Genomic DNA, 203,556 nt, shown 5'->3' on the forward strand with positions numbered 1-203,556 from the left:
CTAGATCAAATGGATAGTCTTGCACCATAGGGGTTGTGGTTGGCAATGGATTGAGTTGCGCCTCACCAGTAAGGTAATCGCAGAGTTGGCGTAAATTATCGGCTAAACCGCAATGCGCATAATCTAATAAGCAGGCCTGGTCAGCCAAGTCCGCTGGCAATACCAGTTTATTACCTGCCTTGGCACCGGCGACCAGTGCCGGCAACAAACCTTGGCAGCTACGAACCTGTCCTTCCAGCCCCAACTCGCCATAAAACTCGTGCCCGTCAAGGCGTGCTGCGGCTAATTGCCCAGTGGCCACCAAAATACCCAATGCAATACCCAAATCAAAACGGCTACCCGACTTGGGTAAGTCAGCCGGGGCAAGATTGATGGTAATCCGCTTCGGCGGTAAGTCAAAGCCGCTGTTTAGAATGGCACTGCGCACGCGGTCTTTACTTTCTTTAACCGCGGCCTCTGGCAAGCCCACCAGGGTTAGACTGGGCAAACCATTGGCGGCATGGACTTCAATGGTGACCCGTTCAGCGGCAAGGCCCGTTTGGGTACGACAATAAACCCGCGCGACACTCAAACGGATTGTTCACCTGATGACGTGGTCGCCTCGGTGGCTTGCTCAAAAGCCGCCAACTTCGCTTCCAGCGTGTCTAATTTAGCGCGTGTTTTTGCTAGAACTTGTTGCTGAATTTCAAACTCCTCACGCGTGACGAGATCCATTTCGTGCAAGGCCTGCTGAATTTTAGCTTTCACTTGCGCTTTAAATTGTTCAGGCGCTTGACCGACCTCAGCCGGAATCGCGTCTAGTACTTGTTTGACAATGCCATCTAGGTGCTGTGGATTAAACATGGGATAACCTTTTGTTGGTGATGATATGAAGCAGTATAACGCAAAAAAATCACTAGAAGAGTAAAAATTAAGTATTTTTACTCATTAATCTATCGTGGACTGGGGCGCTATTTTAACGACCCGGGTATCCGCGCCAAAGCGACGCAGTTCGTTACGGTGCTGATTTAATTTTAACCGATCGGTGTAAGGTCCAATGACGATCCGATAAAACTTACCATTGGGCGTTTCAATCGGCGCAATTTGCATCACCCGCTCATCGGTCGAGAGTCGGCGTTGTTCGCGTTGGGCTTGTTCTAAATGACGAAATGAGCCGGCTTGAATCCACATAGGCTCGGGCAACTGGACCGGTAGTGGTTGCACATCGGTCACCGTTGTTAAGCGTGGCAAATCATCATAAAACCGAAAGCTGGGCTTAGGCGGTTCGATAACGGCGGCGGAGGCCTCTGCTTCGACTGGCACAGGCGGAGCCACCGGCACCGCAACGACTTGAGTGGGAGCGGATTCCGGCTGTGCTTGAGGCTGAACAATCGGTGTGCTGGCCGGCTCCACCATCAACCCGCGCTCTTGCTCAGTTAAGTCAGCTTGCGACCACTGGCTTTTAGGGCCATGCTGTTTGAAATGATTGGTGATATAAAATGACGCGGCTAATGCTAGGCTTAACCCAATCACTAACCAGACAAAGCCTTTCGAGCTTAAAGGGCGACCCGTGGCTTTCGACTCGTTTGTGGCCGCAGGTTGTTGCGATTTACGTTGGTAACCGGCCTTTTGCGCCGGGCCGTAGCGAAAGTCACGCGCCATGATGGTTCACTACATACGCTCTGGGGCGCTAACCCCAAGTAGGGTTAAGCCATTGACTAATACCTGTTTAATCGCGACCAATAACGACAAACGCGCATTACGCAGGGCATCATCGGCGACTAACAGCGGCTGCGCATTATAGTAGCTATGAAGTGCATGGGCGAGGTCTTTCAAATAATAGGCAATTTGATGGGGTTCGCGCGCTTCAGCGGCCCGGCCAATTAACTCCGGAAATTGCGCGAGTTTTGCGGCCACATCTTGCTCATGCTCAGTGGTTAATAAGGCAAGGTTTGCCAGGCCTGCTTGCGCATCAAACGCGCTAAACCCTTTTTCGCTCACCTGCTGCAGGACACTGCAAATGCGCGCATGAGCGTATTGAATGTAATACACCGGGTTTTCATTGGATTTGGATTTGGCTAAGTCCAAGTCAAAGTCCATGTGTTGCTCGGATTTACGCGACACATAAAAATAACGCGCGGCATCATTACCTACTTCGTCACGCAATTCGCGCAAGGTGACAAACTGACCACTGCGCGTGGACATTTGCGCACGCTCACCGCCGCGATACAAAATAGCAAACTGCACCAGCTGCACTTGTAACGCATCGGGGTTTGTGCCCATCGCATCCATCGCCGCTTTGACGCGCGGAATGTAACCATGATGGTCGGCACCCCAAATATCAATCAGGGTTTCAAATTCGCGCTCAAGTTTGTTGAAGTGGTAGGCAATATCTGACGCAAAATAGGTTTTAATGCCGTTTTCACGCACCACCACGCGATCTTTTTCATCGCCATAATCCGTTGAGCGGAACCAGAGCGCGCCGTTTTGCTCGTAAATTTTTCCGGCTTGCTGCAGTTTTTCAATCGCCGCATCAACCACGCCGGAATGCATCAATGAACGCTCGGAGAACCAGTTATCAAATTTAACCCCAAATTCGGCGAGATCTTCTTCAATATCGGCCAAAATATCGTGTAAAGCGAGGTTAAACACCTGCTCATAATCCTGCACGCCTAATAGCGCTTTGGCTTTGGCAATTAAATCGTCAATGTGACGCTCTTTGTCACCGGCTTGACCTTGTGCATCCGTTTGACCTTCATCGGCAAAAATACCGGCCATGACTTCAAAGCTAGGTTTACGCAGGGTATGACCAAACTTGGCTTCTAATTGACGCGCAATCGCGTAGATGTAGTCGCCCTTATAACCGTTGCTGGGGAAAGGGAAGGTTTCGCCACACAATTCCAGGTAACGTAACCAGACCGAGGTGGCTAAAATATCCATTTGACGACCGGCATCGTTCACATAGTATTCGCGGGTGACTTGATAACCGGCATAGGCCAGTAGGTTGGCTAAACTCGCGCCATAGGCTGCGCCTCGGCCGTGCCCTACGTGCAATGGCCCGGTGGGGTTGGCGGACACAAACTCCACCAACACTGACGCACCTTGTCCGGTGCTGGTTTGTCCAAACTGAGCGGCTTGTTGATGAATCTGCGCCACCACCGCCATCTTGGCTTGTTCATTAACATAAAAGTTAATAAAACCCGGCCCAGCAATGACAACCTGTGTCACCGAGTCATGCGCGGGCAAGGCAGCGACAATTTTTTCCGCTAAGGCACGCGGTGGCAGGCCTGCTTGTTTGGCTAACATCATGGCTAAGTTGGTCGCAAAATCACCATGGGCTTTGTCTTTAGTGGCATCAATTTGCACAGTAAAATTGAGTTCTTGCGGTAAAACCTGGTCTGCCTGCAGGGTGTTAATGGCAGTAATCAATAATTGGTTTAACGTGTTTTTCATGTCTATCTCATTCAGCTCATTCAGCCTAGACGGCATAGGTTGTTCGTAATTCGTAGGTTATTTTTTCGCGGTCACTTTTTTGCTGCGCGTCGTGCCGGTGGCTTTCTTAGCCGCTGGCTTTGCCGTGGTTTTTTTAGCAGCGGGCTTTTTAGGCGCTGCCGCTCGACCGCGTTTTTTGGGTGGCGGCGCCGCGGCTAAACGCGCGTTGCACTCGTCCAAGGTTAGGCTCATCAGGTCCTCGTCCTTGGCGATTTTTGCATTCACTTTCGTCACCGTGTCGGTTATATAGGGTCCCCAGCGACCTTTGAGGATTTTGACATCGGTGCCCGGAAAGCTGCGCACGATTTTATCCGCATCGGCCTGAATTTTGGCTTCAATCACCAAGACCGCTTCTTCGAGAGTAATGCTGAGCGGGTCATAGCCTTTAATCGGCGCAAATTGCTTGTCACCGTATTCCAAATAAGGACCAAATGGCCCTTGTTTAGCGATAATCAGCTGACCTTGCTCGACCCCAAATGGCGTACCATCAGCTGCGGTAGCATGATAAGCCTCGGGCATTTCGCCCAAAGTACGTGGGAGCTTGAATAGCTCCAAGGCTTCTTCGAGTTTAATCGTATCCATTTTTTGACCGGGCTTGAGGCTGGCAAAGGTCGGCTTTTCGTCGTTTTCGCCATCTCCAAGCTGCACAAACGGGCCAAAGCGGCCAATTTTGACCAACATTGGCTTCCCGGTTTTCGGGTCATTACCCAATAATCGGGCTTGCCCCGCTTCTTCACGTGAAAGGGTTTCAGCCAATTCAACATTAGGGTGAAACTTGGCATAAAAATCTTCCAGCATATCTTGCCAGGCCTGCTGACCCATGGCAATTTCATCAAACTTGGCTTCCACCTGCGCGGTAAATTGAAAATCTAACACTTGACCAAAATTTTTGACCAAAAAGTCATTCACGATGCCCGCAATATCCGTTGGAAAGAGTTTGTTTTTTTCGCTACCGGTGATTTCTTCTAGGGTTTCGGCTTTCACTTGTCCCGCTTGCCAACTTAACAAACGTACGGCACGCGGTGTGCCTTCACGATCTTCTTTAATCACATAACCACGTTGCTGAATGGTATCAATGGTTGGCGCATAAGTGGACGGACGCCCAATGCCCATTTCTTCGAGAGTACGCACCAAGCTGGCTTCGTTATAACGCGCCGGCGCGCGGCTAAAACTTTGTTTAGCTTGCAGCAGGCCTGGTTGCAGGGTTTGCCCTACAGTTAATGCCGGCAACAACACATCTTGGTCTTTTTGACCTTCTAGATTATAGACTTTCATAAAGCCTTCAAAGGTGACGATTTCACCCTTGGCCACCAGGACTTCATTGTTGGATGGCGCAATCGCAATATCGACCTGACTGCGGAGGAGTTCAGCTTCACTCATTTGCGAGGCCAATGCCCGCGCCCAAATCAATTGATATAAACGCTGTTCATTACGCTCGCCCCCCACATCCGTTACCGTAAAATCAGTCGGACGAATGGCTTCATGCGCCTCTTGAGCATCGGCTTGTTTGGTTTTATAGCGACGAGGGTGACTGTAATTAGCCCCAAAACGCTTGGTAATCACCTCTTTAGCTTGTCCAATCGCCACTTCAGATAGATTCACCGAGTCGGTACGCATATAAGTAATCTTGCCCGACTCATATAACCGCTGGGCAATGACCATGGTTTGCTTGACAGAAAAACCCAGTTTTTGCGAGGCTTCTTGCTGCAAAGTCGAAGTGGTAAACGGTGGCTTTGGCGAGCGTTTGGCCGGTTTTTGATCTAACTGGGCTACACTAAAGGTCGCGCCCGTTAAGCTAGTTAGATAGGCTTGGGCACTGGCTTCGTCATCAAATGCAGCTAGGCGCTTAACCGGCAAGGTTTCATCCGGTTGGCCTTGCGCGTTGAGGGTATAAAGCTCACCGGACACTTTAAAACTAGATGTCGGTGTAAAGCCATCGATTTCGCGCTCACGCTCAACAATCAGCCGCACCGCAACAGATTGCACCCGCCCAGCCGATAGACCGGTACGAATCTTCTTCCATAAAATAGGCGATAACTCAAAGCCAACAACGCGATCGAGAATGCGTCGAGCTTGCTGCGCATTGACCAGATTAAGATCAACCTGACGCGGATTAGCGACCGCTTGGGTAATGGCAGGCTTGGTAATTTCATGAAAAACAATGCGCTTGGTTGCCATGACATCCAAGTTCAGCGCTTCAGCAAGGTGCCAGGCAATCGCCTCCCCTTCGCGGTCCTCGTCCGTTGCCAACCACACCGCATCCGCTTCCTTGGCAAGCTTACGTAACTCGGTCACGGTTTTTTTCTTATCCGGCGAGACTTCATAACTTGGCACAAAGCGATTGGCAATATCAATGCCCATGCCTTTTTTGGATAGGTCGCGAATATGCCCATAGCTGGAACGCACCACAAAGTCCTTACCTAAATACTGCTCTATGGTTTTGGCCTTGGCCGGCGATTCCACAATGACTAAGTTCTTCATTCACTTTAACCTAAAAAAATTGTTTTGCATTTAAATGCAGGCATTCTACCGAAAACTCTGGCATTACCCAATAAAATCAGCTTTAAAATCAATACTAAATCAACGCCGACATTGTAATGGCCCGCAATCAGTAAAGGATAGCGGGGGGAGTTGATCTAAATCAGGCAGACCTAAATTGGCTGCGGTATTGATTAAAAACGGCGCATCCGGTTGACGTTGCCAACCGCATTGTAATGCCTGTTGCGCCAAGCTAGGACACCCTTGCGCTGACAGCCATACCGCCCAGTTATTCCATAATTGTGCCGAGCTTTGATGCTGTTGCCAAAGTTGCGCTAATAACGCATCGCCTGCTGACCAGGCCTGCTGCTCATAATAATCATTAAGTAACGCGAGGCCAAAGGGCAAAAACGCCGGCCAACGCTGATAGCCTGAGGCATAAGCGGCGTGCGCGGCATCAAGCTGGCCGACAGACTCTAAATCAAACGCACGCTGAAACCATGGGCGCGCTTGCGCAAAAGGGGGGGGCGCTGCCGGATCAGCTAAGACCATGCCCCAATAGCCGCCGCGTGCCCAGGTACGTTCAAACACACCCGCGGCGGTCAGGCGTCGAGGTTCCTGTTCAGAACGCAATATCCAGTGTCTGCTGGCTCGATCAAAACCCACCACCACCGCATAATGCCATCTAGGCGCCCAATCTAAACCGAGATTTTGTAAGACCAACACGGGATAACCTGCAAGAACCGCCTGTTCTAGGGCGGCCAAATCTCCCTCAATTTGGTAAGGCAACCAACCGGCTTGGCGCGCCACCGCGCTCAGCTCAATTTGTAACGTCCCTTCCTTAGCCGGAATAACCAAGCGATTAATAAGCTGCTCTGGCGTCACCGCCTCACCTTGATAAGTCATCATACTGGCGAGCGCAGCCGGACCACAATAGTAATCTTGATTAGGGAAAAAAGGCACATCCACTAATTCAAACTGAATGGGCGCATCGGTGGTTTGCAACCAGGCCTGGCTTTGTTTGGGAGTGGCACAACCCGATAAGGTTGTGAGTCCAAACAGGCCGATTAAAAACAAAACACCCAGCCAAAGCCGGGTGTTAAGTTGCCCTGTAACGGCGAATCTTGTCATTATCTAACCGGTTGAATGAACGGGAAAATATCCGTTGCACCAAGCACATCAGTAATTACAAATACCACAAAAACAAACAAAGCGATACCAATCACACCGGCACCCGCTGGAAGGTCTTGTAATTGACTGTGCAACTGCGCAATTTCAGCATCGGTCATCGCGGCAATACGCTGTTCAACGTCTTTAACCGATACACCCATCGCCACTAACTGTTGCTGCACATCGGCACGGGTAATTTGCTGCATCACTTGATCACGCAATTCAAGCTGTGCTTCAACGGCTGCTAATTCGGCATTTGAAATCATGCTCGCTTGCGCACCCATACTTGCCACACCCAGTACCATCGCGGCTAATGCGCCACCTAACCATTTCTTAATCATGCTATTGCTCCTTTAAATGAGTAAAACGAAAATAGCTATTTAAACAACGCTTTAAGTTTAGCCGCAATCGCTTACTTTGCTCAAGCGAAATATGCAGACTCTTTGCAAAACAGAATTTAGCAGCGCTGCCATCGCCCGGCTGACAGAGCCTGGCACAAGCCAGCTATCTCAAGCATCATCATACTACTTTGTACCTCTGCCGCGCTCAAATGACTCAAACTCATCAGTTGATCTAGCGACACCGCCTCATATTCCATCAGCTGATATAGACTGCGTTCTGCAGCGGTTAAACTATCTAGGGCTAATGAATGCGTAGCAGGCCTGCTCGGACTATTAGGACAGGCAGGTTGTTTCGCGTCTTCATGTGATGGGGTTAAGGCTAGCGCTTGGTGTTTTTGCAGCAAAGGTACTAATTCTTCTAAGATGTCATCAACCTGTTCAACCAGTTTTGCCCCTTGACGAATCATCGCATGCGGACCACGGGCAAGGCTATTTTGGATGGATCCCGGAATGGCAAATACTTCCCGTCCCTGCTCTAAAGCTTGGCGGGCTGTAATCAGCGAACCACTTTGCAAGGCCGCTTCAACCACAAGACAACCTAGTGCCATGCCGCTGATAATTCGATTACGCTGTGGAAAATGATGGCGCAAAGGTGGCGTGCCAAGCGGGTATTCACTGATGAGTGCACCTTGTTCACTGATTTGGGCGGCTAAACGCTGATGCGCTTTTGGATAGACCTGATCCAACCCCGTGCCAACCACCGCAATAGTGCCAGCCAGTCCTGCTAAACCGCCCAGGTGTGCTGCCGCATCAATACCTCGCGCCAGCCCGCTGACAATCTGCAACCCGGCATTGGCCAGAGCACAGGCAAAATCCTCAGTCATTTTGAGACCTTGCCGTGTCGCATGACGACTGCCCACTATCGCAAATTGCGGACGTTGTAAACAGCCGATATCCCCTTGCACAAATAACGCAATCGGCGGATCTACTATGGTTTTTAACAGCGGCGGATAGGCCGCATCACCTAATAACACCAGGTGATGCTGCGGTTGTAACAGCCAATTATCCAAAGCCTCAATGGCCTGAGCGCTAACCTCAAAACATCGCTTAGCCGCTTCATAACGCCAGCCTGCTTGATGTGACCAGGCCTGCTGATCAGCCTGTGCTATCGCGCTCCAGCTCGGAAAGGCGTGCACTAGCGCGGTGAGGTTTTTAAAGCTCGCTTGTCCTAGCACCAAACGCTTGATTAAAGTGGGTGAAAGGTCTGGCGTGGCTTCGAGGCTGAAACTTGTGTGTAGGTCGGTAAGTGAACTGGTCATAATTTCGCTATAATAAGAAGATGTACAATTTAAAATATAAGTATAACTACTAATATGCAAAAACTCGAGCTTGTTTTATATCCTGATGCAGGATTGCGTGAAAAATGTCGCCCCGTTGCGGACATGTCCGACCGGATTGATCAACTTATTGATGATATGTTTTATACCATGTACGAGGCACCAGGCATTGGTTTAGCTGCCCCGCAAATTGCCGTACAAGAACGGATCATTGTGGTGGATGTCAGTGAAGATAATTCAAAACCCTTGGCACTGATTAACCCTGAAATTATCGGCACCGACGGCGAAATTAGCTGGGAGGAAGGCTGTTTATCCCTGCCCGGCATTTATGGTGAGGTCAAACGGCCGCGCCATATTAAAGTGCGTGCGCTCAACCGAGATGGCCAACCGATTGAAATGATTGCCGATGATTTGCTGGCGGTCTGCATTCAGCATGAAATAGATCATTTAAACGGTGTGCTGTTTACCGACCATTTGTCGGCACTGAAACGCACACGCTTGCTGCATAAGTTTAAGAAAATGCAAGCCGCTGAACGAGGAGCAAATTAATGGGCTATCGGATTGTGTTTGCCGGCACCCCGGAGTTTTCGGTGGCGCCTTTACGCGCGTTATTAGCCTCCGAGCATGAGGTAGTCGCGGTTTATACTCAGCCGGATCGCCCCGCCGGACGTGGGCGCAAATTAACGCCTAGCCCGGTTAAACAGCTTGCGCTTGAACATCAATTACCGGTAGAGCAACCCGAATCACTGAAAACGACTGCAGCGCAAGCGACCTTTGCTGCCTATCAAACCGATTTAATGATCGTGGTAGCCTATGGTTTACTGCTCCCTCCTGCGGTACTGGCCACGCCGAAACTTGGTTGTTTAAATATCCATGCTTCGCTATTACCACGCTGGCGGGGTGCCGCACCGATTCAGCGCGCCATCGCTGCAGGCGATGCGGTCTCGGGGATTACGATTATGCAAATGGATGCAGGACTGGACACTGGCGCGATGCTTTATAAAGCTGAACTACCCATTCATCCCGAGGATACCGCTCAAAGCCTGCACGATAAGTTAGCCCCGCTGGGCGCGCAAGCCTTAATGACCGCCCTTGCGCTATTACCCGGTTTGACGCCGAAAGTACAGGACGAGCAGCAGGCCTGCTATGCCGCTAAACTCACCAAAGCTGAAGCCCAAATTGATTGGCAAGCCGACGCGATAAATATCGTGCGCCTAATCCATGCCTATAATCCCTGGCCGATGGCGTTTGCATTATTGGAGGAACAACCCCTGCGCCTATTAAACGCGCAGGCCGTTACAGCAACGGTGACGACTGGCGCGACAGCTCAGTCACACCAAGCGGGTGAAATCGTGGCATTAGATAAAACAGGGCTTTATATCGCTTGTGGCCAAGGGCAGGTGCGCTTAACTCAGGTGCAGCCGGCTGGCAAGAAACCGATGAGCGCCTATGACTTTGCTCAAGCGCGCAATCTCATCGGTCAGGTACTGCGCTGATGTCACGACAACTCGCGCTTAAAGCCCTATTGCAAGTTACTCAACATGGCCAATCACTGAGTCACGTGATGCCAGAAGTTTTAGCTAAGATTGCAGACCGACGCGACCGTGCTTTTTGCCAAAACCTGGTTTTTGGGTGTTTGCGCTGGTATGACCGACTGGTGGCGATCCGTGCACAGCTACTCGACAAACCGATGCGGGCTAAGGATGAAGATGTTAATAGTTTGATTTTGCTAGCGCTTTATCAAATCCTATATTTAGACACACCCAGTCATGCGGCGGTGGCCGAAACCTTGAAAGTGGCCCAAAAGCTGAAAAAGCCATGGGCAAAAGGCTTGTTAAACGGCCTATTACGCCGATTTATTCGTGAACAAGACGCGCTGTTGGCCAATTTGCCCGCCACCGCGACGATTGCTCACGCTCATCCGCAGTGGTTGGTGGATGAATTAGCTCAAGCCTATCCTAATGACTATCTTGAGCTGCTCGCCGCCAACAATAACAATCCGCTGATTACCCTACGGGTCAATCGTCATCTATGCCAGTTTGACGCGTTTCATCAACAACTAACTGATGCCGGCATTCTCGCTGAACCTCATCCAGCCAGTGCCGATGCACTCGTGCTCCAGCAGCACACCGATATTACCAGCTTACCTGGCTATACGGAGGGTTGGTTTAGTGTGCAGGATATCGCGGCACAACAGGCCGCGCCATTACTCGCACCGATTCCAGGTGAACGCTTACTCGATGCCTGTGCCGCCCCCGGCGGTAAAACGACGCACTTACTAGAGTTTGCCCGAAACCAACTCGCGCTGACCGCTTTAGACAAAGACACAAGCCGGTTAGACCGCGTCGCCGAAAATTTAGCGCGTTTACAGCTTCATGCCAGCTTAAAAGCCGCTGATGCAGCGAAGCTAGCCGATTGGTGGGATGGCCAGCTGTTTGACAAAATTTTATTAGACGCGCCCTGTTCGGCCACTGGTATTATTCGACGTCACCCCGACATAAAAGTGCACCGTCGCCCTGAGGATATTGCCGCACTGCTGCCCATTCAAGCAGGCCTGCTCAACCAACTCTGGACGACACTTAAACCCGGTGGTCGCCTGTTGTATGCGACCTGCTCGGTTTTACCGCAAGAAAATAGTGAACAAATTAGTGCGTTTTTGGGCGCCCATGCAGATGCGCAGCTTATCCCCATTAGCTTGCCTGCTGGCCTAACATCCGCCTCGGCGCTAGGGTGGCAGATTTTGCCTGGTCAAGCGGGCATGGATGGTTTTTACTATGCGCTGCTTGAAAAGCGTTAGAGTCTACTTCTATCTCTGCTTGTTATTGGGCTGGTCGCTTAATGCGAGCGCCCAAGCTGACTCCAAGGCTATTAGTGGCCATATTGATGTCATTCATTTGAATGAATCGCAACAAAACGGACAGCTATTGCTGGACGCTCAAGGCGATATTGCGCTATCAGCAGGCCTGCTAGAAGCTCTTGCAAAGGGGATTACACTTTATTTTAGAACCGATATTGAAGTGCGTCAGTTAAAATCAGGCTTAATGCGATGGCATCAACCTATCGTTACGCGCATTGATTACCTGACCGAACTCAGTTATTCTCGGTTTTATCAACGCTACACCCTGGTTAATCAGCGCAATGGCAATGTGCAACATTTTCAAGATTTGCAGCAGGCACTTAATACGCTGACGCGCTTACAAAGCGTTGCACTAGTGGCGATGAATCAGCTTCACCCAGGCTTAAACTATCAAATTCGGCTTAGGTTTTCAGTTGACTACTGGCAGTTGAATGCCCCCTTGTTAACCCATGCGCTGTTTCATCGTGAATGGCGTTTAACGAGTGATTGGCACTATACGCCGATTCAATTAGGACGATTATAAGTGGCGGGACGGGGTCGACAATTTTTTAATAGCTATGGCTGGATCTTGCTTAGTACACTGTTATTAATCAGTGCCTTAGCGGTCATGCGCTATTTATTACAGCACGCGCCCGATTTGGTGTCTTACTATCTTGCGCTATTAGTCTTTAGCCTCTTTGCCAGCCTTGGCTTGCTGGCTATTTTGGCACGCAGCTTAATTAAACTCTATCAACAATACCGTCGCGGCGAATCCGGCATCCAAACCACGGTGCAACTTTCTGGCACCCTGTCATTGCTGTTAGCCGTGCCCATTTTAATTATGTTTTACTTTTCTTTAAGCGTTATTCATCAAAGTATTGACCAATGGTTTGATTTAAAAACCGAACAGGCGTTGAGTGATGCCAGTGCATTGGTGAGGAGTAATTTAGACAATGCCACTCGTGATCATCTTAATGCCACGCTGCGCGCCGAAGAACGCCAACGTGATGCGCTGATTCAACGTCCTGCTTTTAGCATTAACGATGTACGCGAGCTGCTGAATGCGCAAGAGGTGTCGTTGTATCAAAGCAATGGTCAGTTGATTGCATTTAGTAATGCTTTTGGCTTAACTATCTTGCCAGAACGCCCTGCCGATAATTTGCTGCAACAAGTGCGCCAACGCAATAACTATGCCGCCTTAGAAACCCAAGATGCCAATGAACAGGACATTATTCGTGTGCTAGTGCCCGTTATTGACCCGTTTCTAAATCAAACCTTCGCATTACAAGCGATTTTTGCGGTACCGGATCATATTACCCGCTACGCTGAATCGGTCAGATTAGCTGAAAGCCAATACCAAGAACTCAATTACCTGCGTCAGCCGCTGAAAACCAGCTTTAGTCTGCTACTTTTTTTAGTGGTGCTAGGTACCTTAGTCAGTACCATTTTGTTTACCATTCAAGCTGTGCAAAACCTTACCCGCCCGATTCGACAACTTATTCAAAGCACGCAACGCGTAGCCGATGGTGATTACACCACCGTGATGCCTATAGAGCGCAATGATGAATTTGGCCGGCTGATTCAATCCTTTAACATAATGACCCAGCAGGTCGCGAAAGCACGTAATGATATTAAGCTGAATCATCAACAAACAGAATTGCAAAAGCTCTACTTTCAAGCGGTCATTCGCAACCTGACCAATGGGGTGATTACTTTTGATATCAATAAACGATTACGCACCTTTAATAATCGCGCTATCGAGATTTTACAACTTCATCATCACCCCTTGACGGGCCAGGTATTTAGCGAAGTATTTAATGAAATTGAAGACCCTCACCTCAGCCCGCTTATTCAGCAGTTGATTAATAAACTGCAAAAACCGCAAATATTACAGGATGAGCATCATTATAAAGATCATAAGCCTTGGGCTTTTGAGGTAACTTTACAGCTTGATAACCAACAGCGTATTTTAAGAGTGCAAGGCGCGAGCTTGACTACGCTGGATCATCAATTGGCTGGCTATGTTCTGGTATTGGATGACATTACCGACTTAGTGCAAGCGCAACTTCACGCTGCCTGGGGGGATGTCGCGCGACGCTTGGCGCATGAAATCAAAAACCCACTGACACCCATTCAACTCAGCGCCGAACGCTTGGCCTTTAAACTCGCACCCAAGCTCACTGATGCGGATCAACAATTACTGGTGCGTATGACCCAAACTATTACCCATCAGGTTCAAAGTATGCAAAGTTTAGTGCAGGCCTTTATTGACTATGCACACACACCGGAACTGCATTTAGCTGAGGTGAATTTGAACCACCTGGTCGCTGAAATCGCGCTGCTGTATCAAACCAGTTTACCGGCCAATAGCGTGGAACTGCAACTGACTGATGGCGAGGCCCACGTTGCGGTAGATCCTAATCGAATTCGTCAAATGCTACATAACCTTGTCAAAAATGCCATTGAGGCCTTAGAGGATCGGCCTAATCCACACATTATTATTAGCACGATTCAAGCGAGCCAACCTGAGCGCATTTGCTTATGCGTAAAAGATAATGGTCCAGGTATTCCGAATGCGGCAGATAACTGGGTGTTTGAGCCCTATGCCACCAATAAGCCTAAAGGCACTGGTCTGGGCTTAGCGATCGTTAAAAAAATAGTCGAAGAGCATCAAGCTAGCATTGCGCTCGATACCGACGAACATGGCACAGCGTTTACAATTTGCTTTAGTCGCCTCACAAAGGATAGTCACTGATGGCCGGTACCCTATTAATTATTGATGATGAAAAAGATATTCGTCTGTTAATGAAAGAAATTTTTGACGAAGAAGGCTATGACGTATTTTTAGCTAGTAATGGCACCCAAGGCCAGCAACTTTGGCAAGAGCATCGACCTGATGTGGTGTTTTTAGATATCTGGATGCCCGACACCGATGGCTTAACCCTGTTAAAAAACATGGCCCATGATCATTGGTTGGAACACACCACTGTGATTATGATGTCTGGCCACGGCACCATTGAAACAGCGATGGAAGCCACTCGGCATGGCGCGTATGATTTTTTGGAAAAACCGCTTTCGTTGGCGAAAGTCATTTTAACCGCGGAGCGCGCTTTTGAGCATAATCGCTTGAAATCTGAAAACTCAGCCTGGCGCCGTCAACAGCCTGATCAAATTTTGCCAATTGGTAAAAGTAAGGTGATGCGCGAATTGCGTGACACTATCACGCGTTTAGCAAAATACACCATGCCGGTGTTAATTAGTGGTGAAGCGGGGGTGGGCAAACACTTATTTGCCAAAGCGCTGCATAGTCACTCAAGTCGACAACAAGCTCGTCTGAGCGAGGTTCATGCCTATGAGTTGTCGCATAATTTAGCGGCTTGGCAGTTAAATACTGATCAGCCTAGTTTGCTTGATCAGTTAAAAGGTGGCACGCTGGTTATTTCGCATCTGGATCAATTAAGTAGCGCGGCCCAAAACTTTTTAGCCGAGCTTATTTTTGCCCCTAACCATCATGATACCTTGGCCAATAAAATCACCAAACTGGATCTGAGGGTACTGTGCACCACTCAGCAGGATTTGGCGCCATTAGTAGCCGAAGGTAGCTTTCGCGAAGATGTTTATAAACGCCTAAGCGTGATGCCGATTATGGTGCCGCCCTTGCGCCAACATCTGGAAGACATTCCTGAACTGGTTGCGCATTTTGTTGAACAAGCGGTACACCAAGAAGGGCTGCCAAAACGCGAATTTAGTGACGAGGATCTCAGTTTACTGATGCATCACCCCTGGCCCGGCAACGTGCGTGAGCTGAAAAACCTGGTGCAGCGGTTACTTATTTTTGGCCAAACCCATCAGCTAACACCCAGTGAAATTCATCAAATGTTGACCCAAAAACATTTGCAACACTATAATGAGATGCAGATTGATACTTCCGTTCCCCTTAAGCAGGCGAAAGAGGTATTTGAAGCGCAGTATTTAAAAAAACTACTGCTTGAAACCCAAGGCAATGTAAGCGAAGCCGCCAAGATGGCTGGACTAGAGCGTACCCACCTCTATCGAAAACTTAAAAGCCTCGATATTGATCCAAAAGATCCTTTGTAGGAATAGTCTTTAATGAACATAATTATTCTCGGCGCCGGTCAAGTGGGCTCATCACTGGCCGAATTGCTGGTTACTGATGATAACGATATTACCCTCGTTGACCTAGACAATAGCCACCTGCAACGCTTACAAGACCGACTAGACATTCGCACGGTACATGGGCACGCCTCTCACCCGGATATTCTGATTCAAGCAGGCTTGGAAACGGCCGACCTGTTGATCGCTGCGACTCAGAATGACGAAACCAATATTTGTGCCTGCCAAATCGCCCATATTTTGCAAAAAAGTGTCACCAAAATCGCACGCGTACGGGGCACCAGCTATCTAGATCACCCTGAACTCTTTGATAAATCACTCAACGATAACGCGATTCCGATTGATGTGCTAATCAGTCCAGAAGGTCTGGTCACCAACTACATTATGCAATTAATCAACTATCCGGGCTCATTGCAAGTCATTGATTTTGCGGATGGTCGAGTGCGACTGGTGGCGATGCGCGCGCACAATGGCGGCCCATTAGTCGGCAAAAAAATTGCTGAACTCAAACATCACCTGCCGAGTAGGCTGCGCTTTCGAATTGTCGCCATTTATCGCCAAGATGAGGTGGTCATGCCAACCGGGGATGTCACTATTCGTGTTGGCGATGAAGTGTTTTTTATGGCCGAGCCGCACGATATCTCGCAGATTGTGGAAGAGTTTCGCCGTGAAAAGCAGAAACGCGCTCGTAACATCATGATTGCCGGCGGTGGCCACATTGGTTTTAACCTCGCCAAGCAGCTTGAGAACAGCCACCAAGTTAAGATTATTGAACACAATATCACGCGCGCTCGAGAAATTGCCGAAGTGCTTGACCGTGCCATCATTATTAACGGTGATGTCGCGGATAAAGACTTATTAATTGAAGAAAACATCGACGAAATTGATTTATTTATTGCGGTTACCAATCAAGATGAAGCCAATATTATTTCGTCAATGCTGGCTAAAAAATTGGGCGTTAAACGCGTCATCGCCTTAGTAAACAACCAGTCTTACCTTGATCTTATTCATCTCAACTCCATCGATATTGCGATTTCTGCCGACCGTATCACCACGAATAACCTGCTGCACTATATGCGCAAAGGCGATACCGTCAAGGCCTTTACTCTGCGCCGTGGTACGGCTGAGGCGATGGAGGTGATTGTGCATGGCAGTGAGAACTCGTCCAAAATTATTGGCAAACGCCTGATTGATGTAGATTGGCCACAAGACATCACCATCGGCTGTATTATTCGGGACAATAAAGTCATGTTGGCGCATCGTGATTTGGTGATTGAAGCAGAAGATCATGTCATTTTGTTCTTAACCGACCGTAGCCGAACCCAGCAAATTTCAGAGCTGTTTTCTCCCGAACAAAAACGAGGCTGGTTGCGCTAAGCATGCAAAACTCGATGATTATCAAAATTTTGGGTTTACTGCTAATGGTATATAGCGTGACCCTGGTGCCACCAATTATCGTTGCGCTCATTTACCAAGATGGCGCACATTGGGCATTTGCAACAGCCTTGGTGCTGACATTAATAGCAGGCCTGCTACTTTGGTATCCTAATCGTCACGAACGACGCGAACTTAAAATCCGTGATGGCTTTATTGTGGTGGTGATGTTCTGGACCGCACTTGGCTTAGTGGGCGCGCTTCCTCTCGTGCTCGAAGAAGAAGTGCCCATTAGTATCACCGATGCCGTGTTTGAATCTTTTTCGGGCTTAACGACTACTGGAGCAACGGTGTTAAGTGGCTTGGACACCATGCCACATGCCATTTTATGGTACCGCCAACAATTACAATGGTTGGGCGGAATGGGCATCATCGTGTTAGCCGTAGCAATTCTGCCAATGCTTGGCATTGGGGGGATGCAGCTGTATCGTGCTGAAATGCCTGGTCCCACCAAAGACAATAAAATTGCCCCCAGAATTTCTGAGACCGCCAAAACCCTTTGGCTTATTTATGTGGCCCTGACTGTCGCTTGTGCGGCGGCTTACAAACTAGCCGGGATGAATTGGTTTGATGCCATTGGCCATAGCTTTTCTACCGTGGCGATTGGTGGCTTTTCAACACATGACGCGAGTATCGGCTATTTTGATAGTGCGTTAATCGAAGCTATCGCGATTTTCTTTATGTTTTTAGCAGGCGCTAACTTCGCCTTGCACTTTCGCGCTTTTAGAACCCTTGAAGTCCGTACCTATTTCACCGATCCCGAGTTTAAGACCTATACCAGTGTGTTATTGATTGGCGTGTTAATTAGTACCGGCTATCTGTATTGGCAAGCGGTTTATCCAAGTTGGACAGAAGCCTTACGCTATGGCAGTTTTATGACGGTATCGATTGCGACCACCACCGGTTTTGGCAATGCCGATTTTGCCACCTGGCCAGGGTTTTTACCCGTTATGCTGATTTTAATGAGTTTTATCGGTGGCAGTGCCGGTTCAACAGGTGGCGGTATTAAGGTTATTCGCTTTTTGTTATTATTAAAACAAGGCGTAAGAGAAGTGCAGCGCTTAATGCACCCTAATGCACTGATGCCCGTTAAGCTTAATGGACGCGCTATTTCAGAACGCGTTATGTCATCTGTTTGGGGCTTTTTTGCGCTCTATGTGGCCACGTTTGTGGTGATTTTATTGTTACTGATGGCATTTGGGATGGATCAGGTCACCGCCTTTTCGGCTACAGCCGCGACACTGAACAATTTAGGCCCAGGTTTGGGTGAGGTTGCTGCAAACTTTGGGCAAATTAATGATCCACAAAAATGGATTTTAACCCTGTCTATGTTGTTAGGGCGTTTAGAGATCTTTACCTTACTGGTTATTCTAACCCGTACCTTTTGGCGCGCTTGAGGTTGGACTTAAGGTTAGAATTTGATTCAGCCCTGTGATTCGCGTTTGGGGTCACCTGGCATCACCACCTTTTTACCACCGGCGGCTTCTTGAGCATCGGCTGAAACGTCTTCTTCCATTAACATCCGGTGGGCGGCACCGTCCATGTCATCAAATTGCCCGCTTTTCGCCATCAAAATAAATACTGCTACCACTAGTGCGCCCACAATCAATACCAAGGGGATCGTAATATAAATAATTTCCACTCTACACCTCTTTCTTCAATTCGCTGAGCGCTGCATCATTAAAACGTGGATTACGCGCTTGACCATCTTTATAAAAACGCCTAATGCGCATCGCATTCAATATCACCACCAGACCACTTAATGGCATGGTAATCGATGCAATAATCGGGGTCAACATCGCTGCCATAGCTAAGGGCACCATGGTTATATTGTAAGCAATTGAAATCGCAATGTTTTCCTTAACCGTTTTTAGCGTGCGTTTAGCCAAATCAAACGCGGTATCAATCGCCAGCAATCGACTATGTAGTAACACAATATCGGATGAATCCATTGAAACATCGGTGCCACTGCCCATGGCAATACCCACATCGGCACGACTCAATGCCGGTGCATCGTTAATCCCATCACCGACCATCGCCACACGCTGCCCCTGTGCTTGCAAATCCGCAATAACCTGACTTTTATCTTCTGGCATCACCTCGGCAATCACATTCATGCCACCAAGCTGCTTAGCGACGGCGTGAGCCACTTCATTACGGTCGCCACTTAGCAGGGTAATGGCTTTGCCTCGCGCTTTTAGCCGGTTAATGAGGGTCAATGCATCCGGGCGAAGCTGATCTTCTATAAACACTACCCCTAGCACCTGTTGATCACGTGCAACCCACATACTTGTTCGACCCAAATGCGCCTGCTCATTGGCGGTTACGATCAGTGCTTCTGGACACTCTATTCCCTGTTCAGCAAACCATTTTTGGGTGCCCAAATACCAGGTCTGCTGCTCCACTGTTGCTGAGACACCTTGACCCGGCCAGGCTTTAAAAGCATCACACACTATTTGACGGTTCCAGTCTGGTACATGATGATTTGCGTAATCCATAATCGCTTGAGCCAAGCTATGTTCAGACTGCTGCTCAATCTTAGCCATCACTGCGATGATCTGCTTGGTGTCTAAATCGTCTAACCAGACCTGGTCAACCCAAGCCATTTTGCCCTGGGTTAAGGTACCGGTCTTATCAAATACAATGTGATCGACATCATTTAAGGTTTCTAGCACCACGGTGTTTTTGATCAAAATACCGTTTTTAGCCGATACACCCGCTGCGACCGCCATTGCCATCGGCGTGGCCAGGCCCAAAGCACATGGACAAGTAATAATAAGTACCGCCGTACCGGCCATTACGGCCACCTCTATACCCGCTTGCCAATACCAGAATACAAACGCAGCCACGGCTAATGACACGGTCACGGTTACAAACCAAGGCATAATTTTTTCAGCCGTACACTGAATGCCTGCTTTCGAACCTTGTGCATCAGATACGAGATGAATAATTTGACCTAATTTGGTGTTTTCTAGCGTGGCTTCAACGCGGATTTCTAGGCTACCATCTAGATTAATCGTACCTGCTGCGACTTGGTCACCCTGTTGCTTAAATACTTCACGCGACTCGCCACTTAGCATCGATTCATTGACACTACCCTGCCCAGCCATCACCATCCCATCTACTGGAAATTTTTCACCCGGCTTAACTCGAACAAGGTCACCTAGTTTTAGCACATTAACCGGCGTTATTTTTTCTTCGCCATTCAGCCACTGCCGCGCCATTTTTGGCTGTAGATCCATTAGGCGCTTAGTCGCATCAAGGGCCTTATTTTTTGAAATGGCCTCTAAATAGCGACCAATCAGGAGTAGAAAGGTTAGATCAATGACCGTTCCAAAAAAGGCACGGCCAAACTCTTCGGGATGAAGCATCACCCAAGTCGAATAGATAAAGGTGACCAATAAACCCAGCGTAATGGAGAAATCCATACCAAGCGTTTTAGCTTTTAGACCCTGCCATGCTCCTTTGAAAAAAGGCTGGGCAGAGTAAATCAGGGTAACCCCAGCAAGGAAGAAAAGCATCCAGTAGAAATAGATACGATAGGCCGAATCATCTTGGGCCCCGGTATATAGTGCAACCGAAAACCACATAGAGTTCATTAAGGCAAAACCCGCAAAACCTATTCGATAAAGTAAATCGCGATTGGCTTTACGATAAGCTTGTTCACTCTCGGCAGCATCATAAGGACGCGCCTCATAACCGATTCTGGCCAATTCTTTAAGAATAGTCGATAGCTTAACCTGCTGTTGATTCCAGCGGATTTTAATTTGCTTATTGGTGAAATTGACATTGGCATAGCTAATGCCGATGATTTTGGCTAACGAATGTTCGATCAACCAAATACAAGCGGCACAGTGAATGGAATCTGACATTAACGTCACTTCACGCTGCTTACCTTTATGCTTGACGAAGTCCGCTTGCACTTCGTCATAGTCATAAAAATCAGCGGAAGCAAGCTGCTTCAAATCGGGTGCAACAGGACGTTGCGTATCCGGTGACAGTTTATAGAAACTGGCTAGGCCTGCGGCGTGAATAGTTTCGCATACCGATGCACAGCCGTGGCAACAAAAATCACGTTCATGGCCTTCGATAGATCGTACTACCTTTTCACCAGCAGGTATGGCCTGACCACAATGATAGCAGCCTGACATCGAGCTACGAGTCTGCTTGAACCATTATTGAGCGGCCAATACTAAAGTGTTTATCACCTTTGACCACCTCAACGATTAAATCCCACTTACCCTTAACAGGTAATTCAAAGTCTGCCATATATTGACCTGACGAACCGGCTGACTGCAGTACCAATTCGCCATCCAAATTTTTGTCAGATGGACGATAAAAATAAAGGGTCGCTGAATCAACATCAAAGGGAACATTATCTCGGTCTAAAATGTTAAGCGTAACCCGCTCTGCTCTACCTTCAGTAAGGATGGGCATATCAACACGAAGCTGCCAGCCCATTTGCTCCATTTCTTGACGTCGAGCAATAATCGCAGCATGATTTTTACCACGCTCGTAGGCATTGTCAATAACCAATCCAGGGTTGGTTGAAATCGCCATACCTACCATGAAAAAGTTAGTCATGAGCACGGCCATTAACACACCGAACCACATCAAAACGATTGGATTCTTCCAGGGTTTACTCCAATCGCGTTTATCAATTTTTTGTGCCATCTTATTTTCTCTTGTATTACTAATACTATTGAGCCGGACCGTGGAATACTGCTTGGTAGTTCACCACCGTACTCGGATTATTTAAGTCCGTCACACGAACGGTAATAGGTGTCGAAACCTGGGTTACTTCATCGCGCGGAATACGAATGAATAAACCTATCGTGGCAACATTACCAGGATCCACCTCGGCCACCCTGTCAGGTAAAGCCAGCAGGCCGTCATGTCCAAATACTTCAACCTGTGCACGCATCACATCATTGGTTTTATTAACTACTTTTACGTCGTAGCGGTTCTGAATTGAACCGTCACTCATTTGCACAAATAACGGTGCACGTGCTTTCAGCACCGTCACATCCATCGGTGACATGTTCATTAAGCCCCACAACAACGCTGCTGCCGCAATACCCATGATTGAAGAATAAACCACCACTCGCGGACGACGCCAAATGGGCGGCAAGGCTTTTCCTGCAAATTCATTTAAAGCCGCATAGCGAATCAAGCCTTTAGGTTTATTCACCTTGGTCATGATCTCATCGCAAGCATCAATACATAAACCGCAGGTAATACAACCAAATTGCTGACCTAGGCGTATATCCACACCGGTTGGGCAGACATCCACACACATGCGGCAATCTATACAATCCCCAAGAGGTTCAGCTTCCTCACCAGGCTTAACCCGGCGTTGACGACCACGTGGCTCACCGCGATCACGATCATAGGTTGGCAGGACGGTCTCGGTATCCGTCATAGCCCCCTGAATACGTGAATATGGGCAAAAACCTATACAAACCTGCTCGCGCATAAAACCTGCAATCAGGTAAGTTAACAAAGTTAAGCCAGCTATTATCGCAAATTCATAATAACCAAGTTGGAAATAAAAAAGTCTTAACCATAAATCAAACGCATCGGTGAAGTAGGCAACAAAGCTGAACCCAGTCATAAACGCAATGAACAACCAAATCAAATGCTTTGGTAACTTGACCTTCAATTTTTGCATACTAAAAGGGGCTGCGTCCATCTTGATACGCTTAGCAGGCTTGCCTTCAAACTTATCTTCTAACCAAGTGTAAACATCGACCCAGACGGTATGAAAGCAAAAAAAACCACACCAAACACGTCCTGCTATAGCCGTTGCAGCGGCAAGGAAGAGGGCAAAGAACAACAGAATCATCGCCAATAACCAAATATCCTGTGGCAGGACAGTAATACCAAAAATATGAAATTGACGATTACCTAAATCCCAAAGTACAGCCTGACGCCCATCCCAGCGCAAATAAGGACCAAAAAATAGCAGCAGCCAAAAAGAAGCCGCAATCCATTTTAGGGTTCGAAAACGACCTGGAATACGTTTAGCATGAATGGTTCCGCCAGTATGAATAGGCAGAATTTCGACGCCAATATCATCAAGTGTTTTGGAATGCACCTTAACATCGTCTAGGACAGATCCAGTATGGATATTTGGACGATAGGCCTCTTTATTGTGTTCAGACATCTCTTACCCCTATGTTTTGCACTATTGTACTCAGATATAAGTGAACAAAACATACAAAAATTTTTATAAACTAGCATTAACAAAAATGGGCCCTAAGGCCCATTTTCTATTTCTCTGAGTTGCTGTCCAACTTCCTAAACATTTTCCAACCGAAAGCTAGAAAAGCAATTAATGAAATAACGACACTTAAAATTGAGGCCCAAAGCACCCAATCATTATTTAACTCGTTCATATTAGTCTCCTCTTTAGAACACTACTAAAATTACTGGCCACCGCCTAAAGAATGAACATAGACAGCTAAACGCTTAATGTTCACTTCTGCATCAGGCAAACGCTCCTTGAAAGAAGGCATTTCAGCACGACGAGTATTTTCGAGGAAACCACCGCCTTGTCGTACGTTGACACCATATTTAATCGTAAAAATATATGAATCTAAACGGCTAGCTTGAAGGTTATCAGGCACGCCTTGGAAACGGTTAATTTCGTTGGCAAGATTAGCTGCGCCATTAGGTGCGAGTGGTTTACCCGCTGGACCATGGCAAGCCATACACATGCCTTTACCATTGTATAAAGCCTTACCTGCAGCAAATTCTTCTGCATCTGGATTCCCTTCAGATAACGCGATTGAGTACTTAGCTACTTCAATTACTTCTTCATCGGTTAAGTTACCCATCATGCCGCGTGCTGGCATATTACCAACACGACCATTAATCATGGCTGCTTCAATTGCTTTAACTGAACCACCCCACAACCAGTCGTCGTTTGCAAGAATCGGGAAGTTAGGGTTACCTGAACCTTCGGCACCATGACAAGCCATACAATAGTCAGAGAACAACACCCGTGAAGTATTGATTGCATAAGCACGAAGATTATCATCTTGAATGATTTCAGTCACATCTAACGCACGAAGCTGCTCTTCTTCAGCCGCGAAAGTACGTTGACGCCAATTATTTAATACCTGAAAATCTTGGTTGTATTCTTCAATAGCCGTCCATCCTGCAACCCCTTTTGTGTGTGAATTGACCCATGGAATAGCTGGGTAGTAAATCACATAAAAAATAATTGCAACAAAACCCGCATAGAAAGCTAGCATCCACCATAAGGGTGGCGGATTATCTAGTTCGCGGATGTCATCATCCCAAATGTGTCCAGTGTTTCCCTCATCTGGCCATGGATTATGTTGTGTCATCCTTATTCTCCTCAGAATAGATCAATCTTCGTCTAAAACTTTAAACTTTTGTTCTTCGAGTTCTTTTTTCTTGCTCGGACGCAGCGCCCACCAAAAGGCATAGGCTAAGCCAAAAAAGATCACTACCGTAACGATGAGCCCTGCCCAGTCGTGACCGGTCATCGCTGACCAGTCCGTACTAAAGTAGTTCTGTAAATTACTCACGGTAAACCTTACTGTCGTCAAGTCTAACCATGGTGCCTAGCACTTGCATGTATGCCACAATTGCATCCATCTCAGTTTTACCCTTAACATACTCTTGAGCCATATCAATTTCATCATCGGTGTAAGGCACACCAATTCGACGCATCGCACGCAAACGAGCTTGCATATCACGGGTCATACCAAAGAAGTAACTCTCGATACTTCTTTCAGCTAACCATGGGTAGGCTGGCATGATCGATTCTGGGATCAAGTCTTTTGGACGGATAAGGTGCATAACATGCCATTCATCAGAGTATTTACCACCTACACGAGCTAAATCTGGACCCGTACGCTTAGATCCCCATTGGAATGGGTGATCGTAGATGGATTCAGTCGCAAGTGAGAAGTGGCCATAACGCTCACGCTCATCACGGAAAGGACGAATCATTTGTGAATGGCAAATGTAGCAACCTTCACGAATGTAGATGTCACGGCCCGCTAATTCTAATGGCGTGTAAGGACGAACACCATCACCGGCTTTCCAATCGGAACCCCAGCTGCCATCTTCACGCTTATAAATTAGACGCTTGTTTTCGCTACCCGGAGCTAATACCACGCGACCATTGTCATCCATGACAAATTCACGTTGCCAAACCAACTCTGGGAACTTTTCATTTTTGATGTTACCAAATTGGTCGACTTTCTCAGTGTAATCAACCGCTGATTTCAAATAAAACAATGGAACGATCTGAACGATACCGGCAATAGACACTGCAAATGCGGTGGCAATCATTAACGCAAAAATATTACGCTCAAATCGGTCTTGTAGGTTCTTGGGTTTATCTTCACCACTGACACCTCTTGCCATGAGTTCTTCTCCTCAACTCAATTCATTACCGCCACCCAGAATGGGTGGCGAAATTACACTATAAATTACGCTGTTGCGGCTGCAACATTCTGGCCTGCGTTTTGACGCGCCTTAGCCATTTTGATGGTCATGATGATGTTAAATAACATCAACGCAGCACCGGAGGTAAACAAGATACCGCCCATAGTACGCATCACATAGTAAGGATGCATTGCAGCAACAGACTCAACAAAGGAGTAAGCCAACATACCGTACTCGTCGTAAGCACGCCACATTAGACCCTGCATAATGCCTGATACCCACATAGCAACGATATACAGAACGGTACCAATAGTCGCTAACCAGAAATGGAAGTTAATTAACTTCATAGAATACATTTCTGTGTTCCACAACTTCATCACCATGTGGTAAATCGCACCAATCGACACCATTGCAACCCAGCCGAGTGCACCAGAGTGAACGTGACCGATGGTCCAGTCAGTGTAATGAGAAAGCGCATTTACTGTTTTTGATGACATAACCGGACCTTCAAAGGTTGCCATCGCGTAGAAAGCCAATGCCATAATCAAGAAACGTAAAATATAGTCTGTACGCAGACGATCCCAAGCACCTGACAGGGTCAACATACCGTTAAGCGCGCCACCCCATGATGGAATAATCATCGCTAAAGAAATGGCCGCACCCAAAGAGCCTGTCCAGTCTGGCAATGCTGTATATTGTAGATGGTGAGCACCCAACCAAACGTAACCAAACATCAAGGCCCAAAAGTGGATTACCGATAGACGGTATGAATAAATTGGACGCTGTGCTTGCTTAGGTACGAAGTAGTACATGATGGCCAAGAAACCAGCCGTTAAGAAGAAACCTACTGCATTATGCCCCCACCACCATTGAATCATGGCATCTTGCACACCACTAAAAATCGAGTAGGAAGTGAACAAAGATACTGGAATCGCTAATCCGTTTACCACGTATAGGTAGGTGATCATGATCATCATACCCATGTAGAACCAGTTAGACACGTAAACATGGGAATGAGTTTGTTTGTTACGTGAAGCAATAGTCATAATGAAGTTAAAGGTAAACATCAACCAGACAATTGCAACTGCAATATCTAATGGCCAAATTAACTCATGATACTCTTTACCTTGTGTCATCCCCATAGATAAAGAGATTACACCTAACACAAGGCCAATTGTGAATAGAATAGACATCGTCCATGCCATTCCATTACTAAATAACTTAACGCCATTAGTACGCTGCACGGTATAGAAAGCCGTCGCCATCAATGTCATACCACCAAATGCAAAAATAACAGTATTGGTGTGCATTACACGAAGACGTGCAAACGTGATTTCAGCTATATCGAAGTTTAAAGCCGGCCAAGCAAGCTGTGCCGCTGCCATAGTACCCATGGAGGTACCGAGTACCAAAAATACAACGGCCATGACAGTCAAATACTTGACCACATTATCGTCATACTTAGGTTTAGCTATTGCTGTATCCATTTCTTGGATTCCCCTTAGTTTAATAATACGTTTTGAATGCTTTGCCTCATTACTTGTAATTCCATACCATGTGCCCAAAACACTCTCGTCACATTCAACTTACTACAAGATTTAAAGCAAATTACTCTAGACATTTATAAATTCTCGCGAATTATCTTATAACCATAGCGACATATACAATTAAAAAAAATTTATGACCCAAGATTAAATAGCTTTAACTGGCAAGTTAATTTAAGTCATTTCACCAATCATCTAAGACGAACACAGGCAATTACCCCAGTTTTTATAAGGTTTTAGATTAATTCCTGCAAAAAACAACAAATTTCGTTATCATAAAAAAATTTTAGCCCTCTGTTAATTTAAGGACACACTTCATGAATGCACGCAAAGCTGACATCGAGCGCAATACGCTTGAAACTAAAATAAAGCTTTCGGTCAATTTAGATGGCACAGGCCTTGCAGATTTTAACACTGGCGTGCCTTTCTTTGAGCATATGCTAGATCAAATCGCTCGCCACGGTTTAATCGATCTGAGCATAAAAGCCGATGGTGACCTGCATATTGATGACCACCACACAGTTGAAGACATAGGTATTGCACTCGGCCAAGCCCTGTTAAATGCAGTCGGCGATAAAAGAGGCATCGTGCGCTATGGCCATGCCTATGTCCCTTTGGATGAAGCCCTGTCCCGTGTTGTGATTGACCTGTCTGGCAGACCAGGCCTGGTATTTAATGCCAACTTTACCCGTGAAAAGATTGGTCAATTCGACACCCAGCTAGTTGAAGAGTTCTTTCAGGCCTTTGCAAACAATGCTCGCGTCACATTGCATATAGATAACTTGGATGGCAAGAACGCTCACCATCAAGTTGAAACTATCTTTAAAGCCTTTGGCCGCGCCTTACGTATGGCGCTATCCGCAGACCAGCGGATGCAAGACCAACTGCCCTCTACTAAAGGGGCGTTGTAACTAATGAACAGTAAACTCGTTGTTGTTGTAGATTATGGCATGGGCAACCTTCGCTCAGTCGCAAAAGCCGCTGAACACGTTGCACCGAGCCACTGTCATATCAAACTTAGTGATAGCGCAACAGATATTGAAGCGGCCGATGCAGTGATTTTTCCAGGGCAAGGCGCGGCAAAAGCTTGCATGTCTGCTATTAATGACAATCAGTTAGGTGAAACCCTTCGTCAGGCTGCCAGCACCAAGCCTTTTTTAGGCATCTGTATGGGACTGCAAGTTTTGATGACCCACTCCTCTGAAAATGGTGGTATCGATTGCCTTGACTGCATTGAGGGCGATGTTAGCAAGTTCCAACCGGCCGCTGAGTTTAAAATTCCACACATGGGCTGGAATCAAATTCACCAATACGCAGACCACCCTATGTGGCATAAGATCGAACAGGATGCACGCTTTTATTTTGTTCACAGCTACTTCGTAGTGCCTAAAAATGACAGGCTAGTACTCGGCACCACTGAATACGCCAATCAAACATTTGCGAGCTGCATTGCACAAAATCAGTTATTTGCGATTCAAGCGCACCCTGAAAAAAGTTCACAAGCAGGCCTGCAATTGTTTAAAAACTTTATGAACTGGCAAACCAAATCGGCATAAAATAATGCCAACATTTAATTTTAGCTCAAACTAGGATCAAAGAATTTCCATGCTACTCATTCCCGCAATTGATTTAAAAGATGGTCAATGCGTTCGCCTCAGACAAGGTCTGATGGACGATGCAACGGTTTTTTCAAGCGATATTACGGCCATGGCTGACCGGTGGGTCAAGCAAGGTGCACGTCGCTTACACATGGTTGACCTTAATGGTGCATTCGAAGGCACGCCGGTCAATCGCCAAGCGATCCTGGAAGTTACGCAAGCCTTCCCCGCCCTACCTATTCAAATTGGCGGTGGCATACGTGATCTTAAAACGATTGAAGCTTATTTAACAGCGGGAATCGAAACCTGCATCATTGGTACTCAAGCCGTTTACAACCCAGGATTCGTTGCACAAGCCTGCAAAGCCTTCCCTGGTCACATCATGGTCGGTCTTGACGCTAAAGAAGGACTCGTCGCAATAAATGGTTGGGCTGAACTAACTGACCATCAAGTTATTGATTTGGCAAAACGCTTTGAACAGGATGGCATTGCCGCCATTATTTATACGGATATTGGCCGTGACGGCATGATGCAGGGAGTCAATATTGCCGCTACGCAACAACTGGCTCAAGCGACTAGCACACCGATCATTGCGTCAGGCGGCATTACCAATCTTGATGATATTAGCGCCCTCGCACCGCTTGCTGCAGATGGTGTAATGGGTGCCATTACTGGACGCGCTATTTATGAAGGCAGTTTAGACTTTGCTGAAGGTCAAAATCTAGCTGACCAATTGGCTGGAGCGAAGTTTTAATGGGTTTAGCAAAACGCATTATCCCTTGTCTGGATGTCGCGAATGGTCGCGTTGTAAAAGGCGTTCAATTTGTTGACATTCGTGATGCGGGCGACCCTGTTGAGGTAGCGAAGCGCTATGACTTACAAGGTGCCGATGAAATCACTTTTTTGGATATTACGGCGAGTTCTGATCAACGCGACACGCTGATTGACACGGTTGCTCAAGTTGCCAGCCAAGTATTTATTCCCTTAACCGTTGGCGGCGGAGTGAGGACCGTTGAGGATATTCGACGCCTACTGAATGCTGGCGCGGATAAAGTGTCGATTAACACGGCAGCTATTCATCGCCCCGAGTTTGTTAAAGAGGCCGCTGATCGCTTTGGCTCCCAATGCATTGTGGTGGCCATTGATGCTAAACGTGTCAGCGCTGACGGTGAAGCCTTACGCTGGGAAATCTTTACCCACGGCGGACGCAAGGCCACAGGGATTGATGCCATATTGTGGGCACAAAAAATGGTGAAATTTGGAGCAGGTGAACTCTTAGTAACCAGCATGGATAAAGACGGCACTCGAAGCGGCTTTGACCTTAAACTCACCCGCGCTATTGCCGATAGCGTCAGTGCGCCGGTTATTGCCTCTGGGGGAGTTGGCCAACTTAATGACCTTGTCGATGGCGTAGTTGAAGGCCATGCGCAAGCTGTACTTGCAGCCAGCATTTTTCACTTTGGCCAACATACGATTGCTGAAGCCAAACAGGCCATGCAACTGGCTGGCGTCGAGGTAAGATTATGAGTGATATTTTAACCCGCCTCGATCAAGAACTAAACGCACGTAAAGGTCTTGATCCGGACTCTTCTTATGTCGCTAGCCTGTATGCCAAAGGGCTCGAAAAAATATTAAAAAAAGTGGGCGAAGAAGCCATTGAAACGGTGATGGCCGCTAAAGATGGTGACAAAGAACATCTTATTTATGAAGTCACCGATTTGTGGTTTCATACCCTAATACTGCTTGCCCACCAAGACTTAACCAGTGAAGACGTGCTTAAGGAACTAGAGCGCCGCTTTGGCGTGTCAGGCCACACTGAAAAAGCACAACGCCAAACTGACCAATAACAGGGATAAACATCATGAGCAACCAAGACACTATTTTTACCCGCATCATTAATCGGGAATTACCCGCAGATATCGTCTATGAAGATGATAAATGCATTGTCATTAAAGACATCAATCCACGCGCACGCATTCACTTGTTAGTTATACCGAAAAAACCTATCGCTACGCTATTTGACCTTACACCGGAAGATAAGGATTTAATGGGCCATATGATGTTATTGTTGCCACAGTTAGCACAGTCGCAAAACTTGGATGGCTTTAAAACCCAAATTCACACCGGTGAGTCAGGCGGACAAGAGGTTTTTCATATCCACATACATTTACTTGGTAACTAACAAACAAGTTTGTTATTATTCATTCTTTAACCCAACCCGCTAATTTTGGAGTGCATTATGGGCATTAGTATTTGGCAGTTATTAATCATCTTAGCCATTGTTTTAGTTATTTTTGGTGCTAAACGTTTGAAAAATGTTGGTACAGATTTAGGCAGCGCCATCAAAGGCTTCAAAAAAGCTGTCGCAGAAGATGAAGATAAAAAAAACACCGAACAAGCGCAAGCTAAAACCCTAGCCGATGAGCAGAAAGACCAAAATGTCTATGATGTTCAAGCAACTGAAAAAGAAAACAGCGACACCAAGCCAAAAGCTTAAGGTTTAACGGCACATTGGCACACTGCAACAGACTAAGGACTAAACGCCATGTTTGATATGGGTATTTTGGAAATTGCCGTTATTCTGGTTATCACCCTATTGGTTGTTGGTCCTGAACGTATGCCCGAAGTTGCGCGTAAAGCAGGGCAAATGGTGGCTAAAGCACGCAACTTTATTAATTCCGTTAAAGAAGATTCCAGCTTAAGAGAAACGGTGCGCGAACTTCAGCAAGCGGTTGATCTCAAAGAAGAGAAAAAGAATATAGAGCATATTCGAAAAGACTTGATGACCGGGTTTGACGACATCAAAGATCAAATTAATTTTGATGAACTACAACGCCCGTTTGACAGTAAGTCATTGAGTGAACCGCCCTCTCAAGCGCAACGCGAGCAAGCTAGCAAACAACTTGAGTCAACTGACGATGTGCCGACTGAGCAACTGACTTCATCTGAAACAACTCCCTCCTCCAATCGGCCAGACAAGACCGCAAGAGACTAACAAAACATGAAACAGAGCGCCTTACCGCCTAACGACCAAGAAATGACACTGGTGCAGCATTTGCTGGAACTGCGCAATGCCGTCACCAAGTCCGTCATTGCGATTGCGGTGATGTTTTTGATTTTGTTTCCATTTGCCAACGACATCTACACCTTTATTGCCGAACCGCTGACCCGTTATTTGCCAGATAACACCAGTATGATTGCCGTAGGTGTTGCTTCACCCTTTTTAACGCCTTTTAAGTTGAGTTTGGTGCTAGCCATCTACTTGGCCATGCCGTTTTTGCTCTATCAACTGTGGAGTTTTATAGCACCCGCATTGTATAGCCATGAAAAACAGCTGATTGGGCCCGTCCTGTTTTTTAGTTCATTTTTATTTTATGCCGGCGGTGCATTTTCTTACTTTGTCGTTTTCCCACTGGTATTTGGATTCTTATCTCAAACAGCACCAGACGGCGTCACGATTGCAACAGACATTGCGCTTTATCTTGATTTCGTTATCAAGATGTTTTTTGCATTTGGTTTAGCCTTTGAAGTACCGGTTATTACAGTACTGCTGATTCTTACCGGCATGGTCAAACCCAAAACCATGTCTCACGCCAGACCTTATGTAATCGTAGCAGCGTTTGTCTTAGGCATGCTCCTCACGCCGCCGGATATTATTTCTCAAACCCTGCTCGCGGTACCCGTATGGCTGCTTTATGAACTGGGGATCATTATCGGCACCTTTATTCTTAAGCGCAAAGGCTTGGATAAAGAGGAAGATGAGACCAACGATAACTATGAGCACGAGCCCAGTTCAAAAAGTTATCAAGGGTCTGCGCAAAAATTTGATCGCGGCTTTGCAGAACAAAATAGCAAATCTACCGAAGATGATTTCGATTTTGACAGCGAGTTTGATAAGATTGAAAGAGAAATGGCTGCATTACGCGACCAATCCAACGCAAGCAAGTCAAACGACAGCAAAGGCAAATCAAATGATGATCAACAGGAGCCGAAGCGTCCTAACACCTAAATTAACATGGCAACCTTTAGTTGCTGTGTTAGGTTTATTGGCCTGCCTGCCCTGGCTGATCCTCTCGCCTGTAAATGCACAAAACCCCTTAACTCATCACCCATCTGCCTACATTGCTTTGCATGCCGATGATCCGATCAATTGGCATCTATGGGGCCCTGAGGCTATGCAGCTGGCACAAGAACAACAAAAACCCATCTTTATTTCCTCGGGTTATTTTGCTTGTCATTGGTGCCACGTCATGCACCAAGAAAACTATAAAGATCCGCTTGTAGCGGAACTACTTAATCAGCATTTTATTTCAGTTAAGATTGATCGCGAGTTATTACCCGATCTGGATGACTACCTGCTAAATCGATTGCGAGCAGCTACCGGTTCTGCGGGCTGGCCACTCCACGGCATTCTTACACCTGAAGGTCAACTATTTAGTGGCTTTGTTTACCAACCACGCGACACATTGCTGCAAACACTTTTGCACCTTAATCACTGGTGGCGTGAAGACGCTACTCGCATTCGCGCCTTAAGCAGGCCTGCTACTCAGGCAAATGAAACCCCAGTATCCCGCGAACAACTCCACGAGCGCATCCATCACAACCTAGTAGATGCTATGGATAGCTTCGAAGGCGGCCTAAATCACACCCAAAAATTCCCACACAGCCCATTGCTATTGAGTCTAATCAAACAAACACCCCTCAATAATGACCAAGCTGAATGGCTAGAAACAACGCTTGAACAGATGCAAAACGAGCATCTACGTGACCACATTCATCAAGGTTTTTTTCGCTATACAGTCGATCCTAACTGGCAGGAACCGCACTTTGAAAAAATGCTTTATGACAACGCCCAGCTCGCAGAGCTATTCTTTATTGCTGGTCAAAAGTTTGACCGTGATGATTTTATAATCACCGCCCAGCACACACTTGATTATATTGAACGCGAACTATTTTCACCCATTACCGGTCTTGCACAATCAAGTCAATCCGCGATTGATGCGCAAGGAATAGATGGTGGACGCTATATTTGGTCGAGCGCAGCATTGGCTGATGTGCTTAGCGAAAACCAATTTAATCTGGTAAATCAGGCCTGGCAATTAGACAACCCACCCCCATTTGAATTAGGCTGGCTTCCCAAGCCTATTCAATCTGACGAGTGGCTAAACATACAACAGGCGCTTGCTTTACGCCCTGCGATTACCGATGATAAGCAATTACTCAGTTGGAATGGGTTACTGATTCGAAGCTATTTGCAAGGTTTTCTGGTCACTCAAAACCCTGCTTATCAGCACAATATGATTAGTCTAGCTAATCGTTTACACAGTTTGCTTTCGTTACCTACCCCCCCTAGAGCATTAAACAATCAAGGACAACTTGTCGAGTATGCAACGCTTGAGGACTTCGCTTATGTCATTAGTGCGCTTGAAGACATGGCGCATTATTTAGCGGATAACTACTGGTTAAACCAGGCCGCCAATCTCCGAGACCTCGCCAGGCAGCAGTTCTTTATAAATGAACAATGGCATACCAGTACCCAAGCCTTACTGCCGGGCCAAAGTCGCTACTATGATTTAATTGATTTAGCTACCCCTTCTAGCACGGCGATAATGCGATGCAATGAACCCATGATTGCTATTTCTGATGACTTTCAGCCATGGCAATACGCCAGCTATCTCCGCTATCAATGTGACTAGTCGATGGGATTAATCATCATAGCTGTCATTGTCCTTGCGACAATTAGTTTTGTACCCCAGCTATGGACGCGTGCTGTTTTAAAAAAATATAGCCAACCTCATTCAGACTTGCCTGGAGATGCAAAAACCTTTACCGAGCATCTCATCAATAAACACCAATTGACCGAAGTCACCCTACATTGCTTACCTGAAAACAGTACGCAGGGCGATCACTATGACCCACTTAGCCGCAGTATTCATCTTTCATTCCAAAATTATCATAGCAATTCATTAACCGCGATAGTGACAGCGGCCCATGAATTTGGCCATGCATTACAACACGCTGAACGCTATGAGCCATTATTGCAACGTACTGACATGGTGATGCGTGCGCAATGGCTGCAAAAGTTTAGTGGTGCAGCCCTTATCGCAACGCCGATACTGATTCCCTTACTACACACTCCCATGATTGGCTTAATAACCTTTGCCGCAGGCTTTATTGCGATGGGCATACCCGTACTGATTCATTTGAGTACTTTACCTGTTGAATTTGATGCTAGTTATAAGCGCGCACTCCCGATCCTTAAAGAAGGAGGTTATCTTAATAATAGAGATCTTCGTGCCGCACGTCATATCCTAACAGCCTGCGCTTTCACCTATGTAAGCGCCAGCCTAGCTAGCCTATTTAACCTTTGGCGTTGGTTTAGCGGATGGCGCCGCTAATTGCAAAAATAAGCAAATCATGCTATGTTTAATGAATTAAGTTACTATTTATGGAGGTTGTAGAGATGGCAAGTACAGCACTGACAATTCAACAACTTAGTCCAGGCCAAAACCTGGAATCCTATATCAAAACCGTTAAAACCTTACCTTTATTGAGTGCTCAGGAAGAAAAGGCCTTAGCTGAAAAACTCTATTACCATAAAGACCTTGAAGCTGCACGTCAGCTTATTCTGGCGTCATTACGCTTTGTGGTACCCATTGCTCGCAGTTATCAGGGTTATGGTCTACCCATGAGCGATTTAATTCAGGAAGGTAATATCGGATTAATGAAAGCGGTTAAGCGCTTTAACCCTGAAGAAAATGTCCGCCTCATGACCTTTGCGGTGCATTGGATAAAAGCTGAAATTAATGAATTTGTGATTAAAAACTGGCGCATTGTTAAAACCGCCACAACAAAAGCCCAGCGTAAACTGTTCTTCAAACTACGTGGCGCTAAGACTGCTCTCACCTGGTTTAGTGATAAAGAAGCGGATGAAGTGGCTGAGCAACTTGGGGTAACCCGTGCTGATGTACTTGAAATGGATAGTCGTTTATACGGTAAGGATATGCAAGTCGATATGAGCCAAGACGAGGAGGAAGCCGAAGGCTATCTTGCTCCAGTGCTTATCAGCCAAGCACCGACACCGGAAGAATCGCTTATTCAAGAAAATGAAGAGCAATACCAGCATCTCGCTATGCAACAGGCTTTGGCCGTGCTAGATGAACGCAGCCGTGACATCATTCAAACGCGCTGGCTGAATGAGTCTAAACTAGGCCTTAAAGAATTAGCGGAGAAATACCAGGTTTCGATGGAACGCATCCGTCAAATTGAAGTGCAGGCCATGAAAAAAATGAAACAAGCTATTACCTCTATCCCGGCTTAATATGCAAAGGTTGCTCTTGTAAGAATGATTAAACAAAAAACCAGCTTTACGCTGGTTTTTTTAATTGGGCATAACTGATGAATGATGATGCAATATTTTCCAACGACCCGCATGAAACGCATACACAAACGTATAACGCGCTTTCACCACCTTGCGCTTTATGCTATCGCCGCCTACCACAAACTCATAAACACCCGCATCAGTTAGCTTATTACAACCTTTACGAACTATACGCTGCAATACCTTCGCTTGAGGCTGTTTTAATAAAAAGTGCTTAAAGTAGGCTTCAATCTCGCTCAAACCAGAGCGAGGCAAATTTGAGACAGTCGGCAATAACACCGCATCTTCAGAGTAAAGCGATGCAACATAACGCGCATCTCCTGAAGCTAAGGCCTTATTCCAAACAGTAAATAACTCTTCTGCTAAAGCTTCATCTACTGGCGCACAATAACTAACTTCTTGACCAACTGGCGGTGTATCAAACGGTTGCTGGACACTGGGCAAGCGTGGGCGGGTTACATGGCGCAACGAATTATCCAAGCTCACACTCGAATGGCGCATATACTCAATGCCTGTCGTACCTGTTATGCGGTTATTTGCCATTTTAAACGCTTTCCTTTACCTGCGTACTACACACGTACATCTTGACCGGTTAGATTTTGAATCGCTTTAGTCGCCGCCTCAGCTGCGACATTAATGTCGGCTTCACGTCCTGCCATAATTAATCGACCAAACGCACCCACCGCACGCGCTTCAATAAGGGTAATGTTAGATGCTTTCTCAGCCTCATTGGCCGCATAAACAATATAACCCGCCGGCTCGGTCTCCAAAATATACATACTTTGACCTGGTAGAATCATGGAGCCACGTCGATTATCACGGTTAATCAGTACTGCATGATCAGGTGTGATTGCGCGAATGATTTCGTTCCACATAATATGGCACTTCTGTCGCGAAGATTCATCGGTCTGCAAATAATCCAACACCTTTTGCCCAGACTCCAATACATCACTCTGGTCGCGATGATGCAGGAACATCGAACCATAGGAACGTTCGACTATCTGTTGCCCCAAATGCACATTAGAACCTTTTAGTGCAATATCAGTCAGACGATGCACTGCCATACCTGGTGCCACTTCCATCCATAAACACGCATCACCCGGCACAGGTAAAAAACCCTGTGATGCTGTACCCATATAGGAGGCAATTTGCGGTTGCAATGAATTGATAAAAATATAGGTTCTAAGCTTAATCATAATAAAGGCGCCTTGTTATCGCCTTGACTTAATAATCTGTGGCACGAGGCTTCTAAACGCCTCGAGACGATTACTTAAGGTTTGCTTTTGTTCAAAGTTTAATTGTGCTGCTGTGACACCAAATTCTGGCACATAAAATAGTGCATCGTAACCATAACCCCCCTGGCCCTCCATGCGGTCATGTAAATAGCCCGCCCATTCACGTGTTACGATTACAGGCAAGGGGTCGGTTGCATGACGCATAAACACCACCGTTGAGATATAACTTGCTCGGCGTTGTTCGCCCTTTAGCTCGCTCGCCAACACAAGTAGCTTTTCACAGTTCTGTCGCTCTGTTGCATTTGTACCAGCAAAGCGTGCTGAATAAAGACCCGGCATGCCGCTTAGTTCTGGCACAAATAAACCAGAATCATCGCCAACAGCTGGCAACCCAGTTTGTTCACAAGCATAACGTGCTTTTAAAATCGCATTTTCTAGTAAGGTCCCGCCGGTTTCCTCAATAGATAAAATATTAAAGTCTGCTTGAATCAGCCACTCCACCTCATCAAAAAAAGGCATCACTTCTGCGGCTTTATTCGCATTACCCGTTGCCAACACCACACGCGGTTTATCTACTGTCACAGTTGGACAGCTTGGTGTCGTAAGATTTTTTTTACGCGCAACCGGCTTGTTGCGGCTATAAGCAACGGGCTTAACGGCTGTTTTCGTTGACGCTATTCTAGTACGCGGCACAAGTTTACTCTGGCATCATTGATGAGTGGTGATGAATAATTTTCCATCCGCCATCTCTATGCTCATAAACGAAGGTATAACGGGCATTAACCTCTTGTGCCTGACCATTTGACGTCAGTTTAAATACATACACACCAGCATCCGTTAATTTATTACAACCCTTCTTAACATTGCGCTGCTTAATGATGCCAAACGGTTGCTTTTCAAGAAAGTGATTAAAATAATCAATAATCTCATTACGAGATGTGCGCGGAACATTTGATACAGTTGGCAACAAAATCGCATCATCTGCATACAGATCGGCCACTTTGGCTGCTTGACCTGTTTGCAACGCGTTATTCCACTTATCAAATAGAGCAGCGGCTAATTTTTCATCAGCTGGCGCACAATAACAGCTCTCAGCAGAAACGGGCGTATCAATTGGACGTCGTGATACACCTGAGCCAGTAATAGCTTGATAAGGTGTGCGTAACGAATTACTCAAACTGACACCGATTGCTTGCGAATGATCAATACCTGATGTACCGGTAATTTGAAATGAACTTGATTTCATTTAATTTAATTCCAATAAAAACACCCAAAACAGGGCGCAAGTTTAACAAAATTTGGTCCTTACTGCTTGATACTTGTTGTGCTTTCTGTGGCATCAACACTGGTTTGGAAATATTCCGCGCCTTTTTCTAACAAAAAATCTAAAAATTTACTGGCAAGGATAGACATAGATTTCCCACTCGGATAAACGATATTGAGTTCTTTTTCTAGTGGAAAACCTTGCACATCTAATACCGCAAGGGGTCCTTCGACCCCCTCAAGATAGAGTGAATGTTTTGGTACAACAGAAATACCCAAACCACCAAACACAGCATGCTTGATGGTTTCAGTACTTTCCAATGTGAGTCGCTCATTAATCCGTAAGTGCTGTTCATTAAATCGTTCTTCTACCGCTGAACGAATACCCGACCCAAATTCACGCATCAAGATCGGCTCTTCCGCAATCCTTGCCAACGAAATATTAGTCTGACCCACCAGAGGATGATCACGGTGCGCGATAAACACCAGTGGATTAGGGGCGAAAGGGATTACGACTGCATCTAATGAACTGGGAGGCTTTTGACCCATGATATACATATCATCCAGATTATCTGCAATACGGTTTAATATCGTCTCCCGGTTGCACACGGTAAAACTTAAATCGATATTTGGGTAAACCTTAGAAAACTCTCCCAAGGCTAGCGGCAAAAAATATTTCGCAGTGGTCACTACCGCAATACGTAAACGCCCTTTACGCATGCCTTTAAAATCATGAAGGCGCATTTCTAAATTAGCCAACACGTCCATGACTTCACGACACGCAATAGCCACTTCTTCACCCACTTCTGTTAAGAAGATATTACGACCAAGTTGTTCATACAAAGGCGTATCAATCGAGTCCTGAAAACTCTTCACCTGAGCAGATACCGTCGGCTGGGTTAAATGAAGTTCCTCTGCCGCACGGGTAAAGCTAGCCAGACGCGCCACAGCTTCAAAAACCTGAATTTGACGCAAGGTTAAATGACGAATCAAATAATGATGCGTAATTGTCGGGTTGTCCATGTGGCTACTGGCATTCATTTAGCGCTACCCTAAACTCCATTTAAGGCCACTATTTTGTTCCCGGCCGACATTTTTTGGGCGAATGAACTTCAGCATTCAAACTAAATACAAAATGATGGTAACCCTTCTCGATATCGCGATTAAGCTCAGCAATCAGAGGCTCAAATTTAGCCTCTGACACCATTACCATAAACATCACATTGCTATCCGCATCAAAATGACCAGACTGCAGTCCAGAATCACCCTCACCATTGACACTTAGGTTGGTATAACTATTAATGGCTAACTTCTTAAAGATTTTTTTAATACGTGTATCTAAGATATTAGATGTAATAATTTGAACTAACTTTTGGTTGCATAAATTATCCATAAGGCCCTCTCTACTTTGCCTAACCAATATACCAAACCGACAAGCTGTAGAACAATGGAATGCCTACCAGCACGTTGAATGGGAAGGTAACACCCAAGGCCAGAGTTAAATAATATGATGGGTTTGCTTCTGGCACACCCATCCGCATCGCTGGCGGCACGGCAATATAAGATGCACTCGCCGCTAGAATAGCTACCAACATCGTGCCACCCGCACTAAAGCCAAGAATTGAAGCACCTACAAAAATCCCAATTAAACCGCCAATTAGTGGCATGATTATACCAAATGCAACCAGTGGAAGACCAACCTGCTTAAAGGCCTTCATCCGACGTGCAGCTTCCATACCAAGATCTAATAGGAACAAGCACAACACGCCCATAAAAATACCATGTGAAAACGGATAAACCTTTTCCATGGCCTCAGGACTTGAAACAGCACCAATAACAAGTGCGCCAAGCAGTAAGACCACGCTTCCATTGGTTGTAGCTTCATGTAGCAGTGATTTCCAAGGCGTGGCTACCGCCTCACCCCCGACGGCTTGCAACTTTCTTCGTGCCATGGCAGCGAGCAATAAACCAATAATAATTGCAGGCGCTTCCATAATCACCATCATGACTATTGGGTAGCTCTCGTATTCAATTCCCGACACATCCAAAAATGCAATTGCTGCTAAAAATGTCCCCGCGCTTACTGAACCATAATGTGCCGTTATCGCAGCAGCGTTAAACCGGTCGATACGATCTCTAAAACGTAAAATCACATAGCCAATCATGGGCGTCAAGAAACCTAACACCATGGCCCAAAATATTGACTTAAATGCCAAACCTAACTCGGCGTTAGCAAGCTCAACACCACCTTTTAGGCCGATAGCAATCAACAAATAAATCGATAGGCCTTTACCAAGACCATCAGGGAACTTTAAATCAGACTTAATAACCTTTGCAATAACGCCCAATGCGAAAAACAAAATGGCAGGAATCAAAATTGCATCTAAACCCATAATAGACACTCCAAGTTAAATTCAACAGCCATCATAGGGCAAAAATTTTTGAAAATTAAATCGGAATTTCCTTCGATAACCATAACCAATAATCTATGAGTTAAGTATTGTCTGATTGAGCAATCTACTAATTCAATCCATCCTGCTCTTTAAACTTGTTCAAATAATTACGGACGATGTCATGTGTACCGATATTGTCGCGCTCTTTAAAAATAACAAAATTTATAAATGCATGAATTGCGAGTGCGATAAGCAGTCCTTCAAAAATACCGACCCAATAGACTAACAAGCCACATAGTATGGCCAATAACATGGCGTAACGTCCAAAATTAGCCACATGCAGTAATCCTAGAATCATTTTAATGCCAACAAAAATCATGATAATTCCAAGCGCAAACTTTGGCAGGAACTCTAGATACTGTATGTTAATGACGAAGAAGGTAATCACTATAGCAATGACTAAAACCGAAAATTTAGTATAGGCACCGGCGAGACGGTTAGTAGAGCTTTTTGCTAACCCGTCAAGGTTAGTCATACCACCAAAGAAACTAGAGCCCATGTTGGACACCCAAATCGACAATAGACTATTGTTACTATTGCATTTGCGCTTAAGTGGATCTATTTTCTCAATTGCAGCATTACTCATCACCTGCTCAATCACGTCAATAATGGCCAGCATGAGGGCAAACCCTATTGCATAAGCCCACAGGCTAATCGAGTTAAAATCAGGTATAGGTAAGGCTAATGCAAGGTCAGCATCCTCAACCTTTAGCATCGATAAAGGGAAGAACAATGCGACCAGAATTCCAAACACGATCAATGCAAAATAAGGCACGGCAGGCTGGCGATCTTTAAATAGTTTAAACAAAACCAAAAACAAGACTGCGCCAAAAATAGACAATCCAATAATCAGCATACGCTCGAAGGTTAAAAAACTGTCAGCTGAATCAAAGACTGCTGGCACCTCGTAAGTAAACACCAAAAAGGCCAATACGATTTTTAAACCTATCCCTGCCAACAAACCTTCAACTAAATAAGTAGGGACAAGCTGTAAAATGTAGCGCTGCCAGTTAAATTTCCAAATAATTGCCTGAAATGCGGCCGTTAGGAAAATAATAAACGCCATATTCGATATACCGAATATTGACACACCCATGGCAAGGATGGGAGCCAGGCCTGCTGCAATACCAGGTGCGCCAATAAAATTCCCCGGCCTAAACCACGCAAACATCCAACCAATAAAAGAGGCAAACGCGACTGTAGCAAGTCCAACTTGGATAGGGTAGTCTGACATGATGGCAATCCCTATAGAGAGGGGAATCGCCATAGCAGCAGTGATAATTCCTGCTTGTACGTCACGTGTTACATATTTTTTTTGGAAAGCCGCACAGGTTTTAGTTTCACACTGTACGTCTTGAGATAAATTTTGATTTGCTGAGTTCGACATAAAAAACTTCTTTCGTTTAAGGGCTAGCAAAACCTGCTTGACCGATTAAGAACCTTAGTTCAACTGAAACGACATTAATCAAAGCTTTTGGCTACACCAGACTAATGAAAAATATTAAATAATCGTATGTGAGCGCAAGTGTCTTTTAAACAACATGCTCTACTCATAAAAAAAAAGGCTGGATAAACCAGCCTTTTTATAAAATAAATTGCTTTATTTTTGATACTTACATTGAATATCTTCAGCAAGTTTGTATTCAGCGGCAGACAAATTGTCACCAGCTGCATAAATAATTAAACTCGCAAAATCACGCCCAAAACTGATATTTGGATAAAGGTTGGCCGTTTCAGTAACAATGGCAACCTCATCTAAAAAATCACGCAAGGCAGTGTAATTCTCAAACAAGAATTTTGCTTCTAAGGTCGTAGAGTTTTTGTTTTCACGCCAACTCCCACTCATAAGAACCCTCTATTCATCTGCTGCGTTCTTGATTGAGCCATGTAGTCTGCAGACCATTGACGAATTCTCATCAATTGATCTTGCTCTTCTTCATAAAGACGACCAAAAAGCTCAGCATCTTGAATTGCACCTAAATTTGCACTGAAGTTGTAGGCTTGTTCATATAAATTGATCAGCTGAACTTCATGCAACTCACAAATAGAAAGTGCTTCAATAACATCAAACGATGGCTTAGAAGGCGTAAGAATTGAACCTGCTGGCAATGCACCATGATCAACCATACGCTCAGTAAGCTCAGACGCATGACGAAGTTCTTCGTTAGCTAACTGAACAAACTGTTCGGCAAACGCATCTTCTGAACGTTTTTGAGAAAGTGCCGCATGAGCAAGATACTGCTGAGCAGCAGAAAACTCTAAACTCATGGCACGACCTAGAAAACCAAGTATTTGAGGATTCATGCCATTAGCGCTGCGCAATTCACGACGAGTAAGCTGACCTACTCCTGCCATTACACTTCGGCTGTTAGTACGATAAGGCATTGATGACTCCTAATTTAGAGGCACTAGGTACCTCTAAATAAACACTTAATTACAGACGTGCTGCTGGGTTAAGACCCGCAACTAGAACTGGCTCAACTTCTTTGTGAGGACGCGCAATAATGTGAGCAGCAACTAAGCCATCACCTACACGCTCACAAGCATCAGCACCAGCACGAACTGCTGCGTTAACCGCACCTGTTTCACCACGTACCATAACAGTTACGTAGCCGCCACCAACGAATTCACGGGTGATTAGACGTACTTCTGCTGCTTTAGTCATCGCGTCAGCTGCTTCGATAGCAGGCACAAGACCGCGAGTTTCGATCATACCTAAGGCAATACCGTATTCATTGCTCATTCTTTAAAACTCCATTCTGATTTTAATCACTGTTAATGTTTGAGTTCGTAACAGGGTTAAATTCAATCTATTAAATTAAGCTTGTGGAAGAGTTGAAGTTAATACAGGCTCAACTTCTTTATGTGGACGAGCAATAATGTGAGCTGCTACTAAACCATCACCTACACGCTCACATGCGTCAGCACCAGCACGAACTGCAGCGTTAACGGCACCAGTTTCACCACGAACCATAACGGTTACATAACCACCACCAACAAAATCACGAGATACTAAACGTACTTCTGCTGCCTTAGTCATTGCATCAGCTGCTTCGATAGCAGGAACAAGACCACGAGTTTCGATCATACCTAGAGCGATACCATATTCAGTTGACATAACTTTCTCCTAAAATAAAAAAATTTAACAATTAGCTAATTTGAGTTCGTAACTGTTAAAAATTCTGTAAAAACTAAACGTTCTTACTGACTCTACCAATAAACCCGCCCAATGAGCAGATTAATCCTTATCAACGTCCAGTGACCAATTATCAATAATGCCACTGATCGTTAAATCTGTTAAATAACGGTCATCACCCGATGCCGTTCTGGCGGCTGAATTTGCTATGGTAAAAACCCACTCCCCAACCTTACAACCGATTGGGTCCAGCGCAGCCGCAGTGCCTCCTGAGACACTTTTTAATACTTTTACCGGTAAATGACCTAGGTCATCCAATCGACTGGTAAGTATGAGCTGATGTGTAACTTGATGGATTTCCATCAACCTTCCCATTTATCAATAATACCAACAATAGTTAGATCACTCGGGTAAGCCTTAGTGCCTGTTGCATCACGCGCTGCCGAACTACCTACACAAAGCACCCAATCACCAGGCTTACAACCAACAGCATCAACCGCTACCATTGGCGACGCACCTGGCTTTTCCCTTACTAAAAGCAAAGGCTTATGATCCATGGTCGCTATACGATTGGTTGACACTATGGCTTTTTCAACTTGATATATCTTCATCAGCCACTTTTCCCAACCTTAGGCGACAGTGTTATAACTGTCATAAACAAAATAACGCTTAGTAACAACACATCACTAGACTTAAGCTGAAGATTTGACCTATACAACATCTCGTTCAAATAAAGACCAATCAATCTTGAACTCAAACTAACATCCAATGTCTCAGCTAAACTAGCGATGGTATTCAAATTCAAATTCAGTTGGCATCCAGCTGAATTAAGCCGCAGCGTAGAGTATTCAAGATTATTAGGCACCACCAAAGTTATTTGGTTACCATCACTCGGATTCATGAATTCACTCACTGCTCGCTTTAAACCATTCAGTTTACGCGAATCAATACCGCTTCGCTCATCCACAATATTAAATGAAAACTCAGCGGTGGATACGGTGTCATGCTTTATTGAAACGGCTAAAAGTCTTCGGATTAAAAAGTAATAATAAACATCCCACTGGGTTTTGGTTTTGAGCGCTAAGCCGCTTAACCAGTTCGTATCAGGATGATGACTAAACTCTTTTAGTAATCTACTCTTAACAATTTCAATAAAACACGGATCTAACTTAGATAAAAACAACTCATCCACAAACATTTCGAGTTGAAAAATATCCTTCTCCAATAAACTTGGAGATAACGCTGGAAGACAAATGAATGACTTAAGGTTTGCATCCAGATGTTTTCCAGTGTTGTTTAAGCGACTTTGACTATATTGCTTAGCAATATAGTGCTTTGTTATCACCCGCCCGTTTGGGGCTCTAATAACGCCACTTTGCATAATCTAGGCTCTTGCACCACCTGAAACGGTTACACTAGCACCTTGTTTAGTATTACCTGATGAACCCGTAATAGGACTCAATTCAGCTACTTTAGGATTTGTTTCTGGTCTAAAGTCTCTTGCTAGATTCAAGGGCTTTGATGCATTCCCTTTCATGCTAACATTCCGACCTTTTGCCCAACGGCCTTCAGTGCCTGTCACACTACCTGCGCGTCCCCATGAATCTCCAGTAATAGAAAATCCACGATCTGCGCCATCGCCTGTAACTTTTGAAGATAAATCTTCCGCAACATCATCACTTGGCACGGCTACAGATGGTGATTGCATTGGCATAGCCATCATCATCGGTTGCGAAATAGCATGCATGCTTGCCGGATTCATCAAGACTGGAAAGTCTGATTCACCTGGCACTGATGCAACACTGTTTTGACACATTGCTGAAGTTTGATCAATACCCTGATAAGGCGTACCACTGACACTACTGCAAACTCCCTGCTGAGCACCCGTTAGACCCATTGGGCCTGGTTGAGTACCAGTAGTCGGTTTTGCAGCAAAGCCGGGACGATTCATATAATCTGGCTTTACTCTTTCAATAGGTAAATCGCATTCTTCAACTGCATCAAGGCTTTGATAACTTGATCCTGTTACACTTTTGCAACGGCCCGCCCCAGCACCAGTGATTTTACCGCCTAAACCGGCACGATCACCCGTGATTTTATGCCCTGCAAATGTTTTTGACTCTGCCACTTTTTTAGCAGCTGGCTGTAATGTATCACCACAGCGAGCACTGCGTGCTTCACGTGATTGATATTCATTGCCAGATACTGTCTTACAAAAACCAGCTTCATCGCCTGTAACAGGCTTATAAAAATTTACGTTAGTACCCGAAACACGGTTTCCAGCTGAAGTTTCTGAAACATCAACTTTTGTTGGCACTGACATTATTCCAGGCCTAGCCTGACGGGACGGCTCTTTAGCAAGCTTTGCCACATGTGACAAATACTGAGTGCCCGTAATAGCGCGCTCAGATCCTGCCTCTAATCCTGTCATTGCTTCACGTGGCAGCATAGATGGGCCAGAAATAATCTGGTTCTTTGCTGTACGTGATTGACTTACTTTACTTGGACCAGATTCTGGTTTGCTGCCACAGAACATTTCGCCCTGATCAGCTGGCAAGTATTCAGTACCAGTTACACCTCGGCATTGGCCTGGCTCAGTTCCAGTAACTTTCTCAGACAAACCCACTTCAGTACCACTTACGTGACGACCTGCTGCGGTTTTAGTCATAGCAACTTTACGAGGATTCGCTTCAGGCTTAAAACTACATTTAGCCTGAAATTCGTCAGGACTGGTATATTCAGTACCACTGATGACGCGACACGAACCGGCTTCTGATCCTGTCATTTTGTAAGTATCAGATACCATTGTTCCACTCACTGTCTGGTCATAACCGGTCTGAGAAAATCCAACCTTTGCAGGGTAGGGTTCAGATGCTGCTGGCTTACGTGCGACTTTTCCTGTTGGACGGCATACACCTGATGAGGTTTTGCCTTGCGTACAACGTTGATGTCTAACTTCACGAGCAATCTGACGACCATTTGCATCGGGATTCGCCATTTTTGCAATACTTGATACCGAGCTTGAGCTTGAAAGTTTTGCTTTCAATGCGGCTTTACCTTCAGACTGGGCCTTACGGTAAGTACGTGCAACCAAACGACCTTTAGGCATAACACTACCCATCGGCTTAACACTAGTTGTTTTAGACTTTACTTCCTGACGGCTACGTTCAGTAACAGCTGCAACGGGTGCTGCTTGTACTGGCTTAGCTGTCTCAGTGGTAATTGGCTCTACAACTGTTTTTTGTCTTGGTTGACGAGTCGGCTGCGATTTAGCTTTGTATCCACTGCCTTTGACAAGCTGTTTACGGCGTTCTACTGCTGCTTTACGTCCCTCGTTAACAACAGGGGCGACGGCAGCAACAGTATTTCTTGAACGTGCTGGCGCAGCGATTGGCTCGCTACGCACAGGCTCCGAACTCTTGACAGATGCAGAGGTATTCACAATAGGCTGATGAGCTTTAGGAACAATTGGCGTTCCCTTGCCCTTCGTTTGAGCTTGGCGACGTGCTCTTGCGAGATCGCGACCAGATAGCCCTTGTGTGTTTGAACTCATGCATAGCCTCCTAAGAGTTGGCTGGTTTTATAGATTACAGACCGCGTGGGCGATAAACTACGAATTCATGGCCTTTACACTGGGTGTAATTGTCATAACCAACCATACGGATCAAATGATCAGGATAAGCACGACGACATTCATCAAGCTCAGCTAGAACTTGATCAGGGTTGCGCATACCGAAGAATGGAAGTTTCCACATACCCCAGTAGTGTGCAGACGCCTTCTCAGGTGCTTCATGCTCAAGAGCAGGTGTCCAACCTTGGTTGATGATGTATACGATTTGATCGTAGATTTCGTCTTGGCTCAAAGGTGGCAAAAACGAGAAAGTTTCATAGGTGCGCGTAGTGCGGAAATCACCTGAACTCATTACTGACATAGAATTCTCCTTAAACTAATTGGGCAAGTCTGAAATTAAGCGTCTAGCTTATCAACAGTGTCAAATTCAAACTTGATTTCTTTCCAAGTTTCTAGTGCAACGGCTAGTTCTGGGCTATGACGCGCTGCATCACGAAGAATGTCACCACCTTCACGCTCTAGATCACGACCTTCGTTACGTGCTTTAACACAGGCTTCCAAAGCAACACGGTTAGCTGCTGCACCGGCTGCGTTACCACCTGGGTGACCTTGCGTACCACCACCGAACTGAAGAACTGAGTCATCACCGAAGATAGTTACCAACGCTGGCATGTGCCATACGTGAATACCACCAGAAGCAACAGCCATAACACCTGGCATTGAACCCCAATCCTGGTCGAAGAATACACCACGTGAACGATCTTCTGGAACGAACGCTTCACGTAACTGATCAACGAAACCTAGTGTAGAAGCACGGTCGCCTTCCAACTTACCAACAACAGTACCGGTATGTAGGTGATCACCACCTGACAAACGTAAACACTTAGCTAAAACGCGGAAGTGAATACCGTGGTTAGGGTTACGGTCGATTACAGCGTGCATTGCACGGTGGATATGTAACAACATACCGTTCTTGCGACACCAGTTAGCTAATGACGTGTTAGCAGTGAAACCACCTGTTAGGAAGTCATGCATAACGATACGTACGCCAAGCTCTTTAGCGTATTCAGCACGTTCCATCATGTCTTCACACGTTGCAGCGGTTACGTTTAGGTAGTGACCTTTAACTTCGCCAGTTTCTGCTTCTGCTTTGTTGATTGCATCAGCAACGAATGAGAAGCGATCTCTCCAACGCTGGAATGGCTGTGAGTTGATGTTTTCGTCGTCTTTGGTTAAGTCCAAACCACCACGAAGACACTCATATACCGCACGACCGTAGTTCTTAGCTGACAAACCTAGTTTTGGCTTGATAGTACAGCCCAACATTGGACGCCCATATTTGTTTAACTTGTCACGCTCTACCTGGATACCGCTTGGTGGGCCACCACAGGTTTTGATGAAAGCGATTGGGAAACGAATATCTTCTAAACGTAATGAACGAACAGCTTTAAAGCCGAATACGTTACCAACCAATGAGGTCAATACGTTTACAACAGAACCTTCTTCGAAAAGATCCAATGGGTAAGCGATGAATGCATAGAATGCATCTTTGTTACCAGGAACGTCTTCGATTCTGTAGCAACGGCCTTTGTAGAATTCCATATCAGTCAAAAGGTCAGTCCAAACTGTTGTCCAAGTACCTGTTGATGATTCTGCTGCTACAGCGGCTGCTGCTTCTTCACGTGGTACACCCGCTTGTGGGATAACTTTGAAACACGCCAAAAGGTCAGTGTCAAGCGGAGTGTAATCTGGCGTCCAATAGGTCAGTTTATAATCCTGAACACCAGCGTTAAATGTTTGATTTGCCATACTACTATCACCTCAAATTAAAGGTTGTTACGAACTCACCGGACATATTAATTATCTCAAACCATAATGACTAATTGGAAAATCTAATGCTTTGCATAGACAATTATCAATACACGGTGCCAATTTATAATATTTTTTTATACTTTATGAAAACTTTGTATCTGCCCTAATGCTCTAAACACTATCCAACCACGACTCAGTTGATTAGAAAGGCCAGACTTGCTTTTCAACTGCGACCGCGACCAGAAAAAACAATACCGCTAAATTTAACACCCAAAATAATGCTCGTTGGGCACGAGATTTTGCGACCTTAAACACCACAACACTCAGGGCAACATAGACCAACACCCCAAACGTTTTCATCAAAATCCAAGGATCGCTGAATGCAAACGGAGTGACTAACACAATACCCACCGCACTTAGAATCAATACCGTATCAATTACATGCGGCACAATCTTAACCGGTTTACGTGTAACCCATTCACGGTTGTATATCACGCCCAACCCACGTATAAAAAACACACTGATACTAGTTAAGACCGCAATCTTATGTAACAACAACAACCCTGCATACATAACCCAACCCTCATCGTTATATGAATGAACTTAAATAGTTTTACGATTACTTTTCAACTTTTCCGCCAACTCATCAAGAGTAATATTTACCACGCCTGATTTATCTCTATTTGGCCCTTTTATCACTTCTTTGGACGCCCATGCATGGCCTTGAACCACTTCAAAGGTGGCTGGCAGTTTTCCTTGACCATCTCGGCATTGTTCGTAAGCTGCTATCACCGCGCTTAATGTACCACGACCCAGCATACCACGCGCACCTTGGTTAGACTGGTTAGCCTGTGTGGCACCCAGCGTCTTTAAATCTCGCATCACTTGCATCGCATCATCATAAATAAGACGCACCTGCTCCACATCCATAACCGGCTGACCAAAACCATTACGTATCAGCGCATCGCCTAAATCATGCATGTCAATAAAATCATTAAAACGCTGATGAGCCGCATCACCTTCGACACTTAACCAGGCCTGGCGCAACTCTTTTAGCGTATCAGGGCCAAAGGTACTAAATAAAATCGCACCACCAGGCCTAACGACCCTTCGCATCTCAGCAAACACCCGGTCCAGATCTTGACACCACTGCAACATAAAGTTGCTAACAATTAAATCAAAGCACGCATCATCAAATGGCAAGGCATAGGCATCAGCCTGCACCCAACGCACTGGCGATTTCGCCTCTGACCAAAACTGCCACAATGGCGGCTTGATAGACAGCCGAGTCTTAGCGTACAAAAGCATATCAGTCGCTAAATCGACGGCGGTAATGGCGGCATCAGGATAATGCTTGACGAGCTGTTCAGTTAGCAACCCAGTACCACAGCCCAATTCCAAGATAGTCTTTTTTTCACTGGTTAAAAGCAATGTACGCTCAGCGACATCCTCAGCGGTTCGACGCTGAATAATCGCTGCCTCATCATAGGTGGCGGCCGCTTTTGAAAAATGCTGTTTGACGCGCTGTCGATTAATCAACTCGATTCTCAGTGTGAATAAATTCAATAATACTTTGGCTGGTTAAATCTGGATGCGACAAGAATGGAATATGCGCCGCACCATTGATAATTATAGCTGACCCTACCCGTTCGCGTGCCACCCAGTCTAGCAGGCCTGCTGCCGGAATAAGCGGATCTTTTTCGCCAAGCAACCATAAACAAGGCCGCTTATTGTGGCGCATTTTATCTCGCAGGTCTAGTGACTGTAACAGCTGAAGACCTTGATAAAGACCCTTAAAACTAGGCAACGCACGTCCCAAATACTGCTGGCGTAACTGACGGGTAAACATCCGAGCCTTATCCCCGCCCTGACACTGCAGCGCATAAAAGGTGTTTAATAATGCCTTACCATCTTCTTGTAATGCATGAATAAAATCCACCATCAACGAAGGCGCAACGCCATAACGCCAGCCTTGCCCTTGTTGAAAACAGGGGGTTGAGGCGAGACTAATAACCCCTAAAATGCGCTGTGGATGCTGCAAAAAAAGCTGCTGCGCCATCAAACCGCCTAAAGACCAACCCAGCAACCATGTCGGCTCATTGGGCAGTCGCTCGACTAAACTCTCTAACCAGGCCTGGTTCACTTTTTCAGCCGAAGCAGTTAGGGCCAAATCAATTTCAGGCTGCTGTCCAAATCCGGGTAACTCAATAAAATGTAATGTCATGCTAGCACCAAGCGTTTGTTCCGCCCAAGTTTGCCAAACGTTGTTGTCGGCACCCCATCCATGTATAAGCACTAAATTGGGTTTTTGCACGTCAGTAGTCATTAAAACAGCCTGCCTTTTGATATTAAGGTGATTATAATTTAAGCAAACTTTGCCATTAAATTTGCAAAAAACAAGTTTTAAGCAAAAAAAACCCAAAAAAGACCCAAGTTTTGAAAACTAAGTATTCTTTTAGAAAAATACTATGGTAGGATTAACTTACGTCATCAAATCCGATGATGAATTTTTTGTATTTTGAGGTAGTTATGTCAGATTTAGTTACAGGCACCGTTAAATGGTTTAACGATGAAAAAGGTTTCGGTTTCCTAGCACAAGAAAATGGTCCAGATGTTTTTGTCCATTTCCGCGCAATCAATGGTAGTGGCCGTAGAACTTTAGTTGAAGGTCAAGCTGTGACGTTCAACATCACTGAAAGTGATAAAGGTTTACAAGCGGACAACGTTACCGCGCTGTAAATCCAATTGCACTAAACCTTGTGTTAATGCAATCGAAACCGTGTAGTTTTTAACTCCACGGTTTTTTTATATCCAGAATTTATAAAAAATACATGAAGGAGCTTACCATGACTCGTTTAACTCGAATTATATTACCCCTATTCATTTTCTTGGGTCTAGCGACACCGATCCAGGCCCAAACCCTTAAAGCCGTACCAGAAATTCAGGGACCCACCCAAGATCGTTTTCCAGGTGATCCCGCCACGCATAAAGTGGTCTATATGTTTAACCAAGCTGATAGTGATTACCAAACCTCGATTTTGAACTCTATTCAGGCCATGCTGAGAATGTACGATGATGATGTCGAAATTGCTGTAGTGGTGATTGGTCCCGGCATTCACGTTTTAGCTAATGAACCCCAGCGTGAAGTTGATCCGCTTATCTATGAGCGTGTAGCAAGCTTTGCCAATGACTACAATGTGCGCTGGATTGCCTGTGGTAACACGATGAATTCTATAGGTTGGCAACATGAAGACATGCGCCCATTTGCTGAATATGTTGAAGTGGGGGCATCGGCTTTAATGGAGCTACAAGCCAACGGCTTTGCGTTTATTGCTTGGTAAGCTGCGCAAAAGCTTCAATCAAGCCTGCAATTTGCTCGGGCTGATGACTGGCACTGAGCGTAATACGTAATCGTGCTTGTGCCACCGTGGGTGGACGAATCGCCGCCACCCAGAATCCGGCTGTTTTAAGCTGCTCGCTCCAGCTCACTGCCTGAGCCGCATCTCGACACAACACGGGCTGAATAGCACTTGCTGAAGGCAACAGAGGCATGCCCAAGTCAGCTAGTCCTTGTCTGAGCTGGGTAATATTCGCTTTCAGCCTTGCTCTAAGCTGATCACCTTCTTGCACCAGCTCCAATGCCGTCAAAGTTGCCAAGGCATTAAGGGGCGACATCGCCGTAGTATAGATAAAAGGTCTAGCAAACTGAATTAAACTCTCAATCAAAAGGTCACTACCGGCCACAAACGCACCACTGGTGCCAAACGCTTTACCAAACGTACCCATCAAAATATGATCTGCCGCAGGCATCACGCCAAAATGACTAAAACTGCCGCGCCCTTGCTCACCTAATACACCCATTGCATGCGCATCATCGACCAGCAACCAGGCCTGGTGCTGATCAGCTAACTGAGTTAAATGTGCAATATCCGCTAAATCCCCATCCATGCTAAATACGCTATCCGTCACAATCAGTGCCTGCTGTTCAGTGCTAGCAAGACGGCGCGATAATGCCGCATAATCCAAATGAGGGTAACGTTTAAAATCGGCTGACGAGGCTAATGCACCATCAATCAGGGAGGCATGATTCAATTTATCCGCAATAATGACATCACCCGACTGCATCAAGGTTTGTTGCACTGCTAAATTGGCCATATAACCGGTAGAGAATAACAAAGCACGCTCAGTTCCCAACCAGCTCGCTAGCGCCTGCTCAAGCTGCTGATGATAATGATGATGACCGGTTACCAGATGCGCAGCGCCTGAGCCCCAGCCTGCAGCCTTATCCTTGCAAACCACGTCTTTAATCTTCGGATGACCAGCCAAACCTAAATAATCATTGGAACAAAAATTAATATAGGCTTGGCCATTAATGGTCATGGTGACCGCTTGGGGTGATGAAACCAATGGACGCTGGCGATACAGCGCTTGTGATTGACGCTCAGCTAAACGTGACTGAAAGCGTTGCTTGATTGACCCTTTCATCCCAGGCTCAACTAGGCCGTCTGAGCCGCCACAGTGTCACCAGCAAGCTCGGCTTTCACGGTTAAATGGACATTTATGCCCAGCTTTTTGAACAACTGATGATCATGGTCCGCTTCGGGATTATCCGTCGTGAGTAACTTATCACCATAAAAAATGGAGTTAGCACCGGCAAAAAAGCACCAGGCCTGGGCTTGCTCATTTAACGACATCCGCCCCGCAGATAAACGCACATAGGACTTAGGCATTAAAATTCGTGCCGTTGCAATCACTCGAATAAAATCAAATGGATCCGTTTTGTCACGCATCTCGGCAAGCGGCGTGCCCTCAATCGGAACCAGTAAATTAATCGGCACGGAATCGGGGTGATGACTCATATTGGCAAAGGTTTTTAATAACTCGGCACGATCTTGCTGCGCTTCACCCATGCCAATAATCCCGCCAGAACAGACATTAATCCCTGCATCTCGAACCTTATCAATCGTATCTAAACGATCCTGAAATGAGCGCGTGGTAATCACTTGCGGGTAATAAGCTTCAGAGGTATCTAAATTATGGTTGTAATAATCCAACCCGGCTTCCTTGAGCTGCTGAACCTGCTCATCATCAAGCATTCCCAAGGTCATACAGGTTTCCATGCCTAGATCTCGTACGACCTTTACCATTTCAAGCACCACGGGAAAATCTTTTTTATTGGGATTGCGCCAGGCCGCACCCATACATAAACGAGTAGCGCCTTGGGCTTTTGCCTGCATCGCTTTATCCAAAACCTCTTGCACCGCCAGCATTTTTTGCTTTTCTAAACCGGTGTCGTAACGCGCGCTTTGCGAACAATAAGCACAGTCTTCGGCACATCCGCCGGATTTAATATTCACCAGCGTACTTACCTGCACCTCAGATGGGTTAAAATACGTACGGTGAATGCCGTGAGCCTGGAACATTAAATCATGAAAAGGTTGCGCCATAATGGCACGAATCTCTGCGACAGACCAATCATGACGGAGCGTATCAACTTGCTGCATTGCGACACCTGCACAAAAAATAAAGCGTTATTATAGCTCAAGCAACTGGAGATGCCGATGCATTGGTTAGAGAAATGGTTTTTCCCGCCTTGTTGCGTAGTCACAAGCGCCCCTACAGACCAGCTGGATCTAGACCCCAAATTTGTACAACAATGGCAACGTTATGGCGATGCCTGCCCTTGCTGTGGGACTCACAGCCCCAAAGGCAAAATATGTCGAAGCTGTGAACAGGGTTCACCTCGCTTAATCGAGCAAACCCATATAGCCTTTGCTTTTCGAGGCGAACTGCGCCAGCTGGTCCATCAATTTAAATACCACCAACAGCTGCATTTAAGTCGACTATTTGCCACCCTAATCCAACAACAACTTCAGCTCAATCCAGTTGATGCACTGGTACCCATCCCCCTGCATCCCAGCCGCCTTGCACAACGAGGCTATAATCAAGCCTACGAAATCGCGCGCATTTTGAGCAAGGACCTCGGCATCCCGATTTATCAGGGGCTCATTCGCGCCCAAGCAACCCCCAGCCAAACACGCCTGAGTCGCTCGCAGCGTCAACAAAATATCAGCCACGCCTTTGCCATTAACCCAAAGGCTGAAGCAGGCCTGCTAAAATTACACCGCCTAGCTCTAATTGATGATGTCATCACCACCGGTGCAACCTTACAAGCCGCCGCGCAGTCGCTCAAAGCCGCGCACCCAACCCTTGAAATCCATGCCTGGGCACTGGCCAAAACACGTTAAATCATTCACTTAGCTATGCTAGTATGGTTTGAACGATGACTAGGGAGTTGCCAATGCCTCGTATCCTTATTGCGCCAGATAGTTTTAAAGGCTCGTTATCAGCCGTTGAATTTTGCCGAATTAGTGAGGACCTGATTCAACAACACTGGCCTCACATTGAAGTAATTACCCGACCATTATCAGATGGCGGCGAAGGTTTTATTGACGCCTTTTGTTACGCCGGCTTAGCGCAAGCCATCCAGGTCGATTGCCTAGACCCATTGGGTCGCGCCATCACCGCGCAGTATGCTTGGCAAGCTAGCACCCAAACCGCGATTGTAGAAATGGCACAAGCCTCTGGCCTGCCTTTACTCACACCGACTGAACGCAACCCGATGCTTACCAGTAGCTTTGGTACAGGTCTAGTGATTAAAGCTGCGCTCGAGCGCGGCGCCAAAACGATTATCTTAGGCCTAGGCGGCAGTGCCACCAACGATGGTGGCGTGGGTGCTATGCAGGCATTAGGTATTGAGTTTTTAAACCATCAAGGCCAGGCCATTCCACTTGGCGGAGCTGGCTTAAATCAGCTGGAAGCGATTGGCAATATCCCTGCCTCATTGCAAGCAATTAACTGGCAACTCGCTTGTGACGTGACCAACCCACTGACCGGACCCAGTGGCGCGACGGCTATTTACGGGCCACAAAAAGGATTGCAAACCACCCAGTTTGAAGTCCTAGAGCAAGGTTTAACCCGTCTGGCTGACGTCGTAAAACAGCAATTTAGCCGCGAGATACTGACCAGGCCTGGTGCCGGCGCAGCAGGTGGCATGGCTGGAGGCTTTATCGGCGTACTGGGCGCCCAAACTGCAAACGGCTTTGATTTGTTAGCCCAAGCCAGTCAATTGCAGCAGGTTTTTGAACAACCCAATCAACCCAATCAACCGATTGACTTAGTGATTACCGGTGAAGGAAAATTAGACGCGCAAACACGTCATGGCAAGCTACCGATTCGTGTGGCGCAACTGGCTAAGCAGTATCAGGTGCCCACCCTAGCACTCTGCGGCCAACTGGCTGTGCCACCGCAAGAATTAGACGAATTTATCGGTGTGTTTAGCCTGATACCAGGCCTGGTTGATGAAGCCAGCGCCATGCAACAGGCGCCAACTTGGCTAGCAGATCGGCTCTACTCAACACTTAAGCTATTTTATACCCCAGCAGGCCACTGAACGCTGCTAATCCGTATGCATCGCCCATAGAGGGTTTACATCATCAAGCTGCCCTGGCATCAACCATAACACCTGATAAGGTGCCAGCATGACCGCAGCATCATCTTGATCATAGGTCTGATGATCCAAAAGATTAACCCATTGTTGACTTTGCGATTCAATGCCAGCGCTAGCCACCAAACAGGCCGCTAAATCAAAGGTCTGAAAATCATTGGTTAAATTAAACACCGCCAACAACGGAAATTTAAGCTCACCCAACCCGCGCCAAAGTGCAAAAAATGCTGGACCTAGGTTTAACACCTGCTGGTTGGTATCTGGGTGAAAGGCGCGGTGTTTCTTGCGCCGCTTTAATACCGCCACTAAGCGCTTTAACACCTTTGCATTCGGCGAATGCTCTCTTGCCAAAAGCGCCTCCAGGTAGGGCTTGGCCCATTTGCGCCGGTTAATCGATCGAGTTCGACCCGTACGCTCAACCCCCTCTTGGTCATTAACGGTTGCTAACAAGCTGTGAATATAAAGCGCCGGAATCCCTTGCAGACTCAGCATGATTAACTGCGAACAAATAAAACGATCAACCTGCCATTGATCTGGACCCAGGCCATGACAGGTTTCTCGAAAGGCGCTAAACAACGAGATATTAATCTCATAAGGCGACTGTGAGCCATCTGGGCGACTGCGCATCGACACATAGCCACCTTGACGATGCATCCCGGCAATCAAGTCTTCAATTTCTCGATCCGGCAATAAGCCCTCAACTGGGCGCAGGCCTATGCCATCATGCGAAGCGGTAAAGTTCAAATAATTACAACCCGGTGGGGGTGCCGCCAAATCTTGCGCCCAAGCGGTTAAATACTGGCCATCGCCGCGATAGAGCGCATGTAACACGAGCGGAGCAAGGCTGAATTGATAAACTAAATGCGCTTCATCTCCCTCGCCAAAATAGGAAACATTTTCTTGATGCGGCACATTGGTTTCAGTCAGCACTAAACTATTTGGACTCACCCAGGCCATCACATCACGAATCAACTTCACCACCTCATGAGTTTGCGGTAGATGAATCGAGGGCGTACCCAATACTTTCCATAAAAACGCCACCGCATCTAAACGGACAATCTCGGCTCCCTGCTCAATATAAAACAACAACACGTCTAACATTTTGAGCAGAACTGCCGGGTTGGCAAAATTCAAATCAATTTGATCAGCACTAAAGGTCGCCCACACCCATTTACGCCCAGCATGGGTGTAAGCCGGCACCAGTAATGGCGTATTTCGTGGCCGCACCACCATCGACACATCCGTTTTAGGATCGACCTCAATAAAAAACTCATTAAAAGGCGCCACATTCGCCTTAAAGTCAGTAAACCATAAACTTTCACGCGACACATGATTCAGCACATAATCAAACATCAGTTTATAGTGCTGATGCAATGCCGCGACATCTTGCCAATCCCCTAAATCGGGATCGACTTGCAAATAGTCAATCACTGAAAAACCATCATCCGAGCTGTAAGGAAAAAACGGCAACAAATGCACATGACTAATGGCATCCTGCACATGCTGCGCTAAAAAATCTTTCAGTTCTCGTAATGGGACCCCTCCTTCGGCATCGTAAATACTGTCACCATAGGTAATCAGCACTACATCATCCTGTGACCAAACATTTGAATGACTCGGGGCGGCAGGCGCATGACGCCCTTGTTTTTGCGCTAGTTTGTCCCTGCTCGCCGTCATAGCTTCACAGAGTTGTTGATAACATTCTTGTGCCTGCTCAGCAGAATATAACCGCTGCAAACGAGTCAAGATCTGCGTTAAGGTTAAATCTGCTGTCGCCATATCCATCTCCTTCAACTAGGCATTATCACGTTCAACGGCTTCACGTAACTCTTGCAAAATACTGGGCCGCGCGCTAATGACTCGGTTCCAATTAGGCACAAAAGGTTGGTCATCCGCCATGTTAATAAAATCATCGCCGGCACTTATCAGATTATCCGCAAACAATTCCACCACCCGCTCTTCTTCATGTCGATCTAAGGTTAGGCCATTCATTTCGGCGTCAAAGGCATAGGACTCAAGTTGGTCCAATGCAGTACGATAATAGACCGCACGCACCGAACGAAGTGTTGCCCGCGAAAATTGATGACCACTGGTGGCCAGCTTACGATAAAGTGATTTGGCAATATCTTGACTCATCCGCGACAGGCCAGCGTTCGCATCATCAAAGGATACCTGCTGATGCTTATGATCATAACGATCTGCTACCTCTACCTGACACACCCGGCGATTAGAAAAATTACGGCGAATCTCGGCCAGAATGCCGATTTCCAAGCCCCAATCGCTGGGAATACGCACATCCCGCAGGGCATTGACTTCTAGGGCAAATTCACCGGCTAAGGGATAACGAAACGAATCTAAATAGGTCAACAAATCATCTGGCCCTAATACCGTTTCAAGCGCACGCAATAACGGGGTGACCAATAGACGCGCGACCCGTCCATTAAGCTTGCCATCGGCGTGACGGGCATAATAGCCTTTTGAAAAAACAAAGTTAAACGTCGGATGCGCTACCGGATAAAACAAGCGCGCCAACATACTACGATCATAAGTCAACACGTCACAATCGTGCAGCGCCACCACCTGCGCACGTTGTGAAGCCAATACATACCCAAAACAACCCCAGACATTTTTGCCTTTACCCGGCTCTTGTGGCGCTAACCCCAAATCGACCAGTGGTTGCATCGCCGCCTGCACATTCGGGCCATCATTCCACAAAATTTTATGCGATTGCGGCAACCTTGCAAAAAATCGCTTGGCATAGTCAAATTCTTGCTGATTCGCACGATCTAAACCAATCACAATCTCCGTTAAATAAGGCACTTGCGCTAATTCATCTAAGATTTTGCTGAGCGCAGGGCCAGACAGCTCGCTAAATAACGAAGGTAAAATTAATGTCATCGGCCGAGATTGGCTAAACTGCAACAGCTCACGCTCTAAATCCTCTACCGATCGCTGGGTTAAATTATGAAAAGTGGTAACGGTACCGTTTTGAAAAAAATCGCTCATCCTGCCTCCTGAAAAATTAGCTGTTCAACACATTGAATCCAGCCAGCTGGTGCGGGTAGTGCACTATAAATGACTTGCTGACCAGGCCTGGTCGCAAGCTTGAGATAAGACCCATCGGGTTTGGGCATGATTACCGCGACATCAGCAGCCATCAACATCGCGCGGTCGTTGTCACCATCCCCTAACGCCAAAATTTGGTAATCGGGTTTAAATTGATAATCGGGCAACCAACTACTTACATCCGATCGCAATGCGGCAAGCGCGGTCGCTTTAGAATGACGTCCCATGACATGAAAAAAACGCCCGCCGGCCACGCATTGCAAACCGAGTTGAGCTAGATAAGTTTCAAACTGCACCAATAGCGCTTCAGTACCTAACCATTTAATTGGCTCAGACACTAAACGCGCTTTTGCCAAGGCCGCTTCGGCTGATGACAAGCCCGTAGCCGCCACCACCTCATCAAGGCTCCAATCACTAAAACCCACAAAGGAAGGCTCCGAGAGTTGCTCACGCCAAGCATGCAAAGAAGGTAGAAAGTCAGTTAGAGCGACACCTAGACATTCAGTGTGGTGATTGGCCATAACCCCGCCATTTTCAGCAATCACCGGTGACAATAAATTTAATTGATGACGCCAGGCGGTTAGCTCTGCCAGCGTCTTAGAAGAGTTAAGAATAACAGGGATAGCATGATGTTGCAGCTGCTCGATTATCTCGGGAATTCCCGTGGCATCATAACTATGATGATTGAGCAGCGTACCGTCTAAATCCGTTGTGATCAACCAGTCCGTCATGGTGATCTCCCGCGTTTAGTAATAAGTTAATTTTATTAAACCACACTTTTTTGAGATCACCAAATCGACGTAGCAAGCGCTTAAACAGGGGTTAAATTAGCATAGGCCATCACCAACCACTTGACCCCCGCCTGTTTAAAGGAAACCTGAATACGTGCGTGATCACCACTGCCTTCAGTCGCCATCACCACACCCGGCCCAAACTTTTGATGAAATACCGCTTGGCCTAAACGCAAGCCCGTATCATTCTGTTGTATCTTAGCCGCCGTCGAGGCATCCGCTGCCCAACTGCGCGTGGATTGCACCGCTGATTTCATTCGCACCCATTGCACGGCATCATCAGGTAACTCCCTTAAAAAGCGCGAAGGTTGGCTATAAATCTCATTACCATGCAAACGCCGACGCTGGGCCGCACACATAAATAGCCGACGTTCCGCGCGCGTAATCCCCACATAAGCTAGGCGACGTTCTTCTTCAAGTCGCGCCGGATCATCTTGAGAAGACTGGGAAGGAAACAAACCCTCTTCCATACCCACCATAAAGACCAACGGAAACTCCAATCCTTTGGCCGCGTGCAGCGTCATCAATTGAATCGCCGATTCACCCGCACTGGCTTGATTATCACCCGCTTCTAGCGTCGCCTGAGCTAAGAAATTAAGCAAACTATGATCAGATTCGCCATCAGCTTGTAGGTCTTGGCGTTTTTCAAAACTCGCCGCCGCGTTGACTAATTCATCCAAGTTTTCTAATCGTGACTGACCTTGCTCAGAACGATCCTTTTCGAAATGCGCCTGCAAACCGGAATCCTGCATCACCTGCAAGACAAAATCCGCCAACGCCAAACTCGGTTGCAAACTCGCCAACTCGGTAATTAAATTTAGAAAACCCTGCAACGCCCCTTTGGCGCGTGCCGTTAAGCCGCCATGATCCAATAACCACTCGCTGGCCGCCCACATTGAGCAGGCCTGGTCACGCGCAATATCACGCACCTGCTGCATGGTCTTATCCCCTAATCCACGAGTCGGTAAATTATAGACACGCTCAAATGCGGCATCGTCAGCCGAATTCATCACCAATCGCAAATACGCCAGCACATCTTTAATCTCAGCGCGATCATAAAAACGCAACCCGCCATAAATGCGATAGGGCATCTCGGCCTGTAACAAGCCCTGCTCAAACACGCGCGACTGGGCATTAGAGCGATATAAAATGGCGACCTCCTCACGCGCACCACCCTCTCGCAACCAGGCCTGGATTTGCTCAATGACATATTGACATTCATCCAAATCATTAAAGGCTTCATAAATCAAAATCGGCTCACCGGGCTCCCCATCACTCCATAGGTTTTTACCCAGCCGTTCGGTATTATGGGCAATAAGCTGGTTGGCCGCCTGCAAGATACGATTGGTTGAACGATAATTCTGCTCCAATCTAACCAAAGTCACATCGGCAAATTGCTGTTCAAACAACCGAATATTTTCGACCTTGGCACCCCGCCAACCATAAATGGATTGATCATCGTCACCAACCACAAATAATCGTCCTCGCCCGCCAGCTAACACACGCAACCAGGCATATTGCAGACTATTAGTGTCTTGAAATTCATCCACCAGAATATGTTGATAACGCTGCTGATAAAACGCGAGCACCTCCGGGGCACGTAACCACAACTCATGCGCGCGAAGTAACAGCTCGGCAAAATCAACCAGGCCGGCTTGCTGACACTGTTGCTCATAGGCTTGATAAACGGCAACCAAGGTTTTTAAATAAGGATTGTGCCCAACATCAACGTGCTTGGATCGACGACCTTCTTCTTTTTCACCATTAATAAAGGCCATCACCTGCTTAACCGGCCATTGCGTTTCATCAAGATTCATTGCTTTTAAAAGCCGTTTGACCAAGCGCTTTTGATCATCACTGTCTAAAATTTGAAAGGCTTGCGGCAGGCCTGCTGCTTGGTAATGTTGACGCAATAATTGATAAGCGATGCCGTGAAAAGTCCCCATCGTGACACTTTTAGCAGAGGGCCCCATCAACGCTTCCATCCGTCCGCGCATCTCACGCGCCGCTTTATTTGTAAAAGTGACCGCCAACACATTATATGGACTCGCCCCTATCACCTCGACCAACCAAGCAATCCGATGCACCAATACCCGCGTTTTACCCGAACCTGCGCCGGCTAAAACTAATCCATGACCCGACGCTAGGGTAACCGCTTGACGTTGTGCATCATTCAAGCCATCTAAAATGTAACTGACATCCATAACACATCTCTACTCAACCAACTAAAATGGCTACTATGCTAGGCGAATTTGAACCAAAAGTGAAAAAAACACTGCAGTAAGATTTTTTTAACGATAATACTTGCAACTTTGAATTGCGTGGTGTAATAATAGCTTATTAGTTTCAGACTATACAGATCACCTGCTTAGTTGATGTGCTCACAAAGCCAAGTACCTAAGCAATCTGCCATATTCCGTACGAACGCCTCTATTCCCCTAAATAAGTTATTTAGGATTGTCGTACCCTAATAAAATAATAATAAGGAGTTACCTTATGAGTGACAAAATTTTTGTAACCTCAGATGCCAATTTTGAAGCGGAAGTATTGAATTCAAACCTACCTGTCCTAGTTGATTTTTGGGCAGAATGGTGTGGCCCATGTAAAATGATTGCTCCTATTCTTGATGAAGTAGCGACCGATTACGCTGGCAAAGTCAAAGTGGTTAAATTAAATATTGATGAAAACCCATCTACCCCACCACAATACGGCGTCCGCGGCATTCCAACACTGATGTTATTCAAAAATGGTGAAGTAGATGCGACGCAAGTTGGCGCACTATCTAAATCGCAGCTTTGCAGCTTCTTAGACAACAACCTGTAAGATTCGCGTTATTTGGGCCCAAAAGGCCCTTTTTCATTTTTACCTCAGCTCAAAACGCTCAACTTCTGCCAACACACCTTATTCCAACACTTACATGTGATATCTACTGATTATGAATCTAACTGATCTAAAAAAATTATCCGCCGCATCATTGCTTGATATGGCCAACGACATGGGCCTTGATAACCTCGCCCGTCAGCGCAAACAAGACATTATTTTTGCCATTCTTAAAGGCCACGCCCAAAAGGGTGAGGATATCTTTGGCGAAGGCGTCTTGGAAATCTTACCTGACGGCTTTGGTTTCCTGCGTTCAGGAGATGGCTCTTATTTAGCCGGCCCTGACGACCTTTATGTGTCGCCCTCACAAATTCGCCGCTTCGGTCTGCGTACCGGCGACACCGTTCAAGGCAAAATTCGTCCGCCTAAAGAAGGCGAGCGTTATTTTGCATTACTCAAGGTTGATAAAATCAACTTTGAAGACCCTGATGTCGCCCGTAAAAAAATTGCCTTTGAAAACCTGACGCCGCTTCATGCTGAAGAACGTTTGAAAATGGAATTGGGCAATGGCAGCACCGAGGATATTACCCCTCGCATTATCGATTTGGCATCACCGATTGGTAAAGGCCAGCGTGGTTTAATTGTCGCACCACCCAAGTCCGGTAAAACCGTTATATTACAAAGCCTGGCGCAGTCGATTGCTGAAAATCACCCAGAGTGCTACTTAATTGTATTGCTGATTGATGAGCGTCCTGAAGAAGTGACCGAAATGCAACGGACCGTTAAAGGTGAGGTCATTGCCTCTACCTTTGATGAGCCGGCAACGCGTCATGTTCAAGTAGCCGAAATGGTTATAGAAAAAGCCAAGCGCCTGGTTGAACACAAAACGGACGTAGTCATTCTACTCGACTCGATTACGCGTCTAGCACGTGCTTACAATACCGTGGTACCCGCATCAGGAAAAATCCTCACCGGCGGTGTCGATGCCAATGCCCTACACCGTCCAAAGCGTTTTTTTGGTGCCGCACGTAATATTGAAGAAGGCGGATCTTTAACCATTATCGCCACTGCTTTGGTTGACACCGGCTCTAAAATGGACGAAGTTATCTTTGAAGAATTCAAAGGCACCGGTAACATGGAACTGCATTTATCACGGGCCATTGCCGAAAAACGCACCTTCCCAGCGATCAATCTGACCAAGTCAGGTACCCGTAAAGAAGAATTGCTCACCACGCCAGAAGAACTGCAAAACATTTGGATTTTGCGTCGCTTCTTGCACACCATGAATGAAATCGAAGCGATTGAAACCTTGATTGACCAAATGAAGGTCAGCAAAACCAATGCGCAACTATTTACATCCATGAAACGCTAAAAAACAACTTGAAGGCTTGAAATAACAAATCTTTCTGTTAGAATCACGTCTTCAAAATTTTTATCCACATTTTAATTTGGACCGTCACTATGAAAGCAGACATTCATCCAGAATACAACGAAGTGGTCTTTCAAGACATTTCAACCGGTGAGACGTTCAAAACACGTTCAACCATCAAAACTTCTGGTGATACTATCACCCTAGACGGTAAAGATTACCCTTTAGTTCGTGTAGAAGTTTCAAGTGCCTCGCACCCATTCTACACTGGCAAGCAAACCTTGGTTGACACCGAAGGTCGCGTTGAAAAGTTCCGTCAAAAATACGGTTCACTTCGTCGCTAAGCGAATCTTTATCTCAAAAAAACCGGCAACGCTGTTTCCAGCCTGCCGGTTTTTTTTATTTTCAAACACCCTCCCTTGTTTTCAACGCTCAATTAGCTCTACAATGCTGTTATGAAAACACTTGTTTCCCTTACCCTAATTTTAATCCTTGGCCTGAGTGGTTTAGTACGAGCGAGTAGCTGCGAACTCGATCCGCGGGATGAGATTACCTGGACGCAAGCACAAATGGCACTATCAGGTGATACCTTATTGGTTAATAATCGCCAGATTAGGCTGATTGGCATTCAAGCGCCGGCAATGGGCAACCCTAGTAATCGAAGCGATCCCCCACAACCCTTATCACGGCAAGCCCAACGCACGCTTAATCACTTCATTGCCAGCCATAACCTGGAAGTGGGTATTGTGTTTGATGAGCAAGCACAAGAAGCCTTTGGCCGCCTGCAAGCCCATGTGTTTTTACCCAATGGACAATTGCTAGCAGGCATTATGGCAGCTGAAGGCATGGCGTTAGCCATAGCTCCCCCCCCCAACCTTCGCTACCAGGCCTGCTTATTTAACCAAGAGCAACAAGCGCGCGCTGCTGAGCGAGGACTTTGGGAACTGCATCGCAACTCACCCGAGTTAAAGTTTCCGCTTGCCCAGAGCAGCCAACTAAGTGATTTAGATAATGGTTTTCGTATCATCCGTGGCGAGGTGGTCAGTGTGTCGCGAACACGACGTCAATGGCAAATTAACCTAGACACGACCGGCATTCGTATTCCGCGTGCCGCTTGGTCTCATTTCAACTGGGATCAAGTAAAAGCGCTAGAAGGCCAAACCATTGAGGCACGCGGAAATGGCTTTGTATTTCAAGGCGGGCTGTTCATGACCCTTGAGCACCCCAACATGATTAATCTACTCAATCCCTATTAAACAGTCTTACCGTGACACCGGCCAGAATACAGGCTAAAATATCGCTTTTGAATTTTTATAAAGGCAGCCCCCATGTCCGGATTGCAAAATGATCGTTTTCTTCGCGCCCTTCTTCGTCAACCGGTCGACCGCACCCCAGTATGGATGATGCGTCAAGCCGGTCGCTATCTGCCTGAGTATCGTGCAACACGCGCACAGGCCGGATCGTTTATGGACTTATGCCGCAATGCGGAACTCGCCTGCGAAGTGACCCTGCAGCCGTTAGAGCGCTTTCCGCTTGATGCGGCGATTCTATTTTCCGACATCCTGACCATTCCTGATGCCATGGGTTTAGGCTTGCGCTTTGAAACGGGCGAAGGGCCGATTTTCGACAAGCCGGTGCGCAGCATGGCCGATGCTAAAAAGCTTTATGTGCCGGATATGGGCTCCGAATTGGGTTATGTGATGAATGCCGTCAGTACCATTCGCAAGGCATTAAATGGCCGTGTACCGCTAATCGGCTTCTCTGGTAGTCCTTGGACACTGGCTACCTATATGGTCGAAGGCGGCTCTAGCAAAACCTTCTCGAAAGTCAAAGCCATGATGTACGATGAGCCAGCGACCCTGCATCACATTTTGGACGTCTTGGCTGACTCGGTGATTGCTTACCTAAATGCCCAAATTGAGTCTGGTGCGCAAGCCGTGCAGGTGTTTGACACCTGGGGCGGCGTGTTAACGCCACGCGACTACAAGGAGTTCTCGCTCAACTATATGGCCAAAATTGTTGATGGCTTAAAGCGTGAACATAACGGCGTGAAGATTCCGGTGATTCTATTTACCAAAGGCGGCGGTCAGTGGCTTGAAGCCTTAGCGGATACCGGTGCGGATGCATTAGGCTTAGATTGGACAACCGATATTCACGACGCACGTCGCCGTGTGGGAGATCGCGTTGCACTGCAAGGTAATATGGATCCAAGTATGCTGTATGCATCACCTGCTCGCATTCGCGAAGAAGTCGCCAGCATCTTGTCACAGTATGGTCATGGCTCGGGTCACGTGTTTAACTTGGGTCACGGCATTCATCCCGAAGTGGATCCTGAACATGCCCGTGCCTTCATTGAAGCCGTGGTGTCATTAAGTCCAGCCTATCATCAGGCCTAACTTAATTAATACCTAGGCAATGAGCAGGCCTGCAGCGCGCAGGCCTGGCTGATTAGATCGGTTTAAACGGGATTAAACTCTTTTGGCAATTCTACTTCTTGATCACTAAACAAAAACTTTTGCATTTCTTCTTGTAAAAAACTACGTGCTTTAGGATCCAAGCTCGACAAGCGATACTCGTTAATCAAAATTGTTTGCTGACCCAACCACTGTTTCCAAGCTTCTTTTGATACATTGTCAAACACCTTTTGACCTAGTTCACCTGGAAATGGCGCAAAATCCAATCCATCCATTTCTTGCTTTAACTTAACACACTGCACTCTTCTAGCCATCTTTTGTCCCCTTAATTAAATTAACTGTTCAGCCTTGCCTACTTGTAGTTGTTCGATGATCTGCCTAATCGGTGCTGGCAGGCCCAAAGTTAGCGCCTCGGCCACATCAAACCACCGCCCCGATGTGACCAGCGCCTCAGCATAAGGCGGCGGCGCCTCATTTACCTGTACCGGCGCTATCCTTGCTTGATCGTTCAACGTCACTTCTAACGGATAAATCATTAAATGATAATGACTAAAGCTATGTTTAAGACTAGGCCATTCTATCAAAGACTGAACCGACGACTCAAACTTCTCCAACATATCAAATTCTAATCCTCCAGCCTGCGCAAGCGGTGTTTCTGGTAGGCTATATAAACCGCCCCAAATACCGGAGGCTGGACGCGGTTGCAACCAAACTTGACCCAAGCTATTGCGTAAAATCCAGCAGCAGGCCTGCTTGGTCGCCAAGGTTTTTTTCGGTTTGGGTGTTGGGAAACGATGCACCGCACTCATTTGCCAGGCCTGGCAGTCTTGCTGAATAGGGCATTGGCCACAACGCGGTTTGGAACGGGTGCAAAGAGTGGCACCTAAATCCATTTGCGCTTGCGTATAGTCTGCTAGTCGCGAACTAGGTACAGCCGCTAACAAGGCTTCGGCCTGCTGCCAAAGCTGTTGCTCAATTTTCTTTTCTCCCGGCCAGCCCTCTATCGCATAGTAACGACTTAACACCCTTTTAACATTACCATCTAATATGGCATAGGGTTGGGCAAAGGCTTGCGCCAAAATCGCCGCTGCCGTCGAACGCCCAATCCCCGGCAAAGCTAAAATCGCATCATAATCCTGCGGAAACTGACCCTGATGCCGCGCCACAATCAACTGCGCCGCTTGATGCAAATTGCGCCCGCGTGCGTAATAACCCAATCCAGACCAATGCGCCAATACCTCATCCTGAGTCGCAGACGCTAGAGTTTGTATGTCCGGAAAACGCTGCATAAAACGCTGATAATAGGGAATGACCGTTTGAACCTGGGTTTGTTGCAGCATAATTTCCGACACCCACACATGGTAGGCCGTACGCGGCTGATGCCACGGCAAATCATGACGGCCATGTTCATCAAACCAGGTTAACAACCGCTGTGCAAAACTCACTTTTGCCTCCAAGGACAAGCTTCACTAAGTCGGTTATACTATCAAACTTTTCAACGGCTGCCAGAGAAGCGTAACATGACTGAACACCTTGCCTCCCCTTCACAGGATCCTAACCACGCATCAGATACGCCACAACCAGGCCTGGCACGTCGGATTAAAAGCTTTGTGTTACGCCAAGGGCGTATGTCCAAAGCGCAACAAGGCGCGTTAGAACGCATCTGGCCGCAATATGGCTTAGAGCCTGAGGGTGATCTGCTTGATTTAACGCAGCTGTTTGGCCGCGACGCGCCCACCTATGTTGAAATCGGTTTTGGTATGGGCACCAGTCTGGCGCAAATGGCGGCAGATAATCCGGCACGAAATTATATTGGCATCGAAGTGCATCGCCCCGGTGTTGGCGCGTTATGCAAACTGATTGAAGAACAGGGTTTAACCAATATTCGGATTTTTAACCACGACGCGATTGACGTATTAGACAAGCGTATTCCGCTCAATAGTCTAGCGGGCGTGTATTTGTTTTTCCCCGATCCTTGGCACAAAGCGCGCCATAAAAAACGCCGCATCGTGCAGGCGGAATTTGCCGCCAAACTAGCACAACATCTTAAAAGCGGCGGCGAATTTCACATGGCAACCGATTGGGAAGATTACGCCCTGCACATGATGGAAGTCATGTCCGCCGCGCCCGACTACAGCAACGCCGCCGGAGAAGGTCAATACACCTCCCGCCCCGACTACCGCCCGCTCACCAAATTCGAACAACGCGGCCATCGTTTAGGACATGGCGTTTGGGATTTGATATTTGTTAAACAAAACAGATAACATCACTAAGCTAAAAAGTTCATGCTAGTATTTGTCATAAATAATCCAGACTAGGGGTTCAATTATGAAAGGCATGGTATTTACCGAATTTTTAGACATGGTGGAAGAAAAGTTCTCAGCGGATATGGTTGATGACATCATAGACGACACCAACCCGCCTTCAGGTGCCGCCTATACCGCAGTTGGCACCTACGATCATAATGAACTCGTTAATATGGTCACCGCTTTATCTAAGCGCACAGAAATTCCTGCAGACACGCTAGTAAAGATATTTGGTGAACATGTGTTTAGTAAGTTTGCTACCAGCCATCAGCAGTTTTTAGTGGGTGTACCTAATGCACTGGCTTTTCTTGCTGGCATTGAAGATATTATCCATGCTGAAGTCATCAAACTCTATCCAGATGCACAATTGCCCAAATTTAAATGTACTTTTATTGATGATGCTACTTTAGTGATGGACTATCAATCGCCCCGGCATTTTGCAGATTTAGCCGAAGGCCTTATTAAAGGTTGTGGCAAGCACTTTGGTGATACACTTTCCGTTGATCGAGACGATATCCACCAAGATCTTACTCGATTTACAGTCCGTCGTTTCAATGCATAATGGTCGCTGAAAGAGAACCCCAACCAAGTGACATTACTAGTCGCTTAACGCGTAGGCTAGAGCGTGAAAAAAAAGCACGCAAAGAAGCGGAGCGCTTACTTGAAGAAAAAAGCTTAGCTCTTTACAAGTCTAACCTTGCCCTACAACAACAAACCAACAGTCTTGAACAAACCGTTTTAGAAGCGACCCAAGAGCTACGCAACGCCCTCCAACGAGCTGAAACGGCAGCGCAAGTGAAAAGTGAGTTTTTGGCTAATATGAGCCATGAAATTCGGACACCCATGAATACGATTGTGGGCATGTCACATTTGGCACTCAAAACGGTTCTTGATGATAAGCAGCGTGACTATATTGAAAAAATAAAAACTTCTGCAGATGGATTACTAAAAATAATTAGTGATATTTTAGACTTCTCTAGCATTGAAGCCGGAACTCTCGATGTTGAAAAGACTGAGCTTAATATTCCTGGCCTAGTTCAAGAAGCTATGTTACAGGCAACTTCAACCGCTCGAACTAAAGGCTTGGACATTCTAGTCGAAATCAGCCCTGAATTGCATGGTACTGATGCGTTATGCTATTTGGGAGATGCGCTTAGAATCAATCAAGTGTTAATCAACCTCCTTAATAATGCAGTCAAGTTTACCGAGCAGGGGCATATTAAGATCCAAGTCAATTTTAACGCTAATACGAGTATGCTGGTGTTTGATGTAGAAGATACTGGCATTGGCATAGATAAGGATCAAATGCACAAACTTTTTAGCGCATTTTCGCAAGCCGATGCCAGTACTACTCGAAAATATGGTGGCACAGGGTTAGGTTTGGCTATATCAAGGCATCTGGCCCGATTAATGCAAGGCGATATCGAAGTTTCTAGCATACCCGGACAGGGTAGCCGGTTTCGCTTTACCGCTCATGTGCAGAGAAAGAAGACCACAAAGCAGACGCCTAATACGCATGAATTTCAAACAGTTCAAGCCGATCTAACGCATCAGCAGACGCTGATTGATAGTGGCAACCTCGTTAACCACCAGATTGCACGCGAATTGTTAGCTCATACAAATGAACAAGTTATGTACGAAGATGTTGGCACAACACAAGAGTTTGATGAAAAACAATGGTTTAACGTTTTAAAAAACTTTAATGATCTTTTAAACGATTTTAGTGCGGCTGCATTAGATGAATTTACGCAGCAAAAGCATTACTTTGAACACTACCTTTCTCCAGATAAAGTGCAACAAATTCAGACATCGCTTGAAAATTTTGACTATGACAAAGTCCAAGACCTACTGCCCCAAACAGCTAGCTAATTGTTATACTGAACAACTAGGCCTGGTTGTCATCTAAAATCACCCTTTAATTTACAGACTTCGTTATTAAGGTTACCCATGTCCCACACCGATTCTGCTCCGATTATTCTTGTTGATGGTTCGTCTTATTTATTCCGCGCGTTTCATGCGCTGCCGCCTTTGACCAATAAAGATGGTCACCCGACCGGCGCGATTTATGGTGTCACCAATATGATTGGCAAGCTGTTGGAAACCTATCAACCGGAATTTATGGCGGTGGTGTTTGATGCCAAGGGCAAAACCTTCCGCAACGATCTTTATCCCGAATACAAAGCCCATCGCCCACCCATGCCGGATGATTTACGAGTCCAAATCGAGCCGATTCATCAGATTGTCAAAGCCCTGGGCTTACCGTTGCTGGTGATTGAAGGCGTGGAAGCTGATGACGTGATCGGCACGCTGGCGGTGCAAGCCACCCAAGCCCAGCGCGATGCGTTGATTTCAACCGGCGACAAAGACATGGCACAATTGGTGAATGAACATATCACCCTGATTAACACCATGAACAATACCCTGATGACACAGGATAAGGTGGTGGAAAAGTTTGGCATTCGCCCTGATCAAATTATTGATTACTTGGCGCTAATGGGCGATAGCTCGGACAATATTCCCGGCATTCCCAAGTGCGGACCGAAAACCGCCGTGAAATGGCTCACCGCTTATGACACGATGGATAACTTGATTGCCCATGCCAATGACATCAAAGGCAAAATAGGCGAAACCCTGCGTGAGCATATTCCGCATTTGCCCTTGTCGCGCACCTTAACCACCATTCGCACCGATTGTGAGTTGCCGATTAATCTGCCGGATTTAAAACGCGATGAAGCCGATATTGAAACGCTTAAAACCCTGTTTGCCGAATATGAATTTAAAAACTGGCTGAAACAGTTGGAAGACGGTCAATTGCCGTTTAGCAAACAGGTCAATCACCATGCTAAACCTGCGCCGAAAAACGCGGCAAACATTGACAATACACCATCACCAGGCCTGGTAACAAGCACTAGGCCAACCCAAACCTTTGAATCAGCCGACTATCAAACGATTCTTGACGCGACTAGCCTCGACAACTGGCTTAATAAACTCCAACAAGCCGAACTGTTTGCGTTGGATACGGAAACCACTGCGCTTGAGCCCATGCAAGCGCAATTGGTCGGACTGAGTTTTGCGCTAGAACAAAACGGCAAAATCGAAGCCGCCTATTTGCCGCTGAAACATGATTATGACGGTGCTCCGACTCAACTTGATTTTGAGGCTACCCTCGCCAAACTTAAACCGCTGCTGGAATCTGACACGCCGCAAAAAATCGGCCAAAATCTCAAATACGACTGGCATATCCTCGCTAATCACTGCATTCAATTGCGCGGTATCGCGTTTGATACCATGCTTGAATCCTATGTGCTTAATTCGGTGGCGACGCGCCATAATATGGACGATTTAGCGCAACACTATTTGCACAAAACTACAATTAAATTTGAAGACATTGCCGGCAAGGGCAAGGCGCAAAAAACCTTTAACCAAATTGAACTCGACCAAGCCGCGCCCTATGCGGCGGAAGATGCCGATATTACTCTGCAATTGCATCAAACCCTTTATCCGCAACTGACCGATCAACCGGGCCTGGTACCGGTTTTAAACGACATAGAAATGCCACTCTTGCCGGTATTGGCAAAAATGGAACGCCACGGCATGCTCATCGACAAAGACCTACTGAAAATTCAAAGCGGCGAACTGGCGGAAAAAATTAATCTGTTAGAAGAAGAAGCCTACCGCCTTGCCGGACAAGAATTTAACCTCGGTTCACCCAAGCAACTGCAAGACATTCTATTCGAGCAGTTGGGGCTACCGGTCATCAAAAAAACGCCAAAAGGCGTGCCCTCCACCGCCGAACCTGTATTGGCGGAGCTGGCAGAACAAGGCCATGAACTGCCCAAAGTGATTACTCAACACCGCAGCCTAGCCAAACTCAAATCCACCTACACCGATGCGCTACCCAAGCAAATTCATCCCGACACTGGGCGCGTGCATACCTCTTACCAACAAGCCGTCGCCTCGACCGGACGCTTGTCGTCCACCGAACCGAATTTGCAGAACATTCCGATTCGCACCGCCGAAGGGCGTCGCATTCGCCAAGCGTTTATCGCCAGGCCTGGTTATCAACTGCTGGCCGCCGACTATTCACAAATCGAATTGCGCATTATGGCGCATCTGAGTGAAGACCCAGGCCTGGTGCAAGCCTTTGCCGAAGGGCGCGATATTCACCAAGCGACCGCCGCTGAAATTTTTGACATGCCGTTAGATGAAGTCACGCCCGAACAACGCCGCAGCGCCAAAGCAGTGAATTTCGGGCTAATTTACGGTATGTCAGCCTTTGGACTCGCCAATCAACTTGGCATAGACCGTGGGCTGGCGCAGGCCTATATCGACCGTTATTTTGATCGTTATCCAGGCGTGAAAACCTATATGAACACCACCAAGGCCGATGCCGAATATTATGGCTATGTCGAAACCCTGGCCGGACGGCGTTTTTATCTGCCGGACATTAAAGCACGCGGACCGCGCAAACAACATGCCGAACGCACCGCGATCAACGCGCCGATGCAAGGCACGGCAGCGGATATTATTAAAAAGGCAATGATTCGCTTAGATCAATGGATTGAGCACAGTGAGTTAGATATTCGGATGCTAATGCAGGTGCACGATGAATTGGTGTTTGAAGTCAAAACCGAACAACTTGAACAGGCCAAACCGGAGATCAAGCGCATTATGGAAAGCGCGATGCCACTCAGCGTGCCGTTAATTGTAGAAATCGGCGATGGCGATAACTGGGACCAAGCGCATTAATAAGTCTTAGGTACTCGGCTGGGCTTGCGTATCCTCATCGATCATAACGAGTTTATTACGTCCTAGATTTTTGGCTAGGTATAACGCATTATCAAGATCTCGGTACACATCCTTAAAGGCGCTAATACTATCTGAAGCCCAAACGCCTGCTCCAAGGGATAAAGATAACCAACCTAACTCAGTTGATTCGTTGGGAATTCTTGCTGTAATAATGGCCAGTCGGAACTTTTCCAGCTGTTCCATAAACACAGTTGAACTCTGATTTGAAGTCATAATTAAGAACTCTTCACCACCCAACCTAAACACATAATCATTCGCTCGGCCAAAATAGACTTTAGATAGCATTGAGATTTGCTGAAGCACTTGATCACCCTGCTCATGGCCGTAGGTATCATTTATCAGCTTAAAGTAGTCTAAATCGAACACCGCAAGACATAACGTATGATTTAACCGTTTGAGTCGTCCCAACTCTTTATCAAAAAGCTGCAATAAATAACGCCGGTTATATAGACCCGTTAATTCATCTTCAATTGACTGAGTTTCTAAACGCTTTTTATCGGTAATATTGACCCGTGTTGCCAATAGTTTTTCCACTTTACCAAATAGATTGCGTTGCGGACTAAGCGTTATCTCAACCCAATATGACACGCCTTGTTTAGATTGCCCTTCTATTTCACCTGTCCAACTATCGCCTTTCATCACTTGATTTACAATCATAGCAAGCTCATCTTCAGACATTTTCACGCGCATTAAATCTAGAATGGATAACTCTGCAAGTTCTGAAGAAGAGTATCCAGTTAATTTAGTATAACTATCACTTGCCCAGACTATTTTATAGGTGTGCGGATCAATATGACTGGCATAGCTCAACTCATTGACCTGTGATAGAAAAACTTTTAACTGTTGCTTTTGCACTCTATAAACAACTATCCAGGCAATCAGCGCGAACGCAATGAGCAACCCATAGATAAGCAGCTGAAAAAGTTGTCGATTATCTAACCGAGTCAATAGGGATAAATTAACCCACTTCGCATAAATGGCATTGTGTTCATCAAGAGTGATGTCATCGAGCGCTTTTTGCATAATGCTAAATAGCAATGGGTTATCTCTTGGCACGCCAATCGCGAGCTCAAAGCGTTGATCCGATTGTCCAACAATTTGCATGCCGGTGATGCCTTGCTGCCTCATGATATAGTTGATAACAGCTAAATTGCCAGAATAGACAAAAGCTTTTCCCGACATTACCGCTTGTAAGCCCTCCAAAACACTATCAACTAAATATAAATTAACCTGTGGATAGTTATTTTGTAGATACTCATGAGACCAATAATCCCTCACCACCGCAACGGTTTTTCCTTCAAGCTCTTGATAATGATTAATAAAAAAAGTATCTGGATTTCCTGCTAAGACCATCGGGAAAGTCAAATAAGGCTGGGTAAATTTAAGATACTCAAGACGCTCTGGAGTTGGTGTCGCTCCTGACAAAAGATGAATCTCACCCTGTTGCACTTTACTAAGCGTTTCGGACCAAGTGGTATTTTTTTGAGGCTCAAATCTCACACCTAAGCGCTGCTCAAAAAGGCGAAAATAATCAGCCACCATGCCAGCGTACTGACCTTTAGCATCTATAAACTCAAATGGCGCCCAGTTTATGTCATTACCTATACGGATCACTGGGTTTTGATGCAAAAACGCACGCTCTTCTTCGGTCAAGGAACCTAAGCCAGTAGAATTAAATATAAAAGCTTTTGGACTAAATTGATTAAAGAGACTATCAGTAATCAAGCCAATATCTCTTGCCTCCGCAGCCGTCGCTAAGACTCTACTTGCATCAATAGCCCCAATTGGAATGCGACCAACTCGCACATACTTTGTCGTCGCCTGAGCCTCGTAAACTAGTGCCTGCTCACTCTTAACCACCGGATAATTTTGCATTATAAAGGCCACGACTTCTGGCTGATTATCAATTGCATAACGCCAGCCGGCCACTGTAGCACGTCGGAAACGCTCAACGACATCCGGATACCTATCTGCAAACTTTTGTGCCACAATCACAATATCTTCCATACTATTGACACCAAAGTCTGCGGGTTTCACTAAGTGATAACTCAGGTTATGTTCCTTTAGTTGATAGGGCTCATTAGTTTCATAGGCACCATAAAGATCAATCTTTTTATTAATAAAATCGTTCAAATCACCCGAAGGCGGGATGGTAATAAGTGGAGCGGTCAAATCCTGTTCCGCTCGATTTAGTAACGCGAGGATTTGCAGATTATTGTAGTGTGAAACTGTTTTGCCACTAAGCTGGCTGAGGTGGGTAATAGGCTCTTTTGATAAAAGTACCATAGGGGAAAATTGAAAAGATGTCATAACCGCCGCAATAGGGGCGCCATGGATAAAATCAACCACGGCGCTGGAATAGGCCGTACCAAATGTCGCCCGACCAGACACCACTTCATCGACAATATCAAGTCCAGGCCGCCAGTCTTTAATGGTTACGTCCAACCCCTCATCACGATAATAACCTTGCGCAAGGGCGGCATAAAAGCCAGCAAACTGATACTGATGATGCCAATTAACTTGCACCGAAACAGATTTTATAGGGGCTTGCTCTTCAGCGATTGCAACGACCGCGCCGAAGAGCAGGCCAAGGAACACCCATAAATTTGTTAATTTTTTTATATACATAGGTTGATTATAGAGCAAAGATGCTTGGCTTTATTATGTATATAAAAAATCGTAACCACAAGTGAAAAGAAACAAAAAAGTCCGCACTTAATATTATTAATATGCGGACTCCATTAATGCCTAAAAAGAACTAAAGGCTGGTTTAGTCAGGATTAGGCTCTGCGGAACAAGGCTACCAAATCTTCGCGTAAATCTACACGACCCATTTCTTCAAGCTTCACATCGGTACCCGTTACGGTTACTTTTTGTAGTGCGGCTTGCGAATTCGGGATATCGAGAGTAATAGCTGCTAACTTGGCACTCGCTAAATAGCCTGCAACCTTAGCATTGTTTTTCAAAATATCCTGTGGCTGTTGCTGCGCCCAAGTGGTTGCGTGGAACACAATCGTACCTTGGTAGTTGGCATCAGCAAGCGCAACTAGTGTTTGTTCAAGTACTTTAATGTTTTCATCACGCTGGAATTCGCCACCAAAAGCCAAATAAACCGCTTCTTGCTCCATCATTCGCGCTACAGCAGCTTTAACGTCTTCTTCTGTGGCAACAGATTCATATACAAACCCCGCGTCACCCTGAGTGGTTAAATAGCCACCACCAATCCCCCCCACTAGTGTTCCACACACGCGTGAACGGTTACTAATCACACCAAGATGAGTGACATTCATTGCGCCTTGCAAAGTTTGCCCAATCGTCGCACCCGCCATAATTCGAATGGTTTGAGCTTCTCCAGCCGTCAGTGGTTGTTTAGCTTCTGCATAGGCCGCCATTGATCCCATACCCATAAAACCGACAATCATTGCACTTATAATTGATTTGCGCATAACTAAACTCCTAGTTCATTAATAAATAATACTCAATTTATATTAGTTGAAACCAACAAATTAATTGTGTCTAAATCAAGGAAGTTAAAGTTTTTCTTATGCCCGCATCAATAAAGTTTTTGGCCTGGCACATTCTTGTAGCGCTTGTAGGACCACTGATACTGCGCTGGACACAGGCTCAATGCCTGCTCAACGCCTTGATTAAGAGCGGTCGCTGCGACTAGATCATCGCCATCACTCACCTGCTCACTTGCTGGTATAACATGTATACGATAGCCTTCAGCAGCAGGCAAACGCTCCGCAAAGGTATAAAAAACGGGGCACTGGGCTTTTTGCGCCAATTTAGCGACCAATAACATCGTATTCGCCGCTTGGTTAAAAAATGGCGCAATCACCCCACCGCTCGCACCCGGATCTTGATCAGGCAAAATACCTACAATCTCCTGCGCCTTCAATGCCCGGCGCAAGGCTTTAACGCCACTCATATCGGTTGGCACTAAATGGGCGCCGCCACGTTCGCGCACGGAACGCATAAAGGTTTCAATTGAAGCCATACGCGGCGGACGATACAAGCTCGTAATGCCATAACTAACCGACCAATACCAGCCCATCAATTCCCATGCACCTAAATGCGGCGATAACACTATCACGCCACGCTGCTGCGCCAGGCCTGCTTCGAGTAAATCTAAACCCCGCACCTCTTTAACCAAAGGAAGCAGCTTCTCTTGTGGCCATAACCATAATGGGCCCAACTCCGTCACGGTTTTACCCAACTCGACCAAACTCTGCTTAGCCAATTGCTCGCGCCACGCCTGCTCTTGGTCAGGATAGGCAATCGCCAAATTAATCAAGGTAATACGTTTAACCTTATTAGGCACCCGCCATAATAACCAGCCCAGCCCTTGGCCTAGACGACGATTTAAACCTAAAGGTAGTTTAGAAAAAAACCAAATTAATCCTTTAAACAATGCACCTGCAATGGGATGTTGATCACTTGACGCCAATGTTTTACTCATCTAGCTCCTCCACCAGGCCTGCTAAGCCGGCATGATTGTCATCGCTAATCAACGGCTGCATCGCGGTCCATAAATTGGCATAAAGGTGCTTGTTACGTTGTTCTTCAGCCAACAACAATTGCTTAAAATGCTGCCTTGCTTGCGGCTTAGCAAAGCAAGCAGGACAATTATCGGGGATCACCGGCAGGCCTGCTGATAAGGCAAAGTCGCGGGTTTGATTTTCACGCACTCGAACAAACGGACGGATAATCCGAACATCTTTTTCATTATTAAGATAGTGTGCCTTCATGGTGCGCAACTGACCGGCATTAAACGCCGACATCACAAAACTTTCCGCCAAATCATCAAGGTGCTGGGCCAAAGCCAACACGTTATAACCCTCACGACGACAGACGGTATAGAGCTTACCGCGCTTTTGACGTGAACAAAAACTGCAAAATGAATCGCCTTTCATATACTGATTAGCCAGCGCGACCAAATCTTCAGATTCATAAAAATAAGGCACCTCAAGCTCGGCTAAAAAAGTTTTCAGCGGCGACGGGTCAAAGCCAGGAATTTCAGGGTCAATGGTACAGGCGGCTAGCTCAAATTTGATCGGCGCATGACGTTGTAAATGTTTCAAGACGATTAGTAGCGCAAGGGAGTCTTTACCCCCAGATAGGCCTAACAGCACACGATCGCCGTCGCGCAACATTTTGTATTGGGCGATAGCGCGACCAACCGGTTGGAGGATTTTTTTAGGGGGTTTAATCATCATCACCCTCCTTGCGCACTAACCACACGCCCGATTCAATATGGTGACTATAGGGAAACTGATCAAACAAGGCCGAGGCTTGGAGCTGGTGTGATTGCAATAGGGTTGCTAAATCGCGTGCCAAGGTGTCAGGGTTGCAGGATATGTATAAAATATTGTCGTATTCAGCCACCATACGGCGGGTTAAATCATCCAAACCAGAACGCGGTGGATCCACAAAAATTGCTCTAAAGTTATAACGGCCCAAATCCACCTCAGCCATGCGATTAAAGGCTTGACCGGCCATAGCCTGCGACACTTCTTCAGCGGCCATTTTAACCACCGTGACATTGTCAATCCCATTTTGGGCTAGATTGAACTTGGCCGATTTCACTGAGGTTTTGGAAATTTCAGTAGCCAACACACGCGAATAAATATCGGCCAAAGCAATCGAAAAATGGCCATTACCGCAATAAAGCTCCAGTAAATCACTCGGTTGATCGGCGACAATCTGGCGACTTTGTTCACGCGCCCATGCGAGCATATTTTGCGCCATCTGCGCATTCGGCTGCGTAAAGCTATTTTCAATTTGCTGAAACCACCAGGCCTGGTTATCCGCCGCTAAACGCTCCATCACAAAATCCTGATCCAACAGAATTTTTTGTTTACGACTGCGGCCAATAATATGGTTAATCGGCAACTTGTCACGCAAACCTTGTGCGGCAACTAACCAGGCCTGCTCGTCAATTTTTTTTCGATAAATAAGCGTGACCAGCATTTCACCGCTTAAGGTGGCTAAAAAGTCGATTTCAAATAAGCCGTATTTCAATATCTGATCTTGGCTTATCTCGGCTAACAATGGCTGCATCAGCTGATCAATGGCTTCACAAGCCATTGGGCACTGACTAATTTCAACCGGCTGTTTTGGATTCGCCGGATCAAACATGGCATAAAACAACCGCTCCGGCGTATGCCAAATCCGAAATTCAGCACGCTGGCGATAATGTGATGCGGGGGATGCAAAGACGCTTAATGAGCCCTCAAGCGCAGGAATCAAACTCGCTAAACGTTGGCGTTTTTCGTCGAGCTGGGCTGGGTAATCGTGTGGAGAAACCTGACAAAGCACTGCTTGTCCTCAAATTAGCTAAAACCACTATTATACCTGCTCAGTCGGGCAAGAGGTCTAATACCTTGTCATAGTCAAAATCATCAAGCATGGTTGCTATTTGTTGCACAGACTCTGGGGTTAAATAGTGTGAAAAATAGTGCTTATGCGCATTAAAATGATCATGCGCTGAACCACTAAAGTCTTCAAGCAATGATTTAAACCTTGTTAAGATATTTTGCCATTCGGCTTCATCAAGTGCCACTTGGTTCAGGTTCACCGATGGCGCTTGGTCTTTAGGCTGCAGTTTACAGTAGTCTTCAAGCTGACTGATCAAAGTCTGATAGGATGCAATAAATTCGTCATCTACTAAACCCTCAATAGCCTCATACTGCTGATTTTGTAACCCTGCTTCAATATCGGCCAACTTGGCCGCCATTTCAGTCAGACCAAAGGTTAACATGATGCCCTTCAGGGTATGTGCATTGATTAATGCATCCTCCCATTCTGAACCCGCTAAGCTGTTTGCTAACTCAACCAGGCTCTGCTGATAGCGTGCTGCAAAATCACACAAGGACGCCATTATTAAACCAGGCTTCGCACCCAAATTACGTTGCAGCACAGCGATATCTAATCCTGTTATATTGGGAAGCTCAAACATTGCTGGATGATCAACGGACGGGCTAGGCAGTATCACCGTTGTCACCTGCAACCAGTTAGCTAGGGCCTTGTAAAAGCCTGCCGGATCAATGGGTTTAGATAGATGAGAATTCATCCCCACTTCTAAACAGCGCTGTCTTTCCTCTTCAAGAGCATGAGCTGTCATAGCAATAATCGGGGTGGTAATCCCTGCCGCACGCATCATTCGTGCTGCATTCAAGCCATCAAGAACGGGCATTTGAATATCCATTAAGATTAAATCGTACGCCTGCTGCTGATCCACAACAAATGACACGGCAATTTGACCGTTATCAGCGCAGGTTATATCAGCATGTGTTTCCTGCAACAGCTCTGTCGCAATTTGTTGATTAATGGGATTGTCTTCAACCAGTAAAATTCGTTTACCACTTAAATCAGGATAGCCTTCGGATAAGTTTTCATAAGTGTTTAGCGCAACGCCGCTGAGTAACTTATAAAGCTTCTCGGCAAAAACGGGCTTCATTATGGCCCGTTCAATATCGACACCCTGCGCCAAGTCATTCAACTCGGTCACATCATAAAAAGACATCAACACACAACGATTAATTAGGATAGGAAAATGTTGTTTGATTTCATTGAGTAACCACAACCCATTTTTATCGGGCATTTGCCAATCGATAAAAATCCAGTCTGGCACAGCTTGAGTGCTCGATAACCATGCCAAGGCTGCCTCAGCCGTAGTCTCTGGTCTTGACTCAATACCAAATAGCGCCAGTTGACTTGCCACCTGTTGTCTTGCGAGTGGGTGATCATCAACAATTAATGCATTCTGATCTAATTTTGGATAAGCCAAAGGTTGTACAGCTGAACTTTGGGCTACCCCAACGCTAAATACGAACTGACTGCCCTTACCAAACTCACTAGCAACCGTCACATCACCGTTCATTAAACGTGCTAAATTTCTTGAAATTGCCAGACCTAAACCGGTACCGCCATATTTACGCGTGGTACTGGCATCCGCTTGAGAAAACTCTTTAAACAACTTACTCATTTGCGCATCGGTCATCCCAATGCCAGTGTCTTCAACCTTAAACACCATTTTTGATTTAGCCTGATCAAAGCTCACTGCTAAGCTGACATAACCTTGCTCAGTAAATTTCACGGCATTATTAAGCAAATTAATCAGCACTTGTTTAATGCGTGACGCATCACCGATTAGCCCTAAATGAAGCGCGGTAGTTAATTCAGGTGCAATAGACACAATTAATTCTAATCGCTTAGCACGCGCAACCACTTGGACGGGTAACAGCGAGTCTTGAGCGAGTTGTTCAATATTTAATTGCGTCTCATCAAGCTCTAACTTGCCCGCCTCAATCTTGGAGAAATCCAAAATATCATCAATAATCGTCAATAACCCATCGGCTGAACGCTTGATTTTTTCAATATAATCGCGCTGCTTATCGTCTAAATTTGTTTTTAATGCCAAATGCGACATGCCCAAAATAGCATTCATTGGCGTACGAATTTCATGACTCATATTGGCTAAAAAGTGCGTCTTAATAGTCGAGGCCTCTTCAGCATTTCGTTTTTCAATTTCTAATTTTTGCAATAACTCGCGCTGCTCTGCCGCTTGTTGCAAACTGGCAATCATCACGCCACAAGTATTATTAAAGGGTTGCAAAAACTCCGCTAACTCAGTGGTGTAATCTGCATCACTGTTGGCAATACCATAAACCCCAATCAGCTCACCCCCTTGAAAAATCGGCACCCCCATATACTTAAGCAAAGGTGGGTGGCCCGGTGGAGTGTGACCGCCACGCGGATCATTTTGAACATCATTACTGATAACGATTTGCTCTTGATACATAACCGCACCAATCATGGTGCTATCACTACACAACAACATATCTTGATTTTTTAATCTCTCATAAAGTTGACGGGATGGCTCGTCCCAGGCAATGTTGGTGATAACATGAATTTTTAAGCAGCGCGAGCCATCTTTTTGAAATAGCACCTCACCAATAAACCCCTGCTCACTATGGGTAATTTTTAGGACACTTTGCAATAAGTCATCCCAAACCTTTTCAGTCTGCTCACTTAAACCAACGAAATCCTCTGTCGCTGTTTTCAAAGCACTCAACAACAAACTACGCGTTTCAGCCTCTTTGCGACTGGCTTCACGTTCGCGAAGATCAGTTACAATGCCAATGAAACTTAATTCATCACCCGAATCAATACGACTGACCACTAAATGAATCGGAAAGTTTTCTCCAGCCTTGTTTAAAGCAACTAACTCGCGCCCACCACCCATTAAACGGCTTTTACCGGTTTCAACATAGTTTTGCACAAACGCATCATGCTCATCAGCATACATAGCGGGCATTAATTTTTTGACATTTTGCCCTAACAGCTCTTCCGCTGAATAACCAAAAATTCGTAAAGCAGCCGGGTTTAAACGAATCATTTCAGCCTTTAAATTAATTTGAATAATACCTACTGCCGCCGCATTTAGGATCGCTTCATTTTGATGAAGTGGTAAAAAAGCTTGGCGGCGAATACCCCGCCCGAATACAAATAAAATAATCAGTAAAATGACCGCCCCCAAAATCAGCACGACTCGATTAAAGGTTTTGGTTAACATAATTTGCTGATATTGAACGTTTAACCCTTGGTTAACCAAGTGTAAGGTCTTATTTAACTGGGCATAAAAAGGTCTAGATACATCGGGACCAAAATCAATACTCGAATTGGCTATATAGCTGCGATTTAGCATGGGGGAAACATAATCAGCCTTTAACTGCCGATATGCCATCTGATCCTCATCAAGCTGCGCCAACAGCTCGGCCGAAAAACTATCCTGGTGCACACTGATTAATGCATCGAGTTTATTAAACTGCAGGTCAGCTTCATTAATGCGAGTTCTTAATGCACCAACCTGCTCATAGCCAGTACCATCAATCACCCGTATAGTACTTAATACATTAGATAAGGCTTGGCGATAGTTTAAATAAATGCGCATAAGCGCCATATGATCAGTGACTTGTGACTCATAAATAGGCGTTTGAAAGAATAAATTACTGATGGAGCCTACAAGATGAGCATGGAGGTTAGTGCCTTTGACTTTAAGCTGCTCACCCAATAGGTAACAAGATACTGCGTCATTACAGGCATAGAGCGCCAGACGAGTTTGCTCGAACTCATGAACTAAATGCTTTAAATAATCACCATCGGCTTCTGCATCCGTAAATAAGGCTGTTGAAAAAACTAACTGCGTGAATCGGCGAGTGTCTGCTGCCATCGCATCTAGCTCTTCTTGTGTTACAAAGCGAGGAATCTGGCTCCATACATAGCCACGGCGCGCCTCTTGGGTAATAGCAAAACCATAATCAATCACAACCGGCAAACTTGCTAACTTTTTCTGATAGTCTTGTTGTTCTTTGATCAACATAATGGCATAGACAAGCATCGCAATAACAATCGCTAGAGTAATAGCAAATACCGTTGCTAATTGTAAATTGAGCGTGCGAATGCCGTTTTTCATACCATTACTACTCTTAAATTTGTTTACGCACCGAGCTAGAAAACAACCTAATAATCTTATCAGACAGCATTTTAGCGCTCAGTGGTTTAACAATAAAATCATCGACACCTGCTTTAAGTGCCAATTGCACCACACTAGCAGCAGTATCTGCTGTAATCATAATGAACTTTGTATGCTTTAGATGAGATAGATTCCTCACTTCTTCCAGTAAAGCCAAACCACTTAGATCTGGCATGTTGTTGTCTAGTAACACCAAATCGTAGGATTGTTTTTGTAACAGAGTCAAAGCTTTCTTGGCATTAATCAAAACGGACACATTTTTATAACCTTCTCCATGAAGCATAGAACTGATTAGGCGACACATGTGTGGCGTATCATCCACAACCAGAATCGACAGATCTGCATTTTTGTTAAGTATCTTAGCCATAGGCCTTTTCCTAATGGGAAGCTAGTCAGCAAGCTGACTACTAATCTCCGCAACCTCTGCTTCGATGCGTAAAAAGCAGGCAAATAACTCTGGATCAAAGTGTTTTTCACTCATCTCTTTCATGATCGTCAAGGTTTGTTCGTGATCAAAGCCTTTTTTGTAGGGGCGAGATGAACGCAAAGCGTCATAAACATCCGCTATCGCCATTAATCGACCTGCCAAAGGAATATCGTTACCTGCGAGCCCATTAGGATAGCCGCTGCCATCCCACTTTTCGTGATGGCTTATCGCAATCGCCTTGGCCATCTCTAAATAGCCACCATAGCTTCCCATTGACTTGGCTGCCGAGGCGAGAATGTCATGACCACGCTGAGCATGGGTTTTCATAATTTCAAATTCTTCATCTGTTAACTTGCCTGGCTTTAATAGAATATGGTCTGGTATCGAAATCTTGCCAATATCATGTAGTGGTGCACAGCGGGTGATGAGCTCGATTTCCTGATCAGTTAACCTTAAATGAGGCAAATTAGATTGTGCCTGCTGAGCAATGAGCTGCACAAATTTTTGCGTCCGTTTGATGTGCATACCGGTATCTTCGTCCCGAAACTCGGCCAAAGAAATCATCACAGCTAAACTGGCATCTTGTAGGTTATAAATATCACTTAAACGCTGTTGTAAATCTTCTTCTAAGCGATCTTTTTGCATTGTCAGGCTATCATGAAACAACTTGAGCTGTAGGTGAGTATAAATTCTAGCTAAGAGCACATCTGGATTTATCGGCTTGGTTATAAAGTCATTCCCCCCAACCTGTAAGGCTTTTTTTTCATCTTCGGCCTTGGTTAGCGCCGTTAAAAAAAGAATGGGAATAGACTGCCTTTCTGGATCTTGCTTGAGTCGACGACACACTTCATAACCATCCATTTCTGGCATCATGACATCGAGCAAAATTAAATCCACTGGCAATCTTGCTAACAAACTTAATGCTTTTTCCCCAGAGTTAACTAACTTAACGTCATACTCTTCTTCCAGTAAAGCCTTTAGTAGCATCAGGTTAGCGGGTGTATCATCCACACAAAGTATCGTAGGTTTGATTGCAGACATAATTTAGTTACCTGTTATTCTTTTTTGTTGTCGTAAGTACTGGCGCTGCGCTAACTTGTGCAGTACTTTTTCAAGCTTTTCACGTTCAATGGGCTTAGTTATATAATCATCCATGCCCAATTGGTAGGACTTTTCAATCTCTTCTTGCATCGCATGTGCTGTCACCGCCACAATCGGAATGGCATCATACTGACTATCGGCACGAATATGCTTAGTAGCTTCATGCCCGCCCATTACCGGCATTTGTAAATCCATTAAGATGGCATCAATCTCATTATGTGCGCCATTCATTAGCATATCAAGAGCTTGCTGACCATCCTCAGCCAACAAACTATTAACTCCCAACCTCGATAAATACTCTAAAACAATCTGTTGGTTAATCTTATTATCTTCGACAACCAAAATCTTTAAACCACTCAATTGCTTCAGATCGTCTGAACTAGCGCTTTTAGGTTGCATTGATGGCTCTTGCTCTTGCTCTTGCTCTTGCTCTTGCTCTTGCATTTGATTTATCAGACCCAACTGCCTAAATAGCCGCGTCGGAGCGATAGGTTTATCAATAAAGCCACCCAAACCAAACTCAGTTATAGCCTGCTCAATTTCCTGGTTTTTAATGGCTGACACAATTAAGGTTTTTGCCAACAACGCAGGTCGATTATTTGCTAACCATTCACACAAGGCTAAAGCCAACTCATCTTGCAGATACCAATCTATTAACAGCCAATCTAGTGGTTGCGAGGCAGTTAGTATAGCAATCGCCTGGCCACAATTTTCAACTTCAACTATCTGCGTATTAAGACGACCTAAGTAGGCCTTTAAAATATCTCGCGCAATTTTTTGATCATCCAATACCATAATATTGGCTGGAAGAGCGGCGGGGTTAAATTCGACTCGCGTCATATCCTGTTGCCATGGTAGCACTAGAGTAAACTCAAACTCACTTCCTTTGCCTAATTGACTCTTAACCGTAATTTCACCGCCCATTAACTTAACCAGACGCTGTGCAATCGCCAAACCTAAACCGGTACCGCCATATTTTCGCGTCGTGGTCTCATCTGCCTGCATAAATTCATTAAATAACAATGCTTGGGTGTCTTCGTTCATCCCAAGACCACTATCTTTAACACTAAAATGAACCTGCACCGCATCATCTAGTGGAGGACCTATGTTGACACTCAGTAACACATAGCCACGATCAGTAAATTTAATTGCATTGGCCAATAGGTTGTTGAGCACTTGCTGAAGTCGCAAACTATCCCCCATGACCAAGCAGGCCTGGTTGTCTAGAGATGCAACATCAAAATTCAATCCGATTTCAAGCTTTTTACTCCGCGAAGCGGCCGACATAACCGCCACTAAATCCACAACCATCGACTCTAAATTAAACCATGAGGTATCGAGTTTTAAATGCCCTGAATCCATTTTAGAGAAATCTAAAATGTCATTAATAACCCCCAGGAGCGCTTTGCCGGAACGCATCAACTTGTCAAGATAGTCTTGCTGTCGCGGCGCAAGCTGGGTATCGTAAAGCAGTTCCCCCATACCCAACACCGCATTCATAGGAGTCCGAATTTCATGACTCATGTTAGCCAAAAACTGTGACTTTGCTTGAGCCGCCTGCTCAGCTTTTTGTTGCGCAGCCATGGCAGTGGCGGTTTTTTGCTCTAGATCCTGTAGCAAGGTTTGGCGCTCAGTTTCTTTAATCCGTCGCTGGATCATCACCGATAAGGCTTCATTTAAAATCGAAATTTCAGCTGAAAAATCGTCCATACCATCAGTTTGTGCCGCAAAACCAAAGTAACCTATCACTTGATCGGTAAGGAGTATTGGATAAATCTGCGCGACATCGGATGAAGCCAAGGGATAAATTTCATCAAACAATATTCGGGTGATCGACTCATCCAATTCAAAAAGATCAATCGTCAATCCTTGCCATAACGGCGTTTGAGCAGCAACTAAACAAGTCATGCGTTCACTGTTACAAGCTAATAATAAGATTTCCTGATCATAGTGCTGAGCAACAAACAGTGCTTTTACACCCAACAGGCGTTGAACCTCCTCTAACAAGGTTTGCCAAAGTTGCTGATCCCAGGTGTCGATAGCACTTTTTTCTAACGCTGTTCTTAGGCTAATTTGCAGTTGGTTTTGTCGCTCTGCGTGTAATGCGAGCTGCTTGCGCTCTGTTAAATCGGTTACCAAAATAATAAACAAGCTACGGCCTGCTTGTTTGATTTCAGAAACTGAAACTTCAACAAAGACAAACTCTTGTTCGCTGTTTAGGGCTAATATTTCACGTTGTCGACCAATAAATTCCGGCTCTGCGCCAGAGAGATAGGCTTGTAGCGCATTAAAAACAGCCAATCTAGATACAGGTGCTAAGAGTTTTGCAATCGATTGTTCAAGTAATTCATCTTCTTGGTAGCCAAAAAGCTCAGTCACTTTTTTATTTATCTTTTCTATTCGCCCCTGCTCATTGATTTGTATCACCCCTACTGGTGCACTCCTTAAAATGGCTTCATTTTGCTTTAAAGGAAGTAATGCTTTGCGTCTGATGGTCAATATGGTGTATATCAACAAGCCGACACCCGCTAAAATCAAACCAATCAAAGCAAAGCGCGTCCATTTGGTATGCTGAATGGTTTGATCTGCTTGAAGCGAAACCTGTTGTAATAATGCATCCCTCAAACGCCATGACGCGTTAACCGGTGCTTGTAAAACAGCATAGTCTAATGGGGCCTGATTCGGATGATGACTAGCTGCAGTCCATGACATAATAGGCTCATAATAATCTGCGAGCTCAAGGATTTGAGTCGAAAAGCGTCCAGGCAATTGTGTCGAGCTAAGCGGTATGGACGATAAAGAATGCTCAATAAGTAACCAGTTAAGTCTTTCAACTCTTGAGTTAAGTAATGCTTGATCATGCCCCGATTGAAGCAAATTTAACTGATTAACAAGATTAGTTAAATAGCCATGCCATCGAGCGACTTGATTAAGAACCCTTACTTCATTACTTATGCCTAAGGTTGTTAGCTGCTCGAGTTGAAATGCATGATGGTGGTAAACTAAACGATATAAGTCTTCTAGCGCTTGAGTAATCGGATTGATCTGCTCAAAGTTACAATTCGGTGGATCTTCACAAGTTTGATGCTGCGCTCGATGATAACTTAGGTCATCAAAAACGATATTAATGAGGTTATCCCAATGTGATTCAGACACCTTGGCATAAAGTGCGTCTAATTGTTCACGGGCATGCGTCAACCGGCGCGGGGCAGCCAGCCCATAATGCACATCTAATGTAAATTGAAGTTCTAAATTAATGGCATCTAGCAAGCGTAAATAGTCTGGAGATTGACTCAAGACTAAGCGCTGTTGTTCTTGTTGCTTGAGTTGTTTTGCGTTGGTTAATATTAAAAAGCTAGACGCTAATACCATTAAAATAATGAACAAACCGGTCAGCAGATTTAATGCATAAAATTTACTATTCATCGCACCTGTACCCTGCTTGACTTAATACTTAACCCCACCGGTTACCTCACGATGTCGCGTAAATAAATGTCTGGTATGCCTCTAACTAAGTCGTAACTAACATAACCAATTGCACCAGGCGTTGATAACACAGCTCGCACCATGTCTCCTTCTGTGGTCACAACCCGTGGTGGGTTACCACGACCACTAAACACCAAACGACTCCAAACTCGCTCCAGTTCCTCAGTTTCAATATCAAGCTGATCCTTAACAAATGTAATATGAATTGGATGACGACTGGGCAATCGAAAGACATGAATAGGCTCACCAGATGGCCAAACTCTTTGACGCATCATGTAAATCTGGACTAAATCATCTGCCAAAATAGATTTAGCATCGGGTTGATTAACTAGCAGCACCCAACTTGACTCTTTCGCCAACAAGGACGGTGCAATAGCCATTAAGATCAAACCTAACAACCCATTAAATCTAAACAACCCGGCGAACTTAGGCATCATTAATTAATTCGTCCCTGCGTCAACATCTTTTAACATCTGCATAGCTTGTTCAAAATCAAAGTTTTTAATCGCACCATCCAGTACTTTATAGGCTTGCTCTGCCATCTGTGCCTCGAAGACTAACTTATTATCAAGCCAGTAATCTATGGCACTAGAGTCATAATCATTTAATAGCTCAAGAAGGTTGGTAATCAGCGCATCAATTTGAACATCCTCATGGCTACTCTGAGCGACTTTAGCCGGGACAGCTACTGATTCCTCAATGAGCAAAGCTTGCTCAAGTTGCATCCAAAGTTTTTGGTGCAACAAGTTCAACGCTTGAAAATAATCATCACTGGGCCAAGAGCCAGCAATTAACAGATCCTCGCCTTGAGCTAATAGTCGGCTAATCTCAATCATACCGACTGATGCGGCTAAGCCCTTAAAGGTATGAATATAGCGTTTGGTATCTTCAAGCTGATTATCGGCCACCATAGCCGCTATTTTTTCGGGCGCATCTTGATAAGAGTCCAATACATCTTTCAAAATCATTTCAAAAAAGCCCGGAGTGGGTGGCATCATCGCGCGGGCCGACTGAAAATCTGTTCCTGGAATGGAATCTATATCTGACATAGCTTCTGCCCCTTGTTGTACTTCTTCTTCTTGATCAAAATTGTTGTTATTAAAGTCATTGTTAACACTGTCTTCAGCAAGATATCTAGCCAGCAACTCATACAACATGGTTGGCAAAATAGGTTTAGCTAAATGATCATTCATACCTGTTGCGGCGAAGTTGGCTACCTCATCAGCCAACACATGCGCGGTCATCGCAATAATAGGCAGCTGCGTTGCAGTAAATTGCTCTCTAATCACCTTAGTCGCTTCAATACCATTCATTATTGGCATTTGGATATCCATTAAAACCAGATCGAATGATAGATTGGTATGACAAATAAAATTAATGGCCTGCTCACCATTTTCAGCCAAGGTAATATCTACGCCAGTCACACTCAACAACTCTTGTGCAATTTGTTGATTAAGACGATTATCTTCCACTAACAAAAGTTTCTTACCCGATAAAGCCGGCACCGGTTGCACCTTAGCTGACTGTGATGACGAGCTTACTTTATCACTAGGTCGATCAGTCAGCGCTGTAACAAAAGTATTAGGCATAACCGGTTTTGCCAATACACGGCTGATATTATGAAGATGAGCAACATGCTGCAACTCAGCCAAATCATAAAACGAAATCAGCACACAACGCTCATGCCAGTTCTGATCAAGGGTCGATATTTTGGCAATCAGCTCAACACCATCGAGTTCAGGCATCACATAATCGACAAATACCTTTAAAATTTGCGCAGGCTCAAACTGATCAATAACAGCTAACAAATCCTTAGCCGATTGAAAACAATAACACTCAAAGCCAAAATCAGCGGCCAATTTTTCAAATTGCATCAGCGCCACTGGATTATCATCCACAATAATAATTTGCGCTGACCAACTCGGACATCTTGCGCTGGGCGCGGCTAATTCAACATCAAATGGTAGGCTTAGGGTAAACTCACTGCCTTCATTAACTTTAGACGCTACAGTTAAATCACCGCCCATTTGCTGGGCTAATTGTTTTGATATCGCAAGTCCGAGGCCTGTTCCGCCATAATTTCGTGCAACCGACTCATCAGTTTGGTTGTAGGACTCAAATAGTTGCGATAGTTGGTTGCTTGTCATACCCACACCTGTATCGGTCACCTTGAAGGTTATCCACCAGGTCGTGTTATGTTGTTCTATCAGTTCAATCTGTACCGCGACATGTCCTTGCGCAGTAAACTTAACGGCATTACTTAGCAAGTTGATCAATATTTGACTTACTCTGACCGCATCACCTTTCAACACTGGCTGCGCGCAATGCGTTAAGGACGAGTCTAAATAAACAATAAGCTCTAATTTTTTAGATTGGGCCTGTGTCTGAACGGCGATCAAGGCATCTTCGATCACCTCTTCCACATAAATAGGAATATGCTCGATAGTTAATTTGCCTGATTCAATTTTTGAAATGTCCAAAATATCATTAATAATGCTTAATAGATGCGTAGCTGAGCGATTGATCTTGTTGATATAGTCCATCTGTTGAGGGTCTAAATTGGTTTTTAACGCCAGGTGCGTCATCCCCAAAATACCGTTCATAGGCGTTCGAATCTCATGACTCATATTAGCCAAGAAATTCGCTTTACTCGTCAGCCCCTTTTCGGGTGTAGCTGTTTCGGTTATAAGGTCAGTACTCAATGCGCTTGTGCTGAGCATTCGATTAAAACAACTTAACCAAGCAGCCGTATGCTGCAACACCTGCGCTGTGACAATCCATTGTTCATCAAAACCGTATTTTTGGTTATTGAAACCTAAAATACCAATTAATTTTTCATCTCTTACCAACGGAAAACATAATATATTTTGTAGCTCTGGATAAGCCTTAGATAACTGGTTCCAACGAGAATCTTGCCGAATATTATTTGAAACAACCAGTCGATTGTTATGTAAATAATTCGCCACCATTCCCTGATTCATCATAAACTCAACTGAGGCTTTGGGTAGACTGCTATCCAAAGCTGTATTGGACAGCATCGCATCGGCAATGACTTCAGGTACCTCTTGATTAGGATCATTAAACCTAACTAACCAGGCACACTCTACATCCAGAACATTAATGGCGTTGGCTAACCAATAGTGATAGTCAGCGGCCTTAACAGAGTGCGCCAGGTCTAATTTACGCATTAAATCTAACGAAAGCCTGCTCAACGCCAACTGACTACTCAATTCCTTAGCCACGTGTTGATCAGTTGGTTTCTTTAATTTGAGCAGCGTATAGGTACCTGCTTGACCTTTAAAATCTTGCGCTGCAACTAAATACTCTAATCGATTACCTAGGCCATCAATAAATCGCGCTAAGCTTGCATCAAGACTTAGCTGACTTAATTGTTGATCATAGTCTGGCATCCAAATACTGATAGCTTGTCCAATGACTTGATGATCAAGGCTTAAATAAGCTTGAGCAAGACCATTAAATTTTACTAGCCTGCCTTGTTGGTCTAATAGCAGTGTCGCGACCTCTGCTGAATCCAAAAAAGCCTTTTCTTCATCCAGGGCTTTTAAATTTTCTTGGCGATTAACGCGGGCTTGAATAAACAAGACTAAAATCAAAAATATTAAAAACACCAAAAACACGCCAAATAGAATGACATTTTTAACCATACTCGCGCGTAGGCTCGACATCATATTGCCACGGTTTAGCACCACGAGGTTTAACAGCTGACCATGTAAGCTCTGATAACGGTTAAGCTGTCTGATCACTAAATCCTCTGAACTTGTAAAGATCCTATTACTCGTCACCGCATCGACTTGAAAGGCCATTTGCGTCTGCTGTATGCGCCACAAATCCACCCATTCAGTCACATTTTCACTGTATCCCAGCTGAACAAGATCTTGCATCAAACCCTGGTGAGTCTGCCAGCGCACCAAATGGTTTTGTAAACTTTCCTGCCACATTTCATTTGGACTGATGGCCATCATAAACGCACTAAATGCAAGGTGCTCAGACACCACATACCAGCGATTAATATGACTTTGTAGTTGCGTTAGTTGAACAAGCTCTTCATTAATGAACGGGATTTGTCTAAAACGATAATCTGCACGTGATAACAACTTATTTTGAATAGAGATAAATGCGTTGTTAAGGTTTTCTGCAATAAAACTGCACTCCTCTTTGCTATGGCAAGAGACGTTACTTTGTCGATAAAAGTTTATTTGCTGCCAGGCCTGCTGCCAGTCATCCTTAAAGGGTCCACTGGGCAATGAAGCCACGAAGCGATGATAGGTCTCATCTGTAATGCTCGTTAAGCCTGATAAGGTATTGGGGTGAAAGGTGGCTAAATAATCTTGCTCTAGGATGCGGTCATCCACAACTGACTCTAATTGAAAAAGGCGCGAACGCGTTTCCTTTAACAAGGCCTGATGAAAGGATTGAATAAGTTGTTGATCCTGAACGATTGCCTGATAATTCAGATAGTATCTTATGCCCAATAGACCGAGCACTAGAGTGGTAATTAAGATAAACAGCCAGGTAAATCGAATTGAAAAAATACGACTTAAAGCAGGACTTTTAGACACCATTAAACACAACCCTTTTTTCACCGGTCTATTAACAACTAAACCGCTTTTTTGTCTGACAACCACTTGGTTAATTTTTCAGCAAGAATGCTCGGATTTACCGGCTTAGAGATGTAATCATCCATGCCCGCTGCATAACAACGTTCTTCATCGCCCTGCATCGCATTAGCCGTCATCGCGATAACGGGTACGCTTTGGTTGAGTCCCTTAGCAAACCTTAATTCGGCCGTCGCTTCAAAGCCATCTTTTACTGGCATTTGACAATCCATCAGTACCAAATCAAATTTATCCTTGGCAAGGATGGCCAAGGCTTCCTCGCCATTGCTGGCTAGCCTAGCCTCTAAGCCCAGTTCTTTTAGCAATGCGATAGCCAATTTCTGATTGATAAGGTTATCTTCCACAAGTAGTATCTTCGCATTAGCTGTTAAACTGACTTCTAACTGTTTAGGCTTAGACTCTTCAAGAGCAGAATGGCTGACTGTAAAAGACGTTAACCAATGGGTTAAATTCTCATATTTTATCGGCTTGATACGCATTTTGATATTGAGCTTTGCAAGCGGATTGCGCCAATTGCTCGCTTGTTTGTGAGACACCAATAACGTGACCTGATGATACTGTGCTGCAATGTCGTTTAATAAACTCAGCGGGCGCTCATAAAGACTTAGCAGCGCGTCTAAATCTATCCAAATAACGGTATTAGCGTCTAGTTTGGCTTCATTTAATGCCACCAAATCTAAGATATCAACCTCAACATTAAGTTGAGAAAACTGCTCTTTGTAACGTTCGGCTAGCGCATCACAGGGTCTTACCCATGCCAGTTTTTTAACTTCTTTCATCGGACGCAAACACACTTGATCAGTGACCGCACGTTGTGGCAATGAAAAATAGAAAGTAGATCCTTGGCCTAGTTCACTCTTAACGCCAATTTCTCCCCCCATTAACTCAATCAATTGCCGCGATATGGCCAGTCCCAGACCCGTGCCACCAAAACTGCGGGTTGAAGAACTATCAACCTGAGAAAATGCGCCAAATAATTTAGCCTGCCCTTGCGACGATATGCCAACACCCGTATCAACAATTTCAAAAAGGATCGTGTCGCTATCACCTTTAGTGACGTTCAAAAACACATAGCCTGCTTGGGTAAATTTAACCGCATTGCCTAACAAGTTAATAATAACCTGTCTTAACCGAACAGAGTCTGCTTCTATGACTTCGGGCAATGAAGGTTCTATATAATAGGCAATATCAAGATTTTTGATTTGAGCTGATGCCGCCACCATATCAATCACACTGTCAAGCAAATGGACAAGCTTAATTGGCTCAAAGGTGACTTCTAACTTACCTGCCTCTATTTTAGAAAAATCTAAAATATCGTTGATAATACCCAACAGCGATTCAGAGCTCGATTTGACGGTCAGAGTTAACTCTTTTTGTTCGGGAGTAAGCGGCGTTGAAAGCAACAAACCGGTCATGCCAATAACACCATTCATTGGCGTACGAATTTCATGACTCATATTGGCTAAAAACTCTGATTTTAATCGCGCAGACTCTAAAGCTTGATCTCGGGCAGACTCAACGGCTAACTCTGCCTTTTTTCGCTCACTGACATCGCGAATAACACCGGTAAATCGTCTTTTACCAGCTAACACCACTTCACTTACCGCTAAATCTACTGGAATAATTTCACCACAACGTTTTACGGCTGAGACATGCCGTGTCTCCCCAATAACCGATTTAATACCGGTGGTTAAATATTGTTTTAAATAACCATCATGCGCTGCATGAAAGGGCTCTGGTACGATAAGCTTAATATTTTGCCCAATAAGTTCTTCAGATCGATACCCTAGAACAGACTCTACCGCTTGGTTGGTTTCCAGAACAATGCCTTTTTCATCAGTAACAATAATGGCATCCACTACCGAGTTCATTATGGTTAGCGTTTTATGCTGTTCAGCTTGCGCTTGAATCGTCGCAGTTTTATTGCGCCGTAACACCAAACCGAGGGTGCCTAATGACAGTATGGCTAACGCAAACATGGCTAAAAAGGTTTGCCAAGCGTGTACTTGGGTTTCAGACTGCATCGTTGATAATGGCCGTGCAACCTCCAACACACCCCTAACATCACCCACTTGCCAGGTAGTTTTTGGCGTACCAGGATAGTAGTTATGACAGGCGACACAGGAGGTTTGCAACACATCTGCAACAGCAAAACGCAGTACAGGTTCACCATTAATATCTTCAAAGCGACTAAAGGATTCTGTAGGATTATGACGCAGATACTCCATCGCATCACGCTCAAAATCATCACGAACCCCTGCGTCTTTACGCCACTCAAAAGGCATATCACTGAATAAACGTACTTTATAATTCGAATTAGATGACAACAGATCACCAAAATCTATGGCAAAGGTGGCTGGCAAAGGAACGGAACCGGGAATGTTTAAGTAGTCGTGCGTGACTTGAATATCATGCATCGCCAAGGCGGGGATAATGGTGTTAGCATAAAAGTTACGAAATTGCGCTACAGATTTAGAAAAATCCTGCGCTTCTTCTATGGCACTGAGTTTGATATAAGCCTGTGAACGGTCATAGTGCCACCAAAATATCACACTTATACCAATTAGCAGTGCAACAGCCACCAGTTGCAGGGAGTAATCCCATAACCTGTCAAAAAATCGCTGCATTCGCCCCCCCGCACATACTTACTTACCTTATCCAAACTATAAGAATAATACCACGGCAATGAAAATGCGATTGAATTTACCGGTTTTATAAGCAAGGTTAACGTCTCAACTAATGCGGTTGTCTATTGACAAGCTCTTGACAAGATTAGGGCACTCACTTAATATAGCAGCATCTCTCGGGGTGCGATTGCGTGTTTTTGTTGCGCGAACGCTGAGAAGGTCTTCGACCTAACCCGCTGAACTTGAACTGGTTAGAACCAGCGTAGGGAAGAGAATCATTTAATCGGCGTGTTTTATTTCTAGTCCTCCCGTCGTTTCTGAATGCCTCCGGTGATCCAAACCGACTTTTCACGCTGTTTTTCTGCCTTTAATTTTAATCTCAAGAACACCTTGTTTAGCGCGTAGCCTTTGTGCTCCAGCGACGCCTCTTTTTGCACAGCAAAAAGCCGAAGGAGTCGGGGCACAAGGCGAAAGCGCTATTGATACCCTGTTGTTCGCGAGTAGGAAATCGGAGAAAAACATGACTCAAAACACTAAATACACCGCTGAACACAGCGAAATTACCCGCAATCCATTTCCGGCGTCGAAAAAAATCTATATCCCCGGTGAAATCCACGCCGACATCCGCGTGCCGATGCGCGAAATCGAACTGACCAATGGCGAAACCCTAACGGTTTACGATACCTCCGGCCCTTATACCGATCCGAATGCTGAGATTGATTTAACCCAAGGTTTACCGGCGATTCGCCAGGCCTGGATTGCGGCGCGTGACGATGTCGAAGAATATCAAGGTCGTCAGCTTAAAGCGGTCGATAACGGTTATAAACGTGAAACCGATGTGCCTGCTGAATTGTTGGCGGCGGAGCAAGGCTTGAGAAGAACCCCGCTACGTGCCAAAGCAGGCAAAAATGTCACCCAAATGCACTACGCGCGCCAAGGCATTATCACGCCGGAAATGGAGTTTATCGCGATTCGTGAAAACCAACGTCGCCAGGACATCATTGATGCGGAACGCGAAGCACGGCTAAAAGGTGAAAGCTTTGGCGCAAATTTGCCGGAGTTGATTACGCCAGAGTTTGTACGTGACGAAGTCGCCGCCGGACGCGCGGTGATTCCGTGCAATATTAACCACCCCGAATCCGAGCCGATGATTATTGGACGTAACTTTTTGGTCAAAATCAACGCCAATATCGGCAACTCGGCGATTACCTCGTCGATTGCGGAAGAAGTCGAAAAAATGGTCTGGTCAACCCGTTGGGGCGGCGATACAGTGATGGATTTATCCACCGGCAAAAACATTCACGCCACCCGCGATTGGATTATCCGCAATTCGCCGGTGCCGATCGGCACCGTGCCTTTGTATCAAGCGTTGGAAAAGGTCAATGGCATTGCCGAAGACCTGACTTGGGAGGTTTACCGCGACACCTTGATTGAGCAGGCCGAACAAGGCGTGGATTATTTCACCATCCATGCCGGGGTGTTATTGCGTTATGTGCCGATGACCGCTAAACGAGTGACCGGGATTGTGTCGCGCGGTGGCTCCATTATGGCGAAATGGTGTTTGGCGCATCATAAAGAAAACTTCCTTTACACCCACTTTGAAGACATCTGCGAAATCATGAAAGCCTATGATGTCAGCTTCTCGCTGGGTGACGGCTTGCGTCCGGGTTCGATTGCCGATGCCAATGACGAAGCGCAGTTGTCTGAGCTGCAAACCCTGGGTGAACTCACCAAAATCGCCTGGAAACACGACGTGCAAACCATTATCGAAGGCCCCGGCCATGTGCCGATGCACAAAATTAAAGAGAATATGGATTTGCAATTAAAGCTGTGTCACGAAGCACCGTTTTATACGCTTGGCCCATTGACCACGGATATTGCACCGGGTTATGACCATATCACCTCGGGCATAGGCGCGGCGATGATCGGTTGGTACGGCACGGCAATGTTGTGTTATGTGACACCGAAAGAACACTTAGGCTTGCCGAATCGTGAGGACGTCAAAGAAGGCTTAATGGCCTATAAAATCGCCGCCCATGCCGCCGATGTCGCCAAGGGTCACCCGGGTGCGCGTCACCGTGATGACGCGATGAGTAAAGCGCGATTTGAATTCCGCTGGATGGATCAGTTTAATATCGGTCTTGATCCTGAGCGTGCGATGGCCTATCACGATGAAACCCTACCGCGTGATTCGGCCAAAGTGGCGCATTTCTGCTCCATGTGTGGGCCGAAGTTCTGCTCGATGAAAATCAGTCAAGAAGTGCGCGATTACGCCGACCAAATGGGCGTCGATGAAAAGGCGGCGTTGGAAGCGGGCATGGCTGAACAAGCTCGCACCTTCAAAGAACTCGGCAGTGAAATTTCAGTGCCGGTTGATCAGCTTAAAAAGAAAGCCTAAGTCATGACTGATTTGTCCACTTTAAAATCCGTGGGCATTGCAGGTGCAGGCCTGGTGGGTCGGGTGTTGGCGTTGAATTTAATTCAGCGCGGCATTCAGGTCACGCTGTATGAAAAAGATACCGCCACAGCGCCACCCAATGCTGCAGGCTACACCGCGGCCGGCATGCTTGCGCCCTATGCCGAATTGGAACTGATGGATGCCGAACTCTTTCAACTCGGGGTACGCTCAATCGAACTCTGGTCAGGCCTGGTGGATTGGATGGCAGCGCAAGGTTATCCGGTCGATTTTCAACAACGCGGCAGCCTGATTCTGGCACATCAAAATGACCGCGCAGATTTGCAACATTTTATGCGTCAACTGCTGCATAAATTGCCTGCAGGTTATCAAGTGGAACCGCTTAATAATCCACGTATCAGCGAGCTTGAACCAGAACTGGCGCATCATCACCAGGCCTGGTGGTTGCCGAATGAAGGCCAGGTCGATTCCACCCAGTTTTTTGCGCAAAGCGAAACGCTGCTGAAAAACCATCCCTTGGTGACATGGCGTGACAATATCGAGGTTAAACAGCTGTCATCTCGGCAGATTGATGAGCAGACGTTTGACTGGGTATTTGACTGTCGTGGTTTAGGGGCGAAAACGGATATTAAAGATTTGCGCGGGGTGCGTGGCGAGGTGTTTTGGCTGGATGCGCCCGAGGTTCAGCTCAGCCGTCCGGTGCGGTTAATGCACCCGCGTTATCGCATTTATATTGTGCCGCGCGCCCATGGGCGTTATGTGATCGGCGCAAGCGAAATCGAAAGCGAAGACCGCAGTCCGATGTCGGTGCGTTCCAGCTTGGAATTGCTGTCGGCGGTCTATAGCGTACATCCTGGGTTTGCTGAGGCGCGAATTGTCAATCAACTGACCAACTGCCGTCCGGCATTGGGTGATAATTTACCGCGCATTGAACAGCTCGACGGCCTGACGCGAATCAATGGCCTCTATCGCCACGGCTATTTATTTTCGCCCGCGATAATTGAAAAAGCACTGGGCGCTTTTTAATGCTTAATTTTGAATGTTGAGTTTTGAGTTTTCGGCTCTACTCGTTGGTTTTGGTTGACAAGTGGAATCGCGTCATGCCGAGCGCAACGAAGCCATCTCTAGAGATCGCCACGGCCTTCGGCCTCGCGATGACTGAAAGCACTCTAAAATCTGGTTGTATTAAAAAAACAGGTGAAAGATGATTTTACTGATTAACGATCAACCCACAGAAACAGCTGCCAAGGATCTAGCAGGCCTGGTGGTGGAATTAAAAATTAAAGGTGCATTTGCGTTGGCACTCAATGAAAACTTTGTGCCCAAAAGCCAATACGCCGACACGCTTATAAATGAAAACGACCGTATTGAAATCGTCGCGCCCATGCAAGGAGGTTAAAAAATGAACAACAACCAGGCCTGGTTACTCGCGGATCAGGAAATCAACAGTCGTTTATTGATCGGTTCAGCACTTTATCCGTCACCTGACATTATGCGCCAAGCAATTCAAGCCAGTGGTAGCCAAGTGGTGACGGTGTCGATTCGTCGCCAAAATCCTGGCGATCAAAGTGGACAAGCCTTTTGGCAAATTATTCAATCACTGGGTTGTCATATTCTGCCGAACACGGCTGGCTGTCGTAATGCTAAAGAGGCGATTACCACTGCCCACATGGCGCGTGAAATTTTTGGCACAAACTGGATTAAGCTCGAAGTCATTGGCGATGACTATACGTTACAACCCGACCCGTTTGATCTGGTCAAAGCCGCGCAAGCGTTAATCGAAGACGGTTTTGAAGTCTTTCCTTATGCCAGTGATGATCTGGTTTTGTGCCAAAAATTGGTGGATGTCGGTTGTCGTATTGTGATGCCTTGGGCATCGCCAATTGGTTCCGGCAAAGGCATTATGAACCCCTACAATATGGAACTGATTCGTCAACGTCTGCCCAATACCACCCTGATAGTCGATGCCGGTATCGGCAAACCGTCTCACGCGGCGCAAGCATTAGAAATGGGCTTTGATGGCGTATTACTCAACTCCGCCGTCGCCCTTGCCGATGATCCGGTGAAAATGGCCACCGCATTTAAACAGGCGATGGAAGCCGGACGTTTAGGCTTTGAAGCCGGCACTATGCCACAACGCGAATTCGCCAGCGCCTCCACCCCAACCCTGGGCACGCCGTTTTGGCATCAAGATTAATTGCGCTAGCCTAGCGAATTTCGGTTAAAATCAACTTAATCTATTGAAATTAATCCACATTAATCTTGTTTACTAAGAGGTCTTTATGATCATTCAAATCGGCAACATTAAAGGCGGCTGTGGTAAAAGTACCGTCAGCGTCAATCTTGCTGCCCTGCTCGCCAACCTAGGTAAAGATGTCATTATCATTGATGCCGATCGTCAAGCCACCTCATCCAACTGGGTACTCGATCGCAATGAAACCGGGCTTGCCCGAGTCAATCATGTCCAAGTTTTTGATAATATTCGTGACACGGTGAAAGACCTTGGAAAACGCTATGAATATGTGATCGTTGATTCAGCGGGTCAAGATGGTCGCGAATTACGCACCGGTTTAACCGTGGTCGATAGATTACTCATTCCTTTTCGTCCTTCGCAGCCTGATTTAGATGTATTGCCACAACTACAAGAAGTGATTCAACTGTCTAAAGATTACAATCCTAACCTGCAAGTAAGCGCTATTTTAACTCTTGCACCCACCAATCCGTCCGTGCGTGAAATTGAAGAAGCACAGGACTATATCAGCGATTATCAAGACATTCAGCTGTTAAGCAGTATAATAAGAGATCGTAAAGTCTACCGTGATGCCATGGGCCTAGGTAAAGGCGTGGTTGAAATGGACAATGACAAAGCTAAATTCGAAATTAACCAGTTATGGGAGGAACTCCATGGTCACTAAACGCACACCGCGCACGCGTCAAACATCAGCTCGTACTACCGCCGCAAAAGCCGCCGAGGCGAAAATTGAAACTACAACAGAAGCAGAAGTAATCACTCCCGCAACTGAGGCTAAAGATACCGCTGCAGCAAAACCCGCGGCCAAACCAGCGCCAAAAGCTGAGACCAAGCCAGCGCCCAAAAAAGAAGAAGAACCACGTCGCATTTTTTCTTCTCGCCGTGTATGGCCTGACTAATAACTTAACACCTTAAATAACAGGAGTAAGATATGGCTGAAATCACCTTAAAAGGCAATCCAATCCATACCTGTGGCGAATTGCCCGAAGTGGGCTGCGACGCAGCTGATTTTTGTTTGGTAGCAAGCGATTTAAGCGACACCTGCATGGCAGCTGGCACCCCCTTGCTCCTTAATATCTTCCCAAGCATCGACACCGGCGTCTGTGCCGCTTCAGTGCGCCAGTTTAATGCTTTGGCAAGCCAAGTTGGCCAAGCTGAAGTTTGGTGTATTTCTGCCGACTTGCCTTTTGCACAGCAACGTTTTTGCGGCGCTGAAGGACTCGATAAGGTTAAAACGCTATCAAGCTTTCGCAATAGCCAATTTGGTGAAGCCTATGGTTTAACCATTACGGATGGTCCCTTAGCAGGCCTGCTCGCGCGGGCAGTCATAGTTATTGATGCTCAAGGCAGGGTTGCCTATACCGAGCTGGTACCAGAAATTGCTCAAGAGCCTAACTATGATGCGGCCCTTAACGCGCTAAAATCGCTCGTCTAATTCAACTAGTTGCCCATCCCAACCCTGAATGGCTTAAATAGCATTCAGGGTTTTTTATTTTCTAAACAAAATATTTTCCAAATAGAAAAAGTATTTTGTCAAAACAGCTATTTTTTCTTTTGGTGCCGGTCGTTAGAATGAATGCGTTACTAAGAAATATCAAATGATTGCTAAAGGAGTTTTACTATGACCAAATTTAAATCACTGGCTATGGCCACTGCGCTCTTCGCCGTCAGTCCTTGGGCGCTTGCCAATCCAACCACTTACGACATCGACATTCCAGGCATGCACGCTGCCATTAATTTCAAGGTCAATCACCTTGGTTTTAGCTGGTTAACAGGACGTTTTGATACATTTGAGGGTTATTTCATCCACGATGAGACCAATCCAGCCAATGAAAAAGTTGAGGTGCGTATTGATACCCGCAGTGTTAACTCTAACCACGGTGAGCGTGATGAGCACCTGCGCAGTGATGACTTTTTAAACGTTGAACGCTTTCCAGAAGCCAAATTTGTCAGCACCAGCGTAACCAATCAGCCGGATGGCACTAAACTAATTAAAGGCGATTTCACCCTAAATGGCGTAACAAAACCTATTGAAATTGTTGCCAAAAAAATAGGTGAAGGAACGGACCCCTGGGGTGGGCACCGTGCCGGCTTTGAAGGACGCGCAGAATTCAAGATGGCCGATTTTAATTTTAAAATGGATTTAGGCCCAACCTCATCAACCGTCTATTTAGACCTGCATGTTGAAGGAATTAAGCGGGATTAATAATAATCAATTATTAACCCGACTAGAATGACCAAGCCGACCCAGTGATTTTGCTTGAATGCTTTAAAGCAGGCCTGCGGATCACGATGTCGGCTTTGCCATAAATGCCACGCAAATAAGCCGGCAACGAAAAGTAAACTCAACCAAAATGCTACACCCAGCTGCAACCAGATTCCTAACCAAACCAGCAATAGCAGCATGAGACTTTGCAACAAGCCAATCACCAACAAATCATAACGTCCAAATAAAATAGCGGTCGATTTAATCCCAACTTTTAAATCATCTTCACGATCAGTAATGGCATAAAAGGTGTCATAAATTAATGTCCAGACCAAGGTAATCGCAAAGACTAACCAGGCCTGGTAAGGAACGGTCCCTAATACTGCAGCGTACCCCATCGGTACCGCCCAAGCAAAGGCGGCACCCAAAAACATCTGCGGCCAGTAGGTAAAACGTTTGGTAAAGGGATACAAGGTGGCTAATACCAACGCCCCCAGCGACAGTAGGATAGTTAAAGTATTAAGTTGCAGTACCAGGCCAAATCCGACTAAACACAAGCCTGCAAAGAGTATCAATGCCGCCTTAGGTGTGATTAAACCCCTTGCCAGCGGTCGCTGAGCGGTACGCGCCACGGCACCATCCCAATGACGATCAGCATAATCATTGATAACACAACCGGCAGAACGCATTACAATGGCACCTAAAATAAAAACCAGTAATACTAGACCTGGGGGTAAACCCTCTGCTGCCAACCATAGTGCCCACAACGCTGGCCACAACACTAGATAAATCCCAACGGGCTTGTCTAGGCGCATTAATTGAATATAGGGCCCTATCTTGGTATGCAACAAACTAATACTCAAAAATATGCCCCCAGCCTTGTTCTCGCAACCAAACTAATCCCAGGGGATTGGCTTCCGCTTCAAACGTGACTTCATTGTAACGCTCACTATGATGCAGGGTAATTTTTGCCTTATCACGAACCCAAACCGACCGAACTGTCCAACCCATTAAGTGGCTTTGCCCACCATCAAACTCAATGCGCTCCCAACCTTGGCTCGGTAACCAATGGTTCAATTGGTCATAGTCTGCTTGTGTCATAGCACCTCCATTTTTGGGTTCTGCGATTAGGATTTTGCTTTCTTAGTTGGTTTTTGCCAACCTTTGATTGTTACCTGCTTGCTACGACTTAGTGTTAGCTCCGACGCAACCACTGGTTTAGTAATCGTTGAACCCGCCCCAATGGTAGCATCATCACCGATGGTGACGGGGGCGACCAACTGAGTATCCGACCCTACAAATACCCGGTCACCAATAAGGGTTTGGTGTTTATTTGCGCCATCATAGTTACAGGTAATGGTGCCGGCACCGATATTACATTCCTCACCCATTACCGTATCACCAATATAGCTCAAATGATTTACTTTTGAACCCCGTGCAATGCGGGCTTGCTTGGTTTCAACAAAATTGCCAATGCGAACCTCATCAGCCAACTCAGTTCCGGGTCTTAGACGTGCATAGGGACCGACACTGACATGCTTGCCAAGTGTCACACCATCTAGATGACTAAATGGATGAATAATTGTATCGTCACCTAGATTGACATCTTTAAGAATACAATTTGCACCTATCCTAACGCGATGGCCTAAGTGCACGTTACCCTCAAAGACAACATTGGCATCAATCTCAACGTCTTGACCGATACGAACCTGACCACGAATATCAATACGTGATGGATCAATCAGCGTTGCGCCCTGTAACATCAACTCCTTCGCTAAGGAATATTGATACTGTCGTTCTAGGTTAGCTAATTGAATTTTATCGTTAACACCAAGCACTTCCATTTCCATCAGAGGTTGTGTCGTTTGAACCGCAAACCCATCTGCTACAGCTAAAGCAATAATATCGGTCAAATAATACTCACCCTGCGCGTTATTGGATTGCAACTGAGTTAACCAATGCTTTATTTTAGCGCCATTCGCAGCCAAAATACCCGTATTCACCTCGGTCACCTGTAATTGAGCGGGGGAAGCATCTTTTTGCTCGACAATCGCCGTTACCTGGTGATGCTGATCACGTAGTATGCGACCGTAGCCGGTAGGATTGGTAAGATTCAAGGTTAATAAAGCGAGCGGATGCTGATGGTCAATCAAAGAAAGCAAATCCTTTAGCGTTGCGCTAGTAGTAAGCGGCACATCGCCATAAAGCACTAAAAGCGTATCGTCGTCTTGGATATAGGGGATGACTTGTTGCACGGCATGACCCGTACCTAATTGCTCGGCTTGGAGAACAAAATCCACCCCTTGATCCGACATCACCTCTTCGACTAAATGAGACTGATGACCTACAACTGTAAGAATTTGATTGGCTGCAAGATTTTTTGCCCGTTCAATAACATGCTGTAATAAGGGTTTGCCCGCGAGAGGCTGTAAAACCTTCGGCAATGATGAACGCATACGTGTGCCTTTACCCGCAGCCAAAATAACAACTTTTAACGACATAACCTATCTCCAAGACTATTTATTAATCGCACTAGACTAAGGCATCAAATGCGATTAATAAATAGACCAAAAAAATTTATATAAAAAAAGCGCCCTAAGGCGCTTTCTTATCGTTTTTGCGAAACAGCTTTAGGCCATCCCAGTTTTTTGCAAACGCTCACGAAGTTTCGCAAGTGTTTGAATTTGAGCAACGGCTTCAGCTAGTTCAACCTGAGCACGCGCAATGTCAATATCAGATTTAGCGTTCTCCATTGCATCCTCAGCACGCTGTTTAGCTTCTAAAGCTTTCGCTTCATCTAAATCACGAGATCGAATACAGGTATCAGCCAAAACTGTTACAACATGCGGTTGAACCTCAATTGTTCCACTGTTAATAAAGAAACAATCTTGTTCATCGCCACTTCGAACGATAACTTCGCCAGGCTTTAGCTGACTCAAAAACTGGGTATGGAAAGGCAGGATACCTACCTCTCCGTTGGCAGCCTGTGCGAAAAGCATGTCAGCTTTTCCAGAGAAAATCTCACCTTCCGCACTAACGATATCTACTTGCATAGAGACTGCCATGACACATTACCCCTTATATTTCTGAGCTTTCTCAAGTACTTCATCGATGGTACCACAGAACATAAATGCCTGCTCTGGCACATCATCCATTTCGCCACTTAGAATCATCTTAAAGCCGCGAATGGTTTCAGCAAGAGGAACATAACGACCATCTTCACCCGTAAACACTTTCGCTACGAAATAAGGCTGTGAGAAGAAACGCTGCATCTTACGAGCACGCGCTACAAGCGCACGGTCTTCTTCTGAAAGTTCATCCATACCCAAAATAGCAATGATGTCTTTCAATTCCTTATAACGCTGCAGCGTCTGCTGAACACCGTTAGCAACATTGTAATGCTCTTCACCAACGACCAACGGATCTAATTGACGTGAAGTCGAATCCAATGGGTCGATAGCAGGATAAATACCTGTTTCAGCGATCGAACGGTTAAGTACTACCGTTGCATCCAAGTGAGCAAACGTTGTAGCTGGTGACGGATCAGTTAAGTCGTCAGCAGGAACATATACTGCCTGGATAGAGGTAATAGATCCGGTTTTAGTAGAGGTAATACGCTCTTGAACCTGACCCATTTCTTCAGCCAAAGTTGGCTGATAACCTACCGCAGAAGGCATACGACCTAACAAAGCCGATACTTCAGTACCCGCTAGCGTGTAACGATAGATGTTATCAACGAAGAACAATACGTCACGGCCTTCATCCCGGAAGAATTCAGCCATAGTGAGACCAGTCAAGGCAACACGTAAACGGTTACCTGGTGGCTCATTCATCTGTCCATAAACAAGGGCAACCTTATCAAGTACGCCACCTTCGTTCATTTCATGATAGAAGTCGTTACCTTCACGAGTACGCTCACCTACACCAGCAAATACTGAGTAACCTGAGTGCTCGATTGCGATGTTACGAATTAATTCCATCATGTTAACGGTTTTACCTACACCTGCACCACCAAATAAACCAACTTTACCACCCTTAGCGAATGGACAAATTAGGTCGATAACCTTAACACCCGTTTCTAAAAGTTCTTGCGACGCTGCAAGCTCTTCAAACTTAGGTGCTTTACGGTGAATTGGTGCACGATCTGCAGTTTCAACTGCACCAGCGTTGTCGATAGCATTACCTAATACGTCGAAAATACGACCTAGGGTTGCTTTACCAACTGGAACGGTAATTGCCGAACCAGTACCCGTTACTTTCATACCACGTTTTAGACCGTCTGATGAACCCATCGCGATAGCACGTACTACGCCATCACCGATTTGCTGCTGGACTTCAAGAGTTAAACCCTTGTCGTCAACAATTAGCGCATCATGAACTTTAGGTAACGCAGCACCACTAAACTCGACGTCGATGACCGGGCCGATAATTTGTACTATTTTTCCACTCATGATAATTAAACCTTTTTTTCGTAATACGAACTTAAACCGCAGAGGCACCCGCAACAATTTCAGATAGCTCTTGCGTAATCGCAGCCTGACGGGCCTTGTTGTATGCAAGTTGCAATTCTTTAATCATTTTACCTGCGTTATCAGATGCGCTCTTCATGGCAACCATGCGCGCAGACTGTTCACAGGCCACATTTTCAACAACCGCACCATAGACAGTACTTTCGATGTAACGCACCATAAGCGTGTCTAATGCTTCCTTTGCATCTGGCTCGTAAAGGTAATCCCAGTAAGCTGGTTCACCTGCATCTCTTGCCGCATTGTTTTGCAAAGGAATCAGTTGTTGAAATGTTGGAACTTGTGTCATTGCTGATTCAAACTGGTTTGATGCAACAAATACTGCATCAATTTGCCCCTGTTCAAAACGATCAAGCATAACCTTTACTGTTCCAACTAAATCACCAATATGAGGCGTGTCACCTAGGTCAACTTTAGTAGCAACAACATTACCACCATAGTGACGGAAAAAGGTTTGTGCTTTCTTACCGATGATCGCAAGATCAATTTCAACATTGTCTTGCTGCCAGGCTTGAACTTTCTTTAACGTTCTACGGAATAGGTTAGTATTCAAACCACCACATAGACCACGATCAGATGAAACTACGATTAAACCAATACGCTTCACAGGACGTTCAAGAGTATAAGGATGCTTATACTCATGATGTGCCTTTGAAACGTGTTCAATTACGCGTTTTACCTTCTCAACATAGGGACGAGTCGCCGTCATGCGGGCTTGCGCTTTACGCATTTTAGACGCCGCCACCATTTCCATGGCTTTGGTGATTTTTTGGGTATTCTTTACCGACGCAATTTGCGTCCGTATTTCTTTACTACCGCCTGCCATGGTCAAACCCCCTTAGTAAACGCCGGTTGCTTTGAATGACTCGATCGCTGCTTTAACACCAGCAATAATCTCATCGTTCCAGTCACCTTTAACGTTGATTTTAGCTACTAAGTCTGCACACTCAGAATTAATGTAGGAATGAAGAGCAGCTTCAAATGCACCGATCTTATCAACTTCTACATCATCTAAATAACCTTCGTTAGCGGCATAAAGAGAGGTTGCCATTTCAGCAATAGTTAATGGTGAATACTGTTTCTGCTTCATCAACTCAGTTACACGCTTACCACGCTCAAGCTGTGCTTTAGTCGCAGCATCAAGATCTGATGCAAACTGAGCAAAAGCGGCTAGTTCACGATACTGTGCCAAGTCAAGACGAATACCACCACCCAACTTCTTGATTGCCTTAGTTTGAGCTGCACCACCTACGCGCGATACTGACAAACCAGCGTTGATAGCAGGACGGATACCCTTAGCAAATAGACCTGTTTCCAAGAAGATCTGACCATCTGTAATCGAGATTACGTTGGTAGGTACGAATGCAGAAACGTCACCCGCTTGTGTTTCGATAATAGGTAATGCAGTCAATGAACCGGTTTTACCTTTAACTTCACCATTGGTGAATTTTTCAACATAGTCTTCACTAACACGAGCTGCACGCTCAAGTAAACGAGAATGGAGATAGAAAACGTCACCTGGGAAAGCTTCACGACCTGGTGGACGACGTAATAACAATGAGATCTGACGGTAAGCTTGCGCTTGTTTAGTCAAATCATCATAGATAATCAACGCATCTTCACCACGGTCACGGAAGTATTCACCCATAGCACAACCAGCGTAAGCGGCTAAGAATACCAATGATGCAGGATCAGACGCATTCGCTGCTACAACAACTGTGTTTTCCATAGCGCCATACTGTTCAAGCTTACGAACAATGTTGTTTACAGTAGAGGCTTTTTGGCCCATCGCTACGTATACACACTTGATGCCCGTGTCTTTTTGGCTGATTACCGCATCGATTGCGATAGCGGTTTTACCTGTCTGACGGTCACCGATGATTAACTCACGCTGACCACGACCAACTGGGATCATAGAGTCAATTGACTTGATACCGGTCATCATAGGTTGATCAACGGATTTACGATCGATTACACCAGGAGCGATACGCTCAATAGGTGAAGTTAGTTTTGTGTTAATTGGACCTTTGCCATCGATAGGACGACCTAAGCCGTCAACAACACGACCAAGCATTTCTGGACCAACTGGTACTTCAAGGATACGGCCTGTACAGGTTACCTTGTCACCTTCTGAGATGTGTTCATATTCACCCAGGATAACAACACCTACTGAGTCACGCTCAAGGTTAAGTGCCATACCAAAGGTTTGTTCATCAAACTGAACCATCTCACCATACATTACATCTGACACGCCATGAATAAGCGCAATACCGTCAGCGATACTGACGACTGTGCCTTCACTGCCAGACTCTGCAGTCACTTTAAAACCAGCGATGCGGTCTTTAATTAAGTCACTGATTTCAGAGGGATTCAATTGCATGTGTCTTCCTCTCAATTAATGGGCGATTGCTGCGCCAAGTTTCTGGATCTGTGTAACTGCGGTGTTTTCAACCACCCAGTCACCCACTTTAATTCGTACGCCGGCAATTAATGCACTGTCAGTGGAATATTCCACATCAACTTCAGCGCCAAATTTAGAATTTAGAGCAGCACTTAATTTGCTTTTTTGTTCGTCGGATAATTCCATTGCAGAAGCAATAGACGCTTTGATACGTTTTTCTTCAGAAGCTTTTAATTCTTCAAAAAGCTTTGAAACAAATGAAAGTGTATTTAAGCGACCCTGCTCAGCTAAGACATTAAGAAAGTTCTTAACTGCATCGGTAGCACTGGCTGCACCCAAAAGACCTAAAAACACATCAAGTTTTTGCTCTTTTGAATGTGCAGGATTGGCCAAAAATTTGGCCATATCATCGTTTTTTGTAATAGCGGCTAAATCAGCTAACACATCAGACCAGCTTTGCAATGCATTCTGCTCTTTAGCATAACTAAACGCAGCTTCTGCATAGGGACGAGCGATGGTGATTAATTCTGCCATATCAAATATCCCTTAGATCTGTTTTACTAGGGCGTCAAGCATCTCGTTATGAGCTTTTGCATCGACTTCCTTGTGCAAGATTTTCTCTGCACCTGAAACTACTAAGGCTGCAACTTCTTTACGTAGTTGCTCTCTGGCACGACTAATTTCTTGCTCAATATCGGCTTGGGCGGCCGCTTTAATGCGTTCAGCTTCTTCTGCTGCTTTAACCTTAGCGTCTTCGACGATTTCGGTACTGCGTTTTTCAGCTTGGCTCAACACATTTTGAGCTTGTAACTTAGCGTCTTTTAGCACTTCTTTAGCGCGCTTTTCAGCTAGTTCAAGCTCATGCTTGCCTTTTTCTGCCGCTGAAAGACCGTCAGCAATACGCTTTTGACGATCTTCTAGTAGCTTAGACATTGGCCCCCACAGCACCTTATTCACAAACCAAATCAATAACACGAAGGAAATGATTTGAATGATTACGGTTGCATTAATATTCACAGTGGTTACCTCGTCATTCGTTGATAATAGTTACAATTAAGCTCGGAGCTAATTAAGCACCGATAGCTGCTTGCATTGCACCAACGAATGGGTTAGCGAACAAGAACCACATCGCGAAGGCTAGGATGATGAACGGGAAAGATTCCATCAAACCAGCGAAGATGAACATGTTAGTCATTAATGCTGGACGCATTTCTGGTTGACGTGCAATACCTTCTAGAGTTTTAGAACAGATTAGACCCCAACCGATTGCTGAACCCAGACCTGCTGCTGCCAAAATAACCCCAACACCAATTGCAGTGGCGGCGTAAATGTCGGCAATCATCATTGCTGTTACTTCCATTGACTTTCTCCTAAGTTTTTTACAGTTAAAGTTAAAAAAGCTTTTTACCAAAAGGTAGGTGCGCTTAAACCCTGAGGGGTCATAGACCCCGACTTCTTTACCTATCGCTCTTAGTGCGCTTCGTCATGCGCCATAGAGAGATAAACAATCGTTAATACCATGAAGATGAATGCTTGCAAGGTAATAATTAAGATATGGAAGATCGCCCAGCCTAAATCAAGAATGGCTTGCAACGGCGCCCAGAAAAGTGCGGCTGCACCGACGGCCATCGTGCCACCAATCAAGGCGATCAACATAAATACGAGTTCACCCGCGAAAATGTTACCGAACAAACGCAGTGCCAATGAGATAGGCTTAGCAATTTCTTCAATGAATGTCATCACGATGTTTACAGGAATTAAGAACTTACCAAATGGGTGGAACAAGAATACCTTCATGTAGCCCACAAAGCCTTTAAATTTAACGTTGTAGTAAATTACCAATGCGAACACTACTAGCGCTAACGCTAAGGTCGTATTTAGGTCAGTGGTAGGTACAATTTTAAGATAGGCGTCTGGATTACCTGTCACAATTTGGAATAAATATGGGAATAGATCGATTGGGATCAGGTCCATAAAGTTCATTAACCAAACCCACAAGAAAATGGTCAGTGCCAATGGAACAATTAATGGATTACGATAGGGGAATGACTCTCTCACCGTTTTATCAACAAAATCTAGAATAGATTCAATAAAGTTTTGTAATCCACCTGGAACACCTGTTTCAAGACGACGACCAACATAGGCCGCCACCCCGATAATAAGCATGCCCAACATGGCACTCACTATAATGGTATCTAAATGGAAGGTCCAAAATCCACTTCCGACATAGTTGTTTTGCAAGTGGTGTTGTATATACTCAACACTGCTCGGTTTTTCAGCACTCAAGAGTCTTCTCCTTAGTCAGTCAAACGACGCTTACCCGCAAGATTGAAAATTTGACCTACTGTCATCGCAATAAATGTAATGACAACAGGTAAAGCCTCGAACTTGAAGAGCGCCAGCCCAATAATAAATAACGCAGCTAACAGCACAAACCGTATCACTGCACTCATATATAAAACTAACATGCCGGTTTTGGGATCAGTCTCTGAGCGCTGATTGGCAATTCTAAACGTCGTAGTTAGCATTAATACGTTTGCTAACCCAATCAACATGCCATAAATTGCTGAGCCCGCTTGACCCCAAAACGCGAAAATCAATACGACAACAACCCCAATACCTAGTTGTATTAACAGGCTTCTTTGTGAACCCTTAGCCATTGTTAACATCTTTGGTGGATTGTTTGTCCATTCTGTTAACCATGTGTTGCACTTTTCGTGCTCCACCGATCATCCCAAGCACCCCACAAATAAGCATAAAGATTGGCGTAGTGCTTAGCAGGTAATCAATAAAGTAGCCAACAATAAAACCAGAAATAATCATGGCGGTAAACATTTGGCCTGAGCCAATCATCAAAAAATTGAAACCTTGCTTCGGCTTGTCTTTGTTTACTTGTGCGCTATTCGATACCGCGTTTTGCTCTTGATCATTCATGCACTTTATTTTCACTGGTTATTGGCAAAGCCTGCACATATTAAACCTTTCAAGATTTAATTGCTAGTATTTCGTTATCTCAATAGCAACTCAATCTAAGCCTATTTTAGTCAACTTGCTAGATTCTGCGTTTTTAGTTAATTAGGCCACTAGGTTTTGTGCCTTAAACTCAAACAATTAGTTTAAAAATTTATTTTATTCGACCCAATAAATGCTGCAGCTCTTCAAGATCGCTATAGATGATTTCCATTTTGCCGCGTCCGCTCGCATGATGCTTGATTTTAACCTTTGCACCTAACTGCTCGGCAAGCTGTTGTTCTAACGCGCTAATATTCGGATCAATAGTTCGAACAGGCGAGTCTTGTACTGTAACTTCAACGCCGACCGTGTCACGCTGTTGAATAGCCTGTTCAATTTGACGCACCGACCAGCCTTCATCAATAGCCTGCTGTGCTAATTGCACCTGATCAGACCCCTCCAAGGTTAGCAGGGCACGCACATGGCCCATACTTAACAGCCCATCTTGCAACCAGTCCTGCAACAATTCTGGCAGCTTCAGCAAACGCAGTAAATTCGTTACGGCACTGCGTGAGCGCCCGACGGCCTCGGCCACTTCTTGATGCGTTAGTTCAAATTCGGTTAATAATCGTGCCAGCGCTTGGGCTTCTTCTAGCGGATTTAAATCTTTCCGCTGAATATTTTCAATCAGCGCCATGGCCAGTGCTTGCTGATCTTCAAGTTCACGAATCACTGCTGGAACCTGACTTAAGCCGGCTAACTGCGCAGCGCGCCAACGACGCTCTCCCGCAATCAGCTCATATTGCTGCTCGGCGACTAAACGCACAATCACCGGCTGAACCAAACCTTGTGCTTTAATCGAATCGGCTAACTCCTCTAGCGCGTCTTGATCAAAATGTTGCCGAGGTTGATAACGCCCTACTTGTATTGAGGTCACATCCAGCATCGCCATATCCCAATCTTTTGATCGATTTAGGCTTGTGGGCTTAGTTGCCATCAATACATCGAGCCCCTTACCCAATCCTGAATGCCGTTTTGCCGCCATCAACTTATTCCTTTAAAACTTGAGTTTGCGTGCTAATTCATTAGCCAGCGCTAAATAGGCCATCGCACCGGTTGAATTCGCATCATAGTCTAATATGGATTCCCCATAACTAGGCGCTTCTGCTAAACGGATATTACGCGGAATGATCGTTTGCAGGACTTTTAAACCAAAATGCGCAACCAGTTGATTTGATACATCATTGGCTAAATTATTACGTCTATCGTGCATAGTGCGCAATAAACCATCAATCGCCAAACTCGGATTTAAATCTGCCTGCACTTTACTGACGGTATTCATCAGTGCACTCAAACCTTCAAGCGCAAAATACTCGCATTGCACTGGCACCAATAAGCCATCCGCCGCAGCCAATCCACTCAGGGTCAACATATTCAAACTCGGTGGACAATCAATTAACACCACATCATACTCATCCACACAGCTGGCGATAGCCTGCTTTAATGCCAGCGCTCCCTGATCTTGGTTAAGCAGTTCAATTTCGGCTGCGGTTAAATCGCCTTGCGCCGGAATGACATCCAGGCCTGCTTGTTCGGCTCGCAGACGCACTTGATGACAACTGACACCCCCGACTAATAAATCGTAGGCGCTATAAGCCAAATCGCCGCGCTCAAAACCCAATGCAACCGTGGCATTGCCTTGCGGATCTAAATCGATCATCAGCACACGTTTTTTAAGCTTTGCTAGGCCTGCGGCTAAATTAACGCTGGTAGTGGTTTTACCCACCCCGCCTTTTTGATTAACTACTGCGATAACTCTTGCCATTAATGTGCTTCCTGCTTGGTTAATCGAACGAGATAACGCGCGGCGTCTAATTCAGGTACCGCTAATGACCAGGCCTGGTGAACATAACCTGCCGGCACCTCTTGCAATTCATCTTGTAAGGCTTGCGACTTCATCGACCATAAATGGCCATCTGGTGCTAACAAGCCTTGAGTTAGGCTGGCAAAGTTACCTAAAGCAGTAAAGGCTCTCGAAATAATGGCGTGATACTGGTGTTCATGCTCCTCAATTCGCTCATGGCACACGGTGACATTATCCAATCCCAGCTGCCCTTTTGCTTGCACTAAAAAACGGGTTTTTTTATGGTTACTGTCTAAGAGACGAATCGGCAAATCAGGCATAACAATGGCTAAAGGAATGCCGGGTAAGCCCGCACCCGTGCCGACATCCAGCAAATCCCTGATACCTTCGGCCCGTAAAACCGGTGCGACAGCTAAACTATCAAACACATGTTTTACCAGCATCTCATCAGGATCACGAATAGCGCTCAGATTATAAACGCGATTCCACTTATCCATCAATTGCACATAATCCAATAGCTGGCGATGCATCTTAGGCGTTAGCGCTAATTGCAACTGCGCGGCGGCTTGGGTTAAGCGTTGTTCAGCACTCATTCAATTGCCGCCAACCCAGCCTGTTTAGCAGCCACCTCAGCGCGGTGCTTTTTCATAAAAATCAGTAACAGTGAAATCGCCGCCGGCGTGATGCCGGAAATACGTGACGCCATACCAATAGTCGCGGGTTTATGCTGACGCAGTTTTTGTTTAACCTCATTCGATAAACCCGAAATTCGTTCTAAATCCAAGTCCTCAGGAATAGGCGTATTCTGCTCACGGCTGGTTTTTTCAATTTCTTGCAATTGGCGTTCAATATAACCGGCATACTTGGCTTCAATTTCAATTTGTTCAACGACATCAGACGCCACCACTTGATCACCAAACACACTGAGTTCAGCTAGGGCTTGATAGGTCACCCCAGGGCGACGCAATAAATCAAACAGCGTGTGTTCTTTGCTCAGCGGTAAATTCATCAAGGCTTCGGCTTGTTTCGCTTCTGGATGGGCAGGGTGAATCCACACCTCTTTTAAACGCTGAGTTTCAAGCTCTAACGCATTGAGTTTTTGCTCATAGGCCGCCCAACGAACATCATCGACTAAACCAAATGCCCGGCCTATTTCGGTTAAGCGCTGGTCGGCATTGTCTTCGCGCAACAATAGACGGTATTCCGCGCGCGAAGTAAACATACGATAGGGTTCTTGCGTTCCCAGCGTAATCAGGTCATCAACCAACACCCCTAGATAGGCTTGATCGCGCCGTGGATACCATAACGCCTTATCTTGTGCCGCTAAGCCGGCATTCAGGCCTGCTAGTAAGCCCTGCGCGCCAGCCTCTTCATAACCGGTGGTGCCGTTAATTTGACCGGCAAAAAACAACCCCTTAATCGCTTGGGTTTCGAGAGTAGGCTTTAGACCACGGGGATCAAAATAATCATACTCAATGGCATAGCCAGGACGCATAATCAACGCATTCTCAAGTCCAACCATTGAACGCACAATCTTCACCTGGGTTTCAAAAGGCAAACTAGTTGAGATGCCATTAGGATATAACTCTGTTGTGGATAAGCCTTCTGGCTCAATAAACACCTGATGCGATGTTTTATCGGCAAAGCGCATCACCTTATCTTCAATAGACGGACAATAGCGTGGCCCCACCCCTTCAATCACGCCAGCATACATCGGTGACTGATCGAGCGAACCGCGTATCACGTCATGCGTGTGTTCGTTGGTATGAGTAATGTAGCAAGGAATTTGTTTGGGATGCATCGCGCGCGAACCCAAATAAGAAAACACCGGCGCAGGGTCATCGCCCGCCTGGACTTGCAACTGGCTAAAGTCCACCGTTCTGGCATCAATACGCGGCGGCGTGCCGGTTTTTAAACGACCGACCGGCAAACTGAGCTCTCGTAACTTAGCGGCAAGGCGATTCGCCGGTGCATCACCGGCGCGACCACCTTCATAGTTTTGCAAGCCTATATGGATTCGACCCGCTAAAAACGTACCCGCTGTAAGCACCACTTGTCGCGCATAGAAGTTAAGATTCATTTTAGTAACCACGCCAACAACCTGCTCACCTTCGAGCAATAGATCCTCGACTGGTTGTTGAAACAAGGTCAGGTTAGGTTGCTGCTGCAAACGTGACAAGATAGCCTGCTTGTAGAGTAGCCGGTCCGCTTGCGCTCTCGTAGCACGCACGGCAGGCCCTTTCGACGAGTTGAGCGTCCGAAACTGAATACCGCCTTCATCGATCGCCAAAGCCATCGCACCACCCAGTGCATCAATTTCTTTAACCAAATGGCCTTTACCTATGCCGCCGATGGCAGGGTTACAGGACATGGCCCCAAGCGTATCAATATTATGAGTAAGCAACAGTGTTTTGACCCCCATGCGCGCCGCCGCCAAAGCTGCTTCGGTACCTGCATGACCGCCGCCCACTACAATCACATCAAAGTGCGTCATTGCCTTATCCATTTGCCCACTCACTCATAGCATCAAGCTAGTATTCGATTAAAGCCGTTATTTTATCACAAAGGGGGCTAGACCCAAGTTTTGGATGTAAAGCGTAGAAAAGCAGACACAGCGTGGGTCATTTGAGTTTAATATAATCAAGTAAATAAAAGATTGGCAGGCATATTTGGAGTCATTATGCGTCGATTAAAAATCAGTTTATTGGCAGGGGTTGCGCTGGCGACTTTGACGGCATGTCAATTAGTGGATACACCGAAAAACTATGGGTTGCAAGCGCCCCTTCAACTAACCCTATTAGCCGATTTACACTTTGCACCTGGAACACTGCGGTTTGTCTTTCAGGACGGTGAAGGCTATAACGGTCGCCAATTTAACCATTGGCGTGAACACTGCCGGATAGAACTGCGCTATCTGTCCGATACGCCGCAAACCCTTTCGGCAGGGCAATATAAAATTGAGCGTATTCAGTTTGGCAGCGAACAGGTTGCCAATTTGGAACAGGGCTGGCTAAAAACCAGCGACGGGGCCAACGATAACCCGCCTAAAATAATGGAGTTAGTCCACTTTTATAGCGCCGACGATCAAGATTTTTATCGGCTAACCTGTGCGAGCGCACTTAGTGATGGCAGCACGGCGGACTACCCTTATTTTATGCGCCCGAATCCACAGCGGATCCAAGAAATTTTAGGTGATTGGGCGCGGCTTAATTGAGCGGCCGGGTTTTTCGTCCAACGGTTTATCCGGCCAGCGATGGCGTGGATAACGGCCTTTCATATCTTTAATCACCTCAAAATAGGAGTTGCGCCAAAAGTGAGCTAAGTCAGCGGTGGTTTGAATCGGCCGCCGTGCCGGTGACAGAAGCTCAAATGTCAAGCTAACCTGCCCCCAGGCCAATTGCGGTGAACTTAACTCGCCAAATACCTCTTGCAGTTGGAGCGATACTTTGGCAATTTTTGGCTGACTATAATCGATGGCGACTTTTTTATCGCTTGGAGCATGGTAAAACCGAGGGCTTCGCTCTCCAACACTTGCTGTTGATCATAATCTAACAAACTGTGCATTATCGCCACCATATCTAACTTTTGCAGTTCTTTAATGCGGCTGATGCCCGATAAATAAGGCGCTAACCAGCGGTCGATATTGGCCGACAACCAGGCCTGGTCGTAACTTGGCCAGTCGGCGTTCGCGGTCTGACTTAAATCCGCCAACCAACGTAATCGCGTTAAATAGTCTTGCGCCGCGTCAGTCCACGGCAATAAATCCAAATGGTTGGCCAACACCGCCAATAACGCGGTTTGAAACTCGCTCGGTTTAATGGCGTCGGTCGGTTTTTCGCTTAATACCAACTTGCCTAAACGGCGCTGCTCGCTGGCGATTAATTCGCGTTTTTTGGCATCAAAACGCAACCCGATATGGCGTTCTATCTGTGCTGAAAAGGTGTGTTCAATGCTCGCTAAATCTAACGGCGCCGCCAGATAAATACGCCCTTCTTGGCGCTGGCCGTCGAGATTCGCAATCGCCAACCAGGCCTGCTGACCTAACGGATCTTCATTTTTTAATAACGCGCCTTTGCCATTAGATAACACATAACGCGGCTCATCACCTTTGCGTCGCTGCGCAATACGGTCGGGGAAGGCTAAAGCAACTAGCGCGCCGCTTTCGGTTTCGATTTGCGCCAAACTTAGCAGTTTTGGTGCTGATAAGCGGAGTTGTTTACGCCAACTGTCAGCATTTTTTAATGCCTGCTCAATGGCGGCGATTTGAATGACGTAATCCTGTTTGGCTTGTTTAGGGTTTTGCCGATACGCCTGCAATACCATTAAGCGTTTAATTAAATCCGCCGACGGCTCATTGCGTAAAATATCGCCCTCCGCCAAGAGTGCGGCAATATCCAACGCCAGCGTTTGCTGTTCGACTGATGGGTTTTGGACACTTAACAACATTCGCGCTAAACGCGCATTCAGCCCCAAGCCTTGCGCCGCCTGACCCAGCTCAGTCAAACTGCCCGCTGAAGTTATGAGTTGCAACTGTTCCAATAGGCTTTTCGCCGCAGCATAGTGTGCAGGCGGCGGTGAGGTCAGCCAGCGTAATTCGGCCGGTGAGTTCACCCCCCATAACGCCAACTCCAAACACATATCTGACAAATCACTTTGCGTGATCTCTTCGGCCTCAAATTCTGCCATCTGTTGTTGCTGCGACGCCGACCATAAGCGATAACACACCCCGGGCATCACCCGACCGGCACGGCCTTTACGCTGCTCGGCGGCGGCTTGCGAAATCCGTTGCGTCACCAAACGGGTCATGCCGCTGGACACATCATACACCGCTTTTCGCGCCCAGCCCGAATCGACGACGGCATCAATGCCATCAATGGTTAAACTGGTTTCGGCAATATTGGTCGCCAATATAATTTTGCGTCGGCCTTGCGGATCCGATACCAGCGCGATTTCTTGCTGATCGGTGGATAATTGACCATATAGCGGACACAGCACCAGGCCTGGTGCAAGCGGATCTTGCAATAAAGCCTGCAGGCGTTTAATTTCCGCTTGCCCCGGCAAAAACACCAACACATCTTTACGGCTGGTTTTGAGCGCTTGGTTAATCAGCTGTTTTAGCGATGGCAACCAGTCGTTCGGATGACTGGATGTCAGTGCCTGTGGAAGATAATGGGTTTCGACCGGAAAACTGCGACCTTCGGATTTTAGGATGGGTGCTTTATTTAAAAACGCACTCACTTGATCTGTGTCAATCGTCGCCGACATGACCAAGAGTTTTAAATCATCGCGCAAGGCCGACTGCACCTCTAAACACAAGGTGAGTGCCAAATCGGCATGAATCGAACGCTCGTGAAACTCATCAAAAATCACCAACGCCACATCCGACAATTCAGGATCGGACTGCACACGGCGCGTTAAAATGCCCTCGGTCACAATTTCCAATCGGGTATGCGCCGACACCTTGCGCTCATTCCGAATCTGATAACCAATGGTTTGCCCCACCTGTTCGCCCAATAACGCCGCTAAATAATTCGCAATCGAACGCACCGCCAATCGGCGCGGCTCCAGCATGACAATTTTCTTGCCGGCTAACCAATCGGCTTTTAATAACGCCAACGGCACGGCGGTGGATTTACCCGCCCCCGGTTCGGCCTGCAACACCAGGCCTGGTGCTTGCGCCAAAGTCGCAACAATCTGCGCTAAAAGCGGGCTTATAGGTAACAGCTTACTGCCCCACGCCTATTTCTGAAAAACGCAACTCGACATCGGCCACATTATCACTGTGTAAGCCCACCCAAATCGCATAGTCACCTGATAGGGGTTGAGTAAACACCAGTGCGGGATCCAAGGCTAAACCTGGATAGTCATCGTTGCAATGCCATTGACCGCTCGGATCTCGCACAATTAAAGTGGTATCGGTTAGCCCGCCCAACACATAAATAGATAAATCAAACTGACCCGCACGATAATTTAACGTCACATCCGGACGGCTGGCATTGACATAGCCTAAACATTGCCATTGCGTGATCACACTCACGTCCTGATCACCACCGGCTTGTAGCGTCACCACCGTTGGATCAGGTGCAAAATCAGCCGCCAACTCAACATATTCATATAAAGGTGACGCAGCATAATTTAGCAGGCCTGCTAATCCTGTAGCATCCGAGCCAGTTGGTTGTGAATGTGCCGTTTCAGTATCGAGCGCCCAACCCATTAAATTAGCCGCTAAATCAACTAGTGCCATCGCATCTTCAACAGGTAAGAAATCCTCGCCATTAATCTTGACCTGACCCTGTTCAACGGCTAGAGCAAGCGCCAAATCGCTGCCCGTTTGCTGCAGATAATTCTGAGCCACCATCTCGGCGATACTGACATCAAGTTGCGCTGTAATCTCTGTTTCATCGGCATTGAAAGGCCAAAAGCTTAACGCTAAACGATCCAACATCGGACGCGTCATGCCTGCCGTGAGGTTTAAGCGAATATTTTGAGTCAGTGCCTCACTTAGATTAGTTAAACCATCCCAATCTAATGCCACATTAGGCTGGTAGCCCAACAACATCTTAGCCGTTAAGTGTTCTGTGTCCGTCAAGCGCAGACGCAATTCATCGAGATGGAAACTCGGCCCCGCTGCGAGCAAGCGCTGAACCGCATTTATAAGCGCTTGTTCGTCCAACTTATCTAACTGTTGCACCGCCAGCATTAAATCTTGATAAGCTTGCCAGTCCAAATCACGTAACGCCATCACTATGCTAGCGCCTGCGAAGTCAAACACCGTGTCATCGGTCGTTAAGGCTGTTGGGCCAAGCTCATAACGCACCTGGGTATCGAGTTTGTTATTGACAACCTTAGAATCGCCCACAAGCTGAATTTTTTGAATGCTTAATTTATCCGCATCATCAGCAAAGCGCACTTCGCCCACTCGCGCGGCAATATCGCCCAACCACAAATAAGGCGCCGCACGGGTTAAATCATGTTGATACTGAATGTCATCAAGCTGAATACTCAAATCCTCTTGCGCCATATCCATGTGAAGCATCGCTAGACGCCCATCTGCCGTCATCTGAGTGAGGTCATCAGCAAACCGCAACTTAAGCTGGCCCCCCTCCCAGACTAAATTGGCCGATTCTTGGCTGTCAGGATCAATTAAGCGACCGCGATAATCAATCAACCTCGCTTGCACAACGAGTTCACCGTTGAGTGCAGCATAGGCCTGAATAGCCATTAAAGGGCGCTGCCCTGGGTATTGGGGTAAATAAGGACGCAAACTGGCTGGCAATGGAATGTCATAATGGGTGCTGGCGAGACCCAAACCGGAGGGCGTCACCGAACGACCTAACCAAGGGCCTTGTTTAACCGGCAACTGACCTTGCAAAGCAATACCCTGTCCATCAGGCCTTAATTCAAGAAACAAGCTATAAGCCGGCGAATCAACGGTGGGCTGCCAAACAAGATCATAATGCAACTGCCCTTGCAGCAGGCCTGGTTGATAGTCAAAGCGATTCACTCGCACATCATCTCGGGCAATCAGTTGCGCTTCATAAGCAAGAACCTGTTTTTTGACACCCTGGCCAATCCAGCCACTAGCCGCAAAAAAACCGATTATGCTTATTACGACTAAACCTAGCCCCGCTATCAGCGGTAATTTTACGCGCGTCATACGCCATCCTTAATTTTTGACCAAAATAGCATTATCATAATTTGTAGTTAAAAAAGATAGCCAGGCGCACTTAAATTTTACCCACCCTCAAACCAGGATAGCTTAATGTTTCATCACACCGAACAACTCGAAGCAGGACAAATTTATCAGTATCTGGTTGACGCCATTCTACCGCGGCCCATTGCATGGGTTAGCACTCTTAATGCTGAAGGTATTGCCAACCTCGCCCCCTATTCATTTTTTACCGTTGCCAGCGTGAATCCGCCGATTCTGGCAATCAGCCATATTGCACCGCGCCAACACCACGCCAAAGACACCCTGGCCAATCTTCAAGCCCATCCAGAATGCGTGGTCAATATTGTCAGCGCAGACCTCGCCGAACAGATGAATGCCACCTGTGCCAATCTAGCCAATGACATCAATGAATTTGAAGTCGCACAGGTCACGGCCATCGCCAGCCAGCAAGTTCGCCCACCCAGTGTCGCTGCCGCTAAGGTTCGCTATGAGTGTCGCCTAAACAGCATTCAAACTCTGTCCAATGCACCGGCGGGGGGCAGCTTAATCTTATTAGATGTCGTCGGCATTTTTTTAGCTGAAGAGGTGATCAACCAGGAGGGCAAGATTGATGGCACACGACTTGATGCCATCGGCAAATTAGGTGGTGACGATTACAGCTATACCCGTGACACTTTTGCGATGCCACGACCTTAAAACAAACGTCAGCTTTAAACTACTGCCGCACTAAACGCGGCATCACCGCTTCGCTTTGAAAGTTACTACGAAACGGATTAATATCCAAGCCGCCACGACGGACATAACGCGCGTACACCGTTAGTGCGTCTGGCTGGCACTGACGTTGAATGTCACAAAACATCCGCTCCACACATTGCTCATGAAACTCATTATGATCGCGAAACGAAATAATGTAGCGTAACAGACCCGCGCGATCGATCTTAGGACCGCGATATCGAATCACTACCGTACCCCAATCAGGCTGACCGGTCACCAGGCAATTGGATTTCAGCAAATGGCTGTAAAAGGCTTCTTCAGCATATTGATTCCCGGCACGCAAAAATCCAGGATTGACTTGGTAGGTGTCGATGTCCAAATCTTGAAAATCTAAACACTCCGCACGATCAATATCAGACACCAAGCAAGGTTCTTGATTAAGGCTAGATAAATGCACCTTCACCTTGCCACCGGCCGCCGCCGATAAATCCTGCTCCATAATATGTGCCACCGCAGCTTGACTATCAAAACGACTCGCATTAAACGAGTTAAGATATAACTTGAACGACTTGGATTCGATAATATTGGGTGTATCGGCACGTAAAATAAACTGACCTATAGCGACCATCGGCTTCCCTTTTGGATTAAGCCATGAAATTTCATAAGCATTCCATACGTCAACACCGGTAAAGGGCAGTTTTTGGCCGCTAATATTCAGCTCATCACGCTTAGTTTGACGCGGAATAGGAAACAATAAACCTGCATCATAGTTCTGCGGATAAAGCGTTGCTTTACCCAGCTGACTCGCGGCCACATCCCCTACTAATCCATTCGCATCACTCATAGATTGCGCTCCATAATAAAACTGTCATTATTTTACCATTTCAGATTGCATAATATAACGCGGTTTAGGTTCAGAGGATTTTATTCATGTTAGCAACATTGTTTTTAGGGATTTTAGTCACTTTTGGCAGTCTAGCGGCGCTGTGGATTGGCTTTATTCAAGCGCGAAAATATCCTCGGTTTGAAAAACTCAATAGTCGCAAAGCCAATCAACGCATGGTGCAATTGACGATGTTGTTCTATGCGCTAGGGCTCGTGTTTACGATTTGGTTAATGCTGCGATAAGCGATCTCAACAAAAAAACCGAGCGCTAGGCTCGGTCAAAGATCTTTAGCGGTCATGACTAAAGACGGAGGATACAACACAATGAAAAGAAACACACCCACAAATTAGTGGCTATGGGTCGTTGCCAAACGCTGTAAGTACTGATTAATCAGATACATAGCTTCGCCGGTTTCACCTTTGAAGGCGACCAGTTTCACTTGATCCAAAATGCCACGGAACAAGACTTCTTCTTCGCGCTGTTCAGCAATAAAGAATTGCAGCATATTAAAGGTGTTGAAATCTTTGAAATCCAACGCCATTTCAGCCATCGCATTAATCAACGCGGTCACTTTAAGCTCATGCTCAAAGGCTTTGTTAATCATATCCACCAGGTTTTTAAACTCGGTCGGCGGCGCAGCCACTGCACCGACCGTCACCGGGGCATCACACTCGATTAAGTAATCAATAAACTTGTCGCGATGCGAAAGCTCTTCTGGCACGTGTTGGCGGAAAAACGCCGCTGCACCTGATAGACCTTGCTCTTCACACCAGGCTGACATTTGCAGATACAGATTCGAGGCATACATCTCGGCCGTGATCTGCTCGTTCAGTTTTGCAATCATTTCTGGTTTTAACATAGGGTTCTCCTTCATGAATAGGTATGGCAAAACGCCTACAATTCATTATAGGTAAAAATAGGGCTGAGGGTCATCAAAGCGACCCCCAAAATGTGTAAACCTGGTGGTTTAGAACTTGTAACGCGCACCTAGCTCAAAATTACGTTCTGCGCCAGGAAAAATACCATCTGGGTTACGCCCAGAAATATATTTTTCATCGGTCAAGTTTCTTACCACACCGAACAAACTTAACTGCTTATTAACGTCATATTTAGCACTTAAATTGAAAGTTGTGTATGCTGGAATTTCACCACGACGACCATCAGTACTTTCAGCCCTGGTATTTTCAGGGTCAACAAATTGAGCAGATACATGATATGCACTTAATCGTGTTTTTAAGCCACCTGTTGAGTAATTAACGCCAAAGTTTGCAGTCAATTCAGGTGAATAAACCAAACGATTTCCTTTGCGATCTTCTCCAGCAACAATTTTTGTGCTGTTGTATTTTGATACTGGAATATAAGTGGCATTCATATCCGCTGACCAACCAAAACCAAAGTCAAATGCTAACGCTGCCTCTAAACCTTGATGAAGTGTTTTACCTGCATTAGTAGATGTAGCACCAACGCCTCCTGCTTCTGATTGAGGAACAATTTGGTTTTCAAAGTCCATATGAAATGCAGTCGCTTCATAAGACAAGCGATCAACTGCGCCACGAATACCCATTTCAAAATTTGTTGAACGCTCCGCTTCTAACTCCTGATCAACGCCTCCAGAGCTTATTGCTGTCGCAACCATTGCGGGTGAAAAACCCTTAAATGCGCCAGCAAACACCTGTGCCTGAGGAACTATCTGCCAAGTTGCACCAATGCCAGGTAAAACCTCAGTATTACTTGAAGTTCCAGACGCGCCAGTTAATTCATTTTTACGACTTTGACTGTATGTTTCAACCCTTAGACCTGGCGTGACCGCTACAGTATCACTGACAATGAATCGGTTTTGACCGTACAAAGCAATACCATTTGCTTTTTGCGTATCATCTGATGCCAAGACCCCTGATCGTGCATTAGGTGATCTACCATTTACGCGTTTGTTACTTAAGGAATCCGAATGCAATCGCACCCCGATTTCACTCTCATTTTGCATACCAAATGCATCGTGAGTTACGTTCAAACGGGAATCAACCCCCATCATTTCAAACGTTCTGTTGCGACCACCAGTACAAGTTACTACACCATCACAGGTTCTAAAAGTTGTTCCATCAGCTGACCTAGCTGTTACATCCTGACGCCAGTAATCACGATTTAGTTGACTCCAATAAACTAAAGTATTTAATTTTGTATTTGCATTGATTTGTAGCTCATGATTAACATCAAAAGATTTTCGATCAGTAATAAAGTAGTCATTTGGCGCGGGATTTTTGGTTGGATTATTCTTATACTCATTTGGTCGCAATCCAACATAAGACGTGTTTATTTCATTTTCATAAAACGAAAACTTTGCACTTACCATTTGGTTATCACCAATAGCCATACCGCCTTTAACCATAATATCCGTCATATCAAAGCCGTTATTTCTAAATCCGTCGCCTTGAGATTTAACAATACTAATACCACCAAAAGCATCACCAGACGGATTAGAACCGCCCGCATCTAATCCTATTAAACGATATCCGTGCGAACCAGCCTTTGCCGTAACCGCCACACCATCTTCGGGTATTTTGGTGATATAGTTAATCACACCACCAATAGTTGTTGGTCCATAACGTAACCCTGCGGCACCTTTCAGTACCTCAATTCTTTCCATTCGCTCAATGCGAGGGCTATAGTAAGATTCGTTCGCCAGGAAAAGACCTGGAGCAACTGGCACACCATCCTCAAGTACTAAAACTTTTTGACTTCTATTTGGATTTAATCCTCTCATACCAATATTAGGAATGAAGCCGTAACCTTCTTCGTCACGAATAGTAATCCCTGGAACAGTTTTTAACGCATCTTGAACAGATGTGGCTTGGATTACTTGCAAATCTTCTTTAGTCACAATGGCTACCGAACCCGGTTGTTTCGTAATAGCATCTTCACCTTGTCCGACCACATCAATACGCGGGAGTTGTTTGCTGTCGGCTAATACCGGCGCGGCCATCGCAGCGGCCATACTGATTACCAGGGTTTTTAGAGCAAGTTTTGGAGTAGACATAATGATTATCGTTCCTTTGTTATTGACCTGGCTTGCTATTGCTGGCTGGAGTCTCGTTCTTAGATAGTTTTAAATGGTTGTTAAAGGTTAGTTGGCGTAGATGCCGACCCAATGAACCGTGTGCGTGGTTGCGCAACCTTGGCCTTTTGAGCAGGTTTCGCGCGACGGACAGACTCGACAGAGTTGTTGGGCACAGGTTTGTAAGCAGAGGCGTTGCACCTGATCGCGACTCGCAACGTCTAGACAATCCACATCAGCGGCACACAACACACCCAGCCGAAATAGTTCAGCCAATTTTGCTTCGGAGAGGGCAAGGTGAATCTGCGGTGTATGAGTTGACTGCTTCTGGGTTGGCTGTGTCATGGCTAGTCCCTACTTGGTTAAGATCAGTTTGTTTTCTTTGGTTAAACGCAATACATATTGATGCTGGCCATGCTGAATGGTAATCAGCTTTTGGCCGGCTAATAACGCCTGACTATCAATACTGCGCATAGGTTTTTCAGCTTTGTTCTGTGGCAAGTTATTCACAGGTTAATCCAATATCAAGCAATTAATAAAATGTAAATGATAATAAACCTCAATTTTGTTTTGCTATGTTAATGAATCATTTTCACCATGTCAAATAAAAATTAATGCTATTTGCAACAAAAACCTATTACCCTAAAATTTGTGGGGTAATAGGTGCCAAGAAGGGATGGAAAGATTGGATTAATACTGCGCCGAATAGGGCAGTTGTGCGAGGGCTTTTTTGTAGGTGAGTGCGGCCTGACTGTCTTCACCCTCAGCCTCATAGCAATGGGCAAGGGCATGATAGGTTTCCAGTTCTGGCTGGAGCGCTAAACTTTGATTGAAAAAATGGTGTGCCTGTCCCCAAAGCTGACTTTGACAGGCCAAACGCCCCAAGGTTAGCAACAGCACGGCACTGTTCGGATGCGCCTCTAACCAGGCCTGCGCCCGCTTAAAACGATCAAATGCCGGACCAAATTCGATGCGTCCGTACCAATAGACTAAAGACTCGTCCCATTGTTTTTTAAGCGCCTTCTCAATCAGCTGCGCCAGTGGCGCGTCATGTTCAAAGCTAAGTGCTTTTTTAACATATTCAGTCAGTACAACCGGTTGCAACTGAGTACGATGCGCTAAACCGTCCCAGATTGTCGTCAGTGAGGGCAAATCGACCGCTTGTTGAATTTGCATAACCAGCAACTCTTGTTCAAGATTGGCGAGCTGATCTCGCGATAGGCCGGCGTATTTTTTCAAACTTGGCCAGATTTTAATCATTAACCCCAACCGCTGTTGCTGCTTCAACAAGCGCCAATAATCCTGTAACACTACAGGATGCTTTGTATGAATACGCTGAAGCTCTGCCAAAATAACTAGCGCAGTATCAGGCTGCTGTGCAGTCAATAATCGCGCTTCGACTAATCCAATGGTAATGTCTTCTTCAGGGTAACGCTGGCGTGCTTGCTGTAAATATTGGTCACGGCGCGCGGTGGCTTGTTGCGCATCCGCCATTTTGGCCGCAGCCAAATAATGCATTACGCCATTTTCTGACAGCTTGGCCGTGGCAATTAATTGTTTTTCAGCTTGCGCCCAATCGGCCAGCTCTTGGGCAATTAGTCCTTTTGTTAGGCTAGTTTGGGCTTGCTGATAGCGTTTGAGCTGGCGTCTTTTCCGCCAGGCCTGTGGCAAATTCCATAGCCCAACCCATAGCCGTACCAACAGATAAAACACCACCAATCCAATCGCTAACAGCGCAAGGATTAAGCCTAAACTGGTGGTAAGTTCCCATTGCTCCCAACGCAACACCACTTCACCCAAATTAAGTACTGCTAAACTTGCTAAGGCAACGCCAACTACGAAAAACAAACCCCAAGAAATTAAGAGTTTCATGGTGTCGCTCCTTGCTCTTGGTTCGGCTCGTTAGACGTCGGTTCCACTTTTTTTAGGGTGAACAGGTTATTGAATCGGCTTAGCAGACCCTCAAAGGTCGGTGTCATCTCGGTCACGATTGTTTCGACTTCGGGTGCTAACTTAGCCAACCAATCGGCTTGCCATTGCGCTTGTTCATTGACTAACTCGCTTAAACGCTGTTGAAACTGGTCTAACTGATTCGCTAATTCTGCTTGACCCGCCTGCCATTCTGGATCTTCCGTTAAGGCTTGCAGGCCTGCTAACGCCTGATCCGCTTGTTGTTGTAGGCGCTGGACCTCGGCGCGTAACTGCGCCAAGCCTTGTTCTAACTGTCCTTGCGCTTCGGACAACTCTTGATTTAGATGACCGAGTGCCATTTGCATTTCAGCTTGAATGGCATCACTATCAATATCCGGTACACTCACCGCGGGCGGCGTCACCTCCGCTAAAGTTTCTGGAACAGAAGGAGGTGCGATTGCAGGCGCACTTTGCTCACTTAATTTAGCAATGTCTTGTGCATGCTGCGCCAATAAGGCTTGCATTTCAACAAGTTGCGCTTCTAAGGTTTCATAATCACGTAAAAACGAACGCGCACCGCCTTGAAACGATTGCTGCCAGTTTTCCAGCGCGGTTATTTTTTGTTGTTGATAAGCAATTTTTTGCAACAGTGGCGCAATCTGCTGCTCCAACTGCTGTTCAAGAACCGCATCTGATGCCAGGCCTGCTTGAGCCATTTCATACAAGCTCGCTGTACGCTGCTCCAAGGCAATCCAGCTGGTCGCACCTAATAAAATCCCCGTCATGGCTAACATTGCCAACCAGGGTTGTTTAGGATTACGCAATAGCGATTTGGGTTTTGCTTGTTTGGACTTCTCAGCTTGTTTTGGCTGAGTGGTCGCGGCATCGGTTTCAACAAACTCCCCCTCAACAACATGATGTTCTGCTTTTGGGGTAATGGGTTCATTCATGGTGTATTCTCCTCGTGAAGGGGGCGACTTAACAATAGTCTTATTTGATTGAGCATACTCGATTGCGATGCATTTTCACAGACCCGCTGCGGGCCATTGAAACCTAACCTGTTTAAACAATCGGCAATCGTCGGGGTCAGTGCAATCACACCCACAACCACCTTGTCATTAGCTAATTGGCACCAGGCCTGATAATGTTGCCACCAAATCTGGGCATTTTCTTGACTGGTCAATAGCACCCAGTAGCTGGAGCTTGGCTCACTTAACGGGGCTAACCAGGCCTGCCAAGCGGCCTGATCTAATGGCAAAGCATCGCGACGATAAATCGGATAAAAACGCACGGCCGCGCCTTGCTGGCTGAGTTGCTCAGCCAGCCAATCACGCCCAATTTCACCGCGCACGATCGCGACTCGCTTGCCACTGACCTGGTTAAAAATGGGCAGCGCCAACATGCCCTCACTGTCGTAGCGTTGCGGTATCGGTTGTAAACCCGCCCAGCCTAGTGACGCTAATGACTGCCATGTCGCCTGGCCAACCGCCACCAAAGCCACACCTTCAGCGCCTTCCTTACCCTCACTGGGTGGTGAAGGCAGCTGATGTTGTTGCAAGGCTTGGCTAAAAAAAGCCACTGCATTGGCACTTACAAACACCCAAATATCGGCATCTAACCAACTAAATGATGATTTCAAGCTCTGTTCTAAAGGCAAGGCAACCAGCTTTTGTAATGGCGCTTCAATGACCCGCACCTCTGACGACCAGGCCTGCTCAATCGCTCGAGTCAATGCCTGGGGTTGTGGACGGGTATTGAGCAACGAAATCAACTGACGCCCCAGCTTAGGCTGATTGCTCTGGTTGATACAGCTTAGCTAGAATCTCCTTGGCACCGGCTTCTAGTAATGCCTGACCAATTAGGCGACCCAAGCCTTCCGCTTGCGAAGCCGGCGCGCGGCCTTCCATCTTGATCATTCGTGAACCATCCGGCTCAGCCACCAAACCACGTAACCAGACCTGGTCATTCTCTAGCAAGGCAAAACCGCCAATCGGCACCTGACAGCCGCCATCTAAACAGCGGTTCATGGCACGCTCGGCTTTAACTACCGTTTCAGTCGCCGGGTCGTTTAATACCGCAATCAAAGCTTGAGTGTCGGTGTCTTCAGCCAGGGTTTCAATCCCCAATGCGCCTTGAGCCACAGCGGGCAAAATTTGCTCGGGAAGCATTTTGCATCGAATCCGCTCGTCTAACCCTAAACGCTCTAAGCCTGAGGTCGCCAATACAATCGCATCATATTCACCGGCATCAAGCTTACCCAGACGAGTCCCAACATTGCCCCGCAAAAAGCGTATCTCTAAATCCGGACGCATCGCTTGAAATTGAGCTTGGCGACGTAAACTCGACGTGCCTAAAATAGCGCCCTGTGGCAGTTCATCTAAGCTGGCATACTTATTAGATACAAACGCATCGGATGGATCGTGACGCGCCATAATGGCACTTAACGCAAAACCTTCTGGCAATACCATTGGCACATCCTTCATTGAATGCACGGCTAAATCGGCTTGACCAGCCAACATTTGTTCTTCTAGTTCTTTAGTAAACAGGCCTTTACCACCTACTTTGGCTAAAGGCACGTCTAAAATTTTATCGCCGCGCGTACTCATTGGCACCAAAGTCACCGTTAGGCCAGGATGAGCTTTCTCTAACTCAGCCTTAACAAACTCAGCTTGCCACAAGGCAAGGGGACTTTTTCGGGTAGCAATACGCAACTGATCTTTCATGGGTTATCCTTTTGTTTAGTCGTACCATACATTTTACTCAAATAGTGCGCGCAAATTTCGTTAAAATAAAAACACAATAATAGGAGGACAAGAACATGTTTAAAAAATGGATCGCTATGCTACTCGCGGTGGGCTTCCTAGCCGGCTGCGATCAAAAGGCGCAAGCAAGCCTATTGCCGGAGATGGACAACTTCCATTTTGTGGCGCAACAAGCGCGTGAAAAAAATATTCCGATCATGATTATGTTCACCGCTTACCATTGCGAATTCTGCAGCCAGGTCGATGCGGCAGTACTGACCCCGATGATGCGCGGTGGCCTTTATGATGGCTACGCGATGTATATGCGGAAGGTCAGCACCGACAATAGTCGTCAAATTGTATTTTCACCAAGCGAAAGCCTGTCAAAGTTTGACTTTGCTCGTATGTACCGTGCTGACATTACCCCGACCGTCATTTTTGTAGACTGGCGTGGATTACCGGTCGCCGAGCCGCTGGTTGGCAGCATGGATGTGCAGCTTTATGCCGCAATGATTCATCAGCGTTTGAATGTGGCTTACGAACGCATTGGCAATCCGATGCGCTTGCCCGTCAATCCTGAACAAATGCGCCGCCCCCTACCTTAATCTATAAATGAGATGTCATGAGTCATAATATCAACCAAGAAAAACTGTCGAGCGGTCGCTTTACTGAAGCGACCGACGCGTTTGTAGAAGAATTCACCGCGTCCATCCAATTTGATCAGCGTATGTACAAGCAAGATATTCAAGGCTCGATCGCCCATGCACGTATGCTTTACAAAGTTGGCGTGCTAACGGCGAAAGAAGAAGATGCCATTATCAAAGGCCTTGAACATATTTGGAGTGAAATCGAAAACGATCAAATGCATTGGTCGATTAAGCAAGAAGATATTCATATGAATATCGAATCGCGCTTAACGCAAATGATTGGTGTGACCGGCAAAAAGCTACATACCGGGCGCTCGCGTAACGATCAGGTCGCTACCGATATTCGATTATATGTGCGTGACCAGATTGATCTAATTCAACAGGATCTGCGTCGTTTACAAGCCGGTTTAGTTGAGTTAGCTGAACGCGAAGCCGATACCATTATGCCCGGCTTTACCCACTTACAAACCGCGCAACCGGTCACCTTTGGTCATCACATGCTGGCCTGGTATGAAATGTTAGTGCGTGACGAGGAGCGCTTGCTCGATTGTCGCAAACGGGTAAACAGTTTGCCTTTAGGCTCAGCCGCCCTGGCTGGCACCACCTACCCAATCGATCGTGAATATACTGCACAGCTACTGGGCTTTGATCGTGTGTGTCAAAACTCGTTAGATGGGGTGTCTGATCGTGACTTTGCTATCGAGTTTGCGAGTTGGGCCGCCATCTTTATAATGCACTTAACCCGCTTTTCTGAAGAACTTATTCTTTGGTCATCAGCGCAATTTCAGTTTATTGACTTACCAGATCGTTTTTGCACCGGTTCATCGATTATGCCGCAAAAGAAAAACCCTGATGTGCCAGAACTGGTGCGGGGCAAATCCGGTCGCGTTTATGGCCATTTGGTCAGCTTGTTAACCCTGATGAAATCTCAGCCCTTAGCCTATAACAAAGACAACCAAGAAGACAAAGAACCTTTATTCGACACTATCGACACGGTTCGGGGCTGTTTACGTGCATTTGGTGACATGATGCCGGCATTAGAAGTTAAACGCGATAATACTTATCGTGCCGCGCGCAATGGCTTTGCTACTGCGACGGATTTGGCCGATTATCTGGTCCGCAAAGGTCTTGCCTTCCGCGATGCGCATGAGGCGGTAGGCCTAGCGGTTGCCCATGGCGTTAAAACCAAGCAAGACTTAGCGGATATGTCTTTGGCGACCTTGCAAGGCTTTTGTGAAGTGATTGAACAAGATGTTTATGAGGTATTAACCTTAGAAGGTTCTGTCAATGCTCGCAATCATTTAGGTGGCACCGCACCGGCACAAGTGCGCTTGCAAGTCGCACAAGCCAAAACGCGCTTAGCAAGCTAAGCTTCCAACCTTAAACCTGCGGAGTGATATCATCAATAAAACTCCGCTTAAATTTTTCGTGACTGGCAATGTTGCTACGCACATCGACTTCATCCCAAATTTGCAACTCCCACGGAAAATAGAAGTTACTTTTGTTTTTAAAGTAAACATGCCATCCCCGGTAACCCGGCTTATCGCGTAAGTACCAGTTTTTTAACCCAAACTCGTCCTGCCAACTATCCATTAAATCCAGTACTTGGCTTATATCTTTTGCCTCTAATAAGATACGAGCGCCAAAAATATCATTCATCCAGTTATTAACAGGATACTGATCCTCACGGCTGGCAAATCGAGCCATTTTGTCATCAATACTTTCACGCGTTTTTACGCGGTAAAAATATTTAATATCAATATCTGCCACCATTAAATAATCGTTGATACTTTCGTGCAACGTAAGCCGATAACGATAAATATGATGCGCAGGAACCTGTTTAATTGTTCTCGACAAGTTAAGCTTGTCGATTTTGCCCGTTTCAAAATAATCTTGCGAAAACTGACGATGCAGACGATTGATCTCGCTGACCAGCTGTTTAACCTGATTAATTTTATCCATCACGTCTCCTTGTCTAAACACAAGCTCGGCTGCAGGTGACGCGCCGTTAACCCCATATAAATTAACGATTAAAACGTGGGGGCCACAGCATCTAAATCCCCTTGGTTTTGCGGTTGATTAGAAGATTTCTGGGCTTCATTAAATAGCTGCATCGCCAATAACAAATGATTAGCGAGTCCGCGCCAATACATCTCGTCGTTCATAATAGAGGTGGCAATATGCGCACTTAACGCTCTTTGACGAATATCTTGATCTAGCCCAGCTTGCACTTGACGACTGGTGTCATCAATTTGCTGTTGCCAATGACTAAAAAACGCCGCCATTTGATCACTAGGTAGCGGCTTATCAGCCTGCATTTGTCGACGCAAAGCACGCAAAAGTTTAGCCAAGGTAATCCGCATCATGTCATATTTTTGGCGCACTGCCGCCTGATCACTAACCCCATAACGCACTAAGTTTTTGTGCATATGCTTAATGGCCTTAACCGCTTGCACCGAATTTAAACTAGCGCGACGTAACTGATAGAGGTTCTCGGTCACTGATTCCGGCAAGGATTGCTGCTGCGCTTGGCCAATAAATTCTACAATCGCATTATGCAGGTTTTTAACTTTTTGCTCATAATCGCCATCCAAATCTAACGGCATAAAGCGACGAGTATTTTGCACCGCCGTCGTTAAGGATTCCTCTGATTCAATGACCGAACGGCGCAAGCCAAGACCTTGTGCTATCAAGCCAAAACTATTATCGAATAAATGCCCCACCTCAAGTGCCACCGCTTGGCGTGCAGTATCGCCACTACTTAAGGCTGAAGGCAGCACATAACGTGGCTGTTCGCGAGCTACCTGTTTTTCACTGACCCAACGCGTTAAACCATCGGCTAGCTTTGGCACAAAAGGCCACAGCAACAGTACCCCGGTTAAGTTAAACAAGGTGTGGAACAATGCTAATTTCAATAAATAATTGTCAGGAGTAATGCCCAGCAGGCCTGCTAAACCATCCACTAGCCAAATAAACACATTGATAAAACCGATCGCAATAACCGCCGTACCGACATTAAAAATAACGTGTGACCAAGCCAAACGTTTACCCCAGGCATTAGCCGCCATCGCCCCAATCACAATGGTAATCGTACTGCCTAAATTGGCGCCTATCGCCAGAGCCAAGGCATTTTCATAGCTCACTTGACCGGTGGCCAGCGCTGAAATAATGATCAATAAACTGGCATGACTGGATTGCATGATGGTGGTGATAATCATCCCAATCAGCGTAAACACCAACACACCTAACAAGCCGGTCATCGCATAGGCACTGAGATCAAAGGTACCTTGCAGGCTTTCAAAGCCTAGCTTCATGTAATGAATGCCTAAAAACAAAAAAGCAATCCCTAATAAAATCGCCCCTAAGCCGCGCAGTTTTTGACCTTTTTGTAATTGCAACAGCACGCCAATTACTAATAAAGGCAGTGCATAGGCGGCAATATCAACTTTGAGTCCAAACCCCGCCATCAGCCAAGCACCGGTAGTGGTGCCTAAGTTCGCGCCCATAATAATACCGATGCCAGCGGCCAAGGTAATCATTTGCGCACTCACAAACGACACAGTAATTAAGGACACCAAACTGCTCGACTGCATCAGCGTGGTACTCGCCAAACCAAACGCCACACTTTGCGATTGACGTGCGGTCGATACCTTTAAAATCCGCTCTAAAATGCCACCGCTTAATGCCTTAAAACCATTTTCTAATAGCGTCATTCCGAATAAAAACAACGCCACGCCCGCTGCGACTTGGGTAAAGTTCTGGCTCCATATCATTAAGCTAAACAAGCTCAATATAAGCGTCATCAGCAGAATTTGTTGAATTGATAGCCTGGTCATTATTCCACTCATTGTTCAGCGACCCATTGATCCAAGATTTGATAGGCAATTTTACCTGAGCCGAGTAGCGGAATCTGCTCGCGCCAATAAATCATTTTTGGCCAAGCCAGCTCATTAATACCTGCTTGTGCGAGCGCCTGTTGCGCCTGCCCCAAACTTAAATGCGCATCGCTGGACACCAGCACCACCGTCTCACCTTTTTTAGCATCACTCACCCTGACGGCGACTACCAGCTTATCCGCGACTAACAAGGGCATAAGCGCTTGCTCTATCGCCACGAGCGATACCATTTCGCCAGCAATTTTGGCAAAGCGTTTTGCACGCCCTAATAACCAAATAAAACCCTGCTGATCAATGCGCGCCAAATCGCCGGTGTCATACCAACCATCCGGTGGAGCAACTAACTCACCCGGTGCCGTTTCAAACCAGTAACCCAACATGACATTCGGTCCTTTAATCCATAAGCGCCCGCCTTCAGCCAACCCTTCTACCGGCTCTAAGCGACTCACCAGGCCTGGTAACAAGCGTCCGACACTGCCGTCTTGTCGGGCTTGCGGCGTATTAACCGCCACCACAGGCGAGGCTTCGGTCACGCCATAGCCTTCTAAAATAGTTTTACCAAACTTTTGCGCATAGACGTCACGCGTTTGTTTGCTTAGCGGCTCGGCGCCGGCCACAAGCACTTCAACCTGATTAAAATCATAGGGATCGGCTTTGCGCGCATAGCCTTTGTAAAAGGTATCGGTGGCAAAAAACACTCTGGCATTCGATTGATAAACCGCTTCAGGGATTTGATGATAGTGTAACGGACTAGGATAGAGGGTCAATTTGGCACCCGCCAACACCGGCCATAGCAGGCCTGCTGTTAGGCCAAAACTATGAAAGGTGGGTAAGGCATTAAATACACCATCACCCGGCAATAGCGCAAACTGACTGCCCACCTGTGCAATATTGGCCAATAGATTTTGATGCGATAACACCACCGCTTTTGGCGCCGCTTCCGACCCCGAGGTAAACAACACCACCGCCGGGTCGGTCGGTGCTTGCTGATAGCCAGGCAACTTGCGGCTTGGCACCGCCAGCGCGCGCAACTTGTCTTTAAGACCAATGGTTTCGCGGATATCTTCCAAATAAATCCATTCGATATGTGAAGCAAGGGCCAGTTCAATCGCTTGCAGGCCTGCTAATTCAATAAACCGACGAGAAGTCAGCACCTGAGTCAATTGCGCTGTTTTACAGGCCGAGATAAGTGCGGCTTCACCAGCGGTAAAATTCAGCATTGCTGGTAACTTTGCCTGACTTTGTAGCGCCCAAAAAGTGACCAATACTCCGGCCGAATTTGGCAACATCACCCCGACTGTTTGCTGTCGCTGATTTTCGGCTAAGTTTGAGTTTAAGCTGGCCGTTAATTTGACACCCAAGACCCGTGCCGCCAAGCGCGCCTTTTTATAGGTCAATTGGGTGCCTAACGCATCCTCCACACCCTGCCAACGTCCTACCGGCCATTGAGTCGTCACCGCATGATCAAACGCCTGCCACAAGCTCATGGGGTGCCAGCGAGCGTTAAAATGACTGGCTTGCAAACGCTGCATCATCACCTGCTGATAGGCTACATGACGCGCGCGTCCCTTAAGCTGTGGTTCAATCTGCAAGGGTTCAGCAGCACTCAAAGTTAGGGTAATGTGTGGTCGGCGTAATCGACGCAGCCAACGCACTCGACCATCTAGGTAAGAGGCCTGACTCCACTGCGCGCCTTCAATATGCACTGCCAGTACTGCCGCACCGGTTTTATCCGCTACCAGGCCTGCACCAGAATAGACCTTCATTAAACCGCCTTGGGTGCTAATTCGCCCCTCCGGAAAGATCATCACCTGCTCACCGGCTTCGAGCGCTTTAATTAAATGTTTTGCCGCCATCGGACTATGTAAATCGGTGACCACATAACGCCCTAAACGCAATAGAGACGTGCGCCACCAGCCCTGAGTATGGCCAGCATCAATCATAAAGGTTGTCGGACCCGGAATAAAACCATCAATCAGCGGGCCATCTAATAAGGACACATGGTTGGCCACAATGAGTAACGGACGGTCTTTAGGCCGTTGTTCATAATGCTCAAGGCCGCGCACCTCAACGCGATACCAGTGTTTAGCCCAAAACGTAATCACCCCACGGATGAGTTTAACCCACCAGGCCTGCTGCTGATCACTGTGATTATTCATATCTGTTCCTCATCATTTGCCCGCTCGACCAGCCAAGCTGTCTGACCAAATCGCCACGCCACCCATAGCGCCATAAGCATAATCATAACGGCAAGCAGGCCTGCTAGTTGTGGCCAAATCAATCCAACACTATAGCCCAACATCAAGGCTAGCGCTGAGGCGACCATCCAAAGCGCATTCATCACATTATTGAGTGCAAAAGCACGTGCTCTAGCTTGAGCCGGCACTTGTTTTTGTAATTGCGTGTAGAGTGGCACACTATATAGCCCCCCTAATAACGCGATGATGGCTAAATCGATACTCACGCGCCAGGATGATAGGTCACTAAAAAAGACCCTGGGGGCTACGAGTGCTTGCGGCTCTGCTTGATAGCTTAACCATGCCGCATCAGCCAAGACCAGTGCCATTAACGCTAACCACCAGGCCTGCTGACGCCAATTAAACCAGCGCAGGCTGGCACGCAACCCAGCGCCGATACCAAAACAAAGCGCAAAGCCGGCTAGCCAGATAATCGCCACCTGCTCATTGCCGCCCAGACTTTGCACCCATTGTGGCAACTGACTTAAAAGGCTTGCGCCAATAAACCAAAACAAGGAAATAGCGATGACCAACCGTCCACGACCATCGCCCCAACCCTGCCACACCTGATGCATACTCGACCAGTAACCCAGCCCAACGTTCGGCGACAACAACCTAGATGAATCGGTTTGTGTCCGTGGTTGCACTAGAAAACTGGCGCCCGCACCGGCAAGTGCTACCAGCACCACGCCCAAAGCCAACACGATTAAACTTGCCTCACTGACCGCACCCAAACCGCCCAGCAGAGTGCCTAATAAAATCGCAATAAACGTTGAGCCGCTAAACCACGCATTGGCACGCATCCACTGGCTTGGCGCCACCCGTTCCGGAATAATGGCATATTTAATCGGTCCAAAAAACGCCGACTGCACCCCAAGTGCCGTCACCGTCACTAACAGCCAAAGCAGTTGTTGGCTTATCAGCGCCCAGGCCGCAAGCAAAGCTAAACCAATTTCCGCCAACTTGATCAGCCGAATTAAGTGCACCTTGTCATAATGATCGGCCAGCCGTCCTGCCCAGGGTGAAATCAACATAAAGGGTAATATGAACAGACCGGCGGCGACACTTAACCAAAAACCAGCATCGGCCTCACTGACAAGTCGATAACTTATCAGAATGGCCACAGCATTTTTAACTAGATTATCATTGAATGCGCCCAAAAACTGCACACTAAATAATGCAAAGAACCCTTCATTAAATAAAGGCTTAGCTAAGATATTCTTGCGCACTGACCAAACTCGTCTGTAATGCTTCAAATGAAAGAGGTTTGGCCAAAAATGCGTTCATACCCGCATCTAACGCACCGACTCTATCCGACTCAAAAGCATTAGCTGTCAACGCAATAATATAGGGTTGTTTTATATTATCACCCAGTGATCGAATGTATTGACTTGCCCTTAGGCCATCCATAGTGGGCATTTGCACATCCATCAACACGATATCAAAATTTTGATCTCTAATTAAATCAACCGCCTCTAAACCATCCTGTGCTACAGCAGGCATGATGTGCAATTTGGCTAGCATGGCTTTAACTAACATTTGATTAACAGGGTTATCTTCCACAACCAATACTTTTAAACTATCCAACTGCGGCGTAGCGATAGTGGGTTGATGATCTCGTTGTCTGAGTTCTTTAGCTACTTGCACTGAAATATTGAATGCAAACTCGCTGCCTGCTCCCACTTCCGAGTACACGCTAATATCGCCACCCATAGCTTTAACTAAACGATCACAGATGGCTAAACCCAGCCCCGTTCCACCGAATCGTCGTGTAATCGAACTATCAGCTTGGCTAAAGGCTTTAAACAAACGCTTCATGGCGAGCTGGCTGATGCCAATACCGGTATCTTTCACCTTTACAAATAAACGGTTAGTGGACGGATCAAAGCTTACTTTTAAAGTAATCTGGCCTTCATGGGTAAATTTAATAGCGTTACTTAACAAGTTATATAAAATCTGTTGAAAGCGGGTCGGATCGCCGATCAAGCGGTTTGGCAAACCTTTTTCAATCTGCATCGAAAACACTAAGCCTTTATCAGTAATTTGGGGTTCAAACAAGGTTTTAAGGTTATTAAAGAGTGCAATGGGTTCATACTCAATAGACTCAAGTGACAACTTACCGGCTTCAATTTTAGAAAAATCCAAAATATCATTAATCACCGCCAAGAGCGTTTGGCTGCAGTTTTTTAAGGTATTAAGGTATTCTTTTTGCTGTGCATTAAGCTCTGTAGTAAGCAATAAATCTGTTAAACCAAGCACGCCGTGCATTGGCGTACGAATTTCATGGCTCATGGTCGCTAAAAAATCGCTTTTAGCCGTTGCAGCCTGTTCCGATTTTTCTAAGGCTTTTTCAAGTTCACTGGTACGCTGCTCGACCTGTCGTTCCAAATCGACTGTCAATTTTTTTAAATTTTCATTTGCTAAATACAATTCGATAGTTCGATCTTCAAGTAATCGCTCGGCTTCTAAGCGTGCGTGCTTTTCTTCTCGGACTCTTGCAAGCCATACTTGCTCTAAGACTTGCTGGATTTCTTGACGAATTTGTTGCTGCTTGTCCAAGTTAATGGCTCCATAACATGACGATATTCAATTAAACTATACTATTAACTTAATCTAATCAAGCAACCTCAAATCATGGCAACACTCTTAATCACACGTCAAGGCTGGGAAAAACTTCAAGCTGAACACCTACATTTATGGCGAAGAGAACGCCCTGAAACCACTAAAATTGTGGCTTGGGCAGCTAGCTTAGGGGACCGCTCTGAAAATGCAGATTATCAATACAATAAAAAACGCTTACGTGAAATAGATCGTCGTGTCCGCTATTTACAGGGCCAATTTGAAAAGTTAAAAATTGTTGATTACCATCCTGCCCAAGAGGGCAAGGTTTACTTTGGCGCCTGGGTAAGTTTAATCAATGATGAGGACCAGACATTAACATTTCGAATTGTTGGCCCTGATGAAATTTTTCATCAACCAGACTATGTTTCAATTGATGCGCCGATTGCACGAGCCTGTTTAGCCAAAACTGTAGGTGATCTAATAAAGGTCAATTTGCCAGGTGAAGCCAGTGCAGCCTGGGAAATTACGCGTATTGAGTATCGTCAAAACACCGAACAATGACGCTTATTAAGCTCACTCAATCTTCACTTAATAAACGTTTACGATCCAAAATTGCCTTTTTTAATAACGGGACAATTTTATGTTCCATTTGATTAAGCGCTTTTTTAACCGTTATTTTTTCATTAAAGCCTAATTCTTCTTCCAACTCATGTCGTTTAACAAGGGGCAGATTTTTTAAGATTTTTTGTTTTACCTGGCCGGTTGAATCAATACGACATAAGATAATTTTTTGCATGGTCGAGAGTGATGCCAACATCATCTGAATCGTCGCATCTTCCATCTCAACAATTTTTAACGCAATTTTTCGATACGCTGCTAAACTCCGCTCTAACGCGGCCTCATCTTCAGGCGTCAGTTGCTTAATGCGATAGTCCATCAAAGAGACTAACTCATTAGCCGCATCGTTAGGCAGCGTAATAATTACATGACCTAGCTCAATTAAGAGCACATTATCATCTTTGCGTTTAACCTTAATTTCCAAGGCTAGCTATCCTTATAGTTATAGGTAAGCAGATTTTTCATAGAAAAATTCAATTTCACCCTCATCTTCCAACTCATAAATTCGTTTTATAAATCGAAAAATTGCTTCTTTTTGTGCATTTTCATCTGGTAGCCGAATATTCGCCATATCTTCACGCATTTGGGCTTCAGCGGCATGGCCTAACTTATCCAAAGCGCGATTTTTTAGTTTACTATCCTCTACCAGACACAACCAAATTCTAAGATCTTGACGATCAACGTGATCAAGTAACTTAGACCAATCATTTGGAGCAAGTGAATCAAGCTTGCGGGTCATTCCTAAATAACTTCGCAACAGGGCGTGAGACTTATTAGCAGATGTTTGCGCGCCGTATTTCAAACTGATCCTGAGTAAGTGGGTAGTAAACCTGTCTAAACGTACAATTGCATTACCCATTTGGATAAGCCATTCATTGTCATTAACTTTTTGCATGCCAACTTTCATAAACTACCCTACTGTTCTGTAATAATGACCTGCACGCGACGATCAAGATGATAGTTAGCAAAATCGCCCTCCGCAGACAAGGGCATAGAATCAGCGCGCCCTTCTACCCGCAATGAACGGGGCTGAATAAAGCCTTGGTCTAATAAAAATTCACCCACGGATGCGGCACGTGATGCAGATAAGTCCCAGTTAGTTCGATACTGCAACCCTCTATTTAACGGTACACGATCAGTATGACCTTGCACAAGCAGATCCAATTCTTGATAGTCTCTTAAGAATGACAAATTCATTAGCTGCCGCCTAAACTCCGGCATTAATAACGCTGTGCCCGATGGAAACAAAGCTTCGCCTTGGAAAGTTAAGGTGACTGTTAAGGCATCAGGATCCACTTCAATTTGAACATTTTGCTCTCTCTCAAACTGCTGCTCGACGCGCTCGACTATTTCTTGAAACCGCTCATTTTCTTTCTGATCATTTTCTACAATCGAGTCAGGATTGAGTTCAATGAGCGTAGTGCCATCAAACTCTAAGATACTACTGCGTTGATCGCCGAATACGCTCTGAAGCGAAGTGGCCACCTGCTGAAATTTAAAAGGATCGATCGAGCTCATCGCATATAGCAATGCAAAAAATGCCATAAGCAAACTCATCAGGTCTGCAAACGTAACCATCCAAGTTGGCGCGCCTTTTTTACAGGGCTTGCTAGGAGGGCATTTATTCTCACTCACTCGGCCACCTCAGGCAGCTTATAGAAATCATGGGTTAGGTAGGGTTTCACTGTCTCACGCATAATCATTGGTGATTGCGAATTTTTGATCGCTAATAAACACAAGGCAATTAATTCCTGCTCGTGCACCGTGACCGATTGCCAAGCGGCTATTTTTTCAGCCATTGGAATAAATGCCGCATTAGCTAAAATCGCGCCATAGAGCGTGGTCAAAAGCGCGATGGCTAGAGCTGGGCCAATCATTTCAGGGTCATCAAGACTACCCATCATCAAAATCAATCCAATGACGGTACCAATCATCCCAAAAGCCGGCGCAGCATCTGCTAGAGCATCCATCACCGACTTACCACGCTGCGCTTGATTAATCAGGTTTTGAATTTCATCACTCAAATAACGCTCGACTGAACGGGCATCAGGTGCGGCCAACATAAATGCCAAACCCTTATCGAAAAAATCATTGCCGGTGGTTTGACCTTCAATAGAAATAAGACCTTCACGACGGGTTTTCTTTAATAATTCTTCAGTAGTGTCAACAAGCTGAGATAGGTTTGTTTCATCCTTTCTGCCTTTGGACGCTAACATCGCCGTTTTAAAGCCTTTTATTAAATCCTTTGGCGGAAATTTAGCGATAGTAGCGCCAATCGTACCCCCAATTACAATCAAAAAAGACTGTGGATCAATAAAAGCGCCTACGCCACCGCCTAATATCATGGCTAGCACTATAAAGATAAAAGAAAGGGTAATCCCCCCGAACATCAACATTGTTGCAATCTCGCTTTAAAATTAAGCTGCCTTAATACCAGAGTGACGTAATAAAGCATCAATTTGTGGTAAACGGCCCCGAAAAGCCTGGAACAAATGCATTGGGTCAAGAGAACCGCCCGCCGCTAGAATCGTATTTTTAAACCTTTGACCGGTATCAGCGTTTAATACGCCCGTTTCTTCAAATAAGCTAAACGCATCTGCGGATAATACTTCCGCCCATTTATAACTAAAATAACCTGCCGCATAACCACCGGCAAAAATATGGCTAAAACTGTGCGCAAACCGATGATAACTTGGCGGAAAAACTACCGCCACTTCATTGCGTACGCGTTGCATCAAAACGAGAATATCTCCGGGTGATTCTGAACACTGCTCCATATGAAGCATAAAATCAAAAAGGGAAAATTCGATTTGACGCAATAACATCATGGCCGACTGGAAATGACGCGATTCTTTAAGTGCATTCAACAAATGATCTGGCAAGACTTCACCCGTATCAATATGCTTAGACATTAAATCTAAACTCTCACGCTCCCAACAAAAATTTTCCATAAATTGTGACGGTAACTCCACTGCATCCCAAGGCACACCACTGATACCGGATACACTCAGTTGCTCCATCTCAGTCAGCATATGATGAAGACCATGACCAAACTCATGAAATAGCGTGGTCACTTCATTATGCGTTAAGCAGGCCTGTTTGCCAGCCACGGGCGGAGTGAAATTACACACTAGATAGGCTACCGGCAAGATTAATTCACCCGAGCTTTTGCGCCACCGGCTGTGTACTACGTCCATCCACGCGCCACCACGCTTATTCTCTCTGGCGTATAAATCTAAGTAAAACCCGGCAATCTGATGACCCGCTGCATTTTTTATAACATAAAATCTAACATCCGAATGCCAAGTATCTATATTAGCTAGCTGTTCAATGTGAATATCGAACAGACGCGATACAATGCCAAACATACCGCTTAAGGTATGATCTACCGGGAAATAAGGCTTTAATATTTCTTGAGACAGCGCAAAACGTTGTTCTTTTAGCTTTTCACTCACATAGCTGATATCCCAAGGTTCGAGATGGGTAATGTCCAAGTTTTTCTGACCAAAAGCTTCAAGCTCAGCTAATTCTTGCAAAGCTTGTGGTTTTGCCCGTTGTGCCAGGTCACGCAAAAAACTGAGCACTTGATCTGGTGATTGAACCATTTTGGTGGCTAGCGAGTAATCAGCATAACTTTCAAAACCAAGTAACTGAGCTTTTTGATAACGTAAAATTCGAATCTCATTAATTAAGCTGGCATTATCAAATTCAGGGAAGTCACTTTGATCGGAAGCGCGAGTTGCATAGGCCTTATAGACCGCTTGGCGAAGTTCAGCATCATCGGCATAGGTCATAATTGCATGATAGCTTGGGAAATCCAGTGTGATCCGCCAGCCTGTTAAATCTTTTTGTTGGGCATATTGCGCTAATAAATCTAGCGCTGAATCAGGTAAACCAGCCAGTTTGGACACATCCGTTATGTGCATCGACCAAGCTTGAGTTGCTTTTAAAACATGACTACCAAACTGACTTGAACACTGCGATAAACGCTGTGATATATCTTTGAAATGGGTTTGATTGTTGGAGGACAAATCAATCCCTGACAAGCGAAAATCACGCAGTGCATTATCCACTACTTTTTTTTGCGCTAAATTTAGTGTTTGATAGTCCGCACTTGCTGCAAACGCCGCAAAACGTTTAAACAATGCGCTATTTTGTCCTAGCTCAGTATAAAAATTTGTAACTTGAGCTAAACAATCTTCATAAACTTGATGCCATTCCTCGGAGTAACAGACCGCATCAAGGTGCCCAATCGGACCCCATACTTGTTCAAAATCGTGATAAATCGCTTCAAGAGGTGCAACGAGATTATCCCAAGTCGGCTTATCAGTTATTGAAGTAATGTTAGCCAACTTAAGTTGGCTTTGAGCTATCAAACTTTGAACATGATCAAGTACGTTTTCTAATTTGATTTTAGAAAATGCGGGTAACTGTTCAACAATTGCGCGTGCTTTCATCACCACTCCTAGATTAATAAATGTGATTATAGCGCAAGCTAATTATTTCTATACCATTTGAATAGGAATAAATGTATCACAAAAGCAAAAAAATTATGAAACCCTAATGCTTTAAAGCTATCATTAGGTCATTATTATTTTTTGTTCATTTGAGAGCCATATTGTAAGCATGACACCACTCTCTCGCCGCGACCTTTTTAAAGCCTTAGTCCCTGCCGCCATACCCATGGCTTTAGTTGGCTGCGACCAAAAGCGCTCGCTCTCAGTAGGTGGCACAACGTGGCTAGGCTATGCAATGATCGATCTCGCCAACAAGCTCAACATCATAGATAGAAACAAAATTGACCTAGTCAAAACATCCTCAGCTTCCGAGACAATGTCGCGGTTTCAAAATAAGCAACTAGATGTGGCCATGTTAACCTTTGATGAGGCCATCAGGTTGTGTGCCAATGGCACTGAACTTGAAATTATTTTGATATTTAATATTTCCATGGGTGCAGATATCGTTTTAAGCCGGCCCACGATTAATGAACTCGCACAGATTAAAGGAAAACGCATTGGCTTAGAATTTAATTCTGTTGGCAAGATCATATTGGCAGAACTGCTCAGACGCACTAACTTAAGTTCTGCTGATGTTGAACTGGTCAATGTTGAACACCACCTACAGCCAGATGCTTGGATTAATCAACAACTTGATTTACTCATTACCTATGAACCTCAAGCTAGTAAATTACTCATTCAATCTCCTGGCATTAAGCTATTTAGCAGTCTTGCTATACCAGATCGAATTTTTGATGTAATGGTGATTCAAAAGGATCTCTCTAGACAACAAATTAGACTAGTTCGACAGTTGGTAAAAGACTATTTTCAAGCCACATTTCAATTTAAAAGTAATCCTATCAATGCCAGCTATCACCTAGCTGAAATATTAGAATTACATCCAGAAGAGATTCTCAAACTTTATCGACTGATCCAAATCCCTGATCAATTGGCTAATCACCGGTTTTTATCTGGGCAAGACCCTAGATTAATCCAAAACCTCGATTTTCTATCGTCGCTTAATGCACAACTAAACCTAGAAAACTGTGATCAAATGCATTTATTTAATGACCGATACATAGGACTAGAAATATGATGCGTAAGCTTATAGTCCTCATCTTGACCAGTTTAGTCTGGGTATCCTCAGTCAGTGCTGCTGCAAAAGAACAAACGGTCATTGGCCTGCTTGCCTTTCAGCCAGCAGATCAAGTCAAGGAAAACTGGCAATCTATTATTGATAAATTAAACCATGAATTAACTAGCAGCCAATTTAGCCTACAGGTTTACAACTACGAACAATTAAATTTAGCGGTTGCTAAAAGAGAAGTCGACTTTGTTTTAACCAACTCTGGCCACTATATTGAAATTAACCATCAATATGGTTTGAGCAGTCCCTTAGTCACCATGATTGCAGCCCATAACCATACCCCCGTTCGCGGCTTTGGCGGAGTGATAGTCACTAAATCTGATCGGACAGACATACAGCAGCTTGCTGAACTTCAAAACCTTCGTATTGCAACCTCAAGCAGACAGTCACTTGGCGGCTATATGATGCAAGTATTTGAAATGAAACGGGCCGGAATAGCTAGCCCAAGAGCTACAAATATTATTGAAACAGATATGCCCCACGAAAATGCATTGTTTGCCCTAATGGACAATCAAGCGGATGTAGCTTTTGTGCGCACCGGAGTTTTAGAAAATTTTGTAAAACGGCATGGGTTTAAACAAGACGTCTTCAAAATACTTAACGAGCAGACTATCGAGCATTTTCCGTTTGCGCTTTCAACCCCACTCTATCCCGAATGGCCACTGGCCGCCATGACGCATGTCAATGAACAACAAGCAGGTGAATTAACCAGTCTTTTGCTATCAATTCCCTTTAACCATGAAAGTCTTGCTCGGGCAGGCATTTATGGGTTTACCATTCCTGCTGATTATGAACCCGTCAGAAACCTAATGCGCAGTTTACGCGTTGCTCCTTATGACACCAGCGCGCCAGTTTATTGGCATGATATTTGGCAAGCCCATCAAACCACGATTTCTATTCTCGCCGTTGCTAGCTTGGTGATCTTATTGCTCGCAACGCTGATTACGATGACTAACATGCGATTGAAAACTGTGGTCAACCATCTCACTGAGCGCGAACAAGCACTGGAAGTGGCAGCAGTTGCATTTAAGACTCAAGAGGCGATCCTTATTACCGATAGTAATGAAAAAATCATTAGCGTGAACCCAGCCTTTACACGTATCACTGGCTATAAAGCTGAAGAAGTGCTTGGATTAACACCCCGAGTTTTAAGCTCTGGTCGGCATAGCGCTGAGTTTTACGAGAAAATGTGGCTGGCTATTAAAGATGACGGTGGTTGGCAAGGTGAAATTTGGAATAAGCGTAAAAATGGAGAGGTATTTCCAGAACTGCAAACCATTACCGCGATCAAAAATAACAATAGTGAAGTGACCCATTACCTCTCTACCTTTAGTGATATTACTAATCGTAAAAAAGATGAAGAGCAAATTCATAGCCTAGCTTTTTTTGACCCTCTGACGGGCCTAGCAAATCGTCGACTGCTTGAAGACCATATTAAACAAGCCATGGCAAGTAGCCGCCGTAATAAAAGCCACATGGCACTTATGTTTATTGATCTAGACAACTTTAAAACAATTAATGACACCTTAGGGCACAAGTATGGCGATGAAATTCTTAAGCAAGTCGCTAGCCGTTTAGTGAACTGTGTACGGGATGGCGATACTGTTGCTCGTCCAGGTGGGGATGAGTTCATTATTCTATTAGAAGGCTTGGCAACAGAACTGGATCTTGCTTCACAGCAAGCCAAAACGGTAGCTGAAAAATTAGTCGATTTATCTCATCAGCCATACATGCTTATAGATAAGTCCTATGTCATGACTGCGAGTATCGGCATTAGCTTGTTTAATGGTAACGAGCAAAACTATGATGAATTATTAAAACGATCGGACTTAGCCATGTACAAGGCTAAAGAAGAAGGCCGCAATCGTTTTATGTTTTTTGATCATAGCATTCAGGAATCGATTAATAAGCGTCTGCAAATTGAAACGGATCTAAGATTAGCGATTGTCCGCGATGAGTTTGAGCTACACTATCAACCCAAATATAACACTGACTACAAACTAGTCGGTTATGAAGGCTTAATTCGTTGGCCTCACCCTGCCAAAGGACTCATTTCGCCCGCTGAGTTTATTCCCGTTTGTGAAGAAACCAATTTAATTTTGCCGATTGGTTACTGGGTTATCGATGTAGCCTGTCAACGTCTATTAATGTGGCAACAAGACTCAACTAAACAACATCTCACTATTGCAATCAACATTAGCAATATTCAATTTAAACAAAAAGATTTTGTAGAGCAATTCAAAATTCGTACGCGAGGCTATGAAAGTATTATTCATAAACTTGAATTTGAGCTCACGGAAAGCCTGCTAATGAAGGATATTCAAGACAGTATCGAAAAAATGCAACAACTTAATAAATTAGGCATAAGGTTTGCGCTCGATGACTTTGGTACAGGCTATTCGTCACTGAGCTATCTGAAAAACCTGCCACTTAGCGCGTTAAAAATTGATCAATCCTTTGTTCGTGATATGCTAATTGATTCAAACGATGCAGCGATTGTCAAAACCGTCATTGCGCTAGCAAAAACCTTAAATCTTCAGGTCATTGCTGAAGGTGTGGAAAATAACAAGCAAGCCACCATGCTGAAACATTTAGGATGTGACCTATTTCAAGGTTATTATTTTGGCCGGCCTTCACTGATAGATGATACGAAAGATGAATAATCAATGATCAAATGTCTGAAAAAACATACTGCTCTAGCTACTTGCTTGTTACTAAGCCTAGTAATAAGCACTCAAACGCAAGGTGCTAACAATCAAGCGACGCCACAGTTAGTGCTAGGGGTGCAAACTTTTCAAGACAAAAGTAAAACACTCAATGAATGGACCCCTATTGTTGCACACCTTAACCAACAGCTTCACTCCGTACAACTCGACCTCCAAGTTTATTTTTTAGATGAATTAAACACTGCCGTTAGGGATAAAAAAGTCGACCTAATCTTCTCTAATCCTCAAGCTTACATTAATCTTGCGGTTACCCAAGGTCTTTCAAGCCCGCTTGCCAGTCTGATGACTCTCGTTGATCACCAACCTATTCGTGTTTTTGGCGGTGTCATCGCCACTCGATCCGATTATGATCACATCAACGATTACAAAGACATCCGTAGAAGAATCATTGCTGCACCAAGCATAGATGGTTTCGGCGGCTACTTGATGCAAAAACGAGAGCTTCAAAATCATGGTATTCAAATCTACCCTTTTCAAGTTCTGACTACTGGCTCACAAGACTTGGCGATTTCAGCCCTGCTAGATGGCCAAGCTGAGATCGCATTTGTTCGAACAGGGGTTTTAGAATCCTTAACAAAAGATGGCCGAATTCAAAAGGGTCAAATTAAAGTCCTCGGCCAAAAGGACGCGCCTAATTTTCCACTTGCCCTCTCTACGCAACTTTATCCGGAGTGGCCACTCAGTGCATTGGATCATGTTGATATGTTTCATGCGTCAGAAATAACAGGCGCATTCTTAGGCATTCCTTATGGGCATCCTGTCTTAGAGGCCGCTAATCTTTATGGCTTTAGTATTCCAACCGATTACGAGCAAATTAGACAACTTATGATGGAGCTTAATGTTCCGCCCTATGAAAAAACCAACACCATATTACTGAACTCTTTTATCAATCAGCATCGCATGGCGGTGCATGTTGGTCTGGTCGCTATGGTGTTATTTATTATCATGCTCGGCGTGATTTTATTCTTTAACTACCGCCTCAAACGCAGCAATGAACAACTGATTGAACGCGATGAAGATTTGCGCATTGCTGCGGTAGCGTTTGAAACCCAAAAAGCCGTTGTCATAACCGACAAATTTGAACAAATTATTCGCGTAAACTATGCCTTCTCTGAAATAACGGGATTCAGTAATGACGAAGTCATGGGGCAAACCCCTGGAATCCTTCGCTCAAGAAAACATAATCAAAATTTCTACGCCAAAATTTGGCCCAAAATTTTAGCCGATGGCAGTTGGCAAGGTGAAATTTGTAATCGACGCAAAAATGGTGAACTCTATCCAACCTTTCAAGTTATCAATGCTATCAAAAATGATCAAAATGAAATTACTCATTTTTTGTTTGCTTTTAACGACATTTCTGAGCAGAAACGCAACGAGCGTAATATTTACGAAATGGCGTTTTATGATCCATTAACCGGCCTCGCAAACCGCCGTTTACTAGAAAACCACATTACTAAAGCCTTGGCCGCTGCCGAGCGTCATCATCATTATTGTGCATTGATGTTTATTGACCTAGACCACTTCAAAAATTTAAATGATTCACTCGGTCACAATTTTGGCGATGAACTGCTTAAACGTGTTGCTGCAAGATTAGAACGCTGTGTACGCAAAGAAGATATTGTCGCCAGGCCTGGTGGTGATGAATTTATTATCTTGATGGAAAATCTCAGTACCGATGAAAGTGAAGCGGCCAATCAAGCCTTAGCGATTGCTAATAAAATTATTGAACAATGTAATCGCGCCTACACGCTGTCAGGTAACCGCTACACTATCACGGCCAGCTTAGGTATTCACTTGTTTAGTTCTGGAGATCACACATCAATTGAGCTCATGAAACGTTCGGATCTCGCTATGTATCAAGCCAAGGAGCAAGGTCGCAATTCTGTTCGCTTCTTTGATCCAGATATGGAGAAAAAGGTTGAAAACCGCAGTCAACTTGAACACGATCTTCGCCAAGCTATTGATAATAGAGAATTTTTACTCTTTTACCAAAAAAAGGTTAATGCTCAAGAAGAACTACAAGGCTATGAAGCCCTTATTCGCTGGCCCCACCCTGAAAAAAACATGATCTCGCCTGCAGACTTTATCCCTGTTGCAGAAGAAACCGGATTAATTATACCTATCGGAGATTGGGTGCTAGAACAGGCTTGTCAAACTTTACAACAATTTCAACAAAATAAAGACACCCAGCATTTAAACCTATCAGTTAATGTCAGCGTAAAACAATTTAGACAGGCTGATTTTGTGCCCAAAATTATTGCTAAAATTAATCATTACAATATAGATTCTTCCAAACTTGAGTTGGAAATAACCGAAAGTATGTTGATGGATAATCTTGAAGATACCGTAACCAAAATGAAGGAACTGAAAACCATTGGCCTAGCCTTCTCACTAGATGATTTTGGCACGGGCTATTCTTCATTAAGCTATCTCAAGAACTTGCCCCTAAGTACCTTAAAAGTTGATAAATCTTTTGTTAGGGATATGCTGATCGACAAAGAAGATGCCGCGATTGTTGAAACCATCATCGCTCTAGCAAAAACACTTAAATTACAAGTGATTGCAGAAGGCGTGGAACAAATAGAACAGGTTGACACGCTAAAAAAACTAGGCTGTGACTTATTTCAAGGATTTTTGTATAGTAAACCCCAACCCTTAGAATAGACTTAATACAGGTATTTTTATGTCCTTGCATCCATTAGCACAATTCATTGACAATGTTCCCGACTTTCCCAAACCAGGTATATTATTTCGCGATATCTCGCCATTACTTCGCGATCACTTTAATGCCACCATTGATGCGATCAGTGATTTATACACAGTAGAAGAGTGGCAACAAATTGATAAACTAGCGGGTATTGAATCTAGAGGCTTTATTTTTGCCGCAGCACTCGCCTACAAACATCAAAAAGGCTTTGTCAAAGTTCGCAAACCCGGTAAGTTACCACATGTACATGCCTCAATAGATTATGGTTTAGAGTATGGTAAAGATTCATTACATATGCAAAAGGGGGATGGTTCACGTATTTTAATCCTAGATGATTTAATTGCGACCGGTGGTTCACTTAACGCCACCTGCCAACTCTGTGAACAAGTGGGTTACCAAATAGCTGGAATGGCCTGTGTAATTAACCTGACTTCACTTAACAGCTTTGCATACAAAGGCCATCAGGTACGCTCAGTTATTAATTATAACGATTAAATCTTTTTTCTTTCGCAACTCAGTAGATGACATCACTTGATTCAGTTAGATCAAATGTGCAATACTAGAGATGTAAAAATTTTTAGGAGTTACGCAAATGAGTACGAGTATCAATCCTGCTATGCAGTCAATGGCACCCATTCAAATGGGGCGAATGAACTCTGAGCCAAATGCATCTAACACTGCAAACTTAAGTCGTTCTGATGATACCGTTGAAATGACAGCCCCTACAACGCAGGTAAACTTAAATACAACCCCTGCATCTGCTCCGGTTGACTATTTAAATTTGCAGCCGACACAGCAAGTCAGTGAGCCAGTTAACGTTGAAAATGCTACCACTGAGCAAAACAACATGACATCAGGCTTAACCTATGCTTCTGCATTACAGGCAGAATCAAACTTCTTTGGCATGCAAACCGGCGCAGCTGATCTTTCATCATCTACTCCAAATGGTGCTGATGCATCTTAATTTTAGATGCATAAAGATAGTCTAAACTATCGATTTGGTCGTGGCAGTGACGAGAGTCATCGTCGCGACCAAGCTGTTTTCAGCGAATTACTCACTCATCACCAGGCGCTTTATCGTCGCACTAAAATACTTTCCAATGGGATAGAAGCCTTAACAGGCAGCGAGAACCCTAAATTGGTGAAGTTACTTCATGATCACGTTGTGGGTATGGAAAAACGCTTTGCCGCAGGTAGAGCCATTCGCTCCTGGGACCCATTGTTTGCAGCTTTATTTGAGTACAAGGATCAACTCAACTTTGCATATACACTCTGCGACCATGGTGTATTAGCTACCATCACCACAGATCACCCAAAACTCATTGAACTGATTCATTGCCATGATCAAGCCTTACATCAGTTTGTCGATTATGGCTATGAAAAATCGGGCAATCCAAGCCCTAAACCTTCTTGGTTAGATTAAAAAAACAACATTTTAATTCCTAGTAACAGCAACATAATCGCAAACGCCTGCTTTAAAAACTTAATTGGCATACGATGGGTTAATTTAGCCCCAAAGTATGCCATTACTGTACTCGCCGACACTATGGCTAACAAGGCCGGCCAATATACAAATCCCAAGGTATAATCTGGTAAGTCTGCCACACGCCAACCCGCTATCATGTACGCCAAGGTGCCCATCAAAGCAATCGGCCAAGCCAAGGCTGACGAAGTCGCAATCGCTTGACGCATAGTCATATTGTGAAACACAAAATAGGGTGTGAGCATCGAGCCGCCACCCACACCTAACAATGACGATAACCAACCAATCCCTACGCCAGCCGAATTCAAACCTAGCTTACCCGGTAAGTTACGCTGAGGAGGAGGTTGTTTCCCCATTAATAGTTGTAAAGCGACCAATACTTCTAACAAGCCAAACATGATCGCCAACACCGCAGTCGCAAAGAACTGACCGCTCCAGCCGCCTAAAAATCCGCCTAGACTGACACCTAGCAGCATAATCGCAATCAGCCGCCAATTTACCGCACCGTGACGGTGATGACTTAACACCGAGCCAATTGAAGTGACTAAAATAGTGGCTAGTGACGTAGCAATAGCGATATGTACGATATAGGGCGTATCCAAGTAAATTAGAAATACCGAGCTTAAGATCGGAACCAACACCAATCCACCGCCAATCCCCAGCAGGCCTGCTAACAATCCGGCTAAGGCACCTGCGGCCAAATAAATGGCTAATTCTATAATCAAGATGACGTCCTTTTAAACAAAAAGACCATGGGGGTACCATGGTCTTAATAACGCTTGGCAATTCTTAAGGCTTAGCGTTTTTTTGCGTTGGCCTCTGCGGCTTCACCCCGTTCAATTTTGCGCGTAATATACCACTGCTGCGCAACCGATAGGATGTTGTTCATTAGCCAGTAAAGTACCAAACCTGCCGGGAACCACATAAAGAAGATGGTAAAGATAAACGGCAAAAACTTCATTACTTTTTGCTGCATTTCATCCATCATCGCCGTTGGATTAAGCTTTTGTTGAATCCACATGGTCAGACCCATCAAAATCGGCAATACAAAGTAAGGGTCTTTCACCGAGAGGTCATTAATCCACAGAATCCATTCGGCTTGACGCATTTCAACCGAGTAGATCAATACCCAGTATAGTGCGATAAACACCGGCATTTGAACAAGAATCGGTAAACAGCCGCCTAACGGATTGATCTTCTCTTCCTTGTAGAGCTTCATCATTTTTTGTTGGAAGATCACCTTGTCATCGCCATAGTTTTCTTTCAACTGTTTTAGCTTAGGCTGGAACTTACGCAACCGCGCCATCGAGTAATAACTTTTTGCTGATAACCAGTAAAAGGCCAACTTGATCAAAATCGTTAACACAATAATCGACCAACCCCAGTTACCCACGATATTATGGATATGACTGAGCAACCAAAATAGGGGTTCAGCCAAGATGGTGAACATACCATAGTCAATGGTTCGCTCCAGGCCTGGTGCAATCTGACGCAACACATTTTGCTCAGTCGGGCCAATGTAGATTTGTGACTGAATCGTTGCGGTAGCACCCGGAGCGATTTGCACCTCAGGTTCAACTACACCAATACGATAGCGCCCTGGCTCAACCTGGTTAGCATAAAATACATTGGTGACATTTTGATTAGGCACGACTGCCGTCACAAAATAATGCTGAATCATCGCGGCCCAGCCACCTTGAATCAATTTGTTTTCAAGCGGCTGGGTATTTAGATCACTAAACGAAATCTTATTGTATTTTTTATCATCACTAAAATGATCATAAAACACAGGGCCGGTGTAGGTGTACATCAGCGCCTGAGAATAAGGGTCAAACGCGGTGCGCACAAACTGTGAATACAGACTACCAGACCAGGTTTGCTCAGTCAGGTTTGTCACCTCAAACTCAACGCCAATCAAATAAGATCCGCGCGTAAACACATAATATTTGGTAACCTCGACACCGTCTTCACGCCAAGTAAATGGCACACGTAGCGTGTCCTCGGTCATCACATATTCTGTTTGAGGTGTATCAAACACCGCGCGATGCGTCGGAGCAGGTAAGCCCGTTTCTGCATTGGCAACCAAACCATTCTGCGCAAAATACATCAGCGGGCCTTCATCGCTCATCAAATGAAATGGCGTATTCGGATCTCGCGGCATACCGTGCGGAATAATGCGAGCATCACGAATATCGGCACCCAAAGTATCCACTTCTAATTTAAGCACATCCGTTACAATACGAACACGTTGTTGCTGGGGTAACGCGCTTGCACCCGCTGCACGAGGAACATCTGCTTGATCTGCCGCACGACTGACATTAGGGGCAGGTACATCAAAATCACGACCCGCTTGTTGTTCAATGGAAGTGGTGGTGGTCGTTGTGGGTTGCGCATTGAACTTCATCCATTCAAACCAAATCCACATAGCGGTGAAAGCTAACGCAATCCACCAAAACGCTTTCATATTCATGCTTGTTCCTTAACGCTAAGCTTATTTAACTCACTGAGTTTAATTTTTTTAATAAGATGCTCAAAACTGGCGTGTAATTGCGCAGAAGTCACGCTTTCGGTGCCTTTACGCCCTAAAACCACAATATCATAACCGCATAAGTCTATTTTATGTTGACGAAATGCCTCTCGGGCAATCCGTTTTATCCGATTTCGCCACACCGCGCGTGCTAGTTGTTTTTTAGATATAGCGAGACCAAGCCTTGGAAGTGGCTGTTGATTGGCTTTTACGATAAGTGTCCAATGGCGATTGGCAAATTTTTCAGCTTGCTGAAAAGCGGTTTGATAATCTTTGGGGGTAAGTAAACGAACAGTTTTGGGAAGGGTTTGGCGGGCTAGCGCATCTAAGCGCGCTGCCGCCACAGCGACTGGTTGACTATCGCTAAGGACGGTCATTGTGCTGTTTACACAGTCAAACGCGCGCGGCCTTTGGCACGACGTGCTGCAAGCACTTTACGGCCGTTTTTAGTTGCCATGCGAGCACGGAAACCATGATTGCGCTTGCGCTTGATAACGCTGGGTTGAAAAGTACGTTTCATGTCTAAATCCTATTGCAATAATTTGATCAAAAAATTTGAACAGTTAATTCTAATTAAGCCCGCCTGCAATTGCAAGCTTAATTCCACTAAACATTTGAAATTTCGTCCAAAATGGGCGTGCTAAAATGCGCTATCTTTATTCATTTGGGTAAAATAGTATTTAGTATGGCCCGCATTCACCGTCTGAGCTTACAGCATTTTCGTAACCTGACCCAACTAGATTGGACCCTTGATGCTGGGCAGAATATTCTAGTGGGTGATAATGCGGCAGGCAAAACGGCTTTAATTGAAGCCCTATGGTTTTTAGCGAGTGGCCGCTCTTTTAGAGCCAATCAGCCTAAACAACTGATTCAACAAGATCACTCGCAATTCACGCTATTTTGTGAGGTAGCGCACCAATCAACCACTCACCGACTTGGCCTAAGCCGAGATGCGAACCAAACCGACATTCACTTGGATGGGCAAAAAAACACCCCGCAGTCAGCACTGAGTCAATGCTTGCCATTACAGCTGCTCACGCCTGAAAGTCATCAGCTGCTAACCGAAGGACCTAAAGCACGGCGACGCTATTTAGATTGGGGCTGTTTTTATCATTATCCTGAATTTATTGCGCACTGGCGCAGCTATCAACGCGCGCTGAAACAACGCAACATGGCACTCAAACAACATCGGCCACAGGACGAGGTCGCGCTATGGGATAAAAGCTTAATCCAGTCTGGTACCGCCGTTAATCAAATTCGCCAGGATTATTTAGAAAAACTCGAACCGATTTTGCATGATTTTGCCGAATACTTAATGCCACGCTTCAATCAACAACATCGCCTGACCCTTAATTTTTACCCGGGTTGGTCAGCTCAGACCGGTGGTGACTTTGCTCAAAGCCTGCAACAACATCTAGTTAAAGACCGGCAGCTCGGATTTACCCAATATGGTCCTCATCGGATGGATATTCGAATAAAAGTGGATCAACAAGACGCACTGTTACGCTTATCACGTGGCCAACAGAAACTTCTAGTGTGTTCATTATTACTTGCTCAAGCGCAATATTTAGCCGAACAAACTGGGGAGTCGGTCATTATGTTGATTGATGATTTGCCTGCCGAACTGGATGAAACCCATCGCTATAAATTACTCAACCTACTCCAAGAAATGCAAATTCAACATTTGGTCACCACCACCGCCATCGAACTCATTCCCAATATCGATAAAGGGTCTCGTCAAACTTTCCTACTTCAACAAGGACAACTTAGCCAACAAGCCTAGCCATCACAATTTATTCTAAATCTGTGGTAAAATCACAAGATTATTTAGCCTGTTAAGAAGTACTGAAACCTATGTCTACAACGCCTATCGAACCTAAGTTATATGATTCTTCATCGATTAAAGTCTTAAAAGGTCTAGACGCAGTCCGCAAACGTCCTGGCATGTATATTGGTGATACCGATGATGGCTCTGGCCTGCATCACATGGTGTTCGAAGTCGTTGATAATGCCATTGACGAAGCGTTAGCAGGCCATTGCGACACGATTAAGGTCACGATTCATACAGATGGTTCAGTATCTGTTTCTGATAATGGGCGGGGTATTCCGGTTGATATCCACCAAGAAGAAGGTGTATCCGCGGCTGAAGTCATAATGACCGTCCTGCATGCCGGTGGTAAATTTGACGATAACTCCTATAAAGTATCTGGCGGTTTACACGGTGTAGGTGTATCGGTTGTGAACGCCTTATCTGAAGAGCTTAATTTAACCATTCATCGTCACGGCAAGGTTTGGAAACAAACCTATCATTTAGGTGTACCACAAGCCCCTTTAACCGCTGTGGCTGATTCTGACAAAACTGGCACCGAAATTCGCTTTAAGCCGAGTACTGAGATTTTCACGATTACCGAATTCAATTTCGACTATCTGTTGAAACGCCTACGAGAATTATCTTTCTTAAATTCAGGTGTGTACATCGAGTTAATCGACAAGCGCGATGACCGCAAACAAGTGTTTCAGTATGAAGGCGGTATTCTGGCCTTTGTTGATTTCATTAATCACAATAAAGCACCGATTAATGCCAAAGCTTTCCACTTTACTACACTTAAAGACGATATTACCGTAGAAGTCGCGATGCAATGGTCAGACGCCTATCAAGAATCTATCTTTTGTTTTACCAACAATATCCCACAGCGTGACGGCGGCACCCACTTATCGGGTTTCAGAGCCGCGCTTACCCGCACACTCAATAGCTATATAGAAAAAGAAGGCCTGAACAAAAAATTTAAAATCAACATCTCGGGCGATGATGCACGTGAAGGTCTGGCGGCCGTTATTTCAGTAAAGGTGCCCGACCCTAAGTTTTCTTCACAAACCAAAGACAAACTCGTCTCCTCTGAAGTGAAATCAGCAGTAGAAACCGCGATGAATGAAAAACTCGCTGAATATCTACTTGAAAACCCGAATGAAGCCAAAGCGGTTTTTGCCAAAATAGTGGATGCCGCGCGAGCACGTGAGGCGGCGCGTAAAGCACGCGAAATGACCCGTCGTAAGGGCGCGCTAGATATAGCAGGCCTGCCTGGTAAATTGGCCGACTGCCAAGAAAAAGATCCCGCATTAAGCGAACTCTATCTGGTGGAGGGTGATTCCGCCGGTGGTTCGGCCAAACAAGGCCGCGACCGTCGCCGTCAAGCGATTTTGCCGCTCAAAGGGAAAATCCTTAATGTTGAACGCGCTCGCTTTGACAAAATGATCTCATCAGCGGAAGTCGGTACCTTGATTACCGCTTTGGGTTGTGGCATAGGCCCAGACGAATATAACCTCGAAAAACTTCGCTACCACCGCATCATTATCATGACCGATGCGGACGTAGACGGCTCACATATTCGAACTCTTTTGCTGACGTTTTTCTACCGTCAACTTCCGGATTTAATTGAAAACGGTTATGTCTATATTGCCCAGCCTCCGCTGTATAAGGTCAAAAAAGGCAAGCAAGAAACCTATTTGAAAGACGATACTGAACTTGAAGGTTACCTACTAAATAGCGCCCTAGACGCTGCGGCATTATGGGTAAATGAACAGGGTCCAAGCATTAAAGAAGTCGCACTGGAGCAGCTAGCCAAACAATACTTACAGGTTAAACGCATTATTGCCCGCTTATCACGCCGCTACAGTCAAACCTTTTTACAGCTTTTGACGGATACGCCTGCTCTTACTATGGATCTGTTAAACGATTATGATGCGCTAAATGCCTGGGCTAAAGCACTTGAACCGCGACTACAAGCACTTGGCGAGCTGCAGAAAGTAACCTATCACCTTCATGTCGAACCGGCGCTTGAGGGTGATGCCAAATTCCAGCTACGTTTAGCACAACGTGAACATGGCACCTTAACCAGCCAACTATTTAGTGAAGAATTTTTTATGTCACCTGAGTACAGTGCCATGGCCAAACTCAGTGACACTCTACAGGGCCTGCTAACCGATTCGGCCTATGTTCAGCGTGGCGACAAACAACAGCCGGTTCAGTCTTTCACTGAGGCGTTGGACTGGTTACTCAACGAAGCCAAACGCGGTCAAAGTGTCCAGCGTTATAAGGGTCTGGGTGAAATGAACCCTGAACAACTCTGGGAAACCACCATGAACCCAGAAAGTCGCCGCTTACTGCAAGTAAAAGTACAAGATGCGATTGAAGCCGATCAGGTCTTTACCACATTGATGGGTGACCATGTTGAACCCCGTCGCGATTTTATCGAAACAAACGCGCTTAAAGCGGAAAATATTGATGTTTAATTTTTTTGTTTAACTTGACCATGTCGGTCGCAATGAGATACTTCATTGTTTAGAAGGAGGCTTTATATGTCTGCAATTCACCCTATCGTAACGGTTACTGGTTCTTCTGGCGCCGGTACCTCTTTTGTTAAGCGCGCCGTTGAGCAAATTTTTGCGCGTGAAAACCTTAATGCGGCTATTATCGAAGGCGATAGTTTCCATAAATACGATCGCATGACGATGCGTGCTAAGGTAGCAGAAAGCAAGGAAAACGGCGGTCGCATTTTGACCCATTTTTCTGAATATGCCAATGAATTTGAAAAACTAGAAGAGTTATTTGCCCAATACCGTGAAACCGGTACTGGCAAACGTCGTTATTACATTCACAGCGATGAAGAAGCGGCTGAGCACAATGCCCGTCTAGGTACTAATTTAAAGCCAGGTGAATTCACGCCCTGGGAAGATATTCCCGAAGGTACCGACGTGCTGTTCTATGAAGGCCTACATGGTATGGTTAAGCGTAAAGACCATGGTCCAGCAGAAGGTATGCATGATGTATCACAGTATGTCGATTTAGGTATAGGTGTTTGCCCTGTTGTAAACATCGAATGGATGCAAAAAATCTACCGTGACACGGCTGAGCGCCCTTATTCTGTCGGTCAGGTTCGTGATGTGATTTTGGAGCGTATGGAAGACTATATTGAGTACATCGTACCTCAGTTCCACCGTACGCATATTAACTTCCACCGTGTACCTTTAGTTGATACCTCTGACCCCTTCTCAACCCTTAAAGACGAAGCGGCTTTAGTACCTGAGCCTAAGAACTCTTTAATGGTGACCCATGTACGTCATCAAGATATCGACTTGCAGGCCATAGCTGACAAGATTCCAGGTGCTTGGTTACAAACACCCGAAACCCTAGTATACAACTCAGAACACATGGTATTAGCGATGGATTTATTGATGTCACCGATCATCCATAACCTTGTTGAGCGCAAACGCGCGGCCTTAGCTAAATAAACAATTAACTTTGTTATTTAGTCACTTGGCTGATTTAAAAACCCGCTTATTTTAAGCGGGTTTTTTTTATTCAAAATTTACCTTTCGCTATTTTGCTCATTTAATTGTTACAATAAGCACATAATTAAGACTAGTTAAGAATCAGGGCAATTCGTGTGGAAATCAACTAGGCCATTTCACCATTGGTTAAGATTGACGGGGTTTCTTATGCTCATTAGCATAAGTACAGTCAGTTTAGCCCTTGATGCACGGGACACTCGACTCCTGTTAGTGGGGGGAGAGTTTTTTCCGCGCATCGTTCAAGCCCTGGTTCCTAACAACTCAAAACCCTATCGCTTAGTGATTGTTTACTCAAACCAGGCAAATCTTCAACTTGCCGAACAAATGGCGAGCAATCTTAGTAATCAACTTAATCTGTCCTACCAATTAATGCCAGGACTGCAGCCATCTCAGTTACATTTTGATGAACAATACGATTACCTCGTTTTTATAACCGATCCCGACTTAATAAAACCAGAACTTCTAGGGGTTTTAAACCAACGCAATATTTTAAGTTTTTCGCCCTTTGTTGGCAGCGTAGCAAAAGGAGTGGATGTTGGATTAATTGTGAGAGCCAGCATAAGACCGCAGATTAATCAAAATCAAATCTTGCATAGAGACTGGCGCTTTAGACCTTTCTTTAATTCCATTGCAGATTTTTACTCAGCGCAGGGACGTTCATGATTCAAAGCCCTGCCCATTCTAAACCGCTTACCCAAGCCAAACTAGGCCTAGGCTTTATGGCCATTAGTTTGTTGGTCTTGATTGCCTCACTCGTGTATTTTTTTCACGTTCTGCAACCGAGACTGACACAAGAAGCACAAGATCAGGCAACGTTGTTGGTCAATAATATTGCCCAACCCCTAACATACTATGACGTATTGGTTGACGAACATCAGACTATCTTAACCACCAGCCTATTACTGCTCTATAGCGATGAAAATGAACAACCTTTTATTAAAGCGATTTCACTAAACTTTAACCCTACACTCATTAACCGCCCTACTCTTTTCGACGGGCAACTATGTGACAACTGTTTTATCGTTAGCTTACCGCTATTTGATAATCAAACAGCCGAATTATTAGCCGAAGCTAAATTTTGGGTCAATCCTGTTAATCATCAGCGCCTTATCAACGACCTAAGAGAAAAGCTGCTTATTACTCTGTCGCTGATCTTATTGTTACTGGCTGGGTTTTGGATCTTATTAAAGCACTTGCTTCAACAACTCATCAACAGCCAACAACACAACCAAAGTATCTTAAACAGTATTGAAGACATACTATTTATGATTAATTCAAATGGCACAGTCATAGATCAAAACCCTATAGCTGCAACTATTGTCACTAAAAAAACCTTTGTCCTAGCAGACTTAGTTCAAACCCTGCACGGTCAACCACTTGATATTATTACTGATTCAAAATTAAATCACCCCATCGAAATTCGTTATAAACAAGGCAAATATCAGGGCGAGATTGGTTTAATGACCATCAGTAAAATGCAACCGAGTGGATTACAACCTCAGGATCAATTCATTGTGCTGATAAAAAATATTCAGGCCCTCCGCTCCGCTCAAGCCGAACTTAAACATCAAACAGAACTAGCCCATCTAAGTCGTTTGCGTACCTTGGGAGAAATGGCATCAGGCATTGCCCATGAAGTAAAACAACCCTTAGCGGTCATTAGATTAGGCGCAGAGGGTTTAAAAGGTTTGCATCAGCAGGCCTGGTCAGACGACAGTCGTCAATTTGCGCTAGAACTGGATCAGACCATTATTGAGCAGGTTGACCGCGCCGATCGAATCGTACGCAATATTCGTTCCTTTGCGCGCCTAGAGCAAGCGGCGGCTCAATGGATTAAAGTTCCCGATGTAATCGAATCGGCACTTGGGTTTGTTAAACAGGCCTATCATCTCGACAAGATTAAACTTATTGAAAACATTGATTACAACCAGCCAAGATTGTTTATGGAATATCATAAACTAGAACAAGTGATTGTCAATTTAGTTGCAAACGCGAAAGATGCGATAGAAGAAAAATCTGCAAACACCCCCCCTAAGGATTATCAAGCCTGGATTAAGTTAAATCTTTATCAGCAATCAAACCAAGTCATATTAGAGGTCGAAGACAATGGTTGTGGCATGACCCTTGAACAAAAACAAAAATGCCTCACGCCTTTTTACACCACTAAGGATGCGGAAAAAGGTGTGGGAATTGGGTTGGCCATAGTGAAAAATATTGCCGATTTATATGATGCCAAATTGACTATCACATCAAATATCGGTGAAGGCACCTGTTTTAGACTCAGCTTTAACTGCCCAACCAATCTGACAACTGACGACGCTCTCGCTTAGTGGGGCGGCCGGCTCCTTTTTCTCGATACCCAGCAAGCGCTTGATCCTGTGGATTCTTGTTTTGGATCAAGGTTTCTGATTCAAGACAATATAAGGTTTGGGCTTGCTCGGCATTACCACGCTTATCACTCAACACAAGCACCGTCACCTCTACCTTGCGATGAGCTTGGGTAATCGCCAACCTATCACCCAAATTAAGCATTTTGCTCGACTTAGGCTTGGCGTCATTTAAGGTGACCTTGCCACCTTTTAAGGCCTCTGATGCCAAGCCACGCGTTTTAAAAAACCGCGCCGCCCAAAGCCACTTATCCAGCCGTATTTTATCCAAATCGTCCATGGATTTAACCTGCAACACCTAACCAATCTCGAGGCATTAAATAGTCATATAATTTGGCCTCGGCACTGCCAGGTTCGGGGTGATAGTTGTATTTCCAAGTCACCAACGGTGGCATCGACATCAAAATCGATTCCGTGCGCCCACCCGTTTGCAAACCAAATAAGGTGCCGCGATCAAACACCAAATTAAATTCAGCATAACGACCGCGACGATAAAGTTGGAAGTCACGCTCCCGCTCACCATACTCGCTATTTTTTCGACGCGCTAAGATGGGTCGATAGGCCTTGATATAATGATCGCCAATTGAGCGCATCAAAGCAAAACTCTGCTCAAATCCAGGCGCATTTAAATCATCAAAAAATAGCCCCCCCACACCACGGGTTTCTTGGCGGTGTTTTAAATAAAAATAGTCATCACACCATTTTTTATAATCGGCATAAACCTGCTCACCAAAAGGGTCACAGGCTTGTTTAGCCTGTTGATGCCAATGCACCACATCTTCATCAAAAGGATAAAAAGGCGTTAAATCAAAGCCACCGCCAAACCACCAAACCGGTGCTTCGCCCTCTTTTTCAGCGATAAACATCCGTACATTAGCATGAGACGTTGGGGCATAAGGATTGCGTGGGTGAATGACTAGCGATACACCCAATGCTTGAAACGATCGCCCTGCTAACTCAGGGCGATGTGCGGTGGCCGATACCGGTAAGGTTTTACCACGAACATGGGAAAAGTTAACGCCGCCCTTTTCGATCACGTCGCCTTGTTCAAGCACGCGAGAACGCCCACCGCCAGTGAGACCCATCGTCCCTTCTTCACCATCCCGCTCCCAGCTATCCGTGATAAATTCAACCGCGGCAGTTTCCTCAGCGAGCAGTTGTTGGCAAATATCATCTTGCAATTGCAACAAATAGCTTTTTACGGCTTCAACATTGATCTGGCTATGATCCGTCATGGGCATTCCTTAACTGACATTTAAATTTATTTTATTTCGTGCTACTGTCCGTCATTATAACCATTGATACGGATCTTTAAAATCTAACAAAAACGGTTAAACTTATGTGATTGAACTAACCTTTGAGAAAAATGATGAACAAATTGCTGCAACCTAAACCACTCATTTTTGCATTCCTAGGGCTTTTGCTGATGGGCTGTACCACAACCTCCACCACACCAGGCCTAGTTGATGTTAATCGCTCACAATTTTTTCTAATCTCTCAAGCCGAGTTAGTTAAAGCAGGCAGTGAAGCGTATCAAGCCGTGCTCAAAGAAGCGACGGATGCAGGCACCCTCAACAAAGACCCCGAAATGGTAGCGCGTTTAACCCGTATTCTTGATGAAATGATTCCGCATACCGCGCACTTTCGGCCCGATGCGGTCAATTGGAGCTGGGAGGTTAATCTTATCCAAGATGATACGATCAATGCTTGGGTCATGCCTGGTGGCAAAATTATGTTTTACTCAGGGTTGATCGAAAAATTATCCTTAAATGATGATGAAATTGCAGCGATTATGGGTCATGAAATGGCGCATGAACTACGAGAGCACGCTCGAGAACGTATTTCGCAAGCACAAGTGGGTTCAGTGGGACTCAGTGTGGTCGGGCAATTGACCGGAGTGCAAGGCGCAGCACTTGATCTTGCCGGGGCTGTAATGAATGTGGGCATTTTATTGCCCTTTAGTCGTGTACATGAAGTGGAGGCCGATCGAATCGGCATTGAACTGGCTGCGCGCAGTGGCTATGATCCTGCGGCAGCCATTGCAATTTGGGAAAAGATGGCTAAGTTGTCTCAGGGCGGTGCGCCACCCGAGTTTTTAAGCACTCACCCTTCTTATGATTCACGAATTAAGGATTTAACTCGCTATTCCGCACGCCTACAACCTATTTATCAGCAGGCACTCGCAGAACGCAATAACTAACGGTTTAGTGAGTAATCAAACCAACTATCGAGTTTTTGCCAGGCCTGCTCTAATCCCTGTTTGTTGAGTGATGAAAATAGCTGAGCACTGGCAAGAGGATACTTATCTTGTAAATGTTTATTAAGTTGTAACCAGGCCTGGTTGGCTTGATTACGACTTAATTTATCAGCTTTGGTCAACAAAACATGGATAGGCAATTCAAGTTCATTACACCAATCTAACATCATTACATCAAGGGGCTGCAACGGATGACGGACATCCATCATTAACACTAAGCCTTTCAGCGCTTGGCGTTGTTCAATATAATCACTTAATCCCGCCTCCCAAACGCGTTTTACATTGACGTTCACCTTGGCAAACCCATAGCCTGGCAGATCAATTAAAAATCGTTGTTCATCTAACTGAAAATAATTGATCATTTGCGTGCGCCCAGGCGTTTTACTGGTACGCGCTAAACTTTTTTGACTACAAATCACATTCAGCGCACTGGATTTGCCAGCATTAGAACGACCTGCAAACGCCACTTCATAGCCTTGGTCTTCGGGACAGTGAGATAAATTAGGAGCACTTTTTAAGTAGTGGGCTTTCTGATAGAGCGGATGTTGATTCATTTGTTAATTTTTTACCTTTTATATTGCTGCGTAGAAGTATATACTCAATCACCAAAATAAAAACCAACTAAAAAGCTAGGGTTTTGATATGTCAAATGTAAATGCCACTGCCCAACCTAAACCAGCGCCAAAAATGGTCAAAAAACCCGGTCTATGGGTCGAGTTTTTAGGTTCAATGAACCTTGCCATTACCTTATTAGTGATGCTCTCAATTGCATCAGTTATTGGTACCGTACTACAGCAAGATCAAGTTGTTCAAGACTATATTCTTAAATTTGGCCCTTTTTGGTATGAAGTCTATCTAAGCCTGAATCTTTATGAGGTATATCTCGCTGGTTGGTTCATGCTTGTGTTACTTTTCTTGTTAGTATCAACCAGTGTCTGCGTTACACGCAATACACCTGTGTTTGTAAAAGAAATGAAGCAGTATAGTGAAAAGCTTTCACTTACCGCGCTAAAGCACCAACCCAATAACACCACCTACACCGCAGCCTATTCTGTAGCTGAACAACAGGCTTTTGCCGAAGCTATGTTAAAAACTGAGGGGTATAAAACGCGTGTTTACGAACGTAGTGATGGCAGTGTCACCGTTGCCGGTCTAAAAGGGCATTGGAATAGAATAGGTTATTTCTTTTCCCACGTTTCAATCATTATTATTGTCATTGGCGCGCTAATGGACAGTAATGCGTATTTGCGTTTTGCTGAAATTTTTGGCAATTTAGAAGCTGAAACGCGCAGTGTGCCACTCGATGAAGTCAATCCCAATTCATGGCTAACACCGGCAAACTTTTCTTATCGCGGTAACGTTAATATCCGTGAAGGTCGTAGTGCTGATGTGTTATTTTTACCCCACCGTCAAGGTTACCTAGTACAACAACTACCATTTAGAATTGAAGTTGAAGCCTTTAGAGTTGATTATTATGACAATGGCATGCCCAAGTCCTATGAGAGTGATATCGTCCTTTACTCACCCGATCACGAAGAACCGATTCGCGAAACCATCGCAGTAAACTATCCACTTTACTATAAAAACTTTGCTATTTACCAAGCCTCCTATGGTGATGGTGGCTCACTGGTTAACTTTAATATTCATGCATTAAACTCACCGATACCATCGAAAACAGTATTAGAGTCTGCGATAAATCGCCAAGAATATATCAATACGCCTGAGGGCCGCTTTAGAATAGAGTTTAATGATTTCCAACTCTACAATATTGTGCCTCGCGATGAAGAAGAAGCCGCCATTACCGGTCGTAGAATGAAAAACAATGGCCCAACGGTACTTTATCGTGTTCGTAATGAACAAGGTATCGCTATGGAATATGAACACTACATGATTCCTAATGAGCAAGAAGGTCGTTGGTTTTATATGACCGGGGTTAGAAGTGATGTTCGTGATGACTTCAGATACCTATTTATTCCTGCTGACGACAAGCGTTCAATGGATCGTTTCTTTAATATGTTAGCGTTAATTAATAACCCTAATAATTCAGCGGTCATTTGGCGTGAGGCCTTTCCTAAACCTTTAGAAATGGATGACCGTGCCTATACTATGCATATCCAACTGATGCAACAGCTCACACAGCTATATCGTCGTGCTGGTTTTGATGGGATTACCCGCTTTATCCAAGACAATGTACCCTTTGATGAACAAGAAGCCGTCGCTTCATTCTATTTTGGTCAATTGGCTAATGCCTTACAAAGTCTCTACATTCATGTGTTAGAACAAGAAGGCGTGACGATGAATGCCAGTCAAGATATTAGCGACACTCATCAGGTTTGGTTTGAAGATGCACTGACGGCCATAGGGGCGCTGCATCGATTTGGGCCACCGGTCTTTTTACAACTCACCGATTTCACATTAATCCAATCGAGTGGATTACAAATCACTAAATCCCCAGGAAAAAATGTGGTTTATTTGGGCAGCGTCTTGCTTATAATTGGGATATTCTTTATGTTTTATGTTCGCCAAAGACGTTTTTGGGTACATATTAGACCTCACGAGGGTCATACAGAAGTGACACTAGCGTCCAAAGATAATCGCAAGTTACCCGAGACAGACGCTGAATTTGAAGCAATGGTTAACAAGTTCAAAGCATAGGACGGATACCACAATGGATACAACAATTAATCAAACACCCGCTAACAATAGATTGCCCAAGAAGGAAAGTTTTTGGGACCTATTCCTACCTCGTGACTATCTCTGGGCAGCATTTATTCTGACCGCCAGTTTTGTTTCATGGTTAGTTTACGGCGACTTCATGGACGTCTATGAGGAAGCCATTTTATTTGGTACTGCCTTAGCAACTATCTGGATGGGGTGGTATTGGCGCAGCTTCCAAACCCATTTTTATACCGTTACAGCTATAACACTCATAGCTTTATGGATGTACCAACTCAATGGTAATGAATATGCTGCTCAAGAAACTAATTTTTTCTTAAAGTACTTAATTTCTAGCCAAGCCGCTATTATGTGGATGAGCTTTTTGGTACTAGTAGCAACGGTTACTTATTTTATTGGTTTCTTTAGAAATTCTGATTTCATTTATCGCTTATCAACTTTCCTAGCTTGGACTGCCGCTACGTTTGGTTTTATTGGCATGATGGTGCGTTGGTATGAATCTTATCTGATCAACATCGATTATGGACACATTCCGGTAAGTTCACTTTATGAAGTATTCATTCTCTTTATCGTAATGACTATTTTGATGTACCTCTACTATGAACAAAAGTTCAAAACACGTGCAATGGGCGGTTTTGTTATGGTAGTAATGAGTGTGTCGGTATTATTTGTTCTTTGGTATGTATTTGATCGCCAAGCCCATGAAATTCAACCACTTATTCCGGCGTTACAAAGCTGGTGGATGAAAATCCATGTACCTACTAACTTCGTTGGTTACGGTGGCTTCTCAATTGCTGCAATGGTAGGTGTAGCCGTTTTACTTCGTTTGTCACTTGAAAAACGTTCACCAGAACACCGTTTGTTAGCGAGTCTGCCAAGTTTGCAGACTATGGAAAACATTATGTATCGCGCGATTGCGATAGGTTTTGCTTTCTTTACTGTTGCAACCGTATTAGGTGCCATGTGGGCTGCAGAAGCTTGGGGCGGTTATTGGTCATGGGATCCAAAAGAAACTTGGGCACTCATCGTATGGTTAAATTATGCGGCTTGGTTACACCTTCGTATGACTAAAGGTTGGACCGGGGCGGTTATGTCTTGGTGGGCAATTGTTGGTTTATTCATCACCACCTTTGCCTTCCTGGGTGTAAATATTTTCCTATCAGGACTTCATTCTTACGGTGAACTCTAATGCAAACTAAGTTAACTCGCAGACAAGCTGTGCGGTTAACAGGGGCAGGCCTGCTTAGCGGGCTTGCTTTCTCGCAACCTGCATTAGCAAAACTTAATCCTGGTATTGATTATCGTGAAGTGCGTGAAATTCAATCCATCGCACCTCATTCTAAACAGGTCACCGAAGTATTTTTTTATGGATGTCCGCACTGCTACAATCTGCAAAATAGTTTGTATGAGTGGTTAGCCACCAAGCCTACTAGTGTCCATTTTGAACGTATGCCTGCTGTCCTTAATAATCAGAGTTGGATTTTTATGGCACGTGTTTATTATGCTGCTGAAGACTTGGGTATTATTGAGCAATCAAATCGGTCCTTCTTTGATGCACTTCACCGCGATAGGCTACCACTAAGCAATCTTGGTAACATTGCTGAATTTCATAGTGAATTTGGGGTAACAACCGATCAGTTTGTGCAAAGTTTTAATTCATTTAAAGTCGATCAGGCGGTTCGTCGTGCGCAACGTCGTACTCAGGCTTATGGTATTGAAGGTGTGCCTAGTTTAATTGTTAATGGACGTTATTTAACGGATTTAACTCTAAGTGGTGGTCACCAACCCCTTTGGCAAAATGTAAACAACCTGCTTAATCTTGAGGCTTAATAACTAGCCAGCTCACTAAGGTTTCCTGATGAATGCCGCACAACTTTTTGTTAAATGTTTAGAAAATGAACAGGTTGAATTTATCTTTGGCATTCCCGGCGAAGAAAATCTTGATCTTGTTGATGCCTTACTAGATTCAGACATTCGGTTTATTACCACACGACATGAACAAGGTGCCGCATTTATGGCCGATGTTTATGGCCGTCTTACTGGTAAAGCTGGCGTCTGTCTATCCACCTTAGGCCCTGGTGCAACTAATTTAGTTACTGGTGTGGCCGATGCCAATATGGATAATGCACCCTTAGTCGCCATAGCTGGACAAGCTGCCACGACTCGAATGCATAAAGAATCCCATCAGGTGGTCGATCTGGTGAGTATGTTTAAACCGATTACTAAATACGCGACGCAAATTCTTGATCCTGATACTGTTCCTGAAGTAGTGCGAAAAGCATTTAAAATTGCTCAAACTGAAAAGCCCGGTGCCAGCTTTATTGATTTTCCTGAAAATATTGCTGAAATGGCAACCTTAACCCAGCCATTGCCGGTTAAACAAGCACGCCCTACTACAGCTAGTGAAAAACTGATTAAACAAGCTGCTCAAGCCATACAAGACGCGACTTCCCCACTTATATTAGTCGGTAATGGGGCCATTCGAGCAAATGCTTCAGCACAGGTTTATGCCTTAGCTAAACAGCTTAATATCCCTACAGTTAATACGTTTATGGCCAAAGGCGTAGTACCATTTTTTAAAAATACGACCGCGATGGGTACAGCGGGTTTGCAAAAAGGGGACTATGAAAATGGTGGCTTCTCAAAAGCCGATCTTGTGATATGTATTGGCTTTGATATGGTTGAATACCACCCCCATCTATGGAACCCTCGTCATCAACACCGTATTATTCATATAGACCCCCTACCGGCAGAGGTGGATGCCTCTTATTTGCCAGAAATTGAGCTGATTGGTGATATTGCCAGTAATTTACTTCAACTTAGCGCTATGTTGAACACTCGGCCAAATTTTCCGCTTGATCATCCATTACGTGATGCCACAATGGCCGAGATGAATCGCTGCAAAGCCAGTCAGGATTTTCCGCTCTTACCGCAAAAAATCATTTGGGATTTACGTACCGCCATGAAGCGCGATGATATTGCAATCTGCGATGTTGGTGCCCATAAAATGTGGATGGCGCGCATGTTCCGTGCTGAAAAACCAAACACCTGCATTATTTCAAATGGCTTTGCTGGTATGGGTATTGCTGTACCTGGCGCTATTGCAGCCAAACTTGCTATGCCAAACCGAGCAATTGTTGCAGTAACGGGCGATGCCGGCTTTATGATGAATTCACAAGAAATTGAAACTGCACTGCGTTGTGAAACGCCTATCGTTATTCTGATATGGAATGACAGCCAATATGGCTTAATAGAATGGAAACAAACCCGTAAATATGGTCGTGCCGCCTATATCGATTTTAAAAACCCTGACTTTGTGCAATATGCACAATCTTTTGGGGCTAAAGGCTATCGTATAAATTGTGCCGAGGATTTGTTACCCACGCTAGAACTAGCATTAAAGGACAATACGGTGAGTGTGATAGATTGCCCAGTCGATTATTCTCAAAATGATCGCTTAACCCAATTACTTGGATCAGTAATTAATGAAATGCACGACTAGTAAACCAGTCTTTCAATCATAATATTGAGTAACACTTTGAAATTCTTTGCGAGTCGAGCCTGGAATAGCTTTTGGATAACCCACATACAGCGCCGCAATTAACTCGACTTGGGTAAAGTCAATGCCTAACAAATTTGCTGTTTCCGACGCCGTTAGAATAGGACCCGTGCTCCATTGAACGCCTAATTCTAGCTCCCAAGCCACTAATTGAAAATTTTGAATAGCACAAGCACAGGCTGCGTAATCCTCTTTTGCGATCACAAGATTGGTGTTGAGTAGTTGGCCAACAAACACTACTTGAGGAATAGCCATAAACTTTTTTACTGCGTGATCATAAACTGATTGGAAATTTTCTGTGCCCGGACTAGCACGTTTTTCAGCCCTTTTTTGGGCATAAATATTGGCCAATTTCCATTGCATTTCAGAGCCGATAACATAGAAACGCCAAGGTTCTGTTAAGCCATGATTAGGTGCCCAAATAGCCGCATCAAGACATTGTTCTAATGCAATTTTCGGCACTGATTTTGGTTGAAATTGAAATATACTTCTACGGTTTTTGATGCAGGATATAAGCATGCTAGCCTCAAAATTAAGCTGGGTATAAGCTGTGGAACAATGTGGATAGTTTTAGCTCATTATAACGAGTCTAAAACTATTCACAATCCATGCACATGCTATCCCTAAAATGAAACAGAGTTTATCCCTACAACTAATCACAAAGTAAGCTGTTATAATTCAAAGGAATTTTAAAGTTATACAAAAAAGTCATCCACGCAATAAAAACAAAAACAAGAAAACTAAATAAAATATATAAACCTTTAGGGATAACTTTATGACCCTCAACGAGCTCAAATACATTCTCGCTGTTGCCAAAGAACGCCATTTTCGCAAAGCAGCCGAACTGTGCTATGTGAGTCAACCTACATTAAGTATTGCTATTAAGAAAATTGAAGAAGAACTCGGTGTTACTATTTTCGAAAGACAGAAAAGTGACATACTTATTACACCGATTGGCGAAAAAATCATCGCATTAGCAGAAGACATCAATCAAAAAACCAATCTGATCAAAAATCTCGCGAAACAAGCACAAGATCACAACATACAAGAAATCAAGCTCGGTGCTATTTTTACCATTGGCCCTTACCTCATTCCTAAATTAATTGCTTCGTTTCAACAATCAAACCCAAACACCCATTTCATTATTCAAGAAAATTACACCGAGGATCTAATCAAAAAACTACATCAGGGTGAACTTGATTTTGTCATCCTTTCTTTACCCTTTGATGAACCTACTATAGAAACTGAACTGTTATACACTGAACCCTTTGTCGTAGCTATTGCTAACAACAATCCATTAAGTAAAAAAACAGCAATCAACTTTAATGATTTAAAAAATGAAAATTTACTTCTACTAGGCGAAAAACATTGTTTCCGTAATCAAGTACTCAGCAGCTTACCAGCTCAATCTTTGGAAAACCGTTTACAAAAAACCTTAGAAAGCAGTTCAATAGAAACGATTCGATTTATGGTAGCGTCTAATGCTGGTGTCAGTATTTTGCCTTGTACATCTGTCAATAATTACGAAGATAAGCTATTAGTTATAAAACCTTTTCAAGATCAAACACCCACACGACAAGTCGTATTAGCTTGGCGAAAAAGTTATGTCCACCAACTTGCCATAAACTCGATGGTTAAGGCATTGAAATCTATTCATTTACCCTGTACTCAAAAATAAACTTTATATGAAATCTGTTATCTTAATTTTTTTAGTAACACTAACTTTTTTGCCACTTCAAACACTCAAAGCCAATGAAGGAACCGTGTTAGATCTGCTTATCGAAATTCAACAACTAGACAATGCACAACCAGAGTCATTTGAATCAAATATAAAAAATCCAAACGATCCTTACGAATCCTTTAATCGCAGAATGTTTAACTTTAACTTAGGTTTTCACCAATACGTTGGTGAACCAGTAGGTCGAGGTTATGAACGTATCACCCCACAACCTGTTAGAACCGGTATCCGTAACTTTTTTACCAACTTACGAATGCCATTAAATATGCTCAACAACGCCCTACAAGGCAATGCTGAAGGTACAATGAATGATTTAATGCGTTTTTCAATTAATACTGTATTTGGTTTTGCAGGTTTATTAGACATAGCCACACCAGCAGGCCTGCCTTATCAACATGAAGACTTTGGCCAAACCCTTTATGTTTGGGGAATTGGCAAGGATGCCAGTTTTATAGTATTACCCTTTTTAGGACCGAGTTCTACAAGAGATTTGGCTGGTTTAGGAGTGGATTATGCAGTGGACCCAGGTTATCGCTATTTTTTAAACGCCTCAGCTGAAGAACATCTGATATTAACTCTGGTCAATCAATTTGATCGTTATGTTGATATCATTGATTTTATTGACCCCTTACTGACAATGGATGACCCTTATATATTTTTTAGAGAGGCCAGTATCCAATTACGTCGCAATCAACTTTATAATGGCAATCCACCTCTTGACGCACTAGACGATTTTGACTTTGACTAATCTAATTTTTTCTCAAAAAGACACCATTGTGGCCTTAGCGACACCACCAGGAAGAGGTGGGGTGGGGATTATTCGCGTTTCTGGACCTGATAGCGATACGATAGCTCAAAAGATACTCGGTAACCTACCTGAAATAAAAAAAGCTCACTACGGTGCCTTCTATGCTCAAAATGGTGAAATACTTGATCAGGGTATTGCACTGCGATTTAAAGCACCCCATTCATTTACTGGTGAAGATGTTCTAGAACTACAAGGTCACGGTGGCCCAATCATTATGCAGTGGCTTATTGAAGAAGTCGTTAAACTGGGTGCGCGCCCTGCCAGGCCTGGTGAATTTTCACAACAAGCTTTTTTAAATGACAAACTCGATCTAACCCAAGCAGAAGCCATTGCCGACCTTATTTCAGCCACTTCAGCTCAAGCCGCAAAAAGTGCCCTAAAGTCATTACAAGGTAATTTTGCGAAAGCCATTAATCAATTGGTTGAACAGCTCATTAATTTACGTCTTTATGTTGAAGCGGCGATTGATTTTCCTGAAGAAGAAATTGATTTTTTATCAGACGGGCATATTCAACAGCAACTTAATCTGGTTACAACTCAACTAAATAATGTATTTACTCAAGCGCAACAAGGTGCATTGCTTAGAGAAGGTATGTCAGTAGTTATTTTAGGCCAGCCAAATGCAGGTAAATCTAGTCTATTAAATGCCTTGTCGGGTGAAGAAACTGCCATCGTTACCGATATTGCCGGTACTACTCGGGATATTGTTAAAGCAGAGATTCATCTTGATGGCATGCCATTACATATTCTTGATACTGCAGGGCTTCGTGACACGAATGATGCCGTGGAACAAATTGGTATTGCCCGCGCATGGCAAGCGATTGAACAGGCAAATCACGTTTTAGTGATGGTGCAAGCCGGTGAAACAATTGATCCTAAAGACCAAGCGATTATTGCTCAATTGCCTCCCAATTTATCGGTTACTCTGATAAAAAATAAAATTGATTTAGTCGCCGCTGAACCCTATATCAAGTCAACCGAACAAGGCTATGAAATTGGTTTGTCAGCAAAACATAAACTGGGTTTAAATCTACTAACGGATCATTTAAAAGCCATTATGGGTTATAAACAGACCAATGAAAGCGTGTTTTTGGCGCGAAAACGTCACCTGGTCGCGCTAGAGCAAACTCAACATCATCTAAATTTAGCTCAAGCTCAACTCGAAATAGGTGCAGGTGAATTGCTCGCTGAAGAATTACGTTTAGCACAAGAACATTTGAGTGAAATCACTGGTCGTTTTACCTCTGACGATTTGTTAGGCCGGATTTTTAGTTCGTTTTGCATTGGAAAATGATTTATAGTTATTCATGTGAAATGGTCAAAGCTTGTTACAAACTTTTCAATTGGATGTAAACCCGTCTTCATCCCCGCTGTTGGATTATTGCTCTCGCTCTTAATCTTGACCCTGCTAGTGCCTAATGGTATGGCACAATTTTTCTCTAGCAGCCTGGCATCAGTCACCCAAAATTTTGGCTGGATGATTATTTTAGCTGTTGCATTATTTTTAATAGGCTTACTCGTTATTGCTTTTTCGCCTTGGGGACAAATACCACTTGGGCCTGATCAAACAGTGGCTAAGTATCCATTTTGGATATGGCTAGCGATGATTTTTTCAGCAGGGTATGGCATTGCGTTGTTATTTTTTGGGGTGGCAGAACCGGTCATGCACTACCTTAATCCGCCAAATTTAGATATAGATGCAAATCAGCTTGCCCAACAGGCTATGCAAATAGCGTATTTTCATTGGGGTTTTCATATTTGGGCTATTTATGGGCTAGTTGGTTTAAGTCTAGCTTATTTTAGTTATCGTCATAAATTGCCATTAGCATTACGATCTTGTTTTTACCCATTGATTGGCCAACGCATAAATGGGCCGATTGGTCATAGTATTGATGTGATTGCTATTTTAGCAACTACACTAGGTTTGGCGACCACACTTGGCTTGTCAGTGAGCCAAATTAATGCCGGTTTAAATAGCATTTGGCCAAGTATTCCGCTTGCGACGCCTGTTCAAATATCGATTATCCTAGTTCTGACTATGCTGGCTATGCTCTCTGTTGCCGCCGGTTTAGATAAGGGGATTAAACGACTATCTGTCATTAATATGTCACTGGCTATTGTGTTGTTAATTACCGTCGCAATAGCAGGTCCTACACTGATTATTTTAGAAAGGTTTATTGAAAATACCGGTTTATATCTAAGCGGATTAGTTGCGCGAACCTTTAATTTGCAAGCCTATTCAAGTTCAGATTGGTTAGGTAACTGGACATTATTTATCTTTGCTTGGACGATTGCTTGGGCACCCTTTGTCGGCTTGTTTATTGCCAAAATAAGCCAAGGGCGAACGCTTCGTGAATTTGTCTTTGGAGTGTTGCTTGTCCCAGTCAGTTTTACCTTTTTATGGTTTTCAGTATTTGGCGATACATCGTTGTTTTTAATTGAACAGCAAGGCTCCACTCATCTTGCTGAACAGGTGCAACAAGATTATAGTTTGGCGCTGTTTGCCTTATTTGCTGAATTGCAACTGGGTATTTGGATATCCATTCTAGCCATGTTACTTATCATGACTTTTTTTATTACTTCAGCGGATTCTGGTGCTTTAGTATTGGCGAGTTTATCGAGTGGTGGGGATTTAGAAACAGCGCTTTGGCAGAGGTTATTTTGGGCAGGCCTGCTAGGTGCTATTGCATCGGGTCTGCTATTAGCAGGTGGATTGGGTGCATTACAGACCGCATCAATTTTAAGTGCGGTTCCATTTACCCTGGTCATGCTATTGATGTTAGTTGCTTTGTTTAAAGCCTTGCAAGCTGAACAACAACGTCACACTATACTCCATGAAACATCCCCTAATTACGATGCAATGTCTTGGAAGGCGCGATTGAAAGCCTTAAATAAACCGACTAGCAAACAGCAACTTGATCAGTTTTTTGACCAAACTTTAATACCGATAGTGAATCAAGTCGTTGCCTCTATGCAGCAGCAAGGCTGGCAGATTAAGATGACATTAGATCCTCAAAAAACACAGTTAGAGTTGCGAGTAGAATTTGATGACAATGCACAATCGCCTTTTATTTATGGCGTGGTAAAACGACAACTAACTGATAATAGTATGTCTGTTTACCATGCAGATGTTTATTTAAATTCCGGGCCGCAAGCAATCGATCTCTATGGTTGGGATCAAGAGTCGATAGCCGAAGATATTATTAAACATTTTGAAGCCTATCTTGCTTTTCAACAGCAATCAAAATTAAACTTACCTTGGCAAACTTAATCCATTATTTAAAGGCAAAAAATTGTTACCAAATCTCTTCGCTTATCCGACTGAAGCGGTATATGGTTTGGGTTGCGACCCATTAGATGAATCGGCTGTGTTGGCGATTTTAAAATTAAAACAACGTCCGGTCGAAAAGGGTTTAATTCTCGTCGCTGCAGATATGACTGCTTTGGCAAAATTCGCTGATGTTTTTAATCCGCAATGGTCGGACAGGTTGCTGCAGGCCTGGTCAGATACCCAACGTGCCGTGACCTGGGTGGTGCCTAAAACCCAGGTCTGCCCCGTTTGGATCAGTGGTCAACATAACAGTGTGGCGGTGCGCGTATCTCATCATCCATTAGTTAAGCAACTTGCTCAAACCATGCCTGATGGAGTGATGGTGTCAACTTCGGCGAATCCAGCCAGTTTGGAGCCGGCACGTTCAGCTGCAGAAGTTAAACATTATTTTGGTGAACAGCTTTATTGTGTGGCCGGTGAACTCGGTGGTTTAGCTCAGCCATCTGAAATTTGGGACGCGATGAGTTTGTCACGTTTACGTTAAGGTTTTCTGCTAACCTGCTTTAAGCAAAGGGTTCGGGGTTTTTGGCGCGGGAAGGCTGATAGTATTTATTTATAAATGCGACGCCTAGTAAAGCAATTAATCCTAACCCAAGTAGCATCAAGGCGGGTAATGCAGCCTGATCATACAGCCCTTCACTGCTTAGTTCATAAACGCGTATCGCAAGCGTATCCCAACCGTAGGGGCGCAATAAGTAAGTGGCGGGTAATTCTTTCATCACATCAACGGCGACCATAAAAGCCGCAATAACCAGGCCTGGTTTCAGGATAGGTAAATAAATTCGGCTGATGAGTTGTTGTTGATTCGCGCCTAAACTGCGAGCAGCTTCAATCATAGAAGGTGTAATGGTATCAAAATGGCTTTCTATTGGTCCGTAAGCCACGGCTAGAAAACGAACGGTATAAGCGAGTAACAAGGCCAACACGCCACTGCTTAACCATATACCGTAGCCAGGAGCAAGCTTTTCACCCATCTCGATAATTAACAGCATAATTCCGACAGCGAGTACCGATCCAGGTAACGCATAACCTAAATTAGCAAAACGCAGTCCAAGCTTACTTGCTAGGGATAATTTCGTGTGGCTGCGCACAGCGTTAAGTAAGATAGCTAGTGAAACAGTCAACAACGCAGCAACACCAGCTAGGGTAAAGGTATTACCCATCCAATCAAAATAACGCCTATCCCATTCAATGCTAAACGCCTCCCAAGCCCAAATAAGCAATTGAATAAGCGGCAATATAAAGGCTAAAAATACCACTAAGCTGATTATGATCGTGACAGACCACCCAGCTAAACCGGTTAATTTATAAGGACGATAACTAATTCGGTGACGCGCATCATAACGCGCACGGCCACGACTAAAGCGTTCAATAAAAATGAGCAACACGGCAATGACTAATAACAAGGTCGAGAGCTGGGCGGCCACTTGCAATGAACGAAAATTTTCCCAGACGCTAAAAATAGCACTGGTTAAAGTGTGATAGTTATAGAGCGTAACGGTACCAAAATCGGCTAGGGTTTCCATCAGGGCAAGCATGGCACCGGCAGCAATAGCAGGCCTGGCTAATGGCAAGCTTACTTTCCAGAACACTTGCCAGCCATTCATACCCATTAAGCGCGCGCTTTCAATCAAAGCGCTATTTTGCGCATAAAAAGCTGTCCGAGCTAGCATATAAACATAGGGATAGAGTACGAGTGTCATAACAATAACGAGAGTTAAACCATAGGCACGAATATCTAAACCTGCCCAACCGAAAGTATCGCGCAACCAGGTTTGCACCGGTCCAGGAAAATCAAAGATACCTAAATAGATAAAACCCAGTACATAGGCGGGCAAGGCAAAGGGTAAAAACAGTAGCCACTCTAATATTTTACGTCCGGGAAACTCACATAAAGTAACGGCCCAAGCCAGTGCCACACCAAGTAAAGTGACACCAATAGCCACCCCAAATAATAGTAGTAATGTATTGCTAACTATACTACCTAGTCGGGTTTGATAAAGATGTATCCAAATATCAGAGCTAGGTTCAAACCAACTGGCTAAAATACGCAATAAGGGCAGACTGATAACCAGTATCAGTGCCCAAAATGCGAGTTGCCAAGGGGATAGGCGTGGAAAACTCATTCCCACCCAAATAGTTTAGTGATAGAAGGTTTAATCATAACTAATACGATCAGCCAATTTAGTGGCTGCTTGTTGTTGTTCACCGAGTACCGCTAGATTGAGTTGGTCTTGAATAAACTGACCCCAAGCGGCGACTTGTGGATCAATCTCAGTGTTGGGTTTAGCAGGGTATTCACGGTTTAATGCGCCAAAAATTTGTTGTGCTTGGTCACTGGCTAACCATTCAATCAATTGACGCGCCCCATCAGGATTTTTAGCGTGTTTAGTAATACCGGCACCTGATACATTCACATGAGTTCCGGTGCTATTCTGATTAGCCCAAGCCAGTGTTAAAGGGGTGTCAAGATTTTCAGCTTCTAAGCGACCAAAATAGTAGGTGTTTACCAGGCCTACATCACATTGTCCGGCTAAAATAGCATCCATAACATTCGCATCACGAGAATGAGGACGCGCTGCTAAATTATTCACCCAACCCTGAGCGATTTCTTCAGTGCGCTGTTCGCCATGATGCGCAATTAAACTGGCTAATAATGATTTGGTATAGACTGAGCTGGAAGAACGCAAACACAAGCGTCCCTGCCATTTTGGATCGGCTAGGTTTGCGTAGTCTGTTAATTCGGCAGGATCAACGCGATCTTTGTGATAGACAAAGGTTCTGGCACGAATGGATAAACCCGTCCATAGATCGTTTGGATCGCGCAAATGTGCTGGAATGGTTTCATTAATCAGTGCACTATTAAGCGGTTGGAATAGGTCTTGATCAGCGGCATACCAAAGGTTGCCGGCATCAACGGTAATCAGCAGGTCTGCTGGGGTTTGACGGCCTTCTGCTTTGAGTCGCTCAACCATGGCATTGGCATTACCGGTTTGAAATTGCACCGGAACCCCCGTTTCTTCGGTAAAGCGCTCAAATAAAGGTCTAATTAAGTGCTCAGCACGGGCACTGTACACTACCACGGGTTCAATGGCAGTCGCGGCTGAATTGGGCTGATCATCGCGGCTACATCCCGTAACAGCTACCAGGCCCAGTGTGATAACAACTGTTTTTAACACTAACCACGGATGTTTCATGTCTATTCCTTAACAAGTTAGCAAAGGTTAAATTAAAAAAACGCCGATGTACGGCGTTTTGATGGTCTAAAAAAGCGATGAATTAAGCGGCAGTTTGAATCCAATTATTTAGCGAAACATCTTCTAAGGCTGCATAACGATCGCACATCAGTTCGGCTTCTCGTTGAGTATGTGTCACTAAAATCGCGGCCGTTTTTTGTTGTTTTAGCAAGGCTTTGATTTCAACAGCAAGATGCTCACTAAGGGCCTTGTCTAAACTCGAAAATGGTTCGTCAAATAAAATTAAGCTAGGCTTAGGGGCTAAGGCACGAGCTAATGCGACACGTTGTTGCTGGCCACCGGAAAGTTCATGCGGGTAACGATCACCCATGCCGTCTAAACGAATCAGTTCTAATAATTCATTAACACGTTTTTGGCGCTCAGTTTTAGTCAATTTGGTTAGACCAAAAGCAATATTGCCAGCTACAGTTAAGTGTGGAAACAGTGAGTTGTCTTGAAACACCATGCCGACACCGCGTTTTTCCGGCGGCATAAAGCATTTACAGTTGCACAAACAGGCATTATTAAGACAGATTTCGCCTTTGGCCAATTCAACGAATCCGGCAATAGCTCGAAGGAGTGTACTTTTGCCGCAGCCGCTTGGGCCAAGAATGCCGACAATTTCACCCGCCGCAATGTCTAGATTAAACTGATCTAGAATCGGCGTTTGATTGTATACAACTTGAATATCACTGATTTTTAGCATAATTTCGCCATTAGTAAAAAATCTATGTTGCTAATTTAAGCTAAATGATAGTGAGTTGCAATAGTTAAAAGCATTTATTTATTTTATGACTTCATCACTTTTCGTTAATAAAAACTATTTTCATAATTGCTGCTAAGTTGGATAAAGCGCGGCTAACTGATTTGCGGCCTGCTGGCTTGCACTAGGATGGGCTTGATGCCAGTCTAAAATAGCGGCATAAAGCTCTTCTGTTGCCTGATCTAAGGCTTGTTCTGTTGGCAATTCTGCCCGATATTTTAGAGCTTCAATGGCTTGCAGCACTTGGTATAGTGTTGGTGCTTGATGCGGCATGGCGGCAAGTGGATGGCCTTGTAGTTGCCACCATTTTTTTAGCCAGTCACTTTGCTGTAGCACACTGAGCGTTTTAAATTCTGCCAAACTAGGCAGTTTATTAGGATCAATATCCCTGGTCACTGCTTGTGTGTTGTTCATAGCCATTAAGGGCTGACCACGTCGATACCATAACCATAAGGTGATTAACCAGAGGCTTGCAAATAAGCCGGTTAAAACTGGCCAATAGTAAGCGGTTGATTGGCTAGTGACAGCCGTATCTGGTAGCCATTCAGCGATGGGTGCCTCTAGATGGGTAGCTGGTAATACTGTAATGGTTCGCGCATTAAGCCGAGCTATTTCTAAGCTGTCTGTGGTGGTGTTCCACCAGGGTAGGGTTATTTCGCTCAACTCAATATCCCCGGCTTGTTGAAACACCGCGGTAAAGTTTTGTTGTTTACCACTACTGATACCTTGTTGACCGCTGTGTTGGTTTTGTCCAATCGGGTCAGCGTAAACGCGAAATCCTTCCTGTTCTTTAAAAACAGGGTCTGGCAGTTGGCTAGCTTGTAGGCCGACCGCTTCAAGTGTAATGCGACGGCTAAGTGTATCGCCAACATTAAAGGCACCGGTAATTTGCCAGTCCTGCTTGAGTTGAACTTGACGAGCCGGTAGCCAAGTCGCATCAGCTGGAAAACTTGCCGGAATAGGTTTAACTTGCAGTGTCAGCCCATTCGAACGTGATTGAAATACCTCTATTTGGCGTTGACGTAACAGTGCCCCTTCGAAGTTTTTTGGTGTAATAGTGAGTTCACCACTCTTTTGCGGATAAAGTGCATACACCCATTCAATGACACGATAGAGTCGGTCATCGACCAGGGTTTCAAATTGATTCTGGTTGACTAAACGTTCGCTTAAAAAATCATTAAACACCGGCATATCGACCGAGCCGCGTCGCAGGGAGCCGAGATAGTAAAGTCTGAGCGTATAGAGGACTTCTTGTTGCACATAAGGGGTTTCGGTAGACACCTCGGCGGTCATAAAGGTCACCCGATAATCGGCTGTGGCGGCACGTGTTTCTAGTACCTCAACACTTAAGGCTTCACTGGTGACATTTTCAACGCTAAAAGCCGGAATAGTGATGACACCGGTTCGCCTTGGCATTAATGCCACTTCCCACAAGGTCGTACCAGTGGGTTGACCATTTATAACCCGTAATTGGCTGGACGCTTGGCGGCTTAGAATTTCAAAGTCATCCATCAGCACCGAAAAATCGGGTCCACGAGTAGTGGTTTGAAAATTAGCTAAGACTTTAAGATTGACAATTTCTCCTTGGTTAACCTTGGCGGCTTCAAGTTCGGCGCTTAGGGTACGATCTGACCAGTTGGCAGTTGCAAGCATGGGCATTAACATGAAACTCAGTAATAAAATGAGTCTTTGCATTACCATGTTTTACCCCCTTGATCGGTCGTTCTTGATCGCGATGTTTGCGATTCTTGTTGAATTTGATATTGAAATTTTCGTTGTAAAAAACGACCTGGATTGTCTTGTATCTGATTTAACCAGGCCTGGTTAGATTGATCGCGTTCACGCATTTGTCGCAGTTGTTCCGGATCAAAGGCTTGATTACCGGGCACGATGCCCTCTTCGTTTTCTGTTGGTTCAACGGCATCTTCTTCAGCCGATTCGTTATTGGCAGGGTCTTCTTCACGAATTAGTCCTGGGTCAAGTTCTTCTGCTGCTTCTGGGCGACCACTGGTTTCACCCCGTGTTTCGCTGGTTTGTTCATTTTGGCCGCTTGTCGATTCATTGGCTGATTCGCCTTCTTGATTGGTTTCTTCACCGGTTTGCGAGTCATCTTGATTACTGTCACTGTCATCGCTGCTGGCTTGGCCGCCACCGCCTTCATCTTCCCCTTCATTATCATTTTGGCTGGGAATAGGTACATTAGCTTGAGGCTGGGCTTCGGCTTGTTGTTCGAGCAATTGTTGGACGAGGTCGCGGTTTTGCTGCGCTTGTGCAAAGTCGGCTTGTAAGGCCAGGGCACGATCATAGGCGTCAAGTGCCTCTTCCAGCTGACCAGCTAGGGCTAGGCTATTTGCAAGATTATATTGACCTTGTGCGCTGGTATCCTGAGCAAATAATTCAGCGGCACGTCGGTAACCGCCAATCCGATATAAACTGGCCGCATGCCAATTCGGATCATTAAACTCGCGTTCAGCCGCCAAATAGTCTTGTTGTAACCAGGCCTGGTAACCCCGTTGATCACCGGTCATAAATAAGGGTGCAATGCGTTGCAACCAGGTCGGTTTGGGCGGGTCAATTTGCTCTTCCGCCCAAGCCGGTTGAGGAAGGCTAACACTGAGCAGTGAGCTTAACAAGGCCAGGCCTGCTAAATTCATTAACCAGCCGCGACGAATGGCAAACATGGCAAGCAATAGCAGTGCGATGACGAAATACATCCCAAAATCGACTGGATGGTTAACCTGTTGGGTTGATTCGGCTTTAGCGGTTCGTCCTGTTGGTGTAGCGCGTGGCAGTAGGCTGCTTAAATCTTGATCATCAAGACGCAATCTGACATAGCGCCCACCGGTCTGTTGCGCGATTTGCGCCAAACGTGTTTCAGGTACCGGTGCAATAATTAATTGGTCTTGGGCATCTTTTAATAGCCCAAGTCTAGGATGGTGGATCACCCCACCCTGTTGGGTTCCGACACTCATAATGCTTAGTTGAATATTGCGTTGATTAATCAGCCGTACAATGGCTTCAATTTCATGGCTTTCAACATCATCAGTGAGCCAAATAATGTGGCGTTGATTAATATGGTTTTGGTTGAGCATTTCTACGGCCATGTTTAGGGCAGCGACGGCATCGGCACCTGGTCTTGGCATGATACTGGGTGTGAGATGCGGTAAGAGATTGAGTAACGTTGTCGCATCTTGTGATAACGGGGTAATCATATGTGGTGTGCCGGCATAGGCCAGTAACCCCAATTGTAACTCTGGGTTTTGGCGGATCAGATCAGTTAATTTAAACTGTGCGCGGGTGATTCGATTTGGGTTGAGGTCATCGGCATACATAGACGCTGATAAATCCAAAACAATAATACTGCCCGTGCTATTTGGTTGGGCAGGTAAGGTCTGACTTTGCCAGCTGGGGCCGGCTAAGGCGATGATACCCGTTATCCAAATGATCAGAAGGCCGGTTAATCCCATGGGGATAGATTTTTTGGTTTGGTTTTGGTTGCCGAGTAACCAGGGTTGAAATTTAGGTTCAATAATCGTTTGCCAGTCTGAGTTTTGGCTGACGCGGCGCAGATAAAGTACCCATAACACCAAACTAGGAATCAGCGCCAGTAACCACCAAGGACGAATAAACATAAATTCGCTAAACATGGGCTAGCTCCGAACGGACAAGTCGATAAACGGCAATTAACCAGCTTAATAGGAGTGCTAGGCCTAATGGCCAAATAAACAATTCATGGCGCGCGCGGTAATGATTAAGCTCGAAGGTATTGGCTTCAAGTTCGTTAATCGTGCGGTAAATGTCACGCAATGTTTGTGCATCGCCGGCAGCGAAACTTCGTCCACCGGTTAAGCCGGAGATTTTTTCTAAGGCTTCAAGATCAATATCAAACGCACTGCTTACCGGTCGGCCTCTTGAGGTGTCAATATTACCAAAGGCGATAGTGTGAATAATGAGTCCCATTTCAGCGGCTTTTTCTGCGGCCTCTATCGGATCAAGAAAGCCGTCATTATTGGCTCCATCGGTTAGTAACACTAACACGGCGCGGTCGTTTTGTTGTTCGCTCAGATGCTTAATGGCTAAGCCAATCGAGTCACCAATTGCGGTGGTATTCCCTGCCATGCCGACTTCGGATTCCATCATTAATTGGTTAATCGCCTGTAAATCATAGGTGAGTGGGCTAACCAAGTGAGCTTCGGTAGAAAATACAATCAACCCCATCCTATCGCCCTGACGTTGAGTAATAAATTCATCCATCACTCGTTTAAGTGCAACCAAGCGATCAACTCGTTGACCTTGCCAACTCATATCTTCACGCAGCATGGTGGGTGAAATATCAATCGATAGCATCATATCGCGGCCACTGGCTTCGAAGGGGGCTGGGGTGATATACCAAACAGGTCGCATAGCGGCTAAGATCAACAGTAGCCAAATGATTGCAAATGCTAGATGTAGTGAAACATGGTGCATTTTTGCACCCTGTGCGTCATCGACGAGTGTTTGCTGCGGGGCAATGAAGTTGCGCAAGCGTTGTCCAAGAGTTGGTGCAACCAAGGGTTGTTGTTCTTGGGCGGCGGGTTTTAAATAACGTCTTACCAACCAAGGTAAGGGCGCAATTAAAATTAATGCGGGCCATATAAAGTGAAAGGCACTTAACAAGTCGGCTATGCCACTCATAGATGATGCTCCTTAATCCATTGTTCGGCGTAATGGATTAGGCGTTGGCGCTCGGCCGCGCTGAGTTGGGTGTTTGCGCCATAGTATTGCACGAGTTGTTTAATGTTATTGGGTTGAGGTACAAATTGCGCTTTGCTTGCTAGAAAAGCCAACCAGGCCTCGTCTGTTAGTGGCGCGACTTGATGGCGTCCATAGGTGGTCATCGCCACTTGTTTTAATGTGGCATTAAGTTTGTGTAATAGTTCAGTATCATTGTTGTGTTCAGCCTGTTTTTTGACATCAGCTATCGCCATACGTCTATAGCTATGTTGTTGATATCTATGCCAAAAATAAGCAGCAAGCCCAATAAGAATACCTAGGATAATAATCAATAACACCCAAATACTAGCGGCTAGCGGCCACCAACCAATTGGCTCAGGCAGGATAATATCGTGCAATTGTTCTGCCAAAGGATTAAGAAGCTCTTGTTGGGGTTGATTTAGATTCATTTGCGCAACCATCCCATTTTAAGTAACTGGTTTAGACTGGGTTGGGCAGTTGTAAGTTCTGACAGGCCACTATTGATGACGCGAAATTTTTGTTTTAAGTGTAACCAGGCCTGCTGATAATGCTGTTGATAAGCACGGCGTGATTGGTGGGTTCGCGCATCTAAATTGAGTTCTCCAGTGCCATCAAAAAGTTTAAGCAGGCCTGCTGCTGGCAATGTTTGCTCTAGTGGATCTACGAGGTGCAAGGCGTCAATTGAACAGTGACGACTGAGTTCGGTTAGTTTATGCCAAGCATATTGGTCTAGGTTAAATAGATCGCCAATCAAAATAATGCGACTTGCTGGGTGGGCCAGATTATTAACTTTTTCGAGTGCCATTGACCAGGCCTGCACATTCGCTTGCCCTGGGCGGGTAATGTTACTTTGTTGCACTGTGCCTTCGTTAAGTAAGCCATTAAAGGTTTTTGTTTGGCGTTTTGGTTGAAACCAGCGTTGGCGGTCGCCACCAATAATACAGCCACCCACACGATCACCTTGATTGAGTGCCGCCCAACCTAACTGGGCACAGGCATTCATGGCCAGTACTGTTTTAAATTGCCCCTTGCTGGCAAAGAGTAAACATGGGCTTTGCTCGACTAAAAAAATAATCGGTCTTTCGTGTTCTTCACTGTAGAGCTTGGTGTGGGTTTTTTGAGTGCGTGCACTGATTTTCCAATCGATATGACGCAGATCATCGCCTATCTGATATGGGCGCACTTCATTAAACTCCATGCCCCGCCCTTTTCTGGGTGTGGCATGTTGACCGCCGTTAATCGCAATAATATTTTGGTGATGGCCTAATTTTAGGTGTTTCACGTGAAACCGCCATTTAATGAGGTCAGCTACCTGACTGGATAAACTGGGATCATAACTTGTGTGCATTTAAACGACCGTTACCCACTCAAGAATGGAATCAATACATTGTTCAACGCTAATTCCATCGGCTTCAGCATCGTAGCTCAATAGCAGACGATGACGGAATACGTCATGAATGACGGCTTGAACATTTTGTGGGCTAACAAAATCCTGACCGTGTAACCAGGCCTGGGCCCGTGCACAGGCTGATAGTGCTATGGTGGCACGAGGACTGACACCATAGGCGATGTTTTTGGCTAGGTTGGCCGAATATTTGCTGGGTTGACGCGTTGCCATAACCAATTCAACAATATAGTCTTTAACTGAGTCTGCCATGTGTAAATTTAGAATGGCTTGTCTGGCATCAAATATAGCCGATTCACTGAGTTCTGATGCAGCGTGCTGTTGCTCCTTATCACGGGCTTCGTTTTCCACTAAGTCTAATATCTTGCGTTCGCTATCGCGCTGCGGGTAGTCAATTTTGACTTGCATCAAAAACCGATCAAGTTGTGCTTCTGGTAAGGGATAGGTGCCTTCTTGTTCAATCGGGTTTTGGGTTGCCATGACCATAAACAATTTTTTCATTGGTAGGCTTTGTTGACCGACACTCACTTGTCCTTCGCCCATCGCTTCAAGCAAAGCTGATTGTACTTTGGCTGGTGCACGATTAATTTCGTCTGCCAGAATGATGTTGTGAAATATGGGCCCAGGTTGAAATTCAAACTGATGTGTTTCGGCGCGATAAATATCGGTACCAGTGATATCCGCAGGTAGTAAATCAGGCGTGAACTGAATGCGATGAAACTCACCTTCGATCATTTCAGCTAGGGTTTTGACCGCTTTGGTTTTAGCCAGACCAGGCGGCCCCTCAACTAGCAGATGGCCTTTAGCCAATAGCGTGATTAGCAACCTTTCAATAAGATGCGGCTGACCTATAATGCGTTGGTTTAGGAGTTGTTGTAATTGTTGAAATTCGGTTAAAAGACTTGCTGACATAAGGTTTCTCTTATTTTATTTCTATCCATTATGACCGGCTGATTATGAATTGCAATTGGCAAATATGAAACTTTCTTACAGTATCCTTGAGTTTGAATAAGTCGTTTCAGTATTGCGCCTGTTAATTTGGATTAGTAGCCATAATAATAGCGCGATGTGGAGCTGGATAGCCTTCAATAGTTTTGTTTGAGTCATTTGGGTCAATAAAATCGCTTAAGGATTGCCATTGCATCCAATCAGTTGTGCGTTGTTCTTCATTTGTGGTTTGATTCAAATCAACGCATTTCACATTTACAAAACCACAACGCTTTACCCAGTGTATCAATTCATCAACACTTGGAATAAACCACACATTGCGCATTTGGGCATACCGATCTTCAGGTACTAAAAGTTGACCTTGGCCTGTTGGGATGACCAAAGTTTCTAGTATGAGTTGACCTTCTTTACGCAATTGTCGTTTTAATTCGTAGATATGATCGATTGGTGATCGGCGGTGATAAAGCACGCCCATTGAGAAGACACGGTCAAAGTCACCACCAAATTTGGATACCGGTAGTTTTTCAAGCGGTAGCGGTAAGAAAAAAATTGGCGCATTCGGATTGGGGTACAGCTGTTTGATGACACTGAACTGTGCCATAAACAGCAGGCTTGGATCAATGCCAATGACCAGTTTTGGCTGATCATCTAGCATCCTCCAAAGATGGTAACCACTGCCACAGCCGACATCAAGACACCTTAGATTGGTTAGATTACCGAGATGGGGTTTTAACCTTTGCCATTTCAAATCAGATCGCCATTCGGTATCAATATAAATAGGACCGATTTGATAAGGCCCTTTCCTCCACGGCATCAGCGCACGAAGGCTGGTTTCTAAATTTGTCCAATCAACTTCTGCCTGTGTATTTTCGTTGTATTTTAAAGTAACAGCGCTAGTGTTTAATGCTGCTTCATAAGATCTTGGAAATTTATCAATGTATTCAAGCGCTGTTAGCCATCGCTGTAGATTGCCATTTGCATCAGGTTCAAGAGCACTATCAATTAATGAGGGTAGTTCATCAATCCAGGGTTCAAGTCGGGTATTTTTAAGTAATGGCCATAGTGTGTTGAGATGATGTTTCACGTGAAACGCCTTATGAAATTATTTGATCGCTAAGAAGGATGCAAACTGAAAATGTTGTAGCCAGCTATCTGCTGCACTAAATCCGACGGTTTTAAGCCTGTTTAGATGAGTTTCACGACTGTCGCTTATTAGTACATTTTCAAGCGATGCGCGTTTCTGACTGATTTCCAACTCAGAGTAGCCGTTATTCCGTTTAAATTGTAGGTGCATTGTTTCGAGCTGTGTTTGTATCTGAGTTTGAGGGTTGATTAATTTCTCTGACAGAATCAATACGCCACCCGGAATCAGACCATCATAAATTCGTTCTAACATGGTGATGCGTTGTTCAGGGGCAATAAATTGCAGGGTAAAATTTAGGACGACTACACTTGCATTCGTTATGTCGATTTTTAACATATCATCAAGTACAAATTCAACTTGATGCGAAGAATGGTAATTGCCAAGGTAATCTTTGGCTTTAGCTAACATGGCTGTTGAATTATCGACGGCAATAATGTTACAGGGTTTGTCCTCTACTGCTCGTCTCATGGCTAGGGTTGCCGCGCCAAGTGAGCAACCAAGATCATATAAACGCGTGTTGGGTCGCACAAAAGCTCGTGTTAGTTCGGTAATGCCTTTTAGTGTTTCACCATAACTTGGTACGGAACGTTCAATCATGTCTGGGAAAACGGAGGCCACTTGTTCATCAAAACAGAAAGATTTGAGGCCTTGATGAGGCTGGGCAAAAAGCGTGTCTTTATGGTTGGCGCTCATTGTTTTTCCTGCTAATTTAATTCCGTGTATTATAGATGTCTAGTGGTTGGTGGTCTAGCGTCGGCCGCTATTGTTTGTGTTTTCTGGTATCGATTTTGATTTGGCGAAATAGGTTACTGCCATGTCTATAAAATGACGCACGGTGGTGGTTAAATGTTGTTTATTTGGATAGACCAGTGTTGCAGATTGTTGTGGTGTGTCATATTCCGCCAATAACCTAATAAGTTTCCCTTCGGCTATTTCAGTTTCACAAATAAAGCTTGGTAGTCTAGCAACCCCAACGCCTGCCATCACCAGGGTTTTTTGCATCGGCATATTATTACATTCCACCCGGTGTTCTGGTTCCACGTGAAACTTTTTGCCTGTTTCATTCAAATAGTCCCAGGTGAGCGGTACTTGATTATAGGTATATTTAACCGCCGGCAACTGCTTCAGATCATGAGGATGCATGGGCATAGGGTGTTTGGCTAAAAAGTCCGGCGTAGCAACGGTATAAAAACCATAATCCAACAACTTTCTGCTGATCATATTGGAGTCTTTTAATTGCCCCATACGAATAGCTAAATCAAAGCCCTCGCCGACAAGATCGACCAACCTACTGGAAAAGTCTAATTGTAAATGGACATCTGGATAGGTCTGTGCAAACTGTGTAATCAGCGGTTGTAGATGAGATTGGCCAAAACTATTTGGTAGGCTAATTTTAAGTCGACCGCTGGGTTGTAAATTATGCTGGGTCAAACTTAACTCCGCATCGCGTGCTTCATTAACAATTTGCCTAGCCTTTTGATAATAGCTTTTGCCAGCAAGGGTTAAACTTAAACTGCGCGTAGTGCGTTGAATTAAACGCACACCTAAACGTTGTTCTAGACGGGTAATGCTTTTACTAATATGTGACACTGCATGGCCTAATTCAGATGCTGCGCCACTGAAACTCCCTGATTCGATCACCTGAACAAAAATAGTTAAGCCTTCTAAACTGTCGTGATGTTGCCGCATGATTATTCTCATTTAGAAAAAGTATTTTGCCATTTTAAATATTTACTGGCTAAAAGGAAATAGTATAATTTGATACAAGGCTTATACGTAAATATATACAAAACTTATACAGCGAGGGTATAATCATGCTAAAAGTAAGACGCTCACGCGATAGAGGCTATGTTGAACAGGACTGGTTAAAGTCTTATCACACCTTTTCATTTGGCAGCTACTTTGATCGTAAGCATATGAACTTTAGAAGTTTACGAGTGATGAATGAGGATTGGATTGCACCTAATTCAGGTTTTCCAACCCATCCCCATGACAATATGGAAATTATTACCTATGTCATAGAGGGACGCCTTACGCATCGTGACAGTATGGGCAACCAAGAACAAATTACTCATGGTGAAATCCAGTCCATGAGTGCAGGAACGGGCATTACCCATAGTGAGTTTAATCCTGATGATCAGGCGACCACGCATTTGTACCAAATTTGGTTAGTTCCGGCAGAAAAGAACATCAAACCAAGCTATCAACAGATTCGTTACGACCAAGCACCATCGGGCCAGCTTACGTTACTAGCCAGCCAGCAACCCAAAGACGGTGCGGTATTTATTAACCAAGATGTTGATTTGTATCGTGCAGAGCTTGCCAAAGGTGATGAGCTGAGTTTCGACATTAGACCTGGCCGTGGTGTTTGGTTACAAACGGTTCGAGGTGGCTTAGTGGTGAATGGAGAGGCCATTCAAACCGGTGATGCTTTAATTGTAGAAGATGAATCGCAGCTTGCGATTAGCGCCCAAGAAGCCAGTGAATTTTTATTATTTGATTTAGTTTAAAACCATATATTTAAGGAGCAAGCGATGAAATTTGTAGGCATTAGCGGCAGTCTTCGTGCCGCTTCAACCAATACGGCGTTATTACGCGCCACCCAAGAATTGTTACCAGAAGGCGTTACCATGGAGATGGTGACCTTAAACGCCCTGCCGATGCTAAACCCAGACGATTTAGCTAACGGCTTTCCAGATTTAGTAAATCAGTTAGCGGCGCAGGCAAAAGCGGCCGATGCCTTAATTTTAGCCACGCCTGAATATAATTATTCAATTAGCGCAGCCCTCAAGAATTACATTGATTGGCTATCGATTCATCCTGATGCACCGTTTAAACACAAGCCGATTGCGATTATGAGTTCAAGCCCAGGTATCTTTGGTGGCGCACGAGCGCAATATCATTTACGCCAAATGTTTATCTATGCAGATGCGAAAGTGCTGAACGGCCCTGAAATCATGGTCGGACTAAGTGGAGAAAAAATCACTGAACAGGGTGAGCTAGTTGATGCGGCTTCACGTGATTTAATTGCCCAGCAAATGCAGGCCTTGGCAAAGCTCGCAAGTTAAATATATTTGCGTTGGAACTCGGTGACCTTTTGCATATAGCGCCGAGTTTCAGCAAAAGGCAAATGTCGAACTAAATGCTGATAAACCTGTTGCGGTTGCATGCGGTTAATCTGCTCAAAAGCTCGACTCCTATCATTATCAAATGCACGTAATACATTCCCCGAGCCGGTGTTGTAGCCGGCAATCACGCAATATTCTCGACTTAATGGATTATTCACCCTTACCAAATAACGGGTGTCTAAAATAGATAAATAGCCTACACCCATTCGAATATTATTGTCCGGAACAAACAAGTAATCGCGTGTTGGCGTGCCAGGACGTTTATAAATAAGTTCGTGAGCATCGCGGCCAGCAGTGGTCGGTACAATCTGCATTAAACCATACGCAGGAATGTGGCTCATGGCATAGGGGTTAAAACTACTTTCCGCCTCCATAATGGCATAGATTAAGTCGGGACGAATATTGTAAGTACGACTATGACGGCGCACAGAGTCAGCAAATTTAGTCTGCTGTTGACGATCAAGCTGTGCCGAGAGCGCAAATTCAACAAAAAATCGATCAGGTTGGCCGCGTTGGCGCAGGGTTTGGCGCTGATTGTTAGCCAGGTGTTGCGCATATTGTGTGGCACGCCACTCAAACTGTACTATCTGTCCCTGGTGATCTCTCACCAGTGGATATAAAAAAGGTTGACCTGAGCCGCGAATTGGTTGGTCGCTTAATAAATCAACCTGGTCGGGCCGGTCGGGAGTCAGTAAGGTGGTGATAATCGCTTTTTGTAACACAGCACGATCTTCATTTAAGCTTTCAACTCTAACTAACCGTGTTTCAAAATTAACAATTGCCCGTGTTTCAAAGTCATCACTGTATTTTACAAATTCTTGCGGACTGGCGGTTTTTTCATCGCCCCACTTGCGGGCTAAAAACGATACCAGTTCTTGCAGTTGATCCCGGACGAGCCGATCAATTTCTGGTACACCTGACACGGGAATTTGGCTGGTGATCGCTTTATCAAGCCGACCTTCAGATAGATTGCGACCAACCTGAATCGATTGACGTACTTCATTAGGGCTACAACCTGCGGTGAGCAGGCCTGCTGATAGCCATCCCAGTGAATGGGTCATGTGTTGGATAAATTGACGACGTTTCATGTGGAACATTATGCCAAAAAATTGTGCTCAGGGCACAGAAAGACTTGACAGCTTTAGTATAATAATTAGATGAAAAGACTTTTTTTGTTGTGGACATTAATTTTTAGTTTTATCAGTGTGCCAGGCCTGGCGCTGATACACGATGTTGCACACCCTTTTCATGCCCATTTGTATGATCACCAGCACAGTCATCACGACCAGCACAGTCATGCAGATCATTCGCAGCAGCAGGCTCACCATGCTCACCAACACCTTCCCTTCTCGGCCTTCCACGATGCGCTAGAAACCTGGTTATGCGAACTCTATGAAGTGACGTCAACCACCGCCGTCACCGATCGTGCATATCTACTACTAAGTGATTTCCCGTTATATACCACCTATGCCCTGCCAAGCTGGGTCAAGGTCTATTCTCCTGGCTTTTATCCTGACTTTTGGGGACGCGCCCCACCGTTTGTCCTAATTTAACTGCATTTTTAACCCAATTGCCTCACTCGTCCTCACGGCTGCCCCGTTTGTAGTCTTGAGCGCGAGTGGGCGTGCATTAAATTAAGGATAACTATGAACACCTATTTAAAACCTATAAACCTTGCGATTACCTCATTATTAGCGACGAGTCCACTGCTTGTGAGCGCGAACACCGATCATCACCAGGTGAGTGAACAGGCCAGCGACAACACCTTGCCCAGTATTCAAGTGGGCCGGGATGTGCCTAACAATACCTTCGAGCGCGACGTCGATCTTGCTTCAGCCGAACTCTATCAAGCGAAAACGCTCAATGATTTGTTTCGCCTTGATCCTGCTATTCGTGTGGTCAGCGGTTCAACCCGTAATGGCCAAAAAATTGTGCTACGCGGGGTGGAAGATTTAAATCTCAATATTCAAATAGACGGCGCGCGTCAAGGTGCGAATTTGTTTCATCACCAAGGACGCTTACAAATTGATCCCGCGCTTTATAAGCAAGTGCGGGTCTTTAGTGGTCCAGCGCCAGCTGATGCCGGGCCAGGTGCGTTAGGTGGCAGCGTGCAATTTGAAACCGTCGATGCGCAGGACTGGTTACGCCCGGGCGAAACCATCGGCGCACGTCTTGGTGGACACTATGAATCGGCACGGGATTTAGGCGGCCTAACCACGTCTGTTTATGGTCAATTGGATGACTACACTGGCTTGTTAGCCTATATGCGTCGTACTCAAAACAGCGATCTGCGTGCGGGTGGCGGTGAAACCGTGCCTTCAACGGCGGGATCACACAATAATTACTTGCTAAAACTCAGTATGCTAGACCGTAATGATCATAGTCTGCGCATCAGTGCGCAAGCCAGTGAGGATTTGGGCGGACAGTTCCGCGCGAATTTTCCTGACGGCGCACAATCCCCTTTGCAGCGTAGTGATGATCAACGTATCTACGAGCAGCGCCAAACGATCAGTTATGGCTATAACCCGTCTGATGAAAAAATTGATATGCAGCTTAGGGTATATCACAGCGAGAACGGCTTAGATGTCGCGCTACCTAATCGACTCGCAGAATTAGCCCTGACCGAATCTTATGGCATGAATTTGTTTAATACCAGCCGTTTTAGTTGGGGAGCGACCAACCATGCCTTGACCTACGGCACGAATTATTTTCGTGATGAAAATCGTTATCGCACCACCGGTGATGCACGCAGTGAGTTTGCCATTAATCATGGCCTGTATCTGCAGGATCGCATGAGCTATGGCCCGGTGCGCTTGAGTGGCGGTCTGCGTTACGACAGTTACTACAGTCGCTTAGATAATCAATATCGCAATGCGGGCAGCGGTTGGTCGCCTAACCTAAGTGGTGAGTGGGATCTACTCACCGGTCAGCAACAGGTCACCCTCTTTGCCGGTTACGGTGAGTCATTACGCGGTTCACGGTTAAATCAAGCCTACTGGTTGTCGAAGTATCCAAGACCAGGTGATGGTGAAACTTTTGAACTGGGCGAAAACGGCAAGATTAAACCTGAACGGGCGATCTTGCATGAAGCCGGTGTGCGTTGGCACAGTGATGAGGTGTTTACGCGCGATGATCATGCCGGACTCGAGTTAACCGTTTATAAAACACGGATTAAGGATTATTGGCTAACCTCCGGTGAAGGGGCAGGCGCACTTACAAAAGATTTTAAAAATGCGTCAGGCGACATTATCAGCGAAGGCTATGAATTGCGAGGTCATTGGGGCTTGAACCGTGTGTTGCTTGAAGCCGCTTATAGCCATAACAAACTACGTGGCTATGATGGATTGCCAGCCGATACCGCTGGTACATCAGCAAGAGTCGGTAGTTCTGTCGGTGACAAGCTGGTACTAAACGGGCTATGGCAAGCGCAGGATAATCTTGCTTTGGGTTATACCTTTACGGGTGTTGCCAAATTAACGGATAAGCATCCTGATACAGTTGGTCCACCCGCGAATCGATTTTCGCGAGCGGATAAACCCGGCTATATCACCCATGATGTCCAGGTGCAGTGGCAGCCGGCGGCAGTGGCCAAGCAGGCCTTGCGCTTAACCGCCGCATTAGAAAACATTTTCGATACCCGCTATGCCGATCATGCTTCAGTGCGTATTGCGCAAAATGGACAGGAGTTCACCACATTGGATGCAGGTCGCAACCTGCGCCTGAGTGCCGAGTGGCAGTTTTAAGCCGCGTTTTAAAAATAAAAACATAATAAGGAGCGATAAAAATTGAAACACCATAAGCTGTACCTTGCCCTAGCGGGCGTCATCTGTGTACCCCAGTCTGTGTTAGCCTTGGCTGAATCAGATATGCATTTGGCCCCCGTGATCGTGACGGGATCACCGGTACACGGTCACACGGCCTTTGAATTACCGACTCAAATTAGTGTGTTAAGCGGGGCTGATCAACATTTGATGGATCGCGCTAATTTAGGCGCCAGTCTGGAGCGTTTACCTGGCGTGAATAATCAGAGCACAGGTGCGGCCACCGGTAAACCGGTTATTCGTGGTTTATCAGGTGAGCGAGTTAAAGTCTTGGTCAATGGTGCAGTACAAGATTTTCAAAATTATGGTGTCCAACATACCCCGCCGGTTGAAAGTTTATTCGCTGAACGTATCGAAGTTATTCGTGGCCCGCAAGGGGTTTTGTTCGGAGGGAGTGCGTTAGGTGGCGCGGTGAATTTGGTCGCGCCACGCTTTGAGTTTGCGCCAGCAGGTGCAACACAACAATCGGCTCAATTTGATGCGGGCGTCACCTCTAATCCCCGTGGCGCGCTGTTAGGTGCAAAAGGTGCGTTTAGTAACCAAGATTGGTCATTACAGCTAGGTGTGGTGGGCCGTAAAGCAGGCGATATAGTGACGCCGCGAGGCAAAACAGCGGACAACGATCCCGATGCCGAGCCTAGTGATCGCCCCCTGTTTGTGGGTAGCACCCCTTTCACTAATCACGAAAATACCGCATTTACACTAGGTTTGGCTAATCGTCAGCATTGGGGTCAGTTAGAAACGCGTTATCGCTATTGGCAGTCAAAGCAAAATATTCTTGCTGTGCATGAAGACCATGACGATGATGAGTTTGAGGCCGAACCCGCTGGGCATATCAAAACCCAGCATCAGTGGCAATTAGGCGCCGAGATTGATCTTGCCCATAACTGGTTGTTTAAGCCAAGTTATACCTATACCGACAATCGTTTGCAGGAAAGTCATGATACGCGCTTTGAGGACTTTGGTAATCACCATGGTCATCATCACGGGCATGATCATGATGATTTGGATTTGCGTAACCAGCGTCATGATATCCATTTGGCTTTCCAGCATCCAAAAGTTGGTCCCTGGGAAGGTGAGTTTGGGATTGAGTTTATGCGTAAAAACCAACGCTTAGTCAGTGGTGAGCTATCCCCAAGCGGCAGCGAGCAAGGTCATAGTGTGTATCTCTTTGAAGAAGCCGATATGGGGCGTTGGTTATGGCAATTGGGCGCACGGCATGATGTGCAGCGTCTAAAGGCGAACTTGAGTCACGATAACGAGCACTTTATTGAAGACCTTGAAGTCTTTGATGCGACTAACAATGAACAAACCTTTGCTAATACCAGCTTGGCTGCAGGGGTCACCTATCGGATTGCACCGGCTTGGGCGGTGGCCGCGAATATTTCACAAGGCTATCGTGCGCCGAGTTTATATGAGTTGTATGCGGGCGGTAGCCATAGTGGCGTGAATGCGGTTCAAATTGGTGACCCCAATTTAAAAGCGGAGCGTGCGCTTAATGTTGATTTAAGCTTGCGCTATCAAACGCAACCCAGTCAGTGGCAGGTAACGGTCTATCAAAAGCATATCGATAACTATATCTATTTGGCCAATACCGGCCAATTCCGTGATAAAGAGGATCATTACAAGGTTTGTACTGACCCAACTGAACACAGCTGTATTCGTGAAATGAAGGCAGAGCAAACCAACGGCGTGATTCAAGGTTTAGAGCTGGAATGGCAGCAGGCCTGGTCAGCAAATTGGCACACCTACGCTAACCTTGAGTTGATTTCGGGACGTGATCGCGACAATAGCCGTGATTTACCCTTGATTCCGGCCAATAATGCCCTAGTTGAGTTGCAATATCACTTTACTCAATTAAGCTGGCAGGAATCGGCGCAATTGCGTTTAGGGGTAAAAGCCGTGGCAGCAAGAACATCACCTGGCGATTTTGAACCCTTTGGCCAGTTCGATGATGAGCCGATAGGGGTGGCGTCAACCGATGCCTACAGTGTCTGGCATTTGGCTTACCAAACCGATTGGCGGGTCAATGGGCAAACCTGGCAGGTGACCGCGCGGGTGGATAATCTTTTTGATACCGCTTACCGTGACTATTTAAACACCTATAAGGGCTTTGCACAGGATTTAGGGCGCAGTGTGGCCTTATCAGCCCGCTTAAGCTTTTAAGTTATAGTGGTTAATCAGCGCGCTTAAAAACGGGCGCGCTGATTGGCTAAACGCTGGGTTAATCCCCAGCTATCCTTATCTATCAAAGTTTCGATATAGTTTTCGACCCCATCATCTAACTGGTGAAAGAAGTTCAGTCCAGTGCGTTTTTCAATGTCGCGTACGGTCACCACCAGCGTCCTCAAATCCTCGTCTCCTTTTACATTTTGCGGCACAATAAAAGCCAACACTTTGGGCGGTTGATCGGCTGTTTCACCAGGCTGAATAAAAATTTTATAAAAGCTATCGGGTATCGCAATGCGCTTGGGCGAGCTTGGCAAAAAATTGGGTTTGTCGCTAAAAATGGGACCTGTTATCACCCAAAATGGCCCATGAGCTTGCGAAAATTGATTGGCCGCCAGCGCTTCAATCCGTTGCCAAGTCCGTCGATTGAGGTCAGGACGCTGGGGGGAAATGTTGGTCATTAAAAAGGTTTGGTGTTGTGCTTGCGCGCCATAGCGGGTTGCGATGACATGGTTAGGGGCTAAATGACCGCGATCATAGCCTGACCCTGTATAGTCTTCGTGGGTAATACAGGCAACAAAGGTTAAACAACGTAAACTGCGCCAATCACTGTCAAAGCGGCTTGGTCTTGGCAAATTGGCCGCATTATCGGGACGGGGTAACACCTGATAACTCACCCAAAGTGGATTGCCAAGCCAATCAGAATAGCCGACCATAAAGGCATCATTACGAATAATCCGCTTGGTCAGCTGGGTTTGCCAGTCTTGATGTACAGGCACACCAGCAAACACCATTGCTGGACGAGCAATATAATGTTCATAACTATACCAGCCGGCCATGACGAGCATCAGCAGGCCTGCTACTAGCCAGGTTTTTTTGCGTCGACCTGCTTGAAATGGATTGCCGGTTTTAGCAGCTGGGCTGCGTCGTTTGGTGGGAGCTCGCGCTGGCGATTTGGCTTTGGTTCGACTGGGTGCGCGTGTTGAACTCATAATGGATTCTCTTCAGTAATAGGTTTATAAGCGAGGATATGAATATAGCGACCCATGTCGCGATAGGTGGGTTGGCGACAAAAACGCGCCTCTAATGCCATCAGTTCATCCTGATTACTTTGTGCCAACACTTCGTGGGTTAAGTAGTCGTGGAATACGCGAATACCGGTCTGCTGCTGACATTCAAAACCGGCCTCAGCCAACCAAGCTCGAACGGTTTCAGGATAATGTGGATGAGGTGGCGTGAGTTTTTTACCCTTGCCAATATAACCATCATCTAAAATATGTTGCCAGCGCCAACTGCCCTTTAATACATTGGTGTAAACAATCGCATTACGATTATAAAATAACACCGACAAATAACCGCCCGGTTTCACTTTTGCCATAACCTGGTTAAAGGTAGCCTGCGGCTCGGCCAACCACTCTAGCACGGCGTGGAACAGCACTAAATCGAACTGCGGCAACTGGGGTGCCAAGGCTTGAGCCGGGCCAACTAAAAAATCAGCCGACAAGTTTTGTTCGTTAAAATCGGCTTGAGCACGTGCCACCATTTTTTTTGATAAATCGCTTAGCGTTAGCTTATGACCCGCTGCGGCAAACCAGCCAGCTATTTGGCCTAAACCGCAACCGGCATCCCAAATCTGCAAAGGCGTTTGCTGTTGCAGGCCTGCTAAATCTTCTTGCAAACACTGTAAGCGCCACGAACCTTTGAGGGTGCCATAGACTTTTTGCTCAAACTTGGCAATGAGGGGGTCGAAATTACGGTCTTTAAGGGGTTTACTCATGCTGGGATAGGTCAATTATTAAGGGTTATAAGGTTTAGGTGTTAGGCGGATAAAAATTATTTAAAAAATTTTTATACACTGATATTTTTCATTATTTTTCAGTTGCTTATATTGTTTTTAAAAAGCTTATCCACAGAGTTTGCACTAGACTTATCCACAGGTTTAGG

The 203,556-nt window shown here is 45.3% G+C and carries 192 protein-coding genes and 1 riboswitch (1 of these 193 only partly in view); of the genes, 73 read left to right on the top strand and 119 right to left on the bottom strand.

Annotation, left to right across the window (positions count from 1 at the left end; genetic code table 11):
- The 8 genes from THIAE_RS09490 to dprA form a co-directional block, all read right to left on the bottom strand.
- A protein-coding gene (locus THIAE_RS09490) for a YifB family Mg chelatase-like AAA ATPase (protein WP_006460217.1) crosses the window boundary here: on the bottom strand, window positions 1–571 show its 5' portion. 419 nt of this gene lie to the left of the window's left edge; 571 of the gene's 990 nt are visible here — the first part of the coding sequence; its start codon is at window positions 569–571; its stop codon lies beyond the left edge, outside the window.
- Window positions 568–843 carry an accessory factor UbiK family protein gene (locus THIAE_RS09495; protein WP_006460216.1) on the bottom strand — a complete coding sequence of 92 codons (276 nt, stop codon included), beginning with the start codon at window positions 841–843 and terminating at the stop codon, window positions 568–570. Before THIAE_RS09495 ends, THIAE_RS09490 begins: the two co-directional genes overlap by 4 nt.
- Before the next feature lie 84 nt (window positions 844–927).
- Window positions 928–1,641, bottom strand: a complete 714-nt coding sequence (locus THIAE_RS09500; protein ID WP_006460215.1) for an SPOR domain-containing protein — start codon at window positions 1,639–1,641, stop codon at window positions 928–930.
- Between the two features lie 9 nt (window positions 1,642–1,650).
- Window positions 1,651–3,432 (bottom strand): arginine--tRNA ligase, encoded by a 1,782-nt coding sequence (argS, locus tag THIAE_RS09505; protein ID WP_006460214.1) that lies wholly within the window; start codon window positions 3,430–3,432, stop codon window positions 1,651–1,653.
- Between the two features lie 57 nt (window positions 3,433–3,489).
- Window positions 3,490–5,952, bottom strand: coding sequence for a type I DNA topoisomerase (gene topA, locus THIAE_RS09510; RefSeq protein ID WP_006460213.1), 2,463 nt, complete (start codon window positions 5,950–5,952; stop codon window positions 3,490–3,492).
- A 99-nt stretch (window positions 5,953–6,051) separates the two neighbouring features.
- Window positions 6,052–7,080 (bottom strand): PA2778 family cysteine peptidase, encoded by a 1,029-nt coding sequence (locus tag THIAE_RS09515; protein WP_006460212.1) that lies wholly within the window; start codon window positions 7,078–7,080, stop codon window positions 6,052–6,054.
- The gene (locus THIAE_RS09520; protein WP_006460211.1) at window positions 7,080–7,460 is read right to left on the bottom strand and encodes a DUF6627 family protein; all 381 of its coding nucleotides are present in this window, start codon (window positions 7,458–7,460) and stop codon (window positions 7,080–7,082) included. The genes THIAE_RS09515 and THIAE_RS09520 overlap by 1 nt, the downstream gene beginning before the upstream one ends.
- Window positions 7,461–7,576: 116 nt before the next feature.
- Window positions 7,577–8,779: a DNA-processing protein DprA gene (gene dprA / locus THIAE_RS09525; protein WP_006460210.1), complete on the bottom strand. Its 1,203-nt coding sequence runs from the start codon at window positions 8,777–8,779 to the stop codon at window positions 7,577–7,579.
- A 54-nt stretch (window positions 8,780–8,833) separates the two neighbouring features.
- Here dprA and def point away from each other — a divergent pair, with 54 nt between their 5' ends.
- The 8 genes from def to THIAE_RS09565 are packed head-to-tail and all read left to right on the top strand — an operon-like array spanning window position 8,834 to window position 18,598.
- On the top strand, window positions 8,834–9,346 hold the full coding sequence (def, locus tag THIAE_RS09530; protein WP_006460209.1) for a peptide deformylase: 513 nt from the start codon (window positions 8,834–8,836) through the stop codon (window positions 9,344–9,346).
- Window positions 9,346–10,293: a methionyl-tRNA formyltransferase gene (gene fmt, locus THIAE_RS09535; RefSeq protein WP_006460208.1), complete on the top strand. Its 948-nt coding sequence runs from the start codon at window positions 9,346–9,348 to the stop codon at window positions 10,291–10,293. Before def ends, fmt begins: the two co-directional genes overlap by 1 nt.
- Window positions 10,293–11,594 (top strand): 16S rRNA (cytosine(967)-C(5))-methyltransferase RsmB, encoded by a 1,302-nt coding sequence (gene rsmB, locus THIAE_RS09540; protein ID WP_006460207.1) that lies wholly within the window; start codon window positions 10,293–10,295, stop codon window positions 11,592–11,594. Before fmt ends, rsmB begins: the two co-directional genes overlap by 1 nt.
- Window positions 11,572–12,177, top strand: coding sequence for a DUF4390 domain-containing protein (locus tag THIAE_RS09545; protein WP_006460206.1), 606 nt, complete (start codon window positions 11,572–11,574; stop codon window positions 12,175–12,177). Before rsmB ends, THIAE_RS09545 begins: the two co-directional genes overlap by 23 nt.
- Window positions 12,178–12,222: 45 nt before the next feature.
- Complete coding sequence (locus THIAE_RS09550) at window positions 12,223–14,388, top strand: sensor histidine kinase (protein ID WP_239232379.1); 2,166 nt, start codon at window positions 12,223–12,225, stop codon at window positions 14,386–14,388.
- The gene (locus THIAE_RS09555) at window positions 14,388–15,731 is read left to right on the top strand and encodes a sigma-54-dependent transcriptional regulator (protein ID WP_006460204.1); all 1,344 of its coding nucleotides are present in this window, start codon (window positions 14,388–14,390) and stop codon (window positions 15,729–15,731) included. The genes THIAE_RS09550 and THIAE_RS09555 overlap by 1 nt, the downstream gene beginning before the upstream one ends.
- A gap of 12 nt (window positions 15,732–15,743) precedes the next feature.
- A complete protein-coding gene (trkA, locus tag THIAE_RS09560) occupies window positions 15,744–17,144 on the top strand; it encodes a Trk system potassium transporter TrkA (RefSeq protein WP_006460203.1) in 1,401 nt (466 codons plus the stop codon).
- Window positions 17,145–17,146: 2 nt separating this feature from the next.
- Window positions 17,147–18,598 (top strand): TrkH family potassium uptake protein, encoded by a 1,452-nt coding sequence (locus tag THIAE_RS09565; protein ID WP_006460202.1) that lies wholly within the window; start codon window positions 17,147–17,149, stop codon window positions 18,596–18,598.
- Between the two features lie 26 nt (window positions 18,599–18,624).
- On the opposite strand, the gene ccoS is transcribed toward THIAE_RS09565, so the two are convergent.
- The 8 genes from ccoS to ccoN all read right to left on the bottom strand — a co-directional run bounded on the left by ccoS (window position 18,625) and on the right by ccoN (window position 27,115).
- A complete protein-coding gene (ccoS, locus tag THIAE_RS09570) occupies window positions 18,625–18,843 on the bottom strand; it encodes a cbb3-type cytochrome oxidase assembly protein CcoS (protein WP_006460201.1) in 219 nt (72 codons plus the stop codon).
- A 1-nt stretch (window position 18,844) separates the two neighbouring features.
- Complete coding sequence (locus tag THIAE_RS09575) at window positions 18,845–21,352, bottom strand: heavy metal translocating P-type ATPase (RefSeq protein ID WP_006460200.1); 2,508 nt, start codon at window positions 21,350–21,352, stop codon at window positions 18,845–18,847.
- Between the two features lie 4 nt (window positions 21,353–21,356).
- The gene (locus THIAE_RS09580) at window positions 21,357–21,875 is read right to left on the bottom strand and encodes a FixH family protein (RefSeq protein ID WP_006460199.1); all 519 of its coding nucleotides are present in this window, start codon (window positions 21,873–21,875) and stop codon (window positions 21,357–21,359) included.
- Window positions 21,876–21,900: 25 nt separating this feature from the next.
- Entirely contained in the window at window positions 21,901–23,367 is a 1,467-nt protein-coding gene (ccoG, locus tag THIAE_RS09585) for a cytochrome c oxidase accessory protein CcoG (protein WP_006460198.1), read from the bottom strand.
- Between the two features lie 262 nt (window positions 23,368–23,629).
- Complete coding sequence (gene ccoP, locus THIAE_RS09590) at window positions 23,630–24,556, bottom strand: cytochrome-c oxidase, cbb3-type subunit III (RefSeq protein ID WP_006460196.1); 927 nt, start codon at window positions 24,554–24,556, stop codon at window positions 23,630–23,632.
- Between the two features lie 21 nt (window positions 24,557–24,577).
- Window positions 24,578–24,760 carry a cbb3-type cytochrome c oxidase subunit 3 gene (locus THIAE_RS09595; protein ID WP_025299405.1) on the bottom strand — a complete coding sequence of 61 codons (183 nt, stop codon included), beginning with the start codon at window positions 24,758–24,760 and terminating at the stop codon, window positions 24,578–24,580.
- On the bottom strand, window positions 24,753–25,607 hold the full coding sequence (ccoO, locus tag THIAE_RS09600) for a cytochrome-c oxidase, cbb3-type subunit II (protein WP_006460194.1): 855 nt from the start codon (window positions 25,605–25,607) through the stop codon (window positions 24,753–24,755). Before ccoO ends, THIAE_RS09595 begins: the two co-directional genes overlap by 8 nt.
- A gap of 65 nt (window positions 25,608–25,672) precedes the next feature.
- On the bottom strand, window positions 25,673–27,115 hold the full coding sequence (gene ccoN, locus THIAE_RS09605; RefSeq protein WP_006460193.1) for a cytochrome-c oxidase, cbb3-type subunit I: 1,443 nt from the start codon (window positions 27,113–27,115) through the stop codon (window positions 25,673–25,675).
- A gap of 374 nt (window positions 27,116–27,489) precedes the next feature.
- On the opposite strand from ccoN, the gene hisB reads away from it, so the two are divergent.
- The 12 genes from hisB (at window position 27,490) to rpoH (ending at window position 36,091) form a co-directional block, all read left to right on the top strand.
- The gene (gene hisB, locus THIAE_RS09610) at window positions 27,490–28,083 is read left to right on the top strand and encodes an imidazoleglycerol-phosphate dehydratase HisB (protein ID WP_006460192.1); all 594 of its coding nucleotides are present in this window, start codon (window positions 27,490–27,492) and stop codon (window positions 28,081–28,083) included.
- 3 nt (window positions 28,084–28,086) lie between these two features.
- Entirely contained in the window at window positions 28,087–28,728 is a 642-nt protein-coding gene (gene hisH, locus THIAE_RS09615) for an imidazole glycerol phosphate synthase subunit HisH (protein ID WP_006460191.1), read from the top strand.
- Window positions 28,729–28,777: 49 nt separating this feature from the next.
- Window positions 28,778–29,524: a 1-(5-phosphoribosyl)-5-[(5-phosphoribosylamino)methylideneamino]imidazole-4-carboxamide isomerase gene (gene hisA / locus THIAE_RS09620; protein ID WP_006460190.1), complete on the top strand. Its 747-nt coding sequence runs from the start codon at window positions 28,778–28,780 to the stop codon at window positions 29,522–29,524.
- Window positions 29,524–30,297, top strand: a complete 774-nt coding sequence (gene hisF / locus THIAE_RS09625; RefSeq protein ID WP_006460189.1) for an imidazole glycerol phosphate synthase subunit HisF — start codon at window positions 29,524–29,526, stop codon at window positions 30,295–30,297. Before hisA ends, hisF begins: the two co-directional genes overlap by 1 nt.
- Complete coding sequence (locus THIAE_RS09630) at window positions 30,294–30,617, top strand: phosphoribosyl-ATP diphosphatase (RefSeq protein WP_006460188.1); 324 nt, start codon at window positions 30,294–30,296, stop codon at window positions 30,615–30,617. The genes hisF and THIAE_RS09630 overlap by 4 nt, the downstream gene beginning before the upstream one ends.
- Before the next feature lie 14 nt (window positions 30,618–30,631).
- Window positions 30,632–30,952 carry a histidine triad nucleotide-binding protein gene (locus tag THIAE_RS09635; protein WP_006460187.1) on the top strand — a complete coding sequence of 107 codons (321 nt, stop codon included), beginning with the start codon at window positions 30,632–30,634 and terminating at the stop codon, window positions 30,950–30,952.
- A gap of 57 nt (window positions 30,953–31,009) precedes the next feature.
- Complete coding sequence (locus THIAE_RS09640; protein WP_006460186.1) at window positions 31,010–31,267, top strand: Sec-independent protein translocase subunit TatA; 258 nt, start codon at window positions 31,010–31,012, stop codon at window positions 31,265–31,267.
- Window positions 31,268–31,315: 48 nt separating this feature from the next.
- Window positions 31,316–31,765, top strand: a complete 450-nt coding sequence (gene tatB / locus THIAE_RS09645) for a Sec-independent protein translocase protein TatB (RefSeq protein ID WP_006460185.1) — start codon at window positions 31,316–31,318, stop codon at window positions 31,763–31,765.
- A 6-nt stretch (window positions 31,766–31,771) separates the two neighbouring features.
- A complete protein-coding gene (gene tatC, locus THIAE_RS09650) occupies window positions 31,772–32,779 on the top strand; it encodes a twin-arginine translocase subunit TatC (RefSeq protein ID WP_006460184.1) in 1,008 nt (335 codons plus the stop codon).
- On the top strand, window positions 32,742–34,466 hold the full coding sequence (locus tag THIAE_RS09655; protein WP_006460183.1) for a thioredoxin domain-containing protein: 1,725 nt from the start codon (window positions 32,742–32,744) through the stop codon (window positions 34,464–34,466). Before tatC ends, THIAE_RS09655 begins: the two co-directional genes overlap by 38 nt.
- 3 nt (window positions 34,467–34,469) lie before the next feature.
- The gene (locus tag THIAE_RS09660; protein ID WP_006460182.1) at window positions 34,470–35,168 is read left to right on the top strand and encodes a zinc metallopeptidase; all 699 of its coding nucleotides are present in this window, start codon (window positions 34,470–34,472) and stop codon (window positions 35,166–35,168) included.
- 65 nt (window positions 35,169–35,233) lie between these two features.
- Complete coding sequence (gene rpoH / locus THIAE_RS09665; protein ID WP_006460179.1) at window positions 35,234–36,091, top strand: RNA polymerase sigma factor RpoH; 858 nt, start codon at window positions 35,234–35,236, stop codon at window positions 36,089–36,091.
- A 60-nt stretch (window positions 36,092–36,151) separates the two neighbouring features.
- Here rpoH and THIAE_RS09670 read toward each other — a convergent pair whose 3' ends face one another.
- The 21 genes from THIAE_RS09670 to THIAE_RS09770 all read right to left on the bottom strand — a co-directional run bounded on the left by THIAE_RS09670 (window position 36,152) and on the right by THIAE_RS09770 (window position 51,947).
- Window positions 36,152–36,694, bottom strand: coding sequence for an SgcJ/EcaC family oxidoreductase (locus THIAE_RS09670; protein WP_006460177.1), 543 nt, complete (start codon window positions 36,692–36,694; stop codon window positions 36,152–36,154).
- Between the two features lie 26 nt (window positions 36,695–36,720).
- Window positions 36,721–37,347: a BMC domain-containing protein gene (locus THIAE_RS09675; RefSeq protein ID WP_006460176.1), complete on the bottom strand. Its 627-nt coding sequence runs from the start codon at window positions 37,345–37,347 to the stop codon at window positions 36,721–36,723.
- A gap of 15 nt (window positions 37,348–37,362) precedes the next feature.
- Window positions 37,363–37,968 carry an RdgB/HAM1 family non-canonical purine NTP pyrophosphatase gene (gene rdgB / locus THIAE_RS09680; protein WP_041483067.1) on the bottom strand — a complete coding sequence of 202 codons (606 nt, stop codon included), beginning with the start codon at window positions 37,966–37,968 and terminating at the stop codon, window positions 37,363–37,365.
- A 115-nt stretch (window positions 37,969–38,083) separates the two neighbouring features.
- Entirely contained in the window at window positions 38,084–38,632 is a 549-nt protein-coding gene (locus tag THIAE_RS09685; protein WP_006460174.1) for an SgcJ/EcaC family oxidoreductase, read from the bottom strand.
- Window positions 38,633–38,691: 59 nt separating this feature from the next.
- Complete coding sequence (locus THIAE_RS09690; protein WP_006460173.1) at window positions 38,692–39,690, bottom strand: LysR family transcriptional regulator; 999 nt, start codon at window positions 39,688–39,690, stop codon at window positions 38,692–38,694.
- A 31-nt stretch (window positions 39,691–39,721) separates the two neighbouring features.
- Window positions 39,722–40,042: a P-II family nitrogen regulator gene (locus THIAE_RS09695; RefSeq protein WP_006460172.1), complete on the bottom strand. Its 321-nt coding sequence runs from the start codon at window positions 40,040–40,042 to the stop codon at window positions 39,722–39,724.
- A 19-nt stretch (window positions 40,043–40,061) separates the two neighbouring features.
- Entirely contained in the window at window positions 40,062–41,042 is a 981-nt protein-coding gene (locus THIAE_RS09700; protein WP_006460171.1) for a sodium-dependent bicarbonate transport family permease, read from the bottom strand.
- A gap of 127 nt (window positions 41,043–41,169) precedes the next feature.
- On the bottom strand, window positions 41,170–42,489 hold the full coding sequence (locus tag THIAE_RS09705) for a SulP family inorganic anion transporter (protein WP_006460170.1): 1,320 nt from the start codon (window positions 42,487–42,489) through the stop codon (window positions 41,170–41,172).
- A gap of 213 nt (window positions 42,490–42,702) precedes the next feature.
- Entirely contained in the window at window positions 42,703–42,948 is a 246-nt protein-coding gene (locus THIAE_RS09710) for a hypothetical protein (protein ID WP_006460169.1), read from the bottom strand.
- Window positions 42,945–43,487 (bottom strand): ferritin-like domain-containing protein, encoded by a 543-nt coding sequence (locus tag THIAE_RS09715; protein WP_006460168.1) that lies wholly within the window; start codon window positions 43,485–43,487, stop codon window positions 42,945–42,947. The genes THIAE_RS09710 and THIAE_RS09715 overlap by 4 nt, the downstream gene beginning before the upstream one ends.
- Window positions 43,488–43,536: 49 nt before the next feature.
- Window positions 43,537–43,845 carry a BMC domain-containing protein gene (locus THIAE_RS09720; protein WP_006460167.1) on the bottom strand — a complete coding sequence of 103 codons (309 nt, stop codon included), beginning with the start codon at window positions 43,843–43,845 and terminating at the stop codon, window positions 43,537–43,539.
- Window positions 43,846–43,920: 75 nt separating this feature from the next.
- The gene (locus THIAE_RS09725) at window positions 43,921–44,220 is read right to left on the bottom strand and encodes a BMC domain-containing protein (protein WP_006460166.1); all 300 of its coding nucleotides are present in this window, start codon (window positions 44,218–44,220) and stop codon (window positions 43,921–43,923) included.
- Window positions 44,221–44,340: 120 nt separating this feature from the next.
- The gene (locus THIAE_RS09730) at window positions 44,341–44,601 is read right to left on the bottom strand and encodes a carboxysome peptide B (protein ID WP_006460165.1); all 261 of its coding nucleotides are present in this window, start codon (window positions 44,599–44,601) and stop codon (window positions 44,341–44,343) included.
- Window positions 44,601–44,849 (bottom strand): carboxysome peptide A, encoded by a 249-nt coding sequence (locus THIAE_RS09735; RefSeq protein WP_006460164.1) that lies wholly within the window; start codon window positions 44,847–44,849, stop codon window positions 44,601–44,603. The genes THIAE_RS09730 and THIAE_RS09735 overlap by 1 nt, the downstream gene beginning before the upstream one ends.
- On the bottom strand, window positions 44,849–45,619 hold the full coding sequence (locus THIAE_RS09740; protein WP_006460163.1) for a hypothetical protein: 771 nt from the start codon (window positions 45,617–45,619) through the stop codon (window positions 44,849–44,851). The genes THIAE_RS09735 and THIAE_RS09740 overlap by 1 nt, the downstream gene beginning before the upstream one ends.
- Window positions 45,620–45,622: 3 nt before the next feature.
- A complete protein-coding gene (locus tag THIAE_RS09745) occupies window positions 45,623–47,791 on the bottom strand; it encodes a CsoS2 family carboxysome shell protein (RefSeq protein ID WP_006460162.1) in 2,169 nt (722 codons plus the stop codon).
- A 34-nt stretch (window positions 47,792–47,825) separates the two neighbouring features.
- Window positions 47,826–48,170 carry a ribulose bisphosphate carboxylase small subunit gene (locus tag THIAE_RS09750; protein ID WP_006460161.1) on the bottom strand — a complete coding sequence of 115 codons (345 nt, stop codon included), beginning with the start codon at window positions 48,168–48,170 and terminating at the stop codon, window positions 47,826–47,828.
- 35 nt (window positions 48,171–48,205) lie between these two features.
- The gene (locus THIAE_RS09755; protein WP_006460160.1) at window positions 48,206–49,618 is read right to left on the bottom strand and encodes a form I ribulose bisphosphate carboxylase large subunit; all 1,413 of its coding nucleotides are present in this window, start codon (window positions 49,616–49,618) and stop codon (window positions 48,206–48,208) included.
- 204 nt (window positions 49,619–49,822) lie between these two features.
- Complete coding sequence (locus THIAE_RS09760; protein ID WP_006460159.1) at window positions 49,823–50,194, bottom strand: SirB2 family protein; 372 nt, start codon at window positions 50,192–50,194, stop codon at window positions 49,823–49,825.
- 30 nt (window positions 50,195–50,224) lie between these two features.
- A complete protein-coding gene (gene bioC, locus THIAE_RS09765; RefSeq protein WP_006460158.1) occupies window positions 50,225–51,160 on the bottom strand; it encodes a malonyl-ACP O-methyltransferase BioC in 936 nt (311 codons plus the stop codon).
- Window positions 51,153–51,947 (bottom strand): alpha/beta fold hydrolase, encoded by a 795-nt coding sequence (locus tag THIAE_RS09770; protein ID WP_006460157.1) that lies wholly within the window; start codon window positions 51,945–51,947, stop codon window positions 51,153–51,155. Before THIAE_RS09770 ends, bioC begins: the two co-directional genes overlap by 8 nt.
- 203 nt (window positions 51,948–52,150) lie before the next feature.
- On the opposite strand from THIAE_RS09770, the gene THIAE_RS09775 reads away from it, so the two are divergent.
- Window positions 52,151–52,360 carry a cold-shock protein gene (locus THIAE_RS09775; RefSeq protein WP_006460156.1) on the top strand — a complete coding sequence of 70 codons (210 nt, stop codon included), beginning with the start codon at window positions 52,151–52,153 and terminating at the stop codon, window positions 52,358–52,360.
- Window positions 52,361–52,467: 107 nt separating this feature from the next.
- On the top strand, window positions 52,468–52,962 hold the full coding sequence (locus THIAE_RS09780; protein ID WP_006460155.1) for a DsrE family protein: 495 nt from the start codon (window positions 52,468–52,470) through the stop codon (window positions 52,960–52,962).
- On the opposite strand, the gene bioF is transcribed toward THIAE_RS09780, so the two are convergent.
- On the bottom strand, window positions 52,949–54,106 hold the full coding sequence (gene bioF / locus THIAE_RS09785; protein WP_006460154.1) for an 8-amino-7-oxononanoate synthase: 1,158 nt from the start codon (window positions 54,104–54,106) through the stop codon (window positions 52,949–52,951). The genes THIAE_RS09780 and bioF overlap by 14 nt on opposite strands.
- Before the next feature lie 11 nt (window positions 54,107–54,117).
- Window positions 54,118–55,125, bottom strand: coding sequence for a biotin synthase BioB (gene bioB / locus THIAE_RS09790; RefSeq protein ID WP_006460153.1), 1,008 nt, complete (start codon window positions 55,123–55,125; stop codon window positions 54,118–54,120).
- 57 nt (window positions 55,126–55,182) lie between these two features.
- On the opposite strand from bioB, the gene THIAE_RS09795 reads away from it, so the two are divergent.
- Together THIAE_RS09795 and THIAE_RS09800 are read left to right on the top strand one after the other, a co-directional pair.
- Window positions 55,183–55,869: a ComF family protein gene (locus tag THIAE_RS09795; RefSeq protein WP_006460152.1), complete on the top strand. Its 687-nt coding sequence runs from the start codon at window positions 55,183–55,185 to the stop codon at window positions 55,867–55,869.
- Between the two features lie 53 nt (window positions 55,870–55,922).
- Window positions 55,923–57,074 carry a glycerate kinase gene (locus THIAE_RS09800; protein ID WP_006460151.1) on the top strand — a complete coding sequence of 384 codons (1,152 nt, stop codon included), beginning with the start codon at window positions 55,923–55,925 and terminating at the stop codon, window positions 57,072–57,074.
- Between the two features lie 6 nt (window positions 57,075–57,080).
- Here the strand turns inward: THIAE_RS09800 and THIAE_RS09805 are convergent, their stop codons facing one another.
- The 4 genes from THIAE_RS09805 to uvrD form a co-directional block, all read right to left on the bottom strand.
- Complete coding sequence (locus THIAE_RS09805; RefSeq protein ID WP_006460150.1) at window positions 57,081–58,907, bottom strand: sugar phosphorylase; 1,827 nt, start codon at window positions 58,905–58,907, stop codon at window positions 57,081–57,083.
- Window positions 58,908–58,922: 15 nt separating this feature from the next.
- Window positions 58,923–60,134, bottom strand: coding sequence for a glycosyltransferase family protein (locus tag THIAE_RS09810; protein ID WP_006460149.1), 1,212 nt, complete (start codon window positions 60,132–60,134; stop codon window positions 58,923–58,925).
- Entirely contained in the window at window positions 60,131–60,925 is a 795-nt protein-coding gene (locus THIAE_RS09815; protein ID WP_006460148.1) for an HAD-IIB family hydrolase, read from the bottom strand. The genes THIAE_RS09810 and THIAE_RS09815 overlap by 4 nt, the downstream gene beginning before the upstream one ends.
- A gap of 80 nt (window positions 60,926–61,005) precedes the next feature.
- Complete coding sequence (gene uvrD / locus THIAE_RS09820) at window positions 61,006–63,189, bottom strand: DNA helicase II (RefSeq protein WP_006460147.1); 2,184 nt, start codon at window positions 63,187–63,189, stop codon at window positions 61,006–61,008.
- A gap of 292 nt (window positions 63,190–63,481) precedes the next feature.
- Between uvrD and trxA the strand changes: the two genes are divergently transcribed.
- The 5 genes from trxA to hemE all read left to right on the top strand — a co-directional run bounded on the left by trxA (window position 63,482) and on the right by hemE (window position 67,570).
- Complete coding sequence (gene trxA, locus THIAE_RS09825) at window positions 63,482–63,808, top strand: thioredoxin TrxA (protein ID WP_006460146.1); 327 nt, start codon at window positions 63,482–63,484, stop codon at window positions 63,806–63,808.
- A 112-nt stretch (window positions 63,809–63,920) separates the two neighbouring features.
- Window positions 63,921–65,177 carry a transcription termination factor Rho gene (rho, locus tag THIAE_RS09830; RefSeq protein ID WP_006460145.1) on the top strand — a complete coding sequence of 419 codons (1,257 nt, stop codon included), beginning with the start codon at window positions 63,921–63,923 and terminating at the stop codon, window positions 65,175–65,177.
- 89 nt (window positions 65,178–65,266) lie between these two features.
- The gene (locus THIAE_RS09835) at window positions 65,267–65,518 is read left to right on the top strand and encodes a type B 50S ribosomal protein L31 (RefSeq protein WP_006460144.1); all 252 of its coding nucleotides are present in this window, start codon (window positions 65,267–65,269) and stop codon (window positions 65,516–65,518) included.
- Between the two features lie 111 nt (window positions 65,519–65,629).
- Entirely contained in the window at window positions 65,630–66,430 is an 801-nt protein-coding gene (locus THIAE_RS09840; RefSeq protein WP_006460143.1) for a thermonuclease family protein, read from the top strand.
- Between the two features lie 72 nt (window positions 66,431–66,502).
- The gene (gene hemE, locus THIAE_RS09845) at window positions 66,503–67,570 is read left to right on the top strand and encodes a uroporphyrinogen decarboxylase (protein ID WP_006460142.1); all 1,068 of its coding nucleotides are present in this window, start codon (window positions 66,503–66,505) and stop codon (window positions 67,568–67,570) included.
- A gap of 62 nt (window positions 67,571–67,632) precedes the next feature.
- Here the strand turns inward: hemE and THIAE_RS09850 are convergent, their stop codons facing one another.
- A complete protein-coding gene (locus THIAE_RS09850; protein ID WP_006460141.1) occupies window positions 67,633–67,902 on the bottom strand; it encodes an oxidative damage protection protein in 270 nt (89 codons plus the stop codon).
- A gap of 15 nt (window positions 67,903–67,917) precedes the next feature.
- Window positions 67,918–69,033 (bottom strand): A/G-specific adenine glycosylase, encoded by a 1,116-nt coding sequence (gene mutY, locus THIAE_RS09855; protein ID WP_006460140.1) that lies wholly within the window; start codon window positions 69,031–69,033, stop codon window positions 67,918–67,920.
- A 75-nt stretch (window positions 69,034–69,108) separates the two neighbouring features.
- On the opposite strand from mutY, the gene trmB reads away from it, so the two are divergent.
- From trmB to polA, 4 genes are all read left to right on the top strand, one after another.
- A complete protein-coding gene (gene trmB / locus THIAE_RS09860) occupies window positions 69,109–69,852 on the top strand; it encodes a tRNA (guanosine(46)-N7)-methyltransferase TrmB (protein WP_006460139.1) in 744 nt (247 codons plus the stop codon).
- Between the two features lie 64 nt (window positions 69,853–69,916).
- Window positions 69,917–70,456, top strand: coding sequence for a heme NO-binding domain-containing protein (locus tag THIAE_RS09865; RefSeq protein WP_006460138.1), 540 nt, complete (start codon window positions 69,917–69,919; stop codon window positions 70,454–70,456).
- Window positions 70,456–71,763, top strand: a complete 1,308-nt coding sequence (locus THIAE_RS09870; RefSeq protein WP_006460137.1) for an ATP-binding protein — start codon at window positions 70,456–70,458, stop codon at window positions 71,761–71,763. Before THIAE_RS09865 ends, THIAE_RS09870 begins: the two co-directional genes overlap by 1 nt.
- Window positions 71,764–71,841: 78 nt before the next feature.
- Window positions 71,842–74,643 carry a DNA polymerase I gene (gene polA / locus THIAE_RS09875; RefSeq protein ID WP_006460136.1) on the top strand — a complete coding sequence of 934 codons (2,802 nt, stop codon included), beginning with the start codon at window positions 71,842–71,844 and terminating at the stop codon, window positions 74,641–74,643.
- A 6-nt stretch (window positions 74,644–74,649) separates the two neighbouring features.
- Here the strand turns inward: polA and THIAE_RS09880 are convergent, their stop codons facing one another.
- The 12 genes from THIAE_RS09880 to THIAE_RS10685 all read right to left on the bottom strand — a co-directional run bounded on the left by THIAE_RS09880 (window position 74,650) and on the right by THIAE_RS10685 (window position 97,521).
- Window positions 74,650–77,331 carry a diguanylate cyclase gene (locus THIAE_RS09880; RefSeq protein WP_006460134.1) on the bottom strand — a complete coding sequence of 894 codons (2,682 nt, stop codon included), beginning with the start codon at window positions 77,329–77,331 and terminating at the stop codon, window positions 74,650–74,652.
- A gap of 152 nt (window positions 77,332–77,483) precedes the next feature.
- Window positions 77,484–78,149, bottom strand: coding sequence for a hypothetical protein (locus THIAE_RS09885; RefSeq protein WP_006460133.1), 666 nt, complete (start codon window positions 78,147–78,149; stop codon window positions 77,484–77,486).
- Window positions 78,150–78,256: 107 nt separating this feature from the next.
- Window positions 78,257–79,165, bottom strand: a complete 909-nt coding sequence (locus THIAE_RS09890) for a lysophospholipid acyltransferase family protein (protein ID WP_006460132.1) — start codon at window positions 79,163–79,165, stop codon at window positions 78,257–78,259.
- The gene (locus THIAE_RS09895) at window positions 79,158–79,922 is read right to left on the bottom strand and encodes a tRNA 2-thiocytidine biosynthesis TtcA family protein (protein ID WP_041483069.1); all 765 of its coding nucleotides are present in this window, start codon (window positions 79,920–79,922) and stop codon (window positions 79,158–79,160) included. The genes THIAE_RS09890 and THIAE_RS09895 overlap by 8 nt, the downstream gene beginning before the upstream one ends.
- Window positions 79,912–81,024 (bottom strand): tRNA (uridine(54)-C5)-methyltransferase TrmA, encoded by a 1,113-nt coding sequence (gene trmA / locus THIAE_RS09900; RefSeq protein WP_006460130.1) that lies wholly within the window; start codon window positions 81,022–81,024, stop codon window positions 79,912–79,914. The genes THIAE_RS09895 and trmA overlap by 11 nt, the downstream gene beginning before the upstream one ends.
- Window positions 81,025–81,064: 40 nt before the next feature.
- Window positions 81,065–85,183 carry a response regulator gene (locus THIAE_RS10675; protein WP_006460129.1) on the bottom strand — a complete coding sequence of 1,373 codons (4,119 nt, stop codon included), beginning with the start codon at window positions 85,181–85,183 and terminating at the stop codon, window positions 81,065–81,067.
- Between the two features lie 13 nt (window positions 85,184–85,196).
- Window positions 85,197–85,610: a response regulator gene (locus tag THIAE_RS09910; protein ID WP_006460128.1), complete on the bottom strand. Its 414-nt coding sequence runs from the start codon at window positions 85,608–85,610 to the stop codon at window positions 85,197–85,199.
- 21 nt (window positions 85,611–85,631) lie between these two features.
- Window positions 85,632–86,711 carry an HD-GYP domain-containing protein gene (locus tag THIAE_RS09915; protein WP_006460127.1) on the bottom strand — a complete coding sequence of 360 codons (1,080 nt, stop codon included), beginning with the start codon at window positions 86,709–86,711 and terminating at the stop codon, window positions 85,632–85,634.
- A 3-nt stretch (window positions 86,712–86,714) separates the two neighbouring features.
- Complete coding sequence (locus tag THIAE_RS10680; RefSeq protein WP_006460126.1) at window positions 86,715–90,197, bottom strand: response regulator; 3,483 nt, start codon at window positions 90,195–90,197, stop codon at window positions 86,715–86,717.
- Window positions 90,198–90,238: 41 nt separating this feature from the next.
- Window positions 90,239–90,694 (bottom strand): hypothetical protein, encoded by a 456-nt coding sequence (locus tag THIAE_RS09925; RefSeq protein ID WP_006460125.1) that lies wholly within the window; start codon window positions 90,692–90,694, stop codon window positions 90,239–90,241.
- A gap of 3 nt (window positions 90,695–90,697) precedes the next feature.
- Window positions 90,698–94,840, bottom strand: a complete 4,143-nt coding sequence (locus THIAE_RS09930) for a response regulator (RefSeq protein ID WP_006460124.1) — start codon at window positions 94,838–94,840, stop codon at window positions 90,698–90,700.
- Between the two features lie 35 nt (window positions 94,841–94,875).
- Window positions 94,876–97,521: an ATP-binding protein gene (locus THIAE_RS10685; protein ID WP_006460123.1), complete on the bottom strand. Its 2,646-nt coding sequence runs from the start codon at window positions 97,519–97,521 to the stop codon at window positions 94,876–94,878.
- A gap of 167 nt (window positions 97,522–97,688) precedes the next feature.
- Window positions 97,689–97,807: riboswitch (TPP riboswitch) on the top strand.
- Window positions 97,808–98,041: 234 nt separating this feature from the next.
- Between THIAE_RS10685 and thiC the strand changes: the two genes are divergently transcribed.
- From thiC to THIAE_RS09975, 8 genes are all read left to right on the top strand, one after another.
- Window positions 98,042–99,919 (top strand): phosphomethylpyrimidine synthase ThiC, encoded by a 1,878-nt coding sequence (thiC, locus tag THIAE_RS09940; protein ID WP_006460122.1) that lies wholly within the window; start codon window positions 98,042–98,044, stop codon window positions 99,917–99,919.
- A 3-nt stretch (window positions 99,920–99,922) separates the two neighbouring features.
- The gene (locus THIAE_RS09945; RefSeq protein ID WP_006460121.1) at window positions 99,923–100,963 is read left to right on the top strand and encodes an FAD-dependent oxidoreductase; all 1,041 of its coding nucleotides are present in this window, start codon (window positions 99,923–99,925) and stop codon (window positions 100,961–100,963) included.
- Window positions 100,964–101,141: 178 nt separating this feature from the next.
- A complete protein-coding gene (thiS, locus tag THIAE_RS09950) occupies window positions 101,142–101,336 on the top strand; it encodes a sulfur carrier protein ThiS (RefSeq protein WP_006460120.1) in 195 nt (64 codons plus the stop codon).
- A 3-nt stretch (window positions 101,337–101,339) separates the two neighbouring features.
- The gene (locus tag THIAE_RS09955) at window positions 101,340–102,134 is read left to right on the top strand and encodes a thiazole synthase (RefSeq protein ID WP_006460119.1); all 795 of its coding nucleotides are present in this window, start codon (window positions 101,340–101,342) and stop codon (window positions 102,132–102,134) included.
- Window positions 102,135–102,219: 85 nt separating this feature from the next.
- Window positions 102,220–102,852, top strand: a complete 633-nt coding sequence (locus THIAE_RS09960) for an AAA family ATPase (protein WP_006460118.1) — start codon at window positions 102,220–102,222, stop codon at window positions 102,850–102,852.
- Window positions 102,842–103,087 (top strand): hypothetical protein, encoded by a 246-nt coding sequence (locus THIAE_RS09965; RefSeq protein ID WP_006460117.1) that lies wholly within the window; start codon window positions 102,842–102,844, stop codon window positions 103,085–103,087. Before THIAE_RS09960 ends, THIAE_RS09965 begins: the two co-directional genes overlap by 11 nt.
- 32 nt (window positions 103,088–103,119) lie before the next feature.
- Complete coding sequence (gene tpx / locus THIAE_RS09970) at window positions 103,120–103,623, top strand: thiol peroxidase (RefSeq protein ID WP_006460116.1); 504 nt, start codon at window positions 103,120–103,122, stop codon at window positions 103,621–103,623.
- Window positions 103,624–103,809: 186 nt separating this feature from the next.
- Window positions 103,810–104,394 carry a YceI family protein gene (locus THIAE_RS09975; protein WP_006460115.1) on the top strand — a complete coding sequence of 195 codons (585 nt, stop codon included), beginning with the start codon at window positions 103,810–103,812 and terminating at the stop codon, window positions 104,392–104,394.
- Here THIAE_RS09975 and ubiA read toward each other — a convergent pair.
- From ubiA to mnmG, 17 genes are all read right to left on the bottom strand, one after another.
- A complete protein-coding gene (ubiA, locus tag THIAE_RS09980) occupies window positions 104,391–105,251 on the bottom strand; it encodes a 4-hydroxybenzoate octaprenyltransferase (RefSeq protein ID WP_239232461.1) in 861 nt (286 codons plus the stop codon). The genes THIAE_RS09975 and ubiA overlap by 4 nt on opposite strands.
- A complete protein-coding gene (locus THIAE_RS09985; RefSeq protein WP_006460113.1) occupies window positions 105,247–105,495 on the bottom strand; it encodes a hypothetical protein in 249 nt (82 codons plus the stop codon). The genes ubiA and THIAE_RS09985 overlap by 5 nt, the downstream gene beginning before the upstream one ends.
- Window positions 105,496–105,521: 26 nt before the next feature.
- On the bottom strand, window positions 105,522–106,895 hold the full coding sequence (glmU, locus tag THIAE_RS09990) for a bifunctional UDP-N-acetylglucosamine diphosphorylase/glucosamine-1-phosphate N-acetyltransferase GlmU (RefSeq protein WP_006460112.1): 1,374 nt from the start codon (window positions 106,893–106,895) through the stop codon (window positions 105,522–105,524).
- A gap of 129 nt (window positions 106,896–107,024) precedes the next feature.
- The gene (locus THIAE_RS09995; RefSeq protein ID WP_006460111.1) at window positions 107,025–107,459 is read right to left on the bottom strand and encodes a F0F1 ATP synthase subunit epsilon; all 435 of its coding nucleotides are present in this window, start codon (window positions 107,457–107,459) and stop codon (window positions 107,025–107,027) included.
- Between the two features lie 6 nt (window positions 107,460–107,465).
- The gene (atpD, locus tag THIAE_RS10000; RefSeq protein ID WP_025299409.1) at window positions 107,466–108,848 is read right to left on the bottom strand and encodes a F0F1 ATP synthase subunit beta; all 1,383 of its coding nucleotides are present in this window, start codon (window positions 108,846–108,848) and stop codon (window positions 107,466–107,468) included.
- 28 nt (window positions 108,849–108,876) lie between these two features.
- Window positions 108,877–109,746, bottom strand: a complete 870-nt coding sequence (atpG, locus tag THIAE_RS10005; RefSeq protein WP_006460109.1) for a F0F1 ATP synthase subunit gamma — start codon at window positions 109,744–109,746, stop codon at window positions 108,877–108,879.
- 12 nt (window positions 109,747–109,758) lie between these two features.
- On the bottom strand, window positions 109,759–111,300 hold the full coding sequence (gene atpA / locus THIAE_RS10010; RefSeq protein WP_006460108.1) for a F0F1 ATP synthase subunit alpha: 1,542 nt from the start codon (window positions 111,298–111,300) through the stop codon (window positions 109,759–109,761).
- 15 nt (window positions 111,301–111,315) lie between these two features.
- A complete protein-coding gene (locus tag THIAE_RS10015) occupies window positions 111,316–111,855 on the bottom strand; it encodes a F0F1 ATP synthase subunit delta (RefSeq protein WP_006460107.1) in 540 nt (179 codons plus the stop codon).
- 12 nt (window positions 111,856–111,867) lie between these two features.
- The gene (locus THIAE_RS10020; RefSeq protein WP_006460106.1) at window positions 111,868–112,338 is read right to left on the bottom strand and encodes a F0F1 ATP synthase subunit B; all 471 of its coding nucleotides are present in this window, start codon (window positions 112,336–112,338) and stop codon (window positions 111,868–111,870) included.
- A 52-nt stretch (window positions 112,339–112,390) separates the two neighbouring features.
- Window positions 112,391–112,681 carry a F0F1 ATP synthase subunit C gene (gene atpE / locus THIAE_RS10025; protein ID WP_006460105.1) on the bottom strand — a complete coding sequence of 97 codons (291 nt, stop codon included), beginning with the start codon at window positions 112,679–112,681 and terminating at the stop codon, window positions 112,391–112,393.
- A gap of 110 nt (window positions 112,682–112,791) precedes the next feature.
- On the bottom strand, window positions 112,792–113,607 hold the full coding sequence (gene atpB, locus THIAE_RS10030; RefSeq protein ID WP_006460104.1) for a F0F1 ATP synthase subunit A: 816 nt from the start codon (window positions 113,605–113,607) through the stop codon (window positions 112,792–112,794).
- 11 nt (window positions 113,608–113,618) lie between these two features.
- Window positions 113,619–113,981: an ATP synthase subunit I gene (locus tag THIAE_RS10035; protein WP_006460103.1), complete on the bottom strand. Its 363-nt coding sequence runs from the start codon at window positions 113,979–113,981 to the stop codon at window positions 113,619–113,621.
- A complete protein-coding gene (locus THIAE_RS10040) occupies window positions 113,974–114,255 on the bottom strand; it encodes an AtpZ/AtpI family protein (protein WP_006460102.1) in 282 nt (93 codons plus the stop codon). The genes THIAE_RS10035 and THIAE_RS10040 overlap by 8 nt, the downstream gene beginning before the upstream one ends.
- Before the next feature lie 190 nt (window positions 114,256–114,445).
- Window positions 114,446–115,318, bottom strand: coding sequence for a ParB/RepB/Spo0J family partition protein (locus THIAE_RS10045; RefSeq protein WP_006460101.1), 873 nt, complete (start codon window positions 115,316–115,318; stop codon window positions 114,446–114,448).
- A 12-nt stretch (window positions 115,319–115,330) separates the two neighbouring features.
- A complete protein-coding gene (locus THIAE_RS10050) occupies window positions 115,331–116,098 on the bottom strand; it encodes a ParA family protein (RefSeq protein WP_006460100.1) in 768 nt (255 codons plus the stop codon).
- Entirely contained in the window at window positions 116,098–116,730 is a 633-nt protein-coding gene (rsmG, locus tag THIAE_RS10055; RefSeq protein ID WP_006460099.1) for a 16S rRNA (guanine(527)-N(7))-methyltransferase RsmG, read from the bottom strand. Before rsmG ends, THIAE_RS10050 begins: the two co-directional genes overlap by 1 nt.
- Window positions 116,727–118,643, bottom strand: coding sequence for a tRNA uridine-5-carboxymethylaminomethyl(34) synthesis enzyme MnmG (mnmG, locus tag THIAE_RS10060; RefSeq protein WP_006460098.1), 1,917 nt, complete (start codon window positions 118,641–118,643; stop codon window positions 116,727–116,729). The genes rsmG and mnmG overlap by 4 nt, the downstream gene beginning before the upstream one ends.
- A 174-nt stretch (window positions 118,644–118,817) precedes the next feature.
- On the opposite strand from mnmG, the gene THIAE_RS10065 reads away from it, so the two are divergent.
- Entirely contained in the window at window positions 118,818–119,351 is a 534-nt protein-coding gene (locus THIAE_RS10065; protein ID WP_006460097.1) for a hypothetical protein, read from the top strand.
- On the opposite strand, the gene THIAE_RS10940 is transcribed toward THIAE_RS10065, so the two are convergent.
- From THIAE_RS10940 to THIAE_RS10075, 3 genes are read right to left on the bottom strand one after another with little or no spacing between them, the layout of a single operon-like run.
- The gene (locus THIAE_RS10940; RefSeq protein ID WP_084332777.1) at window positions 119,325–119,612 is read right to left on the bottom strand and encodes an ATP-dependent helicase C-terminal domain-containing protein; all 288 of its coding nucleotides are present in this window, start codon (window positions 119,610–119,612) and stop codon (window positions 119,325–119,327) included. The genes THIAE_RS10065 and THIAE_RS10940 overlap by 27 nt on opposite strands.
- Window positions 119,546–121,819 carry an ATP-dependent helicase HrpB gene (hrpB, locus tag THIAE_RS10070; RefSeq protein WP_051418497.1) on the bottom strand — a complete coding sequence of 758 codons (2,274 nt, stop codon included), beginning with the start codon at window positions 121,817–121,819 and terminating at the stop codon, window positions 119,546–119,548. Before hrpB ends, THIAE_RS10940 begins: the two co-directional genes overlap by 67 nt.
- A 43-nt stretch (window positions 121,820–121,862) precedes the next feature.
- A complete protein-coding gene (locus tag THIAE_RS10075; protein WP_006460095.1) occupies window positions 121,863–123,794 on the bottom strand; it encodes a YdgA family protein in 1,932 nt (643 codons plus the stop codon).
- Window positions 123,795–123,899: 105 nt separating this feature from the next.
- On the opposite strand from THIAE_RS10075, the gene THIAE_RS10080 reads away from it, so the two are divergent.
- Window positions 123,900–124,505, top strand: a complete 606-nt coding sequence (locus THIAE_RS10080; protein ID WP_006460094.1) for a flavin reductase family protein — start codon at window positions 123,900–123,902, stop codon at window positions 124,503–124,505.
- A gap of 19 nt (window positions 124,506–124,524) precedes the next feature.
- On the opposite strand, the gene queF is transcribed toward THIAE_RS10080, so the two are convergent.
- Complete coding sequence (gene queF / locus THIAE_RS10085) at window positions 124,525–125,367, bottom strand: NADPH-dependent 7-cyano-7-deazaguanine reductase QueF (protein WP_006460093.1); 843 nt, start codon at window positions 125,365–125,367, stop codon at window positions 124,525–124,527.
- Window positions 125,368–125,453: 86 nt separating this feature from the next.
- Between queF and THIAE_RS10090 the strand changes: the two genes are divergently transcribed.
- Complete coding sequence (locus THIAE_RS10090; RefSeq protein WP_006460092.1) at window positions 125,454–125,651, top strand: hypothetical protein; 198 nt, start codon at window positions 125,454–125,456, stop codon at window positions 125,649–125,651.
- Between the two features lie 104 nt (window positions 125,652–125,755).
- Here THIAE_RS10090 and THIAE_RS10095 read toward each other — a convergent pair whose 3' ends face one another.
- The 8 genes from THIAE_RS10095 to hemC all read right to left on the bottom strand — a co-directional run bounded on the left by THIAE_RS10095 (window position 125,756) and on the right by hemC (window position 133,095).
- Window positions 125,756–126,268: a ferritin gene (locus tag THIAE_RS10095; RefSeq protein WP_006460091.1), complete on the bottom strand. Its 513-nt coding sequence runs from the start codon at window positions 126,266–126,268 to the stop codon at window positions 125,756–125,758.
- 108 nt (window positions 126,269–126,376) lie between these two features.
- Entirely contained in the window at window positions 126,377–128,443 is a 2,067-nt protein-coding gene (locus THIAE_RS10100) for a TonB-dependent receptor family protein (RefSeq protein WP_006460090.1), read from the bottom strand.
- Window positions 128,444–128,530: 87 nt separating this feature from the next.
- Window positions 128,531–128,806, bottom strand: a complete 276-nt coding sequence (locus THIAE_RS10105; protein ID WP_006460089.1) for a hypothetical protein — start codon at window positions 128,804–128,806, stop codon at window positions 128,531–128,533.
- Between the two features lie 9 nt (window positions 128,807–128,815).
- Entirely contained in the window at window positions 128,816–128,971 is a 156-nt protein-coding gene (locus tag THIAE_RS10110) for a hemin uptake protein HemP (RefSeq protein WP_006460088.1), read from the bottom strand.
- Window positions 128,972–129,151: 180 nt separating this feature from the next.
- Entirely contained in the window at window positions 129,152–130,333 is a 1,182-nt protein-coding gene (locus tag THIAE_RS10115) for a heme biosynthesis HemY N-terminal domain-containing protein (RefSeq protein WP_006460087.1), read from the bottom strand.
- Window positions 130,330–131,322 (bottom strand): hypothetical protein, encoded by a 993-nt coding sequence (locus THIAE_RS10120; RefSeq protein WP_006460086.1) that lies wholly within the window; start codon window positions 131,320–131,322, stop codon window positions 130,330–130,332. The genes THIAE_RS10115 and THIAE_RS10120 overlap by 4 nt, the downstream gene beginning before the upstream one ends.
- Window positions 131,319–132,143 carry a uroporphyrinogen-III synthase gene (locus THIAE_RS10125; RefSeq protein WP_006460085.1) on the bottom strand — a complete coding sequence of 275 codons (825 nt, stop codon included), beginning with the start codon at window positions 132,141–132,143 and terminating at the stop codon, window positions 131,319–131,321. The genes THIAE_RS10120 and THIAE_RS10125 overlap by 4 nt, the downstream gene beginning before the upstream one ends.
- Before the next feature lie 13 nt (window positions 132,144–132,156).
- A complete protein-coding gene (gene hemC, locus THIAE_RS10130; RefSeq protein WP_006460084.1) occupies window positions 132,157–133,095 on the bottom strand; it encodes a hydroxymethylbilane synthase in 939 nt (312 codons plus the stop codon).
- A gap of 95 nt (window positions 133,096–133,190) precedes the next feature.
- Here hemC and THIAE_RS10135 point away from each other — a divergent pair, with 95 nt between their 5' ends.
- Both THIAE_RS10135 and argH read left to right on the top strand, forming a co-directional pair.
- Window positions 133,191–133,718, top strand: a complete 528-nt coding sequence (locus tag THIAE_RS10135) for a thioredoxin family protein (RefSeq protein ID WP_006460083.1) — start codon at window positions 133,191–133,193, stop codon at window positions 133,716–133,718.
- Between the two features lie 17 nt (window positions 133,719–133,735).
- The gene (gene argH / locus THIAE_RS10140) at window positions 133,736–135,130 is read left to right on the top strand and encodes an argininosuccinate lyase (protein ID WP_006460082.1); all 1,395 of its coding nucleotides are present in this window, start codon (window positions 133,736–133,738) and stop codon (window positions 135,128–135,130) included.
- A 10-nt stretch (window positions 135,131–135,140) separates the two neighbouring features.
- Here argH and THIAE_RS10145 read toward each other — a convergent pair whose 3' ends face one another.
- The 5 genes from THIAE_RS10145 to THIAE_RS10165 all read right to left on the bottom strand — a co-directional run bounded on the left by THIAE_RS10145 (window position 135,141) and on the right by THIAE_RS10165 (window position 142,452).
- Window positions 135,141–135,722: a nucleotidyltransferase family protein gene (locus tag THIAE_RS10145; protein ID WP_006460081.1), complete on the bottom strand. Its 582-nt coding sequence runs from the start codon at window positions 135,720–135,722 to the stop codon at window positions 135,141–135,143.
- Window positions 135,723–135,790: 68 nt separating this feature from the next.
- Entirely contained in the window at window positions 135,791–137,596 is a 1,806-nt protein-coding gene (locus THIAE_RS10150; RefSeq protein WP_006460080.1) for a Na/Pi cotransporter family protein, read from the bottom strand.
- Between the two features lie 8 nt (window positions 137,597–137,604).
- Window positions 137,605–139,815, bottom strand: coding sequence for an AMP-binding protein (locus THIAE_RS10155; protein ID WP_006460078.1), 2,211 nt, complete (start codon window positions 139,813–139,815; stop codon window positions 137,605–137,607).
- The gene (locus tag THIAE_RS10160) at window positions 139,812–141,122 is read right to left on the bottom strand and encodes an MFS transporter (protein ID WP_006460076.1); all 1,311 of its coding nucleotides are present in this window, start codon (window positions 141,120–141,122) and stop codon (window positions 139,812–139,814) included. Before THIAE_RS10160 ends, THIAE_RS10155 begins: the two co-directional genes overlap by 4 nt.
- The gene (locus tag THIAE_RS10165; RefSeq protein WP_006460075.1) at window positions 141,100–142,452 is read right to left on the bottom strand and encodes an ATP-binding protein; all 1,353 of its coding nucleotides are present in this window, start codon (window positions 142,450–142,452) and stop codon (window positions 141,100–141,102) included. Before THIAE_RS10165 ends, THIAE_RS10160 begins: the two co-directional genes overlap by 23 nt.
- A gap of 75 nt (window positions 142,453–142,527) precedes the next feature.
- Here THIAE_RS10165 and greB point away from each other — a divergent pair, with 75 nt between their 5' ends.
- A complete protein-coding gene (gene greB / locus THIAE_RS10170) occupies window positions 142,528–143,016 on the top strand; it encodes a transcription elongation factor GreB (protein WP_006460074.1) in 489 nt (162 codons plus the stop codon).
- 16 nt (window positions 143,017–143,032) lie between these two features.
- On the opposite strand, the gene THIAE_RS10175 is transcribed toward greB, so the two are convergent.
- Genes THIAE_RS10175 through THIAE_RS10195 form a run of 5 tightly spaced genes read right to left on the bottom strand, consistent with a single transcriptional unit; the run spans window position 143,033 to window position 147,530 of the window.
- Entirely contained in the window at window positions 143,033–143,497 is a 465-nt protein-coding gene (locus THIAE_RS10175; RefSeq protein ID WP_006460073.1) for a hypothetical protein, read from the bottom strand.
- 18 nt (window positions 143,498–143,515) lie between these two features.
- Entirely contained in the window at window positions 143,516–143,980 is a 465-nt protein-coding gene (locus THIAE_RS10180; protein WP_006460072.1) for a FliG C-terminal domain-containing protein, read from the bottom strand.
- Between the two features lie 8 nt (window positions 143,981–143,988).
- Window positions 143,989–144,708, bottom strand: a complete 720-nt coding sequence (locus THIAE_RS10185; protein ID WP_006460071.1) for an OmpA/MotB family protein — start codon at window positions 144,706–144,708, stop codon at window positions 143,989–143,991.
- On the bottom strand, window positions 144,705–145,469 hold the full coding sequence (locus tag THIAE_RS10190) for a motility protein A (protein ID WP_006460070.1): 765 nt from the start codon (window positions 145,467–145,469) through the stop codon (window positions 144,705–144,707). Before THIAE_RS10190 ends, THIAE_RS10185 begins: the two co-directional genes overlap by 4 nt.
- 21 nt (window positions 145,470–145,490) lie before the next feature.
- Window positions 145,491–147,530, bottom strand: a complete 2,040-nt coding sequence (locus tag THIAE_RS10195) for a M3 family metallopeptidase (protein ID WP_006460069.1) — start codon at window positions 147,528–147,530, stop codon at window positions 145,491–145,493.
- Window positions 147,531–147,699: 169 nt separating this feature from the next.
- On the opposite strand from THIAE_RS10195, the gene THIAE_RS10200 reads away from it, so the two are divergent.
- The 6 genes from THIAE_RS10200 to THIAE_RS10225 all read left to right on the top strand — a co-directional run bounded on the left by THIAE_RS10200 (window position 147,700) and on the right by THIAE_RS10225 (window position 155,572).
- Window positions 147,700–148,665, top strand: a complete 966-nt coding sequence (locus THIAE_RS10200) for an ABC transporter substrate-binding protein (RefSeq protein WP_006460068.1) — start codon at window positions 147,700–147,702, stop codon at window positions 148,663–148,665.
- Window positions 148,662–151,379, top strand: coding sequence for an EAL domain-containing protein (locus tag THIAE_RS10695; protein ID WP_006460067.1), 2,718 nt, complete (start codon window positions 148,662–148,664; stop codon window positions 151,377–151,379). The genes THIAE_RS10200 and THIAE_RS10695 overlap by 4 nt, the downstream gene beginning before the upstream one ends.
- Window positions 151,380–151,382: 3 nt before the next feature.
- Window positions 151,383–154,106, top strand: a complete 2,724-nt coding sequence (locus THIAE_RS10780; RefSeq protein WP_006460066.1) for an EAL domain-containing protein — start codon at window positions 151,383–151,385, stop codon at window positions 154,104–154,106.
- A 19-nt stretch (window positions 154,107–154,125) separates the two neighbouring features.
- Window positions 154,126–154,644 (top strand): adenine phosphoribosyltransferase, encoded by a 519-nt coding sequence (locus THIAE_RS10215; RefSeq protein ID WP_006460065.1) that lies wholly within the window; start codon window positions 154,126–154,128, stop codon window positions 154,642–154,644.
- Window positions 154,645–154,741: 97 nt separating this feature from the next.
- Window positions 154,742–155,113, top strand: a complete 372-nt coding sequence (locus THIAE_RS10220) for a hypothetical protein (RefSeq protein WP_006460064.1) — start codon at window positions 154,742–154,744, stop codon at window positions 155,111–155,113.
- A gap of 6 nt (window positions 155,114–155,119) precedes the next feature.
- On the top strand, window positions 155,120–155,572 hold the full coding sequence (locus THIAE_RS10225; protein WP_006460063.1) for a hypothetical protein: 453 nt from the start codon (window positions 155,120–155,122) through the stop codon (window positions 155,570–155,572).
- Here the strand turns inward: THIAE_RS10225 and THIAE_RS10230 are convergent.
- From THIAE_RS10230 to rpmH, 4 genes are all read right to left on the bottom strand, one after another.
- The gene (locus THIAE_RS10230; RefSeq protein ID WP_006460062.1) at window positions 155,569–156,357 is read right to left on the bottom strand and encodes a sulfite exporter TauE/SafE family protein; all 789 of its coding nucleotides are present in this window, start codon (window positions 156,355–156,357) and stop codon (window positions 155,569–155,571) included. The genes THIAE_RS10225 and THIAE_RS10230 overlap by 4 nt on opposite strands.
- 71 nt (window positions 156,358–156,428) lie before the next feature.
- Complete coding sequence (yidC, locus tag THIAE_RS10235; RefSeq protein ID WP_006460061.1) at window positions 156,429–158,102, bottom strand: membrane protein insertase YidC; 1,674 nt, start codon at window positions 158,100–158,102, stop codon at window positions 156,429–156,431.
- Complete coding sequence (gene rnpA / locus THIAE_RS10240) at window positions 158,099–158,536, bottom strand: ribonuclease P protein component (RefSeq protein WP_006460060.1); 438 nt, start codon at window positions 158,534–158,536, stop codon at window positions 158,099–158,101. The genes yidC and rnpA overlap by 4 nt, the downstream gene beginning before the upstream one ends.
- Before the next feature lie 8 nt (window positions 158,537–158,544).
- Window positions 158,545–158,679 carry a 50S ribosomal protein L34 gene (gene rpmH / locus THIAE_RS10245; protein WP_006460059.1) on the bottom strand — a complete coding sequence of 45 codons (135 nt, stop codon included), beginning with the start codon at window positions 158,677–158,679 and terminating at the stop codon, window positions 158,545–158,547.
- Between the two features lie 165 nt (window positions 158,680–158,844).
- Here rpmH and recF point away from each other — a divergent pair, with 165 nt between their 5' ends.
- The 5 genes from recF to THIAE_RS10270 all read left to right on the top strand — a co-directional run bounded on the left by recF (window position 158,845) and on the right by THIAE_RS10270 (window position 165,838).
- Window positions 158,845–159,942, top strand: coding sequence for a DNA replication/repair protein RecF (recF, locus tag THIAE_RS10250; RefSeq protein ID WP_025299413.1), 1,098 nt, complete (start codon window positions 158,845–158,847; stop codon window positions 159,940–159,942).
- A 71-nt stretch (window positions 159,943–160,013) separates the two neighbouring features.
- Window positions 160,014–162,449 carry a DNA topoisomerase (ATP-hydrolyzing) subunit B gene (gene gyrB, locus THIAE_RS10255; RefSeq protein WP_006460057.1) on the top strand — a complete coding sequence of 812 codons (2,436 nt, stop codon included), beginning with the start codon at window positions 160,014–160,016 and terminating at the stop codon, window positions 162,447–162,449.
- Between the two features lie 66 nt (window positions 162,450–162,515).
- Window positions 162,516–163,448, top strand: coding sequence for a phosphoribulokinase (locus tag THIAE_RS10260; protein ID WP_006460056.1), 933 nt, complete (start codon window positions 162,516–162,518; stop codon window positions 163,446–163,448).
- Between the two features lie 207 nt (window positions 163,449–163,655).
- Complete coding sequence (locus THIAE_RS10265) at window positions 163,656–164,171, top strand: hypothetical protein (protein WP_006460055.1); 516 nt, start codon at window positions 163,656–163,658, stop codon at window positions 164,169–164,171.
- Window positions 164,168–165,838: a PAS domain-containing sensor histidine kinase gene (locus tag THIAE_RS10270; protein WP_006460054.1), complete on the top strand. Its 1,671-nt coding sequence runs from the start codon at window positions 164,168–164,170 to the stop codon at window positions 165,836–165,838. The genes THIAE_RS10265 and THIAE_RS10270 overlap by 4 nt, the downstream gene beginning before the upstream one ends.
- On the opposite strand, the gene THIAE_RS10275 is transcribed toward THIAE_RS10270, so the two are convergent.
- Both THIAE_RS10275 and hemF read right to left on the bottom strand, forming a co-directional pair.
- Window positions 165,795–166,175, bottom strand: a complete 381-nt coding sequence (locus tag THIAE_RS10275; protein WP_006460053.1) for an RNA-binding S4 domain-containing protein — start codon at window positions 166,173–166,175, stop codon at window positions 165,795–165,797. The two genes, THIAE_RS10270 and THIAE_RS10275, sit on opposite strands and share 44 nt — an antisense overlap.
- A gap of 4 nt (window positions 166,176–166,179) precedes the next feature.
- Window positions 166,180–167,130 (bottom strand): oxygen-dependent coproporphyrinogen oxidase, encoded by a 951-nt coding sequence (hemF, locus tag THIAE_RS10280; protein ID WP_006460052.1) that lies wholly within the window; start codon window positions 167,128–167,130, stop codon window positions 166,180–166,182.
- Between the two features lie 131 nt (window positions 167,131–167,261).
- Between hemF and THIAE_RS10285 the strand changes: the two genes are divergently transcribed.
- A complete protein-coding gene (locus tag THIAE_RS10285; RefSeq protein WP_041483072.1) occupies window positions 167,262–168,095 on the top strand; it encodes a M48 family metallopeptidase in 834 nt (277 codons plus the stop codon).
- Here the strand turns inward: THIAE_RS10285 and yihA are convergent.
- Window positions 168,092–168,706, bottom strand: a complete 615-nt coding sequence (gene yihA / locus THIAE_RS10290; protein ID WP_006460050.1) for a ribosome biogenesis GTP-binding protein YihA/YsxC — start codon at window positions 168,704–168,706, stop codon at window positions 168,092–168,094. The two genes, THIAE_RS10285 and yihA, sit on opposite strands and share 4 nt — an antisense overlap.
- Before the next feature lie 88 nt (window positions 168,707–168,794).
- On the opposite strand from yihA, the gene THIAE_RS10295 reads away from it, so the two are divergent.
- From THIAE_RS10295 to THIAE_RS10310, 4 genes are read left to right on the top strand one after another with little or no spacing between them, the layout of a single operon-like run.
- Window positions 168,795–170,807 carry a cytochrome c biogenesis protein ResB gene (locus tag THIAE_RS10295; RefSeq protein WP_006460049.1) on the top strand — a complete coding sequence of 671 codons (2,013 nt, stop codon included), beginning with the start codon at window positions 168,795–168,797 and terminating at the stop codon, window positions 170,805–170,807.
- Between the two features lie 13 nt (window positions 170,808–170,820).
- Complete coding sequence (gene ccsB / locus THIAE_RS10300; RefSeq protein ID WP_006460048.1) at window positions 170,821–172,017, top strand: c-type cytochrome biogenesis protein CcsB; 1,197 nt, start codon at window positions 170,821–170,823, stop codon at window positions 172,015–172,017.
- Entirely contained in the window at window positions 172,017–172,658 is a 642-nt protein-coding gene (locus tag THIAE_RS10305) for a thiol:disulfide interchange protein DsbA/DsbL (protein ID WP_006460047.1), read from the top strand. The genes ccsB and THIAE_RS10305 overlap by 1 nt, the downstream gene beginning before the upstream one ends.
- Window positions 172,659–172,686: 28 nt before the next feature.
- The gene (locus THIAE_RS10310) at window positions 172,687–174,330 is read left to right on the top strand and encodes an acetolactate synthase large subunit (protein ID WP_006460046.1); all 1,644 of its coding nucleotides are present in this window, start codon (window positions 172,687–172,689) and stop codon (window positions 174,328–174,330) included.
- A gap of 12 nt (window positions 174,331–174,342) precedes the next feature.
- On the opposite strand, the gene THIAE_RS10315 is transcribed toward THIAE_RS10310, so the two are convergent.
- On the bottom strand, window positions 174,343–174,906 hold the full coding sequence (locus tag THIAE_RS10315; RefSeq protein WP_006460045.1) for a nitroreductase family protein: 564 nt from the start codon (window positions 174,904–174,906) through the stop codon (window positions 174,343–174,345).
- 256 nt (window positions 174,907–175,162) lie between these two features.
- Here THIAE_RS10315 and THIAE_RS10320 point away from each other — a divergent pair, with 256 nt between their 5' ends.
- The 5 genes from THIAE_RS10320 (at window position 175,163) to THIAE_RS10340 (ending at window position 180,748) form a co-directional block, all read left to right on the top strand.
- Window positions 175,163–176,065 (top strand): hydrogen peroxide-inducible genes activator, encoded by a 903-nt coding sequence (locus THIAE_RS10320; protein WP_006460044.1) that lies wholly within the window; start codon window positions 175,163–175,165, stop codon window positions 176,063–176,065.
- An 85-nt stretch (window positions 176,066–176,150) separates the two neighbouring features.
- Window positions 176,151–176,873 (top strand): MlaA family lipoprotein, encoded by a 723-nt coding sequence (locus THIAE_RS10325; RefSeq protein ID WP_239232380.1) that lies wholly within the window; start codon window positions 176,151–176,153, stop codon window positions 176,871–176,873.
- Window positions 176,866–178,227: a tRNA uridine-5-carboxymethylaminomethyl(34) synthesis GTPase MnmE gene (mnmE, locus tag THIAE_RS10330; RefSeq protein ID WP_025299415.1), complete on the top strand. Its 1,362-nt coding sequence runs from the start codon at window positions 176,866–176,868 to the stop codon at window positions 178,225–178,227. Before THIAE_RS10325 ends, mnmE begins: the two co-directional genes overlap by 8 nt.
- Window positions 178,228–178,242: 15 nt before the next feature.
- On the top strand, window positions 178,243–180,204 hold the full coding sequence (locus tag THIAE_RS10335; RefSeq protein WP_025299416.1) for a BCCT family transporter: 1,962 nt from the start codon (window positions 178,243–178,245) through the stop codon (window positions 180,202–180,204).
- A gap of 22 nt (window positions 180,205–180,226) precedes the next feature.
- Entirely contained in the window at window positions 180,227–180,748 is a 522-nt protein-coding gene (locus THIAE_RS10340) for a Sua5/YciO/YrdC/YwlC family protein (RefSeq protein WP_006460040.1), read from the top strand.
- A 19-nt stretch (window positions 180,749–180,767) separates the two neighbouring features.
- Here THIAE_RS10340 and THIAE_RS10345 read toward each other — a convergent pair whose 3' ends face one another.
- The 12 genes from THIAE_RS10345 to THIAE_RS10400 all read right to left on the bottom strand — a co-directional run bounded on the left by THIAE_RS10345 (window position 180,768) and on the right by THIAE_RS10400 (window position 194,183).
- Window positions 180,768–182,390 (bottom strand): ABC transporter permease, encoded by a 1,623-nt coding sequence (locus THIAE_RS10345; RefSeq protein ID WP_006460039.1) that lies wholly within the window; start codon window positions 182,388–182,390, stop codon window positions 180,768–180,770.
- Window positions 182,391–182,420: 30 nt separating this feature from the next.
- A complete protein-coding gene (locus THIAE_RS10350; RefSeq protein WP_006460038.1) occupies window positions 182,421–183,461 on the bottom strand; it encodes a Fe(3+) ABC transporter substrate-binding protein in 1,041 nt (346 codons plus the stop codon).
- A gap of 82 nt (window positions 183,462–183,543) precedes the next feature.
- A complete protein-coding gene (locus THIAE_RS10355) occupies window positions 183,544–184,206 on the bottom strand; it encodes an ABC transporter ATP-binding protein (protein WP_006460037.1) in 663 nt (220 codons plus the stop codon).
- A gap of 132 nt (window positions 184,207–184,338) precedes the next feature.
- Window positions 184,339–185,964, bottom strand: a complete 1,626-nt coding sequence (locus tag THIAE_RS10360; RefSeq protein ID WP_006460036.1) for a BatD family protein — start codon at window positions 185,962–185,964, stop codon at window positions 184,339–184,341.
- Window positions 185,958–187,910 (bottom strand): VWA domain-containing protein, encoded by a 1,953-nt coding sequence (locus tag THIAE_RS10365; protein WP_006460035.1) that lies wholly within the window; start codon window positions 187,908–187,910, stop codon window positions 185,958–185,960. The genes THIAE_RS10360 and THIAE_RS10365 overlap by 7 nt, the downstream gene beginning before the upstream one ends.
- Complete coding sequence (locus tag THIAE_RS10370; RefSeq protein WP_006460034.1) at window positions 187,903–188,937, bottom strand: VWA domain-containing protein; 1,035 nt, start codon at window positions 188,935–188,937, stop codon at window positions 187,903–187,905. Before THIAE_RS10370 ends, THIAE_RS10365 begins: the two co-directional genes overlap by 8 nt.
- Window positions 188,934–189,425 (bottom strand): DUF4381 domain-containing protein, encoded by a 492-nt coding sequence (locus THIAE_RS10375; RefSeq protein ID WP_006460033.1) that lies wholly within the window; start codon window positions 189,423–189,425, stop codon window positions 188,934–188,936. The genes THIAE_RS10370 and THIAE_RS10375 overlap by 4 nt, the downstream gene beginning before the upstream one ends.
- Window positions 189,422–190,279, bottom strand: coding sequence for a DUF58 domain-containing protein (locus tag THIAE_RS10380; protein WP_239232381.1), 858 nt, complete (start codon window positions 190,277–190,279; stop codon window positions 189,422–189,424). The genes THIAE_RS10375 and THIAE_RS10380 overlap by 4 nt, the downstream gene beginning before the upstream one ends.
- 66 nt (window positions 190,280–190,345) lie before the next feature.
- The gene (locus THIAE_RS10385) at window positions 190,346–191,314 is read right to left on the bottom strand and encodes an AAA family ATPase (RefSeq protein WP_006460031.1); all 969 of its coding nucleotides are present in this window, start codon (window positions 191,312–191,314) and stop codon (window positions 190,346–190,348) included.
- Between the two features lie 121 nt (window positions 191,315–191,435).
- Window positions 191,436–192,434, bottom strand: a complete 999-nt coding sequence (gene cmoB / locus THIAE_RS10390) for a tRNA 5-methoxyuridine(34)/uridine 5-oxyacetic acid(34) synthase CmoB (protein ID WP_006460030.1) — start codon at window positions 192,432–192,434, stop codon at window positions 191,436–191,438.
- A gap of 18 nt (window positions 192,435–192,452) precedes the next feature.
- Window positions 192,453–193,187 (bottom strand): carboxy-S-adenosyl-L-methionine synthase CmoA, encoded by a 735-nt coding sequence (gene cmoA / locus THIAE_RS10395; protein ID WP_006460029.1) that lies wholly within the window; start codon window positions 193,185–193,187, stop codon window positions 192,453–192,455.
- Between the two features lie 54 nt (window positions 193,188–193,241).
- Entirely contained in the window at window positions 193,242–194,183 is a 942-nt protein-coding gene (locus THIAE_RS10400) for a LysR family transcriptional regulator (protein WP_006460028.1), read from the bottom strand.
- A gap of 125 nt (window positions 194,184–194,308) precedes the next feature.
- Between THIAE_RS10400 and THIAE_RS10405 the strand changes: the two genes are divergently transcribed.
- Both THIAE_RS10405 and THIAE_RS10410 read left to right on the top strand, forming a co-directional pair.
- Window positions 194,309–195,004: a pirin family protein gene (locus THIAE_RS10405; protein ID WP_006460027.1), complete on the top strand. Its 696-nt coding sequence runs from the start codon at window positions 194,309–194,311 to the stop codon at window positions 195,002–195,004.
- Window positions 195,005–195,028: 24 nt separating this feature from the next.
- Window positions 195,029–195,562: an NADPH-dependent FMN reductase gene (locus tag THIAE_RS10410; RefSeq protein ID WP_006460026.1), complete on the top strand. Its 534-nt coding sequence runs from the start codon at window positions 195,029–195,031 to the stop codon at window positions 195,560–195,562.
- Here the strand turns inward: THIAE_RS10410 and THIAE_RS10415 are convergent.
- Entirely contained in the window at window positions 195,559–196,710 is a 1,152-nt protein-coding gene (locus THIAE_RS10415; protein ID WP_006460025.1) for a murein transglycosylase domain-containing protein, read from the bottom strand. The two genes, THIAE_RS10410 and THIAE_RS10415, sit on opposite strands and share 4 nt — an antisense overlap.
- 69 nt (window positions 196,711–196,779) lie before the next feature.
- On the opposite strand from THIAE_RS10415, the gene THIAE_RS10420 reads away from it, so the two are divergent.
- From THIAE_RS10420 to THIAE_RS10430, 3 genes are all read left to right on the top strand, one after another.
- Complete coding sequence (locus THIAE_RS10420; RefSeq protein ID WP_006460024.1) at window positions 196,780–197,175, top strand: hypothetical protein; 396 nt, start codon at window positions 196,780–196,782, stop codon at window positions 197,173–197,175.
- 93 nt (window positions 197,176–197,268) lie between these two features.
- On the top strand, window positions 197,269–199,365 hold the full coding sequence (locus THIAE_RS10425) for a TonB-dependent receptor plug domain-containing protein (protein ID WP_006460023.1): 2,097 nt from the start codon (window positions 197,269–197,271) through the stop codon (window positions 199,363–199,365).
- Window positions 199,366–199,407: 42 nt separating this feature from the next.
- The gene (locus tag THIAE_RS10430; protein ID WP_006460022.1) at window positions 199,408–201,609 is read left to right on the top strand and encodes a TonB-dependent receptor; all 2,202 of its coding nucleotides are present in this window, start codon (window positions 199,408–199,410) and stop codon (window positions 201,607–201,609) included.
- Between the two features lie 23 nt (window positions 201,610–201,632).
- Here the strand turns inward: THIAE_RS10430 and THIAE_RS10435 are convergent, their stop codons facing one another.
- Both THIAE_RS10435 and THIAE_RS10440 read right to left on the bottom strand, forming a co-directional pair.
- Window positions 201,633–202,604: a DNA/RNA non-specific endonuclease gene (locus THIAE_RS10435; protein ID WP_006460021.1), complete on the bottom strand. Its 972-nt coding sequence runs from the start codon at window positions 202,602–202,604 to the stop codon at window positions 201,633–201,635.
- Entirely contained in the window at window positions 202,601–203,389 is a 789-nt protein-coding gene (locus THIAE_RS10440; RefSeq protein ID WP_006460020.1) for a methyltransferase domain-containing protein, read from the bottom strand. The genes THIAE_RS10435 and THIAE_RS10440 overlap by 4 nt, the downstream gene beginning before the upstream one ends.
- Window positions 203,390–203,556 lie beyond the last annotated feature (167 nt).

Source organism: Thiomicrospira aerophila AL3, assembly GCF_000227665.2.
Classification (GTDB): domain Bacteria; phylum Pseudomonadota; class Gammaproteobacteria; order Thiomicrospirales; family Thiomicrospiraceae; genus Thiomicrospira; species Thiomicrospira aerophila.

Excerpts from the sequence above, each read along its gene's own strand:
- THIAE_RS10180 (WP_006460072.1), bottom strand. The coding sequence starts at position 143,980 with ATGAAAGTTGGCATGCAAAAAGTTAATGACAATGAATGGCTTATCCAA.
- def (WP_006460209.1), top strand. The coding sequence starts at position 8,834 with ATGCAAAAACTCGAGCTTGTTTTATATCCTGATGCAGGATTGCGTGAA.
- THIAE_RS09520 (WP_006460211.1), bottom strand. The coding sequence starts at position 7,460 with ATGATTAAGAAATGGTTAGGTGGCGCATTAGCCGCGATGGTACTGGGT.
- THIAE_RS09880 (WP_006460134.1), bottom strand. The coding sequence starts at position 77,331 with ATGTATATAAAAAAATTAACAAATTTATGGGTGTTCCTTGGCCTGCTC.
- THIAE_RS09955 (WP_006460119.1), top strand. The coding sequence starts at position 101,340 with ATGAACAACAACCAGGCCTGGTTACTCGCGGATCAGGAAATCAACAGT.
- glmU (WP_006460112.1), bottom strand. The coding sequence starts at position 106,895 with ATGTCGTTAAAAGTTGTTATTTTGGCTGCGGGTAAAGGCACACGTATG.
- THIAE_RS09720 (WP_006460167.1), bottom strand. The coding sequence starts at position 43,845 with ATGAGCAATGAATACGGTATTGCCTTAGGTATGATCGAAACTCGCGGT.
- THIAE_RS10350 (WP_006460038.1), bottom strand. The coding sequence starts at position 183,461 with ATGAAACATCCGTGGTTAGTGTTAAAAACAGTTGTTATCACACTGGGC.
- polA (WP_006460136.1), top strand. The coding sequence starts at position 71,842 with ATGTCCCACACCGATTCTGCTCCGATTATTCTTGTTGATGGTTCGTCT.
- THIAE_RS10115 (WP_006460087.1), bottom strand. The coding sequence starts at position 130,333 with ATGAAACTCTTAATTTCTTGGGGTTTGTTTTTCGTAGTTGGCGTTGCC.
- THIAE_RS10410 (WP_006460026.1), top strand. The coding sequence starts at position 195,029 with ATGAAATTTGTAGGCATTAGCGGCAGTCTTCGTGCCGCTTCAACCAAT.
- THIAE_RS09710 (WP_006460169.1), bottom strand. The coding sequence starts at position 42,948 with ATGAGTGGGAGTTGGCGTGAAAACAAAAACTCTACGACCTTAGAAGCA.
- THIAE_RS10365 (WP_006460035.1), bottom strand. The coding sequence starts at position 187,910 with ATGTTTAGCGAATTTATGTTTATTCGTCCTTGGTGGTTACTGGCGCTG.
- THIAE_RS09985 (WP_006460113.1), bottom strand. The coding sequence starts at position 105,495 with ATGACACAAGCAGACTATGACCAATTGAACCATTGGTTACCGAGCCAA.
- THIAE_RS09925 (WP_006460125.1), bottom strand. The coding sequence starts at position 90,694 with ATGATGCCTAAGTTCGCCGGGTTGTTTAGATTTAATGGGTTGTTAGGT.
- hemC (WP_006460084.1), bottom strand. The coding sequence starts at position 133,095 with ATGAAAGATCAGTTGCGTATTGCTACCCGAAAAAGTCCCCTTGCCTTG.
- THIAE_RS09745 (WP_006460162.1), bottom strand. The coding sequence starts at position 47,791 with ATGAGTTCAAACACACAAGGGCTATCTGGTCGCGATCTCGCAAGAGCA.
- THIAE_RS10415 (WP_006460025.1), bottom strand. The coding sequence starts at position 196,710 with ATGAAACGTCGTCAATTTATCCAACACATGACCCATTCACTGGGATGG.
- THIAE_RS09770 (WP_006460157.1), bottom strand. The coding sequence starts at position 51,947 with ATGACTACTGACGTGCAAAAACCCAATTTAGTGCTTATACATGGATGG.
- THIAE_RS10375 (WP_006460033.1), bottom strand. The coding sequence starts at position 189,425 with ATGAATCTAAATCAACCCCAACAAGAGCTTCTTAATCCTTTGGCAGAA.
- THIAE_RS09690 (WP_006460173.1), bottom strand. The coding sequence starts at position 39,690 with ATGAATGCCAGTAGCCACATGGACAACCCGACAATTACGCATCATTAT.
- THIAE_RS09865 (WP_006460138.1), top strand. The coding sequence starts at position 69,917 with ATGAAAGGCATGGTATTTACCGAATTTTTAGACATGGTGGAAGAAAAG.
- THIAE_RS09760 (WP_006460159.1), bottom strand. The coding sequence starts at position 50,194 with ATGTATGCAGGGTTGTTGTTGTTACATAAGATTGCGGTCTTAACTAGT.
- rsmG (WP_006460099.1), bottom strand. The coding sequence starts at position 116,730 with ATGAGTGCTGAACAACGCTTAACCCAAGCCGCCGCGCAGTTGCAATTA.
- THIAE_RS09725 (WP_006460166.1), bottom strand. The coding sequence starts at position 44,220 with ATGTCAACTGAATATGGTATCGCTCTAGGTATGATCGAAACTCGTGGT.
- THIAE_RS09895 (WP_041483069.1), bottom strand. The coding sequence starts at position 79,922 with ATGATGATTAAACCCCCTAAAAAAATCCTCCAACCGGTTGGTCGCGCT.
- trkA (WP_006460203.1), top strand. The coding sequence starts at position 15,744 with ATGAACATAATTATTCTCGGCGCCGGTCAAGTGGGCTCATCACTGGCC.
- cmoA (WP_006460029.1), bottom strand. The coding sequence starts at position 193,187 with ATGAGCGCCAACCATAAAGACACGCTTTTTGCCCAGCCTCATCAAGGC.
- THIAE_RS10225 (WP_006460063.1), top strand. The coding sequence starts at position 155,120 with ATGCATAAAGATAGTCTAAACTATCGATTTGGTCGTGGCAGTGACGAG.
- THIAE_RS10215 (WP_006460065.1), top strand. The coding sequence starts at position 154,126 with ATGTCCTTGCATCCATTAGCACAATTCATTGACAATGTTCCCGACTTT.
- greB (WP_006460074.1), top strand. The coding sequence starts at position 142,528 with ATGGCAACACTCTTAATCACACGTCAAGGCTGGGAAAAACTTCAAGCT.
- THIAE_RS10680 (WP_006460126.1), bottom strand. The coding sequence starts at position 90,197 with ATGAATAGTAAATTTTATGCATTAAATCTGCTGACCGGTTTGTTCATT.
- THIAE_RS09730 (WP_006460165.1), bottom strand. The coding sequence starts at position 44,601 with ATGGAAATCCATCAAGTTACACATCAGCTCATACTTACCAGTCGATTG.
- hisF (WP_006460189.1), top strand. The coding sequence starts at position 29,524 with ATGGGTTTAGCAAAACGCATTATCCCTTGTCTGGATGTCGCGAATGGT.
- THIAE_RS09810 (WP_006460149.1), bottom strand. The coding sequence starts at position 60,134 with ATGAGCGATTTTTTTCAAAACGGTACCGTTACCACTTTTCATAATTTA.
- THIAE_RS10435 (WP_006460021.1), bottom strand. The coding sequence starts at position 202,604 with ATGAGTTCAACACGCGCACCCAGTCGAACCAAAGCCAAATCGCCAGCG.
- THIAE_RS09630 (WP_006460188.1), top strand. The coding sequence starts at position 30,294 with ATGAGTGATATTTTAACCCGCCTCGATCAAGAACTAAACGCACGTAAA.
- THIAE_RS09840 (WP_006460143.1), top strand. The coding sequence starts at position 65,630 with ATGAAAACACTTGTTTCCCTTACCCTAATTTTAATCCTTGGCCTGAGT.
- THIAE_RS09580 (WP_006460199.1), bottom strand. The coding sequence starts at position 21,875 with ATGGCACAAAAAATTGATAAACGCGATTGGAGTAAACCCTGGAAGAAT.
- THIAE_RS10425 (WP_006460023.1), top strand. The coding sequence starts at position 197,269 with ATGAACACCTATTTAAAACCTATAAACCTTGCGATTACCTCATTATTA.
- uvrD (WP_006460147.1), bottom strand. The coding sequence starts at position 63,189 with ATGGATGTCAGTTACATTTTAGATGGCTTGAATGATGCACAACGTCAA.
- THIAE_RS09565 (WP_006460202.1), top strand. The coding sequence starts at position 17,147 with ATGCAAAACTCGATGATTATCAAAATTTTGGGTTTACTGCTAATGGTA.
- THIAE_RS10050 (WP_006460100.1), bottom strand. The coding sequence starts at position 116,098 with ATGGCAAGAGTTATCGCAGTAGTTAATCAAAAAGGCGGGGTGGGTAAA.
- THIAE_RS09670 (WP_006460177.1), bottom strand. The coding sequence starts at position 36,694 with ATGGCAAATAACCGCATAACAGGTACGACAGGCATTGAGTATATGCGC.
- rsmB (WP_006460207.1), top strand. The coding sequence starts at position 10,293 with ATGTCACGACAACTCGCGCTTAAAGCCCTATTGCAAGTTACTCAACAT.
- THIAE_RS10295 (WP_006460049.1), top strand. The coding sequence starts at position 168,795 with ATGTCAAATGTAAATGCCACTGCCCAACCTAAACCAGCGCCAAAAATG.
- ccoG (WP_006460198.1), bottom strand. The coding sequence starts at position 23,367 with ATGTCTGAACACAATAAAGAGGCCTATCGTCCAAATATCCATACTGGA.
- THIAE_RS10285 (WP_041483072.1), top strand. The coding sequence starts at position 167,262 with ATGATGAACAAATTGCTGCAACCTAAACCACTCATTTTTGCATTCCTA.
- fmt (WP_006460208.1), top strand. The coding sequence starts at position 9,346 with ATGGGCTATCGGATTGTGTTTGCCGGCACCCCGGAGTTTTCGGTGGCG.
- THIAE_RS10190 (WP_006460070.1), bottom strand. The coding sequence starts at position 145,469 with ATGTTGATGTTCGGGGGGATTACCCTTTCTTTTATCTTTATAGTGCTA.
- THIAE_RS09640 (WP_006460186.1), top strand. The coding sequence starts at position 31,010 with ATGGGCATTAGTATTTGGCAGTTATTAATCATCTTAGCCATTGTTTTA.
- THIAE_RS09960 (WP_006460118.1), top strand. The coding sequence starts at position 102,220 with ATGATCATTCAAATCGGCAACATTAAAGGCGGCTGTGGTAAAAGTACC.
- trmB (WP_006460139.1), top strand. The coding sequence starts at position 69,109 with ATGACTGAACACCTTGCCTCCCCTTCACAGGATCCTAACCACGCATCA.
- THIAE_RS10420 (WP_006460024.1), top strand. The coding sequence starts at position 196,780 with ATGAAAAGACTTTTTTTGTTGTGGACATTAATTTTTAGTTTTATCAGT.
- THIAE_RS09835 (WP_006460144.1), top strand. The coding sequence starts at position 65,267 with ATGAAAGCAGACATTCATCCAGAATACAACGAAGTGGTCTTTCAAGAC.
- THIAE_RS09995 (WP_006460111.1), bottom strand. The coding sequence starts at position 107,459 with ATGGCAGTCTCTATGCAAGTAGATATCGTTAGTGCGGAAGGTGAGATT.
- THIAE_RS09675 (WP_006460176.1), bottom strand. The coding sequence starts at position 37,347 with ATGATTAAGCTTAGAACCTATATTTTTATCAATTCATTGCAACCGCAA.
- THIAE_RS10310 (WP_006460046.1), top strand. The coding sequence starts at position 172,687 with ATGAATGCCGCACAACTTTTTGTTAAATGTTTAGAAAATGAACAGGTT.
- mnmG (WP_006460098.1), bottom strand. The coding sequence starts at position 118,643 with ATGGATAAGGCAATGACGCACTTTGATGTGATTGTAGTGGGCGGCGGT.
- THIAE_RS09890 (WP_006460132.1), bottom strand. The coding sequence starts at position 79,165 with ATGAGTAAAACATTGGCGTCAAGTGATCAACATCCCATTGCAGGTGCA.
- THIAE_RS09775 (WP_006460156.1), top strand. The coding sequence starts at position 52,151 with ATGTCAGATTTAGTTACAGGCACCGTTAAATGGTTTAACGATGAAAAA.
- THIAE_RS10305 (WP_006460047.1), top strand. The coding sequence starts at position 172,017 with ATGCAAACTAAGTTAACTCGCAGACAAGCTGTGCGGTTAACAGGGGCA.
- THIAE_RS09660 (WP_006460182.1), top strand. The coding sequence starts at position 34,470 with ATGGGATTAATCATCATAGCTGTCATTGTCCTTGCGACAATTAGTTTT.
- THIAE_RS09780 (WP_006460155.1), top strand. The coding sequence starts at position 52,468 with ATGACTCGTTTAACTCGAATTATATTACCCCTATTCATTTTCTTGGGT.
- THIAE_RS10370 (WP_006460034.1), bottom strand. The coding sequence starts at position 188,937 with ATGAGTGGCATAGCCGACTTGTTAAGTGCCTTTCACTTTATATGGCCC.
- THIAE_RS10155 (WP_006460078.1), bottom strand. The coding sequence starts at position 139,815 with ATGAATAATCACAGTGATCAGCAGCAGGCCTGGTGGGTTAAACTCATC.
- THIAE_RS09500 (WP_006460215.1), bottom strand. The coding sequence starts at position 1,641 with ATGGCGCGTGACTTTCGCTACGGCCCGGCGCAAAAGGCCGGTTACCAA.
- gyrB (WP_006460057.1), top strand. The coding sequence starts at position 160,014 with ATGTCTACAACGCCTATCGAACCTAAGTTATATGATTCTTCATCGATT.
- THIAE_RS09655 (WP_006460183.1), top strand. The coding sequence starts at position 32,742 with ATGATGATCAACAGGAGCCGAAGCGTCCTAACACCTAAATTAACATGG.
- THIAE_RS09975 (WP_006460115.1), top strand. The coding sequence starts at position 103,810 with ATGACCAAATTTAAATCACTGGCTATGGCCACTGCGCTCTTCGCCGTC.
- hisB (WP_006460192.1), top strand. The coding sequence starts at position 27,490 with ATGAATGCACGCAAAGCTGACATCGAGCGCAATACGCTTGAAACTAAA.
- atpE (WP_006460105.1), bottom strand. The coding sequence starts at position 112,681 with ATGGAAGTAACAGCAATGATGATTGCCGACATTTACGCCGCCACTGCA.
- THIAE_RS10440 (WP_006460020.1), bottom strand. The coding sequence starts at position 203,389 with ATGAGTAAACCCCTTAAAGACCGTAATTTCGACCCCCTCATTGCCAAG.
- THIAE_RS09755 (WP_006460160.1), bottom strand. The coding sequence starts at position 49,618 with ATGGCAAATCAAACATTTAACGCTGGTGTTCAGGATTATAAACTGACC.
- hemE (WP_006460142.1), top strand. The coding sequence starts at position 66,503 with ATGTCCGGATTGCAAAATGATCGTTTTCTTCGCGCCCTTCTTCGTCAA.
- THIAE_RS10200 (WP_006460068.1), top strand. The coding sequence starts at position 147,700 with ATGACACCACTCTCTCGCCGCGACCTTTTTAAAGCCTTAGTCCCTGCC.
- THIAE_RS10075 (WP_006460095.1), bottom strand. The coding sequence starts at position 123,794 with ATGACGCGCGTAAAATTACCGCTGATAGCGGGGCTAGGTTTAGTCGTA.
- THIAE_RS10135 (WP_006460083.1), top strand. The coding sequence starts at position 133,191 with ATGTTTAAAAAATGGATCGCTATGCTACTCGCGGTGGGCTTCCTAGCC.
- thiC (WP_006460122.1), top strand. The coding sequence starts at position 98,042 with ATGACTCAAAACACTAAATACACCGCTGAACACAGCGAAATTACCCGC.
- THIAE_RS10040 (WP_006460102.1), bottom strand. The coding sequence starts at position 114,255 with ATGAATGATCAAGAGCAAAACGCGGTATCGAATAGCGCACAAGTAAAC.
- THIAE_RS09750 (WP_006460161.1), bottom strand. The coding sequence starts at position 48,170 with ATGTCAGTAATGAGTTCAGGTGATTTCCGCACTACGCGCACCTATGAA.
- THIAE_RS09795 (WP_006460152.1), top strand. The coding sequence starts at position 55,183 with ATGCATTGGTTAGAGAAATGGTTTTTCCCGCCTTGTTGCGTAGTCACA.
- THIAE_RS10265 (WP_006460055.1), top strand. The coding sequence starts at position 163,656 with ATGCTCATTAGCATAAGTACAGTCAGTTTAGCCCTTGATGCACGGGAC.
- THIAE_RS10145 (WP_006460081.1), bottom strand. The coding sequence starts at position 135,722 with ATGGATAAAATTAATCAGGTTAAACAGCTGGTCAGCGAGATCAATCGT.
- THIAE_RS09515 (WP_006460212.1), bottom strand. The coding sequence starts at position 7,080 with ATGACAAGATTCGCCGTTACAGGGCAACTTAACACCCGGCTTTGGCTG.
- THIAE_RS10675 (WP_006460129.1), bottom strand. The coding sequence starts at position 85,183 with ATGAAAAACGGCATTCGCACGCTCAATTTACAATTAGCAACGGTATTT.
- hisH (WP_006460191.1), top strand. The coding sequence starts at position 28,087 with ATGAACAGTAAACTCGTTGTTGTTGTAGATTATGGCATGGGCAACCTT.
- THIAE_RS09915 (WP_006460127.1), bottom strand. The coding sequence starts at position 86,711 with ATGTCTGCAATCAAACCTACGATACTTTGTGTGGATGATACACCCGCT.
- THIAE_RS09965 (WP_006460117.1), top strand. The coding sequence starts at position 102,842 with ATGGTCACTAAACGCACACCGCGCACGCGTCAAACATCAGCTCGTACT.
- THIAE_RS09495 (WP_006460216.1), bottom strand. The coding sequence starts at position 843 with ATGTTTAATCCACAGCACCTAGATGGCATTGTCAAACAAGTACTAGAC.
- THIAE_RS10035 (WP_006460103.1), bottom strand. The coding sequence starts at position 113,981 with ATGGCTAAGGGTTCACAAAGAAGCCTGTTAATACAACTAGGTATTGGG.
- THIAE_RS10065 (WP_006460097.1), top strand. The coding sequence starts at position 118,818 with ATGCGTCGATTAAAAATCAGTTTATTGGCAGGGGTTGCGCTGGCGACT.
- argS (WP_006460214.1), bottom strand. The coding sequence starts at position 3,432 with ATGAAAAACACGTTAAACCAATTATTGATTACTGCCATTAACACCCTG.
- THIAE_RS10315 (WP_006460045.1), bottom strand. The coding sequence starts at position 174,906 with ATGCTTATATCCTGCATCAAAAACCGTAGAAGTATATTTCAATTTCAA.
- THIAE_RS10015 (WP_006460107.1), bottom strand. The coding sequence starts at position 111,855 with ATGGCAGAATTAATCACCATCGCTCGTCCCTATGCAGAAGCTGCGTTT.
- THIAE_RS10100 (WP_006460090.1), bottom strand. The coding sequence starts at position 128,443 with ATGTCTACTCCAAAACTTGCTCTAAAAACCCTGGTAATCAGTATGGCC.
- yihA (WP_006460050.1), bottom strand. The coding sequence starts at position 168,706 with ATGAATCAACATCCGCTCTATCAGAAAGCCCACTACTTAAAAAGTGCT.
- THIAE_RS09885 (WP_006460133.1), bottom strand. The coding sequence starts at position 78,149 with ATGCGCAAATCAATTATAAGTGCAATGATTGTCGGTTTTATGGGTATG.
- THIAE_RS10220 (WP_006460064.1), top strand. The coding sequence starts at position 154,742 with ATGAGTACGAGTATCAATCCTGCTATGCAGTCAATGGCACCCATTCAA.
- hisA (WP_006460190.1), top strand. The coding sequence starts at position 28,778 with ATGCTACTCATTCCCGCAATTGATTTAAAAGATGGTCAATGCGTTCGC.
- queF (WP_006460093.1), bottom strand. The coding sequence starts at position 125,367 with ATGAGTGATGCGAATGGATTAGTAGGGGATGTGGCCGCGAGTCAGCTG.
- ccoP (WP_006460196.1), bottom strand. The coding sequence starts at position 24,556 with ATGACACAACATAATCCATGGCCAGATGAGGGAAACACTGGACACATT.
- recF (WP_025299413.1), top strand. The coding sequence starts at position 158,845 with ATGGCCCGCATTCACCGTCTGAGCTTACAGCATTTTCGTAACCTGACC.
- THIAE_RS10320 (WP_006460044.1), top strand. The coding sequence starts at position 175,163 with ATGACCCTCAACGAGCTCAAATACATTCTCGCTGTTGCCAAAGAACGC.
- THIAE_RS09685 (WP_006460174.1), bottom strand. The coding sequence starts at position 38,632 with ATGAAATCAAGTTCATTTCAAATTACCGGTACATCAGGTATTGATCAT.
- atpA (WP_006460108.1), bottom strand. The coding sequence starts at position 111,300 with ATGCAATTGAATCCCTCTGAAATCAGTGACTTAATTAAAGACCGCATC.
- THIAE_RS09870 (WP_006460137.1), top strand. The coding sequence starts at position 70,456 with ATGGTCGCTGAAAGAGAACCCCAACCAAGTGACATTACTAGTCGCTTA.
- thiS (WP_006460120.1), top strand. The coding sequence starts at position 101,142 with ATGATTTTACTGATTAACGATCAACCCACAGAAACAGCTGCCAAGGAT.
- topA (WP_006460213.1), bottom strand. The coding sequence starts at position 5,952 with ATGAAGAACTTAGTCATTGTGGAATCGCCGGCCAAGGCCAAAACCATA.
- THIAE_RS09555 (WP_006460204.1), top strand. The coding sequence starts at position 14,388 with ATGGCCGGTACCCTATTAATTATTGATGATGAAAAAGATATTCGTCTG.
- THIAE_RS10345 (WP_006460039.1), bottom strand. The coding sequence starts at position 182,390 with ATGAGTTTTCCACGCCTATCCCCTTGGCAACTCGCATTTTGGGCACTG.
- bioB (WP_006460153.1), bottom strand. The coding sequence starts at position 55,125 with ATGCAGCAAGTTGATACGCTCCGTCATGATTGGTCTGTCGCAGAGATT.
- THIAE_RS09930 (WP_006460124.1), bottom strand. The coding sequence starts at position 94,840 with ATGGTGTCTAAAAGTCCTGCTTTAAGTCGTATTTTTTCAATTCGATTT.
- ccoN (WP_006460193.1), bottom strand. The coding sequence starts at position 27,115 with ATGGATACAGCAATAGCTAAACCTAAGTATGACGATAATGTGGTCAAG.
- rpoH (WP_006460179.1), top strand. The coding sequence starts at position 35,234 with ATGGCAAGTACAGCACTGACAATTCAACAACTTAGTCCAGGCCAAAAC.
- rho (WP_006460145.1), top strand. The coding sequence starts at position 63,921 with ATGAATCTAACTGATCTAAAAAAATTATCCGCCGCATCATTGCTTGAT.
- THIAE_RS09575 (WP_006460200.1), bottom strand. The coding sequence starts at position 21,352 with ATGTCAGGCTGCTATCATTGTGGTCAGGCCATACCTGCTGGTGAAAAG.
- rnpA (WP_006460060.1), bottom strand. The coding sequence starts at position 158,536 with ATGACCGTCCTTAGCGATAGTCAACCAGTCGCTGTGGCGGCAGCGCGC.
- bioF (WP_006460154.1), bottom strand. The coding sequence starts at position 54,106 with ATGAAAGGGTCAATCAAGCAACGCTTTCAGTCACGTTTAGCTGAGCGT.
- THIAE_RS09700 (WP_006460171.1), bottom strand. The coding sequence starts at position 41,042 with ATGGGTTTAGATGCAATTTTGATTCCTGCCATTTTGTTTTTCGCATTG.
- ccsB (WP_006460048.1), top strand. The coding sequence starts at position 170,821 with ATGGATACAACAATTAATCAAACACCCGCTAACAATAGATTGCCCAAG.
- THIAE_RS10275 (WP_006460053.1), bottom strand. The coding sequence starts at position 166,175 with ATGGACGATTTGGATAAAATACGGCTGGATAAGTGGCTTTGGGCGGCG.
- argH (WP_006460082.1), top strand. The coding sequence starts at position 133,736 with ATGAGTCATAATATCAACCAAGAAAAACTGTCGAGCGGTCGCTTTACT.
- THIAE_RS10385 (WP_006460031.1), bottom strand. The coding sequence starts at position 191,314 with ATGTCAGCAAGTCTTTTAACCGAATTTCAACAATTACAACAACTCCTA.
- THIAE_RS10695 (WP_006460067.1), top strand. The coding sequence starts at position 148,662 with ATGATGCGTAAGCTTATAGTCCTCATCTTGACCAGTTTAGTCTGGGTA.
- tatC (WP_006460184.1), top strand. The coding sequence starts at position 31,772 with ATGAAACAGAGCGCCTTACCGCCTAACGACCAAGAAATGACACTGGTG.
- THIAE_RS10120 (WP_006460086.1), bottom strand. The coding sequence starts at position 131,322 with ATGAATGAACCCATTACCCCAAAAGCAGAACATCATGTTGTTGAGGGG.
- rpmH (WP_006460059.1), bottom strand. The coding sequence starts at position 158,679 with ATGAAACGTACTTTTCAACCCAGCGTTATCAAGCGCAAGCGCAATCAT.
- ccoO (WP_006460194.1), bottom strand. The coding sequence starts at position 25,607 with ATGGCAAGAGGTGTCAGTGGTGAAGATAAACCCAAGAACCTACAAGAC.
- THIAE_RS10405 (WP_006460027.1), top strand. The coding sequence starts at position 194,309 with ATGCTAAAAGTAAGACGCTCACGCGATAGAGGCTATGTTGAACAGGAC.
- tpx (WP_006460116.1), top strand. The coding sequence starts at position 103,120 with ATGGCTGAAATCACCTTAAAAGGCAATCCAATCCATACCTGTGGCGAA.
- THIAE_RS10360 (WP_006460036.1), bottom strand. The coding sequence starts at position 185,964 with ATGGTAATGCAAAGACTCATTTTATTACTGAGTTTCATGTTAATGCCC.
- THIAE_RS10090 (WP_006460092.1), top strand. The coding sequence starts at position 125,454 with ATGTTAGCAACATTGTTTTTAGGGATTTTAGTCACTTTTGGCAGTCTA.
- THIAE_RS09740 (WP_006460163.1), bottom strand. The coding sequence starts at position 45,619 with ATGCAAAGTGGCGTTATTAGAGCCCCAAACGGGCGGGTGATAACAAAG.
- THIAE_RS09715 (WP_006460168.1), bottom strand. The coding sequence starts at position 43,487 with ATGCCTTATCGTACTAACAGCCGAAGTGTAATGGCAGGAGTAGGTCAG.
- THIAE_RS10045 (WP_006460101.1), bottom strand. The coding sequence starts at position 115,318 with ATGGCGGCAAAACGGCATTCAGGATTGGGTAAGGGGCTCGATGTATTG.
- THIAE_RS09945 (WP_006460121.1), top strand. The coding sequence starts at position 99,923 with ATGACTGATTTGTCCACTTTAAAATCCGTGGGCATTGCAGGTGCAGGC.
- THIAE_RS10270 (WP_006460054.1), top strand. The coding sequence starts at position 164,168 with ATGATTCAAAGCCCTGCCCATTCTAAACCGCTTACCCAAGCCAAACTA.
- THIAE_RS10080 (WP_006460094.1), top strand. The coding sequence starts at position 123,900 with ATGTTTCATCACACCGAACAACTCGAAGCAGGACAAATTTATCAGTAT.
- THIAE_RS10095 (WP_006460091.1), bottom strand. The coding sequence starts at position 126,268 with ATGTTAAAACCAGAAATGATTGCAAAACTGAACGAGCAGATCACGGCC.
- yidC (WP_006460061.1), bottom strand. The coding sequence starts at position 158,102 with ATGAATATGAAAGCGTTTTGGTGGATTGCGTTAGCTTTCACCGCTATG.
- THIAE_RS10355 (WP_006460037.1), bottom strand. The coding sequence starts at position 184,206 with ATGCTAAAAATCAGTGATATTCAAGTTGTATACAATCAAACGCCGATT.
- atpG (WP_006460109.1), bottom strand. The coding sequence starts at position 109,746 with ATGGCAGGCGGTAGTAAAGAAATACGGACGCAAATTGCGTCGGTAAAG.
- tatB (WP_006460185.1), top strand. The coding sequence starts at position 31,316 with ATGTTTGATATGGGTATTTTGGAAATTGCCGTTATTCTGGTTATCACC.
- hemF (WP_006460052.1), bottom strand. The coding sequence starts at position 167,130 with ATGACGGATCATAGCCAGATCAATGTTGAAGCCGTAAAAAGCTATTTG.
- THIAE_RS09635 (WP_006460187.1), top strand. The coding sequence starts at position 30,632 with ATGAGCAACCAAGACACTATTTTTACCCGCATCATTAATCGGGAATTA.
- THIAE_RS10400 (WP_006460028.1), bottom strand. The coding sequence starts at position 194,183 with ATGCGGCAACATCACGACAGTTTAGAAGGCTTAACTATTTTTGTTCAG.
- THIAE_RS09850 (WP_006460141.1), bottom strand. The coding sequence starts at position 67,902 with ATGGCTAGAAGAGTGCAGTGTGTTAAGTTAAAGCAAGAAATGGATGGA.
- THIAE_RS09815 (WP_006460148.1), bottom strand. The coding sequence starts at position 60,925 with ATGACGGACTGGTTGATCACAACGGATTTAGACGGTACGCTGCTCAAT.
- THIAE_RS10685 (WP_006460123.1), bottom strand. The coding sequence starts at position 97,521 with ATGCAGCGATTTTTTGACAGGTTATGGGATTACTCCCTGCAACTGGTG.
- trxA (WP_006460146.1), top strand. The coding sequence starts at position 63,482 with ATGAGTGACAAAATTTTTGTAACCTCAGATGCCAATTTTGAAGCGGAA.
- THIAE_RS10150 (WP_006460080.1), bottom strand. The coding sequence starts at position 137,596 with ATGACCAGGCTATCAATTCAACAAATTCTGCTGATGACGCTTATATTG.
- THIAE_RS10195 (WP_006460069.1), bottom strand. The coding sequence starts at position 147,530 with ATGAAAGCACGCGCAATTGTTGAACAGTTACCCGCATTTTCTAAAATC.
- dprA (WP_006460210.1), bottom strand. The coding sequence starts at position 8,779 with ATGACCAGTTCACTTACCGACCTACACACAAGTTTCAGCCTCGAAGCC.
- THIAE_RS10780 (WP_006460066.1), top strand. The coding sequence starts at position 151,383 with ATGATCAAATGTCTGAAAAAACATACTGCTCTAGCTACTTGCTTGTTA.
- THIAE_RS10105 (WP_006460089.1), bottom strand. The coding sequence starts at position 128,806 with ATGACACAGCCAACCCAGAAGCAGTCAACTCATACACCGCAGATTCAC.
- THIAE_RS09805 (WP_006460150.1), bottom strand. The coding sequence starts at position 58,907 with ATGGCGACAGCAGATTTAACCTTAACGCAGATCTTGACTCGTTTGCAG.
- THIAE_RS10260 (WP_006460056.1), top strand. The coding sequence starts at position 162,516 with ATGTCTGCAATTCACCCTATCGTAACGGTTACTGGTTCTTCTGGCGCC.
- THIAE_RS09800 (WP_006460151.1), top strand. The coding sequence starts at position 55,923 with ATGCCTCGTATCCTTATTGCGCCAGATAGTTTTAAAGGCTCGTTATCA.
- THIAE_RS09545 (WP_006460206.1), top strand. The coding sequence starts at position 11,572 with ATGCGCTGCTTGAAAAGCGTTAGAGTCTACTTCTATCTCTGCTTGTTA.
- THIAE_RS09705 (WP_006460170.1), bottom strand. The coding sequence starts at position 42,489 with ATGTCGAACTCAGCAAATCAAAATTTATCTCAAGACGTACAGTGTGAA.
- THIAE_RS09735 (WP_006460164.1), bottom strand. The coding sequence starts at position 44,849 with ATGAAGATATATCAAGTTGAAAAAGCCATAGTGTCAACCAATCGTATA.
- THIAE_RS09695 (WP_006460172.1), bottom strand. The coding sequence starts at position 40,042 with ATGGATAATTTATGCAACCAAAAGTTAGTTCAAATTATTACATCTAAT.
- THIAE_RS09910 (WP_006460128.1), bottom strand. The coding sequence starts at position 85,610 with ATGGCTAAGATACTTAACAAAAATGCAGATCTGTCGATTCTGGTTGTG.